Source organism: Streptomyces albiaxialis (genome assembly GCF_039530985.1).
Taxonomy (GTDB): domain Bacteria; phylum Actinomycetota; class Actinomycetes; order Streptomycetales; family Streptomycetaceae; genus Streptomyces; species Streptomyces albiaxialis.
Window position 1 is genome coordinate 185,466 of the sequence record NZ_BAAAPE010000016.1, and the last position, 215,258, is coordinate 400,723.

The window sequence follows — 215,258 nt, forward strand, 5'->3', positions numbered from 1 at the left end:
AGTGGAACTCGTGGGGCCGCACGGCGTCCATGCCGATCGGCCAGTACGTGCCGTAGTGCACCGGCACCGCGCTGCGGGGCCGGAGCCGGGCCAGGGCCTCGGCGGCGCGGCCCGGGTCGAGATGGTGCTCGCCGAGGAACGGGCCCCAGCCGCCGACCGGCAGCAGCGCCGTGTCCACGGGACCCACGGCCTCGGCCATCCCGTCGAAGAGCCCGGTGTCGCCCGCGAAGTACGTACGGGCCTCGCCTTCGACCACGTATCCCAGCGCGGGGGAGGCGTGCGGCCCGATCGGGAGCCGCCGCCCGTCGTGCGCTGCGGGCACGGCCCGTACGGTCACGGGGCCGACGCGGACCTCGTCGCCCGGCGCGACCTCCCGCAGGTCCAGCAGCGGCGCCAGCCGCCGCAGCCCGGGCACGGCGCGCCGCGCGCCGCGCGGCAGCACCACGCGGGTGCCGGGCGCGAGGCGGGCCAGCGAGCCGAGGTGCAGATGGTCGGCGTGCAGGTGGGAGACGAGTACGGCGTCGGCCAGCGCCGCCGACGGGGGCGGGAGCGCGCCGCGCCGTCTGCGCAGGTGCGCGAGGCGCCGCACCAGCAGCGGGTCCGTCAGCACCGTGACGCCCGAGTCCCGCACCGTCGCGGTGGCATGGCCCCACCAGGTGACCTCGACCGCCACGGGGCTCCCTCCGCCGCGCCGCTTCCCGGACGCGCGCCCGCGCGCCCCTTGCACGTACGAGCGTAAGCGCGCGGCGGCGGGCGCGGGCCGCGCGGGGTCCCACAGGGTCGCGCGGGGGTCGCCGGGAGTTATCCACAGCGCCGTCCGGCCCGGTGGCGGACTATGAAAAAGTGGACGAAGTCCCGCGGGCGCGGGGCGATGGAGGTGGGCGACGCATGCGGGTGGGATGGCGGGGCCTCGGGGCGACCCTGCTGCGCGTCGGCGCGGTCTGGGCGGTCAGCACGCTGACCATGCTGCTGCTCGCCGGGGCGCTGCCCGATTTCCGGCTCCAGTCGGCGGACGGGGACAGCGCGACCGTCATCGGCATCACGGCCGCCTCGGGCGCCGGGGCCTTCGGCCTGCTCAGCGCGCTCGTCTGGCCCGTGCTGGTGCGGGCCCTGCTGCTGGTGCCCGCGCTGGTGCTGGGTCTGCTGGTCTTCTTTCTCAACGGCTCGCTGCTGTGGCTCGCGCTCTCCCTGATCCCCTACGGGCGCGGCACCGCCGATCCGACGACGGCGGTCGTGGTGGCCGCCGCGATGTCGGCGGCGTCCTCGGCGACGAGCGGTTTCCTCGCCGTCCACGACGACGGGGCGTACCGGCGCAGGCTGGCCCGGATCGCGGGCCGCAGGCGGCGCCGCGAGGGGCGGGCCGAGCTCCCGGACACCCCCGGCGTGGTCTTCCTCCAGCTCGACGGCCTCGGTTACGGGGTGCTGAGGGACGCGCTCGAACCGTCCGGCGGGGCGCCGCCGCTGATGCCCGTCGTCGCCGCGATGTGCGGCAGCAGCCACCGGCTCACCCCGTGGCGCACCGACTGGTCCAGCCAGACCGGCGCCAGCCAGCTCGGCATCCTGCACGGCAGCACGGAGGACGTGCCCGCCTTCAGGTGGTACGAGAAGGAGACCGGCGAGGTCATGGTCAGCAACCGGCCGACCAGCGCCGTCGAGCTGCAGCGCCGCGCCGTGGAGCGCACCGGCGACAAGGGCCTCCTCGCGCTGGACGGGGCGAGCAGGGGCAATCTGTTCACCGGCGGCGCAGCCCAGGTCGCGCTCGTGCTCTCCACCTCGGCGCGGCGCGGCAAGGAGACCCGCTCCCGCGCCGGGTATTTCGCGTATTTCTCGGACCCCGCGAACGCGACGCGTACCGCCGTGTCCTTCGTCGCCGAGGTGGCGCGCGAGATGTGGCAGTCGACGCGGGCGCTGGCGCGGCGCGAGCGGCCGCGCGTGGGGCGGGGCGGGCTCTATCCGTTCGTGCGGGCCTTCGCGACGGTCGTCGAGCGGGATGTGGTGGTCGCCGCGGTGCTGGGCGACATCCTCAGCGGCCGTACCGCGGTCTACGCGGACCTGGTGGGGTACGACGAGGTGGCCCACCACTCCGGCCCGCGCGGCCGGGACACCCACCAGGTGCTGCGCAGGCTGGACCGTTCGGTCGCGCTGATCGCCAAGGTCGCCGAGCGCGCCCCGCGCCCGTACCGGCTGGTGCTGCTCTCGGACCACGGGCAGAGCGAGGGCGAGACGTTCGAGGGGGCCTATGGCCTGACGCTGGAGGACCTCGTCCGCGCGGGCTGCGGGCTGCGCGTCCCGCGCCGGGCCCGGCGCACCGTCAGCGGCTGCGAGGCCCGCGCGGCGGCGCGCGCCGCGCTGCACCGGCCCGAGCCCGAGGACCCCGCCACGGACGCGGCGGGCGCCCCGCGCCGGGGCACCGGGCCCGTGGTGCTGGCGTCGGGGAACCTGGGCCTGGTCTCGTTCCCGGACGAGCCGGGCCGGACGAGCCGTGAGCGGATCGAGGCGCTCCGGCCCGCGCTGCTGCGGACGCTCGCCGAGCATCCCGGCATCGGCTTCGTGCTGGTCGAGAGCGAGGAGCACGGCCCCGTCGTCCTGGGGCGCGGCGGCGGCGAGCGCCGGCTCGCGACCGGCGAGGTCGTCGGGGCCGATCCGCTGGAGCCGTTCGGGCCGGGCACGGCCCGGGCCGTGCTGCGCACGGCCCGCTTTCCGAACGCGCCCGACATCATGGTCAACTCGTCGGTCGACCCGGAGACGGGCGCTGTCCACGCGTTCGAGGAGCAGATCGGTTCGCACGGCGGGCTGGGCGGCGAGCAGAGCCACCCGTTCCTCCTGTCACCTCTGGAGCTGTCGCCGCCGACCGAGGAGCCGGGCGCCCCGCTGGTGGGCGCCGAGGACGTGCACCGGGTGCTGCGCCGCTGGCTGGACGAGTGCGCGGCGCCGCGTCCCGGCGTCGCCGTTCCTCACTTCGACGCCGACGAGGTCTCCGGGACGGAGTCCGTGTCCGGGCGGGAGTCCGGGGCGGGGCCGGAGCCCGAGCCCGCTGTCTCCGCCTCGCGAATAGGGACGCCGACCTCGCGCAGGTGACGCAGGGCCTCCCTCCAGGAGGCGACGAGCCCGGTCTCGTGGTACGAGACGCCGATCTCCGCGCAGTACGCCATGACGATGGGCCGCGCGCGGCGCAGATGCGGGCTCGGCATGCTCGGGAAGAGATGGTGCTCGATCTGGTAGTTGAGCCCTCCCAGCGCGATGTCGGTGAACCAGCCGCCCTTCACGTTGCGCGAGGTCAGCACCTGGCGGCGCAGGAAGTCGGGCCGCTCGTCGCCCTTGAGGGTGGGCATGCCCTTGTGGTTGGGCGCGAAGATCGAGCCGAGGTAGACGCCGAAGACGGCGTGGTGCAGGAAGAGCACGGCGAAGGCCATGCCGACCGGCAGGGTCAGGAAGAGCAGGCCCAGATAGGCGGCCGTGTGCGCGAGGAGCAGCCCGCCCTCCAGCCGCTTGCGCTTCATGTGCGGCTCGCGCAGCGCCCGGAAGCTCGACACATGGAGGTTGAAGCCCTCCAGCGTCAGCAGCGGGAAGAAGAGCGCGGCCTGGTGGCGGCCGATGAACCGCGGCAGCCCCTTCGCCTCCCGCGCCTGGTCCTTCGACCAGACGAGGATGTCGGGGGCCACGTCGGGGTCCAGCTCCTCGTGGTTCGGGTTGGCGTGGTGGCGGGTGTGCTTGTTCATCCACCAGCCGTACGACATGCCGATGCCGATGTTGCCGACGACGCGGCCCGCCAGCTCGCTGGCCCTGCGGGAGCGGAAGACCTGCTTGTGCGCGAGGTCGTGGGCCACGAGCGCCATCTGCCCGTAGGCCAGTCCCAGATATACGGCGACGGCGAGCTGCCACCAGCTCTCACCCACGGTGAGGAGCGCCGCGACGCCTCCCGCGAACGCGAGTCCGACCACGCTGAGCCGTATCGCGTAGTAGCCGGGCCTGCGTGCCATCAGCCCGGCCTCGTTGATCCTGTGCGTGAGCCGGGAGAAGTCACTTCCCTGGGTGCGGGCCCGGGGGCGGGACGGTGGTGCCTCGATCGCTGTCGTCATGCGTACCAGCCTTCCGGCACCGCATGGGGCGCTGACAGCCGTGCAGCACGCCTGTGGGGGTGGGGCTGGTACGGCCAAGGGGGTGGTGCTGGGTACACCCCCGTCTAGTCATCATTACCTAGGGGATGCCACGATTCCGCAGGTCAGAAGTCCTGCGAGGATTCCCGCCCGGCGGCGTCGGACGCGTCGTCGCGCAGCCGCCCCAGGTGGACCTGGCGGGCGAGCCGGATGGCGGGGCGGACCAGCAGCTCGATGCTGCCGAGGAGGAAGCACCAGATACCGGTCCTCTCCCACCCGGACGAGAAGAACATCACGCTTCCCGCGATGAACCAGAGCGCGACCAGGGCGTCGTTGACGATGCTGGCGGCCTCGTACCGCCGTCGGACGACCAGTTCCTCCTTGCCGATGCGGAGGGTCAGGCGCGGTCCGTGCGGTGGTGCGGGGAACTGTCGGCCATGGCGGCACCATAACGGTCATGGTGGGTGCAACCGGGACACCTCGGTCGCCCGGATCAGGGCTCAGGTGCCCACCGCCTCCTGGAGCGCCTTGGCGGTCGCCGGGTCGGCCGGGAGGAGGGTCTCCACGGCCAGTTCGGAGACCGTCACGTCCACCGGGGTGTTGAACGTGGCGATCGTCGAGAGGAACGAGAGGACCTCGCCCCCGTGCTCGATCTGCATCGGCAGGGCGAACGGGCTCCCGTTCCCCGTCCGTTCCGCGCGCTCCTCGCTGCCCGGGGGCAGGGGATACGCCTCGACCTCCTCGTACACCGCGCGCAGTCCGGGCGAGCGGTGGAGGGCGAGTTGGCGGCTCATCTGGTCGAGCAGATGGCCGCGCCACTCGGGCAGATTGCGGATGCGGGGCGCCAGGCCCTCCGGGTGGAGGGTGAGCCGCATCGCGTTGAGCGGCGGCTCCAGCAGATGCGGGGCGACGCCCTCCGCGAGCGTGGCGACGCCGCGGTTGGCGGCGATCACGTCGTAGACCCCGTCCACGACGATCGCCGGATACGGCTCGTACGCCGCGACCATCCGCTCCAGGTGGCCGCGCAGCGTGCCCAGCGAGGGGTCGTCGAGGGGCGTGGCGGGGAAGGCGGGCGCGAAACCGGCGGCGAGCAGCAGCGCGTTGCGCTCCCGCACCGGGACGTCGAGGGTGTCGGCCAGCCGCAGCACCATCTCGCGGCTGGGCGCGGTGCGGCCGGTCTCGATGAAGCTGATGTGGCGCGCGGAGGAGTCGGCGCGCAGGGCCAGTTCGAGCTGGCTGAAGCCGGCGCGCTCGCGCCAGCCGCGCAGCAGCGTGCCGAGGGGGCGGTCGTCCGGGGGTGCCGTCATGGACCAGACGGTAACCGAAGGAACGTGGCAGGCTGGAAGTGTTTTCAGGAGTGCGGAACCCACCGCGACGGAACGAGGAACGCGTCATGGCACCCGAGCCGCTGACCCCGCAGGAGACCGAGAAGGCGCTGGCGGAGCTGCCGGGCTGGACCACGGACGGCGACAGCATCGCCCGCGCCTACTCCTTCGACGGGCATCTGCCCGCCGCGGCGATGGTGATCCACATCGCCACGATCCAGGACGAGCTGGACCATCACGCCGAGCTGACGCTCGGCTACAACACGCTGGCGGTCTCCGTGAACACGCACAGTGTGGGCGGCAGGATCACCGCCAAGGACATCGCCCTGGCCCGGCGGATCGAAGGGATCGCGCCGGGACACGGGGCGCGCTGAGCGGCGGTCCTGCCGGAGACCCCTAGCTCATCCAGTTCATCGTGTCCGGATCGGCGCCCAGCCGGGTGTCGGTGTTGAGCGCGGCGACGGCCTTCATCGCCTCGGGGCCCAGCTCGAAGTCGAAGACGTCGATGTTCTCGCGGATACGGGCGGGCGTGACGGACTTGGGGATGACCACGTTCCCGAGCTGGAGGTGCCAGCGCAGCACCACCTGGGCCGGTGTCTTGCCGTGCCGGGCGGCGATCTCGGCGAGCACCGGGTCGCGCAGCACCTCGCCGCCCTGGCCCAGCGGCGACCAGGCCTCGGTGGCGATGCGGTGGTCCGCCTGGAAGGCGCGCGGCACGGACTGCTGGAGACGCGGGTGCAGCTCGATCTGGTTGACCGCGGGGACCGTGCCGCCCAGGTCGATCAGGCGCTTGAGGTGTGTGGGCTGGAAGTTGGAGACGCCGATCGCGCGGGCGAGCCCGTCCGCGTGGATCTTCTCGAACGCCCGCCAGGTGTCGGTGTACTTGTCGACCTCCGGCATCGGCCAGTGGATGAGATAGAGGTCCACGTGGTCGAGGCCGAGGCGGTCGAGGGAGGCGTCGAGGGCGCGCAGCGTCGAGTCGTACCCCTGGTCGCCGTTCCACAGCTTCGTCGTGACGAACAGCTCGTCGCGGGGGATGCCGGAGCCCGCGAGGGCACGGCCCGTACCCTGCTCGTTCTCGTACACGGCGGCCGTGTCGACGCTGCGGTAACCCGTCTCCAGCGCGGTGGCGACGGCCTTCCGCGCCTCCTCGTCCGGCACCTGCCAGACCCCGAAGCCGAGCTGCGGCATCGTGACGCCGTTGTTGAGCGTGATGTTCGGAACGTTGCTCACGCGGTCGGTCCTCACGTTCGGATCAGTCGTTCTCTCAGGTCTCTGCGGTCCCTGCGGCCCCATGGTGAACGATCAGTGCCGACCGTGCGTTCCGTTTCGCGACGCCGGGTGCCGGGTGCCGTCTACCGGTACAGGGCCTCGATCTCGACCGCGTACGCCTTCTCGATCGCCTTCCGCTTCAGCTTCAGCGAGGGCGTCAGCAGGCCGTGCTCCTCGGTGAAGGGCGCGGCGAGGATGCGGAACGTACGGATGGACTCGGCCTGCGAGACCTGGGTGTTCGCGGCGACCACGGCCCGCCGGACCTCGGTCTCCAGATCGGCGTCGTGCAGCAGTTCGGCCGGCTTCATCCGGGGTTTCTCGCGCATCGTCAGCCAGTGCTGCACGGCCTCCGGGTCGAGGGTGACGAGCGCGGAGACGTACGGGCGGTCGTTGCCGAGGACGATGCACTGGCCGACGAGCGGGTGCTCGCGCACGCGCTCCTCCAGCGACCCCGGGGAGACGCTCTTGCCGCTGGAGGTCACCAGGATCTCCTTCTTGCGCCCGGTGATCGTCAGATAGCCGTCCGCGTCCAGGGCGCCGAGGTCGCCGGTGGCGAGCCAGCCGTCACGGAGGGTCTCCCCGGTGGCCCGCGCGTCGTTCAGATAGCCGGTGAAGACCTGGCCGCCGTGCAGCAGGATCTCGCCGTCCTCCGCGACCCGCACCGTCGTACCGGGGACGGGCCGGCCGACCGTGCCGAAGCGGGGGCGCTCGGGCGGGTTGGCGACGGCCGCGGCGGTGGACTCGGTCAGCCCGTACCCCTCGAAGATCCGCATTCCGGCGCCGTCGAAGAAGAGCCCGAGGCGGCGCTCCATCGCCGAGCCGCCCGACATCGCGTGGCGGCAGCGCCCGCCCATGGCCTCGCGCACCTTGGCGTAGACGAGCTTGTCGTAGAGCTGGTGCTGCATCCGCAGCGAGGCGCCGGGGCCCGGGCCCGTGCCGAACGCCTTGTGCTCCATGGCCTCCGCGTACTTCACGGCGATCTCGACGGCCTTGTCGAAGGGTTCGAGCTTGCCGTCGCGCTCGGCCTTGCGGCGGGCGGCCTGGAAGATCTTCTCGAAGAGGTGCGGCACGGCCTGGAGGAACGTCGGCCGGAACGCGGCCAGGTCCGGCAGCAGCACCGCCGCCGACATGTCCGGCTGGTGGCCCAGTTTGACGCCGCCGCGCACCGCCGCGACCTCCACCATCCGCCCGAAGACGTGCGCGAGGGGGAGGAAGAGCAGCAGCGAGCCCCGGTCGCCGGGGCGGGGGCCGAAGACGTCCCCGTACCTGCCGACGATGTTGTCGGCCTCGGCCATGAAGTTGGCGTGGCTGATCACGCAGCCCTTGGGGCGGCCCGTCGTGCCCGAGGTGTAGATGACGGTGGCCGTGGTGTCGGGGGTGAGGGCGTACCGGTGGCGGTTCACGACCTCGTCCTCGATGTGGGAGCCCGCGGCGAGCAGCGCGTCGAGGGCGCCCGCGTCGAGCTGCCAGAGCTGCTTGAGATGGGGCAGCCGGTCGATGACGGAACCTATGGTCATCGCGTGGTCCTCGTGCTCGACCACTGCCGCCGAGACCTCCGCGTCGGAGAGCATCCAGGAGACCTGCTCGGCCGACGACGTCGGGTAGACGGGCACCGACTGGGCGCCGATCGCCCACAGCGCGAAGTCGAACAGCGTCCACTCGTACCGCGTACGGGACATGATCGCGACGCGGTCGCCGAACCGGACGCCCTCCGCGAGGAGACCCTTCGCCAGTGCGAGCACCTCGTCGCGGAACTGCGCGGTCGTCACGTCCCGCCACACGCCCCGGGCGTCCTTGCGGGCCAGCGCGATCCGGCCCGGGTCCTCCTCGGCATGCGTGAACACGGCGTCAGCCAGCCCGCCAACCTGGGGCTCCGTCGCCACGGCCGGGACGGTGAACTCGTGCAAAGGACCTGCTCCTCGACGTGCATGGGGTGCGTGCCCGCCGTGGGGCACAGCGCGTGTGACCGTATCCGATACGGCACGCGATGGGGAGGGCGTCCGCGCAGGTCAATCCCTTGGTTGCCGGGTTCTCGTGAGATCTGCACCGAACCTCCGCGAGGGTGGCGCGACCTTGCGCGAAGGAGGGAGAAAGGGGAATGGTCGGAAAAGCAATTCCGCAGCGCGGTAGGTGAGCGCTGCCGCACGTACCGAGGGAGCACATGCGCCGCCTGGCCCGAGTCGTCGACCCGTACATACTGCTGCTGCTCGGCACGGTGCTCGTCGCCGTGCTGCTGCCCGCCTCCGGCGGCGTGGCCGAGGGCTTCTCCTGGGCCACCAAGATCGCGGTCGGCCTGATCTTCTTTCTCTACGGCGCCCGGCTCTCCACCCGCGAGGCCCTCGACGGCCTCCGCCACTGGCGGCTCCACCTCGCCGTCGTGCTGTGCACGTTCGCGCTCTTCCCGCTGCTCGGCCTCGCCTCGTACGGACTCGTGCCGTACGTCCTGACGCCGCAGCTCCAGGACGGGCTGCTCTTCCTCTGCCTCGTCCCCTCCACCATCCAGTCCTCGATCGCCTTCACCTCCATCGCCCGCGGCAACGTGCCCGCGGCGATCTGCGCGGGCACCTACTCCAGCCTCCTCGGCATGATCGCCACGCCGCTCCTCGCCGCCTGGCTCATCGGGGGCGAGGCGGGCCTCTCGGCGGGCGGGCTCGCGGAGATCGGCAGCCAGCTCCTGGCCCCGTTCGTCGCCGGACAGCTCGTGCGCCGCTGGCTGGTCGGCTTCCTCACCCGGCACAAGAGGATCCTCGGCTACGTCGACCGCAGCTCGGTCCTCCTCGTCGTCTACACCGCCTTCAGCCAGGGCATGAACGAGGGCGTCTGGAGCGCTGTCAGCCCCGGGCGGCTGGTCGCGCTGGTGGGGGTCGAGGCGGTGCTGCTCGCGGTGATGCTGACCGTGAGCTGGTACGGGTCGCGCAGGCTCGGCTTCGACCGGGCGGACCGCGTCGCGATCACGTTCGCGGGCTCCAAGAAGTCCCTCGCGGCGGGGCTCCCCATGGCCTCCGTGCTCTTCGGCGCGCAGGCCAGCGTCGCCGTGCTGCCGCTGATGCTCTTCCACCAGATGCAGCTCATGGTCTGCGCGTATCTGGCGCGGCGCTGGGCCGGGCAGATCCCCTCGGAGGTCTCAGAGCGCGGCGGCGACGGCCAGCCGCCCGGCCCCGGCGTAGACGTTCATGCTGCTGCCGCGGAGGAAGCCGACGAGCGTGAGCCCGGTCTCGTGCGCCAGGTCGACGGCCAGCGAGGAGGGCGCTGAGACCGCGGCGAGGGCCGGAACGCCCGCCATCACGGCCTTCTGCGCCAGCTCGAACGAGGCCCGCCCGGAGACCATCAGCACATGGTCGCGCAGCGGCAGCCGCCCCTGCTGGAGGGCGCGGCCCAGCAGCTTGTCGACCGCGTTGTGCCGCCCGACGTCCTCGCGCACGTCGATCAGCCCGCCGTCCGGGGTGAACAGCCCGGCGGCGTGCAGCCCGCCCGTCTTGTCGAACACCCGCTGCGCGGCGCGCAGCCGCCCGGGCAGCTCCGCGAGGGTCCCGGGGTCCAGCGCCGGGCCCTCGCCGAGGGTCCAGCGGGCCGTGGTGCGCACGGCGTCCAGGCTGGCCTTGCCGCACAGGCCGCAGGAGGAGGTCGTGTAGACGTTGCGCTCCAGGGCGATGTCCGGGAGCGGGGTGCCGGGCGCGAGGCGGACGTCGAGGACGTTGTAGGTGTTCGCGCCCTCGTCGGTGGCGCCCGCGCAGTAGACGATCGAGGCGATCTGCTCCGGGTCGTGCACGACGCCCTCGCTGAGCAGGAAGCCCGCGGCCAGTGCGAAGTCGTCGCCGGGCGTGCGCATGGTGATGGCCAGCGCCCGCCCGTTCAGCCGGATCTCCAGCGGCTCCTCGGCCACCAGAGTGTCGGCGCGTTCCGAGACGACCCCGTCCCGGATACGGACGACGCGGCGCCGCTCGGTGACCCGTCCCATGGTGTCTCTCCTGGTGCGTACGTGAGGTGCCGACCACGCCATTCTCCCCGACCCGCCCGCAAGGGGGTCACCCCGTGAAGAGCTTGGCCGCCTTGCTGATCAGCTCGTAGAGACCGTACGCGAGCGGGGCGCCCACCCAGAGCCAGGCGAGGACGGTGAGCGGGATCCTGCGCGGGGTACCGGTCTCAGGCCGTGCGCTGTCCGTCGGGCTCATCGGCCTCCTCCTTCGCGGTCGTGGGCTCGTGGTGGCGGGGGTGGACGGGGCGGACCAGTTCGTTCGCGACGAAGCCCACGGCGAGCAGGGCGATCATGATGCCGAGCGAGAGTCCGTAGAGCCCGCGGCCCGAACGGCCGGCGTCCTCCTGGGAGTCCGCGACCCAGTTGACGATCAGCGGCCCGAGCACGCCCGCGGTGGACCAGGCCGTGAGCAGCCGCCCGTGGATGGCGCCGACCTGGTACGTGCCGAACAGGTCCTTCAGATACGCGGGTACGGTCGCGAAGCCGCCCCCGTAGAAGGAGAGGATCACCAGCGCGCAGCACACGAACAGCGGCTTGGAGGCGTCGCCCGCCTGCCAGATGAGCAGGTACATCAGCGCGCCGACGCCGAGATAGACGCGGTAGACGTTCTTGCGCCCGATCACGTCCGAGGCGGACGACCACAGCAGGCGGCCCGCCATGTTCGCGAGGGACAGCAGCGCCACGAAGCCCGCGGCGGCGGAGGCGCTGACCGGGGTCGAGGTGTCCGCGAAGAAGTCCGTGATCATCGGCGCGGCCTTCTCCAGGATGCCGATCCCGGCCGTGACGTTCATGCACAGCACGACCCACAGGCACCAGAACTGCGGCGTCCGTACGGCGTTCCGGGCCGACACCTGCGCGGTCGTCACCAGCGCCCGCGACTCCTTCGGCGGCTCCCACCCGGCGGGCCGCCAGCCCTCGGCCGGCACCCGGACGAGCAGCACGCCGAGGGCCATGAACACCGCGTAGACCAGCCCGTGCACGAGGAACGCGGCGGCGATGCCCCCGCTGTCCTCCCCGAACTCCTCCAGCATCCGCGCCGACCAGGGCGAGGCGATCAGCGCGCCGCCCCCGAAGCCCATGATGGCGATGCCCGTCGCCATGCCGGGGCGGTCGGGGAACCACTTGATGAGCGTCGAGACGGGGGAGATGTAGCCGATGCCGAGCCCGATGCCGCCGACGAAGCCGTAGCCGAGGACGACCAGCCAGAACTGCTCGGTGTACGCGCCGAGCGCCGCGAGCAGGAAGCCCGAGGAGAAGCAGACCAGCGACACGGCCATCGCCCAGCGCGGGCCCCGGCGTTCGACGAGCGTCCCGCCGAAAGCGGCCGACAGGCCCAGCATCACGATCCCGAGCTGGAAGGGCAGGGCGCTCGCCGTGCCGGAGAGACCGAGCGTCGATTCGAGCGGCGGTTTGAACACGCTCCACGCGTACGCCTGTCCGATCGACAGATGCACCGACAGCGCGGCGGGCGGCACCAGCCATCGGCTCCAGCCCGGGGGCGCGACGGTGCGTGAGCGGTCCAGGATCCCAGGCGTCATGCCCCGGCACCCTACGAAGATCACCTGGCGTTTGACCAGGCCTGCGACGGGACCCACCCGCGCGGACACGGCTCGGGCGCGAAGCGGGCACATACGCTGGGCGTACGGGCACGCGCGGCGAGGGCGAGGGGAGCACGGGATGGAACAGCAGCCGGGCGAACGGCGACTGGCCGTCTTCGACCTCGACGGCACACTGGCCGACGTCGCACACCGGCTGCACTTCCTGGAGCCGCCGCGCAGGGACTGGAACGGCTTCTTCCGCGCCGCGTCCGGGGACCCGCCGCTCGCCGAGGGGATCGCGCTCGCCCTCCGCTGGGCCGAGACATGCGACCTCGGCTATGTCACCGGCCGCCCGGAGCGCTGCCGCCGGGCCACCGAGCGGTGGCTGAGGGAGCGGGGCCTCCCGGCCGCGCCCCTGTGGATGCGCCCGGACCGCGACCGGCGCCCGGCGCGCGTCCTCAAGCCCGAACTGCTGGCCGACGCCGCGCGGACGCGTGAGATCGCGGTCGTCGTCGACGACGACGCCCAGGTCTGCGCCGCCTACCGCGCCCGCAGCCTCCCCGTCGTCCACGCCACCTGGGCCGCCGCCTCCCGCGCCCTGGAACGCGCCCAGGAGGAGACGGGCCGCACGTAGCGGCGTACCGCCGGCGCGAGCCGGTCCGGGTGCCGGTCCGGGTGCCGGTCCGGGTGCCGGTCCGCGAGCCGGTTCCGGGTGCCGGTCCGTTGCGGGCCGCCCTTTGTCCTCAGTCAGGAAAAAGTCGCGCGGGATCGTGCACAACTTCTTCCCAACCCCGGGGGCCGCTGCTACGTTCCCTGTGAAATCCGGGGCTCGACACAGCACTGCCGATCGCAAGGCTGGAGGGGTAGCGGTGAGGCGCATGACGGCACGGCCCGCGAACACGCACCAGGCGCGCCTGCTCCGCCTGCTGCGCGACGGCGGTCCGCGCTCCCGCGCCGAGCTGGGCGACCGGGTGGACCTGTCCCGTTCCAAGCTCGCGGTCGAGGTCGACCGGCTGCTGGAGACGGGGCTCGTCGTCGCGGACGGGCTCGCCGCCTCGCGCGGCGGGCGGCGCTCGCACAACATCCGGCTCGCCCCCCAACTCCGTTTCCTCGGCGTCGACATCGGCGCCACCTCGATCGACGTCGCCGTGACCAACCCCGAGCTGGAGATCCTGGGCCACCTCAACCAGCCCATGGACGTACGGGAAGGTCCCGTGGCCGTCTTCGACCAGGTGCTGGCGATGGTGGCCAAGCTCCGCGACACCGGTGTCGCGGAGGGCTTCGACGGTGCGGGGATCGGGGTCCCGGGCCCGGTCCGCTTCCCCGAGGGCGTCCCGGTGGCGCCGCCGATCATGCCCGGCTGGGACGGCTTCCCCGTGCGGGAGGCGCTCAGCCAGGAACTGGGCTGTCCGGTGATGGTCGACAACGACGTGAACCTGATGGCCATGGGCGAGATGCAGGCCGGAGTCGCCCGTTCCGTACGGGACTTCTTCTGCGTCAAGATCGGTACGGGCATCGGCTGCGGCATCGTCGTCGGCGGCGAGGTCCACCGGGGCACGACGGGCAGCGCGGGCGACGTCGGGCACATCCAGGTCGAGCCCGACGGGCGCCAGTGCGCCTGCGGCAACCGGGGCTGCCTGGAGGCCTACTTCGGCGGCGCCGCGCTCGCCCGCGACGCCGAACAGGCCGCGGCCGACGGCCGTTCGGACGAGCTGGCCCAGCGCCTCGCCGCGGGCGGCCGGCTCACCGCGGCCGACATCGCCGCCGCCGCCTCGGCGGGCGACGGCACCTCTCTCGACCTCATCCGCGAGGGCGGGGCCCGCGTGGGCCAGGTCATCGCGGGACTCGTCAGCTTCTTCAATCCGGGCCTGGTGGTGATCGGCGGCGGTGTGACCGGCCTCGGCCACACGCTGCTCGCCAGCATCCGCACCCAGGTCTACCGCCAGTCGCTGCCCCTGGCGACCGGCAATCTCCCCATCGTCCTGGGCGAGTTGGGCCAGGTCGCGGGCGTGACGGGCGCGGCCCGGCTCACCAGCGACCACCTCTTCTCGCCCGCGTAGCACGAGCGCGTCCCGCTGCCTGCCGCTCCACCTCTTCTTTTTCTTCCGCTTCTCCTGTTTCGCGCCTTCTGTCAGCACCGCTGCACCGCACCACTGCACCGCTGCACCGCACCGCTGCACCGCACCGCTGCACCGCACCGCTGCACCGCACCACTGCACCGCACCGCTTCACCGCACAGCGATGACGTACGGCCAGGGCGGAGGTCCCGCATGCCATTGCTCACCATGTCCGGCATCACCAAGTCGTTTCCCGGCGTCCGCGCGCTCGACGGCGTCGATCTCGATGTGGAGGCCGGGGAGGTCCACTGCCTGCTGGGGCAGAACGGGGCCGGGAAGTCCACCCTCATCAAGGTCCTCTCCGGCGCCCACCAGCCCGACGAGGGCGAGATCACCTGGCAGGGCGAGCCCGTACGGCTGCCGACCCCGGTCTCCGCGATGCGGCTCGGCATCGCCACGATCTACCAGGAACTCGACCTGGTCGAGCACGTGTCCGTCACCGAGAACGTCTTCCTCGGCCACGAGATCGCCTCGCGCGGCGTCATCCGCCCCCGCGAGGCCCGTACGAGGACGGCGGAGCTGCTCGCGCGGCTCGGGCACCCCGAGATCGACCCCGGCGCGCTCGTCGGCTCGCTCTCCGCGGCCGGCGCGCAGATCGTCTCGATGGCCCGCGCTCTCTCGCATGACGTGCGCATGATCATCATGGACGAGCCGTCCGCCGCGCTCGACCCCGACGAGGTCGACAACCTCTTCCGCATCGTCAAAGACCTCACCGCCGACAACGTCGCCGTCGTCTACATCTCGCACCGCCTCGAAGAGATCCGGCGCATCGGCGACCGCGTCTCCGTGCTGAAGGACGGCCGCGTCGCCGCGCGCGACCTGCCCGCGCGCACCACGCCCACCGACGAGGTCGTCTCGTTGATGACCGGCCGCGACGTGCAGTACGCCTTTCCCGGGCGGCCCACCGCCGACGCGGTTCCGGCCCCGCCCGTGCTGTGCGCCGAAGGGCTCGCGAGGGAGGGGGAGTTCGCGCCCCTCGATCTCGAACTGAGGCCCGGCGAGATCGTCGGCCTCGCCGGGCTCGTCGGCTCCGGGCGCTCGGAGATCCTGGAGACGCTCTACGGGGCCCGCCGGCCGACCGCGGGGCGCGTCCTCGTGGACGGGAAGCCGCTGAAGCCCGGCAGCATCCTCGCCGCCGTACGGGCCGGGATCGGGCTCGCGCCCGAGGAGCGCAAGTCCCAGGCGCTGCTGATGCTGGAGTCCGTCACGCGGAACGTCTCGGTCTCCTCCCTGCCCCGCTTCTCGCGCGGCGGCTGGCTCGACAGGGCCCGCGAACGGGCGGCGGCACGCGAACGTACGACCGAGCTGGCCCTCTCGCCGAACGACCCCGAACGGCCGGTCCGCACCTTCTCCGGCGGCAACCAGCAGAAGGCCGTGCTCGCGCGGTGGCTGCTGCGCGAGTGCCGGGTGCTGCTGCTGGACGAGCCGACGCGCGGGGTCGACGTGGGCGCGCGGGCCGAGCTGTACGCCGTGATCCGGCGGCTCGCGGACTCGGGCGTGTGCGTGCTGCTCGTGTCGAGCGAGGTCCCCGAAGTGCTGGGGCTCGCCGACCGGGTCCTCGTGCTGAGGGAGGGCGTCGTCGTCCACTCCGCGCCCGCCGCCGAACTGGACGAGCACCGGGTGCTCGACCTCGTGATGGAGGGGAGTCCGGCATGACCCCGCGCCCCGAGCGACGGTTCGCCTGCGGCGGGCACTGCCCCTGTCCCGCCCCTTCCCGGTTCTGCCAAGGGGGTGCCCCTGCCCGACCCCCGCAGTCTGCGGCTGAGTTGACGGCTGGGCGCGCAGTTCCCCGCGCCCCTTACGGGGCAACCACGTGCCCCGCAACGCACCTGACCCACGCCCGAGGTGACCTCACGTGAACTCTCCCGCAAACGTGGCCAGTAAGCCCGCGCCCCCGACGAAAGAGGCTCCGGCGAAGCGCCGGATGCCCCTCGACGTGCGGCACGTCTCCCTCATCGGCGTACTGGTCGCGCTGGCGATCGTCGGCGCGATCACCAAGCCCGACGAGTTCCTCGACACCGACAACCTCCGCCTCATCCTCACCCAGGCCAGCGTCATCGGCGTCGTGACCGTCGGCGTCACGTTCGTCATCATCGGCGGCGGCATCGATCTGTCCGTCGGGGCGATCGTCGCGCTCGCGTCCGTGTGGGCGACGACCGTGGCCACGCAGGAGTACGGCCTGTGGGGCATGCTGCTGTGCACGCTGCTCGTCGGCCTCGGCTGCGGGCTGGTCAACGGGGCGCTGATCGCGTACGGGCCCATGGTGCCGTTCATCGCGACGCTCGCCATGCTCGCCTCGGCGCGCGGCCTCGCGCTGCAGATCAGCGACGGCAAGACGCAGGTCGTCACCGTCGAACCGGTCCTCGACCTCGGCGTCTCCGACGCGTACGTGCTCGGGATCCCGCCGATCGTGCTGGTCTTCGCCGCCGTGAGCGTCATCGGCTGGCTGGTGCTCAACCGGACGACGTTCGGCCGCCGCACCGTGGCCGTCGGCGGCAACCCGGAGGCGTCGCGGCTGGCGGGCATCGCCGTCAAGCGGCAGCGGCTGCTGCTCTATCTGCTCTCCGGGCTCTGCTGCGGCATCGCCGCGTTCCTCCTGATCATCCTCACGGGCTCGGGCCAGAACACCAACGGCAACCTCTACGAACTCGACGCCATCGCCGCCGCGATCATCGGCGGCACCCTCCTCAGCGGCGGGCGGGGCACGATCCTCGGCTCCGTCCTCGGGGTCCTGGTCTTCACCACGATCACCAATCTGTTCGCCCTCAACAACCTCCAGACCGACGTCCAGCAGATCGCCAAGGGCGCGATCATCGTCGCCGCCGTCCTGGTCCAGAAGGGTCGTACAACGTCATGACAGACACGCCACGCCAAGCCAGTCGCAGAAGCATGCTCTTCGGTACGGCCGCCGCGGGTGCCGCGCTCTTCGCCGCGGGCTGCACCAGCAACGAGAGCAACGACGGGGACGAGGGGAAGGCCGCCGACCAGGCGGGCATCGCCGACGACAAGCCCGGCAAGAAGGTCACCATCGGCTTCGCCGGGCCGCAGGCCGACCACGGCTGGCTCAACGCCATCACCACGCAGGCCAAGTCCCGCGCCAAGAAATACGAGGACGTCACGCTGGAGGCCACCGAGGGCTCCAACGACAACGCGACCCAGGTCGGCCAGATCGAGACACTGATCAACAAGAAGGTCGACGTGCTGGTCGTGCTGCCCGCCGACGGCAAGGCCCTCACTCAGGTCGGGCTCAAGGCCATGCGCGCCGGGATCCCGGTGGTCAACCTCGACCGGGTCTTCGCCTCGCAGAAGGCGTACCGCTGCTGGATCGGCGGCGACAACTACGGCATGGGGCTCAACGCCGGGCACTACATCGGCGAGCAGCTCAAGGACAAGAAGAACGCGAAGGTCGTCGAGCTGGCCGGGATCGACAACCTCGAACTCACCCGGGAGCGCACCAAGGGCTTCGACGACGCCCTCAAGAGCTACCCGAACATCGAGAAGGTCGCCCGCCAGGCCGCCGAGTTCACCGTCGAGTCCGGCCAGGCCAAGATGTCCCAACTGCTGCGCGCCCAGAAGAAGTTCGACGCGCTGTGGAACCACGACGACGACCAGGGCGTGGGCGCGGAGCGCGCGATCAAGCAGGCGAACCGCGACGAGTTCCTGATGGTCGGCGGCGCGGGGTCCAAGCGCGTGATGCAGTCGATCAAGGACGACGATAGCGTCATCAAGGCCACCGTCCTCTACCCGCCGACCATGGCGGCCTCCGCGATCGACCTGGCCCGCGCCCTGGCCCAGGGCAAGGGCGTCGCGGGCATGGCGGAGTTCGAGATCCCGGCCTCCCTGACGCTCTATTCGGCGGTCGTGACCAAGGAGAACGTCGACGAGTACCTCCCCATCGGCTTTACCTGAGCGCTTCGCTGGAACGCGCCGCCGTAGGGCCTCGGCCGCTGACCGTCCGCGGGCACGTCGTGGCCGGTCGCTCCCCCAAGCTCTTCGAGCAGGGGGTGCCCCCACCCCGCGCCCCTGACGGGGCGCACCTGACACCGGACATCCCTACAGGGAGGAGCTCCATGTCGTACGACACCACCACGCCCGCACCCGCCGTCGCGCCGCCACTGGGCGTGGGCATGGTCGGCTACGCCTTCATGGGACAGGCCCACTCCCAGGGCTGGCGCACCGTCGGGCGGGTCTTCGACCTGCCGCTGAGCCCCGCCATGGCCGCGGTCTGCGGACGTGACCCCGAGGCCGTCCGCACGGCCGCGGCCAAGCTGGGCTGGGCGGCGGCCGAGACCGACTGGCGGGCGCTGATCGCCCGCCCCGACGTCCAGCTCGTGGACATCTGCACGCCCGGCGACAGCCACGCCGAGATCGCGGTCGCGGCGCTGGAGGCGGGCAAGCACGTGCTGTGCGAGAAGCCGCTCGCCAACACCGTCGCCGAGGCCGAGGCCATGGCGGAGGCCGCGCGCGCGGCCCGCGCGCGCGGCCAGGTCGCCATGGTCGGCTTCAACTACCGCCGTACGCCCGCGCTCGCGCTCGCCCGCCGCATGGTGGGGGAGGGGCGCGTCGGGACGCTGCGCCACGTCCGGGTGACCTATCTCCAGGACTGGCTGGTCGACCCGGACTTCCCGCTCGCCTGGCGGCTGCGGAAGGAGGCGGCGGGCTCCGGCGCCCTCGGCGACCTCGGCGCGCACGCCATCGACCTCGCGCAGCACCTCGCGGGCGCGCCGCTGACCGGGGTCTCGGCCCAGACCGAGACGTTCGTACGGGAGCGCCCGCTGCCGGACGGCGGCGCGCTCGGCCCGGTCACCGTCGACGACGCGGCGCTCTTCACCGGGCGGCTGGAGTCGGGCGCGCTGGCCTCCTTCGAGGTCAGCCGGGTGGCCGCCGGGCGCAAGAACGCGCTGCGCGTCGAGCTGAACGGCACGGCCGGCTCGCTCGCCTTCGACCTGGAGCGGCTGAACGAGCTGGAGTTCCACGACCACGCCACCGACGCGGCGGAGGCCGGGTTCCGGCGGATCCTCGTCACCGAGCAGGAGCACCCGTACCTGGAGGCGTGGTGGCCGCCGGGGCACGGCCTCGGCTACGAGCACACCTTCGTCCACCAGGCCCGCGACCTCGTGCGCGCCGTCGCCGCCGGGACCGAGCCCGAGCCCTCGTTCGCGGACGGGCTCCAGGTCCAGCGGGTGCTGGCGGCGGTGGAGGAGAGCGCGGAGAAGAACAGCGTCTGGACGCCCGTCCCCGTATCCCCCGACACGGTCTAGGAGGTCACCGTGGCACGCAAGTTCACCCTCTTCACCGGCCAGTGGGCGGACCTGCCGCTGGAGGAGGTCTGCCGCCTCGCGAAGGACTTCGGCTACGACGGGCTCGAACTCGCCTGCTGGGGCGACCACTTCGAAGTGGACCGGGCGCTGAACGAGCCGGGGTACGTGGCGGGGCGCCGCGAGCTGCTGGAGAAGTACGGCCTGGAGTGCTGGGCGGTCTCCAACCACCTCACCGGGCAGGCCGTCTGCGACAGCCCCATCGACGAGCGCCATCAGGCGATCGTGGCGCCCCGGATCTGGGGCGACGGCGACCCGGAGGGCGTACGGCAGCGGGCCGCGGCCGAGATGAAGGACACGGCACGCGCCGCCGCCGCGCTGGGGGTGCGGACCGTCGTCGGCTTCACCGGCTCCTCGATCTGGCACCTGGTCGCGATGTTCCCGCCCGTGCCGCCCGCGATGGTCGAACGCGGCTACGAGGACTTCGCGGAGCGCTGGAACCCGATCCTCGACGTCTTCGACGCGGAGGGCGTGCGGTTCGCCCACGAGGTCCACCCCAGCGAGATCGCGTACGACTACTGGACGACGCAGCGCGCCCTGGAGGCCGTGGACCGGCGCCCGGCCTTCGGGCTCAACTTCGACCCGAGCCATTTCGTGTGGCAGGACCTCGACCCGGCGGGCTTCCTCTACGACTACCGGGACCGGATCTACCACGTCGACTGCAAGGAGGCCCGCAAGCGCCTCGACGGGCGCAACGGGCGGCTGGGGTCCCACCTGCCCTGGGGCGACCCGCGCCGGGGCTGGGACTTCGTCTCGGCCGGGCACGGCGACGTGGCCTGGGAGGACGTCTTCCGGATGCTGCGGGCGATCGGCTACGACGGCCCGGTGTCCGTGGAGTGGGAGGACGCGGGCATGGACCGCGTCCAGGGCGCGCCGGAGGCGCTGCGGCGGCTGCGGGAGTTCGACTACGAGCCGCCGGAGGCGTCGTTCGACGCCGCGTTCGGCGGTAACTGACCCTGATGTGTGGGGAGTTGTCGGTATAAAGCATTTCTTCAACTTCCTTACTGTCATAGGTCTTTCAACTACCGACGAACAGCACTACCGTTCTTGATGCGTACCGGACAAAGGGCTGCCCCCCTCCACGAGCCCCCGGCACCGGCGCGACGGCGCGCGCCGCACCTTCCCGTTACAGGAGGAGTCGCGTGCACAGAAGATTCGGCAGAATCCGCAAGTTCCGCACCCAGCTCGTCGCCGTCACCACCGCGCTGCTCGTCGGCGGCACCCTGGCCGTCGGCGTACCGGCCTCGCAGGCAGAGGACAACAAGGAGAAGGCCGCGCCGGAGTTCCAGCAGGTCACCCTCGCCAAGGGGGTCGAGGAGACCGGCGAGCCGATGACGCTCGCCGTGCTCCCCGACCGCTCGGTCCTGCACACCGCCCGCGAGGGCACCCTGCGGCTCACCGACGCCAAGGGCGACACCAAGGTGGCGGGCACCCTGCCCGTCTACAGCCACGACGAGGAGGGCCTCCAGGGCGTCGGTGTCGACCCCGGCTTCAAGAAGAACCGGCACATCTACCTCTACTACGCGCCGAAGCTGGAGACCCCGGAGGGCGACGCGCCCGACGAGGGCACGGCGGAGGACTTCGAGAAGTTCGACGGCGTCAACCGCCTCTCGCGCTTCGTGCTGAAGAAGGACGGCACGCTCGACAAGGGCAGCGAGAAGAAGATCCTCGACGTCCCCGCCAGCCGCGGCACCTGCTGCCACGTCGGCGGCGACATCGCCTTCGACGCCAAGGGCAACCTGCTGCTGTCGACGGGCGACGACTCCAACCCGTTCCAGTCCGACGGCTTCACGCCGATCGACGAGCGCGACAGCCGCAACCCCGCCTTCGACGCCCAGCGTTCGGCGGGCAACACCAACGACCTGCGCGGCAAGATCCTCCGCGTCAAGGTCAAGAAGGACGGCTCGTACTCCGTCCCCAAGGGCAACCTCTTCAAGCCCGGGACGAAGAAGACGCGGCCCGAGATCTACGCCATGGGCTTCCGCAACCCGTTCCGGATGACCGTCGACAAGAAGAGCGGCGCGGTCTACGTCGGCGACTACGGCCCGGACGCCGGTGCCGCCGACCCGAAGCGGGGCCCGGCCGGACAGGTCGAGTTCAACCGCGTCACCGAGGCGGGAAACTACGGCTGGCCGTTCTGCACCGGCAAGAACGACGCGTACACCGACTTCGACTTCGCCTCCGGCAAGTCCGGTGAGAAGTTCGACTGCGCCAAGCCGAAGAACACCTCGCCGCGCAACACCGGACTGACCGACCTGCCCGCCGCCAAGCCCGCCTGGATCCCCTACGACGGCAACTCCGTGCCCGAGTTCGGCGACGGCTCCGAGTCCCCGATGGGCGGCCCCGTCTACCGCTACGACGACAAGCTCGACTCCGTGGTGAAGTTCCCCGAGGAGTACGACGGGGACTTCTTCGCCGGCGAGTTCGGCCGCAAGTGGATCAAGCGCATCGAGCACGGCAAGGACGGCACCGTCTCCAAGATCAACGACTTCCCGTGGGCCGGCACCCAGGTCATGGACATGGACTTCGGCCCCGACGGCGCGCTCTACGTCCTCGACTACGGCACCGGCTACTTCAACGGCGACGAGAACTCCGCCCTCTACCGCATCGAGAACGCCACCGAGGGCCACACCCCCGTCGCCGAGGCCGAGGCCGACGTGACCAGTGGCCAGGCCCCGCTCAAGGTCGCCTTCTCCTCCTCCGCGAAGGACGAGGACGGCGACGACCTCAAGCTGGAGTGGACGTTCGGCGACGGCAAGACCTCCACCGAGGCCGACCCCACCCACACCTACGAGGCCAACGGCACGTACACCGCGACCGTGACCGCCACCGACCCCTCGGGCCGCAGCGGCAGCGCCAGCGTCCACGTCACCGTCGGCAACACCGCTCCCGAGGTCGAGCTGAAGCTGCCGACGGACGGCCAGCCGTTCTCGTTCGGCGACGAGATCCCCTTCGAGGTCCAGGTCACCGACCCCGAGGACCCCGAGATCGACTGCTCCCGGGTCGAGGTGACCTACATCCTCGGCCATGACAGCCACGGCCACCCGATGACCTCCGCGAAGGGCTGCAAGGGCACCATCAAGACCCAGGCCGACGGCGAGCACGACCCGAACGCCAACATCTTCGGCGTCTTCGACGCCAAGTACACCGACGGCGGTGCCAACGGCCAGCCCCCGCTGACCAGCCACGGCCAGAGCAAGCTCCAGCCCAAGCACCGCCAGGCCGAGCACTACACCACGGCAGCGGACGGCGTCACCAAGGGCGACGTCGCCGGGGCCGAGGGCGGCAAGGCCGTCACCGGCGCGCAGAACGGCCAGTGGATCGCCTTCGACCCGTACGCGCCGGGCGGCGTCACCGAGCTCAGCGCCCGCGTGAAGGCCGCGGCCGACGGCGCGATCGAGGTCCGCGCGGGCGGGCCCGACGGGCAGCTCCTCGGCACCGCGCAGGTCAAGGCCGGAGCCGACTGGGCCGAGGTGAGCACCGACATCAAGGACGCGCCCGCCGGTACGACCAAGCTCCACCTGGTCTTCACCGGCGGCGAGGGCAAGCTCTTCGACGTCGACAGCTTCAGCGTCACCACCGGATGAGGGGAGGGACACCGATGGCGAGACACACGCGCGGCGTGGCCGTCGCCACCACGGCACTGCTGCTGGGGGCGCTCGCGCTCCCCAGCAGCCAGGCAGCCCAGCGCGACGACGGCCGCACGACGGAAAGGGAACGGGACCGGGCCGAGCCGAAGGTCCTCGTCTTCTCCAAGACGGCCGGCTTCCGGCACGACTCCATCCCCGACGGCATCGCCGCGATCCAGCGGCTCGGCGCCGAGCACGGCTTCGGCGTGGACGCGACGGAGAACGCCGCCACGTTCACCCCGAAGAAACTCGCCGCCTACGACGCCGTGGTCTTCCTCTCCACGACCGGCGACGTGCTGAACGGCAAGCAGCAGACGGCGTTCGAGCGGTACATCAAGAAGGGCGGCGGCTACGTGGGCGTGCACGCCGCCGCCGACACCGAGTACGACTGGCCCTGGTACGGCGGACTCGCGGGCGCCTACTTCGACTCGCACCCGCACATCCAGCCCGCCACCGTGAAGACGGAGGACCACGCCCACCCCGCCACCTCCCACCTCGGCAAGACGTGGGAGCGCACCGACGAGTGGTACAACTACCGCTCCAGTCCGCGCGACAGGGCCCGCGTCCTCGCCTCGCTCGACGAGGGCTCGTACACCGGCGGGAACATGGGCGGGGACCACCCCATCGCCTGGTGCCAGAACTACAAGGGCGGCCGCGCCTTCTACACCGGGGGCGGCCACACCAAGGAGTCCTTCACCGAGGACGCCTTCGTCCGGCACCTGCTCGGCGGCATCCGCTACGCCACCGGGCAGGCCCAGGCCGACTGCCGCCCCGAGAAGGGCTACACCCCGCTCTACGACGCCACGACGGGCCTCGACGGCTGGAAACAGGCAGGCCCCGGCTCGTTCGAGGACGACGGGAACGGGACCCTCACCACCAGGGGCGGCATGGGCCTCCTCTGGTACGCGGGGAAGGAGTTCACCGACTCGTACTCCCTCAAGCTCGACTGGCGCATGGCGAGCGAGGGCGGCGACGACAACTCCGGCGTCTTCGTCGGCTTCCCCGCCGGCGACGACCCCTGGTCGGCCGTGAACAACGGCTACGAGATCCAGATCGACGCGACCGACACCCCCGAGAAGACCACGGGGTCCGTCTACGGATTCCAGTCCGCCGACCTGGAGAAGCGCGACGCCGCGCTGAACCCGCCGGGGGAGTGGAACACCTACGAGCTGCGCGTCGAGGGAGAGCGCCTGCGCATCTACCTCAACGGCACGCTCATCAACGACTACACCAACACCGATCCGGCGCGCAGCCTCAAGGACGGCCACATCGGCCTCCAGAACCACGGCGACGAGGACGAGGTGTCCTTCCGGAACGTCCGCGTCGCGCCGCTCGGATCCCCAGGAAAGGAGCGGTAACGGCCCGTCCCCGGAACGCCCGCGGCCCCGTTCCGAGGGGGTTCGGGCCCGCGGGCCGCGCGGCAGGGGCGGAGAACGCCGACTCCGTCCCTGCCGCGCCCTCACGGCTCCCCCGGGGTTCCCGTGACGCCAGCGGGTAGAGGGCGGGGCAGGGCCATCTGGTCTGGGCCAAGCACGACGAGACAGGGAGGAACCGTGAAGCCACGAACCGGTATCTGGCTGACAGGAGCCCGAGGGTCGGTCGCCACCACCGCCGTCACCGGCGCGGCGGCCCTCACCGCGGGGCTCCACCCCCCGACCGGCATGATCACCGAGACGCCCCCCTTCGCCGACGTCCCCCTCCCGCCCCTCGACACCCTCGTCTTCGGCGGCCACGACACCACCTCCTGCCCCCTCCCCAAGCGCGCCGAGGCCCTCGCCGAGGGCGGCGTCCTCCCGCACGGCCTGCCCGCGGCCCTGCACGCCGAACTCGCCGCCGCCGACGCCGCGATACGCCCCGGAGGCCCCGCGCCCCACGACCCCCGCACCGAGGACGAGCTGATCGCCGCCTTCGCCGCGGACCTCACGGCGTTCACCCGCGAGCACGGGCTCGCGCGTACGGTCGTCGTCAACGTCGCCAGCACCGAACCGGCACCGTCCTCGCCGGACGACCCCCTGCCGCCGAGTTCTCTCTACGCCGCCGCCGCGCTCCGCGCGGGCTGCCCCTACGTCAACTTCACCCCGTCCACCGGGCTCCACCACCCCCGCCTCGCCGACGCCGCGCGCACAGCCGGAGTCCCGTACGCGGGCCGGGACGGCAAGACGGGCCAGACCCTGCTCCGCTCGGTCCTCGCGCCGATGTTCGCGCAGCGCGCCCTCGCCGTACGGGCCTGGTCCGGCACCAACCTCCTCGGCGGCGGCGACGGCGCGGCCCTCGCCGACCCCGGCGCCGCCGCGGCCAAGAACGCGGGCAAGGAACGCGTCCTCGCCGACACGCTCGGCGCACTCCCCGCCGGAGACGTCCACATCGACGACGTACCGGCCCTCGGCGACTGGAAGACCGCCTGGGACCACATCGCCTTCGACGGCTTCCTCGGCTCCCGCATGGTCCTCCAGACCATCTGGCAGGGCTGCGACTCCGCGCTCGCCGCGCCCCTCGTCCTCGACCTCGCCCGCCTCATGGCCCGCGCCCACGAGACCGGTGTCACCGGCCCCGTCGACGGCCTCGGCTTCTACTTCAAGGATCCCGACACGGGCCCGAGCGGACTGCCGGACCAGTGGCGTGCCCTCCTCGCCCTGGCGGACCGGCTGTGATCGCCGCGTGGGCGCAACTGCTGCGGGTCTCCGCGGTGCTGACCGTGCCGGGCGACGCGTTCGCCGGTACGGTCGCGGGCGGGCGTGCCCCCGGGCGGGGCACGCTGCTCGCCGCGGGCTCCTCGCTCTGCCTCTACGAGGCGGGCATGGCCCTCAACGACTGGGCCGACCGCGAGACCGACGCGGTCGAACGCCCCGACCGCCCGCTCCCCTCGGGCCGCATCGCGCCCGCGTCCGCGCTCGCCGCCGCCGGGCTCCTGACGGGCGCGGGCCTCGCCGTCGCCGCCCGCGCGGGGCGCCCCGCCCTCGCGACGGCCACGGCGCTCGCGGGGGCGGTCTGGGCGTACGACCTCCACCTGAAGAACACCCGCTGGGGCCCGCTCACGATGGGCACCGCCCGCGCCCTGAACATCGGCCTGGGCGCGGCGGCGTCGATACCGGGCGCGGCGTCGGGACCGGGCGGCGGCCGTACCGGGGACGTCCTCCGGACCGCCGCGCTCATGGGCGCGCACACCGTCGCCGTGACGACGGTCTCCCGGGAAGAGGTCCAGGGCGGCAGCCCGCTGCCGCCGCTCACCGGGCTGGCCGCCGTCGCCGGGATCACGGGGGCGACGGCACGCCGGAGCCCCGCGGCGGCCGCCGCGTACGCCGTGACCGCCGCGCGCCCCCTCTTCCACGCCGCGCTCAACCCCTCCCCGCCGCTGCTCCAGAAGGCCGTCGGCGGGGGCATCCGCGCGATGATCCCCCTCCAGTCGGCCCTGTCGGGGAAGAGCCCGGCCGCCGTCGCGCTGCTGGGGCTGCTGCCCCTCGCCCGCCGCCTCTCCCGGAAGGTGAGCCCGACATGAGCGCGCTGCGGTACGCGTACGGCACGAACGGCCTCGCCGACCTCCGCCTCTCCGACGCCCTGCCCCTCCTCGCCGACCTCGGGTACGACGGCGTCGGGCTCACCCTCGACCACATGCACCTCGACCCCCTCGCGCCCGACCTCGCCCGCCGTACGGCCGAGGTCGCGCACGCCCTGGACCGGTACGGGCTGACGGCCACCGTCGAGACCGGCGGACGGTACGTCCTCGACCCGCGCCGCAAGCACGGACCGTCGCTGCTCGACCCGGACGCCGACGCGCGGGCGGTGCGGACGGGGCTCCTGCTGAAGGCCGTCCGGGTGGCGGCCGACCTCGGCGCCCACGCCGTGCACTGCTTCAGCGGCACGCTCCCGCCGGGCACCGCCGAACACGACGCGTGGCCGCGCCTCGTGGACGGCGTGGGCGCCGTACTCACCGCGTGCGAGGCGGCAGGCGTCCCGCTGGCCGTCGAACCCGAGCCGGGCCACCTGGTCGGTGACCTCGCGGGGTTCCACCGCCTCCGCGCCGCGCTCGGCGACCCGCCTCTCCTGGGCCTCACCCTCGACATCGGCCACTGCCAGTGCCTGGAGCCGTCGCCGCCGGACGCGTGCGTCCGTTCCGCCGCCCCCTGGCTCCACCACGTCCAGATCGAGGACATGCGCCGCGGCGTCCACGAGCACCTCCCCTTCGGCGAGGGCGAGATCGACTTCCCGCCCGTCCTGGAGGCGCTCCGCGCCGCGCACTACGGCGGCCTCGTCACCGTCGAACTCCCCCGCGACTCCCACGCGGGCCCGGAACGCGCCCGCACGTCGATCGACTTCCTCCGCGCGGCCGAACGGGCCGTCCCGACGGGAGCCGCTCCCACGGGAGCCGCCTCCACGGGAGCCGTCCCGACAGGAGCCGTCCCGACGAAGGGAGATGGCACCGCATGCTGACCCCTCTCGCCTCGCTCCGTACCGGACTCGAAGTCCAGCTCGACGCCGACTCGCGGGAATGGCTGCACCGGGCGCTGGCCGACGCCGCCGACACCCCGCACCACACCGGCCCCGGACTCCCGCCCTGGGAGCGGCACTTCGCCGCCGCCGGGCGGCGCTGCGTGCCCGCCGCCGGACAGGGCGGTCCCGCGCCCGGACTCGCCGAGACCGCCCGCATCCTCCTGCTGCACGCCGCCTCGCCCGGCGGAGAGGCCCTCGCCCGGCTCTACGAGCACGCCACGGCCCCCGAGCGGCGCGCCGTCCTGCTCGCCTTACTGCACCTCGACCCGCCGCCCGTGCCGCGCGCCGCGCTCCCGCTCGTCGAGGATGCGCTGCGCAGCAACGACACCCGGCTGATCGCCGCCGCGCTCGGCCCGTACGCCGCCGAGCACCTCGATCCGCACCAGTGGCGGCACGGCGTGCTCAAGTGCCTGTTCACCGGCGTGCCCCTGAGCGCCGTCGCCGGGCTGGAGCGGCGGGCGCGCGGCGACGCCGAGCTGGCCCGGATGCTCACCGACTACGCCCGCGAACGTACGGCCGCGGGCCGCGCCGTCCCCGACGACCTGCACCACGCGCTCCAGCTCACCGCCACCGAGTCCGCCGAATCCTCCCGCCCCGAGGAGCCGTGACCGCCATGCGCATCTTCGACCCCCACATCCACATGACGTCCCGGACGACCGACGACTACGCGGCGATGTACGAGGCGGGCGTCCGCGCCCTGGTCGAGCCCTCCTTCTGGCTCGGCCAGCCCCGCACCTCGCCCGCCTCCTTCTACGACTACTTCGACTCCCTCCTCGGCTGGGAGCCGTTCCGCGCCGCGCAGTACGGCATCGCGCACCACTGCACGCTCGCCCTCAACCCCAAGGAGGCGAACGACCCGCGCTGCCGCCCCGTCCTCGACGAGCTGCCCCGCTACCTCCTCAAGGACAACGTCGTCGCCGTCGGCGAGATCGGCTACGACTCGATGACGCCCGAGGAGGACGCGGCCCTCGCCGCGCAGCTCCAGCTCGCCGTCGAGCACGACCTGCCCGCGCTCGTCCACACCCCGCACCGCGACAAGGCCGCCGGGCTCGCCCGCACCCTCGACGTGCTGCGCGAGTCCGGGCTGCCGCCCCGCCGCGTCGTGCTCGACCACCTCAACGAGACGACGCTCGGCGCCGCCGCCGACAGCGGCTGCTGGCTCGGCTTCTCGATCTACCCCGACACCAAGATGGACACGGACCGCATGATCCGCATCCTCCGCGTCCACGGCACCGACCGCGTCCTCGTCAACTCGGCCGCCGACTGGGGCAAGAGCGACCCGCTCAAGACCCGGCACGTCGGCGACGCGATGCTCGCCGCCGGGTTCACGGACGACGAGGTCGACCAGGTCCTGTGGCGCAACCCCGCCGCGTTCTACGGCCAGAGCGGACGGCTCACCCTCGACGTGACCACCCCCGACGGCACGCACGAGGGCAACTCCATCCTGCGCGGCGGCGAGTGAGGAGGCGAGGACACGCATGCGTTTCCGGCACCCGGACGGGTCGACCGTCCACCTCGCGTACTGCACCAACGTCCACGCCGCCGAGCAGCTCGAAGGCGTCCTGGCCCAGCTCACCGAGTACGCCGAGCCCGTACGCCGCCGCCTGCACCGCGACCGGCTCGGCATCGGCCTGTGGCTGGCCCGCGACGTCGCCCGTACCCTCACCGACGACCCGGCCGCCGTCCGCCGGCTGCGCGCCGGGCTCGACCGGGCGGGCCTGGAGGTCGTCACGCTCAACGGCTTCCCGTACCAGGGCTTCGGCGACGCGCACGTCAAGTACCGCGTCTACCGGCCCGACTGGACCGACGACGCCCGCCTCGACCACACCACCGACCTCGCCCGCCTCCTCGCCGCGATGCTCCCGGAGGACGTGCGCGAGGGCAGCGTCTCGACGCTCCCGCTCGCCTGGCGCACCGGCTTCGACGCCGAGGCCCGGCACCGCGCCCTGACCCGCCTCCACACCCTGGCCCAACGCCTCGACGCCCTGGAGGAGCTGACGGGCCGCTCCCTGCGCGTCGGCCTCGAACCCGAGCCGGGCTGCACGATCGAGACGACGGCCGACGCGATACGGGCGCTCACCGGCGAGGACGCGCCTCCGGCGCACCGGATCGGCGTCTGCCTGGACACCTGCCACCTGGCGACGGCGTTCGAGGACCCGGCGACGGCCGTCACGGCCCTCACGGAAGCGGGCGTCCCCGTCGTCAAGTCCCAGCTCTCGGCGGCCCTCCACGCGGACGAGCCCGCACGGGACGACGTACGGGACGCGCTCGCGGAGTTCGCCGAGCCGCGCTTCCTCCACCAGACGCGGGCGCTCGCCCCCGACGGCACGCTGACCGCCGTCGACGACCTGGACCGCGCGCTGGCCCCCGGGGCGCTGCCGCGGAACGGCCCCTGGCGCTCGCACTTCCACGTCCCCCTCCACGCCCCCCTGACCCCGCCCCTCACGGCCACGCTCCCCGTACTGAAGGAGACCCTCACCCACCTGGTCGGCGGCCCGGCCCCCCTCACCCACCACCTGGAGGTCGAGACCTACACCTGGCAGGCCCTCCCCCCGGCCCTCCGCCCCACCACCCGGGCCCGCCTGGCCGACGGCCTGGCCGCCGAACTCACCGTGGCCCGCGACATGCTCACGGACCTGGGCCTGAAGGAGCTGCCATGAAGACGGCCGTACCGCGAAGCGCCACCGGCGCGCCCGCGGCGGGCGGGCTGTGCCGAGCTGGGGCGGTCACACCCAGGGGCGCGGGGAACTGCGCGCGCGAGCACAGCGGCGCGGCAGCCCGGCGGGACCGTCAGGGGCAGCCCCTGTCCAGCGCAGCGCCCATGCCGGGCGAGGCCGGAGGCGCCGCGTCAGGGGCGCGGGGAACGGCGCGCGCGAGCACAGCGGCGCAGGCGCAGGGGCACCCCCTGCTCAGCGCAGCGAAAGAGCACATGCAAACCTTTCCGGCGGAGGCGGAGGAGCCCTCATGAACGCGCCGCACCCTCTCCTCGTCATCGACGTCGTAGGGCTGACCCCACGGCTCCTGGCGCACATGCCCCGCCTCAAGGCGCTGGCGGACTCCGGCACAAGCACGCCGCTGGCGACCGTGCTGCCCGCCGTGACCTGCGCGGCGCAGTCCACGTTCCTCACCGGTGAACTCCCCTCCGGGCACGGGATCGTCGCCAACGGCTGGTACTTCCGCGAGCTGGGCGACGTCCTTCTGTGGCGCCAGCACAACAGACTCGTCGGCGGCGAGAAACTGTGGGACGCCGCGCGGGCGGTACGCCCCGGGTACACCGTCGCGAACGTGTGCTGGTGGTACGCGATGGGCGCCGACACCGACTGGACGGTCACCCCCCGCCCCATCTACTACGCGGACGGCCGCAAGGAGCCCGACTGCTACACCCGCCCGCCCGACCTGCACGACGAACTCGTCGCCGAACTCGGCGAGTTCCCCCTCTTCACCTTCTGGGGCCCCGGCGCGAACCTCTCCTCCTCGGAGTGGATCATCGGCGCGACCCGGCACCTCCTCCGCACCCGCCACCCCGACCTCGCCCTGTGCTACGTCCCGCACCTCGACTACGACCTCCAGCGCTACGGCCCCGACGACCCCCGCGCCGCCCGCGCCGCCGCCGAGCTGGACGCGGCCCTCGCGCCCCTGCTCGACCAGGCGCGGGAGGAGGGCCGTACGGTCGTCGCGCTCTCCGAGTACGGCATCACGCGCGTACGCCGCCACGTGGACATCAACCGGGCCCTGCGCCGCGCCGGGCTGCTGAACGTCCACACGCAGGACGGCATGGAGTACCTCGACCCGTGGACGTCCCGCGCGTTCGCCGTCGCCGACCACCAGATCGCGCACGTCTACGTCCGCGACCCGGACACCGACCTGCCCGCGGCCCGCGAGGCCCTCTCCGGTCTCCCCGGGGTCGCCGAACTCCTCGACGAGAACGGCAAGAAGGACCACGGCCTCGACCACCCCCGCTCCGGGGAGCTGGTCGCGGTCGCCGAGGCCGACGCCTGGTTCACGTACTACTACTGGCTGGACGACGCCCGCGCCCCCGACTTCGCGCGGCTCGTGGAGATCCACCGCAAGCCGGGCTACGACCCGGTCGAGCTGTTCATGGACCCCCACGACCCGTACGTCAAGCTGCGTGCCGCGACCGCCCTCGCCCGCAAGAAGGCGGGGATGCGCTACACGATGTCCGTCGTCCCCCTCGACCCGTCCCCGATCCGCGGCAGCCACGGCCGCCTTCCCGACCGTACGGACGAAGGGCCGCTGCTGCTCTGCTCGCGCGGGGGCGCCCTGGACGGCCTCGGCCCCCACGCCGACGGCACGCCCTTCCCCGCGACCGAAGTGAAACGACTCCTCCTCAACCTCGCACTGGGAGACCGATCATGACCAGCGAGCGAAACCCGGAACTCGACCGTGCCCTGCGCCGCAGGGGCTTCCTCGGCGTCGCGGCCGGAGCGACCGCCGCCGCGATGCTGGGCGGCGGCTCGGCCCTCGCCGCGCAGCCGTCCGGGGGCGGGCGCCACCGCCCGATCGTGCCGCGCGGCAAGCTCGGCATCCAGCTCTACACCCTCCGCGACCAGACCCAGGCGCTCGGCTTCGCCCGCGTCTTCGAGGAGCTGCGGCGCTACGACTACGACTCCGTCGAGTTCGCCGGATACACCCAGGGCACCGGCGACATCAGCCTCAAGCAGCTCAGACGGCTGATGCGCGACAACGGCCTGCGCGGCATCGGCAGCCACGTCGGCTACTACTCGGACAACCCCGACGACTACACGTTCGCCACCCAGCTCGATAAGGTCGTCGACGACGCTGCGGCCCTCGGCCTCCCCCACGTCGGCACGGCCGCCAGCCCCGACCGGTACGGCCGTACCGTCGACGGGTGGAAGCGGGCCGCGGCGGACTTCAACGCGTACGGGGAGGCGGCGCGCAAGCGGGGCCTGAAGTTCTACCAGCACAATCACCAGATGGAGTTCGGCTTCGCCGAGGACAGGCCGGACGTGCGCCTCTACGACGTGCTGCTCGAGGAGACCGACCCCGAGCTGGTCTATCTGGAGATGGACATCTACTGGGCGTACGCGGGCAAGTACCGCTTCAGCAAGCGGCCGGACGGCACGCCCGCGCCCTTCGAGCCCCTCGACTACGTCAAGTCCGCCCCGCACCGCTATCCGCTCTTCCATGTGAAGGACGGCGAGCACGACGAGGCGTCGGCCGACGGCTACCACATGGTCGACGTGGGCGACGGCGACATCGACTACGAGCGCTTCATCGGCGCCCTCACCCGCCGCAAGGGCCGCCACCACGACCACCACTTCCTGGTCGAACGCGACGACGCCCCCGACCCCGACGTCAACCCCGCGGGTTCCCTCTCGACGGCCCGCCGCTCGGCGAAGCATCTGCGCCGCCGCTGCTGAGAACAGGGCCGCCCCTCGGGCCGCCGCCCCTTCCCCGGCACCGGGGGAGGGGCGGGAGCGCAGCATGCCGGCCGTGGTGAGGGCGAGCTCCGCACCTCCCAGGGCGTCAACAAGGCGCTGCCGGTCAGGGAGGCGAGCGGGGCGGTGGACGTCAGGCCGGGCGGCAGGGCGGAGAAGGCGCGGATCAGGCGGCGGGTGACGGTCGGCGCGAGCGTCGCGTCGCCCGCCGCGACCACGCCGATCGCCTCGTCCGGCGCCTCCGGCGTGGTGTTCAGCAGGAACCCGCTCGCGCCCGCGCGCAGCGCCGCGTGTCCTACTCCGAGAAGGATGTGCTGCGCCAGCACCGCGTCGCCGTCGGCCTCGTCAGCCGGGCGGTGTGCGCGAGCCGCGACGCAGCGCGCGGACGGTGAGGAGCGCCAGACCCGAGGCGAGCACGGTCGGACCCAGCGCGAACGGCAGCCCGCCCAGGGCCAGTACGCCCAGCGCGCCCGAGCCGTCCACCTCGTAGGCCGCGCCCTCGCCCTCCAGGCTCTGGGCCACCGTCTGGAACGCGAGATGGAAGCCGATCCCCGCCCAGACGTCCCCCGTCGCGAGCCGGAACGTGCCGAGCACGAGCGCGAGGACGAGGAAGATCAGGAGCCGGTCCGGGCTGGTCGCCACGCCGATCAGGAAGCCGTAGAGGGCGAAGAGGACGGCCTGGGCGAGGTTCGCCCGCCAAGGGGGCAGCGCGTCGAGCAGGGCCCGCAGCAGCAGCCCCCGGAAGACCAGCTCCTCCGGCAGCGCCTCGTACAGGAAGACCAGCACCACCAGCAGTCCGGTCACACCGGCCGCCTCGGCCACGGACGTGCGGGGCGCGAGGGCGAGCGTCGTGACGCCGGAGCCGAGGCAGAGCGCGAACCCGAGCGCGGACGGTACGGCCCAGGCGGCGGCCCCCAGCAGCAGCCGCGGCCCGCCCGCGCGCGGGGACGGCAGCCCCAGCTCCGCCCACGGGCGCCCGGCGAACAGCAGCCGCCGGGCCAGCACGGCCGCCGGGACGACCAGCGCCGTGGTCAGCACGGCCCGCGCGGCGTGTGTGGGCCGGTCGTAGTCGAGGCCGAGCGGCGTGCCGTGGAAGACGAACAGCCAGACGAGCACGGCCCCGGCGAACAGGACCAGGACCCGCACGGTCACGCGTAACGGGCCGCCGCCGTCCCGCTCGCTCACGCCGCCCCCCTTGCCGCACCGTGGCGCCTCTTGCCGCCCCTCGTGGGGCTCAGCCCGCGGCGCCGAACACCTGGGTCCACCACGGGCCGCCCGCGCCGTCGTGACGGCCTATGCCCATCTCCTTGAAGTCGCAGTTCAGGATGTTCGCCCGGTGTCCCGGGCTGTCCATCCACCCCTGCACGACGTCCTTCGAGCTCTGCTGCCCCCTGGCTATGTTCTCGCCGTAGGTGCTCCAACCGTAGCCCGCCGCCGTGATGCGGTCGCCGGGGTCGTCCCCGTCGGGGTTGCTGTGGTCGAAGAAGTCGCGCTTGTCCATGTCCGCCGAGTGGTTCAGCGCGGCCGTGTTGAGCTTGCTGTTGACCTTCACCGGGCCGCAGCCCTTCTTCTCGCGCTCGGCGTTGACGAGCGCGGCGACCTGCTGCGCGGTACCGGCGGGCGCCGGGTCCGGCTTCGGCGGGTCGGGCTTCGGTTCCGGCGCGGGCTCGGCGGGCGCGCTCGTCGTCGGGCGGCGCTCCGGCTTCTTGCTGGGCTCGGGCTGCTGCTTCTTCTTCTCGGGCTTCTTCTTCCGCGACGGGGAGGCGGAGGGCGAGGGGCTCTTCGAGGAGGGGGAGGCGCTGGGGGAGGCGGGACGCGAGGGCCCCTCCTGCGCCGAGCGGGCCTCGACCCTCGTCGGCTGCTCCTTGTCCTCCTCGGAGCCGGGCGAGAGATAGACGATCCCGCCACCGGCGCCCAGCACCACGAGAGCGGCCGCGACCCCCGTCACGCGCCGCCGCCGGGCCCGCCGCAGCCGCTCGGCCCGCCGCGCCCCGCCGCCGGGCCCCGACGTGCCGGTCGCTCCGTGGGACGCGGCGGGCCCGGGCTCTTGGGCGGGGGGCCGGCCGTACGCGGGCTCGTGCGGGGACTGCTCGTGCGGGGACTGCTCGTACATGGGCTGCTGGTACGCGGGCTGCTGGTGGGCGGCGGGTCCGTGGCCGGGCGCTCCGTACGCCGTGGGCGCGAGGTCCGGCGAGCCGTGGGGCGGTGTCGGCTGCGGGAGCGGGGCGTACTCGGGCGTGCCGTGGGCCGGGGTGCCGAACGCCGCCGTGTCGTAGAGACCCGGCGCTCCCTGGCCGTACGGGGCGGCCGGGGTGGCCGTGGCCGCATGAGCCGCCTGGGCTGCCTGAGCCGCCTGGGCCGCGACCTCGGACGCCGACGCGCCGGCCGCGGAGAACGCGACAGGCACCAGCGCGAGCCCGACCAGCAGCCGTTCGGCCGGGACGAGGTCCGAAGAGCCGCCGGAGCACACCGTGCAGTCGCGGGTATGCCGGGCGAGCCGCTTGCGCCACAGCGGCGACGGCGCGCCGTCCCAGCCGACGACCGCGGCCTCCAGCAGGATGCAGCGCGGCTCGGCGGCCAGCGCGCGCACGAGGACGCGCGCCGTGTCGAGCTGCCCCTTCATGCGCTGCACGCGTACGGCCGTGTGCTGCGGCGTCAGTTCCAGCGCCGCGGCGACCTCGGCCCGGGTCAGTTCGCCCGCGGCCTCCAGCCACCACAGCGACAGCAGCGCGCGGTCGCCCTCGTCCAGCCAGCGCGTGGCCTGCGCGACCTCGCGCCGCTGCCCCGACAGCCCGAGCCGGAGCACCGCGAGGTCCACGAAGTCCTCGCTGGGCAGGGCGGCCGGGTGGGTGTCCTCCAGCCGTCCGGCGGGTATCGCCTCGGCGCCGGTGCGCCGCCAGTACGCGCGCAACTGGTTCATCGTGATGGCCACCAGCCAGCTACGGAACCTCTCCGGAGCGCGCAGCGCGCCGAGCCCGGCCACGACCTGGAGCATGGTCTCCTGGACCACGTCGTCCACGTCCGCGTGCCCGTTCAGTGCCCGGCCGACGATGTTGTACACCAGCGGGAGGTGGGCGGAGACCAGGCGGTCCCGCGCCTGCTGGTCCCCGGCCTGTGCCGCCGCGATCAAGGCGGCCTGGGGTTCGCTGCTCACGCTGCTCGCTCCTTCTCGGTTCTGGGGGTCGGTCCATGCCCCCGTACTGGGGGTGCGCGAGGGGCTGGGCCGATAACAGAAACCACGCGGCCGATTGGCTCACACGTCCGAATCCTGTCAGAGGGTACGAGAGGAGATTCCCGGCGATTCCGTGTGTGATCCGGACTTATCCGGACCTCGCGGTCGTCAGATCGCACCGTGCCATCGGGCGGAGGGCGGGTGCGTTGGGGGCGCACATTCGCCGGGCCGTACGGGGGTGGGGAGCTGACTGGTCAACGCCCGTTCAGACAAGCGGAGTTGACGGGGTCCGCGCGCGTCCGGCCCGGACTTCCGCGGGCCGACCCGCGTCACATGAATGCGCCGTCGCACTTCCGTTCATTATATGAAGAATGCCGATCTGTTCTTCGTCGGGCCGGAGCGCGGGCAAGCGTGGTGTGACCGAACTTCCGGCGAGGGGAACGGAATTGTCGAGGACCGAGGCAGTGACGGCGGCGCGGGACGTACGGACGCGGGGGCGGGCCCTTCTCGCGACGGCGCTCGCGACGGGCCGGTCGGTGATCGACCGGTCCGTGGCCGGACGGCCCATGACGCGGAAGCCGGTGTGGCCGTCCCCGTGGGTGCAGCTCAACCTCGCACCGATACCCGGCGACCGCTCCGGCATTTACGCCGAACTGCGTTCCATATCCCGGGAGTTCCTCGACGACGGGCGGGCGCGCAACGTCTTCTTCATGCACAAGGAGCCCGGCGTCCGGGCCCGATTCGAGGCGGCGGCCCTCGACCCGGGCTCGCTGCGGGCCGCGCTGCTGCGCCGCCTGAAGGGGAGCGAGGCGCTGCGGCGTGCGCCGGTCCACGCCGTCTACGAGCCCGAGCACTACCTCTTCGGCGGCCACGCCTCCATGCCGTACGTCCACGGCCTCTTCACCGCCGACTCCCTCGCCTGGCTCGACCACCACCTCGCCTTTCCGGGGCGCGAGGGCCAACTGACGGCGTGGCGCCACTCGTTGCTGCTCCTGCGCGAGTGCTTCGCCGGGCTCGGGATCGTGGGCTGGGAGCACCGCGGGGTGTGGGAAGCCGTACGGGAGCGCACCGGGCGGGGCGTGCGCGGCGCGGGCCCGACGGACTCGGCGGCGCTCGCGGCGCGGCAGCGCGCGGCCGAGGGCATCGTCGCCTGCTGGCGCGCCCCGCGCGATCAGCTCCTCGCCGCGTTCCCCGAGCACCGGCGCGCGGCGCTCGCCGCGCACGCCGACGCGGCCCGCGAGGCGGGGGAACGGTGGCGGCACGGCTACTTCGAGGCGGGCGAAGCGACGCTCGGCCCGCGCGCCGCAGCCGCGTACGCCACCGTCTTCCACTGGAACCGCGGCGCCCTCTCCGCGACCCGCCAGGGCCTTCTCACCGACGCCCTGGCCGAGGAGGCCCCCCATGCCACCCCCCACACCTGACCGCCCGCGCCCCACTCCCACACCCGACGAGGGCTGGCCCCGCGACGGAGGCGTGTCCGGCGGATGTATCGGGAGCGTTGCTCTTGTTCGGGTTGCCGGGGTGGATTGGGAGAGGTGGGGAGAGGGTGGGGACGAGGGGTTGGCCGGGCGGGCTATGGGGCTCGATCGGGAGGCGGGGCGGGTCGGGGGGCTGGCCCGGGCGCTGGGGGAGCGGCTCGGCGCCGAGGTCGTGCCCGACGAGCGGCTCTCCGTCGCCGACCGGAGAGCCGTGCTCGCGCTGCGCCGCGCGCTGCACGCCGGGCGCGCGGACGCGGGCGGGCCCGCGGACCGCGCGGGTCGTGCCGCCGTCGCCGCGCTCGGCGGAGGACCCGCCCGCGACCTCGCGGAGCTGGAGCGGGTCGCCGCCGCACTGGACGCCGCGCGGGAACGTTTCGCCGAGGACGTGACCGCCGAACGCGCCCGCGTGGGGGAGGCGTTGCTGGCCCTCGCCCGTTCGCACCCCGTGCTGCGGGACTTCGTGACGGCCTCCTCGCCCCGGCTCCTGGACGACCTGGAGCGGCATGTACGGGCGGGCGAGCCGTGGGGCGGGAAGCGGCCGCGCAAGGGGACGGGCTATGTGTGGCGGGCCCTCGCCCGCTGCGCGGCGAAGACGACTCCGCGCGGCTGGGCGGGCCGGCTCGCGGCCGTACCGGTGGAGGGGCGGGAGGGCCCGCTGCTGCCGTACGGGGCGCGGCTGGGCGCCGTCGCCGCCGAGTCCACGGAGAACGTGCACCGCCTGTGGGCCTCCCTCCGCGCCCTCGACCTGCGTACCGCCGCGCCGGACGCCCTGCTCGCCCTCACCCCGCTGCACCGCTCGACGCCGGACGGGTTCCACTGCCGCGCCGCGGACGTGGGCGAGGACGCCGACGCGAGGGCGGCGAGCCGGTTGCGGGTGGTGGACCTGCGGCGTACGCCCGTGCTGGACGCCGTGGTGGGCGTCCTCGCGGACGGGCCGTGCCCGTTGGGCGGCCTGGAGGCCGCGCTGGCGGGCGGGCACGGCGAGAAGGGGCGCCGCGTACTGCGCGGCTTCCTCGACCACCTGCTGCGGCTCGGCGTGCTCCAGTTGTGCGCCGCGCCCGAGACGCGCCGCCTGGAGTGGACGGCGGGTGCCGCCGCGGTGGCCAAGGCGCCGGCGCGGCACCCGGCCCCGCGCGGCTGGTTCCTCGACTCGTACCGGAAGACGGACGCCACCGTCTCCGCCGGGGCCGCGGCGCGCGCCGCGGAGGGGCTGCGCCTCGCCCGGCGGCTGGACGCGCTGCGCGCGGAGGGCGGCGCCGCCGCCGGGGACCGTACGCCCCGCTGGCAACTCCTCGACGAGGCTCGCGAGATCGGCCCCGAGCCCCGTCCCCTCCTGGACCTCCTCCGAGCCGAGAGCGGCACCGAAGGCGTACGGGCCGTCTCCCGCGCCCGTTACGAGGGGTGGCGGCCCGCGCGTACCCCCGGCTCCGCCTACGCCCGGCTCCTCGACCACCTCGCGGCGCGCCTGGACGACGAACGGGTCGACGTGGACGAGGAGTTGCTGGACGCGCTCGGTGCGCCCCGCGTCCAGGACTGGGTGGCGAGCTGGCCGACGGACTGCCTGCTGCGCCCGCTCGCGGGGGCACCGGACGAGCCCGTCGCCGTCCTGGAGTCGGCGTCGCCCGCCGGAGTGCTGGACGCGCGGTTCGCCGAGGCGCTCGACACGCACCACGGCGGCTACGCCAACGTGCCCGCCTACCGCGCGTTCCTCGCCGCCTACGAGCGCACGACCGGCGTCCGCTTCGTGGAGCTGCTCGTCCCGCCGCTCGGCGAACCGGCCGCGAACGCCGTCCGCCGCCCCGCCGTCACCACCTGGTGCACCGGCGACCCGAACACCGGGCTCTACTACCCGCCGGACGCCCTCGACTCCGTACGGCACCTGCCCCTGCACCGCATCACGCTGCGCCGCGCGCCCGGCGGCACGCTGATCGCCGAGGACGCGGCCGACGGCGTACGGCTGCTGCCGGTGCACCACGGGACCCGTACGCCGGTCCCGCCGTACGACCGGCTGCTGCGGCTGCTCACCGCGGCGGGCCACCCGGCCTCGCAGTACGCGCTCCAACTGGGCGGCCTGGCGGGTGCGTTCCCCGATGCGGCGCGGGTGCCGAGGCTCACGGTGGGCGGCAGGTGCGGCGGGCGGCTCGTGGTCAGCCCCGCGCAGTGGCGGCTGCCGCGCGCCGGGATGTGGCGGCCCGCCGACCCCGAGCCGGCGAAGGCCGAGCGGCTGGCCGCGCTGCGCCGCGCCGGGGGCCTGCCCCGCTTCGGTTACGTACGGACCGAGCCGGGCGGCAAGCCCGTCCCCGTCGATCTCGCGGCCCTCCCGGCGCTCCAGGCGCTGGAACGGCTGTGCCAGTCCGCGCCGGACGGCCGCGACCTCTGGTTCGAGGAGGCGCTGCCCGTGCCCGCGTCGGAGGAGGGCGCCACCGCCCTCCGCGACCCCGCGCACGACGGCGCCCCGGTCGCCACCCAGCTCCTGCTCCGGCTGCCCCACGACCGTACGGCCCACGCGCTCGCCGCCCTCGCCGCCCGCGAGCACGCCACCGCGTGCGGCGCCACAGACCTCCCCGGCCCGCGGCCGTCCTCCGACGGCGACGGGCAGGGGCGGACACCCCATCCACAGGGAGAAGAGAGAGAAGGGAAGCACCATGCCTGCCACGATCGAAGCTCTTGACCTGGACAACCTGATCGACGACCTCGACGCGCGGATCAGCGAGTCGGCGCTGCCGGACGACACGTCGATGGACTCGGGCCAGTGCAGCGGCGTCTGCACGGTCCTCGTCTGCACGGTCATCGTCTGCTGACGACCGTCCACCGCGCACCGAGCCGCCCGGCCCCACGGCCGGGCGGCTCTCGCCGACCCACCGTACGCACGCACGTACGGCACGTACGGCACGTACGGCACCTACGCACGCACGTGAGCACCTACGCACGCCCCACCGCACAGGACGCGAGGACACCCGTGACGGAGACGACTTCGACGGAGGAGGCCGCGACGGACGCCGTGATCCGGGCCCAGGCCCTGCGCCTGGCGACGGACCTCCTCACCCGCTGGACCGAGCGCCCCCACGGCACCCCCGGCACTCCCGCTGACGAGACGCCGACCGGCGATCCCGCCGTCCCCGTGCTCGCCGCCCTGCTCGCGGAGACCGGCGAGCCGTCCGCCGTGGCCGCCGCGGCCCGCGCGACCGCCGTCTGGGCGCGCGGCGCGGGCCGGGGCGGCGGGGGCAGGCGGGGGCTGTACGGCGGGGGGCTCGCCGGGACCCTCGTCGGGCTGCGCCACGCCGCCGCCGTCCACCCCGAACTGCACGCCGTGGCCGACCGGTTGCGCGACCGGCTGCTCGCCGACTCGCCGGGCCCCGTGCCGTACGGGAGCGTGACCTTCCCCGACTACGACCTCGTCCTCGGCCCCTCGGGCGTGCTGCTCGCCCTGACCGCGGGCCTGGACCGCTGCGGGCCGACCGTGGACCTCGCCCCGTACGCCGACCGGCTGGCCACGCTCTGCGACGCGCCCGAACTGGACGGCCTGCGCGCGCGTTACGCCGGGCACGCGCTCCTCGACTGGATGGACGGCCGCGTCAACACGGGCATGGGCCACGGCGTCGCCGGGGTGACCGTCGCCCTCACCGCCGCCGTGCGCCATCTGGGGGCGCGCCCGGAGTGGGTCAACGCCCTGCGGAACGCGGTGCGATGGCTCTCCGCGCAGGCGTTCACCGACGCGCGGGGCGTACGGACGTGGGACGGCGCGGGCCTCGACGGGGTGGCGCCGCCGCCCGGCGCCCGTACCCGGCAGGCGTGGTGCTACGGCACGCCCGGCGTCTCCTGGGCCCTGTGGGACGCGGCCGACGCGCTCGGCGACGCGGCGACGGCGGCGTGGGCCGACGAGGCGTTCACCACGCTCGCGGGCGGCTACGACGAGGAGTTCCACCTCTTCGGCGACCACCCGGGGGACCGCCTGGGCCTGTGCCACGGCGCGTCCGGCGTGCTGGCCGTCGCCGACGCCTTCCACCGGTACGCGGCGCCGCACCCGGCGGCCAGCGTCCTGCGCACCCGGCTGCTGCGCCATCTGTCGGCCAGGGAGGACGAGTTGCGCGAGCTGGCCGACGCCCGTACGGGCCTGCTCGGCGGCGCGGGCGGTGCCCTGAGCGCCGTCCTGACGGCGACGGGCGGCACGCGGGGATGGCTGCCGTGCCTGGGCCTGAGGTGAGGCCCCTGTTCCCATAATTGGCCTAGACCTGCGGGAGGCGCTGGGGTATACACGGGACCGACCGACACCGAAGCATCGGACGTCCCCGTACGAGCACGAGCCAGGAGACCCCCGCGCCATGACGATCCCTCAACGCACCCTCGCCCTCGGGACGTTGCCGTTCGGGACGAGCGTCGACGAGGAGACCTCGTTCCGGATCCTCGACCGCTTCGTAGAGCTGGGCGGGAGCGTCCTCGACACCGCGGACAACTACGCGTTCTGGGCCGACGGCGCCACCGGCGACGAGAGCGAGACGGTGATCGGCGCGTGGATGGCCGCGCGCGGCACGCGCGAGCGCGTGCGCCTCAGCACGAAGGGCGGCGCGCGCCCCACCGTCCCCGGCACCGGCCTGGAGACCGCCGAGGGGCTGTCCCCGAAGGCCCTCGCGGCGGCCGTCGAGGGCAGCCTGCGGCGGCTGGGCACCGACCACATCGACGTCTACTGGGCCCATGTCGAGGACCGGTCCGTGCCCCTGGACGAGACCGTCGGCGCCCTCGCCGGTCTCGTCGAGAGCGGTACGGCCGGGGCGGCCGGCCTCAGCAACCACGCGCTCTGGCGCGCCGAACGCGCCCGCGCCCTCGCGGGCGGACGGCCCCGCAGCACCCATCTCCAGTACCGCTACTCGTACCTCCAGCCGCGCCTCGACATGCCGCTGCCGTCCGCCGCTCACGTGCACGCCGCGCCCGAACTCCTCGACTACGTACGGGCGGAGGAGGACCTGCGGCTGTGGTGCTACAGCCCGCTGCTCTCGGGCGGCTACACCCGGCCCGACGTCGCGGTCCCCGCCGCCTACGACCACCCGGGCACGCCCCGGCGGCTCGCCGTCCTGCGCGAGGTCGCGGAGGAGACCGGGGCGACCGCGAACCAGGTCGTCCTCGCCTGGCTGCTCGACCACGACCCGCCGGTCCTGCCGATCGTGGGCGTCAGCTCGGTCGCGCAGATCGAGGAGGCCATGGCGGCGCTCCCGCTGCGCCTCGACGCCGAACAGCGCCGCCGCCTGGACGAGGCGGGGCGCTGACGCGGGCGGGGTGCTGACGCGCGGACGGTGCGCCGACGCGGCGGGCGGTCAGGACGGCAGGCGCGTCGCGAGGACCAGGCGGCAGCGCGGGGCGCCGTCGCGGCGGCGGCCCAGCTCGGTGAGGGAGACGAGGGAGACGGCGAACCCGGCCTCGCGCAGCTCCCGCCGTACGTCCGCCAGCGGCCAGGTGCGGTAGTACATGACGAACGGCGGGCGCCACAGCGCGTTCCGCACCCGCATCGCCATATCGAAGCCCAGCAGCGACCAGTACGCGGGCGAGCCCGGGCGCGGGGGCGCGGCCAGCGGGAAGGCGAACCGGCCGCCCGGCCGCAGCACCTCCCGGACCTGCGCGAACAGCGAGGGGCGGGCCGAGGGCAGGAAGTGCCCGTGCGCCCCGAAGCTGACGACGAGGTCGAAGGAGCCCCGGCGGAACGGCAGCGCGTGCGCCTCGCCGCGCACCCACCCCACCCGCGCCCCGTCGGGCCCGGCCGCGGCCCGGTCCAGCATGCCCGCGCTGAAGTCGAGCCCTGCCGCGGTCCCCGCGCACACCTCGCGCAGCACCCGGGCCCCGGCGCCGGTGCCGCAGCACAGGTCGAGCCCGGCCGCGAACGGGCCGTACGGGCGCAGCGCGCGGGCCGTCGCGTCCAGCACGGTGTCGGGCGTGCGGTACGCGGTGTGGTCGAACTTCGGCGCGAGCAGGTCGTAGCCGCGCTCGACGGACGACAGCGCCTGGACGGCCAGCTCGCGGTACGTGGGCCCCCGGCGGCCCGGCGCGGAACCCGGGGACACCGGGAAGCCCGGGGAAGCCGGAGAGTCCGGGGATTCCGGGGAAGCCGGGGCGTTCGCGGGATCTTGAGCGTCGTGTACGGACATCGCCGCCCAGCCTATGCGGGCGCGCCGCGCCGGTCCTGCGCGCCCGGGCGACTGCATCTTTCGATGGAGCGCGCGGCGGGGATCTCGTTCCGCCCGGCGACGCGCCGACGGGCGCCCGCGTGGTCCGCTGGAGGTCCCACAGGAGGTGCACACCATGACCGCCGAACTCGGAAAACGACTCCCCGACGCCCAGCCCCGCGTCCGCGCCTCGGACGCCGAGCGCGAGGCGGTGGTCGAGCGGCTGCGCGAGGCGACGGCGGAGGGGCGCCTCACCCTGGAGGAGCTGGCCGACCGCTGCGAGGCCGCGTACCTGGCCCGGTACCGGGACGACCTCGACCGCGTCGCCGCCGACCTCCCCGCCCCGGGCCCCGCCGAAGGCGCCTCCGGCCCGGGCGCCAGCGGGGTCTACCGGACGAAGGCGGGCGACGCCACGTACGACCACCCCGAGCCCGACCCCTCGGGCCGCCTCACCGCGACCTCGGGCCTGGGCGACCTCACCCTGAACCTCGCCCACGTACGGGCACCGTCCACCGGCGAGCTGCGCGTCACCGCGAAGGCCTGGGCGGGCGACGTCCGGCTGATCGTCCCCGAGGGCGTGGACCTGCGCGTGCAGGGGAGCGTCCGCGACAGGACCGGCAAGCGGAAGCAGCCGGTGCCGAAGGACGCGCCCCGCGTCCACGTCTCCGGGACCGCGATCCTGGGCGAGGTGGTCGTCGTACGGCCCCGGGGCGGCCGTTCGGCCCTGCGCGAATGGATCGAGGAAGCGGTCGACACGGCGCTCGACTTCCTCTGACCCGGCCGTCGGTGCCGGCCCGTCAGTGCGCGTCCGTCAGCCCCGGTCCGTGAGCGCCTCGACGGCGACGCGCGCGGCGCGGGCGATGAGCGCGTCGTCGTGCTCCGCGTCCTTGGTGTCGCGCCGCGACATGACGGCGAGCACGAGCGGTTCGGCGTCCGGGGGCCAGATGACGGCGATGTCGTTGCGGGTGCCGTAGCCGCCGTTGCCCGTCTTGTCGCCGACCCGCCAGCCCTCGGGGACGCCCGCGCGGATCAGGTCGTCGCCCGTCGTGTTGCGCCGCAGCCAGTCGGTCAGCAGCGCGCGCTTGCGGTCGGACAGCGCGTCGCCGAGCACGTAGGTGCGCAGGTCGGTGGCCATGGCGCGGGGCGTGCTGGTGTCGCGGCGGTCGCCGGGCGTGGCGTCGCTGAGGTCGATCTCGTACCGGTCGGCGCGCGTCACGCGGTCGCCGAGAGCCCGCAGCACGTCCTGGAACCCCGAGGGGCCGCCGAGTTCGTCGAAGAGGAGATTGGCGGCGCAGTTGTCGCTGTACCGGACCGCCGCGTCGCACAGCTCGCGCAGCGTCATCCCCGTCCGTACGTGCCGCTCCGTGACGGGCGAGTGGTGGATCAGGTCGCCACGCCCGTACCGCACCTTCTTGTCGAGCCCCTTGAGGGAGTTCTTGTCCAGGACGGCGGCGGCGAGAAGGGCCTTGCAGGTGGAGGCGTACGCGAACCGGTCGTCGGGCCTGTGCGCGACGACCGCCCCGCTGCCGGTGTCCACGCCGTGGACGCCGAGCCGCGCGTCGTACCGCCGCTCCAGCGCGGCGAACGCGCGCTCGGCCCGCTCGCGGCGTGCGCGCGGCAGCGACATGGAGGACGGAGAAGAGTCCGGGGACTTCTTGGACGCGGCGGGGTCCGGGCCGCCGTCGGACGAGCCGCACCCGGCGAGGGGCAGGGCCGCGAGCCCGGAGAGCGTGGCGAGGGCGGAACGGCGGGGGAGGGACGCGGACGACGCGGGCATGGCGGGGCACCTCTCTGCGGGCCGGGAACGGGGCGGAGGAGCTCCGAGGAGATCAGCCGCGGGGTGCTCCCGTCCAAGTCCGAGCGGGCTCTCGGGCGATCCGCGCTCGATATGAGCCCAGCTCGCAGTGGGGCGGGGGCGGCGGGACGCGCTCACGGAAGAGTCACGCTCCGGCGGGTACGGACCGGGGCCCGGGCTACGGGCCGGGGCCCGGGCGCCGGTAGCTTGGGGCGTCTCATCAGGTGTTCGGACAACTCAGGAGGTGAGCGCGGTGCCTCTCGACGCCGTCCGCCCCAGCTCCCTGGTCGAACAGGCCATGGACCGGCTGCGCGCGCAGATCACCGGCGGCCACTGGCCCGTCGGCACGAAGCTCCCGGGCGAGACGACCCTCGCCAAGGAGCTGGGCGTCGGCCGCTCCACCGTGCGCGAGGCCGTACGGATGCTGGCCAGCGCCGGGCTGGTGAAGGCGCGGCAGGGCGCGGGCGTCTTCGTCACCGCCACCCGCCCCGTCGAGGAGTGGCCGGACCGGCTGCGCCGCGCCGCGCTCGCGGACGTGTACGAGGTACGGACGCTGGTCGAGGTCCAGGCGGTCCGGCTCGCGGCCCGCCGCCGCACGGAGGAGGACCGTACGGCGATGCGCGAGGCCCTCGCGGGGCGGCGCGCGGCGGCGGAGCTGGACGACGAGGCCTTCGTGGACGCCGACATCGCGCTCCACGCGGCGCTCGTCGCCGCCGCGCACAACCCCGTACTGACCGATCTCTTCGCGGAGTTCGCGCCCGTGCTGCGGCGCGGGCTCGTCGAGCTGATGGCGCTCGTCGCGCCGCGCGACGAGGACCCGAACCACGGGGACGCGGCGCACGCGGCCCTGGTCGCGGCCGTCGAGCGCGGCGAGCCGGAGGAGGCGGTACGGGTCCTGGAGGACGAACTCGCGGCGACGCTCGCGCGCCTGCGCGCCCGGGCCTGAGGCCGGGGCCGGGCCGCCGCCCGGGGCCCGTACCGGCTACTTGGATTCGAGCCGGCCCTCTGTTGTGCCGTCCGCCGCCAGGGCCTCGCGGGCCGCCGCCCAGCCCGTGTCGTCGACGCCGAGTGCGTGCCGCAGATACGCCCAGGTGACCCGCTGGACGAGGGCGACGCGCCGGGGGTCCTCGTCCGTCGTCTCCTTGGCCTCGTAGCCCGCGATCCCGCCCAGCGAGTGCTCGCCGCCGTGGACCGTGAGCAGGCTCTTCGGGCCCGGGCTCAGGTGGTACGGGTCGGTGAGCCACTCCGGGCCCCGGACGGTCAGCGGGAGGTCGTCCTTGTCTCCCGCGACGACGAGCGCCGGGGCCGTCATGCGGGTGAAGTCCGGGTTCATGAACGGGAAGTGCTCGGCCGCGTACGGCGTCAGGTCGGCTCCGCCCCGCCCCGCCGTGGCTATCAGCACCCCCGCCGTGACGCGCGGGTCCGACAGGTCCTCCGCGTCCTCCGCAGGACCCGGGCCGCCCGTCGAGCCGCCCGCCGGGCCGAGGACGCGCAGCCCCAGCAGCACGCCCGCCGTCTGGCCCCCGAACGAGTGCCCGGCGACGGCGACGCGGCCCCGGTCGACCCGGCCCGCGAGGCCGGGCACGGCGGCCTCCAGCAGGTCGAGGTGGTCGAGGACGCGCCTCATGTCCTCGACGCGGAACCGCCACAGGCGCGCGGTCCTGGGGTCGTCCGCGGGAAGGCCCACGGTCCGGGAGTCGAGGTGCGTGGGCTGTGCCACCACGAAGCCGCGCGCCGCCCAGAAGTCGGCCAGCGGCCCGTAGCCGTCGAGGGACGAGCCGAAGCCGTGGGAGAGGAGGACGACCGGGAGTCCGCGCCCGGTCGCGGGCGCGGAGACCTTCACCTCCAGGTCCCGCCCCCGGCCCGGCGCCTCCAGCGTCACGGGCTTCACCGAGACGACGGGGGCGGGCGCGGGCTCGGGGGCGGGCGTGGCGAGGTCGCCGGGATCGAGGCCGTTCATGAGAGTCCTTCCGTTCTTCGTACGCATCGTCGTACGCGTCGCATGGAAACGGGACACTGTCCCGTTTTGACGATACGGGACAGCGTCCCGTTTAGTGAAGGGGGACCGGAAAGGGGAGGTGCGATGGGTGCCGGAGACGGCGGACGGGGCGCGGGGCACGCGCCCAGGACCAAGCGGGCGGACGCCCGGCGCAACGAGGCGGCCCTGCTCGACGCCGCCGCCGCGGTCTTCGTCGCGTCGGGCGTGGAGGCGCCGATCCGCGACATCGCGGCCAGGGCAGGGGTCGGTACGGCCACGATCTACCGGCACTTCCCCACGCGGGCCGACCTCATCGTCGCCGTCTACCGCCATCAGGTCGAGGCCCTCGCCGAGGCGGGCCCCGCCCTGCTCGCGGACCGGGAGACCCCGTACGCGGCGCTGCGCGAGTGGATCGACCGCTTCGTCGGCTTCGTGGTCACCAAGCAGGGGCTCGCCACCGTGCTCCAGTCCGACGACCCCTGCTACGACCCCCTGCACGCGTACTTCCTCGAACGGCTCGTGCCCGTCTGCGCCGCACTCCTCGACGCCGCCGCCGGGTCCGGCGAGATCCGCCCCGGCCTGGACCCGTACGCCCTCATGCGCGGCGTCGGCGGCCTCTGCGCCGGCGCGGGCACGGACCCCCGCTACGACGCACGCGCCCTGGTAACCCTCCTCATCACCGGCCTCCGCGCCTCCCCCTGACGCCCGCGTTCCTTCACCGATACGGGGATGCCCGGCCCCGGGCCCTCGCGCGGCATGGGCGCGGCCTACGGTTCGGGGATGGACGTGCGAGGGGTCGATCCGCGGGACGCCGGGTGGGAGGACGAGGAGCCGCGGTATCGCGTGTACTTCTGGGACCGGCGGCGTACGGCCTCGGACGAGTACGAGGTCCGGGGCGCGGAGGGCGTGGACGAGGTGCTGGCGTGGACGCGGGCGCGGGCGGCGGCGCGACCGGGGCTGACGTACACCGTGTACGCCCTCGTGGAGCCCGCGCGGCCGGGCGAGAGGCCCGGGCTCGTGCGCCTCGCGGGGGTCAGAGGGGATCCCTTCGGCTGAGCCGGACCGTCGCCGTGCCCGGCGGGGCCGTCAGAGCGTGGCCTTCTCCGCGGCGTGGGCGGCGATCGTCGCGGCCGTCTCCTCGGGGGTGAGGTCCGAGCTGTCCAGCCACCAGCCGACGCCGCCCAGCTTCTCCTCCATCGCGCGGTAGAGCGGCGCGATGGGGTAGTCGATGCGTTCCTCGGGCGCGCGGGCGGCGTTGCGGCGCTCGCAGACCTCGGGGGAGGGGGCCAGCACGACGAACCGGACCGGGCGGGGGCGCAGCAGCCCCGTCATCAGGTCCAGCACCTCCCGGTCCGCGACGACGTGTTCGAGGACCGGGGTGATGCCCGCGTCGGCGAAGTTCGCGGCGAGGGAGCACATGTTGCGGGCGCAGAGCAGCACTTGGCGCCGGGACTCCTCGGCGGGCGTGCCGTTGAAGCCGACGCGGCCCCGCTCGACCATGTACGAGAGGACGTCCCCGTTGACGCGTGCCGCGCGCGCGTGGTGCGCGGCGACCAGCGGCGCGACCGTCGACTTCCCCGCGCCCGGCATGCCGGTGAGGATCAGGCAGCCGGGCTCCGCGTCCGGCCGTCCGTCGAGTGCGCTCATTCCGGTCTCCCTCTCTCCCGCTCCCGCTCCCGCTGCCTCTCCGCGTGCGCCGTGCCGCACGGCATCCTCGCAAGCCGGGTCACGGATACGCATCCGGGTTACGGTTCCGGGCACGGCCGTCGGCCCTTGATCGTTTGTGCCGGTGACCCCTTCGCAGAGCGACATGACAGACACGTGAGGAACGGAAGCCATGAACGACCTCGCCGCCGGGCACGACGCCCGCGCCCGCCCCGCCGTACGGCCCGCCGTGCCCGACGACGTACCGACGGCGGTGACGACGCTGACCAGCGCCTTCGCCGACTACTCCTTCACCCGGCACGTGATCTCCGCCGACGATCACGAGGAGCGCGTGGCCCGCTTCCAGGAGCTGTTCCTGACGCGGATCGGGCTGGTGTACGGGCGGGTGTGGGTGGCCGACGAGGGGCGGGCCGTCGCCGTGTGGACCACCCCCGAGCGCGACCCGGGCCCGGCCTTCCAGGAGATCGGGCCCGAGCTGGGCGAGCTGGCGGGCGAGCGCGCGTCCGCCTTCGAGTCCGCCGAGCGCGCCCTGGACCCGTACCGCCCCACCGAGCCCGCCTGGTTCCTCGGCACGGTCGGCGTGGCCCCCGGGGCGCAGGGCCGCGGCCTCGGCACCGCCGTCATACGGCCGGGGCTCGATGCCGCGGACCGCGCGGGGCAGCCCGCGTTCCTGGAGACCTCGACGGAGAGCAACGTGCGGTTCTACGAGCGCCTCGGCTTCGCCGTCACCGGCGAGGTGGACCTGCCAGACGGCGGCCCCCGCACCTGGGCGATGCTGCGCCGCCCGGGAGCGTAGCCGTAGCCGTAGTCGTGGCCGCGTGACCGAGGGCGTACGGGCGTACGGGAGTGCGGGGCCCAGCACGGGCCCCGCCCGGATCCGGCCCGGACCCCGCTCAGGCCCCGCTCAGGGGGCCAGGACGATCCGGCCGAAGACCGTGCCCGCGTCCATCGCGCGATGGGCCTCCGCCGCCCGGTCCAGCGGCAGCACCTCGTGTACGACCGTACGCAGTTCCCCGCGCGCCGCCTCGGCGAACTGCGCGGACCGTACGGCCTGTTGGTCGGGCCCCGGCACGGTGTCGGCGCTGAACGTGGCGAACGACAGCGAGCTGCGGAAGCGGTCCAGCAGCCGCGCGCCGAAGTCGGCGGGCGGTTGCCCGGCCACGATGCCGACGGCCAGGAACCGCCCGTTGGGCCGCAACATGTCCAGGAAGTGCGGGAGCCGGGGCCCGCCCGCGATGTCGACGATCACGTCGAAGCCCTCGCCGCGGTCCTTGCCACCGCCCTCCCCGTCGCCCTCGCCCTCTCCGGCGCGGTCGAGGATGTGCGTCGCGCCCAGCTCCCGCAGGCGGGCGCCGCGCTCGGCGGACGAGGTGGTGACCGCCACCGCGCCCGCGCCGCCCCTGGCCGCGAGCTGGACGGCGGTGATCCCGATGCTGCCCGCAGCGCCGCGTACGAGCACGCTCTCGCCGGGCGCGAAGTGCGCGCGGGCCAGGGCGAAGTGGGCGACCACGCCGGAACCGCCGAGCGTCACCGCGTCGGCTCCGGTCAGGCCGTCCGGCAGCGGAAGGACGTTGTCGACGGCGGCGACGGCCTCCTCCGCGTACCCGCCGGAGAGGCCGGTGAACGCCCATACCCGCCTGCCCTCCCACGAGGCGATCACGCCCTCGCCCACGGCGGTGACGCGTCCCGCGACCTCGCTGCCCAGGAGATGTCCTTCCTGGAAGCCGTGGCCCGCGACCGTGCCCCGGCGGATCACGGCGTCCACGCCGCCCACCCCGATCGCCTCGGGGGCGATCCGCACCTCTCCCGGGCCCGGCACGGGTACCGGCAGGTCGACGACCTCCAGCCCCTCCGGCTTCCCGAACTCCCTGATCACTACGGCTCTCATCCGCACTCCTCATGTCGATGACGGACGGCGGCGCCACCGCCTCCGGACCGTAACGGACGCCCCCGTCCGGTTGAGTAAAGTGAGAGGCCATGACCAGCGAATTGCCTCACCCCGGACGCTCCGACGCCCGCGACAACCGGGCCCGCGTCCTGGAGTCCGCGCGGGCGGTCTTCGGCGAGAAGGGCCTGGGCGCCCCCATGCGCGAGATCGCCCGGCACGCGGGCGTCGGCCCCGCCACGCTGTACCGGCACTTCCCGACCAAGCGGGACCTGATCGTGGAGACCTTCGCCGAGCAGCGGCGCGAGTGCCGGGCCGTGGTCCGCGACGCCCTCGCGGACGCGGACCCGTGGCACGGGTTCCAGGTGATGGTGGAGCGCATCTGTGAACTCCACGCCGGGAGCCGGGGGTTCGCCGACGCCTTCATGGCGGCGTTCCCCGAGGCCATGGACTTCGCCGCCGACCGCGAGCAGACGGCGCGGGCGATCGGCGAGCTGGCCCGCCGCGCGCAGCGGGCCGGGCGGCTGCGCGCCGACTTCGTCGTCGACGACCTGGTTCTGATGCTCATGGCCCACCGCGGGGTCCAGGACGCCCCGCGCGCCGACCGGCTCGCGGCCTCCCGGCGCTTCGCCGCCTACATGATCGAGGCGTTCCGCGCCGCTCCGGCGGCCGCGGTCGCGCCGATGCCGCCCGCTCCCCGCCTGCGCTTCGCGGAACTGCCCCGCCCCGCGTAGCGCCTCGCACGGCTCCCGTTCCTCCCGTTCCTGCCGTAGCGCCTTTCGCGGTCCGGATGCGGGGGAAAGGGACCCTTGTTAATCTGCCGGGCAAGGGATCAGCGCTTTCCCCCTCGCGGTATTCGGGATTTCTCCAGCAGCTCGCGGAAGAACGACCGCCGGGCGGAACGGAGTTGCCGTGGCGCTACCGACGGATTCCGCGCGGATTCAGGTGGAGAGCGGAAATCTACCGGCCCTGGTGGCTTCCGTACGCGCGGCCGTACGCGAATTCGCCGACGACGGCCCGGAAAGACGCGCCGCGCGCGTGGCCGAACGGCTGCGGCCCTTCCTCTCCGACCCGGCGCTGCTGACCGCCGGGCAGCGCGAGGGCGCCCCGGACGGCTACCGGCAGCATCTGCTCCACGTGGAGTCCGAGCCCCCGGCCGGCTCTGCCGGAGCCGTCTTCTCCCTCGTCGCGCTCGTCTGGCTGCCGGGCCAGGAGACGCCCGTCCACGACCATGTGGCCTGGTGCGCCACGGGCGTGTACGAGGGGTGCGAGGACGAGCGGCGCTTCCGTTCCGCTTCCGGCGAGCTGGAGGAGGCGGGCCGGCGGACCAACCGCGCGGGGGACGTGAGCAGCCTGGCGCCGCCGGGAGACATCCACCTGGTCCGCAACCCGGGCCCCGGGCGTGCGGTGTCGCTGCACGTGTACGGCGCCGACCTGGGCCGCCTCGGTACGAGCGTCCGCCGCGTCTATCCGGGACCCGCCCGGTGAGCGCCGACGGCTCCGGGCCCCACTACGCGCTCCGGTGCGCCGGGTGCGGGCGGGAGACGCCGGACGACGGGCTGACGACGGCCTGCCGGGAGTGCGGGGACAGCGCGCTGCTGCGCACCCGGTACGCGGACCGCGCGTTTCCGGTCGGGCCCGAGGTGTCCGCCGCGTCCGGCATCTTTCGGTACGCGCGCTGGCTGCCCGTCCGGCGCGAGGTGCCGGGCTCCTGCCTCCCCGCCGTCCACCGCAGCGAGGGGCTCGCCGCCGCGCTCGGCCTCACGGACCTGTGGATCTCCTTCAGCGGCTACTGGCCGGAAATGGGCTGCCACATGGAGACCGGAACGTTCAAGGAACTGGAGGCCTATACCGTCCTGGCCCGCATTCCGGAGAACGCGGGAACCCTGGTGGTCGCCTCGGCGGGGAACACGGCCGCGGCATTCGCCTCCGCGTGCCGGAGATCCGGGACACGGTGCCTTCTCGTCGTCCCCGAATTCGCGCTGCGGGCACTGGAATTCGGGGCACCCGGCGAAGGGTGGGGGAGGGCGGTCCGCGTACTCGGCCTTCCCGGCGCGACGTACAACGACGCGATCACGTACGCCGCGCGGCTCGTCGCCTCGTCCCCCGCGTACGTCGGCGAGGGCGGCGTCCGCAACGTCGGCCGCCGGGACGGGCTCGCGGTCATCGCGCTCGCCGCGTACGAGGCGATGGGGCGGCTGCCCGACGTCTACGTCCAGGCGGTGGGCAGCGGCGCGGGGGCGCTCGGCGTCCACGAGGCGGCGACCCGCATCCTCGCCGCCGCGCCCGGCGGCCGTCTGCCGCGCCTCCTCCTCTGCCAGAACGCGGCGCGCGCGCCGCTGCGGGACGCGTGGCACGGCACGCGCGACGGCCGTACGGGCGGCGCCCCCTCGCCCCCGGCCCCGGACCCGGCCTCGTACGCCCCCGAACTCCTCAACTCCGCACCGCCCTTCGCCACGGCGGGCGGCGTGCGCGAGGCGCTGCGCGCCTCCGGCGGCACGGTCCTCGTCGCGGACGAGGACGCGGCACGCCGCGCCGCCGCGCTCTTCGAGGAGCGCGAGGGCATCGACATCGAGCCCCCGGCGGCCGTCGCGGTCGCCTGTCTGCGGGAGGCGGTGCGCACGGGGCGTATCGCGCCCAGGGCCCGGATCCTGCTCAACGTGACCGGCGGAGGCCGCGAACGCCTCCGCCGCGAACGTCTCCGCCGGGCACCGCGCGTACGCGCAACGGCCACCGGGCGGGCCCGCGAGCCCGAGGGCGGGACGGGCGGGAAGGGCGGGCCTCCGGTGGCCGGGTCGGGCGCGGGCGTCAGGAGTTGGGGCTCGCCGCGCTGATGCCGCCCAGTGCCGAGTCGGGGTCGCGCTCGACGGCGAGGTCGCCCAGGGAGACCATGCCGACGGCCTTCTCGCCCTCGACGACGGGCACGCGGCGCAGCGAGTGCTGCCGCATCACCCGCACCGCCTGTACCACCTCGTCGTCGGGGGTGACGGTGACCAGTTCGGGGCTGCACGCGTTCCGTACGGGTGTCGCGTCGGCGTCCTCGCCCTCGGCCAGGACCCGTACCACCAGGTCGCGGTCGGTCACCAGGCCCCGCAGCCGGTCGTCCTCGGCGACCAGCACGGCGCCGATGTCCTCGTCGCGCATCCGCCGTGAGACCTCGCGGACCGCGGTGTCGGGTCCGACGGCGACGGGCGCGCTCGTCATGATGTCGCGGATGTGCTGAGCCATGTGTCCTCGGTCCTCTCGTCGGACGTGACGGCGACGTCGACGGTGCGGGAGCGCTCCGTCGGCACCGCCGCCGGGGCACCGGCCGGGTACCCGCCGCCACGCCGCGGACACGCGCGGGGGCCGGTGGAGTCTCCAGCGGGGGGAGACGTCAGAGTGTGGGCATGAACGGCGAGAAGCTCCTCCCGATCGGCGAACTGGCCCGGCGCGCCGGGGTCCCGGTCAAGACCGTCCGCTACTGGTCCGACCGGGGCCTGGTCCCCCCGGCGGGCCGCAGCCCCGCCGGGTACCGGCTGTACGGGGACGACGCCGCCGCCCGCGTCGGCCTCGTCCGCACCCTGCGTGCCCTCGGCATCGGCCTCGGCACCGTCCGCGCGGTCCTCGACCGCGAGACGACGCTGCCGGAGGCCGCCGCCGCGCACGCCGAAGCGCTGGCGGCGCGGATCCGCGCCCTCCGCCTGCGTCACGCCGTGCTGGCCACCGCCGCCGAGGCCGCCGCGGCGCCCGAAGAGCTGGAGGAGCTCCACCGGCTGGCCGCCCTCCCCGAGTCCGAACGCCGGCGCCTGACCGACGACTTCCTCGCCTGGGTCCTCGCACCGGCCCCGCCGCTCGCACCGGCGCCCGGACCGGCGCCCGGACCGGCGCCCGGAGCAGCACCCGGAGCAGCACCGGCGCCCGCCCCGGACGCCGGGCTCCTCCGTACGATGACGCCCGAGCTGCCCGAGGAGCCCACGCCCGGGCAGATACGGGCGTGGATCGAGCTGGCCGGACTGGTCCAGGACGCCGGGTTCCGCGCGAGGCTGCGCGAGATGGCGGAGGACCACATCGCGGAGCACCCCGTCGCCGTACCGCCCCGCGAGGACATCGTGGCGGCGGCGTACGGCCTGGCGGCCCCGGCGTCCCGCGCGGGCGCCGACCCCGGCGCGCCGGAGGCCGCCGCAGTGGCCGACGCGCTCGCCGCGCGCCAGGCCGCGCTCCTCGGCGAGGCCGACGGGCCCGCCCTGCGGCACGCGCTCGCGAACCGTCTCGAACGGGCCGCCGACCCGCGCCGCGAGCAGTACCTCCGCCTCCTCGCCGTCGTCAACGGCTGGCCCGCGCCCGAGAGCCGGGCCGCGGCGCTGGCCTGGGCCGTCGAGGCCCTGCGCACCGTCCGTACGGACAGCCTCGTGCTGCGCCCCTGGCGCGCGGAGGACGCCCCGGCCGTGGCGGCCGCGCACCGCGACCCGGCGCTCCGCCGCTGGGCCACGCACCCCATCGAGGACACGTCGGGCGCCCGGGAGTGGATCGACGCCCAGCGGCACGCCTGGACGGAGGGGGCCCGCCACGCCTTCGCGGTCCTCGAACCCGGCCCGGAGGGCCGGGTGCTGGGCGGTGTCGTCCTCAAGCAGTGCCGCGAGGTGGGCTATTGGACGGTGCCCGAGGCCCGTGGCCGCTCCGTCGCGCCGCGCGCCCTCGAAGCCCTCACCGCCTGGGCGTTCGCGGCCCTGGGCCCGGACGCCCCGGCCCGCCTCGAACTCCTCCACCAGGCCGACAACGCCGCGTCGTGCCGCGTGGCCGAGAAGTGCGCGTACACCCTCAGCCACCACCTCCCGCCCGCGCCGCCCGCCTTCCCCCACGAGGGCCACGTGCACGTGCGCGCGAACGCGTCGCCGGGGGCGCCGCGGTGAGTTCGGACCGGTGGGCTCTGACCCCCGCCCGGTCAGCCAGCCGTCAGCCAGCCGTCAGCCAGCCGTCAGTGTCGCCGTGAAGCTGTGGCCGTAGGCGTGGCGGACCGGGAACGTGACCAGCGTGCCGCCCGGGGCGGGGCGGACCTCGACGCCCTCGTCCGCCGTGACCGGCTTCAGGCGGCGGCCGCGCAGCAGGACGGTCAGGCTGTCCCGGCGGGTCGTGGGGTCGGAGGCGGCGAGCGCGAGACGTCTGCCGTCCTTCCGGTCGCCGTCCTCGCGGACCAGGACCGAGGCCGGGCCGTCCAGGCGCAGGCCGGGGAGCCGGTGGGGGCCCGGCGCGAAGGAGTTCACGGCGGTCAGGCCGAGCCGGGAGTGCCGGACGGCCTGGAGGCGGGGGGAGTTGGCGAGCACGCTGAGCGGCCCGTTCCGCCCGGCCCCTTCGCGGTCCTCGTCCCCGCTGTACGCGCGCAGCGCCCGCTCGGTCGCGCCCGGGACCAGCGCGTAGGCGAGGGACAGGGGTCGGGCGCCCGCCTTCTGGTGGAACGCCGCGCCGAAGACGCGGCGGCTCGCGGGCGTGTCCGGGTTCGCCGTGCGGACGACGCGGCGGCTGCGGGTCACCGGCTCCAGGGAGACGGTGACCGGGGGAGGGGAGCCCTCGGGGCCGCGCAGGAAGACGTAGCCGACGGAGGTGTCCCGGGTGGCGTCGGCCCAGCGCAGCCAGCGGAGCCGGGCCGTGCCCGTGCCGGACCAGGAACTCCCGTCCGTACGGGCGCCGCTGAGCCGTATCTCGTCGCCGGGGGCCGCCGCGCGGGCGTCGACGGTGGTCGTCACGGCGCGGCCCGCGCGGTCGCCGACCCCGGCGGCGAGGACCACTATCTCGTCGTCCAGCAGGAACCACGACTTGGTGGCGGTCGCGTTGCGGTAGACGGTGAAGTCGTCGGGGAGCCGGTCGCGGTGGGTGTACGGGACGTCGTCGGACTGCACCAGCGCGGCGGCCCCGTACGCGCCGAGGACGGCGCCGCCCGAGTGGGGGTGGGTGCCGCGCGGGAAATAGACGTAGGTGTTCTGCGACTCGGAGGACGCGGTGAAGTGCAGCGGGTGGTCCGGGTTGTCGTAGAACGGCTTGCCGTACAGCTCGGGAATCGTGTGCCGTCTCTCCACCGGGGCCGTCACGCCCGCGAGCCCGTAGGGGGAGACGGTGACGAAGTGGTCGGCGCCGTACGCCTCCGTCTGGTCCTGCCCGGCGAGGTAGAGGTAGTGGGCGCCGTCGCCCTGGAACCAGGGCATCAGGTTCTCGCCGCTCATGTACTCGTACTTGCTGATCCTGTCCGAGCTGCGGGAGAGCGCGAACGCCCAGCCGGGGCGCCGGTGCACGGTCTTGTCCATCGCGTTGAACGCGGTGCAGCGCCGCGCCGGGTTGAGGTCGGCGGCGGGCACGGAGCCGTCGGCGAGTACCGCCGCGTACCGCACCACGGTGAGCGGTGAGGCGAAGCGCGCGGGGTCGGGCGCCGGGCGCGAGGCGGCGTGCAGATGCTTGACGTAGCTCTTGAGCGCGGCGGCCCGGTCGCCGGTCGCGTAGCCGGACAGGTCGGTGACGGCCTCGGCGACGGCGGCGGTGTCCGCGTAACCCCCGGCCGTACGGGAGACCGCGCGGCCCTTCACGATCTCCATCATCCAGCCCTCGAAGATCACCGGCGCGAAGCCGTCGGCGACCCAGCGGTGGATGACGGGCACGAGCGCCGAGGTGTCCGCGAAGCCCGTCCCGTCGAGGTACTTGAGGGTCTGCACGGAGCGCGTGAGCAAACCTTTGCCGTACGAGCCGGTGTAGGCCACCGAGTGGTGCTGGATGAAGCTGCCGTCCGCGTAGTACCCGTCGGTGACGCCGTGCCGGAGGTCGTACGGGTCGATCGTGGCGTAGACCGTGAGCTGGTCCTCCAGCGCCTTGCGGACGCGGTCCTCGCCGTCTGCGCCGCCGAGCAGCGCGCCCTGGAGGAGGCGGTTGGTGGTGATGTCGGCGAGGTTGGCGCCGGTGTGGAAGCGCGAGTCGAGATCGACGTCGCCGTCCTTGCCGTTGCGCAGATAGGCGTCCATGGAGGCGACGTACGTGCGGAGCAGCTCCGGGCGCTCCCGCGCGATCCGCTCGGAGAGGAGCAGCAGGACCGCGGTGGCGCTGGTGGAGATGCCGATCTCCCAGTTGAACCAGTTGCCGTAGTAGCCGGTGTCCTGGTCGCCGTACCAGCGCTCGTGGAGCAGCGCGAGCGCGTCCACGACGCGGCGCTGGACGGCGGCGTCCCCGTCGAGCCCGCCGCCGGGGGTGCGGGTGGCGAGCGCGATCTCGTAGAGCCGCTTGTACGTGGTGTTGAGGTGCGCGTCGTCCGTGCCGAGCGGCAGGCCGCGGAACAGCTCGTCCTCGCCCGCGTCCGCCATCGCCGCGAGGTGGGTGCGGGCCGTCTTCTCGACGGCCGCGAGCTTCGCGGCGGTCTCGGGGCGCGCGTTGGACTCGGGCGTCCCGGCGAGCGCGGCGCGCGCGTTGGCGAGGAGGCGGGCGGGGTCGGCGGCCGCCGCCGTGCCGCCGCCCGGTGGCTCGGCACCCGCCGCGAAGCCGGGCAGTACGGCCGCCAGGCCGCTCGCGGCCAGGAGGGACAGCACATGACGCCGCGTGAACTCCATGGGGCCTCCCCGGTCCGGCCGGCCGACGGGCTGGCCGGACGGCTGTTGGCTGGCTGACGGAGCGCAGTCAAACAGCAGGGGAGGAGGCGGACAAGGCTCCGCACACGGGCGGACAGGGCTCCGCACACGGGTGGACAAGGCACCGGACGCGGGCGGACAAGGCACCGGACGCGGAAGGGAGTTGGCCGACGGGCCCTTCAGCCCGCGGCTTCCGCCCGCTCCGTGTACCGCTCCAGGCGCGCGCGGAGGTCCTCGTTCTCCTCCTCCAGCAGCCGCATCCGTTCCCGTACGGGCGCGAGCGCGGCCGAGACCTCGCGCTCGGAGAAGCGGGGCGTGATGTGCTGCGGGCAGTTCCAGTTCCAGCCCTCGACGGCGATCACGAGATGGCGCTCGGGGCGGCCGTCGGTGCGCGGCTCGGCGAGCGTGTGCGTGAGCGCGGGGTCCTCGTCCAGGGTCCGGACGGAGAGGCGGCCGTAGAGCTTGAGCCGGGCGCGGGCCGCGTAGTTCATGACGAAGAGCGCGACGCGGTCGTTGCTCCGCGCGTTCCCCGTGGTGATGTACTGCCGGTTCCCGCGCACGTCCGTGAACGCGAGCGTGCCCGGGTCCAGCACGTGCAGGAACCCCGGCGGCCCGCCCCGGTACTGCATGTACGGCCAGCCCGTCTCGCCCACGGTCGCGAGATAGAACCCGTCGGCGGCGGTCAGGAACGCGGCCTCGTCGGGGCCGAGCGGATCGGATTCCTCACGCCCCTGGTCCGGGCCGAGTCGGCGCCGGGCGGCGAGCGCGCTGCCGTTCTCCTCCTGGGCCGCGCGGACGGACGGGGTGTAGGCGATACGGGCGAAGCGGGTCATGCGGCGTCCTCTCGGGGAGTCCTGGGGCCGCCCGGAGGTCTCCGGGCGTCACGCGAGGCCGTGGACGTACGGGCGTTCGCTCGCGTCGGCGGCGGCGAGGAGGCGGGCCGCGACGTTGCGGGCGCGGTCGACGGGCTCGGGGCTGTGCTCGCGGGCGGCCGTCACGGTCGCGCCGTCCATCAGCAGCAGCAGATCGGCGCCCAGCGCGTCGGCCTCCGGGCCCTCGTCCGCGTATCCGGCGTCGCGCACGAGGCCCGCGAGGAAGGCGGCCACGGCGTCCTTGTGCTCGCGCACCAGTCGCCGGACGAGGCAGTCGGGGTCGGTGAACTCGGCCGCCGCGTTGTTGAACGTGCAGCCCCGGAAGGCGCTCCCGGCGCAGTCCTCCCGGAGCACGTCGAAGACGGCCAGCGGCTCGCCGCCGCGCGCGGCGACCTGCTCGCCCAGCCAGGTGCGCCAGCCGAGGCTCCGCTCCCGCAGCGCGGCGGCGACGAGATCGTCCTTGCTGCCGAAGTGCCGGTAGAACGACGCGCGCCCCACGCCGGAGGCGTCGAGCAGCCGCTCCACGCCCACGGCCTGGATGCCCACGTCGGAGAACAGCTCCATGGCTGTACGGATCAGCCGGTCACGCGCACGGGTCGCCATGGGTCCCGAGCGTAGCCGCCCCGGGCCAATTTCGGAACCGATCGGTACCGTCTTCTTCTCCCACTCGGCACCGATCGGTACCGAGTGTCGAGCCCCGAACCCCCGAGGGGCTACGGCAGCGGCGTGCCGCCCGTCGCGTTCACGATCTCCCCGGTGATGAACGAGGCCTCCGGGGACGCGAGGAAGACGTACGCCGGAGCCATCTCCGCGGGCTGGGCCGGACGGCCGAGCGGCGACTGCTTGCCGAACTCGACGGTGTCCGGGAGCGTCGCCGGGATCAGCGGTGTCCACACCGGCCCCGGCGCGACCGCGTTGACGCGGATGCCGCGCCCGATCAGCATCTGGGCCAGCCCCTGCGTGAACGTGACGATGCCGCCCTTCGTCGTCGCGTAGTCCAGCAGGTGCGGGCTCGGCTTGTACGCCTGCACCGAGGCGGAGTTGATGATGCTGCCGCCCTTCGGCACGTGCGCGAGCGCCTTTTTGGAGAGCCAGAACATCCCGTAGAGGTTCGTGCGCAGCACCCGGTCGAACTGCTCGGTGGTGATCGACTCGATGCCGTCGGGCTGCGACATCTGGTACGCCGCGTTGTTCACCAGCACGTCGATCGCGCCGAACTCGGCGACGGCGCGGTCCACCAGCGCCCGGCAGTTCTCCTCCTCGCGCACATCGCACGGGACGGGCACCGCGCGCCGCCCGGCGTCCTCCACCCACCGCGCGGTCTCGCGGGCCTCGTCCCTCTCCTCGTCCAGATGGGTGAAGAGGACATCGGCGCCCTCGCGCGCGTACGCCAGGGCCACGGCACGCCCGATACCGGAGTCACCGCCGGTGATCACGGTCTTCAGCCCCTCCAGCCGCCCGCTGCCCCGGTACGACTTCTCGCCGTGGTCCGGCGGCGGGTCCATCGGCCCGGTCCATCCGGGGTGCGGCTGGTCCTGTGCGGGGAAGTCGGGGCGGGGATGCCGGGTGACGGGGTCGGGTGCGGCGGGCCGGGGGCCGTCGGCGGCCCCGCTCCCGGCTCCGTCCGCGGCGTCGTGCGCGTCGTGCGTGTCGCTCACAGGGCTTCGCTCCTCTCGGTTCCGCGCCCGCCCGTTCCGGGCCCGTCCACTCCGCCGCCGCCCGTTCCGCCGCCGCCCGTTCCGCCTCCGCCCGTTCCGCCTCCGCCCGGTCCACCTGCGTCCGGTCCGTCCCGTCGGCCGGCGGCGCCCGCGTGCAGCGCGTCCAGCACGGCGGCGTCCGTGACCTGCGAGAAGTCGTCGTACCACTGGCCGACCGAGAGAAAGTCCTCCGGGCGGTGCGGGCAGGCGATCACGTCCGCCTCGTCGCGCAGCCCGGTCAGCACGTGCGGGCTGCACACCGGTACCGCGAGCACCAGCCGTTCCGGCTCCGCGGGACGTACGGACCGCAGCGCGGCGCGGGCGGTGACGCCCGTCGCGAGGCCGTCGTCGACGACGATCACCGACCTGCCGCGCACGGCGGGCTTCGGGCGGTCGCCCCGGTAGAGCCTCTCGCGGCGGCGCACCTCTTCCCGCACACGCTCGGTGTCCGGCGCGAGGTCGTCCTCGGTCATGCCGAGCACCGACAGCGCCGCGTGGTCGTAGAGCGGCGGGTCCTCGCCCGCCAGGGCGCCGATGCCGGACTCGGGATGGCCCGGCACGCCGATCTTCGCGGCGACGAGGACGTCCAGCGGCGCGCCGAGGGCCCGCGCCACCACGACGCCGACCGGCACACCGCCGCGCGGCAGCGCCAGCACCAGCGGATCGCGCAGCTCAGGGGTGTCGGCCCATTCCTCGAACCACCCGGCCAGCTCTTCTCCGGCATGCAGCCGGTCACGGAATCGCACCAGTCTCACTCCCCGAACCCGTCGGAGGTCATATGCGCGCCCCGGGTTCCCGATGCGATCCCCTTCATGCACGGAGCCCCGCGCGGCCTCCCGCACCTCGCTGAGCAGGCCGGATGCGGGGTGAGGAGGGTGGGGTGCGGGGCTGCGAGGATGCGGGGATGCGTGGAATCGATGAGCTGATTGATGTCGAGGACCCGGCCTGGCCGGGGTCAACGCCATGCCCGCGACATTCGACCCCGTCTGGACCCCGGGCGCCGGGCTCGTGGTCGCGCACGACGTGCTGGGCGGCGTCTTCGCCCTCAACGGCGGCGACCCCGGCGCGGCAGGGCGCCCCGGCGGGCCGGGCGAGGTCACCTACTTCGCCCCCGACACCCTCGCCTGGGAGGCGCTGGGCGCGGGCCACTCGGCCTGGCTGTCCTGGATCCTGTCCGGAGGGCTCCGGAAGTTCTGCGAGAGCCTGCGCTGGGACGGCTGGCAGGACGAGGTCTCCGCTCTGGACGCCGGGCAGGGACTGTCGTTCCACCCGCCGCTGTGGTCTGCCGAGGCCCGCCGGGACATACGGGCGACGAGCCGCCGCGCGGTGCCCGTGGCGGAACTCCTGGGCCTCGGCCGCGACACGTCCCGCCAACTCGGCCGCGCCGACCCGGGGTTCCTCGGAACGGTGTGAACCAGCCCTCCGATATCCGATGTCGTGGCTCAGCAAGGGCTCCTGGTCTGCGGCGTCAACTCGCCACGCCCGTGGGCACATCCCCACCGAGGAGGGCGCGCAGCCGGCGGGTGACGTCACCGGCGCTGTGCCCGTCCCACACGGGCGCCGTCTCCACCTCGGGCACGTCGGCGAAGAGCGACCAGCTCTCGGCCCGGTAGTGATTGCTGACCTGGCCCGTGGGGAGCTGGGCCACGACGATGAACCAGCCGCCGCCGAAGCACGGTTCACCGTCGTGGTGCCGCCATGAGCGGACGACGGGATACCCGGCGGCCAGCCACGCCCGGACCGCGTACGCGTGGTAGAGCCGCCTGAATTCGTACAGTTCCTCGAAGGTGTGGAACCCGTCGGAGATGCTGCCGGTGTCGGTCATCGCTGGCTCCCGATCGTGTAGAGCCCGCCGCGCGGGGTTCGCCGCCCCTGCGCGCCGGGCCTTGCCCACGTTGCCGGGCGCCTCGACAACCTGGCCGGACCGAAATGGTCAGCCCGCGAATGTAACTCAGCCCAGGTCTCCCCGCAAGCGCCGCGCTCCGCGCCCGCTCGGTAGGCTCGGCCGGGACGGTGAACTGGCGCAGGACGGAAAGGACGCGTGAGTGACGAACAGCAGCAGGCCTCGTCGGCCGGACGTCACGGCGGTCGAGATCATCGGCGGCCCGGAGGCGCTGGAGGTCGGCCTCAGCGACCACGACTCCCGGTGGGCGGAGATCTACCTGCGTCACCGGCGGCGGATCCTCGACGCGTTGGCGGCGGCGGACGTCGATGTCGAGCACATCGGATCCACGTCGGTCCCAGGCCTCGCCGCCAAGCCGATTGTCGACATCGCCGTCTCGGTGGCCGACATCACGGCAGAGGAGGACTACCTCGACGGACTGCTGGCCGCCGGCTACGAACTGCGGGTCCGCGAGCCGGGCCATCGGCTCGTACGGACACCGGCCCGCGACGTACACGTACACGTCTACGAACGAGGGGACGCGGCGGTGCACGACTACCTCCTCTTCCGCGACCACTTGCGCACCCACGCGGACGACCGCGCCCTGTACGAGAGCGTCAAACGCTCTCTGCTCAGCCGGCAGTGGAACGACATGAACGACTACGCCGACGCCAAGGACGACGTCATCCTCGCGATCAAGACCCGGGCCAGGGCAGCTCGCCGATGACGCGCGGGGGGGCCAGTTCCCGCCCCCCCCCGCGAGGGCGCGCTCATGCGCTCACGCGTCCGGTCCTTCCAGTCCGTACGAGCGGTCCATCAGTTCCGTCATCGCCTCCCGGAAGTCGCGTCGCCGCCGCTCGCTCCAGCCCTCCGTCAGGCGGTCGAAGACCCGCTCCTGCCACGCGTGGGCGTGCTCCAGCAGGGCGTGGCCGGAGGGGGTGACCGTGGCGTGGCGTCGGCGGCCGTCCGTCTCCGACGGCCGCAGCGTCAGGTATCCGGCCTCCGTCGCGCCCTTGACCAGGCGCGAGGCGCCGCTCTGGTCGATGCCGATCTCGTCGGCGACGCCGTTGACCGTGGCCGCGGCCCCGCGCCGTTCCAGGGCGTGGACGGCCTCCGTGACGAGCACGAGGCGGCCCTGCTCGGCGACCGAGGGGTCACCGCCGGACGACTTGCGCGACCAGTGCCGTACGAACGCGAACAGGGCCTCCCCGGGGCCGGGCCCGGGGCCGGAGTCGGGGCCGGGTGCGGGTTCCCGCCCGTTCATTCGGTGGCCGCCATCTCTCGGCACACGTAGGCCAGTTCCAGCGCCGCGCGCAGGTCCGGCAGCCGGAGAGCGGCGGTGACCTTCTTCCCGGCGCCGACCCGGAAGACCGTCGCCACCCGGGTGGGCGCCGGGTTCGCGGGCCAGGTGGCGTCCTCCTCCACGACCATGAGGCGCTCGCTGACCGGGTGCCACGACCGGGGGACCAGCCGGATCCCCGAACGCTCCACCCACTCCGCGAACTGCCCCGGCGTGATCGGGCCCGCGCCCTTCGGGCCCAGCACGACGACCGGGTCGCCGACCGCCCGGGCCGCGCGCTCCGGGTCACCGCCGTTCACGCCCGCGTGCCACTCGTCGACCGCTGCCGCCAGCGGTGAGTCCGGTGAGTCCATGAGAGAAGTGTATGCGAAACGCATGGGAATGAGGGAGGGGTGCCGGGGCGGCCCTTCCTCACGTCGGCGTCCCCGTGCGCGTCCGCCGCAGCCAGCGCCCGCGCCCCGGGCGGGCCGTGACCGTACGGTCCGCGTAGACCACCTCGCCGCGGCTGACCGTGAAGCGGGGCCAGCCGAGCACGCGGCGGCCGTCGTGCACCGAGTAGCCCGCGCGGGACTCCATGGCCGCGCCGTCGATCACCCGCTCCTCGTCCGGGTCGAGGACGAGGAGGTCCGCGTCGGCGCCCGGGGCGAGCGTGCCCTTGCGCGGGTAGAGGCCGTGCAGCCGGGCCGGGGCCGTGGCCGTGACGGCGACGAGCCGCTCCAGGGAGAGCCGCCCGGTGCGCACCCCCGCGTCGTAGAGCATCGGCACCATCGTCTCCAGCTCGGCGACCCCCGCGCGGGGCGCGGTGAGCCGGTGGCCGGGGGAGAGCTTGTCGCGCAGGAACCAGGGCGCGTGGTCGGTCGCGACGGTGTCGACCGAGCCGTCGGCCAGCCCGTTCCACAGCGCGCGGGAATCGTTTGCCTGCCGCAGCGGCGGCATGCCGACGAAGCGCGCGCCGTCGGAGGCCGCGTGCGCCTCGGCGGTGAGGTGGAGGTAGAGCGGGCGGGTCTCGACGTACACGGGAAGGCCGCCCGCGCGGGCGCGGCGGGCCGCGTCCAGGGCCGCCCCGGACGAGAGGTGGACGAGGCAGACCGGTGCCCCCGTCGCACGGCACACCGCGACGGCGCGCTCGACGGAGGCGGCCTCCGTGAAGTCGGGCCTGCTGGCGGGGTAGTGGGTCAGCGCGTCCCGCCCGGACGCGGTCAGGTCCTCGGCGACGAAGCGGGTCAGCGCCCCGTCCTCGCAGTGCACCAGCGTGAGCATCCCGGCGTCGCCCGCGCGCTTGACCGCGGCGACCAGGCGGCTCGGATCCGCCTCCTCGTCCAGGGACATCATGAACAGCTTGATGCTCATGTGCCCCTGGGCCGCCAGCGCCGGGATCGCCGCGAGCGAGGCGTCGTCCGCCCGTAAGAGACCGGGGTGCAGCACGTAGTCGACGGCCGAACAGGCGCCCGCCGCCGCGAGGTCCCGGGCCACGGCCTCCTCCACGCTCTGCGCCTCGTCGGCGGGGAAGGTCATGTTGCCCAGGGTGGTGACGCCCCCGGCGAGCGCGGCGCGGGAGCCGGACGCGAAGTCGTCGACGAAGCCCGGCTCGTCGCCCGGCCCCGGCGCGGTGGCCTGGAGGTGGACATGGGTGTCGACGGCGCCCGGCAGTACGTACGCGCCCGAGGCGTCCAGTTCGCGGCGGCCCCGCATCGGCCCGCCCAACTGGACGATCCGGCCGTCGGCCACGCCGAGGTCGCCAGGACCGGAGCCGCCCGCGGTGACGAGCGTGCCGCCCCGCACCACCAGGTCGTACTCCTCAGCGGCCATGCCCGCTCGCCCCTCCACCGGAGGAGCCGTACGGACCCCCGCCGTACGGGCCTTCGCCGTACGGGCCTCCGTTCGGGCCTCCGTTCGGGTCCGTCGGGCCCCCGTACGGGCCGTCGTGCAGCTCTCGCGCCGTCCACGGGCTCTCCGGGTGGCGCGTCAGCAGCCGGTGCGAGTCGCGGACCTCGCGGTACCAGGAGCCGAGCGTGTCCTCGTCGAAGTGCAGGCAGCGCCCCAGGACGTACGCGGTGGAGAACTCGGCCCAGGAGCCGTACGCCTTCCGCGCCAGTTCGCCCGCCGAACGCAGCGCCGCGCGGGCCTCGTCGGCGTGCGCGAAGCCCGCGTTCACGCCCCAGCACGCCATGTTGGCGGCCCGGCCCAGGTCCCAGGCGAGCGTCCTGCGCACCCGCGCCCCGGCGGCGAGCAGCCCGTCGGCGCGGAACCGCTCCTCGTAACGGGGCACGCGCGCCGCCTCCTTCGCCAGCGCCTCTGCGGGGCCGTCGGCCGCGCCCGGGCCGAGCCGCTCGCGCAGGGTGCGCGCGATGCCCTCGGCCCACGCGGCGCCGGACACGGCACCGCCGTACGCCCCGTACGCCCCGTACGGGTCGTGTGCGCCGGACGGGGCGGCCAGCTCCTCGCGGACGTCGAGCGCCAGGTCCCAGCCGAACGTGGAGATCTCGCCGTCGAGCAGCAGCTCCTGCGTCTCCCGCCATCCCTCGCGCGAGGTCACGCCCCAGGTCGCCTTCAGCCGGGTGCGCTCCCACTTGGGGGAGGGGCTCGGGTCCACGACGGTGTTCCAGGCGTCGCCGTTCGCGTACGCGAGGTGCGCGCCGCAGGCCAGGCCGCGCAGCACCTCCGGGTCGCGCTCGCCCGCGGCGCGGTCCGCCCGCAGCCGCTTCCCGACGCCCGGCAGAAACGGCAGCTTCCGCAACAGCACCTTGCCCTCCGGCCCTCCGACGCCATGGACACGCCGGACACTACCGGGCGGGGCGCGCCTCCAGAACCGCGTGACCCGGCAGGCCGGGCAGGGTGACGGTGGCGGCGAGTTCGAGCCCCGCGTCGCCGAACAGCCCTACGTGCTCGGCGAGCGTGCGCTCCCTGCCGGGCGTCAGCACCATCATCTCGATGTCGCTCAACGCCATGAGCGCCGCTTCCTCCAGCCCGCCCGTCAACTCCCCGCTCTCGTCGGGCAGGACGAGCGTGGGCACGACGACCCGGCCCCCGGGGCGGGCCGCCTCGCGGCAGTTGCGGAGGATCCGCACGCAGGCGGCGTCGTCGAAGTTGTGCAGGATGTTCTTCAGCACGTACGCGTCGCCGCCCGGCGGTACGGACGCGAGGAAGTCGCCCTCCACTGTCTCGCACCGGCCGGTCAGCCCGGCCGCGTCGAGCGCGGTCTGCGCCGCGCGCAGCGCCGCTCCCGTCTCCACGAGCGTGCCGCGCACGCCCGGGTGCGCGGTGAGCACGGCGGCGAGCAGCGTGCCGTCGCCGCCCCCGACGTCGACGACCCGCGCGAACCGCCCGAAGTCGTAGTGCCCCACGATCACCGGGGTCTGCGCGGCGGTGACCAGGCTCATCGCGGTGTGGAAGCGGGCGGCGAGCGGGCCGCCCGCCGCGAGGTCCTCGTAGAGGCCGACGCCGTTCGCCAGTTCGTAGGCGGGCTTGCCGTCGCGTACGGAGTCCTCCAGCGCGCCGTACGCCCGCCACACGTCCGGGTCCCCGTACAGGGCGGCGAGCGCGCGCGGCGCGGGCCCGTCGCGGAACGCCCGCCCGAGCGGCGTGAGCGCGAACCGCCCGCCCCCGCGCGGGGCAAGCAGGCCGAGCGCGGCGCCCCCGCGCAGCAGCCGGCGCAGCGCGCCGGGGTCCGAGCCGGTGGCGAGGGCGAGCGCGTCCACGGAACGGGTGCCGTCCTCTCCCGCGCGGTCCCCGTCCGTGCCGTCGGCCTCTCCGAATGCCTCGGGAATTCCCAGGCGCGAGAGCGTTCCGCAGACCTGGGAGAACGCGAAGCCGAATATCAGCGAGGTGGTGGCCTGCCTGACCGCTTCGTCCGCCTGGCCGGAATCCGTCATCGCCCGTCTCCCAAGTGTCCGTACTCTTCCGGGTTTCCGCTGGAGAATCTACGGTCGCCCCGTACGGGCCCGCATCGGGAGTTCGCAGGACCGCCGCGCGGGAAAGAGGCGAAGGTCTGCGGATTGACGCGGGCCCGCGAAAATGCCAGAGCCCGCGCTGTCAATCCCCCGGACTTCCCTTCCTCACGCCGACGACGGTGTTCCCGCACGATGCCGGGGCCGGTTCCGCGCGGCTTAGTTTCGGAGTGCTTCCCGAGAAAGGAGCTCTCCATGGCACTGACCCAGGAATCCCCCGTGGCGAAGTGGGCGCGGCAGAACGCGACCACGCACGAGGGACATTACGTGGCGCCGACCGACCGCGTCGTCCCGGTCCTCTTCACCCCGCTGATCGCCCTCACGGTGGCGGGTGCCGTCGGGTGCGCGCTCGGCCCGGCCACCTCGTTCGCCAAGGCGTTCGGCTATCACGACCAGGAGGGGTCGGTCCCCGACGGCGGCCGCAAGGCCGGGAGTTCGGTGAACGCGCTCATCAGCGGTCACCCGGGCATGGCCTGACCACCTGACCCCGGAGTGACCTCCGGCGCCGCCCGGGCCGAACCCGCCACGCCGGGCCCGGGCGGCGCCGTTGCCGGGGCACCCCGCCCCCGTACGGCCACGGCCCGACGGCCACGCCCGTACGGCCACGGCCCGTACCTGCTCCCGTACCCGCCCCGTATCTGCCCCCACGCCGGAGGAACCATGAGCCCGTACACGCCCGCACCACCACCCTCGTGGGGCGGCAAGGACGACCTCGACGCGGTCTTCCGCAAGGTCGAGACGCTCACCTCGGTGGGCGCGACGATCGGCGCGCTGGAACAGCTCGCCGCCTCCTCGACGCTGGCCGACGACGGGATGTTCGGCTGGCCGGTGATGAAGCTGCGCTCCCCGATGTGGTGGCGCCGCCTCGGCCCCGAGCGCCTGGAGAAGATCTTCGGCTACCCCAATGTCGTCGGGCTCGTGCAGACCCGCGCGCTCGCCGGGCTCGGGCTGGTGCTGCCGGGCGCGACCCGGGCCCAGCGCGGCGTCCTGTCGGCCACGATGTGCGCCACGGCGCACGGCCTGCACACCCGGATGGGCGGCTACGGGCTCGACGGCTCCGACCACCTCACCTTCGTCAACTACGCGGTCTCCGCCGCCGAGAAGGCGTTCGGCCACGACCCCCGCGCCCGCGAGGCACTGGCCCGGTTCCTCGCCGCGCAGGTCTGCATGGCCTACTTCACCTCCGGCGCCGCCAAGCTCATCTCGCCGGTCTGGCGCGACGGCACGGCCATCCCGGAGATCTTCCGGACCAGCATGTTCGGCGACTCCCGGTTCTTCGAGGCCGTCCGCGACCGGCCCTGGCTGGCGAAGTCGGTGGCGTGGGCGACGATCCTCGGCGAGATGGCGTTCCCGCTGGTCCTCGTCGCGCCGAAGCCCGTCGCGCGCGGCATCCTCGCCTCCGGCACGGCCTTCCACCTCGCCAACGCCCGCTTCATGGGCCTCAACCGCTTCATCTGGTCGTACTGCTCGACGTACCCGGCGCTCGCCCATGTCTCGCGCTCCCTCGGCGAACCGGCCACTCCCGCCGCCCGGGGCGTCCCCGCCGTCCCCGCGCACTCCGCCCCCACGGCCCTCGTCCGCGCGTCCGAGGCGCTGCGCCGTCCCGGCGTGCGGCGCGGTGCCGTGCTCGCCGGGGCCGGTGCCGCCGTACTCGCGGGCGCGGCCGCGCGGCAGGTCGCCAGGACGCGGCGGGAGCGGCTGACGCGCTCGATGCCGGGCAGGCTCGTCCGGGTCGCCGGCCGGAACGTGCACGTCCTCGCCCGTACGGAGGGGGCGGACGGCGCGGACGCCGGACCGGCGGTCGTGTTCGAGAACGGGCTCGCCTCGCCCGCGACCGAGTGGGGCTGGGTCCTCAAGGGCCTGCGGCCCGGCACCCGTTACGTCGCGTACGACCGGCCCGGCACCGGCTGGAGCGACGCGGTCCGGCGGCGGCAGGACGCCGACGCGGCCTCCCGCGACCTGCTGGCCCTCCTCCGCGAACTCGGCGTGGAACCCCCGTACGTGCTGGTCGGGCACTCGATCGGCGGGCTGCGGGTCCGCAGCTTCGCGCGCCGTCACCCGGAGCTGGTCGGCGGGCTCGTCCTCGCGGACGCCTCGCACCCCGACCAGTTCCGGCGCTCGCCGCGGCAGCGGGAGGCCCTGCCGTGGATCAAGCAGCGGATGACCACCACGTACCTCCAGGCCACGGCGGGGCTGCTGCGCCGCTCGGGGCGGATGGACCAGATGGACACCCTGCCGCGGGAGTTCGCGGCGGCCACGCGCGACTGCATGGCGCACCCCCGCGTGTGGCGTACGGCGCTGCGCGAGCTGGACCAGTCGCAGCGGTGGTGGTCCCCGGACGCCTCGCTGCTGGAGCCGAGCGCCGCCATGCCGGTCGCGGTGCTGACGGCGGGCGAGACCGTGCGCAGCGACCCGACGCACACCGGACTCCAGCGCGAGCTGGCCGAGTTGTCGCGGGTCTCGCGGCACGACCTGGTGGACGAGGCCGGGCACGAGACGCTGGTGCTGGCCGAGCAGTACGCGAAGCACGTCGTGGAGGCCGTCGAGTGGGTGCGCGCGCAGCACGCGGCTCCCGGCGCAGGGAAGGGAGCCCGCTCATGAACCAGCTCGCCACCGCCTCCCGCTACGGCCTGTACGGGGTGCTGACGACGTGGATCGGGCTCACCGTCGCCAAACAGTTCCGGAAGACGCCGCCATTCCTCAGCCGTATCGACCCCATCAACACGGCGATTCCGGTGACCACTTTCTTCGCGCCCAATCCGGGCAACACCGATATTCATCTGCTGACCCGTGCGCGTATGGGCGACGGCAGCACGACGGAATGGGCCGAGTATCCGCTCATCGAGCGCCGGACCCTGCGCCATATGATCTGGCACCCCAGCCGCCGGGTCGAGAAGCTGCTGCCCGACGCGTTCTCGGAGCTGAAACAGGTCACGCTGGGCGAGGACCGTATCGAGCGCCTCCAGCTCACCATTCCGTATCTGACGATGCTGAATTTCGTGACGCATACGTGCGAACAGCCGCCCGGGGCGCGCAAGGTGCAGTTCATGCTGGCGTCCTCGGCGGGATTCGACGACCGCGAGGAGCCGCGCACGCTCTTCGTCTCCGAGTTCCACGACCTCGACTAGCCCGCGACGTCACCCCGCGGGGTCACGGGACGGGACGCCGGGCCGGGCGGGCGATCAGCGACCATTCCAGGCCGGTGGTCACCGCCTCGGTCCTGTTCCTGGCCTCCAGCTTCCGCAGGATGTTCCCGACGTGGGTGGAGACCGTGGCCGGGCTGATGTGCAGGGAACGGCCGATGTCCGCGTTGGACATCCCGTCCGCCATCAGCGCCAGCACCCGCTCCTCCCGGTCGGTCAGCGTGTCCGTACGGGGCATCCGGGACGCCAGCGCGTCGGTCAGCCGGTCGTCCAGCCGCCGCAGCAGGCGGGGCGAGATGAACAGCTCGCGGGACGCCGCCGCGTGCACCCCGGCCGCCGTGTCGAACGCGGAGTCGTCCGGGAGGATGACGGCGGACACCCCGTGCGACAGGGCGTCCGCCACCTGCGTCTCGCCCCCGTCGCACACCACGGCGAGCGGCACAGGGCGCGACGGCTGCGACGGGTCGTCCCGGCCGGGCGCCAGCGTCCGCCACACCTCCGGCGTCCGCTCGGTGAGCCGGGCCAGCCAGATGTCCACCTTCCCCGACTCGGGCCGCGACACCGCGTCCAGCACGCTGCTGCCGCACAGCGCGATCTCGATCTGGAACCGGTCGAGCGCCAGACCCAGCAGGTAGGACAGGTGTTTGTTGTCGTTCGTGACCAAGCCTATGGATAGCACGCCCAGTTCCCCTCTGTGGTCCGTCCGTGGTCTGGGTGTCAAGGCATGGCACCAGAGTGTGTCAGCGCTCACGCCTCCGCGACCGGACCGGTACGGCGGCAATCCTGACCGTTCCGTGCCCGTGTCCGCCCGATCGGGCGGACGGGCGGCTCGCAGGGCGGGCGGGAACGCGTCGGCTAGAGGAAGCTGACGTTCTGCGCGAGGGCGAGCGTGCCGGAGTAGTTGACGGTGTTCGTCGCGCGGCGCATATACGCGCGCCAGGCGTCGGAGCCGGACTCGCGGCCCCCGCCCGTGTCCTTCTCGCCGCCGAACGCGCCGCCGATCTCGGCCCCGGAGGTGCCGATGTTGACGTTCGTGATGCCGCAGTCGGAGCCCTCCGGCGACAGGAAGACCTCGGCCTCGCGCTGGTCGCGGGTGAAGATGCTGGAGGAGAGGCCCTGGGGCACGCCGTTGTGCAGCGCGATCGCCTCCTCCAGGGTGTCGTAGGTGAGGACGTGGAGGACGGGCGCGAAGGTCTCCTCCCGTACCACGGCGGTCTGTTCGGGCGCCCGTACGAGCGCGGGCGCGACGTACGCGGCGTGCGGCGCAGCGTCCGCGAGGCGGCGCTCGCCCCCGGCCAGCAGGGTCGCGCCCTCCTTCTCGGAGCGGGCGATCGTCTCCCGCATCCGGTCGAGCGCGGCGGTGGAGATCAGCGGGCCCACGAGGGTCCGCGCGTCGAAGGGGTCGCCGACCGGGAGCTTGCCGTAGGCGGCGGCGAGCCGTTCGACGAGGGGGTCGGCGAGATCGCGGTGGACGATGAGGCGGCGCAGCGTCGTGCAGCGCTGGCCCGCCGTGCCCGCGGCGGCGAACACGATGCTCCGCACGGCGAGATCGAGGTCCGCCGAGGGGGCGACGACGGCCGCGTTGTTGCCGCCCAGCTCCAGCAGGGAGCGGCCGAGGCGGGCCGCGACGCGGGGGCCGACCTCGCGGCCCATGCGGGTCGAGCCGGTCGCGCTGACAAGCGCCACGCGCGGATCGTCCACCAGCCGCTCGCCCACGTCCCGGCCGCCCAGGAGCAGTTGGTGTACCGCACGCGGGGCTCCGGTCTCCGCGGCGGCCCGCGCGAGCAGCCCGTCGCAGGCCAGCGACGTCAGCGGGGTCAGCTCGGACGGCTTCCAGACGACGGTGTCGCCGCAGACCAGCGCGACGGCCGTGTTCCAGGACCACACCGCGGCGGGGAAGTTGAACGCCGAGATCACCCCGACCACACCGAGCGGGTGCCAGGTCTCGGCGAGCCGGTGCCCGGGGCGCTCGGAGGCGATCGTACGGCCGTAGAGCTGGCGGGAGAGGCCGACCGCGAAGTCGCAGATGTCGATCATCTCCTGGACCTCGCCCAGTGCCTCCGAGCGGATCTTGCCCGCCTCGACGGTGACGAGGTCCGCCACGTCCTCCTTGTGCGCGCGCAGCAACTCGCCCAGACGGCGGACCAGTTCGCCGCGCTTCGGCGCCGGGGTCGCGCGCCACGCGAGGAACGCCTCGTGCGCGGCCTCGATTGCCCGCTCGGCGTCCCCGGGTCCGGAGGCGGCCAGCCCGAAGAGGTCCTCGCCGGTGAGGGGCGTACGGGCGGCGAGGTCCGCGCCGTCCGGCGGGGAGACGCCGATCCGCTCCAGGCTCGCGCGGGCACGGGCCCGCAGCTCGTCGGTGGAGGGCAGGACGGGCTGGTCAGCGGTGGTCATACGGCTCCTTGGGGTGCTGCGATCTCCGGGAGGTCCAGCTCCTCCGCGACGCGTGCGAGGGAGCGGCGGCGCTGTGCGGCGTAGAGGGCGTAGGGGTCGAGGACCTCGCGGCCGAGGGCGCCCGCGAGCCAGTCCGTGTCGTACGCGGCGCCCTCGCGGGCGTCGTCCCTGGAGCCCTCTCCGCTGAGGTTGGACTGGAAGATCCCGGCGGCGGAACGCGGCAGGAAGTCCTCGTAGACGACGGGTTCCGCGCGCACCCAGCCCTCGTCGAGGAGCGCGTCGAGCCCGGCCGGCGGGCGGGAGCCGTCGCGGGCGCGGGCGGGGGAGACGCGGTAGGTGAAGTACGCCAGGCCCCGCGCGTCCAACTCCCGCTCCGTCGCGGGCAGATGGGCGGCCCATACGGAGCGCGCGACCTCGGCGCGGGCGGCCCCGGGCTCCGCGGCGAGGCGGGCGTCGACCAGGCCGAGCATCCCGTCGTACAGCTCCCGGCCCTCCGGGGTGAGGGCGATACCGCGCGCCTCGACCTCGCCGAACCGCACCCGCAGCGCGCCCTCGGCCACCGTGCCGTCCGGCTCGCGCATCGGGCGGGACTCGTCCAGGGCCCGGAACGAGGTCTGCCGCAGCAGCACGTCGGGGCCCTCCCAGCGCGGCGGGCCCTGGATGGTGTCGATCATCTCGATGCCCCGCCCGGTCATCCGTGCGTAGAGGCCGTCGATGTCGAGGACGCGCGGGGTGAGGTGGTTGAGGTGGGTGCTGCGGACGCCGCCGATGTCGGCGGCGACGGCCGAGACCTTCTCCAGCGTCCGGTACCAGGCCCTGTCGACGGGTTCGCGGGACAGCTCGAAGGCGGCGACGGCGAGCCGGAGAAAACGTTCGCCTTCCTCATCGGGCAGCTCCCGCTCGGTCTCGGCGCGGTCGGCGAGCGCCAGCAGCTCGGGCGGGAACAGCTCGCGCCCGGCGAGGAAGGCCTCCAGCCGCGTGCGCAGCCCGTCGTCGAAGAAGCGCGGATCGGCGGGCGTGAGCAGCGAGGTGAAGACCCGGAACGGATTGCGGGCCAGCTCCTCCTCGTCCACGGGGCGGAACGCCGTCGAGACGACCGGCACCGCGCTGGCGGCGGCCTCGCGCAGGTCGTAGAAGCCGACGGGACGCATGCCCAGGGCGCCGAAGATCCGCGCCACCTGGCCGAGTTCGGCGGGCGTGCCGACGCGGATCGCGCCGTGCCGCTCGGCGGTCACGCGCCCCAGCGAGCCCAGGCGCTCGGCGTCGGCGCCGCGTTCGCGCAGCACGTCGGCGTTGACCTCGCGCGAGACGTCCACGAGCGTGGTGTACGCGGGCACCTCGCGGCCGTACATGTCGGAGAGCCGCGCGGCGAAGGCGGCCCGGAGCCGCCACTGGCTGATCATCGAGGTGCCGCCTTTCGGTCGCCTGCGGGGAGGGGAGAGCCTGTACGGGGCGTGGGGCGCGTCCGGGTCATACGACGTACGCCTCCGGCCGGTCGCTCCCGGCGCCCGCCGCGAACCGGTCCGCGCTCAGGGGTGAGATGTCGGCAAACGTTTCGCGCTCCAGGCACAGGTCGCGCACGATCTCGCCGACGGCGGGCGCCTGGAGGAAGCCGTGCCCGGAGAAGCCGGTCGCGTAGAGGAAGTTGACCAGCTCTCCGGAGCGGCCGATCAGCGCGTTGTGGTCCGGCGTGACCTCGTACAGCCCCGCCCACCCTCCGGCGGTCTCCATCTCCGCCAGCGCGGGGGCCCGTACGCGCACGGCGGCGCGGAACAGCTCCAGCCACTCCGGCGTCCAGGTGGTGTCGAAGCCGTCCCGCTCGCGCGGGTCGGCGAGGCCGAAGAGCAGCCCGTCGTCGCTGTTGTGGAAGTACGCCGTGGACGCGAAGTCGATCGTGAACGGGATACGCGGCGCGGGCGGCGACAGCGGCGCGGTGAACACGAGCTGGCGGCGCACGGGCCGCACCGGCAGCGCGACGCCCGCCAGCTCCCCGACGCGCCCCGACCAGGCGCCCGCCGCGCACACGACGGTCCGGCAGGCGATCCGCCCCCGGTCGGTGCGCACGCCCGTGACGCGGTCCCCGGCCGTGTCGAAGCCGGTGACCTCGATGCCGGTGAGGAACCGCACGCCTGCCCGCGCCGCCGCCTCCGCGTACCCCCGCACGACGCGCGCCGGGCGGACGTGGCCGTCCGTGGGGGAGTGCACGGCGGCCACGAGCCCGTCCGTGTCGAGGTACGGGCACAGCGCGCGGGCCTCGGCGGGGGTGACCAGGCGGCTGGGGACGCCGAGCGCGTTCTGCGTGCGGACGCCCGCCTCGAACTCCGCGACCTGCCCCTGGCTCGTGAGGAGGAAGAGATAGCCGACCGTGTCGAGCCCGATGGGGGCGCCGGGGCGGCGGGGGAAGTCCGCGAAGGCCCGCAGACTCCTGCGGCCCAGCTCGATGTTGAGGGGGTCGGAGAAGTGGGCCCGGACGCCGCCGATCGGCTTGCCCGAACTGCCGCAGCCGAGCGCTCCGCGCTCGACCACCACGACGTCCCGCGCCCCGGCCTCGGCCAGGTGGAACGCGGCGCTGACACCCATCACGCCGCCCCCGACGACCACGAACTCGGCGGCGGACGGCACGGAACGGTGGACGGGGGTGGCGGACAAGAGGCCGATCCCTCCATAGCCTGAGCGGTGAGCCGGGATGTGCGATCAGCGGTGCCTGCCGCCATCGTCACCCACGCCGCCCGCCGCCGTCCATGAAGCGTCGGCAACGGCCGCCGCACGCGTCGCACGGACCACACGCGCCGCACGGATCACGCCGCCCCGCGCCGTGCCCGGCGGCTCGGCCCTCGGGCCGTCAGCGCCGCGGACCCCGCAGCGCGTTACGGGCGTCCCGCCGCCGTGCCCAGCAACCCCTCCACCAGGGCGTCGAGTCCGGCCTTCAGGCGCGCCGCGTCCATGCCCAGGTCCACGGTCTGATGGACGATCAGGGGCGCGGCCAGCGGGGCGAGGAGGGCGTCGGCGAGGTACGCGGCGTCCGCGTCGGGACGGGCCTCGGCGACGAGGGCCGCCAGGTGCGCGCGGTGCGCGGCGTACGCGCCGGTGTAGCGGCCCGTGGGCGCGCTCGTCTCGGCGGCCAGCAGCAGGTCCGTCTCGCGGAGCAGCCGGTCGAGGTAGGCGTGCAGGAACGCGCGTACGCGGGCCGAGGGCGGCGCGCCGGGTCCGAGCGGGGGAGGGCCCTGGAGGAACGCGCTCTGCAGCGCGCGCTCGCTGTCGTCGAGCAGGGCGTAGGCCAGGCCGGAACGGTCGCCGAAGCGCCGGTAGACCGTGCCGACGCCGACGCCCGCGGCCTCGGCGACCTCGTCGAGGGAGATCTTCTCCAGGCTGCGCTTCTCGGTGAGGGAGCGGGCTGCGGCGACGATCTTCTGCCGGTTGCGCGCCGCGTCCGCCCGTTCGGGCGGCTCGGCGCCCACGACGGGGAGCCGGGCCGGTTCCTCCCGCTCCCGCTTGCTCCCGCTGGCCCGCGCCATTCCCGACTCCCGCAGCTCTCCGGATCGCTTCTTCCGACGGCGGGAGTCTAGTCGCGGTTGATAAGCGGAGTATTCTCCGGTTACCTTAAACGGAGAACGCTCCGCTTAGGGGCCCCATGAACGAGAAAGCGTGTGACATGCCGGAACATCTGAAAGCCGCCGTCGTCTACTACAGCTCCACCGGGAACGTGCACGCCCTGGCCCGTGCCGTCGCCCAGGGGGCCGAACTGGCCGGTGCCGAGGTGCGGTTGCGCCGCGTCGCCGAGCTGGCCCCGCCCGAGGCCGTCGCCTCCAACCCCGACTGGCTCGCGCACGCCGAGGCCGCCCGCGACGTGCCGCTCGCCGAACTGACCGACCTGACCTGGGCCGACGCGCTGCTGTTCGGCACGCCCAGCCGCTACGGCAACATGGCGGCGCAGCTCAAGCAGTTCCTCGACACCACCGGCGGCCTGTGGGACGCGGGCGAGCTGGCCGACAAGGCCCTCGCCGGGTTCACCAGCGCCGGATCGCCGCACGGCGGCCAGGAGTCGACGCTCACGAGCATGTACCAGGTCTTCATGCACTGGGGCGCGATCCTGGTGCCGCCCGGCTACACCGACCCGGTCGTCGAGGGCGCGGGCGGCAACCCGTACGGCGTCAGCGCCGACGACGGCGGGGGAGCCGGACCCGGCGAGCCGGCCCTCGCCGCCGCCCGCCACCTCGGGCGGCGCGTCGCGGAGAAGGCCGCACTGCTGCGCCGTACCCCCGCCGGCACCCCCGGTGGTACGTCCGTGGGCACGCCCGTGGACGCGCGGGCCGCCGGGAGCCTCGGGGGCCTCTCGTGAGCGCCCCCGCGTGGGCGCGCGACCTAGAACGCCGCGCCGAGGGCCCGCTGTTCACGGCGGGGCACGACGAGTACGAGGCCGCGCTGCGCGTCTACACCGCCTCGCTGCCCGGCCGCCCCGACGCCGTGCTGCGGGCCGCCTCCGCCGCGGATGTGTCGCTGGCCGTCGCCACGGCCGCCGCGGCCGGGGTCCCGCTCTCCGTGCGCGGCGGCGGGCACAGCGGCGCCGGTCTCTCCGTCTCCGCGGGCGGGCTGATGCTGGACACGGGCGGGCTGCGCGCCGTACGCGTCGAACCGGCCGCCCGCGCGGGCGAGCAGGCGTACGCCGTGGCGCAGCCCGGCGCGACCTGGGGCGACTACGACCGCGCCACCCAGGAGCACGGGCTCGCGAGCACCGGCGGCGTCGTCTCCAGCACGGGCGTCGCCGGGCTCACCCTCGGCGGCGGCATCGGGGCGCTGCGCGGGCTGCACGGCCTGGCCGCCGACAACCTGGTCGCCGCCGACGTGGTGCTGGCGGACGGCTCGCGCGTACGGGCCGACGCGGCGCGCGAGCCCGAGCTGTTCTGGGCGCTGCGCGGCGGCGGGGGCAACTTCGGCGTGGTCACCGGGTTCCACTACGCGGTCCACCCCGTCACCGGGATGACCACCGGATTCCTCGGCTGGCCCCTGGAGTCCGCGCCGGACCTGGCCGCCGTCTACCGCAAGGTGGCCGCCTCCGGCGACCTGCCCGACCGCTCCGTGGCGGAACTGATCTTCACGCACGCGCCGACGGGGGAGCCGGCCGTGCTCGTCACGCCGCGCGTGATCGACGGGCCGGGCGAGGACCCGCTGATCCCGGTGCTGCGCGCGCTCCACCCGGTCCAGGACTCGGTGGCGCCGCGGAGCTACGTGGACGGGCAGAGCTTCATGACCCGCTGGTGGGCTGGGGTGCCCGGCATCACTGGGGCACGAGCACGCTCCGCGAGCTGTCGGAGGAAGTGGTCGCCGTCCTCGTGGAGTTCACCGCCCGGGCGCCCTCGGCGCGCAACGGGATCACCGTCGAGCATCTGCACGGCGCGGTCTCGCGCCGCCCGGCGGAGGAGACGGCGGTCGGCTTCCGGCACGCGCCCTTCAACGTGCTGATCGAGGCGACGTGGGACGCGCCGGAGGAGGACGGCGAGAACCGGGCGTGGGTCCGCGAACTCACCGCCGCGCTCCGCCCGTTCGGCGCGGGCGGCGCGTACGTGAACTATCTGCCGCGCGACGCGACCGCCGACGAGCTGCGCGCCGCGTACGGGGAGACGGGCTTCGCGCGGCTCCGCCGGGCCAAGGCGGCCTACGACCCGGCAAACGTCTTCCGCGTCAACCAGAACATCCCGCCCGCCGGCTGACCCCGGTCCCGGCCCCGCTCGGGCGGGGCGCTGGTCGGTGAGGGGGGACCAGCGCCCGGCCGTCCGCCCCGCGGTCCCGGCGAGGGCTCAGTTCGCCGCGCCGTCGAGCAGCCAGTGGTAGCGCAGCCGGAGGGCGCGCTCCACGCTGCTCGCCGCCGCGGCGGCCCCGAGGGCGGTGTTGAGCCACAGCGGCAGATGGAGCGGCGAGCCGAAGGTCCCGACGCGGGAGGCGACGGGCGGGATCTCCGAGACCGGCTCCGCGATCTGCAGCACGAGGAGCCCCGCGCCGATGAGGAGCATGAGCACCGAGAACGCGGCGATCCCGCGGCTCAGCGCCGGGTGGTTCCGGTCGAGGCGGGCGCGGCGGCCCTCGGCGGAGGCCGGGTCGGGAACGAGCTGGCGCTCCGTGCCGCCCTCGCTGACGAAGTGGCAGCGCTTGATCCCGAAGCCGCTCATCGCCACCTCGATCGTGCCGCCCGGCACCGGGAAGGCGGCGGGGAGCCTGGATTCGGCGTGCAGCCTCCCGTCCCGGTACAGGTGCGCCTCGACCTTGCCGGAGGCCTGGTTCTGCCAGTGCCGGACGTCCACCGCATAGGCCGCCCCGTGGCCGTCGTGCCGCGCGGGCGGCAGGTGGAACAGGGCCCGGCCGGGCAGTTGCCACCAGCGGAAGCGCCGCAGTGGCCGTCCGTCCCCCGGTCTCACGCGCCGCACCGCCCGGCGCCGTCGCCGCTCCTCGAACACTCCTCGGCCTCCCCGGCGCTCGACCGCCTGCGTACTGGCACACTGTGCTAGTGCCGTGGCACCGAGATTAGCACGGCGTACTAGCACGGCGTGACAGTCGGCGGCGGAAGGCAGGGGCAGTGACGCGGGAGAAGGCGGGAACCGACACGAGGGGCAGGATCCTCGCGGCGGCCGTGGAGATGATCGGGGAGGATCCGGGGGCGAGCCTGAGCGTCCGCGCGGTCGCGGCGCGGGCCGGGGTGAGCACCGGATCGCTCAGGCACTTCTTCCCGACCCAGCGCGAACTGCGGGACGCGGTGCTCGCCTGTGTCTACGACGGTGTGGTCTCCGACGACTGGAGCCAGGACCCCTCGGTACCGGCGCGGGACCGGCTCGTGGCCTGCCTCCGCCAGGTGCTCGCGCCCGCCGGGGTGGGAGCACAGGCGCGGGAGGCCTGGGGGAAGATCTACGAGGCGTTCATCGTGCCCGAGCAGACCGAGGACGTCCGCGCCGCGTATCTCGCCATGGACCGCGAGGGGCAGCGCCGCGTCGAGTCCTGGCTGGCGGGCCTCACCCGGGAGGGCGCGCTGGCCCCGGGCGACAACACCCGGCGGGCGAGATTCCTGATGACCGTGCTCAACGGGCTCGCGACCGAACGGGCGCTGCCCGCCGAGGAGTCGATCCTGCGGTCCGAGACGGAGACCCTCTACATGGCCGTGGACTGCGTCCTCGCCGACCGCGGGTGACGGGCGCTCACTCCTCGATCCGGCGGCGTCCGCGCAGGAACGGGGAGCCGGGGCCGACGGGGACCGGGCCGGACCCGGCGCCGATCCGCACGCCGTCGAACTCGTACCCGCGGCGCACGACGTCCTCGTGCGCCTCCGTCAGCAGCACCCTCGGCCCGGGGCCCGGAACGCGGAGACCTGCCACCGTGTGCCCGGCGCGAACCGGCCGATGCCGGAGTGGTGGACGAGGTCGGCGAGCCCGGCGGTGCGCCGCACCCCGCCGTCGTCCTCGTACGCGACCTCGACGCTCTCGGTCTCGTCGCGGGAGCGCGGGCCCAGCACCGTCGCCGTGGGCGGCGTCCGGTCGTACGCGGGCAGCGGACGCGCCGTGGTCCTCGCCAGCCGGAGGAAGAAGAGGACGGAGACTGCCGCCACCGGGCCGAGCCCGGCGCACAGCCGGACGAGCCAGCTCATCGCGCGGCCCCGGACGGTGAGTTCCGGGCCGGCAGCACGCCGCCCAGCTCGCGCGCGGCCGAGGTGAGCGTGGGGTGGGTCTCGACGGCGAGACCGGCCTCGTCGAGCCAGGCGGCCACCCGGTCCGGCCGTCGGCGCCGGACGCAGGACTCGGGCCCTCTCCCGCCGTCCGCCCCCGGCCCGGGCGGCGAGGGGGCGCCGGTGTGGAAGCCGAGCAGCAGCAGCAGACCGCCGGGCCGCAGCGCCCGGCGGAAGCCGGTGAGCACGGGGACGACCGCCTCGTCGGGGACGTGGATGATCGAGTACCAGGCGAGCAGGGCCGCCAGCGAGCCGTCCGCGAGGCCGAGCCGGGTCATCGACCCCACCTCGAACCGCAGCCCGGGGTGCTCGCGCCGCGCCACCTCGATCATCCGGGGCGACAGGTCGATGCCGAAGGCGTCCACGCCGAGGCCCCGCAGATGCGCGGTGATCCTGCCGGGCCCGCACCCCACGTCCGCGACGGGGCCGCCGCCCAGGGCCCGCACCCGGTCGGCGAAGTACGCCATGACGTCCCGCTCGGGCGGCAGTTCGGCCGTGAGGTTCCGCGTCTCGTCCGCGTAGCCGACGGCATCGGCGTCGTAGGACGCCCGGGTGTCCGAGAGCCATCTCCCGGCCGCCGGGTCCTCCTCGCGCGGGGACTCCCCTCCGGTGTCCACCTCCGCAGATTAGACCAGGAGTGCGAGCCAGAGGGCGACCGTGGCGAGGAGCAGGGACGCCGGTGTGGTCAGCAGGCCGAGGAGCGTGAACTCCCGCAGCCCCACCGCGTGCTCGTGCTGATGCGCGATGCGGCGCCACAGCAGCGTCGCGAGGGAGCCGGTGTAGGTGAGGTTCGGCCCGATGTTCACACCGAGGAGGACGGCGAGGACCGCGCCGGGGCCCGAGGGCGCGGCGAGGGGGACGAGGGCCAGCGCGGCCGGAAGATTGTTGATGAGGTTGGCGAGCAGCGCGGCCACCGCCGCCGTGCCCAGCAGTGCGGGCAGCGACGTCCCCTCGGGCAGCACCCGGTCCAGGGCTCCCCCGAGCCCGTTGTCGAGCACGGCCCGTACGAGGACGCCCAGCGCGAGCACGAACGCCAGGAACGGGAGCTGCGCCGCCCGCACCAGCGTCACCGCCGAGGTGCGCCGGATCAGCAGCGCCCGTACGGCCATCACGAGGGCACCCGCCGCCGCGGCCCAGGCCGGGTCGGCGCCGCACGCCGAGGCCACCGCGAAACCGGCGAGCGTCGCCGCGACCGTCAGCAGCGCGAACCGCGGCAGCCGCACCGGCCCCTCGACCCCGGTGCCGCCCTCCGCCGGAGCGTCCAGATCGGCGGCGAAGAAGCGGCGGAAGACCGCGTACTCCACGGCGATCGCGGCCAGCCACGGCAGCGTCATCAGCAGCGCGAAGCGGGTGAACGTCAGCCCCGTCGCCGTGAAGGCCAGCAGGTTCGTCAGGTTGGAGACGGGCAGCAGGAGCGAAGCCGTGTTCGACAGGTGCGCGCCGGCGTAGACGTGCGGCCTCGGGCGTACGCCCATCCGGGCCGCCGTCGCGAACACCACCGGCGTCAGCAGGACCACCGTCGCGTCCAGGCTCAGCACGGCGGTGATCAGCGAGGCGAGCGCGAACACGGACCCGAGCAGCCGGCGCGGCCGGTCCGCCGCCCACCGCGCGGTCCACGCCCCGCAGGCCCGGAAGAGCCCCTCGTCCGCGCAGAGCCGCGCCAGCACGAGGATCGCCGCCAGGAACCCGATCACCGGCCCGAGGCGCCCCGCCTCCTCCCGTACGTGCGCCCACGGGATCGCCCCCGCCGCGACCACCAGTCCGGCGGCGGGCACGGCGACGACGGCCTCCGGCAGCCGGAACGGCCGTACGACGGCGCACACCAGCACCGCGACCAGCGCGACGACGGACAGGGACTCGGCGACCATGCCCTCGATCATCCCGGCCCGCGCGGCCCGGGCACGCGCCGGGTGCGTCCCGGCCCGGGTGCGTCCCGGTCCGGGTGCGTCCCGGTCCGGGATGTGGAACGGGCGCCGGGCGTTCTTGACCGCCTGGTCAGGCCGCTGATTGGATCGTCGGCATGAAGCGACCGGACCTCACGCGGCGACGCCATGTCGATCTCGCGCGTGTCTCCAGCACCTGTTGTCGCTGCCGCTGACGCCAGGGGGCGCCTCCCCCTTCGCCGTCCCGCTCCGCCTCGCCGCGCCCGAGGGCCCGTGCTCCACGCCGCGTTGACGTACCGGGACCTCCCGCACCTCCGCTGAGCGGACTCCTCCGGCTGCCGCCTGCCGCGCCCCACCCGCGGGCCCACGCTCGCCGCGCGGGCCCGGCCCGGCACCGGCATGCCCGCGCCGTGTCCCGCCCTTGCGACCCGCCTCCCGCCCGTGTGAGCCGTCCCCCCCCCGCCGTACGAAAGGTCCCCGCATGGCCCTCGTCCTGTCCGTCTCCGGAAGCCCCTCCGCGACCTCCCGCACCGCGCGCCTGCTGCGGCACCTAGACACACGTCTCGCGTCCCAGGGGCACGAGGTCCGGTCGCTGGACGTGCGGACGCTGCCCGCCGAGGCCCTGCTCGGCGCCGACGTCCGCCACCCGGCGATCGCCGGGACGGTCGAACTGTTCGCGCGCGCCGACGGCGTGGTGATCGGCACGCCCGTCTACAAGGCCGCCTACTCCGGCCTGCTCAAGACGCTGCTGGACCTGCTCCCGCAGTACGCGCTGACCGGCAAGACCGTCCTCCCGCTGGCCACCGGCGGCACCACGGCCCACGTCCTCGCGCTGGACTACGCGCTGCGCCCGGTCCTCAGCTCGATGGGCGCGGGACACATCGTCCAGGGCTGGTTCACGCTCGACACCGACCTCACCGTGGGCGAGGACGGCGCCCTGACCGTCGCGCCGGGCGCCGCCGAGGCGCTGGCGCAGGTCACCGACCAGTTCTCCGCCGCGCTCGGCGGCCGTACGGCGGTGCTGGCGGCCACGGGATGAGCGGCGGCGCCGACGCCGACCCCCGCGGGGCAAACGATTGCTCAGGCCCCTTCCCGAACCCTCCCCGTACGAAAGGCGTACGCCCGTGAGCCTCACCTTCCACTGGTTCCTGCCCACCAACGGCGACAGCCGCCACGTCGTCGGCGGCGGCCACGGCACCCCGGCCACCTCCTCGGGCCGCGACCGGCCGCCGAGCATCGGCTACCTCTCCCAGATCGCCGCCGCGGCCGAGGACCTCGGGTTCACCGGCGCACTCACCCCGACCGGCGCCTGGTGCGAGGACGCGTGGCTGACCACGGCCATGGTCAGCCAGCGCACCGAGCGGCTGAAGTTCCTCGTCGCCTTCCGCCCCGGCTCCGTCTCGCCCACCCTCGCCGCACAGATGGCCGCCACCTTCCAGAACCGGACGGGCGGCCGCCTGCTGGTCAACGTCGTCACCGGCGGCGAGAGCCACGAGCAGCGCGCGTACGGCGACTTCCTCGACAAGGACGCGCGCTACGCCCGTACGGACGAGTTCCTGGGCGTCGTACGGCGGCTGTGGGACGGCGAGCGCGTGAGCCTGGACGGCGCGCACGTACGGGTCGAGGACGCGCTGCTCGCCCGGGTGCCCGAGCCGCGCCCCGGGATCTACTTCGGCGGCTCCTCGCGCGCCGCGGGCGCCGTCGCCGCGCGCCACTCGGACGTCTACCTCACCTGGGGCGAACCGCCCGCCGCCGTCGCGGAGAAGATCGCCTGGATCCGGACACTGGCCGGGAAGAAGGAGGGGCGGCACGTCCGCTTCGGCATCCGTCTGCACGTCATCACCCGGGACACGGCCGAGGAGGCGTGGGCCGAGGCGCGGCGGCTGCTCGACGGCTTCGACCCCGAGACCGTACGCGCCGTCCAGAGCGGCCTGGCCCGCAGCGAGTCCGAGGGGCAGCGGCGGATGCTGGCCCTGCACGGCGGCGAGCGGGACGGGCTGGAGATCCACCCCAACCTGTGGGCCGGGATCGGGCTCGTGCGCGGCGGTGCCGGGACGGCCCTGGTCGGCAGCCACGACGAGGTCGCGGACCGGATCGCGGAGTACCACGGGCTGGGCATCGAGGAGTTCGTGCTCTCCGGCTACCCGCACCTGGAGGAGGCGTACTGGTTCGGCGAGGGCGTGCTGCCCAGGCTCCGGGCACGCGGCCTGTGGCGGCACCCGTTCCGCGCCGAGGACCCGGGAAGCGCCGACGCCGGGCAAACGGTTGCCCGGACACCCGTCGCCGCCGCGGGGAGCGCGCGCTGACGTGACGGCCGCCCGCGAGCAGCGCGGCGCCCGGCAGGTCGGCGCGCTCGCCGCCCTCCCGCCGCTCGCCTGCGCCACCTCGAAGCCGTCGGAGTCGTCTGGCGCCACCGTTGCCAGGAACGGCCGCCCCGCCACGAGTACGTGCTCACCGAGGCGGGGCGGGATCTGCTCGGGGCGCTCACCTCGCCGCGCTCCTGGGGGGACCGCCGGCTGGCCGAGGAGCCGCCGATGGCGGTACCGGGAAGCTGCTGCCCTTCACCCCGTTCGCGGCGCTCCTCGGCGCGGGCTCCTCGCTCGTGAGGATCGCCTGGCACCGCCTCGCCGTCAGGAGAGCGCGGAAGGCGCCGGAGCGCGGCTGACCAGCTCGTCGGCGACCCACCGCGCGACGCCCTCGGGGAACGGCGCGGGCAGCCCGAGGACGACGTGCGTGAAACCGGCGTCGACGGCCTCGCCGACCGCCTTCCGCGTGCTCTCCGGCCGTTCGTAGGAGACGGGCAGGTGGATCGAGCGGGTGAGCGTGGCGGGGTCGCGCCCGATCTCGGCGCAGTGGCGGTCGAGCAGGGCGCTCCTGGCGGCCACGTCCTCGATGTCGCCGCCGGGGACATTCCATACGTCCGCGTGCCTCGCGGCCACGCGCAGCAGCGCCGAGGAACGGCCGCCGATCACCACCGGAGGGCCGGGGCGCTGCACGGGCTTGGGGTTGCAGAACGCCCCGGCGAGCCGGATGTGCTCGCCCTCGAAGTCGAACGGCTCGTCCTCGGCCCACAGCCGCCTGATCACGGTGCACGCCTCGTCCAGGGCGCTGACCGAGCGGGTGAAGCCGTGGTACGGCAGGCCGTGCGCCTCGTACTCGCGCCGGGCCAGGGGATGGCCGGGGCGCGAGCCCGCGCCGATCCCGAAGTCGAGCCGCCCCTCCGCGACGGAGTCGACGGTCGCGGCGATCCTGGCCAGTACCGCGGGCGGCCGGAAACGGTTGCTGGTCACGAGCACGCCGAGGCGCAGCCGCCGGGTCCGCGCGGCGAGGGCGGAGAGCAGCGTCCAGCCCTCGTGCGCCGGTCCGCCCGGGTCGCCGCCGATCGGCATGAGGTGGTCGAACAGCCAGGCGTGCTCGATCTCGGGAACGGCGTCCGCCTCCGTCCAGACCCGCAGGATGTCGTGGTAACCGACCTGCATCGGAGGGGTCATGATGCCGAAGCTGGGCATGGGCAGCGGCTCCTTTCTCGTCGATTTCGTCGCTCGGGTCGGTCCCGTCTCTCTCGTCGTCACTTGGAGGTGATCCGGCCCAACGGGTCCGCGCTCCGGCCCAGTTCGGCCTCGGCCTCTTCCCACGAGCTGTCCGCCGGGTCGAGAGCCGGGTCGCGTGCGAGGTCGAGTGCGTCGCGGAGGAACGCCGAGGTCAGCCGCCGGACGAGGGCGACCCGTTCGGGGCTCTCGTCGGTCGTCTCGGTGACGGCGTAACCGGAGATCCCGCCCAGCGAGTGCTCGGCCCCGAACAGGGTGAGCAGGCTCCTGGCGCCGGGGGCGAGGGCGTAGGCGTCCGTGAACCACTCGGGCCCCCGGTGCGTCAGCGCGGAGTCGTCCTTGTCCCCGGCGACCACCAGCGAGGGTGTGGTCATCCCCGTGAAGTCGGGGTGCATGAAGGGGAGGTTCTCGGCGGCGAACGGCGTCAGGTCCGCGCCGCCCGTGCCCGGCACGGCGAACAGGACACCGGCCTTGACCCGCGCGTCGGACATGTCCTCGCCCGGGGTCCCGTCGGCGCCGAGGACCCGCGCGCCCAGCAGCATGCCGGCCGTCTGGGCGCCCCAGGAGTGTCCGGCGGCGGCGACGCGGCTCCGGTCCAGCCGCCCCGCGAGCCCCGGGACGGCGGCCTCCAGGGTCTCCAGCCCGTCGAGGACCCGCGTCAGGTCCTCGACCCTGATGCGCCAGATCTCCGGGTGACGCGGGTCCTCCGGCGGGACGTCCAGCGTCCGGGAGTCGAGATGGGTCGGCTGGACGACGGCGAACCCGTGGGCGGTCCAGAAGTCGACCAGCGGGGCGTAGCCGTCCATCGACTCGCCGAAGCCGTGCGAGAAGACGACGACGGGCAGCGCGTCGCCCGTCACGGGGGCGGAGACGCGGACGTGCAGGTCCTCGCCGCGACCGGGCGCGGGCAGCACCACCGGGCGTACGGATATGACGGGAACGGAACGGGACATGGGTGTCTCCTCGAAGGTCAGGCCGGCCGGGAAAGCCGGAACGCTGTTCCGCTTCCGAATATACGGAACGCTGTTCCGATTAACAAGCGCGGTGCCTCCGGCGCCTCCGGGCTACCGCGCGGGGCGGCCCGCGAGCCTGACGCGCCCCCAGACGTACGGGTCGGCCTGGGCGCTGCCGAACGCCGACCAGGCGAGCCGCGTCTGCCCCGTCCTGTCCCGGGTGTCGGAGTCGTACAGCAGGAAGTTGGCCCGCATCCGGTCCGGGTCGACGGCGGCGGGGAGGGTGGGCAGCGGGATCCGTACCTCGACCGTGTAGCCCCGGTACGGGACGCTCACGCGGGAGGCCACCCGTACGCCGGGCGCCGTCGTGCGCGCCGGGCCCTGCCGGTGGTCCGCGTCGCGCGCCGCGCACGGCCCGGAGCCGCCGGGGTGGCCGGGATCGCCGGAGCCTTGGGGGTGGCCGGAGGTGAAGGGCAGGACGCCCAGCTTCAGCGTCGACGCCGTGTCGTCGGCCGTGCCGCGCGGGTCCAGCGCGATCTCGACCGCGTCCGTGCGCCAGTGCCGCTTGCAGTCCGAACGGGCCAGCGCCGCGCCGCGCTTGTCGTCGGCGACCTCGAAGAGGACGTGCAGCGTGCCGCCGTGCCGCACCGCGCGCACCGTGCCCGCGCAGTCCCGCGCGCCGCGGCAGCGGCCGCTGCCCTGCCAGTGGACCAGCCGCAGCCGTGGCGCTCCCGCGTACTCGCCCGTCCCGGCGCGGCCGTCCGTCCTCGGCTCGCGCGCGGCCCGGGGGAGGGCGGCGGAGGGCGGGGCGGGATAGCGCGGCTGGGCGCCGTTCGCCAGCCAGGGCATGCCCTCGCGCGCCGCCCAGTCGCGGAACTCCCGGTAGAGCGGGCGCAGTCCGCCCTGCGGACGTACCTCCGCCCGCACCGGCGCGCCGTCCCGCGCCAGCACCGTGAACCAGTCGCAGGGCAGCCGCTCGCGCGGCGTCCGTACCACCGGGGCGAGCGCGCCGAAGCCCTGGGTGCGGTACGTCCGGGCCGCGTCCCGCTCGACCTGCGCCCAGGTCGTACGCCCGCCGTCCGGCCCCCGTCGTGCCCACGCGCCCGTCCACACGCCGGTCACCGGCAGGCCGGTACGCGGGTCCCGTCGCTCGCCCCTCTCGCACCGGGGGCCGACCGGCCCGTCGTACAGCCAGTGCTGGGCGAGCAGCGTGCGCGGGCGCCAGAGGCCGAGCCCCTCCTCGGCGAGCTGTCCGGGGAACGCGCGCGGGTCGCCCGCCAGCCGGAACGCCTCGACGGCCAGCCGCGCCGCCTCCTGATGCGCCCCGTGGTTGTCGAAGGGGCGCGGCTCCATCGTCACCACCGTCTCCGGACGGGTGGCGCGGACGAGGCGTACGGCGCGCGCGAGGGTGCCGGCGTGGCCCCACAGCCGGTCCACCAGCGGCGCGGACAGCGTGTACCAGGAGTCGGGCCTGCCGAAGTAGCGGACGTCCGTGATCCCGGCGCGCGCCACCGCCGCGCGCTCCTCGCGCTCCCGGATCAGCCCCAGCGCGCGCCCCTCCTGCGGACCCACCGCGTTGCCGCCGCCCTCGCCGCGCGTGACCGTGGCGACGGCCGTCCGCAGCCCGTCGCGCTGCCGCCACTGCCCGAAGGCCGCCAGCGACTGGTACTCGTCGTCGGGGTGCGCGCCGAGGAACAGCACGTCGGTGTCGGCGGCGTCCCCGGCGCGTTCCCCGTCCGGGGTGGGCGCGGGCGCGGGGGCGGGGGCCACGGCGGCGAGCACGGCCGCGCAGAGCAGTGCGGCCAGGACGAGCGCTGCCCGGGGCCTCAGCTCCCGGCCCCGGGTGCTCCAGCCCCGGGCGTCCCTGCCCCGGGCGTCAGCTCCCGCAGCGGGCCGTCGAGTTCGCTCGCGTAGAAGTCGAGGAAGCCGTCGGGGTCGGGGCCCGCGTTCATCAGCACCAGGCGGTCGTAGCCGGCCTCGGCGAAGCCGCGCGCGTTCGCGACGTACCCCTCGGGGTCGGGGCCGCAGGCGAAGCGCGCGCGGATGTCCTCCTCGCGCACCGTCGCCGTCGCGGCCTCGAAGTTGACCGGGTTGGGCAGCTCGCTCATGACCTTCCAGCCGGTCAGGGCCCACGGGAAGTATTCCAGCGCCGTCCGCGCCGCCGTCGCCCCGTCCGGCGCCCACGCGACCGGGACCTCCGCGTACCGGGGGCCGGAGCCGCCCGCCCTGCGGTAGTGATCGACGATCTCCGGCTTGTCCTCCGTCGCGAACAGCGAGTCGCCCAGCTCGGCGGCGATCCGCGCCGAGGGCCCGCCGCTCGCCGCGACGGAGATCAGCGGCGGCTCGTCCGGCAGATCGAAGACCCGCGCGTCCTCCAGCCGCAGATACGTGCCGTCGTACGAGCGGTAGCCGCCGCGCCACAGCAGCCGGATGATCTCCAGCGCCTCCCTGAGCATCACGTGCCGCTCACGGACGGCCGGGAATCCGCGCCCGACCACATGCTCGTTGAGGCGCTCCCCGGAGCCGACGCCCAGCACGAACCGGCCGTCCGAGACCAGCGCGAGCGTCGCCGCGGCCTGGGCGATGACGGCTGGGTGGTAGCGGACCGTCGGGCAGGTCACGCCCGTCACCAGCCCGATCCGGTCCGTCCTGGCGGCCACGGCCCCGAACAGCGTCCAGGTGAACGGCGAGTGGCCCTGCTTGTCCAGCCAGGGGTGGAAGTGGTCGCTCATCTCCACGAAGTCGAACCCGGCCGCCTCCGCCTTCCGTGCCTGCCGGATCAGCTCGTTCGGTCCGTACTGCTCGGTGGCCAGCTTGTAGCCGATCTGCACGTGCTCCTCCTGCGTACTCGTCGTGCGCCGGTGTCCCGTCCGTCCCGCCGGGCACCTTGGCAGCCGGGTGCCCCACGGCCGGGCAGACAGGCCGCCCGGCCCCTCCGCCACCCCCTGGACGGGTGAGGGAGGAGGCCGGTGCGGGCCACCGGCTATGACGCCTATGACGCGGGCAGGCGCATCAGGCGGTGGATGTTGCCGTGGTAGATCCGCGCGCGGTCCGCGTCCGTGAGGCCGAGGCCGTCGAGGACGCGGATCGTCTCGCGGACGTACGCGGGCCCGCCCTCCGGGTCGAACGGGCAGTCCGTGCCGAACAGCACATGGTCGGCGCCGAAGAAGTCCAGGCCGCAGCGGGTGCCGAGGGACGAGCCGGAGAGCGCGGTGTCGGCGTGGAAGCGGCGGAAGTACTCCAGCGGCGGGTGCGGCAGCGGCGCGTCCCGCAGCCGCTCGTAGTCCTCGCCCGAGGTGCGGCTGCCGAGCTGCGGCCCCCAGCCCAGACCGATCCGGCCCTCCAGGTACGGGATCATCGCGCCCATGTGATGGGTGATGATCTTGATGCCCGGATACCGTTCGAGCAGGCCCGAGAAGACCAGCCGGGCCATCGCGACGCTCGTCTCGTACGGCCAGCCCAGCGCCCACCAGATCTCGTAGCGCGAGGTGTCCTCCGTCGCATAGTCGGCGAAGGCCGCGCCGCGCGCCGGGTGCATCCAGACGGGCAGGTCCCGGCGCCACATCTCCGCGAACACGCCCTCGAACGCCGGGTCGTCCAGCGGTCTGCCGCCCACGTTCGTGAAGACCTGCACGCCGCGCGCGCCGAGGTCGTCCACGGCGAAGGCGAGTTCGGCGAGGGCCGCGTCCGGGTCGTTCATCGGCAGCGACGCGACGAACGCCGGGAACCTGTCCGGGTGGCGGTCGCACAGCTCGCGCATCGACTCGTTCGCCAGCCGCGCGAGCGCCGGGGAGGTGTCCGGCCCGGCGAGGAGTTCGAGGGGAGGCGAGGAGAGCGTGAGCACCTGCTGGTAGCCGTCGCCGAAGTCGTCCATCATCCGCAGCCGCGCGTCCAGGTCGTGCAGCGCGTCCAGCTCCAGCCACCGCTTGAGCGCGCCCGCGTCGACGACCAGTTCGCGCATCCGTGCGAAGTACCGCGCGGGCAGGATGTGGCTGTACGCGTCGACCATCAGGCCGCCCGTGGTGATACCGGTTGTGGTGTTCATCGGTCTCCGTTCCCCCTCGATGTCTTCGGGACCCAGCGGGTGATCCTGCGGTCGACGGCCTGGACGAGCGCGAGCGCGGTCAGCGCGACGGTGATCACGACGAGCAGCACGGCCAGCACGCTCGCCCCGTCGAACCGCCCGCCCGCCTCGGTGACGAGATGGCCCAGGCCGACCACGGCGATGAACATCTCGCCGTTGATCATTCCGGTCACCGCACGGCCGACGCCGAGCCGGATCCCGGCCATGATCAGCGGGGCGGCGGCGGGCAGCACCACGCGGAGCAGCACCTGCCGTTCGCCCGCGCCGTACGAACGCGCCATCTCCACCAGATGCGGAGGCACCGAGCGGATGGCGGAGGCCGTGTTGATGATCACCACGAACACGGCGTACATCACGATCACCGCCACGATCGCGGACCGCCCCGCGCCGAACAGCGAGAAGAAGACCGGCGCGAAGACCAGCGAGGGGGCCGTCAGCAGCGCGGAGACGTACACCCCGAGGGCCGCCTCGACCTTGCGCCAGCGGCCCATGGCGGTGCCGACGGCGAGCCCGGCGACGAGCGAGATCACCAGTCCCAGCACCAGGTTGACCAGGCTGTCGCGCAGACTGCCGAAGATCAGGCCCTCGCGCGCCATGACGACGAGCCGGTCCAGCACCGTGCTCAGCGGCGGGAAGAACGACACGTCCGCCGTACGCCCGACCGCCTCCCACGCCACGGCGGCCAGCGCGAGGCTCACGGGCGTGGCCGGGACGCGGCGGAGGACCGGCCGTAAGGAGGAGGCCGCGTGGTGCGTCGTAGTCACGCGGACACCTCCGTCCCGGCCGCGGGGGACGCCGGGCGGTGCTCGGCGTGCATCGCGCGCAGCCGGTCCCACAGATACGCGGTGATCTCCGCGTACGCGCCCGACCGGCCGACGCCTCCGACGTCGTGCGAGCGCGGGCGCGGCAGGTCCACGGGCACGATCTCGGCGACGCGCCCCGGGCGGGCGCTCATCAGGACCACGCGGTCCCCGAGCAGCACCGCCTCCTCCATGCTGTGCGTGATGAAGACGACGGTCAGCCGGTGCTCCTCCCACAGCGCCAGCAGCTCCTCCTGGAGGAGCCGCCGCGTCTGCTCGTCCACGGCGCCGAACGGCTCGTCCATCAGCAGCACCCGCGGCCGTACGGCCAGGGCGCGCGCCAGGCCGACGCGCTGCTGCATGCCGCCGGACAGCTCGCCGGGCAGCTTGGCCTCGAAGCCCGCGAGGCCGACCGTCGCAATGAGCGCGCGGGACCTCTCCTCGCGCTCGGCGCGGTCCACGCCGCGCATCCGCAGACCGAACGCGACGTTGTCCAGCACCGTCGCCCACGGCAGCAGCGCGAAGTTCTGGAAGACGACGCTGCGTTCGGGCCCGGGGCCGCGCACGGGGGCGCCGTCCACGAGGATCTCGCCGTCGTCCCAGGGCACGAGCCCGGCGACGGACTTGAGCAGGGTCGTCTTGCCGCAGCCGCTGGGCCCGAGCACGGTCACGAACTCGTTCTCCGCCACCTCCAGCCCGACGTCCCGCAGCGCCTCGACGGTCGTCCCGTCCCGTCCGGTGAAGCTCTTGCTCACTCCGCGAATCGTGATCACTTGGGGCTCCTTGCGGTACGGGAACGGGGTTCCTGGTCCTGATGGGCGCTCGCCCAGCGCGTCAGCCGGTGCTCGGCCCAGCGCGCCAGCGAGATCAGCAGCAGCGCCTCGGCGAGAACGATCGCGATCGTGCCGTAGAGCGGCGGCGCCTTGAGCAGCCCGCGGTAGGTGAGGATGAGACCGCCCAGGCCGTCGGAGACCATGAGCAGTTCGACGAGGACCATGCCGGTGACGGCGCGCCCGAGGCCCAGCCGTACGCCCGTCATGACCGCCGGCAGCGCGCCGGGCAGCAGGATCCGCGTCCAGACGCGGCGCTCGGAGGCGCCGAACGAGCGGGCCATCTCGATCAGCGACGGATCCACCTGCCGTACGCCCGCACGGCTGTTCACGATCACCATCACCACGGAGAAGAGCGCCACGAGCGCCACCCGCGAGGTCAGCCCGACCCCCGCCCACATCACCAGCAGCGGAATGATCGCGGCCATCGGCGTGACCAGGAGGATGTTGAGGTGGACGTCCGTGTACCGCTCCAGCGTCCGGAACCGGCCCAGCAGGATGCCCGCCGGGACCCCGACGCCGAGCGCGATGCCGAAGCCCAGCACGAGGGCCTGGTTGCTGACGTACAGCGCCCGCCACAGCTCCGCCTCGCCGAGCAGCGTGACCGTGGCCCGCACGGTCTCGCCGAAACCGGGCAGCAACAGGCCGCCCCGCGCACGGGCGTACAGCTCCCACGCGGTGGCGAAGAGCGCGAACGCGAGGAGCTGGTAGGGGAGGTTGGTGTCCCGCAGGCGACGCGCGGGGCGTACGCGGCGCACGCGGCGGATCCCGCGGGGCGTCAGGGAGCGGCGCGCACCGGACGCGCGGCCCGCGCGGGCCTCCCGGAGCGTGGTCGTCGGGGTCATGACGCCCCCTTGAGCCGGCCGGACTTCCCCCGCGGGGGCGTCTCGCGCGAGGCCGTGTCCCGCGAGGCCGTCTTCCGGGTGTCCCGCGAGGCCGTCTCCCGCGCGGCCTCGCGGATGAAGCTGAGGTCGGCCGCCTCCTCGGCGCGGACGCCGCGGCCGATCACCCCGGCGCGGGCGAAGAAGTCGATGGTGCCCTGGACGTTGCGCGGGGTGAGCGCGGCGGCGTCGAAGAGGCGCGCGTCGCGGTACCGCTCGGCGACGCGCCCCACGTCGCCCTCGTCCTCCTCCGGGAGGTGCGTGCGCGCCAGCTCGACCAGGCGCTGCGGGCGGGCGTTGATCCTGGCGTGCTCGCGCACGAGCGCGGTCACGAACTCCTGTGCCACGCCCCGGTGATCGCCGAGGAAGTCCGCGTTCGCGTACACGGTCTGCGGGTGCAGATCGGGCAGCGTCTTCGCGAAGTCGGCGACCTTGGTGAGGCTCGCGGCGGCGGGCGACCCGGACGACTCCAGGGCCACGGCGTCGGAGACCTCCAGCGGCGTCGCGTCGATCTCGCCGGAGACGAGGGCCTGGGCGCGGACGTCCGAGCCGCCGATGGTCAGGTAGTCGGGGCGCTCGTCCCCCTTGCAGGTGGAGCGCACCCAGTCCTTGGAGATGGCCGTGGCGACCGCGCCCTCGCTGAAGATGCCGAACGGGCGTCCGCCCAGCTCGTCGCAGGACGAGACGCCCTTCCGGCCGTAGAGGGCCCACTGGTTGCCGACGACATCGGCGATGATCTTGATGGGCGCGCCCTGCTCGACGGCGCTCAGCGCCGGGCCCGTGGCCTCGGCGGAGATCGCGTAATCGCCCTGGGCGAGGCCCTCGATGGCCAGCTCCGGCTCGGCCAGCTCCACGATCTCGACGTCATGGCCCTGGCGGCGGACGGCCTCGGCGGCGGCGAGGACCGGCACGGTCGTGAGGTCCGGCTCGATGACCGCCACCGTGAACGCGAGCTTCCCGTTCGCGCGGGTCTCGGTGCCCGCGCCGGTGCCGCAGGCGGCCGCCGCGGCGGTCACGGCGCATAACGCGGCGGCGACGGCACTCCGCTTCGCCCGCGCCGCCGTCCGTGCCGTTCGTGCCGTTCGTGCGGTTCGTGCCCAGGCCCTCGGCCCGGTCCTTCCCCTGTCCCTGCCCCTGGTTCGGGTGTGCATGGATTCCCCCTTCACGTGGCACCGGTTTCCCGAGGTCACCGGCTAGGCAAACGTATGCCGTAACGGGATGCTACGCACCCGGGAGGCGGAATCGTCAAGTGCTCAATGCAGGTGGGAGAGGCATGAGTTGGGGTTCCGGATTGCGAAAGCGCCTGCGTATGTGCCATCTTGGGCCGCGAAAAAGGAAAACGTTTCCCGTCCCGTGGAGGGTGGCCGTGAGTTCACTGGTGGAAGTCGCCCGCGCGGCCGGGGTCGCCGTGTCCACCGCCTCGCGCGTGCTCAGCGGATCCGACCATCCCATCTCGGCCAAGACCCGCGCGAAGGTGCTCGCGGCGGCCGAGGAGCTGGACTACTCGCCGAGCGCCCTGGCCCGCGCCATGGTCTCGCCCCACAGCCGCCTCGTCGGCGTCCTGGTCAGCGATATCGACAACCCGTACTTCTCCGTCATCGCCCGAGGCGTGGACGACGCGGCCTCACGCGCCGGTTACGTCACCATGCTCTCCAACGTCGACCGCCGCACCGGCACCGAGATCGACCGCCTCCAGGCGATGCGCGACTACCGCGCCGCCGGTGTCGTCTTCGCGGGCAGCGGCTACGTCGACGACCCGCGCACCCCCGACCTCGTCGACGCCGTGCGCCGCGCGCGCGAACAGGGCGTCCAGGCCGTCTCCCTCGCCGTCCGCGACCTCGGCTGCCCGTCCGTCGTGGTCGACAACCGGGCCGTCGCCCACGACATCACCGACCACCTCGTCTCGCTCGGCCACCGCCGCATCGCGTTCATCGAGGGCCCGACGGGCATGACCGTCACCCGCCACCGCCGCGAGGGCTTCCTGGCCCGGATGCGCGAGGCCGGGCTCGCCGACTCCGCGCAGTGTCAACCCGGCGGCTTCGACTACGAGTCCGGGCACGCCGCCACCCTCCGCCTCCTCGCCCGCCCGCCGCTCCCCGACGCCGTCATCGGCGCGAACGACGAGGTCGCCGTCGGCGCCCTCAGCGCCCTGCGCCAGGCCGGAGTGGACGTGCCCGGCGAGGTCTCCGTCGCGGGCATGGACGATCTGCGGCTCGCCGAGTTCGTCGGCCTGACGACCGTGAGCCTCCCCCTCTACGAGATGGGCTCCCTCGCCGCCCGCCACATCATCGACTCGCCCCCGGTCCCGAGGCCTCGCGTGACGACGAGCGCCGACGCCGGCCGTTCCTCCGGGGCCGGGCCTACCCGGAGGGGCGGCCGTCGTGCCGACCCGCCTGGCGACGGGCGTGCCGATGCTCCTGCTGACGTCTCTGCCGACGTCCCTGCCACGACGACCGTGCTCGGGCACCGGCTCACCGTCCGCGAGACGACCGCCCGACGGACCGGGGAGCGAGCCTGACTGACCGGCAGGTCGAGTCGGGTCGGATCGGTCCGGGGTGAGCCAGGCCGGATCGGTCCGGGCCAGGCCGGGGCGGTCCGGGTCGGTCCGGGGCGGGTCGGGTCGGCGGGGCGGATGGATCAGGCGTCGCGGCGGTTCAGCGTCACGTAGCCGCCGACCAGGGCGGCGGCCGTCCAGGCCAGGAGGATCGCCAGCGCGCCCCAGGGGCCGTAGACGTGGGCGAACTGCGGATCGTCGCTCGGGCCGACGAGACCCATCAGCTCCATCCCGGCCTGGTCCGGCAGGAATTGGAGGACCGTCTTGAGCTTCGGCACGTTGCCGAGGCCCTGGGAGCCGAGGAACAGGAGCGGGAGCAGGATGCCCAGCGCGAGTGCCGAACTGCGCAGCATGGTGGCGACGCCGAGGGCGAAGAGGCATATCAGCGTCAAGTAGACACACGCGCCCACGAGGCCCGGCAGCACTTCGTCCGCGCCAGCCGTCGTCCCGTACGGACCGAGTGCCGTCTGCGTCGCGGTGAACGTGACGGCCACCATGACGACCGACACCGGGAAGGCCGTGAGGGCGCACGCCAGCACCTTGCCGCCGAAGAAGGCCCCGCGCCGGGGGACGGCCGCCAACGAGGCCCGTATCGTCCCCGATCCGTACTCGGAGCCGATCACGAGCACCCCGAACACCACCAGCGCGAGCTGCCCGAGCATCAGGCTGATCAGCCCGGCGAAGAGCGGGTCGAAGTTCTCGACACGGTCGATGCCGGAGCGGAAGTTCAGCGCGATCAGGGTGCCCAGTCCGGCGCTGAGGGCGAAGGCCAGGCCGAGCGTCCACACCGTGGACCTCACGCTCCGGATCTTGAACCACTCCGCACCCACCACGGCCCGCAGGAAGGCCACTTCGCTCATCGCCCCTCTCCTCCCGTGCCCCCGCTCCGGTACTCCACGGACTCCCCGGTGAGCCGCAGGAACGCCTCCTCCAGCGGCGCCGCGGGCATCCGTTCGGAACCCGGCGAACGGCCGGGCGCGCTCGCGCTCGTGGGCGCGGGCGCGTGTCGGGCGAGGAACTCGTCCGTGCCGGAGTCCGCGAGCAGGCGGCCCCGCCCGATGACGATCAAGTGGTCGACGGTCAGCGCGGCCTCGCTCATCAGGTGGCTGGAGACGAGCACCGTCCGCCCCTCGGCCGCCAGCTCCCGCATCAGGGTGCGGATCCACACGATGCCCTCCGGATCGAGGCCGTTCACCGGCTCGTCGAGCAGGAGCACGGCGGGGTCGCCGAGCAGCGCGGCGGCGATCCCCAGCCGCTGCGCCATGCCCAGCGAGAACGTCCCAGCCCGCCGGTCCGCCACGGGCCCCAGCCCCGTCCGCTCGACGACCTCGCCGACCCTGCGCTCCGCTATCCGATTGCTGCGGGCCAGCCAGCGCAGATGGGCACGGGCCGTCCGGCCGCCGTGCACCGCCCCGGCGTCGAGCAGGGAGCCCACCGTGCGCAACGGGTCACGCAGCCGCCGGTAGGGCAGGCCGTGAATGCGGACGTGGCCGCTCGTCGGCCGGTCCAGGCCCAGCATCATGCGCATCGTGGTGGACTTGCCCGCCCCGTTCGGCCCGAGGAAGCCGGTCACGCGGCCCGGTCGTACGTGGAAGGACAGCCCGTCGACGGCCGTGGCCGCCCCGAAGCGCTTGGTCAGTTCGCAGACTTCGATCACACCGACACTCTCCCGCGCGGGGGCGACCCCGCACATCGCCCCAGGGGCAGAGCCGTTCGCCTCGGCCCGCGGGATGAGCGCGCCGCCCCTACCGCCCCCGTCTCAACCTCCGGGATGACAGCCCGCAGGGGGATGCCCGCGCGCTCCGGACCTACTCGTACGTCCAGACGTTCCCCACGTTCCGGCCGCCCCGGCGCATCACCGTGCCGAGGGTCTCGGTGAGCGCGGACTCCGCCCCCGCCAGCAGCGCGGGCCCGAAGACGCACAGCGACTCCTCCCACGGGTGCCAGAACGTGCCCATGCGCAGGTCCCGGGTCAGCAGCATCAGATAGTCCGCGTCGCCGCACACGGAACGCGGCCAGGAGGGGCGAACCGGCCCGCCGCCGCGCCCCGTTCCCCCGCAGTGCCCCGTTCCGCTGACGCGCGCGGGATCGAAGCGATAGCCCTGGTGCCACCAGGAGAGGGCGTAGAGCTGTTCGCCGGGCGGTGTCGCGGCGCGTGCCGCGCGTTCGACGATCTCCTGGACCGCGCCCCGTACGCGTTCCGCCCGTGCGCTCCCGTCGGGCGTGCCGACGTGCCAGGTCACCGAGGACGCCGGCTCCTCGACGGCGGGGCACGAGTCGAGGCCCGGGCGGAACGCGAACCGGCGCTCGAACGCCGCGCACAGCGCGTCGTGTTCGGGGCCCCCGAGCAGCATCGTCACCGGGCGCGTCGCGTACGGCGGCGGGCCCGGGGGCCGCCATACGTGGTCCCGCACCGTCGTCACCGCGCGGAACCCGCAGCCGAGCAGCGTGTCGAGCACCGGCCCGCGCGGCGCCTCGGCGGTGACATAACGCCTTTCCGGCGCCGGGGCGACCGCGCGCCCCAGCGCCCAGGGCGTACGCGCCCAGCGCAGCCACGGCGGCAGGTACTCCGCATGCGGGCCGGTCATTCCGCGTACGGCCACGAACTCCGTACGCCCCACGGGCTCCGCCCAGCCCGCGCCGACCAGCCGCGTCTCGGCCTCAAGAAGCTGTACGTTCAGGCCCCAGCTCACCAGCCCGCCATGGTCCGCGCGGACGGCCTCCAGCCCGCGCGCGTACGCGCAGGGCTCCCATTCCGGGCCGCCGCCCCCGCCCCCGCCCGCCTCGGCGAGCCGTCTCAACTCCCGGTCCCGGTGGTCGCCGTGGCCCAGACGGCGTACCCGCTGTCCCTTGGCCGGCACGGCCCGCCCCTCGGCCGTCGCGGCGTCGATGTCGTCGAACCGGGCGACCAGCAGCGTGCGTTCCGGCCCGGCGGCCGTGAACCCCGCCTCCCGCAACGCCCGCCCCCAGGGCGCCGGATCGTGTCCGTACACCCGCCATACGGCGGGCTCGCGGCGCCCCGCGCATGCCTCCTGCTGGCGCCGGACCAGCGCGCCCTCGTCGCCGCCGGACGGGTGCGGAGCGCGGCTGACGGTGGCGTGGGTGCCGTAATGCGTCCGTACGACGGGACCGTCGCGCTCGATGACGGCGCCCACGGGCGGCGGTTCCGGGACGTGCGTCCGTACCTGCGTGTCGTAGGCGGCCAGCAGGTCCCCGGCGCGGGCGGCGGTGTCGTCCATACGGCCATACTCCCGTCCGGGTACGCACGCCCGGGGACCGCCGGTCGGATCGATCGCCCGGTGAGGGTCAGGTCACGCCACGTGCTCCCGCGTGCTCGGGGCGACGCGGGTTACTCGGCGGGGCCGTGGGAAACCCGGGCCCGCGTGAGACCGTAAGGAGGTCCGAGAACCATGACGGAACAGCGATCCGAGCCGCTTCCCCTGCCGGACTACGACGAGCTGCCCGCGGGCGGCGTCGAGCACCGCATCAGGTCCCTGACCGGCGACGACGTACAGCGCCTGCTGGACTACGAGCGCGCGCACGCCGACCGGCCGCTCCTCGTCGACATCCTCACCGCCCGGCTCCGCCAGCTCGACGAGGGCGCGGAGCCCGCGCCGGGGGACCCCGAGGGCGCGAGGCCCGAGAAGCCGGAGGGACGGCAGGGGCGGTCCCCGGCGTCTCCTGACACCGCGGCCGAACCCGAGCCGCCCCTCCGGCACGGCGTGCACAACGTGCACGACATGTGAGCCGCCGCCCGACGGATACGGCCGTCAGGCCTCGTCGCCCTCCAGCCCCGTGGCGTAACGGCGCGCGGCCTCGTGCGCCGCGCGGCGGGCCCCGTGGCGGTCCTTGCGGTTCTCGGACCTGACCATGTCCTGCCACTCCTTGTAGCAGGAACGCTTGTTGCAGCCCGCGCAGCACGTGGCGCGGCCGAACAGCATCGATTCCGGGTGCTCCCACTGACAGCGGGTGTCCGTGGTCTCACGCGTCGGGCGCGGCGGCAGGTCACAGGGGCCGAAGCGGTGGTCGTGGACGGGCCGGGGGTCGTGTTCGCGGGAGCGGACCCACAGAGGCTTTGTGTTGTCCGTGCGGGACATCTCGTTCCTTCCGGAACCCGCCGCCCGTGATCCCGGACTCTCCGGGCGGGCGGCTAGATCCTGAAGCGCACGGCCCACCTCCTTGCGTAGGGGAAATTGCCTGAAGTCGGTTGTTTGCAGGTGTTTGCACCGCGGGGACGCTCCGCACCCCCCGTGCGGGGCGGCCCACGCGGTGCAAAACGTTGCAGGATACGGGTGGGCGCCCGGCCTGTGCAAGACCTCCGGGCCGCTCAGCTCCGGCGGTCGCGGCGGCGCAGCGTGAAGCCGCGGCGGCCTTCGGTGGCGCGTTCGGTGCTCGCGGCGATCTCGCGTACGCCCCTGTCCAGGCGCTCGAAGAAGTCCTCGCTCGCGGCGGCGAGGTGAGAGTGCGGTCCCGGCGCCGGTCCTGGCCCCTGCCCCTGCGAGGCGCCCGTGCCGGCGTCCACCGCGTTCTCCAGGTCCCTGAAGACGTCCGCCGCCGCACGCGTCACGGCATTCCCGTCCTCCGCCTCCGCCCCCGGCCCCGCCCCGTCCGCGTTCAGACGCCGCCGGAGCTGTCGCCCGTACGGCGAGTGCGGATCGGGGTCGTAGGGCCCGTGCGGAGGCGTGTTCAAGGTGGTCCCTTCTCGGGGCGGTGCCAGGTGCACCGTCCACCTTAAGAGGTCGCCCCCCGCCGCGTGAGGGCGCGCTCCGCCGCTACAGCCTGCGCGAGACCTCCTCTGCCGCCTGGCGGACCGCCGGGGCGAATTCGTGGAGCTGGTCCTCGGTGACCAGGAAGGTGAGGGAGGAGACGGAGACGGCGCCCATGGGGTAGCCGTCGTTGTCGAGGACCGGCGCGGCGAGGGAGCAGACCGCCTCGTCGGCCTCCTCGTACTCCGTCGCGTAGCCCTGCTTGCGGACCGTGTTCAGCTCGCCGCGCAGTTTGCGGCGGTCCGTGACGGTACGGGGCGTACGGGCCGGGAGCCCGGCGCTGTCGAGGAGCGCGGCGCACTCCTTCTCCGGGAGGTGGGCGAGGAGGACCTTGCCGGCGGCGCTCGCGTGGAGGGGGAGGGGCATGCCGACCTCGGTGGCGATGCGGTACGCGTGGCCGGGATCGACCTTGTGGGTGTAGGTCGCGTAGTCCCCGCTGAGGACGGCCAGATGGACGGTCTGGCCGAGGCGTTGCTGGAGTGCGCGCAGCACGGCGTCGATGCCGACCGCGTCGTCGGCGAGCACCTGGGCGGCGAGGGTGCGGAGTTGGGGACCGATGCCGTAGCGGCCGTCCCCGTCGGCGACCGCGTACCCCTCCGCGATCAGTGTGCTCAGGATCCGGTGGGTGCTGGCCTTGGGCACACCCGCCTGTTCGGCGACCTCTCCGAGGCGGCGCGGGGACTCCTGCCGGGCGACGGCATGCAGCACGCGGAGCGTTTTAGCTGCAGAGTTCACCGACTTCTCGCGATCCATTGACCCTCCGTACGGCACGGGGTTAGCTTGCCACCAATCCGCTCTGCGGAACGTCAATCTACTCTACGGAACGGTTGGCGTCGCAACGGGCGGTGCTGCGCTCTCATCTCACGCCCCCGAAAGGCGACCGTCCATGGCTGTGCGCGACCCCGAGGCGAATCCGTCGCCGGAACGGCTTGATCTGGTGATCTCCGGCGGCCTGTTGGCCGGTCCGGACGGTCCGGTCGACTTTTCAGGTCCGTCCGACCCGTCCTGTCCGGAGTACGGCGACCCCGTTCCCGGTGACCTCGGCGTACGCGACGGGCGTATCGTCCGCGTCGCCGGGCCCGGCACTCTCGCGGCCTCCCAAGAGGCCGGAGGCGCCGGGGTCTTCGACGCCACGGGGCTGCTCGTCGCGCCCGGTCTCATCGACCTGCACACCCATGTCTACGACGGGCGCACCGGCCTGGGGATCCCGGCCGACGACGCCGGGGTCCGGCAGGGCGTGACGACCGTCGTGGACGCCGGGAGCTGCGGCAGCGACGACTGGGCGCACTTCGCGGCGCACATCACGCCCCACGCCCGTACGCGCGTGCTGAACTGGCTCAACGTCTCCCGGCACGGCCTCGTCCAGGGCACCCGCGAACTCGCGGGCGGCGCCGCCGACCTGGACCCCGAGGCCACCGCGCGCCTGCTCGTCCGGCACCGCGACACCGTGCGCGGCGTCAAGGTGCGGATGAGCGGCTCCGTGCTCGGGGAGAGCGGCCTCGCGCCGCTGCGCGCCGCGAAGGAGCTGACGGCGCGGGCGGGCCGGGAGCTGGGGCGGCGCGTCCCCGTCATGGTGCACGTCGGCAACGAGCCGCCCCGCTTCGGGGACGTCCTCGAACTCCTCGGCGAGGGCGACGTCGTGACCCACGCCTTCCATGGCAAGCCCGGCGGGCTGTTCGCGGGCGGCGACCGGCCGGTCCCGGAGGTCACCGACGCGGTGGAGAGGGGCGTACGGCTCGACGTCGGCCACGGCAGCGCCAGCTTCTCCTTCCGTACGGCCGAACGCGCGCTCGACGCGGGCCTGCGTCCGTACACCGCCAGCACCGATCTCCACCGGCGGAACGCCGACGGGCCCGTGCACTCGCTCGCCACCACCCTCACCAAGCTGCTCGCCCTCGGCCTGCCCCTCGCCGAGGTGCTGGCCTGCGCCACGGACCGGGCCGCCGAGGTGCTCGGGCTCCGCGGCGAGCTGGGCACCCTGCGGCCCGGCGCGCCCGCCGACCTCAGCCTGCTGGAGCTGCGCGAGGAGCCCGTCGAACTCACCGACGCCGAGGGCGAGAAGCGTACGGCGCGGCGTGCGCTCGTCCCGCGCGCCGTCGTCCGCGCGGGCACACTCCGGCGCCTCGCCCCCGAGCACGTGCCCGCCCCCTCGCCCGCGCCCGACGAGAACCGACCCGCGTGAAAGGCCGCGCATGAGCGAGTCCCCCACCGAGACCTCCACCCAGTCCTCCACCGCGTCCCCCGCCCCGCCTCCCACCCGGCCCTCCCTCATCGGTCAAGTGGCCGACGCCGCCGGGCCGCTGGGCCGGGAGGACCGGGACGACCTGGCCGAGCTGCTCGCGCTCGTCGAGCGGTACGCCGACGACGAGGGCATCGCACTCGACGACACCCGATGGCTGGCCGTCGCCGTCCACGCCCTCGCCTTCGTACGGCGGGTGCGCGAGGGCGAGCGGCTCGACGAGCTGGCCCCCGAGCTGTACGCGGAGGTGCCGCCGGAGCGGCTCGGGCGCGTACGCGACCTGATCGGGCACTACACCGCACCGCGCGGCTGGACCGCGCCCGACACGGAAGTCCTGCTGCTCGCCCTGCATTTCGAGACGGCCCGGCAGGAGAGACCACCCCAGGACCAAGAGCACGAGGAGAGCGAGACCATGGCAGTGAAGATCGTGATCGGGCACCGTCTCGGCAAGGGACAGGCGGTCGCCGACGGCATACGCGCGGCGGGCGCGGAACCCGTGCTGATCCCCGGCCCCGGGGCCGATATGAAGGTCGGCGACGTGATGGCCGCCGAGGAGGCGGCGCTGGGCATCTCGTTCTGCGGCAGCGGCGGCGCGGGCGCCGTGACGGCGAAGGCGAAGTACGGGCACGAGATCGAGTTCGGCATGCGCTCGGCCCAGGCCGGGGTGACCGCCGTCGAACAGGGCCGCACCGTCCTCGGCTTCGGCTTCCTCGACAGCGAGGAGCTGGGCTTCAAGGTCGCCGAGGCGCTGCTCAAGAGGCTGGACGCGACGGGACGCGCGCGAGGGGGCGAGGGATCATGAGGCACGAGCGTCTCACCGTACGGATCACCGGCTCCGGGCCCACCCGCGAGAAGGCGTTCGCCACCGCGATGCGCCAGGTCCAGCAGCGGGTCGGCAAGCAGGCGACGGGGACCTGTTACCGCGTCGAACCCGTCGACCTGGCCGTCGAGTCGGCCGTCGAGCACCGCTGGACGGAACGGTTCCTCGGACTGCTCTTCCCGCGCGAGCGCACGCGGTTCGAACTGACCCTGCGGATCGAGGTGGAGGTCGCCTCGCTGGACCTGGCGGCCGTCGACTTCACCGTGCGCGAGGAGCGGCTGACGCCGCTGCAGCACGCGCTGCACATGAGGTGAGACGCCGATGAACGAGACCCTCACCATCCTCCTGGAGTCCGTCGTCATCGGCGCGCTGATCGGCTTCGGCGCCTCGGCCGGCGTGGCCCGGATGTTCCACGCGCCCAAGGTGCAGGGCATGGGCGCCTTCCGTACGCTCGGCGAGCTGAACGCCTGCGAGAACGACCCCGTCGCGCACTTCTCCTTCGGCCTCGGCTTCTTCTTCAACGCCTGGGCCAGCGCCGTCGGGACCGGCGCGCTGACCTCCGACGTGGACCACCGCATCGTGCCGCACTGGGCCGCCGCGCTCTCCATGGCGAAGAACCGGAACCTCGCCGAGACGCTGCACAACCCGCGCCGGATGGCGTTCTTCGGGGCGGGGGTCGGCGTCGTGCTGGTCTCCGTGCTCAACACGACGGCGGCGTCCATCCCGTCCTCGCTCCAGGAGGTCGCGGCCAAGGTCCTGGGGCCCGCGTCCGAGTGGTTGATCAACCCGGTGATGCCGATCGTCTTCTGGATGGCCGCCGTCGACGCCGGGCGCCGTACCGGCGGCTGGGGCACCGTGCTCGGCGGGCTCGCGCACGTGGTGATGGGCAACGCCGTGCCCGGCATCGTGCTCGGCATCGTCGTCGGCAAGGCCGTGGACGACCTGGGGTGGACGCGGATGACGCGGGTGCTGGCCGGAGCGGTGATCACCCTCTTCACCGCCAGCGCCTTCCTGCGCGGCGTCGACCTCACGCTGCTCCAGCAGATGAAGGTCCACGTGCCCGACTGGCTGAACCAGGTGCACGACTCCACCGGCACGAAACCCACGGACTGAGGACGGGACGGTTCCATGACGCACGCGACAGCGGACGCAGGGTCGGCGGATCCGGGTCCCGAGCCCGGGAGCACGGGGACCAAGAGTACGAGGAGCAAGGTCCCCGGCGAGGGCAGCTTCTGGCTCTCCGAATGGGCGTTCCCCCTCTTCGTCGCCTCCCTCGCCGCCGGGATCTTCGCCGGTACGCACCTCTACTACGTCTACCGCACCGGCACCTTCAGCGACGTGGCCGTGACCGCGATACTCAAGGCCGGGATGGACAGCGGGAGTTACGGCGCCGCGGCGGCCTTCGGTGCGGGCTTCCTCTTCGCCCGCGTCATCGAGGGCCCGATGGTCGGCATCCTCGACATCGGGGGCTCGCTCCAGACGGGCGTCGGCATCGGCGTCCCCGCGATGCTGCTGGCCGCCGGGATCACCGCGCCGCTGGAGCACTTCTGGCTCGCGGTGCCGACGGGGGCCGTGCTGGGGGCGCTGATCGGCTGCCTCATCCTCGCCATCCGCCGGGCGACCGTGAACTCGGCGGGCAACACCTCGACGTTCGGCGCCGACGTGATGATGGGCGCGGGCAACTCGGCGGGGCGCTATCTCGGGCCGCTCGTCATCATCGCCGCCGCCACCGCCTCGCTCCCCGTCGGGCTCGGCTCCACGCTGGGCGCCGCGCTCTTCTACAAGTGGCAGAAGCCTCTGACGGGCGGCGCGATCCTCGGCGCCATGCTCTTCGGGCTCTTCTTCCCGATCCCGCACAAGTGAAGTCCACGACGAAGCCCACGACGTGAAGGAACGCATGCGCACCAGAGACCCGGACGTCCTGACCTACGAGTCCCTCGGCCTCCGCGCCGCCGTCAACGCCAACGGCAAGATGACCGCGCTCGGCGGCAGCAGGCTCAGCGCGACCACGATCGCGGCGATGGGCGCGGCGGGACGCGACCACGTCGTGATGGACGACCTCATGACCGCCGTCGGCCGCGAACTCGCCGCCGCCGCCGGTACGGAGGACGCCTGCCCCACCACCGGAGCCGCGTCCGGCGTCGCGCTCGCCGTCGCCGCGCTCGTCGCGGGCACGGACCCCGCCCGAGTCGAACGGCTGCCCGACCCCGGCGGCCGCCCCTGCGAGGTGGTGCTGCCCAAGGGCCACGCCGTCAACTTCGGGGCGCCCGTGGCCCAGATGATCGCCCTCGGCGGCGGTACGCCGGTCGAGGCCGGGGCCGCGAACAAGGTGCGGGCCGCGCATCTGGAGGGCGCGATCGGCGCCCGTACGGCCGCGCTGCTGTACGTCCAGTCGCACCACGCCGTGCAGAAGGGCATGGTCTCCCTCGCCGAGACCGTCGCCGTCGGGCGGGCGCACGGCGTCCCCGTGATCGTGGACGCGGCGGCCGAGGAGGACCTGCGGAAGTGGCCCGCCACCGGGGCCGACCTCGTGATCTACAGCGGCGGCAAGGCGATAGGCGGCCCCACGTCCGGCTTCGTCTGCGGCCCCGCACCGCTGATCGCGGCGGTCCGCGCCCAGTACGCGGGAATCGGACGGCCCATGAAGGTCGGCAAGGAGACCCTGCTGGGCCTGGCGCAGGCCGTACGCGAGTACGGTGCCGGGGCGGCGGCGTCCGACGGCGACGGCGCGCGGGCGCGGATGGAACGCCTCGCCGCGCGCCTCGGCACGCTGCCCGGGCTGAGCGCGCGGGTGGTCCGGGACGAGGCCGGGCGGGAGATCTTCCGTACCGAGCTGGCCGTGGACCCGGCGCGCGCCGGGCGGGACGCGGCCGGGCTGGCGGCCGAACTCGCCGCCGGCACACCGCCGGTCTTCCTCCGCGACCACTACGCCACGACGGGGCGGCTGGCCGTGGACCCGCGCGCGCTGAGCGCGGAGGAAGAGGATCACCTGGCGCGGCGGCTCGCGGAACTGCTGGGCGCCCGCACGAGCGGTGACGACGACACGACGAACGGAAGGAACAGCGAGTGAGCACTGGCACGGTGGAACGACGCCTCGTGGTGACCGAGGAGGCCGGACTGCACGCCCGCCCGGCGGCGGCCTTCGCACAGACCGCCGCGGGCGCCGAGGCGCGGGTGACCGTGGCCCGCGCCGACGCGGGGACGGGGACCGAACCGGTGCCCGCGCGCAGCGTGCTGTCCGTGATGGGCCTCAACATACGGCGCGGCGACGAGATCGTGCTCCGCGCGACCGGCGCGGACGCCGACCGTGTGCTGGACGCGCTGACGAAGATAGCGGCCCCCGCGTGAGCCCGGCCGGAGCGGGCGACGGGGCCGCCTCAGGAGCCGCCCCCGGCGTCCGGTCGGCGCTCGGCGCGCTGGGGGAGGCGCGGGTCGTGCCCACCGTGCGGGCCGCTGACGCGGAGGCGGCGGACGCGCTCGCGCGGGCGCTGTACGGCGCGGGGGTCACCGTCTTCGAGTTCACGGCGACCACCCCCGGCTGGCGGGAACTCGTCGCGTGCTGGACGGCGGAGGCGCCGGACGCGGTCGTCGGGCTCGGGACCGTCACCTCGCCGGAGATCGCGGAGGAGGCGCTCGGAGCCGGGGCCCGTTTTCTGGTGAGCCCCTTCCAGGTGCCCGAGGTGCGGCCCGTGGCGGACGCCGCCGGACGGCTGTTCGTCGAGGGCGCGCACAGCCCGACGGAGGTACGCGCGGCGGCGGAGCGCGGCGTGGCCAAGCTGTTCCCGGCGCACGTCGGCGGCCTCGCCTACCTCAGGACGCTCCGCTCGGTGCTCCCCGGCGCCCGGATCATGGCGACCGGCGGGGTGACCCTGGCGAACGCGGGGGAGTGGCTGGCGGCCGGGGCGTTCGCGGTGAGCGTCGGCAGCGACCTGACGGCGGGCGGGGACGTCCCGGCGGCCGTCGAGCGCCTCAAGGCGGTACGCGCGGAGGCGGTACGCGGATAGGCCGTACGCGCGGAGACCGTACGCGGATAGGCCGTACGCGACGAGGCCGTGCGGGACGCGAGGGCGCGTGGCGGTTCAGGGGCGCACCAGCACCTTGAGCGCCTCGCGTGCTGCCATGGCCCGGTAGGCCTCGGGGGTCTCCTCCAGGCCGACCGTACGGTCGAAGACGCGGCCCGGCTCGACCGTGCCGTCAAGGATGTCCGGCATCAGCTCCTCGATGTACGCGCGGGCCGGGGCGACGCCGCCGGTCAGGGTGATGTTGCGGCTGAAGACGTCGCGGCCGACCGGCCCCTGCGCGTACTGCGGCAGGCCGACGCGGCTGACGGCACCGCCGTCCCGTACGACGCCGAACGCGGTCTCCAGCGCGGGGAGGGTGCCCACGCACTCCAGCACCGCGTGCGTGCCGAAGCCGCCGGTCAGTTCGCGCACGCGGGCGACGCCCTCCTCACCGCGCTCGGGCACGACGTCGGTGGCGCCGAAGTCGCGGCCCAGCGCGGTGCGTCGGGCATGCCGGCCCATCAGGACGATCCGCTCGGCGCCGAGCCGCCGCGCGGCCAGCACCGCGCAGAGGCCGACGGCGCCGTCACCGATCACCGTGACCGCCGTACGCGGCGAGACCCCGGCCGTGACAGCGCAGTGGTGGCCGGTGGGGAACACGTCGGAGAGCGTGAGCAGCGACGGCAGCAGCGCCGAGTCCTCGCCGACGGGCAGCCTCACCAGGGTGCCGTCCGCGTACGGCACGCGGACGGCCTCGCCCTGGCCCGCGTCCACGCCGTCGTTGCCCCAGCCGCCGCCGTTGAGGCAGGAGGTGTGCAGGCCCTCGGCGCAGAAGACGCAGGTGTTGTCGGCGTAGACGAACGGGGCGACCACCAGCTCGCCGGTCCGTACCCCGCGCACCTCCGGCCCGGTCTCCTCGACGACGCCGAGGAACTCATGGCCGATACGCCCGCCCTCCTCGGTCGCGGGCCGCGAGGCGTACGGCCACAGGTCGCTGCCGCACACGCACGCGCTGACGACGCGGACGACGGCGTCGGTGGGCGCCTGCGGCTTCGGGTCGGGCACGTCCTCGACGCGGATGTCGCCCGCGCCGTAGATCAGGGTGGCTCGCATGGTGCTTCCCGGCATCGTGAGGGGATCGGGGATTCAAGCGTCCCTCCGCCCACCGTCCGGTTCAAGGCGAGGCCGTCCCGTCCGCCGCCCCCTGCGCCGTCGGGAACGCGAACCGTACGTCCGTGAGGCGCTCGGAGACCTCCCACAGGCGGCGTCCCGTCGCCGGGTCGGTCGCGGTGGCGCCCAGCTCCACGCGCTTCGGGGCGCCGCGCATCTCGCCCCGGCCGCCAGGCCCGTAACAGGCCCCGCCCTCGACGCCGGGCGCGGTCGCCGCGTGGAGCTGGGACAGCGCGCCGCCCTCGGCGGACTGCGCGAACGGCTTCAGCAGGCGCCCGAAGAGCAGCGAGACGAGACCCACGGGGCCGTCCGTCTGGAGGCCTGTGGCGGCGTAGCCGGGGTGGGCGAGCAGGCTGCGCACGGGGCTGCCCGCCTCGGTGAGGCGCCGGTGCAGCTCGTATCCGAAGGCGGCGTTGGCCAGCTTGCTCTGGTCGTAACGGGGCATGGGCCGGTAGCCGCGCTCGGCGGCGAGGTCGTCGAAGTCGATACGGGCCTTGCGGTGATTGAACGAGGTCACCGTGACGATTCGGGGGTCGCGCCCCGCGCTCAGCGGGTCCAGCAGCAGCCCTGTCAGGGCGAAGTGGCCCAGGTGGTTCGCGGCGAACTGCAGCTCATGGCCCTGCGGGCTGAGCGTGCGCGGCGGCGCCATGATCCCGGCGTTGTTGACCAGGACGTCCAGCCGGGGGTGCGCGGCGCGTACCTCGTCGGCGAGGTTCCGTACGGAGTCGAGGTCGGCGAGATCCACGCGCCGCACCTCCAGGCTCGCGCCCGGGTGCGCGGCGGCGATCCCGTCCGCCGCGCGGCGCCCCTTGGCCTCGTCGCGCACGGCGAGGATCACCTGGCCGCCCCGGGCCGCCAGCTCCCGCGCGGTCGCGAGCCCGAGCCCGCTGCTCGCCCCGGTCACGAGGAACACCCGCCCGGTGAGGCGGCTCTCTGTGGTTGTCGAGCCCTGCTGTCGAGTCATGGGCACACCTTGCCGCCGTTGGCACTCAGTGTCAATGCGAGCCTGAGTGTCACGTGAGGCATGGAGGGTACGATCGTGGGGTGAGCACCCGTCCAGAGATGACCATGGCCCAGCGCAAACGGCAGCTCGTCGCCGGTGAACTCACCGAGGCGGCGCTGCGGTTGCTCGCGCGGAAGGGGTTCGACGCGGTCACGATCGACGAGATCGTGGCCACCGCCGGGGTGTCCCGGCGGACCTTCTTCCGCTATTTCGCGTCCAAGGAGGACGTCGTCGTCCAGTTCCTGGCCGAGATGGGCGACGGCATCCGCGCGGAACTCGCGGGGCGCCCGGCGGCGGAGAGCCCCGCGGAGGCACTCCGCCACGCGGTCCGCGTCCCGCTCGACGCCTGCGCCGACCACTCCGACCGGGCCCTCGGTGTCGTCCAGCTCATCCTCCGTACGCCCGCGCTGCGGGCCCGCTTCCTGGAGCGGCAGGCCGAGTGGCGCGACGGCCTGACGGCCGAACTGGCGTCCCGCCTGGGGCTGGACGCCGAGACGGACCTGTACCCCCGGCTGGCCGCCGGGATGGCGGTGAGCACCTTCGACACGGTGCTGCACCGCTGGAGCGAGAGCGGCGGAGAGATCTCCCCCGCCGCCCTGATAGAGCAGGCCTTCACCCTGCTCGCTCCCTCACTGGACGCCCCCGTGCGCCAGACGGCCCACGACGCGGAGTCCGGCCGGTAGCGGGTTCGGTGGCTTCGCCCGGCTGGATATCGCCCCCTGGTTTGGCTGCGTTCCGTAGCCAGACAACTGCGGATCGGCTACCTTTCCTGCCAGTAGTCGTGGTTCGGAAGTCTCACCTCCCGCGGTGCGCACCGCGGGTGTTTTGCTGCGCAGCAACGTCCGAGGACCAGGGCGACCACCTCACCCAGGGGTACTGACAAGCAGTGCCCCGCGATCCTCGACAGGGGAAACACATGGCAACCGGCACCGTGAAGTGGTTCAACGCGGAAAAGGGCTTCGGTTTCATCGAGCAGGACGGCGGTGGCCCGGACGTCTTCGTCCACTACTCCGCGATCAACGCGACGGGCTTCCGTCAGTTGGAAGAGAATCAGCACGTCACCTTCGACGTCACCCAGGGCCCCAAGGGCCCGCAGGCGGAGAACGTCACCCCGCAATAGCCGGGCCGGGCCCACGGTCCGCTGGGCGCTGGAAGGGGTGCCCCGTCAGGGCGCGGGGAACTGCGCGGCCGGCCACGGTGCACGCGCGCTCCGCGACGCGCCTCAGGGGGCACCCCCTCCCGTTGCGCACCCGGGGGAGTGGGCTGCGCTTGCCAGCCCCGCGCCTCTGGCGCAGACCTCCCAAGCGCAGCAGGGAGGAGCAGGGCTTGCCCCTACGCGGTCAACCGGTGGCGCAGGCTCGGTTGGAGGCGGGGGGCGTGGGCCTCTGTCATCGCGTTGCAGAGGGCCCAGATCTCGTCCACCGGCAAGGTGGCGGCCGTGGCCGGGTCCGTCATGGCGGCCTGGCGGATCCGCACGGGGTCGTCGTCGAGCGCCGCGCGGACCGTCAGGTCGACCGTGCTCAGGTAGGTCCGGTTGAGCGCGGCGAGTTGGGGCGGCAGGGCCCCGACGCGGGTCGGCTGGACGCCGGAGGCGTCCACGAGGCAGGGGACCTCGACCGTGCCGCCCGAGGGCAGGTTGTCGATCAGGCCGTGGTTCGGCACGTTGCCGTAGACCGTGCGGGGGGTGCCCGTGACCACGCTGTGGATGATCTGCGGGGCGTACTCCATCGTCCCCTCGACCTGGAGGGGCCGCCCGGCGGTGAGTGCGTCGCGGGTGCTCTCGTACTCGGTGACGTTCTCGTCCACGATGTCGAGGTACGCGCCGACCGGCAGCCGGAGCCGGCCGACCTCGCTCTCGTGGTGCAGGTACCACGGCACGTACTCGGAGGAGTGCTCGCTCGTCTCGGTCGGGTAGAAGCCGAGGCGGCGGTACATGTCCACCCGCGTCCTGCGGCGCAGTTGCTCGTCCTTCTCGATGAGCGCGTCCAGCGCGGGGTAGAGGCTCGTGCCGCCGTGCTCGAACTCCAGCACCCACGCCTGGTGGTTGACGCCCGCCGCGCGGTACGTGACCTCCTCGAACGGGACGCCCACCAGTTCCGCGAGCCCGTTCATCGTCCAGTACACCGAGTGGCACAGGCCCACGACGCGGCGCAGCCCGGTCGCCGCCGCGAGGTACTGGACGTTCATCGCCATCGGGTTGGTGTAGTTGAGCAGCCACGCGTCGGGGCACAGCTCTGCGATGTCCTCGCCGAGCGCCTTGAGCAGCGGGAACGTGCGCAGCGCGCGGAAGATGCCGCCGATGCCGAGGGTGTCGCCGATGGTCTGCCGTATCCCGAAGCGCGCGGGCACCTCGAAGTCGGTGCGGGTGGCCTCGCGCATGCCGACCTGGACGATGTTGATGACGAAGTCGGCGCCCTCCAGGGCCGGACGCCGGTCGGCGTGGGCCGTGACGACGGGCGCGGCGCCCCGTACGTCCGCGATGTGACGGGCCGCCGCCTCGGCGGTGGCGAGACGCTCGGGGTCGATGTCGTGCAGCGCGATGTGCGCGCCGCGCAGCTCGGGGAAGGCGAAGAGGTCGGCGAGCAGGCCCTGGGTGAAGACGACGCTTCCTGCGCCGATGAAGGTGACCTTGGGGGTGGCGTTCGTGGTCATCACGCGTTCTTTCCTTGGGTGGTGGCGGGGGAGGCCGCGGCCGTACGGGCGCGGGCCTCCTCCCAGGTGGGCTGGGCCGGGGTGCCGCCGGGCGCGCGGGTGGACAGCGCGCCGCAGACGGCGGCCAGTTCGAGTGCCTCGGCCAGCGGGAGCCCCGCGAGGGTCGCGGCGACGAACCCGGCGTCGAAGCTGTCGCCCGCGCCGACGGTGTCGCGGGGCGTGACGGACGGGCCGCGCGCCGCACGCGGCGCGTGCCCGTCGTGGAGGAGCGCGCCGTCGGCCCCGTTCTTGACGACCGTCACGGGGCCGCGTTCCGCGAGCAGCCCCGCCGCCTCGGCGGGCGTCCCGGCACCGTGACCCGCCAGGGCCAGCGCCTCGGCCGCGTTCGGCAGCAGGAAGTCCGTGACGGGGAGCACCGCCGCGATCCCCTCGGGGTCCCAGCGGCCCTCGGGGTCGTCGTTGGTGTCGAGCGAGGTCGTGGCGCCGTGCGCGCGGGCCGTACGGAACAACGCCGGGAGCGCGGCGGCCAGTCGCGGCATCAGGAAGTACGAGGCCGCGTGGACGTGCCGGGCCGCCGTCAGCAGCCGGGCCGGCACGTCGTCGCCGCTCGTCGCGGCGAGCGTGCCGGGGCTGGTCAGGATCGCCCGGTCACCGTTCCCCGGCCGGGTGACGACGACCGTCAGCGGGGTCGGCAGCACAGGATCGAGGCGCAGCGCCGAGGTGTCCACGCCGCGCGCGTCGAGCGCGTCGCGGACGAAGCGGCCCGCCTCGTCGTCGCCGACGCGGCCGGCGAGCGCGACGCGCAGCCCGAGCCGGGCCGCGCCGCACGCCATGATCGCGGCGGAGCCGCCGAGGGTCAGCGCGCCGGAGCCGACGAGCTGTTCGCGCTGCCCGAAGGCGAGCGGCCCGTCGAGCGGCCCGACGACGATGTCCGGGTTCGCGTCGCCCAGGACGAGCAGGTCGAGGTCGTGCGTCATGGGTCAGCCCTTCAAGCCTGTCGAGGTGATGGAGCGGATGAACGACTTCTGGGCGCCGAGGAACGCCAGCAGCACCGGCAGCACCGTGATCACGTTCCCCGCCATCACGGCGGACCACTTGGTGTGGTGCTGGCCCTGGAAGGTGGTGAGGCCGAGCTGGAGCGTGTACTGCGTGTCGTGGTTGATGGCGATCAGCGGCCACGTCAGGTCGTTCCACGTGGTCAGGAACGTCAGTACGGCCACGGTGCTCAGCGCCGGACGCGACAGGGGCAGCACGATGGTGAAGAGCACCCGCAGCCGCGAGCAGCCGTCGATCCAGGCCGCCTCCTCCAGCTCGCGCGGCAGGGAGAGGAAGAACTGCCGCAGCAGGAAGACGGCGAACGGCGTGACCAGCGAGGGCACGATCAGCGCGCCGAGGGTGTCGATCAGCCCCAGCCGCTTCATCACCAGGAACGTCGGGATCATCGTGAGCTGGAACGGCACCGCCATCGTCGCCAGCATCAGCACGAGCAGCGTCCGCGAGCCCCGGAACCGCATCCGGGCGAACGCGTAGCCGCCCAGCGCGCCGAACAGCAGGTTCGAGGTGACCGCGACCGCCGAGACGATCAGCGAGTTGGCGAACCAGCGCGGGAACATCGCGTTCCCCAGCACGTACCGGTAGCCGCCCAGGTCGATGCCCGAGGGCCACAGCGCGGGCGGGAAGCGGTTGATCTCGGCGTTGGTCATCACGGAGCTGAGCAGCAGCCACACCAGCGGCAGCGCGAACAGCAGCGCGAGCGGCGCCAGCAGCAGATGCCAGCCGCTGAACGGCAGCCGTGCGCCCCGCCGTCGGCCCGTCGGCCCGTCGCTCGCGGTCCGTTCCGGGGCCCGGGCGGCGGGCGGCGAGGTCAGCGCGGTCATCGTGCGGCTCCTTCCGTGCGGAGCCCGGCGTTCCGCGTGCGGAGCGCGGCGCGGCGGTCCGCGCGTCCGCGCGCCACGCGCATCACGACCCCGACCAGGCCCAGCGCCACGGCCAGCACATACGCCGCGGCGGCCCCGTAACCGGCGGTGAAGCTCTTGAACGCCTGCTCCCAGATGAAGTAGACGATCACCGTGGTCGAGCCGAGCGGCCCGCCCTTCGTCGTGACGTAGACGAGGTCGAAGACCTGGAGCGACTGGATCGTCTGCCACAGCACCAGGAACACGGTGACCGGCGCGAGCGTCGGCAGCGTCACGTGCCGCAGCAGGTGCCGCCGCCCGGCGCCGTCCAGCCGCGCCGCCTCGATCAGCGACTGCGGTACGTCCTGGAGCGCGGCGAGATAGACGACGACGCAGAAGCCCGTACCGCTCCACAGGGTGATCCCCACCAGTACCAGCAGCGCCTGCGCCGGGTCCGTGAGGAAGCCCTGCGTGGACAGGCCGAGCCTGCTCAGCAGCGAGTTGGCGGCGCCGAAGTCGGGGTCGAGGATGAAGGAGAAGAGCACGCCCTGCGCGGTCGCCGAGACGACGAACGGCACGAAGACCAGCGTGCGGTAGAGGCCGACCAGCCGGATCCGCCGGTTGAGAGCGAGCGCCAGCGCCAGCCCTCCGCCGAGGCTGAGCGGCACGTACAGCACCGTGTAGAGCAGCGTGTTGCGCACGGCCTGGGAGAAGTGCGGGTCGGCGGCGAGCGCCCGGTAGTTGTCGAGGCCCACCCAACGGCTGGGCGTGACCAGGTCGTTCGCCTGGAACGAGAGCAGCAGCGACCAGAGGACCGGGACGACGCTGAGCCCGAGGACGATCAGCACGGCGGGGGATATCCACGCCCAGGCGGTCAGCGACTCGTGCCGGCGGGCCCGGCGCACGGAGCGTGGCGGGGAGGTGCGGGACACCGTGAGCGGTGTCGGGGTCGGTGGCATCGGGGGCTCCTTCAGCGGGGGATGAGAAGGGCGGCGTCGGCCTCCTCCGCGCAGGAGCGCATGGCGGCGGCGGGCGTGCTCCGTCCCAGCAGTACGGAGGTGATGGCCTGCCCCAGGGCCTGCGAGACCTGGGGGTAGGCGGGGTGGGCGGGACGTACCCGCGCGGTCTCCAGGGCCTTGGTGAACACCGCGAGCCCCTCGACCTCTTCGCTGTGCCGGCGCCACTCGGGCCTGGCCTCGGCGGCGCGGCTGAGCGGCAGGCTCCCGGCCTCGGCGCCCCAGCGCACGTCCTGCCCGGGCCGGGCGAGCCAGTCCACGAACGTACGGGCCGCCTCGGCGCGGGCCTCGCCGTTGTCGAAGACCGTCCAGGTGTCGGGGCCCGAGATGGTGACGGGCTTGCCGGAGAAGCTGGGCAGCGGGACCACGTGGTAGTCGACCTTCGCCGTCCGGATGTCCGGGAGCTGCCAGGGGCCGGTGACCACCATGCCCATCCGGCCGGACAGGAAGACCTGGTACATCTGCTCGCTGCCGGGCTTGGGGTCGATGTAGACGCTCTTGTCCCGGGCGAGGTCCCGGACGACCCCCAGGGCGCGGGCGCCCTGGTCGGCGAAGCCGATGCTGCGCCCGTCGTCGCCCATGAAGTCGCCGCCCAGGTCCCACAGCAGGGGCCAGATCCGCCAGACGGTGTCCTCGTCGCCGACGCCGGGCCATCCGGTGCCGAACCTCCCGGCGCCCCTGTCGGTGAGCTTCCTGGCCGTCTCGGTGAAGTCGTCCCAGGTCCAGCCCGCCTCGGGAAGCGGGATCCCGGCGTCCTTGAACAGCTTCCGGTTGCAGACCACGGCGAGCGCGTCCAGCACGGCGGGCGAGGCGCGGACCCGGCCGTTGATGGTGACGGCCTCGCGCGCCGAGGGCCAGTAGTTCTTCCACGGTGTACGGGCCGAGCCGACGGTGTCCGTCAGGTCCACGGTCTGCGGGCTGCGGGCGACGTTGGCCAGGTCGGAGCCGAAGACGTAGGCGATGTCCGGGTAGGCGCCGGAGGCGAGGGCCGCGGTGATCTTCTGGAGCATGGCGTCGGCGAGGACGCCGCCGCCCATGTCCACCCGGATCCGCGGATGCGCGCGCTCGAAGTCGGCCACGAGCCGCTTGAGTGCCGCCTTCGCGGTGTCGGCCTGGCCGTGCCACAGCTCGATGGTGACGCGGCCGTCGGCGCCGACGCCGTCGTCCTGCTCGGCGCCGCAGCCGGGCACGGCCGTCCCGGCCGCGGCGGCCAGCGCCAGCGCACCGGCACCGCGCAGCACCCGCCGCCGCGAGGGCCGCGGGGGCGGCGGAACGGCGTTTCGGGGTACGGCCATGTGCACCTCCGGGGGAGAAGCGAGGAAGAGAGAGGAGGGGGAGAAGCAGGGGGCAAGAGGGCCGGTGACGCGGTGCGTGCGCCGCCGGGCAGGGCGGTGGCGGGTGCGGGCGTCCGCCTGCCGCGGGCGGCCGGTCGCGGCGGACCGCCGTGGCGAGGTCGTCGCCCGTCGGCGCGCTCCCGGTGGTCGTCGGCACCGGCCGGGCGGCGGTAAGGCGGTGCGCCCGCCCCGCGCGACCGGTCGCTGCCGCGAGGGCCGGTCGCGGGCGGCCGGTGACGGCTGGCCGTCGCGGCCGTCGTGGCCGTCGTGGCGAGGTCGTCGCCGTCGGTCCCGGCGGTCCGGTTGGCCGAGCGATCCGGGTCCGGCGAGACGTCGGGTCGGACGGTCGTCGGGCCGGAAGGCCCGCGCGGTCGGCGGGGCGTCGGGTCGGACGGTCGGCGGGGGCGCGGGCGCCCCGCCCGTCAGCAGGTTTGCCGTACGTACCCGTCGTCGCCCGGCTTCGAGACGTCCACGTCGCGGCGCACGACGCTGAGCCGGTCGCCCCAGCCCTCGCACGCCTTCGCGAGGCCGTCGCGGGTGTACTCGATCACGACGACGCGGTCGTCGAACGCCTTGGCGTAGCGCCCGCACTCGTCGTACTCGCCGCACTCCTCGGCGACGGCGAAGTCCAGGCCGTTGGCCTTGCGGGCGTCGGCGAGGTCCGGGGTGTTCTTCTGCCCGATGGCCAGGCCCTTGTCGTGGGCGCGCTCGGACAGCAGCTTGATGAACGCCTGGGCCTGCTTCGCGGTCAGCAGCTTGTCCGGCGCCCGCGTATAGCTGTCGTAGTTGTCGGGCTCGACGGCCTGGAAGCCCTTCTCCGCGCAGGAGTCGATCCAGCGGCCGACCTTCTTCGCGATGCGCTCGCGCTTGTCGGCGGTGCGCAGGTCGAGGAAGGCCTCGTCCCACTCCTTGTCGTAGACGACGTCGCCGTTCGCGTCGCGCAGCAGCAGGTCGCCCCACTCGTCCTCGGCGTCCGGCTGGGCCTGGAACGCGTTGACGTAACAGATGTTGTAGAGCCCGTCGGCGGGCTTCGCCGTGTGGTCGCGGCTGACGACCTCGACGCCGGAGGGCGGGGCGTACGGTCCGCCGATCTGGTAGTCGAAACCGGCGTGCTTCGGCGGCGGTTTCGCCGCGGGTGCGCTCCCGGCGCCTCCGGAGCCGGGAGCCAGGGCACCGTGCGCCTGGGCGGCGAGCACGAGCAGGGCGATCGCCGCGACGGCGGCGCCGATGGTCCGATACGGACGCCGACGGTCATGTGTCATCGTCGAGCTCCAGAGATGGAGGGCACGTCCCCGCCTCGGACCCGAGGGCGGTCCTGGCGACTCAGTCCGGGCTCGCGGCGGTGCCGCATACCGGCTGGGCGTACCTCTGACGCCGAATGCTCGTCTTCGACGTGTCACGGAGTAAACCCACCAGCTTCACCCCGTGTCAAGAGTCCGGTCCTGCGTGAAAACCGGGGGGATCGCGCAACTTCGCGCAGAATCGTGGTCATGAGGTGCTCGTACACCTCTCACCCGTCGCTCTCCGGCCGCGCGTCCTCGGCCGCCGCGCGCAGCGCCTCCAGGACCCGGCGGATCAGCGGGTGCTCCTCCGTGCCGCGCCGTACGGCCGCGAAGACCCGGCGCGTGACCGGGACGCCCGTCACGGGCCGGACCGCGACGTCCGGCAGCTCGACCCCGCGCAGCGCCGAGCGCGGGACGAGCGCCACGCCCTCCCCGGCGCCCGCCAGCGCGGCGACGGCCCGGAAGTCGTCCGAGTAGTGCGTGACCCGGGGCTGGAACCCGGCGAACTCGCAGGCCAGCATCACCACGTCGTGGCAGGGGTTGCCCTCGTACGGGCCGACCCACCGCTCCTCGGCGAGGTCGGAGACGTTGATCCGCTCCTTGCCCGCGAGCCGGTGGTTCCAGGGCAGCACGGCGTCGAAGGGCTCGGCGTAGAGCGGGACGCGGATCAGCCGCCGTCCGTCCTCGCGCGGCACGCCCCGGTACTCGACGGCCACCGCCAGGTCGGCGTGCCCGTCGAGCACCCGGGTCAGGCTCGCGTCGCCCTCCGCGTCGAGCACCCGCATCCGGATGCCGGGCGCCGTCGCGCGCAGCGCGGTCATCGCGGGGCCGACAACGGTGGTGATGCCGGTGGCGAAGGACATCACGGTGACCTCGCCCTTCTCGCCCTCGGCGTAGGCCGCGAGTTCGGCCTCGGCCCGTTCGAGCTGGGCGAGGACCGTGTTGCCGTGGGCCAGCAGGATCTCGCCCGCGGCCGTGAGCCGGACCCCGCGCCCGTCCCGTACGAGGAGGTGGTGGCCGACCTCGTTGTCCAGCGCGGCGAGCTGCTGGGAGACGGCGGACGGGGTCAGATGCAGCACGGCGGCCGCGGCCGTCACCGTACGGTGGTCGGCCACGGCACGCAGCGTGCGCAGCTTCCTCGCGTCGATCATCTGCCCCTGCGCCGCCCCTGCCTCACCCGTGCTGTGTCCTGCCGTTCTGCCCCTACTCTGCCAGGGCGGCCCGCGCGGCGACGAACGCGGTGACGGCCCGCTCGACGTCCTCGGCCGAGTGCCGCGCCGAGAGCTGCACCCGGATCCGCGCCAGCTCGTGCGGCACGACGGGGTACGAGAACCCGACCGCGTACACCCCGTGCTCCAGCAGCAGGTCCGCGATGCGGGCCGCGCGCTCGGCGTCGCCGATCATCACCGGGACGATCGGGTGGTCGCCCGGCAGCAGCTCGAAGCCCTCCTCGGTCATCCGCGTGCGGAACAGCTCCGTGTTGGCGTAGAGCCGGGAGCGCAGCTCGGCGCCGTTCCCGCCCTCGGCCTCCAGCAGGTCGAGGACCTTGAGCGAGGCCGCGGCGATGACCGGGGCGAGGGAGTTGGAGAAGAGGTACGGGCGCGAGCGCTGGCGCAGCAGCTCCACGATCTCCCGGCGGGCCGCGACATAGCCGCCGGAGGCGCCGCCCAGGGCCTTGCCGAGGGTGCCGGTGAGGATGTCCACGCGGTCCATCACGCCGTGCAGCTCGTGGGTGCCCCGGCCGCGCGCGCCGACGAAGCCGACCGCGTGCGAGTCGTCGACCATGACCAGCGCGCCGTAGCGCTCGGCCAGGTCGCAGATCTCGGCCAGCGGGGCCACGTAGCCGTCCATGGAGAAGACGCCGTCGGTGACGACGAGCTTGCGGCGTGCGTCGCCCGCCTCCTTGAGCTTCTGCTCCAGGTCGGCCATGTCCCGGTTCGCGTAGCGGAAGCGGCGGGCCTTGGAGAGGCGGATGCCGTCGATGATGCTCGCGTGGTTGAGGGCGTCGGAGATCACCGCGTCCTCCTCGCCGAGGAGGGTCTCGAAGACGCCGCCGTTGGCGTCGAAGCACGAGCTGTAGAGGATCGTGTCCTCGGCGCCGAGGAACGCGGAGAGCCGGGCCTCCAGCTCCTTGTGGACCTCCTGCGTGCCGCAGATGAAGCGGACCGAGGCCATCCCGTAGCCCCAGCGGTCCAGGGCCTCCTTGCCCGCGGCGATGACCTCGGGGTTGTCGGCGAGGCCCAGGTAGTTGTTGGCGCAGAAGTTCAGCGTCTCGCCGGGGAGGCCGCCCGCCGTGACGGTGACCGAGGCGCTCTGCGGGGTGCCGATCACGCGCTCGGGCTTGAGCAGACCGGCGGCGCCGATCTCGTCGAGGGTGGCGCGCAGGTCCGTACGGACGGACTCCAGCATCGAGGGGCTCCTTCGGGGAATTCGGGCAGGGTTGAGGGTTTCGGGGCGCTCAGGCCGTCCAGTCGAGAATGACCTTGCCGCAGCGTCCGCCGGCGGCGTCGTCGAACGCGGTGTCGAAGTCACGGTACGAGTACCGGCCGGTGATCACGGGGGAGAGGTCGAGCCCGCCCTCCAGGAGCACGGACATCGCGTACCAGGTCTCGAACATCTCGCGGCCGTAGATGCCCTTCAGCGTGATCATGGACGTCACCAGGCGGGCGAAGTCGATCGAGAACTCCTCGGACGGCAGGCCCAGCATCGCGATGCTGCCGCCGTGCGTCATGTTCGCGAGCATGCCGCGCAGCGCCTCCGGGCGGCCGGACATCTCCAGCCCGACGTCGAAGCCCTCGCGCATTCCGAGCCGCCGCTGCCCGTCCTCGATCGCGGTCTTTGAGCCGCGCACGTCCAGGGCGAGGCTCACGCCGACCTTCTCGGCCAGCTCCAGGCGGTACGGGCTGACGTCGGTGATCACCACATTGCGCGCGCCCGCGTGGCGGGCGACGGCCGCGGCCATGATGCCGATCGGGCCCGCGCCGGTGATCAGCACGTCCTCGTTGACCAGCGGGAAGGAGAGTGCGGTGTGCACGGCGTTGCCGAACGGGTCGAAGATCGCGGCGACGTCGAGGTCGAGCTTCGTCTTGTGCACCCACACGTTGGAGGCGGGCAGCGAGACGTACTCCGCGAACGCGCCGTCCCGCACCACGCCGAGTCCGACCGTGCTGCGGCACAGATGCCGCCGCCCGGCCCGGCAGTTGCGGCACGTCCCGCACACCAGGTGGCCCTCGCCGCTCACCAGGTCGCCGGGCGCGACGGTGCCGGCGGCGGCCACGTCGGGGGCGACCTCGACGACCTCGCCGACGAACTCGTGGCCCAGCACGAGCGGGGTCCGCACGGCCTGCCGGGCCCAGCCGTCGTACTCCCGTATGTGCAGGTCGGTGCCGCAGATCCCGGTGCGGAGCACCTTGATCAGGACCTCGCCGGGGCCGGCCTCGGGCTCCGGCACGTCCATCAGCCACAGTCCGGGTTCTGCCTTTGCCTTCACAAGTGCCTTCACGGCGGGGTCTCCTGGTGGTGACGGCGCGATAGGGGACGACCACCGTGACCTCAGTGGCAGTGGCCAGCCTCACTGTGCCGGGCCCCCGGCCCCAGGTCCATCGAGGCTTTCTTAAGCGCCGCCGCAGAAGAACTGAACGGTCGCCGGGCCCTTATCCGCTGGGGCCCGTACGGCGGCCCGTGGCACCATGCCCGCCATGGCACGACAACAGGAGGAGGAGCGGACCACGGGGCGGGACGAGGCGCCCCCGGCGCTCGGTGTGGACGTCGGCGGAGTGATCATCGGCCGGGTGGCCGCGGACTCCGACACCTCGTTCTTCGGCCCGCAGCCGCTGCTGACCCCGGCCGTGGAGGGCGTGATGGAGGCCCTGGCGGCGCTGACCGCCGACCCGTTCGCCGGGCGGGTGCACGTGATCTCGAAGGCGGGCCCGAAGATCGCCGAACGGACCCGGGAGTGGCTCGGCCACCACGCCTTCTTCGCCCGTACGGGCATCCCCGAGGGGCATCTGCACTTCGTGCGCGAACGCGCGGACAAGGCCCCGGTCTGCGCGCGCCTCGGCGTCACCCACTTCGTCGACGACCGCCTCGACGTCCTGGCCCGTCTGACGACGGTCGCCCACCGCCTCCTGTTCACCGGCGGCCTCGGCGATCTCGCGCCCCCGGACCCCGGGCGCGTCCCGTCCTGGGCCACGGTGACGGAGACCTGGCCGGAGACCGTGACGGCCGTACGGAGCACGGGGTGACGAGGGCCGTGGGAACGGTCGGGAGGCTGTGGGCGGCCGGGCAGGCGCCGTTCCGTGACGGGCTCTACCGGCCGGACGGCACCGCGCTGGACGTACATGTCGAGGGGCCGGGCGAGTATCACCGCGACGCCGGGCAGCCGGTCCCCTTCCGGCTCGGGGAGCCGTTCGACGTGGCGCGGGCCATCGAGGAGTACGGCACCTTCGGCGCGGACGTGTGCTTCGAGGAGCCGCTGCCGGACGGCTCCGGGTGGCTGACCGGCGGGGGCGGGGGGATGGGCAACATCGGCTGGCTGGCGCGCCTCGGCGCGGACCGCTCGCCGGTGTGGATCGCGACGATGTTCCTCTCCAACCCGTTCCTGGAGGCGCGCTGCGAGGGGACGAGGGCTCACTTCACGAACGACTGGCGGAACGTCCTGACCCTCGACCTCGCCGACCCCGCCCTGGCGTGACGCTCGGGCGGGGTCGGGTCCGGGACCGGGGTCGGAGTCGGGTCCGAGACCGGCTGGGGGTCAGCAGGTCAGGTTGTCGCCCGGGGTCGTGCCCAGGAGCTGGGTGAACTGCTTGTAGCGGTCGACGCGGCTCTTGACCTGCGTCGGATTGCCGCCGTCGCACTCCAGCGTGCCGTTGATGCTGCGGATGGACTCGCCGAAGCCGTGGCCCTCGGTCATGGCCTGATGGCCCGTCACGGTGCCGGGGCCCTTCTGGGTGTTCCAGTACCAGAGGCCGGTCTGCCAGGCGACGGCCGGGTCGCGCTCGACGAGCCAGGGGTTGTTGAGCAGGTCGAGCCCGAGGGCCTCACCGGCGGCCTTGTAGTTGAAGTTCCAGCTCAACTGGATGGGCCCGCGGCCGTAGTACGCGTCGTTGCCCGCGGGGCAGCCGTAGGGCTGGTCCTTGTCGCAGTAGTGCGGGTAGTTGTCCTCGTTCTGCTCGACGACATGGACGAGACCGCCGGTCTCGTGGCTCACGTTCGCGAGGAACGCGGCGGCCTCCCGCTTGCGCGTGGTCTCGTCGCCGGTGTGTGTGAAGTCGGGGTAGGCGCTCAGCGCGTCGATGAGGCCCTGATACGTGTAGAACGGCTGCCTGTTCGGGAACATCTGCTCGAACTGGGCCTCGCTCACCACGAAGTCCGCGGGGTCCGGGTCGGGGTCGCCGCCCCCGGTGCCGCACTTGCCCTGGTCCACCCATACTCCCCACTGTCCGGTGGTGCCCGGGGTCTCGCCCCGTGTCCACCACTTGGCCTGCCAATTGTGACCGCCGTGCGAGACGGTCGAGCCGTTGGTGTAGACGCCGCCCGCGTCCCAGGCCGCCGCGCAGGCGGCGGCCGCCTTGGTGTCCTTGGCGTCCGCCCCCGCGGGACCCGCGGCGGTCGCGGTCGTCGGGACGAGGACCACCAGCGAGGCCAGCAGCCCGGAGAGCGCCGCGAGGGCGAGGGCCGGGCGGAGCCGCGCGGCGGCGCGCTTCCATGGTCGTCGGTGTGGGGGACGCGGGCGTGCGGAGTGCGACGGGCGGGCGTTGGGGCGCTCGTTCACTCTGTTCACTCCTCGGGCGCGGCGGCAGCCGCGAGTCAGGGAAGGGACGGTGCGCAAGGTGTGGCGGAAGGCAGTCAACCGACTTGGTCTATACCAGTCAAGGGTGTAGACCACTCTTCCGCGTTGACCCCGTACGGGCCCCTGTCTACGATGTTCGGAACATTGGACGCTGTTCGAAATGGCGAACATGGAGGCGTAGTTGGACCGGGCCGACGGCGACGCCGCCGAGGAGTTCCACGCGTTCTTCGAGGAGCATCACGCCGCGCTCGCCCGCCTCGCCCATCTCCTCACCGGTGACACGCACGAGGCGGACGACCTCGCGGCCGACGCGCTGCTCGCCGTCTGGCACCGCTGGGACCGGGTGCGCGCCGCCGGGCACCCCGCGGCGTACGCGCGGGGCGTCGTCGCGAACATGGCCCGCAGCCGCATCCGGGGTGCGGTGCGCGAGCGCCGCCGTGTCGCCCTGTTCTGGTCGCGCGAGTGCGAGGGGCGCGAGGACCCGGACGTACCGGCGGTCATCGACGTGCGGTCGGCCCTGGGAGCCCTCTCCTTCCGCAAGCGCGCCTGCGTCGTCCTGCGTTACGCGTTCGACCTCTCCGAGCGGGAGACCGCGCTCGCGCTCGGCACCTCCGTGGGTACGGTGAAGAGCCAGACGTCGAAGGGCATGGCCCAGCTCCGTCGGCAGCTCGGTCCGGAACGCGTCGAGGCGGCGGTCGCGGACGCGGGAGGGAGGCGGTGATGGTCGACGAGGACGTGCGGTCGCGGCTGCGCGAGGCGGCCCGCGCGCACGAGCCCGACCGGGCGCGGATGCGCGCGCGGATCGAACGCGGCATGGCGGCGCCGCCCGCCGCGCCCGTCATGCCCGTACGGGCGCGGCGCGCGTCCTGGCCCCGCGTCGTGGGCGTGGCCGCCGCCGTCACGGGTGTTCTCGTCGCCGGGGGTTACGGGGTCGCGTCCTGGCAGCACGACGACGCACGGCCACCGAGCGCGAGCGCGAGTGGGAGTGCGAGCGCGAGCCCGAGTGCCGGACCCCCTGCGCGCGTCCCCGCCGCCCGGCTCCTCTGGGCAGACGGCTCGATCGACCCCGGCAGCAAGACGTACTGGTCGCAGAGCGAGGTCACCGTCAAGGCCAGGAAGCCCCTCACCGCCCTCACCGTCGAGCTGCGCCTCTCCGCGCGCGGCCGCCCGGAGGACACGGGCAACTGGCGCACCCTGCCGGCCCGCGACTTCGAGGTCTCGGCACGCGAACGGCCCGACGGCGGCCTCGTCTACCGGTGGACGCTGAAGAAGGGCAGGACCGTACCGGCGGGCGAACACGTCTTCGCCGCCCAGTACAACCACGCGAAGGGCCCCCGCGACGCGAACGCCGACACGTACACGGTCCGGGTCGCGAACGGACCCGAACGCGCCGTGTGGAGGGGCGACTTCGCTTAGGGCCCCTCCGAGTGGTCGAGTACCGCATCGACCGGCGCGGCGGCGTCGCCACCCATGTGCAGATCGTCCAGCAGACCAAGCAGGCCCTGCGGCTGGGACTGCTGCGGCCCCGGGGACAAGCTGCCGACGGCGCGCGAGGTCGTCGAGGCGACGGCCGTCAATCCGAACACGGTCCTGAAGGCGTACCGCGAACTGGAGCGCGAGGGGCTGGTCGAGGCCCGGCGCGGCCTCGGCACCTTCGTCCGCGGGACGCTCGGCGCGGTGCCCGCCGACTCCCCGCTGCGCGCCGAACTCGCGGACTGGGCCGTGCGTGCCCACGCCGCCGGGCCCGAACGGGACGACGTGGCGGCGCTGTTCGCCGCCGTGCTGGACGAGCACTTCGTGAACTCCGAAAGGCAACAGGGATGACCGACACCGCCATGGAGGCGGCCGGACTCGGCAAGAGGTTCGGCCGCCGCGGCCCCCGGGGGCTGCGGGACCGCGCGTTCCGGGTGCCCGCCGGAAGCGTCTGCGCCGTCATCGGCCCGAACGGCGCGGGCAAGTCCACGCTGCTGGACCTCGCCGCCGGGCTGGACGCGCCGACCGAGGGCACCGTCACGCTGCTCGGCGCACACCCGGGCGCGGTGCGCGCCCGTACCGGGTTCGTGGGCCAGTGGAAGCCGCTGTACCAGCGGCTCACCGTCGAGGAGACCCTGCGCGCCGGCGCCGGCCTCAGCCCCGGGCGCTGGGACGCGGAGCTGGCCGAACGGATGCTCGCGGGCGGCGGCCTCGACCGAAGGGCCGTCGTCCGCTCCCTCTCCGACGGTCAGCGGACCCGGCTCGCCCTCGCGCTCGCCGTCGCCCGGCGGACCGAACTCCTCCTGCTGGACGAGACTCCTCCTGCTGGACGAGCCGTTGGCCGGCCTCGACCCGCTCGCCCGCCACGAGGTGACCGGCGTGCTGATGGGCCTGGCCGCCGAGGAGGGCACCACGCTCGTGATGTCCTCGCACCTCGTTCCCGAGCTGGAGGGGGTCTGCGACCACCTCGTGCTGCTCCGGGACGGCCGCGTCCGGCGCGACGGCGGGATCGACCCCCTGCTGGACACCCACGCCGTCGTGACGGGCCCCGCCGACGCCGCCGGTCCCGCGACCGCCCCTGACCGGCCTCAGGAGGCAGCCGCGTGACCGCCCTCGCCACCCCCGCCGCCCCGCGGCCCCTGCCACCCCCGTCGGCACGTCCCCCGGCCCCCGTGCCCTCGCCCGGCTGCTGCTGCGGCTGCACCGCCCCGCGCTGCTCGTCCGGCTGCTGCTCCTGCTCGTGCTCTCGGCCGGGCTGCTGTTCGTGGGCGGGCCGATCGCCGACGACGCGGCCCTGGGGTGGCGCGAGTACCACGCCTGCGACGCCGGGCAGAGCTGCTCGTACGGCCAGGACGCGATCGTCCTGCACCGGGACGCGTACGCCTGGGCCACCGCGGCCACCCTCGCCGTCCCCTTCCTCGTCGCGGCCTGGGCGGGCGCCTCGCTGACCGGCCGTGAGGTCGAGAACGGCACCGCCCGGTTCGCCTGGATGCAGGGTGTCTCCCCGGCCCGCTGGCTCGCCGCGAACCTCGCGCTCCTCGCCGTCGCCGGGGCCGTGGCCCTCGTCGCGTTCCGGCTGCTCCGGAACCGCACCGGCGCCCCGCCGGGGACCGCGCGCCGATAGTTTCGGGCCCTGTGCCCGGCGTTGACGGGTCCCTGAGCGCTTCCTAGCTTTCCGTTCGAAGTGTTGGCAGGTGTCCGGAATTTCGAACGGAAAGGGAGGCGCATGCCGAGACGCAGACAGCGCACGAGAAGCCTGGTCGGACTCGTCCTGGGAGCCCTGCTCACCGGGACGCTCGCCGCGAGCCCCGGCCCCGGCACCGGCGGCGGAACGGCGCACGCCGCCGACCGTACGCTCACCGTCGACCGGGCCCGCTCCGGGCCCGCGATCGACAAGTCGATGTACGGGGTGTTCTTCGAGGACATCAACCACGGCGCCGACGGCGGGCTCTACGCCGAGCTGGTGCGGAACCGCTCCTTCGAGTTCTCCGCGGCCGACAACGCCGCCTACACCCCGCTCACCGCATGGGAGGTCTCCGGCACGGCGAAGGCCGTGGACGACGACGGGCGCCTGAACGCGCGCAACCGCACCTATCTCTCGCTCGGCGGCGGTTCCTCCGTCACCAACGCGGGTCACGTCGCCGGGATCCGGGTCGAGAAGGGCGAGCGCTACGCGTTCTCGGTGTGGGCCCGCGCCGGGCGCCCGGCGGCGCTCGACGTCACCCTGCGCGACGGGGAGGGACGGTTGGCCGAGCCCCGGCCCGTCGCCGTACGCGGCGGCTGGACGAAGTACGAGGCGACGCTCACCGCCACCCGCTCGTCCACCACCGGCCGCCTCACCGTCGGCACCGACGAGGACGCCGCGCTCGACATGGTCTCCCTCTTCCCGCACGACACGTTCAAGGGGCGCCCGAACGGCATGCGCCAGGACCTGGCCCAGAAGGTCGCGGACCTGAAGCCCGGCTTCCTGCGCTTTCCCGGCGGCTGCCTCGTCAACACCGGCAGCCACCAGGGGTACGACGAGGCGTCCGGCTGGCAGCGGAAGCGCTCGTACCAGTGGAAGGACACCGTCGGGCCCGTCGAGGAACGCGCGACGAACGCCAACTTCTGGGGCTACAACCAGAGCTACGGCCTCGGCTACTACGAGTACTTCCAGTTCGCCGAGGACATCGGCGCGATGCCCGTCCCCGTGGTGCCCGCGCTCGTCACCGGCTGCGGCCAGAACGAGGCCACGGACGACCCGGCGCTGCTCAAGCGGCACATCCAGGACACGCTCGACCTCATCGAGTTCGCCAACGGCCCGGCGACGAGCGGCTGGGGGAAGAAGCGTGCCGCCATGGGCCACCCCGAGCCCTTCGGGCTCACCCACCTGGAGGTCGGCAACGAGGAGAACCTGCCCGACGAGTTCTTCGCCCGCTTCAAGGAGTTCCGGGCCGCGATCGAGGCCGCCCACCCGGACATCACCGTGATCTCCAACTCGGGGCCGGACGACTCCGGGCCCGTCTTCGACCGCGCCTGGCAGCTCAACCGGGACGCCGGGGTCGGCATGGTCGACGAGCACTACTACAACAGCCCCCGGTGGTTCCTGGAGAACAACGCCCGCTACGACGCGTACGACCGTAGGGGCCCGAAGGTCTTCCTCGGCGAGTACGCCTCCCAGGGCAACACCTTCGGCAACGCGCTCGCCGAAGCCGCCTTCATGACGGGCCTGGAGCGGAACGCGGACGTCGTGAAGCTCGCCTCGTACGCGCCGCTGTTCGCCCGCGAGGACGACACCCAGTGGAAACCCGACATGATCTGGTTCGACAACGCCCGCTCCTGGGGCTCGGCGAACTACGAGGCCCAGAGGCTCTTCATGACGAACGTCGGCGACGAGGTCGTCCCGTCCACCGCGACCGACACCCCCGAGTTCCGCCAGGTCGTCACCCGCGACAGGAAGAGCGGCGACCTCATCGTGAAGGTCGTCAACGCCTCCGCCGAGCCCGCCGCGACCCGGATCGACCTCGGTGAGGGGCCCGAGCCTGCGCCCACCGCGCGGGCCACGACGCTGAGCGCGGCGCCCGACGCCGAGAACACGGCGGGCGAACGGCCCGTCAGGCCCGAGGAGTCGACGGTCGAGGGCATCGCGCGTTCCTTCGGCCACACCTTCCCGGCGCACTCGGTGACGTTCCTGCGGATCGCCGCCCGGTGACACACGTGTGCGGGGCGCGTCACGCGGCGCGCCCCGCACACTCCCGCTCTCCCGCTGGTTCCCGTCAGCGTGCGGAGAAGCGGTGCTCGGTGGTGGAGCGGTACGTCCGGCCCGGGCGCAGCACCGTGGAGGGGAACTCCGGCTGGTTGGGCGAGTCGGGGAAGTGCTGGGTCTCCAGGCACAGTCCGTCGCTCTGCCGGTAGACCCGCCCGGAGCGCCCGACGCGCGTGCCGTCGAGGAAGTTGCCCGAGTAGAACTGCACGCCCGGCTCGGTCGTGGCCACCGTCATGGCGCGCCCCGAGGACGGGTCGCGGAGCGTGGCGAACGGCTCGGGCACGCGGGTGACGCCCTTGTCCAGCACCCAGTTGTGGTCGTATCCCTGGGCGGTCACGAGCTGCGGATGCGCCGTCCTGATGTCCTCGCCGACCCGCTTGGCCCGCCGGAAGTCGAACGGCGTGCCCGCGACCCGCGCCGACTCGCCGGTCGGGATGAGGGTCTTGCCGACGGGTGTGTAGCGGGCGGCGGCCAGTGCGAGTTCGTGGCCGAGGACGTCGCCGCTGCCCTCGCCCGCGAGGTTGAAGTAGGTGTGGTTGGTGAGGTTGACGACGGTCGGCTCGGTGGTCGTCGCCGCGTAGTCGATACGGAACGCCCCGGACGCGGTCAGCGTGTAGTCGACCCGCACCTTCAGCCTGCCCGGATAACCGGCCTCGCCGTCCGCGCTGGTGTAGCGCAGGGTCAGACCGACGCCCGTACGCCCCTCGAAGGGCTCGATGTGCCAGACGCGGCGGTCGAAGCCGTTCGGGCCGCCGTGCAGGCTGTTCTCGCCGTCGTTCCGGGGCAGTTCGTACGTCGTCCCGTCGAGCGTGAAGCGGCCCTTGGCGATGCGGTTGCCGTAGCGGCCGATGAGCGCGCCGAAGTGGTCGCCGTGCGCGACGTAGTCCTCGATCCGGTCGAAGGAGAGCGAGACGTTCGCCGTACGCCCGTGCCGGTCGGGGACCTCCAGGGACTGCACGGCGCCGCCGTAGCTGATCACGCTCAGCCGCGTGCCGCCGTTGGCGAGCGTCCACCGCTCGATCCGGGTGCCGTCCTCCAGCCTGCCGAACGGCTCCTTGACCGGCGCCTGGGCCCCCTGTCCCGGGCCCCCGTTCCCGTGCGCGCGCGCCGTGCCGCTGAGTGCGCCGGCTGCCGCCAGGCCGCCCGCGGCGGCCAGGACCGTGCGTCTGTTCGCGTGGAATCCCATGTCTACGAGCCCACCTTCCGCTTGTTCCAGACGTCGAAGGCGACCGCGGCCAGCAGCACCAGGCCCTTGATCACCTGCTGGTAGTCGGTGCCGATGCCGACCAGCGACATGCCGTTGTTGAGCACGCCCAGGACCAGGCCGCCGATGACGGCGCCCAGCACCGTGCCCACGCCGCCGCTCATCGAGGCGCCGCCGATGAAGCAGGCGGCGATGGCCTCCAGCTCGAAGTTGAGGCCCGCGTTCGGCGTGGCCGCGTTCAGCCGCGCCGCGTAGACCATGCCCGCCAGCGCGGCGAGCAGGCCCATGTTGACGAAGACCAGGAACGTCACCCGCTGGTCCTTGACGCCGGACAGCTTGGCCGCCGCCTTGTTGCCGCCCAGTGCGTAGATGTGCCGCCCGACGACCGCGTTCCGCATCACGAAACCGAGCCCGATCAGCAGCGCGCACATGATGAGCAGCACCACCGGCACGCCCCGGAAGCTGGCCAGTGTCAGGGTGAAGGCGACCACGGCCGCCACGATGGCCACGAGCTTGAAGACCCAGATGTTGAACGGCAGCACCTCCAGCTCGTACGCCAACTGCCGCCGCCGGTCGCGCCACTCCTGGAAGAGCAGGACGGCGATGACGACCGCGCCGATGAGGAGCGTCGGGTTGTGGTACTGCGTGTACGGGCCCATCTCCGGGATGAAGCCCTGTGCGATGTTCTGGAAGCCCTTGGGGTACGGGGCGATGGACTGGCCCTCCAGCACGATCTGGGTGAGACCCCGGAAGAGCAGCATCCCCGCCAGCGTGACGATGAACGACGGGATGCCGACATACGCGATCCAGAAGCCCTGCCAGGCCCCGGCCGCCGCGCCGATCGCCAGACAGATGATCAGTGCCAGTACCCAGGGAACGTCATGTTTGATGATCATGAAGCCCGACATGGCGCCGACGAAGGCGACCAGCGAGCCGACGGACAGATCGATGTGGCCGGCGATGATGACCAGCATCATCCCCATGGCGAGGATCAGGATGTAGCCGTTCTGCTGGACCAGGTTCGAGACGTTGTTCGGCAGCAGCAGTGTGCCGTCCGACCAGATCTGGAACAGCACGACGATGAAGGCCAGCGCGATCAGCATGCCGTACTGGCGCATATTGGTGCGCAGGCTCCGCAGCAGCACCGCGCCTGCGGACCGGTCCCCAGCGCCGCTGCCCGGGGGAGTGTCGGTGGGTGGGGTGATCTCGGTGGTGGTCATGAGGGCCTCAGCTTCTGTCCTTGGTCATGTGGCGCATGAGCACTTCCTGGGTGGCCTCCTCGCGAGGCACCTCACCGGTCAGCCGGCCCGCCGCCATCGTGTAGATCCGGTCGCACATGCCCAGCAGTTCGGGCAGTTCGGAGGAGATGAACACCACCGCTTTGCCCTGCGCGGCCAGCTTGTCGATGACCGTGTAGATCTCGAACTTGGCCCCGACGTCGATGCCGCGCGTGGGCTCGTCCAGGATCAGCACCTCGGGGTCGGCGTGGATCCACTTGCTGAGCACGACTTTCTGCTGGTTGCCGCCGGAGAGCCGCTGGACCAGCTCGGCGACGTTGGGGGCCTTGATGTTCATCGACTTCAGATAGCCCTCGGAGACCCGCCGCTCCTCGTGCTCGTCCACCACCCCGCGCCGGGTGAGACCCGGCAGGGAGGCCAGCGAGACATTGCGGTTGATGGAGTCGATGAGGTTGAGGCCGTAGGTCTTGCGGTCCTCGGTGACATACGCGATGCCGTGCTTCACTGCCTCGGAGACCGTCCTGGTGCGCACCTCCCGGTCGTCGACCCGCACGGTGCCGCCGTCGTACTGCCCGTAGGAGCGGCCGAAGACGCTCATCGCCAGCTCCGTGCGGCCCGCGCCCATCAGCCCCGCGATGCCGACGATCTCGCCCCGCCGCACCTCCAGCGAGACGTCGTCCACGACCTTGCGCTCGTGGTCGATGGGGTGCCGGACCGTCCAGCCCTCGATGGCCATGGCCGTCCTGCCCGCGTCCTCGCCCTCGTAGTGGGTCCGCTCCGGGAAGCGGTGGTCGAGGTCGCGGCCGACCATGCCGCGGATGATCCGGTCCTCGGAGACGTCCGCCTCCGCCTCCGGGTCCTCCCGCACCGTGAGGGTTTCGACGGACTGGCCGTCGCGCAGAATCGTGACCGCGTCCGCGACCCGGCGGATCTCGTTCAGCTTGTGCGAGATCACGATGCAGGCGATGCCCTGGTCGCGCAGCTCCAGGATGAGCTTGAGCAGCTTCTCGCTGTCCTCGTCGTTGAGCGCGGCGGTCGGCTCGTCGAGGATCAGCAGCTTCACCTCCTTGGAGAGCGCCTTGGCGATCTCCACCAACTGCTGCTTGCCGACGCCGACATCCGCGATCCGGGTCTGCGGCTTGTCCGGCAGCCCGACCCGCTTGAGCAGCCGGTCGGCCCGGCGCAGCGTCTCGTTCCAACTGATCACGCCGCGCGAGGCGACCTCGTTGCCGAGGAAGATGTTCTCCGCGAGCGACAAATACGGGACGAGCGCCAGCTCCTGATGGATGATCACGATGCCGCGCCGCTCGCTCGCGCGGATGTCCTTGAACGCCACGGGCTCGTCCTGGAAGAGGATCTCGCCCTCGTAGCTGCCGTGCGGATGGACCCCGCTGAGGACCTTCATCAGCGTGGACTTGCCCGCGCCGTTCTCGCCGCAGATCGCGTGGATCTCCCCGGGGGCGACGGTCAGGTTGACGTCCGAGAGCGCTCTGACCCCGGGGAAGGTCTTGGTGATCGAGCGCATCTGGAGAATGGGCGCGGTCACTTGAACTGCCCCGCCTTGTAGTAGCCGTCGTCGATCAGCCGCTGGGTGTTGGACTTGTCGATGCTGACCGGCTTGAGGAGGTAGGCGGGCACGATCTTCTTGCCGTTGTCGTACGACTTGGTGTCGTTGACCTCGACCTTCTTGCCGGTGAGCATGGCGTCGCCCATCTGGACGGCCTGCTTGGCGAGCTTGCGGGTGTCCTTGTAGACGGTCTGCGTCTGGTTCCCCGCGATGATCGATTTCACCGAGGCCAGCTCGGCGTCCTGCCCCGTCACCACCGGATACGGCTTCGCCTTGGTGCCGTAGCCCGCGCTCTTGAGCGCGGAGAGGATGCCGATGGAGATCCCGTCGTACGGCGAGAGCACGGCGTCGACGTCCTCGGAGCCGTAGTTCTTGCTGATCAGGTCGTCCATCCGCTTCTGCGCGGTGCCGCCGTCCCATGCCTGCGTGGTGGCCTGGTTCATCTTCGTCTGCTTGGAGCGGACGACGAGCTGACCCTTCTTGATGTACGGGCGCAGCTTCTTCATCGCGCCGTTCCAGAAGTACTGGGTGTTGTTGTCGTCCGGCGAGCCCGCGAACAGCTCGATGTTGAACTTCTCGCCCTTCTTCTCGTCCAGCTTCAGCTTGTCGACCAGGTACTGGCCCTGCAGCTCGCCGACGCGCTCGTTGTCGAAGGAGGCGTAGTAGTCGACGTTCTCGGTGCCGAGGATGAGGCGGTCGTAGGAGACGATGCGGACACCGGAGTCCTTCGCGCGCCGCAGCACGTCGGTCAGCGCTCTGCCGTCGATGGCGGCGATGACCAGCAGCCGGTGGCCCTTGGCGATCATGTTCTCGATCTGGGCGACCTGGCTCTCTACCTTGTTCTCGCCGTACTGCAGATCGGTCTTGTAGCCGGCGGCCTGGAACTGTTTGGCCATGTTCTTGCCGTCGGCGATCCAGCGCTCCGAGGACTTGGTGGGCATCGCGAGGCCGACCGTGCCGCCCTTGCCCTTCTCGGGCTTGTAGCGGCTGCCGCCCTTGGCCTCCTGCCCGCAGGCGGCGACGGAGGCGGTGAGCAGCGCGGCGAGCGCGACCGCGGCGGCGGCCCGCTTCGTACGTATCCCAGTGGTCATGCGGGGTCCCCTTCCGGGACGGGGAAACGGCTGAGGTCGCCCGGCAGCCGCGAGCCGAGCGGCGACATCCCGCCGTCCGCGCCGTGCCGGGCGAGCAGATCGAGCACGAGCCGCCCGCGGCGCACCCGCTCACGGGCCGTGGCGAGCGTGTGGTCGCGCAGATGCGCGCCGTACGGGTAGATGCCGGGGGACTTGCTCAGGCCGAACTTGAGATAGAGCGGCGCGCCGCGCCGGATCAGCTCGGCCGTCTCGTACATCCGCACATAGCCGCCGAGGTCGTCCGGCGCCTCGATGTAGAGGTCCATCGGGGCCCTGCTGACCCGGCGGATCTCGGTGAGGTGCGCCGGGGTCAGGTCCGAGGGCACGTTGAGCGAGTCGGCGCCCAGCCGCTCGTACACGGCGTACGAGGCCGGGTTGACGGGCCCCGTCAGCGCGGACAGCTTCAGCGTGGTGCCGGCGGGCAGCTCTCCGGCCTCCCGCAGCCGGTGCAGGGTCCACAGCACGCCCTCGTCGGCGACGAGGAGGCAGCGCACGCCGAGCGCGGTCGCGCGCAGCGCGTCCTCGACGCACCCGGCGAGCCCGTCGTGCCCCCGGGCACGCAGCCCGGCGCCGCCGGAGTCGGTACGGGTCGAGCCGCCGATGTCCCAGGTGCCGCGCGGCCCGGTGAACAGACACAGCTCGATGTCCCGCTCGGCGCACGATTCCAGCATCTCGGTGATCTCGGCGTCACCGAGCATCCAGACGCCGCTGCCCTGGCTGATGCGGTGCACCGGGAGACCGAGCCTCGCGCTCTCCTTCAGTACGGTGCCCAGCGCTTCTGGTCCTTCGACGGACGGTATCTCCGTACGCCACGTTCCGCCGTCGGGGAATGTGTGCGGCGACGCGTCCTCCTCCCTGAGCGGGGGAGAGGGGTGACCGATTCTTGTCAGGGCGTCGCCTCCGGGGAGGCGGGGGGTGGTGGGGGGTGCGGTCATGTGACTCCTTCGTCTGTGGTGCTGGGCACGGGCTGCCCCTGGTGGCGCGTCGCAGACTGCGGGTGCGTCGTGGCCGGTCGCGCAGTTCCCCGCGCCCCTGTAGGGGCGAGCCCCGCTCTTCGGCGAAGCTTGGGAGGTCTGCGCGCAGCCCCGATGCCGGTACGCGGCACTGGTCCGGGCACGCCTAGCTCTTGTCCGGGCGGAGCAGGACTTTGCCGGTGGCCTCGTCCGCCGCGCCCACCAGCGCGATCGCCTCCGCGAACTCCTCCAGCGGGAACTCGTGGGTGATCAGCCCCGCAGGGTCGATCAGGCCGAGGCCGAACGCCCGTACGGCCTCCGACCAGGCCGAGGACGGTGCCCCGAACACGCTCCGGACCGAGAGCTGGCTCAGGGACAGGTGCACGGGGTCGATCCCCTCGGCCCCCGGCGTGAACATCCCGGTGAGGACGACCCGTCCGCCCCGCCGGGCGAGCCGGCACGAGGCGGCCGCCGTCGGAGGCGCGCCCGCCGTCTCGACCACCAGGTCGAACCGGCCGCCGAGCTCCTCGGCCCCGGACGGGCCCACCCAGCGGGTCGCCCCGTACTCCACGGCACGCTCGCCGGAGGACGCGCGCGGGTCCACCGCGACCAGCTCGCCCGGCGAGGAGGCCGCCAGCAACTGGACGGCCAGCAGCCCGAGCGTTCCGGCGCCGACGACGGCGATCCGTTCGCCGGGCCGCGGGGCCCCCGCCCGTACGGCGGCGGCGACCACGGCGGCGGGCTCCAGCAGGGCGGCGGCACGCAGATCGGCGTCGTCGTCCAGTGGATACAACAGCCGTGCGGGGACGAGGAGATGGTCCGCGAAGGCGCCGGGCTCGGTGAACCCGGTCTCGGCGTAGCCGCCCCCGCACAGGCTCGTCTCCCCGTGGCGGCACCGTTCGCACGTCCCGCAGGCGCGGAAGCCCTCGGCCACGGTCTTCCGGCCGACGAGCGCGGGGTCGACGCCCTCGCCCGCGGCCTCCACGGTCCCGGCCCACTCGTGGCCGGGCACGACGGGGTAGCGGACGTAACCGGGGTCGCGCCGCCCGTCGTACAGCTCGCGGTCGCTCATGCAGATCCCGGCCGCCGCGACGCGGACCCGGACCTCGCCGGGGCCCGGCTCAGGGGTCGCGCCGCGGGTCAGACGGTGCTCGCCGGGGCGTTCGACGACGAGCGCGCGGCTCACGGGCGCCGGTGCGCGGCTCACTTGGGGGCCCTCCGCTCCCAGCCGTCGGCCCACAGGTCGAAGCGGGCCTGCTGCTGCGGGAACTCGGCCGCCGCGTCCGCGTCGAACTCGACGCCGAGGCCGGGCGCGTGGGAGACGGGGAAGCGGCCGGTCTCCGGGTCGACCTCGGGCGCGCCCTTGACGACCTTCTTGATCTCGGCGTCGGCGAAGTCGTTGAAGTGCTCCAGGACCTTGAAGTTCGGGGTGCAGGCCGCGAGTTGGAGGGAGGCGGCGGTGAGGACCGAGCCCCCGACGTTGTGCGGGGCCACCAGCGTGTAGTGGGTCTCGGCGGTCGCGGCGAGCTTCCGGGTCTCCAGGATGCCGCCGATGTGGCCGAGGTCGGGCTGGACGATGTCGGCGGCCTGGGACTCGAACAGCTCGCGGAACTCGATGCGGTCGTGGATGCGTTCGCCCGTCGCCACCGGCATGTCGACCTTCGCGGCGACCTTCGCGAGGGCCTTGAGGTTCTCCGGCGGCACCGGCTCCTCCAGCCACGCGGGCCGGAACGGGGCCATCTCGCGGGCGAGGCGCACGGCGGTGGCGGGGCTGAACCGGCCGTGCATCTCCAGCATCAGCTCGGCGTCGGGCCCGATCGCGTCGCGCACGGCCTCGATGAGCGAGACGGCGTAACGGGTCTCCTCGGCGCCGAGTTCGAGATGGCCGGTGCCGAACGGGTCGATCTTCAGGGCGCGGTAGCCGCGCGCCATGACCTGCTGGGCCGCCTTGTGGTACGCGTCGGGGGTGCGCTCGGTGGTGTACCAGCCGTTGGCGTACGCGGGCACGCTGTCGGTGACCTTGCCGCCGAGGAGCTGCCAGACGGGGACGCCCAGGGCCTTGCCCTTGATGTCCCAGCAGGCCATCTCCACGCACGCGATGCCGGACATCACGATCTCCCCGGCACGCCCGTAGTCGCCGTACTTCATCCGCCGCACGAGGTCCTCGGCCGCGAACGGGTCGGAGCCCGCGATGTGGTTGGCCTCGGCCTCGCGCAGATAGCCGCGCAGCGCGTCGGTATGGCCGAGCATGCGGGTCTCGCCGACGCCGGTGAGGCCCTCGTCGGTGTGGACGAGGACGTAGGTCAGGTTCCGCCAGGCCGTTCCGACGACATGAGTGGTGATTCCCGTGATGCGCACGCCAGTTGCCCCTAGGGATCGTTCGAAATTTCGTCACACGTTCGAAATGTTGGCGTGACCGTAATCACCTCCGAGGAGGGTGTCAATGGATGGCGCAACGGGCGAGGCCCACGCGGATACGGGTGCGGAACGGGCGTACTTGACGGCGGAACGGGCATTGCCGGGTGACCGGTGGCGGGGTTAGCGTGTGTTCGCGATATCGGTCAATGGCCGGAGTCTCGAACGAGAAGGGTGGTGGCCATGGGAAGGCTCGTCCCCGCGGTGACCAGGGCGCTGGACATACTGGAACTCTTCCTGGAGGGCGACGGCACGCTCTCGGCCCCCGACATCACCCGCCGGCTCCAGCTTCCCCGGACGACCGTGCACGAGCTGGTCACCACGCTCACGGCCCGTTCCTATCTGGCGTCCGTCCCCGACCAGCCCGGCCGCTACCGGCTCGGCGTCCGCGCCTACCAGCTCGGCAGCCGCTACGCGGAGCAGCTCGACCTCGCCGCCGAGGGCCAGCAGGTCGCCCGCGAGGTCGCCGAGACCTGCGACGAGACGGTGCACGTGGCCGTGCTGGAGGGCCTCGACGTCATCTACATCGCCAAGGTCGACTCCATCCACGCGGTGCGCATGGTCTCGGCCGCGGGCCGCAGGCTCCCCGCGCACTGCACCTCCGTCGGCAAGATGCTGCTCGCCTCGCTCCCGCCGGAGGAACTGGAGGCGCGGCTCGACGAGGAGACCGGGGACGGCGCCCTCGTCGCGATGACGCCCAACAGCATCACCGACCCGGACGCGCTGCGCGCCGCGCTGCCCGCCGTCCGCGCGAGCGGCGTCGCCGTCGAGCACCGCGAGTCCAACCCGGACGTGAGCTGCGTGGCCGCGCCCGTACGGGACAGTTCGGGCCGCGTCGTCGCGGCCCTGTCGATCTCCGTGCCGGTGATCCGCTGGAGCGACGCGCGCGAGGCCGAGCTGTCCGAGCTGGCCGTCAAGGGCGCCCGCGATCTGTCCGTACGGCTGGGGCACCGGGGGAGCGACCGATGAGCGTACGCACGCGAGTCGAGCGGGCGGTCCGCGCGGCGGCGGAGCTGGGCGAGGGCCCGACCTGGGACGCGGCGGCCGGGGCGCTGATCTGGGTGGACATCCTGGGCTGCCGGATCCACACATACGAGCCGGGGACCGGCCGCCGCACCGTCCGCGCCACCGAGCAGCACGTCGGCGCCGCCAAGCCGCGCGCGGGCGGCGGCCTCGTCGTCAACCTCCGGGACGGCGTCGGCCTGTACGGCCCGGACGGCGCCTTCTCGTGGCTCGCCCACGACCCGGTGCCGGGGCGGCGCGGCAACGACGCGGCGGTCGCCCCAGACGGCACGCTCTGGGCGGGCACGATGTACTACGACGAGAAGCCGGGCGGCGCCGCGCTCACCCGGTTCGCCCCGGACGGCACGGCCACCGAGGTCTTCGGCGGCGTGACCGTCAGCAACGGCACCGGCTGGAGCCCGGACGGCACGCTGCTGTACTTCGTGGACACGCCGACCCGCCGCATCGACGTCTGCCGCGTCGAGGACGGACTCCCCGTCGACAGGCGCCCGTTGGCGGAGATCGAAGAGGGCGCCGGATACCCCGACGGGCTCACCGTCGACGCCGACGGCTGCGTGTGGGTCGCGCTCTGGGACGGCGCCGCCGTCCGCCGCTACACCCCGCGCGGCGAGCTGGACCGCACGCTCCCGCTCCCGGTCCGCCGCCCCACCGCGTGCGCCTTCGGCGGCCCGGACCTGCGCGACCTGTACATCACCTCGGCCCGCACAGGCCTCACCCGCCCGCACCCCCTCTCAGGCTCGCTCCTGGTGATCCCGGACGCGGGGGAGGGGGCACGGGGCGCGGCCTTCGCGGGCTGAGCCGATGTGGGCAGGGCGGTCAGGCCCAGGGGCTGCACTTCACCACCTGGTTGCTGCTGTTGACCGTGCAGGCCCGGACCTTGAGGTCCTTGACGTTCACCCCGGCCCGGGAATGAGCGCTGCTGGACTTGGAATCCCCGTTGCCGCCCTCGGCCTTGCCGAAGATGCGGGTGGTCCACTCCCACGTGGAGCCGTTCTGCCAGTTGTAGCCGACCTCCATGCGTACGCCGTAGCCGTCGGCGGCCCGGTCCCAGACGGTGCCGGAGAGGCTCACCTTGTACCCCTCCCACTCCACCCCGACGGAGGCGACGGCGCCCAGGGCCGGGTCGGTGTCGGCCACGCGGCCGTTGGCGTACGGGATGTATCCGTTGTCCCAGTGGTCGGGACGCGGCGCCGCCGACGCGGCGGGGGAGGCGGTGAGGACGAGGAAGAGCACGGTGCCGAGAGCCGCGGCACCGGTGAACGTCGTGGTCTTGGCCGATCGGGCAGTCACAGATCTTCCCTTTCGCCGGGGAGTCAGATGTCGGTGAGCCGGGCCTTGTAGATCCACTTCTCCTTCTGGCCCGGGCCCTGGGGCACCGTGACGGTCTGGGACGGCCACAGGAAGTCGACCTTGTCGGTGCCGAACGGGTTGTTCTCGCTGTCGATGGTGTAGATGCCGCGCCCGGACCGGTGCCGGGAGAAGGACTTCACCCTCGGCAGCGGATAGCTCCACTCGACCCGGGGAGGCCCGCCGGCCTTGTTGATCTTGAGCTGGAACGCGCTGCCCGTCGCCCACAGGAACTGGGTGTCCACCGGGTCCGGCTGAAGGTCGTGGCCGTTCTCGAACACCGGCTTCTTGGCGGGGTCGAGGGAGTCCTCCGCGCGGTACATCTCGCGGAGGCGGGTCGTCTCCCGCTTCCCGGTCACCTCGTAGCAGACGAGCTTGCTGCCCCCGAAGATCCACACGCGGTTCGGGTGGTTCTGGTCCCGGACGACGCCGTGTGCCTGCCGGAAGGCCCGTTCCTTGTCGGTGAGGCCGGGAACCTTCCGCAGCACGCCGGGGCTGCCCGCCGAGGGAGCCAGGTAGAGCTGGTAGCACCCGCCGCCGCGCTTCTGATGCGGGCCCTTCGGGGGATCGTGCTGCTCCAGGCCCCGTGTGCCCACCACGATGACGACGTCCGCGGTCGGGAGGTATTCCAGGGAGTGCGGGTAGATCGGAAGGTCCGGGTCCCAGCCGAGAGCCGCCGAGTCGCTGTTGCGGTGGATCGTCACCCGCCCTTTGTCCGGGTCCCCGCCGCAGACCATGAAGACGGACTCACCGCTGTTGAGCTTCCGGAACTTGCATTCCAGCGGGGCCCAGCCCCCGGTCGGGAACGACGACTTCGGCAGGCCGAACCGGTTCGTCTGCGCGTCGATGTCGCCGGTGTAGTAGGTCTCGACGACGTTGTTGTGCGCGTCCAGCAGTGCCAGGTAGAAGCTCGCGGGAGGCGTCTGTGCGGCGCCCCGGTCCTGCCGGGCGTACGCGGGCGTCGCCGACGCGAACGGTACGGCCGCGGCGCCGACCGCGAGCGAACCGCGTAATAACTGCCGTCTGTCCAGGCTCATGGCGTCCTCTCCGAGCGGTGTGGGGTGTCCCAGCGGACCGACGGAGACCGAGGCTATTGCGCGACGGCCGGGCCGTCGTCAAGTCCTCGGTTGACTCCCGTAACGCCGAAGTCCGACGACGCCTCTCCAACCACCGCCGTAGCGGCCCGGGTTGTACAACGCCCGGTGTATTCAGGCACCCGGGCCCGGTTCCGGGGCGAGGCCGCCCAGGAGTGCCGTGAGCGTGAACTCGAAGCGCTCGTGGCCCTCGCCGGAGGTCAGTTCGCGGACGTGGGCGACGGTGCTCGGAAACCTGTCGGGGGGCAGCATGCGGTACCGCTCGGCCAGCGCGTCGCGGTCCAGGACGCGCTGGTCGGCGTCGCTGTCCGGGCGGTACCGGAGGGACGCCTCGAAGCAGTAGGCCGAGACGTAGAGGAACGCGGCGTCGATCGCCCACGCGGCGGACCGCGGGGGGACGCCCGCGGCCAGCAGGATCGTGAGCATGCCCTCGCTCAGCCGCAGCGCGTCCAGGCTGTTCGGGGCGGCGGCCAGCGCGGCGCGTGAGATCCCGGGATAGCGCAGGTACTCGTCGCGCAGCGCCCGGCAGATCTCCAGCATCTGCTCCGTCCACCGCGCGGGGTCCGGCTCCGGCACCGGCACCCTGGCGCACACCTCGCCGATCAGCAGCTCGTCCAGCTCGGCCTTGTTGCGCACGTGCGCGTACAGCGACGCGGGGCCGGTCCCCAGTGCGGTGGCGACCCGGCGCATGGTCAGGGCCTCGAAGCCCTCGGCCTCGACGAGCGCGAACGCCGCGTCCATGATCCGCCCGACGGTGATCGGCGGCTTGCCGGGCCGCTCGGCCCTGCCCGGTCCGTCCAGCGCCGCGATCTTCGCGGCCCACTCGTCCTGCGGCTCGGCGCGATCCGGAGCACGTCTGTTGGCCATGGGACCAGCATAGCTTGACCCGAACACGGTTCGAGCGTAGAACGGTGTTCGTACGACGAACGCTGTTCGTGTCGCGCTTCGAGAGGACCGCCATGACCACCCCGCACGCCACCCGGGAGGGCCCGGCCACCGGGCCCCCGCCCGCCCCGTTCCGCTCCCTGCGCCAGGCGTGGGTGGCGCTCGCGGGCCTCTCTGCGGTCTTCCTCTTCGAGATGATGAGCAACACCGTCCTCAACGTCGCCCTGCCCACGATCGGCCGCGAGCTGTCGGCCCCGACCGTCGCCCTGCAGTGGGTGACGAACGGCTACGCGGTCGTCTTCGGCGGCCTGATGCTGGCCCTCGGCGCCGTCGCCGACCGGCTCGGGCGGCGCCGGGTGATGCTCGCCGGGCTGGTCCTGCTGGGGGCCGCGAGCCTGGCGACGGCGGGGGTCACCAGCACGGGCGAGCTGATCGCCGTCCGCGCCGTCATGGGCCTCGCGGCCGCGATGACCACGCCGGGGACCATGGCGATGGCCTTCCGGCTGTTCGAGGAGGAGAGCCTGCGGGTCCGGGCGATCACCCTGATCTCCACCGTGGGCATGGTCGGCCTCGCGATCGGCCCGACCGTGGGCGGCTTCGTGCTCTCCTTCGCGCCGTGGCAGGTCCTGCTGCTGATGAACGTGCCGATCGTCGCGCTCGCGTTCGCCGGCATACGGTCCGGCGTCCCCGCCGACGACCCCGCCGCCCTGCACCGGGCGCCCCCGGACGTCACCGGCGGCATGCTGGGCACCGCGGCGATCGTGCTGGCGCTCGTCGCGCCCACCCTGTTCGAGCACGCGGGCGCGGGGGCGTGGGCGCCGTGGGCCGCCGTCGCCGGGCTCGCCGTGGCGGCGGTCCTGTTCGTGCTGCGCGAGCGTACGGCCCGGCACCCGCTGCTCGACCTCGCGCTGGTCGCCCGGCCCCAGGTCTCCGGCGGGCTGGCCTACAAGGCCGCGGCCGGACTGGCCAACGCCGGGCTCGCCTACCTGGTGATGCTCCAGCTCCAACTGGACCTGGGCTGGTCGCCCGGGCTCGCGTCCCTCGGCATGCTGCCGCAGATCGCCGTGCTGATCGCGGGCGGGCCGTTCGTCCACCGCTTCGTCGGCCGGGTCGGCATCGACCGCGCCGCCTGGATGAGCGCCGGCTCGGTGGTGACCGGGCTCGCGGTCTACACCCTGTTCGGCAACCTGGGCTATCCCTGGGTGGCGGTCGCGCTGGTGTTCGTGGCCGCCGGGATGCGGGTCGTCGGCGCCGCCGCCGGGGTCAACGTCCTGAACGGCCTGCCGCCCGAGCGAACGTCCACGGGTGCGGCCCTGATCGACACCGCCGCCGAGGTCACCGCCGCGGTCGGCGTCGCCGTGGGCGGCACCGTGCTCGCCGCCCTGTTCGCCGGGGATGTCACCGCGGGGCACTGGAGCCCGGGGCAGACCGCCCGGTTCCACGAGGCGGTCACCGTCTCCGGCCTGATCCTCACCCTCACCTCCGCGGCACTCGTCGCCTGGGCGATGCGCCGCACCCGGCCGCCCAGGGACGGGGACGGGGCCGGAGCCGGGACCGGGGCTATCGGTCCGTGACGGCCGCGAGGATCAGGCGGGTGAACTCCTCCGTGGTCGCGGTCCCGCCCAGGTCGGGCGTACGGGCGTCGGTCGTGGCCAGGACCGAGGTGAACGCGTCGAAGATCTCGGCGGCGGCCTCGGGGTGGCCGAGGTGGTCCAGCATCATCGAGGCGCTCCAGATCGCGCCGAGCGGATTGGCGACGCCCTGCCCCGCGATGTCCGGCGCCGAGCCGTGGACGGGCTCGAACATGGAGGGGTACTCGCGCTCCGGGTTGAGGTTCGCGGCCGGGGCGAGGCCGATGCTGCCCGCGACGGCGGCGGCGAGGTCGGAGAGGATGTCGCCGAACAGGTTGGAGCCGACGATGACGTCGAAGGCTGTCGGGTCGAGCACGATCTTCGCCACGAGCGCGTCGATGTGCTCCTGCCGCCAGGCCACCCCGGGGAACCGGTCGGCGGCCTCCCGCACGAGTTCGTCCCAGAACGGCATGGTGTGGACGATGCCGTTGGACTTGGTGGCGGAGACGAGGTGCCCGCCGCGGGCCCGCGCGGCGGTGAACGCGTGATCGAGGACGCGCTCGACGCCGGGGCGGGTGAAGACGGCTTCCTGGACGGCCATTTCGTCCGGGAAACCGCGGTTGAGCCGGCCGCCGATCTCGGAGTACTCCCCCTCGACGTTCTCGCGGACGACCACGAAGTCGACGTCGGCCGTGGCCCGCGCGAGCGGGCTGGGCACGCCGGTGAGCACCTTGATCGGGCGCAGGTTCACGTACTGCCGGAACCGGCGGCGCAGCGGGATCAGCAGGCCCCACAGGGACACATGGTCGGGCACGCCGGGCCGGCCTACGGCGCCGAGCAGGACCGCGTCGTGATGCCGGATACGGTCCGGGCCGTCGGCCGGCATCATCGCGCCCTCGGCGAGGTGGCGCTCGCAGGACCAGTCGAACGAGTCGTAGGCGAAGCTGAGCCCGTGACGTCTGCCGACGGCGTCGAGGACGGCGCGGGCGGGAGGCAGCACCTCGGTGCCGATGCCGTCGCCGGGAATGAGGGCGATCCGGTAGCGCGTGTTCATGGCCACCATGGAACGCCGGGGCGTTCGCCACTGTCCAAGATCGGTTTGCAGCGCCTCCGATAAGCGGCGCCTATCAGTCGCGCGGCACACCAGAGTCCTCGCCCGTGTCCGTGGCGACCGCGACGAACGCCGCCGCGGCCGGACTCAGGCGGTGGCGCTGCCAGACGAGCCCCACGTCGAGGGTGTGCTCGACGGCGAGCCGCCGGACGCGCAGCCCGACCGCGTCGGCGAGAGGCCGCCAGGAGTCGGCGACGACGGCCGCTCCGACGCCCTCCAGGACGAGCGGGAGCAGGCCCTCGCGGTGCTCGATCTCCACCGCGATACGGCAGTCGGTCGCGGCGACGATCGCGTCCGCGACCCGGCGCATCCCGGTGCCGGGCTGCCCCGCGACGAGCCGGAGCCCGGACAGCTCCTCCACGGCGAGGGGCCCGTCGCCGGGCGGCAGCGGGACGTCGTCGCGGGCCACGAGCACGAACGACTGCGTCTCGACCGGCACATGGCGGAGGTCCGCGTGGGCCTCGTGCGCGCCGGAGGAGGCGACGACGCCGATCTCGGCGACGCCCCGGCGCAGCGCCTCGCGGACGTCGTCGGGCCGCGCCGCGGCCACCACCGACACCTGGACGAGGGGGTGGGCGCGGGCGTAGGCGGCGATGAGGCCGGTGAGCGGGCTGACGACCTGGGACGGCATGGCGGCCAGGCGCAGCCGCCCGCCCCGCAGGCCGTCCACGGCCGCGACGGTCTCCCGCGCGACGTCCAGGGAGCGGACGACCTCGCGGGCCGGTGCGACCAGGGCCGCGCCGGAGGGGCTCAGCACCAGGCCGCGGCCCTGACGCAGGAACAGGCGGGTCCCGAGACCGGCTTCGAGGCGGCGGATGGACTGGGTCACCGAGGGCTGTGCGACGAAGAGATGCTCGGCCGCGCGGTGCACGCTGCCGTGGTCCACGACCGCGAGGAAGTAGCGCAACTGCCGTACGTCCAAGGCGCTCACCGTCCTATTGATAGGGCGGACGTTATCAGTCGGGCTGCAAATGAGTCTTGGACGGTAAGTGGTGACCGTCGTCACGATGTACGGCAATCCACGCGCCTCGCGCCGAGCGGAGAGTCCCGTGCCTGTGCCTGACGAAGTCCTGCTGCTGTGCAACACGGCGATAGCCATCACCGGCATCGTCGTCACGATCACCTGGCTGAAGTTCCCCCCGGCGTTCGCGCTGCTCTTCGGCACCCTCTATCTCGGGCTCACCACCGAGGTCGGCGCGAAGGACACCCCGAAGGCGGTCGCGGACGGATTCGCCGACGTCATGGGGGACATCGGCATCCTGGTGGCGTTCGGCGTCGTCCTGGGCGCGCTGCTGACGGTCACGGACACGATGCGCCGGCTGGTCGAGGCGATGCTCAAGCTCTTCGGCGACCGCGCCGTTCCGTACGTTTTCGCCGCCGCCCTGAGTTCGCTGTTCACCTCGATCTACTCGGACGTGCTGCTCGTGCTCTCGGCGCCGCTCGCGCGGCGGTTGGGGCCGCGGCTGGGCGCGAGGGGCCGCGCGCTGATGGGAGGCGCGCTGACGGCGGGCATCGAGGTGGGGCTGGTGTTCGTCGCGCCGGGCGTCGCCGCGGTCGCCATCGCGGGCATCCTGGACGTCCCGCTGGGCCAGATGTTCGCGGTCGGCCTCGCGGTGGGCCTGCCCACGGCGCTGCTGACCATGCTGGCCTACGCCGCGCTGCTCCGCTTCCTGAAGTGGGACCCCGAAGTGGACGAGGCGGACGGGACCGAAGCGCCCGACCCGGCCGAGGCCCCCGAAGCGCCCGGGGCCCCCGACCCGGCCGAAGCCCCCGAGGACCGCCCGGGGAACGGAGAGCGGGACCGCCCGGAGCTTCCCCTGCTCCTCGCCGTCGCCCCGGTGCTGCTGACGCTGCTGCTCATCGCGGGCGGCGCGCTCGCTGACGCGATGTCCGTCGACTCCGCCGCGCTCGTCTTCCTCACCGACCCGGTCGTCGCCCTCCTCCTGGGCGCCACCTCGGCCTACGCGCTGGCCCGCCGCGTACGTGACCGGGACGAGATAGGCGGGGCGATCGGCGCGGCGCTGAGCCAGTGCGGGCCCATCCTCGTCCTCAGCGGCATCAGCGGTTCGCTCGGGTTCGTCATCAAGGGCTCCGGCATGGCCGACACCCTCGGCGACGCGTTCTCCTCCGGCTTCCTGCCGCCCCTGCTGCTGGTCTGGATCGTGGCGGCGGTGCTGCACATCGCCCTCGGTTCGATCTCCGTCGCGGGCATCACCGCCGCGGGCATCCTGGCACCGATCGCGGGCAGCCTCGACGCGCCGCCCGTCCTGGTGGCCCTCGCGGCCGGCTCGGGTGCCCTCTTCCTGCCCCACGTGTCCAGCAACTTCTTCTGGATGTTCCAGTCGCTGCTCGGCCTCTCCACCCGCGGCACGCTCAAGACCCACACCCTGCCGATGACCCTGGCCTCGGTCATCTCCCTGCCGCTCATCCTCACGGTGTCGCTGTTCACCTGAGGGGCCCCGCCGACCGGTACGCCGGCGGGGCCACGCGGTCACGGCTCTACGGCAGGCCCCGGTCGAGGGCGTTGAAGAGGGAGCTGTTCGCCGTGTCGCCGGACATTTCCCAGATCATGGCGCCCAGCAGGCCCTTGGACTTGATGTACTCGGCCTTCTTGCCGATCGACCAGGTGTCGTCGAAGGACCACCACTGGCCGCCCGCGCCGGTGTAGCCGTACGTGGAGACGGACTGTTCGTCGTGGTGGACGGTCAGGTTGGGGAGGCTGGCGACGAGGTTGTCGTAGCCCCGGGTTCCGGCCTCCTCCTGGAACTGGCCGGGCGCGGCCCCGTTGGCGCTCTGGTACTCGCCCTTCGCGCCGCCCTCCGCGACCTGCTGCCAGCCGCGCCCGTAGAACGGGAAGCCGACGGTCAGCTTGCGCGGGCTCACCCCGGCGTCGAGGTAGTGCTGGACGGCGCCGTCGACGCTGAAGTCGTTCTCGTACGGGGACTGGGCGTCGGGGTAGAGGTTGGCCTGGTGGCCGGTGCGGTCGGGCTCCCAGGAGTTGTCGCTGCCGGAGCCGTGGAAGTCGTAGCCCTGGACGTTGGCGAAGTCCATGTGCTTGAAGATCTCCTTGAGGTCCCAGCCCGCGTCGACCTTCTTCGGGTCGGCGGGGGTGAAGGCCGACAGGAGCTTGTGGCCGTCGCCCAGCGCGTCGAGCTGCCTGCGGAACTCGGCGATCAGCGCGGTGTTGTTGGCCTTGTCCTCGGGGCTCCAGTGGTTGCCGGGGTGGCCGTCGGGGGAGCCGGGCCACTCCCAGTCGAGGTCGAAGCCGTCGAAGATCCCGGCCGCGACGCCGTCGCCGCCCGCCCCGTTGTAGGCGGGGAGGTTGCCCTTGATGTACATGTCGATGCAGGACTTCACGAACTTCTGCCGCGCGGCGTCCGTCTTCGCGACGTCGGAGAAGTACTTCGAGTACGTCCAGCCGCCCAGCGAGACCAGCACCTTCAGGTGGGGGTGCTTGGCCTTGAGCTTCTTGAGCTGGTTGAAGTTGCCGCGCAGCTTGCCCCAGCCGTCGTCGGCCACGCCGTCCACGGACTGCGCGGCGGAGAAGGCCCGCCCGTAGTCGGCCTCCGCGTCCCCGGCCCCGTCGCCCTGGTTGGGGTCCTGCGGGTCCTGGGAGGTGCCCTTGGTGACGCCGTTGAGGCAGGTGAGGTTCTTGGGGTCGATGTTGGCGAAGGCGTAGTTGACCACGTCGAGCTTGGCGGCGGCGCCCGAGGTGTCGAGGTCCTTCACGAAGTACTGGCGGCCGTAGATGCCCCACTGCACGAAGTAGCCGACCTTGGCGTGGCCGCCGTCGCCGACGGCCTCCTTGGTGGTGACCTTCAGGGCGGCGCTCGCGGGAGAGGCGTTGTCGGCGGCGTCCCGCGCCTTCACGGTGAACGCGTACTCCGTGGCGGGCGTCAGCCCCGGCACCGTCGTGGCCAGCGTGTCGGCGGGCAGGCTCTCCACCAGGTCCCCGTCCCGGTACACGTCGTACGCGGCCACGCGCTTGTCGTCGGTCGCCGGGTCCCAGGTGAGGGCGACGGTGCTGGAGGTGACCTCGCCCGCCTTGAGGTTGCGGGGCGCGGTCGGCGGCACGGTGTCGGTCGCCGGATCGACGGTCTTCGCGGTGACGGGCGCGCTGGCGGGCCCGTCGTTGCCCCGGGTGTCCTTGGCGCGCACCGTGAACTCGTACGAGGTCGCGGGCGTCAGGTCGCGCACGGTGGCCCTCGGCGTCGCGCCGGCCGCCACGACCGTGTCGCCGCGCAGCACCTCGTAGGAGGAGACGGGGAAGTCGCCCTGCACGGCGGGCGTCCACTCCAGGCTGACGGTGCGGGCGGTGGTGTCGGCGACCTTGAGGCCGGTCGGCGCCCGGGGCGGGACGGCCGGACTGCCGTCGCACTTCTCGCCGTTGATCAGGCACCCCGTGGGCGCGGTCATGGGCCCGCTGCCCTGGAACGTGTAGCTGTACGGCTCGGTGTCGCGGCCCGCGGGGACGCGGGCGTTGTAGTACGCGGGGGTCACGGTCACGTGGCGGCCCTGGACCTGGGCCGTGCCGTGGGTGTGGCCGCTGATGCCGACGCCGTCGGGGAGGTCGAACTCCAGCGACCAGTTGTCGACGGCCGCGTCGCCGTTGTTCTTGACGACGAACTTGCCGGTCCAGGACGAGCCGCTGCCGGACGTGCTGAAGGCGGCGGTCAGGGAACCGGCCGCGCGGGCGGGCGCGGTGCCGAGCGCGGTCAGCCCGGCGACGGCCAGCGCGAGCACGGTCAGGACGACGACGAGGCGCCGCCCGGGGCGTAAGAAGGGCTCGGGCCCTGATCCGGATCTGGGGGGTCTCGGTGCGGACATGGCTCTCCTCGGAGTGCGGTCCAATTGGTGCAGACCTTTCCCAGGGAACTGCCGCGGCCGGACATGTCAACGCATCGCGCGAGCGGAGCGGACCGTACCAATCCGGCTCCCCGGGGACGTCCTCCACGCTCCCGGGCCCGTACAGGACTGGACCAACTCGCTGAATTTTACCCTAACTTGACCCGGAGCCCCGTCGCGAAGGCGGCGACGAGACCAGCGCCCACGCCGAGAGCGCGCCCCAGCCCACCGAGACCGCCACGGCCCCCGCGCGCCGCCCGCGTCCCGGCAGCGTCGCGCCCAGCAGCGCCGCGTCGCCGAAGTCCGCCGCCATCCGCACCCACGCCGCGGTCCGCAGCGCGTCCCCGTCCGGCGCCGTCAGCAGCGCGAGGCCACTGGCCACGTCCCGCCAGGCCAGCGGGCGCAGCGAGGTCCGCGTCCCGGCGTCGTCCGGCAGCCCCGAGGGCCGCGCCAGCCACCCGGGCCGGGCCGTCACGACCGCCCCGTACACCGCCGTCGCCGCGCCGACGGCCCGCAGCACACCCACTCGCACGGCCCACTCCTCGCTCTCGCCCGCACACCCGTTCCGCCGACCAGCATCGCACCGCGGAGTGGCCCCGCCCCGCGTCGGCCGCGACGTGCGAGTCTGCGACGGCGCACCACGTACCGAGCGGAGGGCACATGACCGAGGAACACGGCGACGGCCGTACGGCGGAGGAGCGCCCCCTCTGCCTCGTGACCGGCGCCACCGGCTACATCGGAGGGCGCCTGGTTCCCGAACTCCTGGACGCCGGATTCCGGGTACGGTGCCTCGCCCGCTCCCAGGAGAAGCTGCGCGACCACGACTGGGCGGACCGGGCCGAGGCCGCGCGCGGCGACGTGACGGACCGGGACTCCGTCCGCGCGGCACTGCGCGGCGCGGACGTCGCCTTCTACCTGGTCCACGCCCTCGGCTCGGGCCCGGACTTCGAACGCACCGACCGGGAGGCCGCGCGCACCTTCGCCGAGGAGGCCGGGAAGGCGGGCGTACGGCGGATCGTCTACCTCGGCGGCCTGACCCCCTCCGGCGTGCCCGTCCGGGACCTCTCGCCGCACCTGCGCTCCCGGGCCGAGGTCGGCGAGGTCTTCCTGGCCGGGCCGGTCCCCGCCGCGGTCCTGCGCGCCGCCGTCGTCATCGGCTCCGGCTCCGCGTCCTTCGAGATGCTGCGGTACCTCACCGAGCGGCTGCCCGTCATGGTCACCCCGAGCTGGGTCGGCACCCGCGTCCAGCCCATCGCCGTCCGCGACGTGCTGCGCTGCCTGGTGGGCGCGGCGCGGATGCCGGACGACGTGAACCGCGCGTTCGACATCGGCGGCCCGGACGTCCTCACGTACGAGGGCATGATGCACCGTTACGCGCGCGTCGCGCGGCTGCCGAAGCGACTCGTGCTGCGCGTGCCGATGCTGACGCCGGGCCTCTCCAGCCTGTGGATCGGCCTGGTCACACCCGTACCGCGCGGCCTGGCCCGGCCGCTCGCGGAGTCCCTGCGCCACGAGGTGGTGTGCCGGGAGCACGACATCGCGCGGTACGTGCCCGACGGGCCGGGCGCGCCCCTCGGCTTCGACGAGGCGCTGCGGCTCGCGCTCCGCCGTATCGGCGAGGCCGACGTCGCGACCCGCTGGTCCTCCGCCGCCACGCCGGGCGCCCCCAGCGACCCGCTGCCCACCGACCCGGACTGGTCCGGGGGCAGCCTGCGCACCGACGTGCGCACGCGGGCGGTGGACGCCCCGCCCGAGGAGCTGTGGCGGGTGATCGAGGGCATCGGGGGCGAGCACGGCTGGTACTCGTTCCCGCTGGCCTGGGCCGTACGCGGCTGGATCGATCTGCTCGCGGGCGGCGTCGGGCCCCGCCGCGGACGCCGCGACGCGGAGCGGCTGCGCGTGGGCGACGCGCTCGACTTCTGGCGGGTGGAGGAGATCGAGCCGGGCCGGATGCTGCGGCTGCGCGCCGAGATGCGGCTGCCGGGCCCCGCCTGGCTGGAGATGCGCGCGGAACCGGACGGCGAGGGGCGCTCCCGCTACCACCAGCGCGCCCTCTTCCACCCGCACGGCCTGGCCGGACACCTGTACTGGGCGGCCGTCTCCCCGTTCCACGCCGTGGTCTTCGGCGGCATGTCCCGCAACATCGCGCGCACGGCCGAACGGGCCGCCGCCCGCCCCGACACCTGAGGAACCGCATGCGTACCGCCGTCGTTCTCTTCACCTCCGACCTGCGGGTGCACGACCATCCGCCGCTCCGCTCCGCGCTGGCCTCGTGCGAGCGGGTCGTGCCCCTCTTCGTGCGGGACCGGCGCGTGGCGGAAGCCGGGTTCGACGCGCCGAACCGGGTCGCGTTCCTCGCGGACTGCCTGGCCGATCTCGACGCGGAGCTGCGCGCCCGGGGCGGCCGGCTGATCGTCCGCTCCGGCGAGGCCGCGGACGCGGTCGCCGAGGTGGTACGGGAGACCGGGGCGGTCGAGGTGCACCTGGCGGCCGGGGTCAGCGGCTACGCGCAGGCCCGCGAGCGGCGGATCCGCGCGGCCGTCGGACGGCTCGGAGGCGTCCTGCGCGTGCACGACGCCGTGGTCACCGTCGTGCCGCCCGGCGCGGTCGTGCCGAGCGGGAAGGGCGCCGACCACTTCGCCGTGTTCACCCCGTACGCGCGCCGGTGGGCGGGGGAGGGCACCCGCGACCCGCTCGCGGCGCCGCGCGCCGTACGCGTTCCCGACGGCGTCCGCACGGAGAGCCTCCCCGCGCGCGAGGACGTGGACGGGGTCTCTCCCGGGCTCGCCCGGGGCGGCGAGACCGAGGGCCGCAGGAGGCTCACCGCCTGGCTGCGCGGCCCCGTGCGCGCGTACGCGCGACGCCACGACGATCTCGCCGGGGACGCGACCTCCCGGCTCTCCCCGCACCTGCACTTCGGCACGCTCTCGCCCACCGAAATCGTGCGCCGGGCGCGCGAGAAGGGCGGCGAGGGCGCCGAGGCCTTCGTGCGCCAGGTCTGCTGGCGCGACTTCCACCACCAGGTCCTCGCCGCGCGCCCCGACGCCGCCACCGAGGACTACCGGCCGCGCGACGACGCCTGGCGTACGGACGGCGACGAGGCAGAGGCGTGGCGGCGGGGGCGCACCGGCTACCCCGTCGTCGACGCCGCCATGCGCCAGCTCCGCCACGAGGGCTGGACGCACAACAGGGGCAGGCTCCTCGCCGCGAGCTTCCTCACCAAGACCCTCTACGTGGACTGGCGGACCGGCGCCCGGCACTACCTCGCCCTGCTCGTCGACGGCGACGTGGCCGACAACCAGCTCAACTGGCAGTGGGTGGCGGGCACGGGCACCGACACCCGCCCCAACCGCGTCCTCAACCCCGTGCGCCAGGGCCGCCGTTACGACCCCGACGGCGCATACGTACGGCGCTGGGTGCCCGAACTCGCCGGGATCCGGGGCCCGGCCGTGCACGAGCCCTGGAAGCTCCCCGCGCGCGAACGCGCCGCGTGCGGCTACCCCGAGCCGGTCGTCGCCCTCGCCGACGGGCTCGCCCGCTTCCAGAGCGCCCGCGGCCTGGACGTCACTCGCAGGTCATGACCACGCTCGCACGGAAGACGTGGCCGAAGACCGGGTCGTCGAAGACCTCGAAGATCTGCGGCTGTTCGGCGAGCTCGCAGTCGGACCTGCCGTCGCCGCTCGCGGAGTTGCGCGCGTCGTCGATCGCGCCCTGCACCGCGACATCGGCCGTCGGGCCGCGTCCGGCACCGCAGTACTGGGCGGAGCCGCTCGCCAGCACGGGCGAGGCGATGCCCAGCAGCGCGGTGACCGTCGCGGCCAGGAAGAGGCCACGGCGGGCCCGTCGGGTCGTCCATCCGGATGGTCGCCGCTTCATCGCGATCACCTGCCCTTCCCGGTCGGTCCGTTCGATGTCGGTCCTCTTACTCCTCTACACGGACGGCGGGGCGCGCGCGTTCAGCGTCCGAACGGGCGATCCGGGCTCTTTCCAGCCACTGCCGCCCCTTGTGTTGTCTCCTGCCCGAGGCGCGGTCATGCTGACGCGACATGGCATCCCGTGCGGTGAACATCGCGGTGGTGGCGGGGCTCCTCTGCGCGGCCTCCGCCGCGTGCGGCGGATCGGACGACGGCTCGGCGGGTGACGGGAAGAGGGACGGCTTGACGATCGCCGTGCGCGACGACCTCCCCGGCATCGGGCTCAGAACGCCGGACGGGCGGTACCGCGGATTCGACATCGACGTCGCCACGTACCTCGCGAAGCGGCTCGGCGTGGCCGCCGACGACATCGAGTGGAAGCCGACCGTGCCCGCCGAGCGCGAGAACGTGCTCACGCGGGGCGACGCCGACCTCGTGATCGCCACGTACTCGATCACGCCCGAGCGCAAGCGGAAGGTCGACTTCGTCGGCCCGTACTTCCTCGCGCACCAGGATCTGCTCGTCCGCGCCGGGGACGGCTCGATCGACTCGGCGGAGGATCTCAACGACAAGAAGCTGTGCTCGGTGACCGGCTCGACCTCCGCGCAGAACGTCAAGAACACGCTGGCGCCCGAGGCCGACCTCCAGGAGTTCAGCTCGCCCTCGGAGTGCCTGACCGGCCTGGAGAACAAGGCCGTCGACGCGCTGACCAACGACGACGCGATCCTCGCCGGGTTCGCCGCCCGGAAGGAGAGCCGCGGCAAGTTCCGGCTCACGGGCCTCGGGCTCAGCGACGAGAAGTACGGCGTCGGCGTGGCGAAGGGCCAGGAAGAGCTGCGCGCCGACGTCACCCGGGCGCTGCGGAAGATGGTCGCCGACGGCACCTGGAAGAGGTCCGTGCGCGAGCACTTCGGCGGCGCCGGGTACGAGGCGGAGGCGGCGCCGAAGCTCACCGAGACCGGCACGGGCGGCTGAGGGGGAGGACGCGCGGTCCATGCCCGGATTCCTCGACCCCGAACGGTACGACCTGCTCGCCGCGTTCGGCGTGACCGTGCGCCTCGCGCTCTGGTCGGCGGCCGGCGCGCTCGTCTGGGGCACCGTCCTCGCGGCGCTGCGCGTGAGCCCCGTCCCGCTGATGCGGACCTTCGGCACGGTGTACGTGAACGTCGTCCGGAACATCCCGCTCGCCGTCATCATCGTCGGGATGTCGCTGGGCCTGCACCAGACGATGGGCGTCGCGCTGGGCGGCGGCACGGCGAAGGACACCGGCTTCCGGCTCGCGGCCCTCGGACTCGCGGGCTACACCGCCACGTTCGTCTGCGAGTCGCTGCGCTCCGGCATCAACAGCGTCCCGGTCGGCCAGGCCGAGGCCGCCCGCGCCCTGGGGCTCGGCTTCCGCCAGGTGCTGACGCTCGTCGTGCTGCCGCAGGCGTTCCGCACGGTCGTGACGCCGCTGGCGACCGTACTGATGTCGCTGACCAAGAACACCACGGTGGCCTCCACGATCGGCGTCGCGGAGGCGTCGCTGCTGATGAAGGAGATGATCGAGAACGAGAGCGACGCGATCTTCGCGGTGTTCGCCGTCTTCGCCCTCGGCTTCGTCTGCCTCACCCTCCCCACCGCGCTCGTGCTCGGCCGGGTCAGCCGCCGCGTGGCGGTGCGCCGGTGAGTGCCCCGTACGGCGGCCCGCCCGTCCTGTACGACGAGCCGGGTCCGCGCGCCCGGCGCCGCCACCGGCTGGCGGGCCTCGCGTTCCTCGCCGTCCTCGCGCTCGCGGCGTGGTGGGTGCTGGAGACGATGGGGGAGCGGCACCAGCTCGACGCGGAGAAGTGGCGCCCGTTCGTCGAGGACGCGCGGGTGTGGACCGCGTTCCTGCTGCCCGGGCTGCGCACCACCGTCGAGGCCGCCGCGCTCGCGACGGTCCTCGCGCTGCCGCTCGGCGCGCTGCTGGGCGTCGCCCTGCTCGCGGAGCGCCGCTGGATCAGGGCCCCGACGGCCGCGCTCGTCGACCTCGGCCGCGCCGTGCCCGTACTGATGCTGATGCTGCTGTGCAACGAGGCGTACGCGCAGCTCCGCGACATCGACCCGGACTCCCGTCCGCTCTACGCCGTCGTGACGGGACTGGTGATCTTCAACGGGGCCGTCGTCGCCGAGATCTTCCGCGCGGGCGTCCTCGCCCTGCCCTCCGGCCAGCGCGACGCGGCCCGCGCGGTCGGCATGCGCGGGACGCAGACGATGGCGTACGTGCTGCTGCCGCAGGCGGTCACCGCGATGCTCCCGGCGCTCACCAGCCAGATGGTGGTGATCGTCAAGGACACGGCGCTCGGCGGCGAGATGCTGGCCTTCGGTGAACTCCTGCACCAGGTCCGGCTGATCTCCGCCAACTACGGCGCGAACACCATCGCCTGCCTCACCGTCGTCGCTCTCCTCTTCGTCGCCCTCAATCTCCTCCTGACGACCCTCGCCGCCAGGATCGAGTCCCGCGCCCGCCACGGAAGGAAGTCCACGGGCGCGGTCGTCACCCGTACTCCGGATCAGACGTGACGGCCTGTCAGCCGACGGGGCTGCCCTTCTTCACCCCGACGACCCGCACAGCCTGGTAGTACGTCCAGGCAAGGCTGTTGCAGGACGCCTTGGGGACGCCGCTGTAGCGGTTGCAGACGCGCTTGAGGTCCTCGTAGAAGGCGCTGTCGAGGCGGGCCTTGTTCGCGTCGAACGTGCCCATCTTCTTGTAGTTGCGGTAGCCGAAGTCGTGCCGGATGCAACTGTTCTCGAAGGGGAAGCCGAAGGGGTTGTCCGGCGAGGAGGAGCACTTGTCGGTGCTCCAGTCGAAGTTGTACGCACCGTACTGGCCCTGGTTCGCGCGAGCCGTGAGGAACGCGTTCTGGCTGGAGGCGCTGGTCTGCGTCCAGCTCGACAGGAGCTGCGGCTTGTCGGCCGGGTCGGCGGCGGCCGGCGACGCGGAGCCGACGAGGGTGAACAGGGCGGCGGACGTCACGGCGAGGCCGACGGTGACTCTGCCGCCGGTCGTGCTGCTGGCGCTGCTCACTCTGCTGGCGCTGCTGACTCTGCTACGGGGCATTCAGGACCTCCGGGAGGGGACCGGCGTCGGCCGGTCGGCACATGGGCATGTCAGGCGACACTGCTGTTACCTACCCGCTGTGACAGGGGACTTGAACGCGGTTCCCCCCTAAGAGCCCCCTATCGGCCCCCTGTCGGATCGCCGCCGCCGCGCTGCTGCGCCGCGCGCGTTCCGCCGAGGTCCTCGTGGACCTGCGCGGGGTGACGTTCCTGGACGCCAGCGGCCTGCGGCTGCTGCTCCGCGTGAAAGAGCTGGTCGCCGAGTACGGCGGCACGCTGCGCCTCCTGCGGGGCAGCGCCAAGGTCTGGCGGGTGCTGTGCCTGGCCCGCCTCGACCACGTCTTCACGGTCGTCGACGACTGGCCCGTACGTTCCGCGGCGGGGGCGGCGGAACGGACGTCCCGGCGCGCGGACGAACCGGAGGAAGCGGAGTCGGCCGTACCGGACGGGCCGCCGCCCGCGAGGGCCGCGCTCGACCAGGGGGAGTGCCGCGACCTCCTCGCCGCCGTCCCCTTCGCGCGCCTGGCCGTCGTCCACCACGGCGTGCCCCTCGTCGAACTCGTCGGCCTCCTCCACCTGGACGGCGAGCCCGTCGTGCTGCTCCCCGAGGCGGGCGAGATCGCCGTCGCCCTGAGCACGGCGATCTCGCCCCGGCGCCTCGTCGTCCTCCAGGCCGACGACCTGGCCGACGCGGACCGCCGTACGCCGTACGTCCGCACGGTCACCGTCGTCGCCCGGCCGCGGTGGGTCGTCGGGCCCGCGCGGCTGCGCGCGTGCGCGCGGGCGGCGGTGGCGCGGGGGCAGGAGCCGGACCCCGGCACCGCGTACCTGGCCCTGGCCCAGCCCTCGGTGAGGGGGCTGCGCCTGCCGTGACGACCGCGCACCGCCTCTGCCCTTCTGGGGACTTCGAGCACCAACTTGGCCGGGATGTCCGCCTCGTGGAACACCGTGACCGGCTCGCCCTCCCGGACCCGCACGGGCCTGCGCCTGCTGCCCGCCGGGAGGCGTGACGGAACCGGTCGGGCCCGCCGTGCGCGGCGGTTCGCCTGTCGGCGCGGCGCTGGCGCCCGTGGCCAGTGAGGTGACGAGCACTCCCGCGGTCATCAGGACCGTGGCGGTGGTTCGTGCTAATGAGCGCATGACGTTTCTCCCCCGTCGATTGCCGAGCTTCATCGGCGACCGAGCATTCCAGGGTCGGGGCAGGGGATTGAAGGGCTGGGCGATGCGATCGGTGAGCTGATCGATAACCGATCGTCTATGGGGCGGCGGGGGAGACGGGCGTCAGGCCAGGCCTGCCTCGATGGCGCGGCGGATGGCGTCGGCGCGGTCGCGGATGTCGGCCTTGGCGAAGAGGTTGTTGATGTGGGTCTTGACCGTGGCCTCGCTGATGAAGAGCTTCTCGGCGATGCCGCGGTTGGGCAGCCCCTGGCCGATGAGGGTGAGCACTTCGCGTTCGCGGGGGGTGAGGTCGTCCGGCAGCGGCCGGGAGCGGGGCTGTCCCGGGCCGGAGTCCTGGCCGGGGGCCGGGTCCGGGCCCGGGTTCGGCGTCCGCGTCCTGACGGTGGCGAGCAGCCGGTCCTGGACCGTGCGGTCGAGGACGGACTGTCCGGCTGCGGCGGTGCGGATGGCCCGCACGATGTCCTGGCGTCCGGCGTTCTTCGTCAGATAGCCGCGGGCCCCCGCGCTCAGCGCGCCCAGGATCGAGTCGTCGTCGGCGAACGTGGTCAGCACGACGACCGCCACCTCCGGGTGCTCCTCGCTCAGCCGGCGGGTGGCCTCGATGCCGTCCAGCACGGGCATGCGCAGGTCCATCAGCACCACATCGACGGGCCCGGCGGCCACGGTCTCCAGCACCTCGTTCCCGTCGGCGGCAGCGGCGACGACGTCGATGTCCTCGGCCAGCCCCAGCACCGTGGCGAGCGGCTCGCGGACCGCCGCCTGGTCGTCCGCGACGATCACGCGCAGCGGTCGTTTCTCGTTGCTTCCGTTCATCCCGTTCATCCCGTTCATCCCGGGATCACCGCCTCCACCAGCCAGCCGCCCTGGTCCGGCCCCTCGGTGACCGGTCCGGCGGTGACGGTTCCGTTGAGCAGGGCGACGCGTTCGCGCATTCCGATCAGCCCCATTCCACTGCCGGTGCCCGCGCTCACCGGACGGGTGGCGGGGCGGTTACGGACCCTCAGCGTGGTCGACGCGGCGGCGAACTCCAGTTCCACCCGCACCTGACCCCCGGGAGCGTACCGGGCGGCGTTGGTCAGCGCCTCCTGGGCGATCCGCAGCAGGCCCTGCGTCACCTGGACCGGCACCTCACGGACGGTTCCGGTGACGGTGAGCGCGTCGCGGTGCCCGGAGGATTCGAGCATCGAGGCGAGGCTCTCCCGCAGCGGCAGCGCGTCCTCGCGCAGCGCGTGCACGGTCCACTGCGCCTGCTTCAGGCTCTCCTTGACGAGGCCGTGCGCCTTCGCGTTGGCCTCCCGTACGCGCTCCAGGTCGCCGGTGTCGAGCAGCGCGTCGGCCAGCTCCAACTGCATGTTGATCCCGGCCAGCGAGTGCGCCAGCACGTCGTGCACGTCCCGCGCGATACGTCCGCGCTCGGCCAGCACGGCGCTGGTCGCCTCGGCGCGGGCGGCGCGCTCGCCCGCCTCGGCCGCCTCGATCGCCGACTGGACGGCCTCGCGCTGGCTGCGGTTGACGATCCCGGCCAGGACCGGGATGCCGGTGACGAACCCGACGACCGGGGGCAGCGAGTGGTGACCGGGCCCGAGGTGGAAGTACAGGACGCCGCCGCACAGCAAACTGCAGAGCCCCGCGAGGGTGACGGCGGACCGGGTGTCGAGGCGGTATCCGAGGTGACCGGCGAGGAAGAAGGCGAACAGATAGCCCGTCCCGCTGCGGCTGGTCCCGATCAGGGCCGCCGCCGCGACGATGCCCACCGTCAGCCAGACAAGGGCGAGCCGCCGGGGAATCCGGTGCACGGGCAGCCCCCGGGCCAGCAGCGCCACGGAGTTGACCACGTACAGGAGAGCGACGGCGAGCCCCTGGCCGCTGAGGCCCATGGGCCGGATCGTCAGGGCGCCGATGACGATGACCGCCGCCGTGAGCACCCACTGCACCCGGGGGTCCTGCCCCGTGACGTGCTGCCGCGAGGGGCTCGGGGACGCGGGCGCTGACACGGGCCGAACGTATCGCATGACCAGGTCGTACGGTCGGCGACGAGCACGGGGCGGCTCGGACGGCTCGGGCGGTACGCCGCCGGGCTCGCGGCGAGGGGGCCGGCCCGGGTTCGGGACGTCGGCGCTTCCCCGTGCCGCCTCTCCGCCGTCTCGTCCCGCGCTCATCGCGATTCCCGCGATGCGTGGAGCCACTCGTCGATCCCGTCCAGCGCGGCCGTCTTCAGGGGGGCGGGCGCGGCGGAGTCCTCGATCGAGACGGCGGCCATCGCCGCCAGCCGCTCGTCGCTCAGGCCGAGGACGGTGCGGGCTTGCTCGTACTCGCGGAGCAGGTCGGTGTCGAACAGCAGCGAGTCGTCCGCGTTGAGCGAGCACCGGGCCCCCGCGTCGAGCAACGCGGGCAGCGGGTTCGCCGCGATCGGCTCGTAGACGCCGAGCAGGGCGTTGCTCGTGAGGCAGACGTCCAGCGTCGTGCCCCGGGCGGCGAGTTCCTCGACGAGCGCGGGGTCGTCGATGCCGCGTACGCCGTGCATCACCCGGTCGGCGCCGAGCACGTCCAGCGCCTCGCGCACCGACTCCGGGCCCGCGATCTCACCGGCGTGCGGGACGGACAGCAGACCGGCGTGGCGAGCGATCTCGAAGGGGCGCCCGAACCAGGCCGCCGGAGCGGCCGCCTCGTCCCCGTCGAGGCCGAACCCCACCACGCCCCGGCCCGCGAACTCCGCGGCGACCTCGGCCACCGCCGTCGCGTCCTCGACGCCGAGCCCGCGGTTGGCCGCGGCGATCAGCCCGAAACCGACACCCGACCGCTCCGCGGCGTCGCGACCGGCGTCCAGGACGGTGGCGACCGCCGACGCGTAGTCGCCCAACCGGCCCTGGAACAACCCCGGCCAGACGGAGAGTTCGAGCCACACCGCACCCGCGTCCCGGGCGTCCTCGACGATCTCGTGGACCGCTCGCCGGACGTCCTCCTCGTCGCGCAGGCACGCCGCGGCGGCCGTGATCGTCTCCATGAAGTGCGCGAACGAGCCGTAACCGCTCGGCCACGGGACCTGACGGCCCTCCTCGGCGGCGATCTCCTCGACGGTCGACCGACGCAGCGAGCCGTCGAGGTGGAGGTGCAGATGGGCCTTGGGCAAGTCCACCAGTGAACGGGCACCTGCCGGGTTGGTCGCGGTCACGCCCTCACCGTATACGGCCCTCGGAGCGGTGCTCCTGGCCGCCTTCACGCGGTCGCCCGCACGGTCGCCCCGGTGACGGCCCGGCTCCGGCTGCGGGCGTAGATCGTGGCCAGCCGCGTGACGACCTCGGTGAGCGCCATCAGCACGAACGCCGCCACCCACGCCTGGTCGCTGGTGATGTGGTGCGTCATGCTGAACCGGGCCACGTCGTCGGCGCCGCCCCAGTGCTCCGTCCAGAGCTGGAACGCCATCCGCGCGCTCATGCCCAGCACCCACAGGGTCGCCGACACCGCGCCGGCCTTGATCAGGAGGTGCCTGTCGACGGCGCGTATCCGGGTGTAGATCCCGCCCAGGATCCCGAGCGCGGCTCCCACGCCGACCAGGGCCCCGATCAGGACGAGGTCGTTCCCGCCGGTGGGGATGGTGCTGAGGTAGGAGTGGGCCACGTAGGCCACGATCCCCAGCGGGATCAGGAACGTCTTGTGGTCGAGCCGGCCTTCCCGGAGCTGCCGGAAGACGATGAGGAGGAGGGCGATGTCGGTGATCCACTCAGTCGTTGTCATGCCGTACAGACTGCTGCGATCAGGGGCGTGACACCTGGACCCACGGGTGGAACCGGGGGTGGAGATCGCCCGCCCCTCCGGCTCCACCCGGTGGCATGAGCGGGTCTACGAGTCCCGGGAACGGGTCGGCGCCGGGGCCGGGCGGCAGAGGGCGTGGTCGACCAGCGCGCGGGTGGCCTTGTTGAGGCGGACCTGGTCGGGGACGCCGCCGTCGCTCGTGACGGAGACGGTCACCGCGCGGCGCCCGTCGGCGGTGACGCCCGTGCGGGTGTACGAGCCGAGGCCGTCGCCCTCGTGGTGCCAGTAGCGGCCCCCGCAGGAGAGCGGGGTCTCGCGGATGCCGAGCCCGTAGCCGCCGTGCGGCCAGGCGGCGAGGTCGTCGGGGTCGCCGGTGCGGGGGACCGTCCGCCGCATCTCGTCCAGTTGGGCCTCCGGCAGCAGCTCGCCCGCCATCAGCGCGCGGAAGAAGGTGCCCAGGTCGCGGGTGGAGCTGATCACGGCCGAGTCGGCGGTGTGCTGGAGGCTGTGCTCGGTCACGTCCATCGGCTTGCCGTCCGGGCCCGGCACCGTGACGCGCGCGTGCGGGCCGGGCAGGAACGGGTTGGCCCCGCCCACCGAGGTCTGCCGCAGCCCGAGCGGGGCGATCACGCGGTGCTCGACCTGCTCCCGCCAGGGGAGTCCGCCCGCCTTCTCGGCGATCATCTGGAGCAGCAGGTAGTTGGTGTTCGAGTACGCCCAGCGGGTCTTCCCCGGGCGGGGGACGAACTCCGGGGCGTGGCGCATCGCGAGGGCCACGTACGCGCGGGCGGGCGTCGTGTCGTACCGGTGCGCCTCGAAGTCCCGCAGCGCGGCGGCCACTTCGGGGTCCTCCGTGTAGTCGAAGAGCCCGCTCGTCTGCCGGAGCAGGTCGCGGACCGTGATCCTGGAGCCGTCGTTCCCGTTGCCGGAGACGACGCCGGGCAGCCACTTCTCCACGGTGTCGTCCAGGGACAGCCTCTTCTCGGCGGCCAATTGGAGCGCGACGACGGCGGTGAACGTCTTCGTCGTGCTGGCCGCGCGGAACCGCGCCTCCCACGGCACCTTCGCCCCCGCCCCCGCACGCGCCCGCGCGGAACGGCCCCCGCCGGACGTCTCCGCGAGCACCTTCACCTCCCCGCCGCCCGCCTTCCGTACGGCCGCGACGTCCGCACGCAGCGTGTCCGTACCCTTCGCCCCCGCCGCCCCGGCGTACGGCGCCCCGGTGAACCCGGTCACCCCCGCCAGTACCGCCGTCGACGCCACCGCCGCCACCGCACGCCGCCCGAAGTCCCGCATCCCTCGTCCCCTGTCTCCTGTCGAGAGCCCGCTCGTCCTCCCTGCCCACCAGCCAACCAGCGCCCCACGGCCCCCACGAGGGGAGGATCACCCGGGTTCGCGGGGGAGTTATGTCCACCCCGGCGCGAGACCGTCCGTACGAGCAGGAGTACGGCCACCGCGAACCACGCCGTCGTCGCGCACCAGGCCAGGTCCGAGGCCCAGGGGCGGAGGAGCGGCAGGTCGCGTGTTGTGGCGAGGCGGGTGGTTGCCGTGGCGTACATGCCGAGGGGGAAGACCATGCTCCACAGCGCCGGTTCGTACCGCACCGGGACGCGGTGGCGCAGGTGGCGCCACGCGCCCGCGGCGGTCAGCGGGGGGATCAGGAGCGTCGCCCAGCCCCACAGGGCGAGGAGCGCGGCCGTCGTCGCCGGGCCCTCCGGGATCCCGCATCCGGCGAGCAGGGAGATGGCGGCGGCGCCCATGAGGATCCAGTACGAGGGGGCCAGTTCGGCCGGTCCGGGCGGGTGGAGGACGAGGCGGCGCACGACGCAGCACAGCGTCACCGCGTACAGGCAGACGCCCGCGAGCCAGCACGCGAGCGCGACCGCACGGGCGGTGGGCCCGTGTGCGAGGGACGTGAGCGTGACCACGAGGGACTGCAGCCCTACGGTCGCCAGGAACCAGGTGCCGTCCGCGTGTCGCGTCGCCGCCGCGCCGTGCGTGCGCAGCAGCCGTACGCCCGCGAGCGCGAGCGCGGCCCACAGCGCGGCGGCGGGCGCCGGCGCCGCCGCCGCGAGGGGGCGCAAGGGCCCGGTGGCGAGGCGGGACGCGAGGACGCCCGTCGCGGCGACGAGGGTGAACGCGCCGAAGAAGCGGGCCGGTTCGCGCAGATCGGCCGCGAGCCGGTCCCGGTGGCGTACGGCGCGCGCCACGGTGGCCGTCAGCAGCACGAGGTGCAGGGCGAGTGCGGCGGCCAGCAGGGCGTCCGCCGCGTGACGCGCCCCCGTGGCCTGGTCCAGTGCCCGCGACACGATGCCGGTGGCCATGACGGGTGCGAAGCAGGCGGGAGCGAGGTCCCGGATGCCGCCGTTCCTCGTCTCGTCCTCCACCTCTGTGCCGGTCAGGGGGTGCCCCTTTCCGATTGCTGCGGTGTGCGGGTGCTCCCCCAAGCTCTTCGAGCAGGGAGGTACCCCCAGGCTGGTCGCGCAGTTCCCCGCGCCCCTTCGGGGCGCTCCGTCAGCGACGGGTGGCGGGACGTTGCCCCGCGCGGTGGCGGTAGACGACGTACGGGCGGATCGCGTAGCCCAACGGCACCGCGAAGGCGTGGATGAGGCGGGTGTAGGGGCACAGGGCGAAGAGGGCCAGGGCCAGGAGGGCGTGGAGCTGGTAGGCGAGCGGGGCGTGGGACATCGCGGGGACGTCGGGGTCCAGGGTGAACAGGGAGCGGAACCAGACGGAGACGCCCCGGCGGTAGTCGTAGGGGTGGGGCTCCAGCGTGGTCGCCGTCGCCGTCAGGCCCGCGAGCAGCACCGTGAGCAGCAAGGGGTGGACGAGGCGGTCCGTGCGGAGCGAGGCCGAGCGGACGGCGGGCACCCTCAGGCGCCGGTACACCAGCACCGCCAGCCCCGCCGTGGTGGCCAGGCCCGCGGCGCCGCCGACGAGCAGCGCGTTGGCATGGTAGAGCCACTCGTGGACGCCGACCCGCTCGGTGAACGACTCGGGGACCGCCAGCCCGACGACGTGTCCGAGGAACACGAACAGCAGCCCGTAGTGGAAGAGCGGCCCGCCCACGCGCAGCAGCCGGTGCTCGTGGAGCTGGGTGGAGCGGGTGGTGATGCCGAAGCGGTCGTGGCGGAAGCGCCAGACCGTGCCGGTGACCAGCAGGGCGAGGACGACGTAGGGGAGGATGCCCCACAGCGCCGTGTGCAGGGGACTCACGGGGCGGTCCTTCCGGGGTGCGGGAACGGCAGCAGGCCCACCGTCTCCGTGGGCGGCGGCCCGCCGCGCGCCAGGCGCAGCGCCGCCGCCCGGTCGGCGGGCGACGCGCCGGGCAGTGCGCCGCAGACGGCGGTGAGGACCGCGGCGTACGGGCTGCGGCGGCCGTCGAGCGCCGTGCGCAGCAGCTCCAGCGCGGCGCGGTGCTCCTGGAGCGCGCGGCGGCCGGGCCCGGGGCACCGGGCGGCGAACTCCAGGGCGAGCGGCAGGAAGTCGGGCAGTTCGTCCTCCGGCGCCCGCCAGCCGTGCTCCCGGTAGAGGCGGCGCCAGCGCAGCAGGGAGGCGCCCCGGCGCCGGGTGTCGCCGTCGGTGTAGTACGTCAGGTGCAGGGTGCGGCGGCGCGAGCGGTCGAACGTGGCGACGTACCGCGCGGACAGCTCCAGTTGCGGCACGTCCGCGACGTCCCGGCAGAAGCCGCGCAGCGCGGCGGCGCCGGGCCCGGGCAGCCCGGACACGGCCGTACGGACGAGTGCGAGGCGCTCGGGCCAGTCGTCGCCGGGGTGCCGCAGCAGCAGAGAGGCGGCCTGGAACAGCGCGGCCTGCGCGCGGCCCGCCCGGGGCCTCACGCCTCCTCCCCGCGCGCGGGGAACAGCCCGGCGGGGCGGCCCCGGCCGTCCCAGTTGAGCAGGTTGACCCGCTCGGGTTCCGGCTCCTGCTCGGGCCCCGGCCGCGGCACCAGCGGCGGCGCGTGGAACGCGTCGGCGTCGTACATCCCGGGTCCGCCCGCGCCCTCCAGGCTGCACCCGGTGTCCAGCGGCGTGCCGTCCTCGGGCGTGTAGGCGGTCGGGATGACGTACCGCTCCTCGTACTTGGCGAGGGCCAGCAGCCGGTACATCGCCTCGATCCCCTCCTGATCCATGCCGACGGCGCGGGCGAGGGCCGGGTCCCGCTCCTCGCCGAGGTTGACGCGCCGCATGTGGGAGCGCATCGCCGCGAGGCGGCAGAGCGCGGCCTCGACGGGCGCGGGGTCCCCCGCGGTGAACAGCTCGGCGAGGTACGACAGCGGGATGCGCAGGCTGTCGATCGCGCCGAACAGCGCCGCCGGTTCCTCGCCGTCGTGTCCGCTGCGGGTGAGCGCGTCGACGACGGGGGAGAGGGGCGGCACGTACCAGACCATGGGCATGGTGCGGTACTCGGGATGCAGGGGCAGCGCCACCCGGTGGTCGCAGATCAGCGCCCGTACGGGCGAGCGGCGCGCGGCGGTGATCCAGTCGTGCGGGACGCCCGACTCCTCGGCGGCGCGGGCCACCTCGGGGTCGTGCGGGTCGAGGAAGCAGCTCAACTGCGCCTCGTACAGGTCCTTCTCGTCCTCGACGGACGCGGCCTCGCCGACGCGGTCCGCGTCGTAGAGCATCACCCCGAGGTAGCGCAGCCGCCCCACGCAGGTCTCGGAGCAGACGGTGGGCTGCCCGGCCTCGATGCGCGGATAGCAGAAGGTGCACTTCTCGGCCTTGCCGGTGCGGTGGTTGAAGTAGACCTTCTTGTACGGGCAGCCGCTCACGCACATCCGCCAGCCCCGGCACCTGTCCTGGTCGACGAGGACGATGCCGTCCTCGATCCGCTTGTACATCGCGCCGGAGGGGCAGACGGCGACGCAGGACGGGTTGAGGCAGTGCTCGCAGATGCGCGGCAGGTAGAACATGAACGCCTGCTCGTACTCCAGCCGGACCTCGTCGCCGATCTTCTCCAGCACGGGGTCGGCGGCGGTGTGCTCGGGTCCGCCGCCCAGGTCGTCGTCCCAGTTGGGGCCGCCGGTGACGGCCATGCGGCGGCCGTCGATCAGGGAGCGGGGCGGCGCGGTGGGCACGTCGTCGCCGAGCGGGGCCTCGGTGAGGGTGGCGTAGTCGTACGTCCAGGGCTCGTAGTAGTCGTCCACGGAGGGGAGTTCGGGGTTGGAGAAGAGCCGGGCGAGGCGGCGGGCGCGGCCTCCCGAGCGGGGGACGAGGCGGCCGTGGGAGAGCTTCCAGCCGCCCTTCCAGCGGTCCTGGTCCTCGTAGCGGCGCGGATAGCCCTGCCCGGGGCGGGTCTCGACGTTGTTGAACCAGACGTACTCGGTGCCGCTGCGGTTGGTCCACGTCTGCTTGCAGGTGACCGAACAGGTGTGGCAGCCGATGCACTTGTCGAGGTTCATGACCATGGCGACCTGTGCCATCACGCGCCGGGGGCGGGCCATCAGTACGTCACCTCCTGCGCGCGGCGGCGGATCACCGTGACCGCGTCGCGCTGGTTGCCGGTCGGGCCGTAGTAGTTGGGCGCGAACGAGAGCTGCGCGTGCCCTCCGATGAGGTGCGTCGGCTTGATCAGCAGGCGGGTCAGCGCGTTGTGCACGCCGCCGCGCCGCCCGGTCGCCTCCGAGCGGGGCACGTTCACCATGCGTTCCTGCACGTGGTACATGAAGACCGTGCCGGGCGGCATGCGGTGCGAGACGACGGCGCGGGCGACGACGACGCCGTTGGGGTTGACGGCCTCGATCCAGTCGTTGTCGGCGGCGCCGATCGCCTCGGCGTCCGGCGGGCTCATCCAGATGACGGGGCCGCCGCGCGACAGGGTCTGCATCAGCAGGTTCTCCTGGTACTCGGAGTGGATGGACCACTTGGCGTGCGGGGTCAGATAGCGGACGGTCACGGCGCGCCCGTCACCGCCGCCCAGGTCCGGCGCGTCCAACGGGGGCCGGTAGACCGGAAGTTGCTCGCCGTACTCGGCGATCCAGTCGTGGTCCAGGTAGAAGTGCTGGCGCCCGGTGAGGGTGTGCCAGGGCTTGCGGTGCTCGGTGTTGAGGGTGAAGGGCGCGTAGCGGCGCTCGGGGCCCTCCTTGCCGGACCACTCGAAGCTCGCCCCGACCTGCACCGGGCGGGCCTGGGTGTCGGAGAAGACGACGCGCCGCTCGGCCACGGAGGCCGCCAGCTCCTCCAGCCCGGACCCGGGGCCGCAGCGCTCGGCGAGCGCCCGGAAGCCCTCGGCGGCGATCCGCCCGTTGGTGGTGCCGGAGAGCGCGAGGATCGCCTCGCACAGCTTGACGTCGGTGTCGAGCAGCGGCCTTCCGCGCGCGTCCCCCCGGGTGCCGGTGCCGCAGCGGGCCGCGAGCCACGCGCTCTCCGGCTCGGGCCGTACGGTCACGCCCTTGACCCGGACGCCCTCGCGCACCGCCAGCGGCCCGAAGGAGGCCAGCCGGTCGGCGAGCCCCGTGTAGTCCCGCGCGACGACGGTGACCTGCGGCGCCGTCGGCCCGTTCGCGGGCACCTCGCCGGGGGTGTCGTGCTGGAGGGCCGTGGCGACGAGGTCGTACGTCTCCTCCAGCCGTCCGGCGGCCAGTTCGCTCACCTTCTCCGCGAGCCCGTGGAAGATCTCGAAGTCGGTACGGGCCTGCCAGGGCGGGTCGATGGCGGGCGAGAAGGCGTGCACGTACGGGTGCATGTCCGTGCTGGAGAGGTCGTGCTTCTCGTACCAGGTCGCGGCGGGCAGCACGAGGTCCGCGTACAGCGTCGTGGACGTCATGCGGAAGTCGAGGGCGAGCAGCAGGTCGAGCTTGCCGCGCGGCGCCTCCTCCCGCCACCGGACCTCGGCGGGGCGGGAGGAGGGCGGCGCCTCGGGCGCGCCGGCGTTGTCCTGGGCGCCGAGCAGGTGGCGGAGGAAGAACTCGTTGCCCTTGGCCGAGGAGCCGATGAGGTTGGCCCGCCATACGGTGAGGACCCGGGGCCAGTTGGCGGGCGCGTCGGGGTCCTCGCAGGCGAACTCGGCGCGCCCCGCGGCCCGTTCCTCCGCGAGCCAGCGCGCCGGGTCCTTCCCGGAGAGCCGGGCGCGGCGGCCCATGTCGAGGGGGTTCTCGGCGAACGTCGGATACGAGGGCATCCACCCGTGCCGCACCGAACGGGCGACCAGGTCCGCCGTGTGGCTCCCGGCGAAGAGCCCGCGCGCGGTGGGGGAGGCGAGCGCGTCGGCGGGGGCCTGCTCGTACCGCCACTGGCCGGTGTGGACGTACCAGTACGGCGTGCCCGCCATCTGGCGCGAGGGGCGCTCCCAGTCGGCGCCGGTCGCGAGCTGCTGCCAGCCCGCGTATGGGCGGACCTTCTCCTGCCCGACGTAGTGCGCCCAGCCGCCGCCGTTCACGCCCTGGCAGCCGGTGAGGAGCAGCAGCGTGAGGAACGAGCGGTAGATGGTGTCGGAGTGGAACCAGTGGTTGGTGCCCGCGCCCATCACGATCATGCACCGGCCCCGGGTCCGCTCCGCCGTGTGCCCGAACTCGCGCGCGGCGCGCACCACCGCGCCCGCCGGGACCGAGGTCACCGTCTCCTGCCAGGCGGGCGTGCAGGGCAGTGACGCGTCCTCGTACGAGGCGGGCCACTCGCCGTCGAGGCCCTCGCGGCGTACTCCGTAGCGGGCGAGCAGCAGGTCGAAGACGGTGGTCACCCGGCGCCCGCCGATCTCCCGTACGGGCACGCCGCGCCGTACGACCGTGCCGGGCTCGTCGAAGCGGGGGAGGGCGACCCCGGCGGAGTCGCAGCCGTCCCGGTGGAAGGTGAGCAGCGGTTCCGTCTCGCCCAGGTCGAGGTTCCAGCGCTCCTCGCCGCCCTTGGACCAGCGGTCGCCCAGCGTCCCGTTGGGGACGGTGACCCGGTCGGTACGGGCGTCCACCAGCACGGGCCGGCACCGGTCCGCCTCGTCCTCCCCGTCGAGGTCCGCGGCGGTGAGGAACCGGCCCGGCACATGGCCGCCGTCCGCGTGCTCCTCCAGCTCGACCAGGAACGGGAGGTCGGTGAAGCGGCGGACGTAATCCTGGAAATACGGCACCTGGCGTTCCACGAAGAACTCCCGCAGCAGCACGTGCCCCATCGCCATGGCCATGGCGCCGTCGGTCCCTGGATGGGGGTGCAGCCATTCGTCGGCGAACTTCGTCGCGTCCGAGAAGTCGGGGGAGACGACTACGACCTTCTGGCCCCGGTAGCGGGCCTCGGTCATCCAGTGCGCGTCGGGCGTGCGCGTGACGGGGACGTTCGAGCCCCACAGCATGAGGTAGGCCGCGTCCCACCAGTCGCCGGACTCGGGCACGTCGGTCTGGTCGCCGAAGACCTGCGGGGAGGCGACGGGCAGGTCCGCGTACCAGTCGTAGAAGGAGAGCATCGGCGCCCCGATCAGCGCGTGGAAGCGGGCGCCGACCGCGTGCGAGGCCATCGACATCGCGGGGATCGGCGAGAACCCCGCGATCCGGTCGGGGCCGTGCGCGGCGAGCGTGTGCACGTGCGCCGCCGCCGCGATCTCCAGCGCCTCGTCCCAGCCGATCCGCACCAGCCCGCCCTTGCCCCGCGCCGCCTGGTAGCGGCGCCGCTTCGCGGGGTCCGTCGTGATCTCCGCCCACGCCGCGACGGGGTCGCGCAGCCGCCGACGGGCCTCGCGGTACATCTCCACGAGCACGCCGCGCGCGAGCGGATGGCGCACCCGGGTGGGGGAGTAGGTGTACCAGGAGAAGGAGGCGCCGCGCGGGCAGCCCCGGGGTTCGTACTCGGGCCGGTCGGGCCCGGTCGTGGGGTAGTCGGTCGCCTGGGTCTCCCAGGTGATCAGCCCGTCCTTGACGTACACCTGCCAGGAACAGGAGCCGGTGCAGTTGACGCCGTGCGTCGAGCGCACCACCTTGTCGTGGGCCCAGCGCTCCCGGTACGGCGCGTCGTTGACGTCCTCTCCCGTACGGAACACCGCGCGCCGGTCCTCGGAGACGGGCGCCGTGCCGAGCAACTGGCCGGCCTTCAGGAGCCGTTCGGCCGCCTCACCGGCGGCCCGCTCCGCTTTTTCCCTCGCCTTGCCGCGTTTCACCACATGGTGCAGCTTCCTCCGCCTCCGCTTCGCGGCAGAAGGGCCTTTCCCGCGAATTGGATGCATCGGGAAGGCGCTTTTACCTCGGCGAGAGGAAATCTTTCTCGCATATGCGTTCTGGATATCGAGCAACGCATAGGGAGAACGGAGAAAGTGTACCGCTCAACTTCATTGATAGGAGCGTCATATGGTGCGGACCATAAATTCCCTATCCCCCCGCGACCTGGCGCAGGGTCTGCCCGCTCAGCGCCGAGCGGGCCCGCGCCGGATCGGGGGTGCCGTGCGCGGAACCCGCCCGCCCGTCGTTCTCCTTCACCAGCAGCCACGCCTCGCGCTCGCCCTCCTCGCCGCTGCGGAAGCGGGTGAGCGCCCAGGCGCCGCGCAGCTTCGCGCCGTGCAGCCGGAAGGAGACGTGGCCCTTCTCCAGGGCACGGGGGAAGTCGGCCTTCAGCGGCTCGTAGGTCCCCGTGTCCCAGACGATGACGGGCCCCGCGCCGTACTCGCCGCGGGGGATCACGCCCTCGAACGTGCGGTACTCCAGCGGGTGGTCCTCGGTCGGCATCGCGAGCCGCTTGTCGTGCGGGTCGGTCGAGGGGCCCTTGGGGACGGACCACGACTTGAGCACGCCGTCGACCTCCAGCCGGAAGTCGAAGTGCAGGGTGGTCGCGTCGTGGATCTGGACGACGAAACGGTGTCCTTCGTCCCCGCCCTCGCCGTCCCCCTCGGGCGCCCCGTCCCCCTCGGGCTCGGCGGTGCTGCCGAAGTGCCGCTTGCCGCGGTACGTCCGCAGCCGCTCCTGGCCGTCGTCCTCGCGCTCGCCCTTGCCGGTGCCCTTGCCGCTCATGGGGAACCCCTCAGCGGCCGAGGGCCTTGCGGAGCTGGCTCTTGTTCATGTTGGAGCGGCCCTCGATGCCGCGCTGCCGCGCCTCGTTGTAGAGCTGGTCGCGGGTGGGGCCCCCGGCGCCCTTGTGCGAGCGCTCGCCGCCGCGCTTCGGCGCGGGCTTGTCCCGTACGGAGGTACGGCTGGCGCTCTTGGCCTCGCCGGACTGCGCCCTTTCCTTGTTGACCGTACGGGCGGCGATCTCCTTCGCCCGGCGGGTGGAGGCGCCCTGCTGCTTCGCGCCTTCCTTGATGTGTTCGTACTGCCGTTCGCGCTTCTTGCTGGACCCCGCGGGCATGGTTCCTCCTGGCCGGTCGTCGCTGTGCGGTACGTCGCTGTGCGCTCCGTCTGTTCCGTGTCCCCTTCAGGATCGAGGTGATGCACGGGATCGGCGACTCGGCGGAGGTCGGAGGGGTCAGGCGTCAGGCGCCCGCCGGGGCCTGCGCGGGCTCCGCCGAGCGGCCGGGCTTCCCCTCCCCGGAGGCGGCCGGACGGGCGGCCGGGATGACGGCGGCTATCGCCCCGGCCAGCAGCGCGACGCCGCAGCCGACGACCAGGCCGGTGCGGAATCCGTCCTCCGAGGCGATCGTGTGACCGCCCATGGTGACGGTCATCTGCGCGAGGACGACGCCGATGACGGCGGCGCCGACCGAGGTGCCCAGGGAGCGCATCAGCGTGTTGAAGCCGTTGGCCGCCGCCGTCTCGGAGAGCGGCACGGAACTCATGATCAGGGCGGGCATCGAGCCGTACGCGAGGCCCACGCCGCTGTTGATGACCATGCAGACGAGCATCAGCCCCCACGCGGAGCCCATCAGGCCCAGGGCCAGCCCGTACCCGGCGGCGATCACGAGCACGCCGCAGATGAGGGTGAACTTGGGCCCGCGCGCGTTCGTGAGCTTTCCGCCCAGCGGCGAGACGAGCATCATCATGATGCCGCCCGGCGCCATCCAGAGGCCCGCCGCGAGCATCGACTGCCCCAGCCCGTACCCCGTGGCCTCCGGGAACTGGAGGAGCTGCGGCACGATCAGCATCGCCGCGTACATCCCGACGCCGACGAAGACCGAGGCCGCGTTGGTGAGCAGCACCCGGGGGCGGGCCGTGGTGCGCAGGTCGATCAGCGGGTCCCGGGTGCGCAGCTCCCACAGGCCCCAGACGCCCAGCACCACGACGGCCGCGGCGAACAGGCCCAGCGTCGTGCCCGAGCCCCAGCCCCAGTCGGCGCCCTTGGAGACCGCGAGCAGCAGGCAGACCAGCCCGGCGCCGAGCCCCAGCGCGCCCGGCACGTCGAAGCGCTGGCCCCGGGCACCGGCGGGCACCTCCGGGATCAGGAACCAGATCAGCGCCGCGACCGCCACGGCGAAGGCGGCGGAGCCCCAGAAGAGCACGCGCCAGTTCGCGTACTGCGCCACCGCCGCCGCGATCGGCAGGCCGAGGCCGCCGCCGATCCCCATCGACGCGCTGACCAGCGCGATCGACGAGCTGAGCTGCTCCTGCGGGACCACGTCGCGCAGCAGCGCGATGCCGAGCGGCACCATGCCCATCCCCATGCCCTGGAGGCCGCGCCCGACGATCATCGGGACGACGGAGGACGAGACCGCGCAGAGCACGGAGCCCGCGATCAGCGGCACGGTGCACGCCAGCAGCATCCGGCGCTTGCCGACGAGGTCGCCGAGGCGCCCGAAGACCGGCACGCAGACGGCCGCGACGAGCAGGGTCGCGGTGATCACCCACGCGGCGTTCGAGGAGCTGGTGTCCAGGATGCGCGGCAGTTCGGCGATGAGCGGGGTGACCAGCGTCTGCATGATCGCCGCGGTGATTCCGGCGAAGGCCAGCGTGGCGACCACGCCGCCGGCGCGGGCTGAGTGCTGGGGGGCTTCCATGAAGGCGGACTCCTCGGAGGTCTGCGTCGGCAAGGGATATGCATCGTACACATCACATGTATGACTCACATCGTATGGTCGATGCATATCGCCGTGCGAGGATGAGGGCCCGGCGCGCGGAACGGCGGGCACGGCAAGCAGGAGGCAGCAGGCAGATGGCGCGGATGGACAGGCCCACGCACGAGGTCGAGTACGAGCAGATGCTCCTCAGCAGGCACGGGCTCCCCCTCCACCGGGGCACCCGGCGCAAGGGCGGGGTCATGGAGCGCAGCGCGTACATCCTGCTCAGCCGCATCCGTGTCCAGGGGCCCATGTCGATCGGCGAGCTGAGCGACGCCTTCGGGCTCGACGCCTCCACCCTCAACCGGCAGACGGCGGCGGCCATGCGTGCCGGGCTCGTCGAGCGCATCCCCGACCCCGAGGGCGGCATGGCCCGCAAGTTCCGGCTGACGGACGAGGGGGCCCGGCTGCTCGACGAGGAGCGCGAGGGGCTCGTCGAGGCGCTGGACCGCGTCATGGCCGAATGGGCCGACGAGGACATCGCCGCCTTCGCCTCGTACCTGCGGCGCTTCAACACCGACATCGAACGGCTCGGCGGCCGCCCCTGGCCCCGCCCCTGAAGTTCGTAGACTGGCGCGATGGGTGATCAGACCGAGGAGACCGTCTCCCTCGTCCGCGACGTTCTGGGCACCGAGGTCATCGGCGCGTATCTGCACGGCTCCGCCGTGCTCGGCGGGCTCCGGCCCGCCAGCGACCTGGACGTGCTGGTCGTCACCCGGCGCGGCATGGCCGCGCGCGAACGGGCGGCGCTGCTGGAGGGTCTGCTGAGGATCTCCGGGCTCTCGCCCGGGGTGCGGCCCGTCGAACTCACCGTCGTCGTCCGGTCCGAGGTCAGCCCGTGGCGCACCCCGCCGACCGGGGACTTCCTCTACGGGGAGTGGCTGCGCGAGGAGTTCGCGGCCGGTGCCGTGCCGCGGCCGGGGCCCATGCCGGACCTCGCGCTGCTGATCACGACGGCCCTCGCCGGTGACCACCCCCTGCTCGGCCCGCCTCCCGCACAGGTCCTCGACCCCGTGCCGCACGCCGATCTCGTCCGGGCGAGCGTGGCGGGCGTCCCCGAACTCCTCGGCGAACTGGAAGAGGACACGCGCAACGTCCTCCTCACCCTCGCCCGCGTCTGGGTCACGCTCGCCACCGGGGACATCGAGCCGAAGGACACCGCCGCCGACTGGGCCCTCGACCGCCTCCCGCCGGAGCACCGCCCGGTCCTGGAGCACGCCAGGGACCTCTACCGCACCTCCTCGTACGCCGAGGAGACCTGGTCCGACGCGCTGCGTGCCCGGCTGCGCCCGCACGTCGACGAGGTCCTCGCCCGTATCGACGCGCCGGCCCGCGAGTTCGCGGGCACCACGCTCACGGAGGTACGGGCGGCGATGAAGTCGCCGTAGACGGGGCCGAATCCGGTTGTCCCGGGGCGAGCCGCCCTGACAGGGTCGGCGCATGCCGACCTTCTCCGCGTACGACGGAACCGCGCTCGCCCATCACGCGTACGGCGAGGGGCCGCCCGTGATCTGTCTGCCCGGAGGCCCGATGCGCGCCTCGGCGTACCTCGGCGACCTCGGCGGGCTCGCGCGCGCCGCGGGCCGCACGCTGGTCCCCCTCGACCTGCGCGGCACCGGGTCGTCCGCGACGCCGGACGACCCGGGGACGTACCGCTGCGACCGGCTCGTGGACGATGTGGAGGCGCTCCGCGCACACCTGGGCGTGGAGCGGGTGGACCTCCTCGCGCACTGCGCGGGCGCGAACCTGGCCGTGCTCTACGCCGCCCGGCATCCCGAACGCGTCGGCGGCCTCGCGTTGATCACGCCCAGCGTCGCCGCCGTCGGCATCGGGGTCACGGGGGAGGAGCGGCTGGAGACGGCGCGGCTGCGGGAGGGCGAGCCCTGGTTCCCGGCCGCGTTCGCGGCGCTGGAGGAGATCGTGGCGGGCCGGGGGAAGGACACGCACTGGGAGGCCGTCGCCCCGTTCCTGCACGGCCGCTGGGACGACGCGGCGCGCGCCCTGGACGCCGCCGACGCCGAGCAGCGCAACGACGGGGCCGCCGCCGTCTACGGCTCCGACGGCGCGTACGAGCCCGAGGCCACCCGCGCCGCGCTCGCGCGCCTCGCCTCCTGCGTGCTCGTCCTCGCCGGGGAGGTGGACCTCAACTCCCCGCCGCGCGCGATGGCCGAGTACGCCGGACTCTTCCCGTACGCCCAGCTCGTCGTCCAGCCCGGCGCCGGGCACCACCCCTGGCTCGACGACCCGGAGCGCTTCACCTCGGTCACGGCGGCGTTCCTGGCCCCGTAGCCCTCGCCCTCGCCCTCGCCCTGGCTCTGGCCCTACGGGTGCCAGTACAGCGAGGGGTCCGGGTGGTCGGCGAAGCCCAGGGCCCGGTAGAGGGGTTCGCTCTCGCGGGAGGCGTGCAGATCGACGCGGTCCACCCCGTACGCCCGGAACCAGTCGAGCAGCTCCCGCATGAGCGCCCGGCTGTGGCCGCGCCGCCGGTACGCGGGGTCGGTGACGACCCCGATCACGTTCCCGACCCGGCCGCGCGGCAGATGCGGGCTCGGGACGCGCAGTTCGGTGGTGCCGATGACACAGGCGGCGAGGCCGTCGGAGCCGCCTGTGTCATCTGTGCTGTCTGTGCCGTCCACGACGAGGATCCGCGTGCCGTCGTGGGCGAGCTGTTCCTTGAACACGGCGGCGCAGGTCACGCGCCACGAGGGGTCGGCGGACCCGGGGTTGAAGAAATCTCCGCCCAACGTCTCGAAGAGCAGGGCGCGGAGCCGCACCAGCTCCGCGATGTCGTCCTCCACGGCAGCTCTCACCTCGGTCATGTAATGACCCTATAGTGGATGTGACGCTTACGAAACCCCCGCCCTCCGGCCGCACTCCGGGCTGGCAGGATGAGAGCCATGATCGATCCTCGGGGGAATCAGTACGCGCCGTACCGTCCGCACATACCGCGCCGCGCGGGCGAGCTGCGGCGCTATGCCGCCGTGACCGTGGACCTGGTGCTGGCCGTGACGCTCGGGCTCCTCGTCGCGGTCGCCCTGGGCAAGGACACCGGGCCCGACGGCACACCCACCGGCGGGCGCGCGACGGGCGCCGCGCTCGGCACTCTGGTCGGCTTCTCCTTCGTCAACCAGACGCTGCTGACCTGGGCGTGCGGCGCCAGCGTCGGCAAGCTCCTCGCCCGGATCCGGGTCGTGCGCGCCACCGACGGCACGCGCCCCGGCCCGTTCCGGCTCGCCTGGCGCTGGCTCTCCGGCCTGTGCTGGCTGCCCCTCCAGCCGTACTACTGGCTGCGCTCTTGGATCAACGTGCTGACCGGCGGCTCTCCCCGGGGCACGGTCCGCGACAACGAGGACGGCGAGCTGTACGAGGACATCTGCGGCGTCCGGCAGGTGCGCAGCAGGGACCTCCGCCCGGACACGCGTTACGCGCGTTACGCACCCTCGCGGTAGAGCTCGCCGAGCAGGGCCACCGCGGCGTCCGTCGCCGGGTGCGGGTCGTGGCGGCGCCAGACGAGCCGTACAGGAACGGGCTCCGCGTCGCGCAGCGCGCGGTAGACGATGCCGTCGCGCCGGTACTGCGCCGCCGTGGCCCGTGGCGTGACGCCGACGCAGCGCCCGGTCGCGATGGCCGCGAGCCAGTCGTCGATGTCCTGCGTGAACTCGACCGAGGGGCGGGCCCCTTCGGGCCACAGGCCGAGCGTCGTGGTGCCGGTGCGGCGGTCGATGATGAGGGTGCGCTCGCGGATCTCCGCCAGCCGGACCCCGCGCCGCCGGGCCCACGGGTCGTCGGAGGCGAGCGCGACGACACGGGGCTCGTGCCCGACGACGGCCTCCGCGTAGCTCCCCGGGCCCGGCTCCGTACGGACGACGGCCAGGTCGCACAGCCCTTCCGCGAGGCCCCCCGTCGGCGTGTTGTGCCGGATCAGGCGCAGTTCGACCTCGGGGTGGCGCTCGCGCCAGCGGCGCTGGAACTCGGCCGTGTGGCGCCCCATCGCGGACCACGCGTGCCCGACGCGCAGCCGGGTGTGGCCCGCCGTCGCGCGGTGGACCAGGTCGTCGGCCTCGGCGAGCAGATGCCGCGCCCGCGCCAGGACCCGCGCGCCCGCCGCCGTCGGCACGCAGACGCGGCTGGTGCGGTGCAGCAGCCGTACGCCCAGGATCCGTTCCAGCGCGAGCAGCGTCCGCGAGACCGCCGCCTGCGAGACGCCCAGCTCGATCGCGGCGTCGGTGAGCGTCCCCGTGTCGGCGATCGCGACGAGGCAGCGCAGATGCCGCAGCTCCAGCTCGCGCCCGCGGACTCTCTCATGCATGCGTTCATCGTATGGATGGCGCTCCCGGCGCATTTTGCGCGGGGTGCGGGCGGCTGGATCGTCGTGCCATGACGAGACAGGCGCCCGCGAAGACCCCGCCCGCCGGAGCCGTTCCGGACCCGGCCGCCGCCCGCTGGTCCGGCGTCGCGCTGATGCTGGGCAGCGGCCTGTCCAACCAGGTGGGCGCCTCGGTCGCCGCGCTCGCCTTCCCCGCGCTGGGTCCCGCGGGCGTGGTGGCCGTACGCCAGTGGGTCGCCGCCGTGGTGCTGGTTGCCGCCGGACGGCCCCGGCCACGGTCGTTCACGGCGGCGCAGTGGCGTCCCGTACTGGCCCTGGCCGCGGTGTTCGCGGCCATGAACCTCGCGCTCTACACGGCGATCGACCGCATCGGCCTCGGCCTCGCGGTCACCCTGGAGTTCCTCGGGCCGCTCACCGTCGCGCTCGCCGGGTCGCGGCGCCGGACCGACCTCGTGTGCGCGCTCGCCGCCGCGGGGGCCGTCGTCGTCCTCACCCGGCCCCGGCCCAGCACCGACTACCCCGGCATCGGGCTCGCGCTGCTCGCCGCCGTCTGCTGGGGCTGCTACATCCTGCTCAACCGCACCGTCGGCCGACGCCTGCCCGGCCTCCAGGGATCGGCCACGGCGGCGGCCGTCTCCGCGCTGCTCTACGTGCCCGTCGGCGTCGCGGTCCTCTGGCTCCACCGGCCCACCGCCCTCGCGCTGCTGTGCGCGGTGGCGGCCGGGGTGCTCTCGTCGGCGGTGCCGTTCCTCGCCGACCTGCTCGCGCTGCGCCGCGTCCCCGCCCCCTTCTTCGGCGTCTTCATGAGTGTCAACCCGGTCTTCGCCGCCCTGGTCGGCACGGCGGTCCTCGGCGAACACCTGGACCCCGCGTCCTGGACAGCGGTCGCCGTCGTGGTCACGGCCAACGCGGTAGCCGCGAGCGCCCGCGCGCGGGGCGCCGCCTAGACCGTGACTGCTGGACAGGAGCTGCCCCGCGCCCCTTGAGGGTGCTCCTCGGAGAGCCCCGTCAGGGGCGCGGGGAACTGCGCGCCCAGCCACGACGACAGCCGCAGCCTGCACAACACGGCAAGGGGCAGCCCCTGCCCAGGTCCGGTCCGCGTTACGCGCCCGGTGTCATCTCGCTGTACGCCGTCGACGGCGGGTTCTCCGACGCGCCGGTCCGGCCCACGGAGAGGTACGCGGAGGTGCCGGGCACCCGCGTCACGTCGTACATGTACGGGGTCGGCGCCGCGTCGCCCGCCGGGCCGCGCACGAGCTGCCAGTTCGTGCCGTCCCAGCGCAGATACGCGCTGCGCTTCTGGTCCCAGAACTCCCAGCCGCAGATCCACGCGGGCCGCCCCGCGTCGTCGGCGGTGATGCCCAGCAGCGCGCCGGGGCCGATGCCGTCGTCGACGTACGTCCACGCCGTACCGTCCCAGTGCGCGAGCACGGAGCCCGGCGGTTTCCCGGGCGGCCCGCCCACGCCGAAGGCCGCGCCGACGCCCCACACGTCGTCGTCGGCGACCGCCAGCACGTCGCTGATGCCCGAGCGGATGCCGCCCACGGAGGGCAGCACGGTCCACGCGCCGTCCCAGCGGGCCACGAGCCCGCCCCAGACGCCGCTCCCCGTGGCCTGGCTCCCGCACGCCCATACGACGCCGCCGGGACCGACGGTGACGGAGCCGAGCGAGGCGGCGTCCGGCTGGTCGACGGGGAGCGGGGCCAGCCACTTCCAGCGCTTGCCGTTCCAGTGGAGCAGCCGCACGGCGCCCGCCTGACGCCCGGTCACCCACACCTCGCGGCCGGACCCGGCGGCCACGGCCCACAGCACCGTGTCGGGGCTGCCGCTGCCGGGGTGGTCGACGGGGCGCCACGCGGTGCCGTTCCAGCGGACCAGCCGCCCCGAGCCGTTCTCGGCCGAGCCGACGGCCCACACCGCGTCCGGCGCGGTGGCGGCCACCGAGAGCAGGCCGCCGGTGAACTTCAGCCCGGACGTGTCCGCCTTCGCCCAGGCGGAGCCGTCCCAGCGCATCGCCAGCGGCCGTCCCCGCTGCCCGGCGGCGGGCCGGGCCTCCTCGCCGACCGCCCAGGCCGCCCGCGGGCCCAGCGCGGCGACCCCGCGCAGATGCGCCCCCGGCTCGCTGCCGGGCGACGGCACGGCGCTCCACTCCGCGAGCGCGCCCGCCCGGGGCGCCGTGGGTCCGGGCCGCGCCCAGGCCTGGCCCGCCCCTCCCGCGACCACCAGCCCCGACGCGGCACCGAACGCCCCCGCCACGAAACGTCTTCGCTCCATTGCCGACCCCTCTCCCCACACGCGGTCAGAAACCCACAACCCTGCACGGCCCCCGGGAGCACGGCTAGTCACGCGCGTGGCAAAAGCGGCCGGACTACGGCACGTGGGGGAGGGCCCGGTCGTCGCCCCGGGGCAGCCCTCGCGGATCCAGCGGACCCCACGGCGCCTGCCTCAGCGGAATGTGCGGACGACCTCGATCGTCCCCACGATGTGGGCGTTGAACTCGTCCAGCTCCTCGGCGGGCACCCACAGTTCGAGGATCGTCTCGCCCCCGGCGCGCCGCACCGGGTACCGGCCGAGGAACTCCGTGTCCACCTCGAAGCGCGTCACGAAGCCCGCGCCGCTGTGCTTGACGTTCCAGTCGCGCGCGATCCTGACGGCGTACTCCTCGTTGAGCACCGGGTAGAAGATCGGCTGCTCGGGGAGGCGCGGCGGCCAGGCGCGCCACTCCAGCTCCCGCACGAGGTCCAGCTCCTCGGGGCCGGCCGGCCGCCACAGGGTGGTCGTCGTGCGCCTGCTGCTCATGGGTCACGCCTCCGTACGCTCGTCGGTCGGCCGGACGATACCGGCGTCCGCGCCGGGGCGGCCACGCGGTTTCCGCTCCCCGAGGACGGGCATACGGGAGGCGTATCGGCTTCGCCCCAGACCTCGGCGAACGGCGCCCGCGCGGCGACGGTGTCGCGGCGGGCGCACCCGGAGCCCATCCCCGTCGGGACCGCCCCCACCCGCGCGCCGCTCGGGCGGACCCGGGCGGGACCCTGCCGCGGACCTCGGCCGGCAGGGCAAGGGGGCCCGGGACGTGAGGGGGGCCGTCACCGCGCCCCGGGTCACAGGCCGGCCGTCGTCGAGCCATCCGGCGGCGGTCGGCCACGCCGCTCGCGCGGCACCGGTCAGGCGGCCTCCAGGGCGCCGACGAGGACCAGCGGCCCGAACGCCAGCGCGCCCGCCGCCCAGGCCAGCCCGGGACGGATCTCGCGGTGCGCGCGGATCCCCAGGTAGGCACCGAGGGGCGGCAGCAGGCACAGGGCCAGGAAGCTCATGTGCCACCCCTCCTCCCGTGTCAGGAACCAGGTGAACGCGAGACACCCGGGCGCCCATGCGACGACGAGGTTCCGCATGCGCGTGAGGAACATGTCCAGGGACATGCGGCACTCCAGGGGACGGCGGGACCGTGGGACGGACAGCGAGTGTAGGCCCACGCACGACGGCGCCGGCCCCCGCGCCCGGAGAAGGGGAAGGGCGGGGGACCGGCGCCGTCGTACGGGGTCAGCGGGTGAGCGGGACGACGCTGCTGAGCAGGCCGTCCGTGGGCAGACCGACCGGAAGGCCGTTCTGGGTGACGGACTTGACGACCGTGCCCAGGATCTCCTCCGCCTTGCCCGTGTCGCCGCCCTGACCGGTCTCCGCGGCCTGCGCGGTGGTGGCGGGCGCGACGGCGAGGGCGAGCGCGGCGGTGGTCACGGCGGCGGCGAGCGAACGATGCACGGCGGTGCTCCTTCGGAAGGGGGCGGTTCACCCCGTCAACGCGCCGGGCACGCCGAGGGGCACGCGTCCGCCGCCGAGTACGCCCGGGTGGGGGTCGGTTCATCGCACCGGCGCCCGGCCCCGGCCCGGCCCCGTGCCCGTACGCCGTGCGGTCACGCCCCGTCCGTCACGCCCTGCCCGTCACGCCCCGTCCGTCACGCGTGCCCGGCGCCGTGCTCCGCGCAGAGGCAGCGGACGCCCTTCTCGATCCACTCGCGGCCCTCCCACTCCGGGTGCCGGGCGAGCATCACGGCGTGCACCTCCTCCGCGATCGTCTCCTCTCCCATCGCCGAGTCGCGGCGCGCCCACGTCTCGTCGCGCAGCAGCCGCAGATAGTCGCGTACGTCCGCGAGGAGCCCGGGACCGCCGACCTCGCCGTGGCCCGGCACCACGATGCCCGGGCGCTCGTCGGCGAGGCGCTCCAGCACGACCAGCCAGCGGAGGCCCGAGACGTCGGTGTCGTGCGGCGGGAACCAGGGGAAGATCGCGAACTGCCGGGCCTCCACGAGGTCCCCCGTGAACATCACCCCCGCGTCCGGGACCGTGACCACCTGGTCGCCCTTGCTGTGCGCGCGCCCGGTGGGCCGCAGCCGCACCACGCGCCCGCCGAGATCGAGGTCGTACGAGTGGTCGTAGACGACGTCGGGGGCCGTCAGCTCCACGCCGTCCAGGTGCCGGGCGACCAGCGGGCCGAACTCCCGGAACATCTCCAGATAGCCGGGCCCCTTCACCTTCTGGTCCTCGGCCTGGGCGCGGTTGGCGAGATACGTCGCCGCGCCCGCGAAGACCCGCGCGCCGAAGGCGTGCTCGGGGTGGAAGTGGGTCGTGGTCAGATACAGCCTGCGGCCCCGGGCGTACTCGGCCGCGAACCGCAGCACCTCCGCCGCGTTCTCCGGGCCCATCCCGGTCTCGACGACGAGGACGGCCTCCTCGCCGCCGATGAGGCCCACGTTCGGGACGAGTTGCACCCGGCGGTCCGGTATCACCAGGAGGTCGGGGGCGACTTCGTAGGCGCCCTCGACGCGCACCACGGGCTCGGCTTCTCTCACGGCAACTCTCCTTCGCACGCGTACTGTTCACCCCCGAGTCCACCCCGTGCCGGGCGCGGGAGTCCAACACCGCTTCAGCGCGGCCCGATACCGCGCGGGTATCGTCCCCGCTCATGGACCTGCGGACGCTGCGTTATTTCGTGGCCGTGGCCGAAGAGCTGCACTTCGGCCGGGCCGCCGCCCGGCTGCGCATGACCCAGCCGCCGCTGAGCAGGGCCGTCAAGCAGTTGGAGTCCGACCTCGGCGCCGTACTGCTGCGCCGCTCGGCGACGGGTGTCGCGCTCACCCCGGCGGGCACGGCGCTCTACGAGGAGGCGCGTGCGCTCCTGGAGCAGGCCGAGCGCGCGCGGCAGCGGGTCGCGGCGGCCGCGGGCGAGGCCACGCTGACCCTCGGCATCCTCGCCGACAGCGCCGAGCAGGCCGGGGCCCGGCTGGCCGCCGCCTACCGCAGGCGCCACCACGGCGTGCGCGTCGTCGTCCGCGAGGCCGACTTCGCCGATCCGACGACGGGGCTGCGCGCGGGCCTGGTCGATGTCGCGCTCACCCGGACCCCGTTCGACGAGACGGGGCTGACCACCCGCGTGCTGCGCACCGACCCCGTCGGCGTGGTCCTGCGCGCCGACGATCCCCTCGTCCGGCACGGCGCGCTGCCCCTGGACGCGCTCGCCGGGCGCACCTGGTTCCGGCTGCCGGAGGGCACCGATCCGGTGTGGTCGGCGTACTGGTGCGGCGGGACGGACGGAACGGGCGGATCGGCGGGAGCGGGGGACGGGCCCGTGGTGCGGACCGTCCACGAGTGCCTCCAGGCCGTGCTGTGGAGCGGCACCGTGGGGATCGCTCCCCTCACCCACGCCCTGCCCGACGGTCTGACCGTGGTCCCGCTGCTCGACATGGAGCCCAGCAGCCTCGTCGTCGCCTGGAACAGCGCGGATGCCCGTCCCCTCGTCCACTCGTTCGTCCGCCTCGCCGGAGCGGCCCACTGAGGCGCGCGGCCACCGAGGCCACCGCGACCCGGGCGGCCGTACGCGGTCACTCGGTCATCGCGAGCACGAACGCGGCGGCCATCGAGGCCACGGCGATGGCCATCAGGATCCAACGGGCCCAGGCGACCCACCGGGGCGTCCGCGGTCGGCTTTCCGTCTCGTCATACTCCACGTTGCCAACAACGACCCGGCGCGGACTCAGAAACGTTTCTCCCGGCACTGCCTCGCGCGACGCCGCCGTTTTCCGGCCGCCGACGGCCGCGTCCTAGACTGAGGCCCGCTACGGAACGGACGGGGCAGACGGGAGAACCACGGTGGCGGCGGGCTCAGAGAGCGGCAGTTCCGGGGACCCGTCCCCGGAACTGCTGGACGAGGCCGCCGCGGCGTTCGGGCTGCTGGCCTCCCCCTCGCGGCTGCACCTCGTCTGGGCGCTCTCGCAGGGCGAGTGCGACGTGAGCCACCTCGCGGAACGGGTGGGCGGCACGCTCCCCGCCGTCAGCCAGCACCTCGCGAAGCTCAAGCTCGCCGGGCTCGTCCGCTCGCGCCGCGAGGGGCGGCGGCAGGTCTATCTCGTCGACGACCCCGGCGTGGTGACCGTCGTCCAGGTCATGCTCGGCCAGCTCGCCGAGCGCGACGAGCGGGCGGCCCCGCCGCGCCGCCGCTGGTCCGGTGCCTGAGGCCGGTGGCCGCGCGCCCGAGTCCGCTGGTCCGGCGCCCGAGGCCGTGCCCGTGCCCGTGGCTCCGGACCCCGTCGGCCCGGTCCCCGTGGCCGACGACGGCGCGCTGCCCCTGCCCACCCCCCTCCAGGTGCTGCGCTCCCTGGAGTCGGGGCCCAAGGGGCTGACGGAGGAGCGGGCGGAGGAACGGCTCGCGGCCGTCGGCCCGAACACGCTGCCCGCCCGCCGTACGCCGTCGCTGCCGCGCCGCATGGCGCGCGGGCTGCGCGACCCGTTCACCTCGGTGCTGCTCTGCCTCGGCCTGGTGTCGGCCGCCGTCACGTCCTGGGGCACGGCCCTGGTGATCCTCGCGCTGGTCACCGTGAGCTGCGCGGTCCGTACGGCCGGGGAGCACCGCGCCGACCGCTCGTCGGCCGCGCTGCGCGCGCTGGTCGCCGACACCGCGACCGTGCTGCGGCGGACGGCGGAGGGGCGCCGGGAGCCCCGCGTGCGCGAGGTGCCCGTGGACGAACTGGTGCCCGGCGACGTCATCCGGCTCGGGCCCGGCGACCTCGTACCGGCGGACGTCCTGCTGCTGCGGGCGAGCGGGCTGCGGGTGCACCAGGCGCCGCTGACGGGCGAGTCGGCACCGGTCGCCAAGCACCCTCCCGAGGACGCCCCGTCGTTGGCGGAGCCGGGGCCGGGGCTCTTCGACCGGCCCCACCTCTGCTTCCAGGGCAGCGGCGTGGCATCCGGGAGCGGCACGGCCGTCGTGGTGGCGACCGGCGCCGACACCCAGCTCGCCGCGGGGCAGGCGGCGGCGCGGGAGCGCGGGATCGGCGCGTTCGACCGGTCCGTCTACGGGATCTCCTGGATCCTCATCCGCTTCATGCTGCTGACGCCGCCGCTGGTGCTGATGGCCGACGCGGCGTTCGGCGAGCACGGGGGAGGCACGCTGCCGTTCGCCGTCGCGGTGGCCGTCAGCCTCACGCCCGAGATGCTGCCCGTCGTCGTCACGACCGTCCTGGCGCGGGGCGGCGTCGCCCTGGCCCGCGAGTGCCGGGTGATCGTCAGACGGCTGCCCGCGCTGCACGACCTCGCGGCGATGGACGTGCTCTGCGTCGACAAGACGGGCACCGTCACCCAGGACCGGCCCGTCGTCGACCGCGCCCTCGACGCCTACGGGCGCGACGATGCCCGGGTGCTGCGCTGGGCGGCGCTCAACGCCGCGTGGACGCTCCAGCTCGCCGAACTCCCCGCTCCCGACGCGCTGGACGAGGCCCTCCTCGACGCGGACGCCGACCCGTGCGGTGAGGACGAGGCGTACGAGGGCGTGACCGCCCTCCCGTTCGACCACGCGCGGCGCCTCTCCACCGCCGTCCTGCGCCGCCCCGGCGTGCTCGGCGCCCACACCCTCGTCGTCAAGGGTGCCGTCGAGAACGTCCTCGAACGGTGCGCGCTGGATGAGGACGCGCGCGCACGGGTGCGCGCCCTCGCCGCCCGCCAGGCCGCCGACGGCCTCCGCGTCCTCGCCGTCGCCACCGCCACCCGCACGCCCCGGGCCCGCGACTGGACCCCCGCCGACGAGCGCGGCCTGGCCCTCACCGGCCTGGTCACCTTCCGCGACGCCCTCGCCTCCACCGCCCCGGACGCCCTTCACGCCCTGCGGGACCGGGGCATCGCCGTACGCCTCGTCACCGGCGACCACCCGGAGACCGCGGCCCGCGCCTGGCACGAGCTGGGCCTCGACCCGCGGCCGGGCAGCGGGGGCTTGCTGACCGGGGAGCGGATCGACGCGCTGTCCGACGAGGAGCTGGCCGGGGCGGTGACGCGTACCGCCGTGTTCGCGCGGTGCGCGGCGCCGCACAAGGCGCGGATCGTGACGGCGCTGCGCGCCGCCGGGCACACCACCGGGTTCCTCGGCGACGGGGTCAACGACCTCGCCGCGCTGCGCGCCGCCGACGTCGGGCTGTGCCCGCGCGACGCGGTCGCCGTGGCGCGCGAGGGCGCCGACGTGGTGCTCGGCGACAAGGACCTCGCGGCGGTCGCCCGCGCCGTCGACGCGGGGCGGCGCGGGGGCGTCGCCATCGCCACGTATCTGCGCGTCGCGCTCTCCTCGAACCTCGGCAACGCCCTCGCGATGCTCGTCGCCGTCCTGCTGCTGCCGTTCGTGCCGATGCTCCCCGCGCAGGTGCTGGCGCAGAACCTCTGCTTCGACGCGGCCCAGCTCTCCTTCGCCTTCGACCGGCGCCCGCGCGCCGTGCCGGCCCGTCCGACGGCCCTGGACCCGCGCGAGCTGCTGCGCTTCCTCACCCGCTTCGGGCTGCTGAACGCGCTCGCCGACCTCGCCACGTTCGCCGTGATCGCCCTCACCGCGCACTCCGCGGTGACCGGCGCGGAGCCGGAGGTCTTCCACGGCGGCTGGTTCACGGAGAACCTGCTGACCCAGGGCCTCGTCATCCTCCTGCTGCGCGGCGGCAGCGGCCGGGTGCGGGGGCCCGTCGGGCTCGCGGCGGCCGGGCTGGGCGTCCTCGGCGTGCTGATCCCGTTCACGCCGCTGGGCCCCGCGCTCGGAACGGCCCCGCTGCCGCCCGTCGCGTACGCGCTGCTCGCGCTGGTCCTCGGCCTGTACGGCTGCGCCCTGGCGGCGGCCAGGGCGCGTTACGCGGCCCGGCACCTCGGCGGTCAGCCGTAGGACAGGTCGGCGCACAGGTCGTCCGCGGCCGAGCGGCCCTTGGGCGTTTTGCGGGGGGAGGGGGAGGGGGACGGCGAGCCCGGCGCGTAGTCGGCGCCCAGCGTGACGGTGAGGCCCGGCCGGGCGGCGCGCTCGACCGGGGCGCCGGGGAAGTGCGAGGCGAGCGCCTCGGCGTGCCGCCGCTCCCCGGGGCCGTAGGCGATACGGGTCCTGCCGGAGGCGTCCGCGTTGCCGGTGGAGGTGACCGTGAAGTCGTGGTCGCGCAGCTCGCGGGCGGCGGTCGCGGCGAGCCCCGGGGTCGGGGTGCCGTTGCGGACGGCGACGCCGATCCCCTTGCCCGGGCGCGGGCCGGAGGGGGAGGGGGCGGGCGAGGACGAGGACGAGGGCGAGGGCACGCTGTCCGGGGTGCGGTCGGCGCGCAGGTCGGCCCAGAGCGCGTCGGCCTCGGGGCGGACGATCGCGACGCGGTTGCCCTGATAGCGCCAGGGGAGGGTGACGAAGCGGGTGTCGGCCAGGTCGACGTTCTTCAGCGACATCGCGAAGTCCACCATCTTCTTCGGCGTGCCCAGGCCCTCGTCGACGGTCAGGGACTTGGTCGCGGCGTCCGCCAGGGGCAGCAGCGTGGTGGGGCTGAGGCCCCGCTCCTTGATCTTCTTGACGAGCGAACCGACGAAAGCCTGCTGCCGTTTGATACGGCCGATGTCCGAGCCGTCCCCGAGGCCGTGCCGGAGCCGGACGTAGTCCAGTGCCCGCTGCCCCTCGACGGTCTGCTCGCCCCTGCGGAAGATCCGCTTGCCCGGCGAGCCCCGGTTCGGGTTGAGATCGCCCTGGTGGAGGTCCTTGGGCACGCAGACGGGCACGCCGCCGACGGCCGTGGTCATCGCCGCGAAGCCCTTGAAGTCGACGACCACCGTGTGGTCCACGCGCAGCCCCGTCAGCTTCTCGACGGTGTTCTGGGTGCAGGCCGGGTTGCCCTTCGCGGTCTGCCCGACGGAGAAGGCCGCGTTGAACATCGTCCCGGTCCTGGGCTTCGTCCAGCTCCCGTCCGGCAGCTTGCAGGGCGGGATGTCGACCAGCGTGTCCCGGGGGAAGGAGACCGCGACCGCGTGCCGGGCGTCGCCGTAGACGTGCAGGAGGAAGGCGGTGTCGGAGCGCCCCACGTCGTCCTCGGCGCCGCCGCCCAGCGCGCGGTTGCCGCCGGTGCGCGCGTCGGAGCCGATGACCAGGACGTTCTGGCCTCCGGCGCCGCCGTCGGGACGGTCCCGGCTGAGGCCGTCGGAGCCGAACGTCTCGATGTTCCCGTTGAGCTGGAGATAGAGCCAGGAGACGCCCGCCGTGAGCAGGACCAGGAACGACAGCGCGACCACGGCGACGGTCCGCGCGCGGCTCCGCCTGCGCCGCCGCCCGCCACGGCCCCTGGCCGTCGCCTTGTGACTGCCGGGCATCCGCACCCCTCCCCACTTGCTTGTACAGTTGCGCAATGTAGCAAGTATGGAAGCGAGTGAGAGAAAGCCGGGTGGCGAACGATGTTCCTGCGCAACGGGCTGGAGCCCTGGCACCTGCTGGTCGTGGCCCTGGTGGTGGTGCTGGTCTTCGGCTCCAAGAGGCTCCCGGACACGGCCCGTTCCCTGGGCAAGTCGCTGCGGATCCTCAAGAGCGAGACCAGGGCGCTGAAGAAGGAGACCGCGGCAGGGGAGGGGGACGGCGAGGGGAAGGCGGCGCCCGCTCCCCGGGAGCGATGACCGGGGGCGCCCCCCTCCCCGTACGTCAGTCCAGCGCGGCGGCGAAGCGGGCCGCGATGGCGGCGGGGGCGGTGATCGCGCCGCCCACGACGACGCCCCAGGCCCCGGCGTCCAGCGCGGCCCGGGCCTGCTCCGGCGTGTGGAACCGCCCCTCGGCGAAGACCGGCACGTCGAGCCGTGCCGCCAGCTCGGCGACCAGCTCCAGATCGGGCCCGGGGGCCCGGCGGCTGTACGGGGTGTACCCGGAGAGGGTCGTGGACACCATGTCCGCGCCGAGGCCCGCCGCCGCGACGCCCTCCTCGACGGTGGAGACGTCGGCCATCAGCAGCCTGCCCCGCGCGTGCACCGCCTCCACGGTCTCGCTCAGCGGGCGCCCGTCGGGGCGGGGGCGCGCGGTCGCGTCGACGGCGACGATCTCGGCGCCCGCGTCGGCGACGGCCACGGCGTGCGCGGCGGTCGGCGTGATGAACACCCCCTCGGCGCCGTCCTTCCACAGTCCGATGACCGGCGGCGGGCCCATGTCCCCGACCGCCTCCCGTACGGCGAGGATGTCGTCCACCCCCTGCACCCGCAGCCCGGCCGCCGGGGCGCCCGCCACCACGGAGGCGGCGATGGCCGCGATGTGCGCGGGCGCGCGCAGCGGATCGCCGGGCGGCGCCTGGCAGGAGACGATCAGCCCGCCCCGCACCGTCTCCAGCAGGTCCTTCGCGCCGTCGCTCCGGTCCTCGTCGGATGTCACCTCGGTCATGCTCCGTCCTTCAGCTCGCTCGACGTGGTTCTCAACGCTCCTCCAGGAGCAGCGCGGCCGCCCCGATCACCGCCGCGCGCGGGCCCAGCTTCGCGGGCAGCGGCCGCAGGCCCGAGGGCTGCGGCAGCAGCTCCGCCGCGAAGGCCTCCGTCAGCGGCTCCCAGAACGGGGTGCCGATGGAGGCGACGCCGCCGCCGATCACCACCCGCTCCGGGTCGACGGTGTTGACCAGCCCGCCCAGTGCCCTGCCGAGCGCGCCCGCGCCCTCCGCGAGCGCCGTACGGGCCTCGTGGGCGTGCGCGGCGTTCCCGGAGGCGGCCAGTTCGGCGACCTCGCGCAGGTCGCCGCCGCGCCCGCCGCCCGTCAGCTCCGCGAACCGCGCGGCGATGGCGGGCCCGGAGGCGACGGCCTCGAGATGGCCCGTACGCCCGCAGTTGCAGGGCCGGCCGGCGGCCTCGGGGACCGCGATATGGCCGAACTCGCCCGCCGTCCAGTGCGCGCCGCGCAGCAGCCGCCCGCCGACGGCCAGCCCGCCGCCGATGCCGGTGCCCACGCTCACGTAGAGCGCGGAGGAGGCGCCCGCGCCCGCGCCGAAGGTCTGCTCGGCGAGGGCGAAGACGTTCGCGTCGTTGTCGGCGGTGACCGGGAGGTCCAGCCGGGCGCGCAGCTCGTCGGCGAGGCGGGTGCCCGCCCAGCCGGGCAGCAGGTCGTTGGCGGACAGCACCACTCCGCGGTCGCGGTCGACGACGCCGCCGGTGCCGATGCCGAGCCCCGAGGCCCGCTCCCGGCCGCCGAGTTCGCGTACGGCCGCGGCGATGGCGTCGAGCACGGCGGACGGCCCCTCGGCGGCCGGGGTCGGCCGTACGAGCGTCTCCAGCAGCGTGCCGTCCCCGGACACGAGCCCGGCGGCGATCTTCGTACCGCCGACATCGACGCCGACCGTCGTACGGCCCCGGTCCTTCCCGGGCTCCGTCATGACTGCCCCCTGCGCACGGTGAAGCGGATGTCGTAACGGTCCGCGCGGTAGAGCGTCGTGGTGGCCTCGACAGGCGTGTCGCGGCGGTCGAGGCCGACGCGCCGCACCCGCAGGCCCGAGCTGCCGAGCGGGACGCCCAGCAGCGCCGCCTCCGTGTCGTCGAGATCGACGGCGCGGACGACCTGCTCGGCGGAGCGGATCTCCAGCCGGTACCGCTCGCTCAGCAGTGCGTAGAGCGAGCCGCTGAGGTCCTCGTCGGCGAGACCCGGCACGCGGTCGGCGGGCAGGTGCACGTTCTCCAGGCACATCGGCGAGCCGTCGGCCAGCCGGAGCCTGCTCACGCGGACGACCTCGGCCTCGGGGGCGATGCCGAGCTGCTCGGCGACCTGCCGCCCGGCCCGCACGGTCCCGGCCGCGAGCAGCCGGGAGGCCGGTTCCAGGTTCCGCTCGCGCATGTCCTCGGAGAAGGAGGTCAGCGAGAGGGACTTGGAGACGACGGCGGGCGCGACGAAGGTGCCCGCGCCCTGCACCCGGTAGACGGTGCCGGAGGCCTCCAGGGCGTCGAGCGCCTGCCGCACCGTGTTGCGCGAGACGCCGTGCCGGGTGGAGATCTCCCGCTCGGTCGGGAGCGGGCTGTGCGGCTCGGCCCCCGCCATCTCGGCGAGGAGCGCCTGCCGCAGCTCCTCGTGTTTGGCCTGTCTGGCCACGCTTCACCCTCACTCGGATCGCTCGGATAGGTACCAACCAATATGGAAAATTCTACGGCCCATCTTGTTTCCGTCCAAGTGAACTGCCAAATTGGTACCTGCCAATTTCGGGGGATGTGGAGAAGGGAAGTGCCATGGCGTCACCCAGCACCACCGTGGCGCGGAGCGGCGGAGCCAGCCTGCGCCCGGTGACCGGCGTCGCCCTCGTCGCGGCGATCGGCGGACTGCTGTTCGGCTACGACACGGGCGTCATCTCCGGCGCGCTGCTCGACATCGAGTCCGACTTCGGGCTCTCCTCGTTCGGCTCGGGCGTCGTCGTCAGCTCGATCCTGGTCGGCGCGATGATCGGCGCCGCCGGGGCCGGGAACCTCTCCGACCGGTACGGGCGCCGCCCCGTGCTCGTCGCCGCCGCCGGGATCTTCACGCTCGGCGCCGCCATGGCGGCCTTCGCGCCCTCGGCCGCGCTGCTCACCGCCGCGCGCGTCGTCCTGGGCCTGGGCATCGGCGCCGCCTCGAACCTGGTGCCGGTCTACATCGCGGAGGTCGCGCCGCCCCGCTTCCGCGGCCGCCTGGTGGGCCTCAACCAGTTGATGATCACCCTGGGCATCGTCCTCGCGTACGTCGCCAACTACACGCTCAAGGACGTCCCGCACGACTGGCGCTGGATGTTCGGCCTCGCCGCCGTGCCCGCCGTGCTCTTCGGCGCGGGCATGCTCCTGCTCCCCGAATCGCCCCGCTGGCTCGCGCTGCGCGGCGCCACCGAGCGGGCCCGCGCCGCGCTGCGGCGGGTCCGCGGCGACGGCGACCCGGGGGCCGTCGAGGGCGAGCTGGCCGAACTGACCGCGGGGCCCGCCGCCGGAGCGGGCGCCGCACCCCGCCGCGGACGGTGGCGCGCCCTGGCCGACCGCTCGGTGCGCCCGGCGCTCGTCGCGGGCGTCGGCCTGCAGATCCTCGGCCAGGCGTCCGGCGTCAACACCGTCATCTACTACGCGCCGAAGATCTTCGAGAGCAGCGGCCTCGGCTCGTCCTCGGCCGTCCTGGCGACGGTCGGCGTGGGCGTGGTGAACCTGGTGATGACGCCCGTCGGCATGCTCGCCGTCGACCGCTTCGGCCGCACGAGGCTGCTCGGCACGGGCGCCGTCGTCATGGCCCTCGCGCTCGCCGGGCTCGCCGCGACGCTCGCCGCCGGGGGCCAGGACTCGTCGTTCGCGTGGCTCGCGGTGCTCTTCGTGGTCCTCTTCATCGCCGCCGTCGCCACCACGCTCAACGTCGTGGTCTTCATCATCCCCTCCGAGCTGTACCCGCTGCGGGTACGGGGGACGGCGATGAGCCTCACCATGTTCTCGAACTGGACGATGAACTTCCTGGTCTCGCTCACGTTCCTCACGCTGCTCGACGCGCTCGGCGGCGCGGGCACCTTCACGCTCTACGCGGCGGTCTGCGCCCTCCTCGCCGTCTTCACGGCCCGCCGCATCCCGGAGACGCGGGGCAAGAGCCTCGAACAGATCGAGCGCGAACTCGCCCCGCGTGCCGGCGCCCCGCGTGCCGGAGCCCCGCGCTGAGGCTCACGCCCCGGCGATCGCGTCCCACGCGGACTCCGCGGCGGCGACGGCCGGTTCCGCCGCCGCGTCGGCGCCCGGGGTGCCGAGCGAGGCGAGCCCGGCGGCCAGGGCCCGTACGGTGTCCGTCGCCACGGCGCGGTCGGCGGCGCGGCCGTAGTGGTTGACCCGGAGCATCTCCCGGGCCAGCGCGCCGCCCGCCGCCTGGAGCGGCACGTCGCGGCCGTCCTTGAGCGCGGCCTCCACCACGTCGCGCGCGTCGAGCCCGTCGGCCGTGCGCAGCGTGGTGGCGGCCGGGGCGGCGTCCTCGTCCCGCACCACGTACGGGTCCAGGCCCGGGAGTTCGCGCGCGGCGGCCCGCAGCGCGGCAGAGGCGGCGCGGTGCCGGGCGAAAGCGGCGCCGAGCCCCTCGGCCGCGACCCGGTCGACGGCCTGCTCCAGCGCCAGCATCTCCAACTGCGCCGGGGCGTGCGGCAGCGCGGCACGTCCGCCGTCGAGCCAGCGCTCCTTCCAGTCCAGCAGGGAGAGGTACGAGCGGCGCGGCGCGTCCTCGTTCGCCGCCATCCGCTCCCACGCCCGCGCGCTGACCGACACGGCCGACACCCCGGCGGGCCCCGCCAGCGCCTTCTGGCCGCCGATCACGCACAGGTCGACGCCCCACTCGTCGGTCGGCAGCGGCTCCGCGCCCACCGAGGCGACGGCGTCCAGCATCAGCAGCGCCCCGTGCTCCCGCACGACCGCGCTGATCTCCGCGACGGGGTTGGTGTTGCCGGTCGCCGCCTCCGCGTGGACCAGGCTCACCAGGCCGATGCCGGGGTGCGCGCGCAGCGCCTCCGCGACCTGACCGGCGGCGACGGCACCGGTGAACGGGGCGCTGAGCGTGACGACTTCCGCCCCGCAGGAGCGCAGCCAGCCGCCGAACGTCTCGCCGTACGGGCCCGTCACGATGTTGAGCGCGGTGCTGCCGCGCGGCGCGGCCGAGCGGATGCAGGCCTCCAGCGGCAGCAGCGCCTCGCCCTGCATGATCACCACGTCGGAGCGGGTGCCCAGCAGCGCGGCGACCTTGTCCTCGATCGCGGCGAAGCGGTCCGCGCCGAGCGGCGGGAGGTCCAGCAGGGACGGGTGAGCGTTCGTCGCGGGAGTCGCGGGGTCGTTCGTCGCGGTCACGGGCGCCTTCCAGCAGCAGCGGGCCGCATCCCTCACGGCCCCGGTACTGCCCGACTGTACGACGTGGCCCCGCACGCCCCTCGCGCGGTCCCCGCCCTCCTACGGCTTGCGGCCCACCCCGCCGTACAGGGCGACGACCTTCCGGGTCTCCATGTCGGGGGCCTCCGGGCGCCACTGGGGGCAGGGCACGACGCCGGGCTCGACGATCTCCAGGCCGTCGAGGAATCCGGCCACCTGCTCCGGGCTGCGCGGGTGGTACGGCACGGCGCCGCTGCGGTTGTAGCCCTCCAGGGCCTTCACGTAACGCGGGTCGGTGTTCGTCCCGTCCCGCACCGCGAGATAGCTGCCGGAGGGCAGCGCGTCCATCAGGCGCCGCACGATGGAACGGGCCTCGTCGTAGTCGGACACGTGCGCGAGGATCCCCATCAGCATCACCGCCACCGGCCGGTCCAGGTCCAGGGTCCGGGCGGCGGCCTCCAGGATCCTCTCCGGCTGCTCCACGTCGGCCTCGACATACGCCGTCGCGCCCTCGGGCGTGCTCGTGAGCAGGGCGTGCGCGTGGGCCAGCACCAGGGGGTCGTTGTCGGTGTAGACGATGCGGGACTCGGGGGCCACGCGCTGGGCGACCTCGTGCGTGTTGTCGACGGTGGGCAGGCCCGTACCGATGTCGAGGAACTGCCGGATGCCCGCCTCTTCGGCGAGATAGCGCACCGTGCGCCCGATGAAGTGCCGCCCTACGCGGGCGAGTACGGCCATGTCGGGGAAGACGGCCAGGATCCGGTCGCCGGCCTCCCGGTCGACCTCGTAGTAGTCCTTGCCCCCGGTCCAGTAGTCCCAGATACGCGCCGAGTGCGCCACCGTGGTGTCGATCCTGGCGGCCTTGTCCGTCTTCTCGGGCCCCTCCGTCATGCTCCGCTCCCACCTCGCGTCGGCTGGTCCCACCCACCATAGGCGCCGTCGGCCGCGCGGGCAGGCCGTCCGACCTGGGAAGAGCTCAGGCGCGGCGGGCCGCCACCGCCTCGAAGACCGCCCAGCCGTCCAGCTCCAGCCCCGAGGGCTCGTCGGGGTCCCAGCCGCGCGCCAGCGCCTCGTCCAGCGCGGCCCGCACGGTGCCGGGCTCGTGCAGGTTCAGCAGCGGCCCGTCGACGGTGCCGACCGCGCCCGAGAACATCGGGTACCCGTCCGGTACGAGCTTGCCGGGCCGGTCCCGGAAGACGAGCCGCAGCCGCCCCCGCGCACCGTGCCGCCGGAGCGTGAGTGTCTCGGCGCAGTCGACGTTCCGCCCCTGCTCGTCCCGGCGGTGGGAGTGCCGTACCGACCAGAGGAAGGTCTCCTCGCCGACGACGAGGCGCCGGATCCTCTTCTCGCTGCGGGTCATCCCGGCAGCCTACGACGCGTCGCCCGCCGGGTGTTCGCCCCCTGGCCGGGGGACGTGCCCGGCCCGGTGCGCGCTCAACTCGGCGACCTGCGCGCGGAGCTGCCGTACCTCCTCGGTGAGCGCGGTGATCGCGACCGTCTGCCGCTCGATCTCCTCGTCGTCGCGGTCGAAGTGGGCGATGAACCAGGCCGCGATGTTGGCCGTCACCACACCGAGCAGGGCGATCCCGGAGAGCATCAGCCCGACGGCCAGCACCCGCCCCGGCCCGGTGACCGGCGCGGTGTCGCCGTATCCGACCGTCGTCATGGTGGTGAACGCCCACCACAGGGCGTCGCCCGTCGAGTGGATCGTGGATCCCGGCTGGCCGCGCTCGACCTCCAGCACGGCCAGCGAGCCGAACATCAGCAGCGCGACACAGGCCCCCGCCACATACGTGGTCACCCGGATCTGCGAGGCCAGCCGGGCCCGCTGCCCCACCAGCAGCAGCGCGGCCACCAGCCGGAGCAGCCGCAGCGGCTGCACCATCGGCAGCGCGACCGCGAGCAGCGCGAACGGATGCCGCCGTACGAAGAGCCAGCGGCGCCGGGACAGCGCGAGCCGGACGAAGTAGTCGAGCGCGTACGTGCCCCACACGCCCCACTCGACGCCGCGGCAGGCGTTCCGTACCCAGCGCGGGGAGTCGGGCAGCAGGATGGGCGCCGCGTAGGCCAGCGCGAACAGGCCCGCGAGCCACAGCAGGGGCACCTCGGTGCGGCGCTCCCAGCGCTCGCGCGCCGCTTCCGGGGTGGGGTCGGTGCCGTTGTCACGCTCCATGGCGGGCATCCTATGGAGCGCGGCGAGCCGCTCCGGCGGACGGTCAGACGGTCGCCACCAGCAGGTCCTCGCCCGTGGACATCCGGAGCCCGTCCGTCCGGCCCGCGAAGTACCGGCCGTTGAGCTGCGTCGCCGACACGTGCCGCACGTCGGCGAACCCGGCCTCGCGGGCCATGGCGAGCATCTCGTCCGGGGCGAAGAAGCTGATGAACGGCGTGCCGTTGGCACGGGCCCCGCGCTCCGCGTACGCGCGCGGCGCGCGGTCGGCCTCGTCCACCAGCGGCAGCGGGAGCTGGAAGGTCATGACGGCGGTCGAGCCGGGCGCGAGCGCGGCCATGTCGCGCAGGGTGGCGGCGTTGGCCTCCTCCGAGAGGTACATGCTGACGCCCAGCGAGGCCACCACGGCGGGGCCGTCCGCCGCGAAACCGGCCTCCACCAGCCGCTTCGGCCAGGACGCGCCCGCCTCGAAGTCGACCGGCACCAGCCGCAGCCCCTCGGGCACGCCGTACCCCAGCTCGGTCAGCCTGCGGCGCTTCCACTCCACGGCGCCCGGCCGGTCGGCCTCGAACACCCGGAGGCGGGCGGCGAGAGCGGGACGGCGCTGCACGAAGGTGTCGAGCCCGGCGCCCAGCAGCACGTACTGGCCGACGCCCGCCGCGGCGCGCTCGGCCAGCAGGTCCTCCACGAAGCGCGCCCGCGCCACGACGCCCGCGCGGAACGTCCGGGTGCCGTCCGGGTCCATGTCGTCCCGCTCGCGCCAGCCGTCCTCCGGGCCCGCGAGCCGCAGCCCGGTCTCGTCGGTGAACACGTGCGGCGGCGGGTCGACCAGCGTGTGCAGGGCCCGCCACAGGGCGACCCGTACCGCCGTCCCGTCCATGTCGGTCTCCACGCGGACGACCGTAGACGGGGGAGCGGGCGTGGCGCTTCCTGAGAATTGCGCTCCTCGTCAGACCCGGTCCACGATGCCTTCCCTCCGTTCGGCCCTGGCGCAGTGCGCCCCGCAGTACCAGTGGCCGTCGGCCTCGACGCCCTGCCCGATGATCTGGACCCGGCAGTGCTCGCAGATCGGCGCCATACGGTGGATCGCGCACGAGAAGGAGTCGAAGACGTGCCGGGCCCCGTCCTGGGTCTCGATGTAGAAGGCCAGGTCGTAGTCGTTGCCGCAAACCTCGCAATGTGCCATGGGCGCATGCTCCAGAGCGGCGGGGGCGCCCGCAAGGCTGTGCCGGGCGGTTCGCCCCCGCTGCATCCGGTCGGCGCAACGTGCCGCGTACGTGCGCGGGGGTCAGCCGAAGTAGGCGTCGAAGTTCTTGGAGAACTCGCCGTTGTTGAAGCGGTCCCAGTTGATGGACCAGGTCATCAGGCCGCGCAGCTTCGGCCAGGTGCCGTGCGGCTTGTACGAGCCGCAGTTGGTGCCCTTCGTCAGGCAGTCGAGGGACTTGTTGACCTCGGAGGGCGGCACGTGGCCGTTGCCCGCCTGCGGGGAGGCGGGCATGCCGATGGCGATCTTCTCCGGGGGCAGTGGCGGGAAGACGCTGGCGGTGTCGCCCTTGACCGGGAAGCCGGTGAGCAGCATGTCGGTCATGGCGATGTGGAAGTCGGCGCCGCCCATCTGGTGGTACTGATTGTCGAGGCCCATGATCGGGCCGGAGTTGTAGTCCTGGACGTGCAGCAGCGTCAGGTCGTCGCGCAGGGCGTGGATGACGGGCAGGTACGCGCCCGCGCGGGGGTCGCCGCCCCACTGGCCGGGGCCGTAGTTCTGGTAGCCGAGCTGCACGAAGAACGTCTCGGGCGCCATGGTCAAGGTGAAGCCGGAGCCGTACTTGGCCTTGAGGGTCTTCAGGGCCGAGATCAGGTTCACGATGACCGGGGTCCTGGGGTTCTTGAAGTCGGTGTCCCCGGAGTCGAGGGAGAGCGAGTGGCCCTCGAAGTCGACGTCGAGGCCGTCGAGGCCGTACTCGTCGATGATCTTGGAGACAGAGGCGACGAACGTGTCGCGGGCCTGCGCCGTGGTGAGCCGGACCTGGCCGTTCTGGCCGCCGATGGAGATCAGGACCTTCTTGCCCTGTGCCTGCTTGGCCTTGACGGCGGCCTTGAACTCGTCCTTCGTCTCGACGTTCGGGCACTCCGACTTGGGACACAGGCCGAAGCGGATGTCGCCGGAGGTGGCGGAGGTCGGCTCGCCGAAGGCGAGGTCGATGACGTCCCAACTGTCCGGGGTGTCGGCGAGCCGGGTGTAGCCGGAGCCGTTGGCGAAGCTCGTGTGCAGATAGCCGACGAGCGCGTGCTCGGGGAGCGCGGCGGCCCTCGGCGGCGCGGAGTCCGCGGCGGACGCGGCGGAAGCGACGGACGCGGCGGCCGGGGCCGCGAGCAGCGCGGACGCCAGCAGCGCGAGCGCGGCGCCCGCGGCGCGCAGCCTGGGTCTGGACGTACGGGCACGGGAGCGGGGCGCGGGAAGGGGTGCCACGACTGCCTCCGGTGGGGTGGGGGCGGGGAGTGCGGGACACCCACAAGCTGGTCCAGACCAATACCGCTGTCAAGGTGTCGCGCACGAACCGCCGTTACGTCCCCCGAGTTCCCCGGGTCCCCCCGGTCTCCAGTGCCTCCAGCATCCGCCGCTGGTGCTCGTGCCCGACCGTCTCGTAGCCGACGACGGTGACGAACGGGGCCAGCATCACCACGAGCAGGCACACCGCGATCGCCACACCGGCCGCGGCGAGCAGCACGGCGGCGGCCAGGACGGCGAGCGTCAGGGAGATCAGGAGCAGGTGGAAGCGGTCCGCTGCGGACAGCAGCAGCGTGTGCAGCAGATAGACCATCAGCAGATAGAGGCCGACCGGGAGCGCCAGCCACAGGACGACGGACGTGTTGCCGATCTCCGCGTGGTGTTCGAGCGCGAGCCCCGCCACATGGAGCCCCGCGCCCGCGCCCGCGATGCCGAGGAAGAGCAGGATGTGCCCGTAGCCGAACAGATAGCCGCGTGAGCGGCGGTGGATGAGCAGGTCGCCGAAGGGCGTGGCGAAGTAGACCCACCACATGCCGAACGTCAGCCCGACCCCGGCGACGACGACGGCGATCGCGTTCCCCGTCCACCGCGTCCCGTCCTCGCCGCCGAGCAGGCCGCCCGAGGAGGCGACGGTGCCGACGACGCCCTCGCCGAGGGTGATGATCGCGAAGAGGCTGTACCGCTCGGCGACATGGTGCGGATGCCAGGGCGTACCGCCCGCGCCGCCCTGGGTGAGCGGGGCCAGCAGCAGTTCCAGGATCGCGAGAGCGGCGAGGGCGGGGACCATCACGGGGAGCGGCGGATGGGTGAAGGCCACCACGACCCAGCCGATCTGGATGAGCACGGTCCAGCGGATGCCCGCCAGCCCCACCGCGTGGAACGCGGGCGACTCCCGCGCCGCGCGCCACCACTGGAGGACCATCGCGACGCGCATGATGACGTACCCGACCACCATCACCCGCACGTCGAGGTGCGCTCCGCCCTCCGCGACGGAGTGGTACATCGCCGGGAGGCCGAGCGCAAAGACCACGACGCCGGTCATCTGCACCATCGTCAGCACGCGGTAGAGCCAGTCGTCCGTGGCGAACGCGGAGGCGAACCAGGTGAAGCTGATCCACGCGACGCTGATCGCGAACATCGCCAGCGTGAACGCCGCGAGGGCCCGCCAGGGGTGCCCCTCGGCGAGCAGCTCGGCGAAGTGGGAGGCGGCGGTGCCGACGGCGACGACGAAGGTCAGGTCGAACAGCAGCTCCAGCGGGGAGGCGACCCGCCCGCGCTCCTCCGGATCCCGGCCGGTCATCGGCACCAGCCGGCGGCGCAGCCTGCTCTGGCGGACTTCGTGCGCGGAGTCGTTCATGCGCAGCATGATGCCCGAGGCCGCGGTGCCGAGCCGTCAGCGCGGGACCGTCAGCGTGGCCGAGCCTCCACGCCCGCCCCCACCAGGCGGTGCCCGGCGGCGGCCAGGCCCTCCGACACGGCCTCGGCGAACGCGGAGACCGCCTCGTTGTGCCGCGTCGGCACCCACACCACCGAGGTCTGCCACGCCAGCGCCGCGCCCTCCAGCGGGCGCCAGACCAGCCCGTCCGGGAGCGGCGTCGCCGGGGGCTCGTTGAGGTGCACGCCGCGTCCCGCGAGGACCAGCCCGTGCACGAAGTGCGGGTTGCGCGCGTGCCGGATGGAGCCCGGCAGCAGCCCCTCGTCGCGGCAGATCAGCAGCATGTGGTCGTAGAGCCGGGGCGCCATGGCGCGCGGGAAGATCACCAGCGCGGCCCCGTCGAGGTCCCGCAGCCGCAGCGGCCCGCCGTCCCGCGCGGCCGGATGGTCGGCCCGCAGGACCACGCCCAGCTCGCGCCGCGCCACCGGGCCCGACTCCAGGCCGACCGTGTCGGCGGGGTGCCGGACCACGCCCGCGTCCAGCTCGCCCTCGCGCAGCCGGACCAACTGCTCGTCCGTCGTCAGCTCGTGCAGGTCGATCAGCACGTCCGGCACGCGCCGCGCGAAGCCCGCCGTCAGCGTCGGCAGCACCGGCGGACCCGTGTCCGGCGGTACGCCCACGCGCAGCACGCCCGCCTCCCCGGGCCGTACCCGGCGCATCGCCTCGCGCGCGCCGTCCACCCCGGCCAGTACGGGCCGTACGTGCTCCAGGAGCAGCGCGCCCGCCTCGGTGAGCTGGACCCGGGGACGGGTGCGGTCGAAGAGCCGCACGCCCAGCTCGTTCTCCAGGTCCCGGATGCGCTGGGACAGCGGCGGCTGCGCCATGTGCAGCCGTGCCGCGGCCCTGCCGAAGTGCAGTTCCTCGGCCAGGACGGCGAAATAGCGCAGGTGACGCAGCTCCATGCGCGCACCATATCGCTGCGATATCGCGGGCAGTCCCGATTGGTGTTAGCCAGCTCACACGCCCGGCTGTTTGCATGGCTGCCCACGGGAAGCCCGCGAGCGCTCATCTTCCCGTAACCCCCCTTCTCCGCAGCGGCACACACCCCTGCCGTGGCCCTGCCCTGCGCCCGTACAGAAAGGCCCGCTCGTGACCGACACCAGCACCGACACCAGCACCGTCCTCGTGACCCGGCACCCCGTCCCCGCCACCGAGGGCGTCCATGTCGCCGAGGTGACGCTCAACCGGCCCGACAAGCTCAACGCCTGGACCGCCGGGATGCGGGACCGGCTCGTCGCCGCGCTCGACGAGGCGGGCGCCGACGACCGGTGCCGCGCCGTCGTGCTCACCGGCGCCGGGCGCGCGTTCTGCGCCGGGCAGGACCTCGCCGAGACCGCCGCGATCGACCCGGACGACCACGCCGCGGCCGAGGCGTGGATCGACGACTTCGGCCGCCTCTTCCGTACGGTGCGCGGGCTCGACAAGCCCGTCGTCGCCGCCGTCAACGGGGTCGCCGCCGGGTCCGGCTTCCAGTTCGCCCTCCTCGCCGACCTGCGCATCGGCCACGAGGGCGTCCGCATGGGCCAGCCCGAGGTGCTCTCCGGCATCCCCAGCATCACCGGCATCTGGGCCATGCGCGGCATCCTCGGCCGGGCGAAGACCACCGAGTTCGCCCTCACCGGCCGCCTGGTCGACGGCACCGAGGCCGAACGGCTCGGCCTCCTCTCCCGCCTCGTCGACCAGGACCAGGTCAGGAGCGAGGCCCTCGCCGAGGCCGTACGCCTGGCCGAACTCCCGCCCGGCGCGGTCGCGCTGACCAAGGGGCGGCTGCGCGAACTGGACGACGCGGGCCTCGACGAGGCCGTCGACGCGGCCAAGAAGGTCCACACCGCCGCCTACGCCACGGGCGAGCCCCAACGCGAAATGGCCCGCTTCCTCGCCGGCCGCCGCCGCTGAACCCACGCCGCACCCGCGCCCGTACGTCAGGAGGACCCCCATGACCACCAGCGTGACGCCCGCAGAGACGGGTTCGGACGAGGAGGCCGCGTACCGGCGGCTCGTCGCCGAGCATCAGTGGAGCGTGCCCGAGCGGTACAACATGGCCGCCGATGTCGCCGACCGGCACGACGGGGACGCGCTCGCGCTCGTCTTCGAGGACCACACCGGGCACCGCGAGGAGGTCCGCTGGCAGCAGGTCCAGGACCGCTCGCGGCAGGTCGCGGCCCATCTGCACGCGCTCGGCGTGCGCAAGGGCGACCGCGTGGCCGTCCTGCTGCCGCAGCGCCCCGACACCCCGGCGACGTACCTCGGCGTGCTGCGCACCGGCGCCGTCCTGGTCACGATGTCGCTGCTGTGGGCGGACGAGCCGATCCGCTACCGGCTCGCCGACTCCGGCGCGACCGTGCTCGTCACGGAGAGCGCGGCCCTCGGCCGTACGGAGGGCTACGAGGGCACTGTCGTCGACGTCGACGACCCGGCGATCGGTGCGCTGCCGCCCGCGTACGAGACCGTCGCGACGTCCCCCGACGACCCGGCGCTGATCTTCTACACCTCCGGCACGACCGGCCCCGCCAAGGGCATCGTGCACGCCCACCGCACGCTGCTCGGGCACAACGAGTTCCGGGTCTGCCACGACCTGCGGCCCGGCGACGTGTTCTACGGCGCGGGGGACTGGGCCTGGTCCATGGCCAAGCTCATGGGCCCGCTGCGCGCGGGCGCCACGCACCTCGTCTACCGTCCCGCCGGCGGCTTCGACCCGGCCGGACTGCTGGCCTCGATGTCCCGTAACAAGGTCACAACGGCCCTGGTCAACCCCACTTTCCTGCGTAAGATGGCGCAGGACGTCCCGGACGCCGGGGCGCGGTATCCGCAGTCGCTGCGGGTGGTGTGCTGCTCCAACGAGCCGCTCACGCCCGACCTCATCGAGTGGTTCCGCGAGCAGTTCGGCGTGACCCCGCTGGACTACTACGGCTCCACCGAGTCGTATCCGCTCCTGGGCAACTTCCCCGGTGTGCCGGTCAAGCCCGGCTCCATGGGGCGCCCCCTGCCCGGCTGGGACGTCGCGCTGCTGGACGAGGACGACCGCGAGGTACCCGTGGGCGAGCCGGGCGAGATCTGCCTGCGGACCGGGTCCAACCCCCAGTTCCCGCTGGGGTACTGGAACCGGCCGGAGGCCACCGCCGAGACCTTCGGCGGAACCTGGTACCGCACCAAGGACCAGGCCGTCAGGGACGAGGACGGGTACTTCTGGTTCCTCGGCCGCACCGACGACGTCATCAAGACCTCCGGCTACCGCGTCGGACCGTACGAAGTGGAGGCCGTGCTGCGCGGTCACCCCGCCGTCGCCGAGGCCGGCGTGGTCGGCGTCCCCGACGCGGTGCGCGGCCAGGCCGTCAAGGCCTGGATCGAGCTGGCCGACGGGCACGAGCCGGGCGAGGAGCTGGCCCGCGAGATCCGGGAGTACGCGCGCGCCGCGCACTCCCGGTTCGCCTACCCCCGGCTGATCGAGTTCGCCGACGAGCTGCCCCGCTCGGCCACCGGGAAGATCCAGCGGGCCGCGCTGCGTGCCCGCGAGTCCGCCCGCGAGTCAGGAAAGGACGGGACGAGGTGACGACGGACAGCACCCTTCCGCGCGAGCCGGAGCCCCAGGACGCTCCGCCCGTCGCCGCCGAGCCCGCCGACGTGCCCCGCGTGCGCCGCAAGGTCGCCCTGGCGACGGCCATCGGCAACTTCGTCGAGTGGTTCGACTCCGGCGCGTACGCCATCATGTCGGCCACCATCGCGGGGCTGTTCTTCCCGCAGTACGACAAGACCGCGGCGCTCCTCGCCACCTGGGCCGTCTTCGCCGGGGGCTTCATCGCCCGGCCCGTCGGCGCCGCGTTCTTCGGCCGCTACGGCGACCGGATCGGGCGCAACCGGATGCTGGCCCTGAGCGTGCTGTGCATGAGCGGCTCGACCCTGCTCATCGGCCTGCTGCCGAACTACGCCACGATCGGCATCGCCGCGCCCGTCCTGCTCTTCCTGCTCCGCGCCGTGCAGGGCTTCTCGACGGGCGGCGAGTACACGGGTGCCTCCGCGTTCATCATGGAGTACGCCCCCGAGGGCCGCCGCGCCCGTTACGCGAGCGTCGTGCCGCTCACCGTCGGGCTCGCCTCGGTCGCGGGCGCGCTGACCGGGCTCGTGATCACCTCGTCGCTGACCGAGGGCGCGCTGGAGAGCTGGGGCTGGCGCGTACCGTTCCTGCTCGCCGGGCCGCTCGGGCTGATCGGGCTCTACCTGCGCACCAGGATCGAGGACACGCCCGTCTTCCGCGCGATGGAGCGGCGCGAGGCCGTGCGGCAGTCGCCGCTGCGGGACGCGTGGCGGGTCTGCCGCCGCCAGGTGCTGACGCTCTTCGGCTACAGCATCACCAACGCGGTCGGCTACTACCTCATGAGCAGCTACATGATCTCCTACATGTCCGAGGAGGTCGGCTACACCAAGTCGGAGGCCATGCTCGTCGGCCTGGTGGCCATGCTCGCGTACAGCGTGGCCTGCCCGTTCATGGCCGCGGCCAGCGACCGTTACGGGCGCAGACCGATGCTCCTGGCGGCCTGCGGCGGCTTCGCCGTCACCACGCTGCCGGTCTTCTGGCTGATCGGCACCGGGCTGCCCGGCGCGCTGGTGGGCACCTCGGTCCTCGCGGTGTGCGTCGCGGTGATCGGCACGTCGAACGTCCCGGCGATGGTCGAGATGTTCCCCGGCCAGCTCCGCGCCAGCGGCTCGGCGCTCGGCTACACGGCGGCGTACGTGCTCTTCGGCGGCACGGCCCCCTTCGTCGCCACCGGCCTCGTCACCGCCGCCGACAGCCCCCTCGCCCCCGGCGTCTACCTCATGGGCCTTGCCATCGTCTCGGCCCTGGTCGTCCTCTTCTCCTTCAGGGAGACGCTGCGGCTGCCGCTCACGCGGACGACCGTGGAGTGACCGGGCCGGTCCGGTCCGGGAAGTCCTCACGGGCCGCGCCCCCGGCGACCGTGCCGGCCAGCAGCGTGTCCCGCGCCGGGCTGGTGGTGTGCGGGAGGTGCAGGGCGTGGAGCGGGGCGTGCAGCGGCGGGTGGAGGGGGAGGACGCGGACCCTGCCCCCGGCGGCCGGGCCCGGGGGCGTGGTGACGAACGCGAGCCGGTCCGTGCCGATCACGGCGGTGACCGGCGGTGTCCCCTGGCGCGGGGTCCGCTCGACGCGGGGCTCGAACCCGGCGGCCCGGCAGTGCTCGACGAGCAGATCGGTGTAGCCGGAACGGCCGGGCGGACCCCACACCATGAAGTGCTGGTCCGCGAGGTCCGGGAGCGAGAGCCGCTCGCGCCCGGCGAGCGGATGCCCCGCGGCGACGGCGATGTGCAGCCGCTGCTGGTCCAGCGTGGTGCGGACCAGGCCCGGCGCGGGCCGCATGCCCCGGCACAGTCCGGCGTCCAGCTCGCCGCCGAGGAGCGCGGCGGTCAGCTCGTCCGGGTAACGCTGGTGGACCTCGGTCGCGACGTCCGGGTGGGCCTCGACGACGCGGGCCAGCAGCGCGGCGGTCTCCTCGCCGGTGACGGACGGGGTGTGCCCGACGCGGAGCGTCTCCGCCTCGCCGCGCCCCACGCGGCGCGCACGGCGCAGCGCCGCGCGCGCCACGCCGCGCAGCACCCGCGCGTCCTCGACCATGGCCCGCCCCGCGGGCAGCAGCGAGACCCCGCCGCCGCCCCGGTCCAGCAGCTCCACCCCGACCTCGCGCTCCAGGACCCGGATGGAGGTGGAGAGGGCCTGCTGGGAGAGGTGCAGCCGGGCGGCCGCGCGGGTGAGGCTGCCCTCCTCGGCCACGGCGATCAGATGGCCGAGCTTGTGCAGGTCCAGTCCCATGGGGCTCCCGGTCTCGTGTGGTCAGCGGGTGGTGTAGCCGCCGTTGGGGAACAGGGTCTGGCCCGTGAACCACCAGCCCTCGGTGGCCAGGAACCGCACCACGGGCACGATGTCCTCGATCTGCGTGAGCTGGTTGCCGAGCGCCTGCGACTTGTGGAACTCCACGCGCTCCGGCGTCTCCTGAGGGTAGAAGAACGGGGTGTCCATCGGCCCGGGCGCGACGAGGTTCACGGAGATGTGCCGGTCGGCGAACTCCTTGGCGGCGGCCCGCGTGAAGTGCTCCAGCGGCGCCTTGCCCCCGGCGTACGTCGAGTAGCCGTCGGTGAAGGCGGCCAGCAGCGAGGTACCGAGGCTGATGATCCTGCCGTGGTCGTTGATCCTCCGCCCCGCCTCCTGGAGGAAGAAGTACGCGGCCTTCGCGTTGACCCCGAACATGCGGTCGTACTCTTCCTCGGAGGTCTCCAGGATCGGCTTGCGCAGCACCATCCCGGTGGTGTTCACGGCGACGTCCACCCCGCCGAAGGTGTCGACGGCGGTGTCGAACAGCCGCCGCACGTCCGCGACCCTCGTCAGATCGCCCTGCACGGCGACGGCCTGGCCGCCCGCGTCCTCGATCTCCTTGACGGTCTGCTCGGCGGCGTCCCCGGAGCTGTGGTGGTGCACCACGACCTTCGCGCCGGACTCGGCGAACGTCGTGCTGATCAGCCCGCCGAGGTTCTTCGCGCCCCCGGCGACGACCGCGACCTTGTCCTGCAGCGTGTGCTCGGCCATGACGGCTCTCCTCACATCCGTGCTGGTGACCGGCTTGATCACCGGTCCTGTCGCCGAGGCTAGGCAGGTGCGGGGCGCCTTGCCCAACACAGACTTCGGGTGGTCCCACAAGGCCCGTGGATACCCGCAGGTCCGGGCCGGGGCGCCGCCGCGCGGGCGCCACGGGATCGCCCCGAAAGGGGGAGCGTGAACGGCCCCGCGCGCCCCGCCGTACGCTGTGCCGATGTCTGACGACGAGACGCTCCTGCGCCGTATCGCCGACCGTGTGCCACCGCCCCGCGAGGCCGTGAACGGCGCCGGGGACTGGGCGGCGGCCGAGCGCGCCGCGGGGACCGCGCTGCCCGGGGACTACAAGCGGCTCGTGGAGACGTACGGGCGCGGGGACTTCTGCGGCGCGCTGTGCCTGTGCACGCCGTTCGGCGGCGCGGACAATCCCGTACGGCTGGAGGTCGAACTGCTCGACGACTACGGCCCGTTGCGCGACATGGGGCCCGAGCGGTATCCCTACCCGCTCTGGCCGGAGCCGGGCGGGCTGCTGGGCTGGGCCGTGACGGAGGCCGCCGGGCGGCTGTGCTGGCTCACGGAGGGCCCGCCCGAGAGCTGGCCGGTTGTGATCTGGTCGCGCGACGACGACTACGAGCGGTACGGATGCGGCGCCGCCGCCTTCCTCGACGGCTGGCTCGACGGGCGCCTGACCTCCGACATCCTCGGCCCCGCCGACGAGCTGCCCCCGTACTTCGACCCGGCCGTGCGGCACGACCACGTCTACGTCCGGCTCGACGAGCCCGGGGGCCCCGACGTCCCGCCGTACGACGAGCGGCTGCGGATCCTGCGCGAGGCCCTCGGCCCCACCGCCGACCGCGGCACCTACGAGCACCAGGGCGCCCGCCAGGACCACTTCGCGGTCACGGGGACCGGCTGGCTCCTGACGTACGAGATGACCTACGGGCACCAGCTCCGCGTGGCCTTCCCGCCCGCCGACAGCGCCCGCGCCCGTACGGCCGTGCTGGACGCGCTGGGCCGCATGGGGTGCACGGTGCACGCGATGAACACCGTGCACGGCACCTCGGCCTGGGAGCCGCCGTCCGGGGGAGAGCTCACTCCAGGCCGGTGATCTGGGTGCGCGAGGTGAGGCCCAGCTTCGTCAGGATGTGCTCGACGTGCGCGTCCGCCGTGCGCTTGGAGACCACGAGCCGCTCGGCGATCTCCCGGTTGGTGAGCCCCTCGGCGACCAGCGCGGCCACTTCCCGCTCGCGCCGTGTGAGCGAACCGCCCGTGCGCCCCGCCGCACGCGCCCTGCCCCGGGGCGCCGTCCTCCCCGGCGCGTACGGCGAGCCGTCGCCCGTGATGTCCCCGGCGCCCTGCCGCGCGCCGGGGCGCGGCGGCGCGTCGCGGTCCTCCACCGCGAACGTCACCGCCGAGGCGGTGTCCAGCGCGGCCCCGCGCGCGTGGCAGCGCTCGTACGCCGCGTCGCCCAGCGCGGCGCGTGCCGCCGCGACCGCCGCGCGGTGGTCCACCAGCAGGACCTCGGCGCCGAACATGGCGCAGCCGATCCGGTCCCATATGGCCTGCGCCGCGCCCAGCAGCGCGGCGGCGCGCTCATGGCGCCCGTCCTCCTCCGCGTACCAGGCCAGCAGCTCCAGGGCGATGCCCAGGCCGAGCCGGTCGTCGATGGTGTGCTTGAGGCGGACGGTCTCGCCCAGCCGCTCGCGCATCCCGGCCGGGTCGTGCTCCGCGCCGTGCCGCGTACGGGCCTTCCACAGCGCCAACTGCCGGTACAGCAGGCAGTAGCTGCGCGTCCAGCACTCGCGGGGCGCCTCGTCCAGCACGGCGAGGCCCTCGGCGGAGATCTCCCAGGCGTGCGCGGCGTCGCCGACGACGGCGGCGCCGAAGGTCTGCTCGAACGCGGCGATGGCCAGCCCGTCCCGGTCGCCGAGCTTCCGGAAGCGCCGGCGGGCCTCGTCGAAGTCGCGGTGGCACTCGGCGAGCCGCCCGCGGAACATGGCGAGGCAGCCCCGGTACTGGACCGCGTACGCGGCCCCGCGCTCGTCCCCGATCCGCTCGGCCGCCTCCAGGGCCTGGCCGACGCGGGCGTCGGACTCCTCGTACCGCCCCAGGCACATCAGCAGCCAGGCCAGCCGGTGCAGGGCCTCGACCCGCTCGGGGCAGTCCCGCCCCGTCTCCTCCAGGGCGGCACCGAGCCAGCGGGCGCCCTCCAGCAGGCGCCCCGCCGTCAGCCAGTGGGTCCACAGCCGGGTCGCCAGGACGAGCCCGCGCAGGGCGAGTCCGGGGTCGCCGGAGCCGACGGTGTGCTCCAGGGCGAGCCGGAAGTCCTGGAGGCGACGGCCGACGGCGGTCAGCAGCGCGGGCTGCGCGTCGCTGTGGAAGGGCGCGTCGGCGCGCTCGGCGAGCCGCTCGCAGTAGGCGAGGTGCTGGAGCCGGTACGTGTCCTCCTCGCCGCTCGCGGCGAGCCGCTCCGCGCCGTACTCCCGCAGGGTGTCCAGCAGCCGGTAGCGCGTGGGCTCCTCGTCGGTGCGCAGCACGACCGACTTGTCGACGAGCCCGATGAGCTGCTCCAGCACGTCCTCGGCGGGCAGGTCACCGCCGCCGCACACGGTCTCGGCGGACTCGGCGTCGAAGCCCCCGGCGAACACGGACAGCCGCCGCCACAGCGTCTGTTCGCGCGGCGAGCACAGGTCGTGGCTCCAGTCGATCGTCGCCCGGAGCGTGCGGTGGTGGCCGGGAACGGCCGCGCGTCTTCCCCCGGTCAGCGCCTGGAGGCGGCCCTGGAGCCGGGTCGCCAGCTCGCTCAGCGACAGCGCCCGCAGCCGGACGACGGCCAGCTCGATCGCGAGCGGCATGCCCTCCACCCAGCGGCACACGGCGGTGACGTCCGCGCGGTTCGCGTCCGTCAGGGCGAAGCCCGGCGCCACGGCCGCCGCGCGCTCCGCGAAGAGCTGCACGGCCTCGTGGTCGGTCGGCAGCGGGGTGATCGGGAAGACGAACTCGCCCGGCACGTCCAGCGGCTGACGGCTCGTCGCCAGCACGGTGACGCCCGGCGCGATGCGCAGCAGCAGATCGACGTGCATCGCGCAGGCGTCCAGCAGGTGTTCGCAGGTGTCGAGGACGAGCAGCAGCCGCTTCTCCGCGAGATACGCGGCGAGCTGCTCCATCGGGTCCCGGTCGCCCTGCTCGGAGAGGCCGAGCGCGGCGGCCACGGTGTGCGGGAGCAGCACCGGGTCGCGCAGCGACGACAGCTCGACGAAGCACACGCCGTCGGGGTGGCGGGGGAGCCCCGCGCGGGCCGCGCGCAGCGCGAGCCGGGTCTTGCCCACGCCGCCGGGCCCGGTCAGCGACAGCAGCCGCGCCTTGCCGAGCAGCGCGGCGATCTCCCGCAGCTCCTGCGAGCGGCCCACGAACCCCGTGATCTCGATCGGGAGTTCGCCGGCGCGTTCTCTCGCGTGTCCCAGCCGCATCCCGTGCTCGCCCTCTGCCGCCTGCCCTGTGCCCCTGTGCCCGAATGGGTATCCATAGGCTACGCGTAATGGGTTGTGCACTCTAGGTGCCGACCGGGGTACGGGACGCCGCCTGCCCGGCGTCCGGGCTGGTCAGCCGACGCGGCGCGGGGCGCGGTCCGCGGGGTGGGTGCCCGTGACGGACAGCAGGGCGGAGTAGAGGGTGGTCTCGGCGGTGATGAGGATCCGGTTCCGCTTGGCGCCTGCCCAGGCGATGTTGGAGACCACCTCGGGCACGTTCAGCCGTCCGATGAGGGTGCCGTCCGGGTCGTAGCAGTGCACCCCGTCCGCCATGGCGGCGGCCCACAGGCGGCCGTCCGCGTCGAACCGGATGTTGTCGAACCGGGCCCCGGCCGCGCTCCTCGGCCCGGCCTCGGCGAAGACGCCGCCCTCGGAGAGCGTGCCGTCCTCGCGGACGTCGAAGACCCGGATCTGGCCCACCCGCGTGTCGGAGACGAACAACCGCCGCTCGTCCGGCGAGAAGACCAGCCCGTTCGGGCCGCCGAAGCCGTCGGCGACGAGCGTGACGCCGCCGGTGGCGGGGTCGATCCGGTAGACGTTGCAGGCGCCGATCTCGCTCTCCGCGCGATGGCCCTCGTAGTCGGTGGTGATGCCGAAGTCCGGGTCGGAGAACCAGACGGAGCCGTCCGACCGTACGGCCGAGTCGTTCGGGCTGTTGAACCGCTTGCCCTGCCAGCGGTCGGCGAGCACGGTGACCGTGCCGTCGTGCTCGGTGCGGGTCACACGGCGGTTGCCCTGCTCGCAGGAGATCAGCCGGCCCTCGCGGTCGAGCGTGTGCCCGTTCGTGTATCCGGCGGGGGAGCGGAAGACGCCGACGGCGCCGGTGGCCTCGTCCCAGCGCAGCATCCGGTCGTTGGGGATGTCGCTCCAGACGACCTGCCGCCACGCGGGCACATAGAGGGGGCCCTCGGCCCAGCGGCAGCCGGTGTGGAGGACCTCCAGCGCGGCGTCGCCGAACGAGCAGCGGCCGGTGCGGAAGCGCTCGTCGAACTCCTCGTAGAGCGGGGTCTGCTGGACGGTCATGACGGCTCTCCTGACTTCCTGGTGAAGAACATCCGGTATGAAGTGGCGTTGGCCGTATGGGATATGGTCGATCAGAGAATATGCCGAACCTGCTACGGAAGTGGTGATACGTGGATCACATCGACCGCCGACTGCTCGCCCTGCTCCAGGAGGACGCCACGCGGTCCTTCGCCGCGCTGGGCGAGGCCGTCGGCCTGTCGTCGGCCGCCGCCCACGAGCGCGTGCGCAAGCTGCGAGAGCGCGGCGTCATCCGGCGCACCACCGTGGAGGTGGACCCGGCGGCGGTGGGCCGCGGCGTGCTCGCGTACGTGAGCGTGAAGTCCACGTCCTGGATGGGCGATTCGGCGGAGCGCTTCGCCGCGCTGCCGGAGGTGCTGGAGGCGCACGTCGTGGCGGGCAGCGCCTCGGTGCTGGTGAAGGTGCGGACGGGCACGACGGAGGGGCTCCAGGACGTGCTGCGGCGGCTGCACGCGATCGAGGGCGTGAGTGGCACGGAGGCCGTGGTCGTCCTGGAGTCGTTCTTCGAACGCCCGGTGGATCCGGGGGACGGCGCCCCCGGGTGACCGCCCGGGGCCAGTCGGGGGCGGCCATCCCCGACTGGCCCCGCGCCGCGCGCCGTTCGGCCACGTGACGTCCACCGTCCGGTCACCGGAGGGCCGCCCCTTCTCCACGCTTCGACGTGACCATGTCAGCCCGACACGAAGGAGCCCTCCATGGCCGCGTCCCGCGGAAGCCGTCCCGGAACCGCCGTCCTCGCCGCCGCGCTCGCCGTCCTCGGCGCCGTCGCCTCGGCCCCCGCCGCCGGAGCCGAGAGCGGGGCGCTGCCCGAGGTGACCCCGCGCGCCGAGACGCCCGTGCTCTACGACGACGCGGAGGGCGGCGACGCCGACGCCGACGACCCGGCGATCTGGCGGAACCCGGCGGACCCGGACCGCAGCCTCGTCGTCGCCACCGCGAAGCAGGGCGGCCTGCGCGTCTACGACCTTGACGCGAAGGAGGTCCAGTCGATCCCCGCGCCTCCGGCCCCGGGCCCCGACGACGCGCCCGGCCGCTTCAACAACGTCGACCTGGTGCACGGCTTCGGCCTCTCCTCCGGCGGCGCCGACCTCGCCGTCACCAGCGACCGGGGCAGCGACAAACTGCGCTTCTACCGCGTGGACGGCGGCCGTTCGGGCGCCCCGCTCACCGATGTCACGGCGGACGGCGCGCCCCGGATCTTCTCCTCGTCCCAGGACGAGGTCAACGAGCAGCGCACCGCGTACGGCCTCGCCACCTGGAAGGACAAGGCGTCCGGCCGCTCGTACGCGCTCGTCAGCCAGCGCGAGCGCACGACCCTCGCGCTGCTGGAGCTGAAGGCGGCGGAGGGCGGCAAGGTCGGATACGAGAAGGTCCGCGAGCTGAAGCTGCCCGACACCTTCCGGCTGCCGAACGGCAAGGACTGGTCCCCCTGTGCGGAGCCCGGTGAGAAGCCGCAGGTCGAGGGCATGGTCGTGGACCCGGAGAGCGGCACGCTCCACGCGGGCCAGGAGGACGTCGGCATCTGGCGCCTGAAGGCGGACCTCACGGGGAAGCCCGTGCTCCAGGACAAGGTCCGCGAGTACGGGGTGCCGGGGACGTACGACGAGGGGACCGAGGAGTGCGTGCCGGGCGACGATCCCGGTTACGGGGGCGAGCACGTGGCCGCCGACGTCGAGGGCCTCACCCTGCTCACCGAGGACGGGGAGGACAAGGGCGACGGCTATCTGCTGGCCTCCAGCCAGGGCGACGACACCTTCGCCGCCTACGACCGGGAGGAGTCAGACGGCCACGAGTACGAGGGCGGGTTCCGGGTGGCCGCCGCGTCCGGGGAACTCGACGGCTCCGAGGAGTGCGACGGCGCGGCCGTCCTCAACGAGCCGCTGGGGAAGAGGTATCCCCACGGCCTCCTCGTCGTCCAGGACGGCCACGCCACCCCTGAGGACGGCGAACGCGCCGCCACGGGCTTCAAGTTCGTCGATCTCGGCGACGTCCTGAAGGCGCTCGACTGACCTTCCCGGCTACACGGGGGCCGGTGCGTCCGCGGTCCGGGAGTCCTTCGGTACGGCGCGGCAGCCGTGGCCGATGATTCCCGTGCCGGGCGTCGGGTCGACCTGGGCGCACACCCAGTCCTCGGGGCTGCCCCAGTCCTCGACGTAGATGCCCTCGGCGGGGGAGTCGCCGGGCCGCGCGACGCAGCCCTCACCCATGATCGAGACCGACTCCGCCGGGCCGTTGGCGTCGGGGTCGGCCTCGAAGGTGTTGTCGCAGTCGTAGTAGTAGTCGGCCGCTGCCGGGCCGGGTGTGGCCGGGCCGGGCGCGGGGGCGGGCGGCGGCGGGGCGGCGGCAGCCGCGGGGGCCAGGGCCCCGGACAGGCCGAGGGAGAGCGTCAGGGCGGCGAGGCGCAGAGCGGTGGAAGAGCGCACGGAAGGTCCTCTCGTGGGGGGTAGGGGGCTTCGTGTCGCGGCGTCACGCTGCCCGCGCCGCGCCGCGCGAATGCGCTCGCTCCCTCGTACGAGTGGAGTCAGGTGTAAGGCCCGGGTGATCATCCCTGTGGGTAAGTGGCCTCGCCCGCTTGCCCGTTGACCTCGTACGAGTGGGGTGGGGAACGCTTCCCTTCCGGGCGGCCGAGCCGGATGGGACGGTCCGGACATGACTGAGGATAGCGAGATGAAAACGGCGTCCGAGGCGGGTCCCAGCAGGCGGTCCTTCGCGGCCGTGACCGCCGCCTCGGCCGCCGTCGCCGCGACCGGCGCCCTGGGCGGCGGGACGGCGGAGGCGCTGGCCCCCTCCGCGCCCGCC

Annotated in this window: 209 protein-coding genes and 4 pseudogenes (1 of these 213 only partly in view); 93 read left to right on the forward strand and 120 right to left on the reverse strand. The window is 73.8% G+C overall.

Going from position 1 to position 215,258, the window contains the following annotated elements:
* Nucleotides 1–673, reverse strand: the 5' portion of a protein-coding gene (locus ABD343_RS32325; RefSeq protein ID WP_344533344.1) for an MBL fold metallo-hydrolase. The gene continues 104 nt to the left of window position 1, outside the view; 673 of the gene's 777 nt are visible here — the first part of the coding sequence; the start codon lies at nucleotides 671–673; its stop codon lies beyond the left edge, outside the window.
* Between the two features lie 215 nt (nucleotides 674–888).
* On the opposite strand from ABD343_RS32325, the gene ABD343_RS32330 reads away from it, so the two are divergent.
* Nucleotides 889–3,078 (forward strand): phage holin family protein, encoded by a 2,190-nt coding sequence (locus ABD343_RS32330; RefSeq protein ID WP_344533345.1) that lies wholly within the window; start codon nucleotides 889–891, stop codon nucleotides 3,076–3,078.
* Here the strand turns inward: ABD343_RS32330 and ABD343_RS32335 are convergent.
* The 3 genes and pseudogenes from ABD343_RS32335 to ABD343_RS32345 form a co-directional block, all read right to left on the reverse strand.
* Nucleotides 3,033–4,079: pseudogene (locus tag ABD343_RS32335) on the reverse strand (fatty acid desaturase family protein); the annotation flags it as partial. The gene ABD343_RS32330 and the pseudogene ABD343_RS32335 overlap by 46 nt on opposite strands.
* Before the next feature lie 143 nt (nucleotides 4,080–4,222).
* A complete protein-coding gene (locus tag ABD343_RS32340) occupies nucleotides 4,223–4,498 on the reverse strand; it encodes a YrhK family protein (RefSeq protein ID WP_344533867.1) in 276 nt (91 codons plus the stop codon).
* 99 nt (nucleotides 4,499–4,597) lie between these two features.
* Entirely contained in the window at nucleotides 4,598–5,404 is an 807-nt protein-coding gene (locus ABD343_RS32345; protein WP_344533347.1) for a helix-turn-helix domain-containing protein, read from the reverse strand.
* A gap of 86 nt (nucleotides 5,405–5,490) precedes the next feature.
* Here ABD343_RS32345 and ABD343_RS32350 point away from each other — a divergent pair, with 86 nt between their 5' ends.
* On the forward strand, nucleotides 5,491–5,796 hold the full coding sequence (locus tag ABD343_RS32350; protein ID WP_344533349.1) for a 4a-hydroxytetrahydrobiopterin dehydratase: 306 nt from the start codon (nucleotides 5,491–5,493) through the stop codon (nucleotides 5,794–5,796).
* A gap of 22 nt (nucleotides 5,797–5,818) precedes the next feature.
* Here the strand turns inward: ABD343_RS32350 and ABD343_RS32355 are convergent, their stop codons facing one another.
* Together ABD343_RS32355 and ABD343_RS32360 are read right to left on the reverse strand one after the other, a co-directional pair.
* Nucleotides 5,819–6,655 (reverse strand): aldo/keto reductase, encoded by an 837-nt coding sequence (locus tag ABD343_RS32355; RefSeq protein WP_344533351.1) that lies wholly within the window; start codon nucleotides 6,653–6,655, stop codon nucleotides 5,819–5,821.
* A 122-nt stretch (nucleotides 6,656–6,777) separates the two neighbouring features.
* Nucleotides 6,778–8,601, reverse strand: a complete 1,824-nt coding sequence (locus tag ABD343_RS32360; protein ID WP_344533353.1) for an AMP-dependent synthetase/ligase — start codon at nucleotides 8,599–8,601, stop codon at nucleotides 6,778–6,780.
* 254 nt (nucleotides 8,602–8,855) lie between these two features.
* Here ABD343_RS32360 and ABD343_RS32365 point away from each other — a divergent pair, with 254 nt between their 5' ends.
* Nucleotides 8,856–9,947, forward strand: coding sequence for a bile acid:sodium symporter family protein (locus tag ABD343_RS32365; RefSeq protein ID WP_344533355.1), 1,092 nt, complete (start codon nucleotides 8,856–8,858; stop codon nucleotides 9,945–9,947).
* On the opposite strand, the pseudogene fdhD reads toward ABD343_RS32365, so the two are convergent.
* From fdhD to ABD343_RS32380, 3 genes and pseudogenes are all read right to left on the reverse strand, one after another.
* Nucleotides 9,900–10,694 (reverse strand): annotated as a pseudogene (gene fdhD, locus ABD343_RS32370) (formate dehydrogenase accessory sulfurtransferase FdhD); the annotation flags it as partial. The gene ABD343_RS32365 and the pseudogene fdhD sit on opposite strands and share 48 nt — an antisense overlap.
* A gap of 25 nt (nucleotides 10,695–10,719) precedes the next feature.
* Nucleotides 10,720–10,866 (reverse strand): MFS transporter small subunit, encoded by a 147-nt coding sequence (locus ABD343_RS32375; RefSeq protein ID WP_344533356.1) that lies wholly within the window; start codon nucleotides 10,864–10,866, stop codon nucleotides 10,720–10,722.
* Nucleotides 10,838–12,208 carry an L-lactate MFS transporter gene (locus tag ABD343_RS32380; protein WP_344533357.1) on the reverse strand — a complete coding sequence of 457 codons (1,371 nt, stop codon included), beginning with the start codon at nucleotides 12,206–12,208 and terminating at the stop codon, nucleotides 10,838–10,840. Before ABD343_RS32380 ends, ABD343_RS32375 begins: the two co-directional genes overlap by 29 nt.
* A 139-nt stretch (nucleotides 12,209–12,347) precedes the next feature.
* Between ABD343_RS32380 and ABD343_RS32385 the strand changes: the two genes are divergently transcribed.
* The 17 genes from ABD343_RS32385 (at nucleotide 12,348) to ABD343_RS32465 (ending at nucleotide 33,162) form a co-directional block, all read left to right on the forward strand.
* Entirely contained in the window at nucleotides 12,348–12,842 is a 495-nt protein-coding gene (locus ABD343_RS32385) for a phosphatase domain-containing protein (RefSeq protein WP_344533359.1), read from the forward strand.
* Nucleotides 12,843–13,086: 244 nt separating this feature from the next.
* The gene (locus ABD343_RS32390; protein WP_344533361.1) at nucleotides 13,087–14,268 is read left to right on the forward strand and encodes an ROK family transcriptional regulator; all 1,182 of its coding nucleotides are present in this window, start codon (nucleotides 13,087–13,089) and stop codon (nucleotides 14,266–14,268) included.
* A gap of 210 nt (nucleotides 14,269–14,478) precedes the next feature.
* Nucleotides 14,479–15,981: a sugar ABC transporter ATP-binding protein gene (locus ABD343_RS32395; RefSeq protein WP_344533363.1), complete on the forward strand. Its 1,503-nt coding sequence runs from the start codon at nucleotides 14,479–14,481 to the stop codon at nucleotides 15,979–15,981.
* A gap of 199 nt (nucleotides 15,982–16,180) precedes the next feature.
* Nucleotides 16,181–17,182 carry an ABC transporter permease gene (locus ABD343_RS32400; protein WP_425578329.1) on the forward strand — a complete coding sequence of 334 codons (1,002 nt, stop codon included), beginning with the start codon at nucleotides 16,181–16,183 and terminating at the stop codon, nucleotides 17,180–17,182.
* A gap of 32 nt (nucleotides 17,183–17,214) precedes the next feature.
* Nucleotides 17,215–18,234, forward strand: a complete 1,020-nt coding sequence (locus ABD343_RS32405) for a substrate-binding domain-containing protein (RefSeq protein WP_425578330.1) — start codon at nucleotides 17,215–17,217, stop codon at nucleotides 18,232–18,234.
* A 161-nt stretch (nucleotides 18,235–18,395) separates the two neighbouring features.
* Nucleotides 18,396–19,586: a Gfo/Idh/MocA family protein gene (locus tag ABD343_RS32410; RefSeq protein ID WP_344533367.1), complete on the forward strand. Its 1,191-nt coding sequence runs from the start codon at nucleotides 18,396–18,398 to the stop codon at nucleotides 19,584–19,586.
* 9 nt (nucleotides 19,587–19,595) lie between these two features.
* Complete coding sequence (locus ABD343_RS32415; RefSeq protein ID WP_344533368.1) at nucleotides 19,596–20,597, forward strand: sugar phosphate isomerase/epimerase family protein; 1,002 nt, start codon at nucleotides 19,596–19,598, stop codon at nucleotides 20,595–20,597.
* 188 nt (nucleotides 20,598–20,785) lie between these two features.
* Nucleotides 20,786–23,230 (forward strand): PQQ-dependent sugar dehydrogenase, encoded by a 2,445-nt coding sequence (locus ABD343_RS32420; protein WP_344533370.1) that lies wholly within the window; start codon nucleotides 20,786–20,788, stop codon nucleotides 23,228–23,230.
* 14 nt (nucleotides 23,231–23,244) lie between these two features.
* On the forward strand, nucleotides 23,245–24,630 hold the full coding sequence (locus ABD343_RS32425; RefSeq protein ID WP_344533372.1) for a ThuA domain-containing protein: 1,386 nt from the start codon (nucleotides 23,245–23,247) through the stop codon (nucleotides 24,628–24,630).
* A gap of 195 nt (nucleotides 24,631–24,825) precedes the next feature.
* A complete protein-coding gene (locus ABD343_RS32430) occupies nucleotides 24,826–25,923 on the forward strand; it encodes an inositol-3-phosphate synthase (RefSeq protein ID WP_344533374.1) in 1,098 nt (365 codons plus the stop codon).
* Nucleotides 25,887–26,768, forward strand: coding sequence for an SCO3242 family prenyltransferase (locus ABD343_RS32435; protein WP_344533375.1), 882 nt, complete (start codon nucleotides 25,887–25,889; stop codon nucleotides 26,766–26,768). Before ABD343_RS32430 ends, ABD343_RS32435 begins: the two co-directional genes overlap by 37 nt.
* Nucleotides 26,765–27,700 carry a sugar phosphate isomerase/epimerase family protein gene (locus ABD343_RS32440; protein ID WP_344533377.1) on the forward strand — a complete coding sequence of 312 codons (936 nt, stop codon included), beginning with the start codon at nucleotides 26,765–26,767 and terminating at the stop codon, nucleotides 27,698–27,700. Before ABD343_RS32435 ends, ABD343_RS32440 begins: the two co-directional genes overlap by 4 nt.
* Nucleotides 27,694–28,368, forward strand: a complete 675-nt coding sequence (locus ABD343_RS32445) for an EboA domain-containing protein (protein ID WP_344533379.1) — start codon at nucleotides 27,694–27,696, stop codon at nucleotides 28,366–28,368. Before ABD343_RS32440 ends, ABD343_RS32445 begins: the two co-directional genes overlap by 7 nt.
* Nucleotides 28,369–28,373: 5 nt before the next feature.
* A complete protein-coding gene (locus ABD343_RS32450; RefSeq protein WP_344533870.1) occupies nucleotides 28,374–29,222 on the forward strand; it encodes a TatD family hydrolase in 849 nt (282 codons plus the stop codon).
* A gap of 16 nt (nucleotides 29,223–29,238) precedes the next feature.
* Complete coding sequence (eboE, locus tag ABD343_RS32455) at nucleotides 29,239–30,420, forward strand: metabolite traffic protein EboE (protein WP_344533381.1); 1,182 nt, start codon at nucleotides 29,239–29,241, stop codon at nucleotides 30,418–30,420.
* A 304-nt stretch (nucleotides 30,421–30,724) separates the two neighbouring features.
* A complete protein-coding gene (locus ABD343_RS32460; RefSeq protein WP_344533383.1) occupies nucleotides 30,725–32,137 on the forward strand; it encodes an alkaline phosphatase family protein in 1,413 nt (470 codons plus the stop codon).
* Nucleotides 32,134–33,162: a sugar phosphate isomerase/epimerase family protein gene (locus ABD343_RS32465; RefSeq protein ID WP_344533385.1), complete on the forward strand. Its 1,029-nt coding sequence runs from the start codon at nucleotides 32,134–32,136 to the stop codon at nucleotides 33,160–33,162. Before ABD343_RS32460 ends, ABD343_RS32465 begins: the two co-directional genes overlap by 4 nt.
* Nucleotides 33,163–33,525: 363 nt before the next feature.
* On the opposite strand, the gene ABD343_RS32475 is transcribed toward ABD343_RS32465, so the two are convergent.
* Together ABD343_RS32475 and ABD343_RS32480 are read right to left on the reverse strand one after the other, a co-directional pair.
* Nucleotides 33,526–34,365: a CPBP family intramembrane glutamic endopeptidase gene (locus tag ABD343_RS32475; RefSeq protein WP_344533387.1), complete on the reverse strand. Its 840-nt coding sequence runs from the start codon at nucleotides 34,363–34,365 to the stop codon at nucleotides 33,526–33,528.
* Nucleotides 34,366–34,414: 49 nt separating this feature from the next.
* Entirely contained in the window at nucleotides 34,415–36,334 is a 1,920-nt protein-coding gene (locus tag ABD343_RS32480; RefSeq protein WP_344533389.1) for a sigma-70 family RNA polymerase sigma factor, read from the reverse strand.
* Nucleotides 36,335–36,798: 464 nt separating this feature from the next.
* Between ABD343_RS32480 and ABD343_RS32485 the strand changes: the two genes are divergently transcribed.
* The 5 genes from ABD343_RS32485 to ABD343_RS32505 all read left to right on the forward strand — a co-directional run bounded on the left by ABD343_RS32485 (nucleotide 36,799) and on the right by ABD343_RS32505 (nucleotide 43,091).
* Nucleotides 36,799–37,773 carry a thiopeptide-type bacteriocin biosynthesis protein gene (locus ABD343_RS32485; protein WP_344533391.1) on the forward strand — a complete coding sequence of 325 codons (975 nt, stop codon included), beginning with the start codon at nucleotides 36,799–36,801 and terminating at the stop codon, nucleotides 37,771–37,773.
* A gap of 154 nt (nucleotides 37,774–37,927) precedes the next feature.
* On the forward strand, nucleotides 37,928–40,501 hold the full coding sequence (locus ABD343_RS32490; RefSeq protein WP_344533392.1) for a lantibiotic dehydratase: 2,574 nt from the start codon (nucleotides 37,928–37,930) through the stop codon (nucleotides 40,499–40,501).
* The gene (locus ABD343_RS32495) at nucleotides 40,476–40,631 is read left to right on the forward strand and encodes a hypothetical protein (RefSeq protein WP_344533394.1); all 156 of its coding nucleotides are present in this window, start codon (nucleotides 40,476–40,478) and stop codon (nucleotides 40,629–40,631) included. The genes ABD343_RS32490 and ABD343_RS32495 overlap by 26 nt, the downstream gene beginning before the upstream one ends.
* A 158-nt stretch (nucleotides 40,632–40,789) precedes the next feature.
* The gene (locus ABD343_RS32500) at nucleotides 40,790–42,034 is read left to right on the forward strand and encodes a lanthionine synthetase LanC family protein (RefSeq protein WP_344533396.1); all 1,245 of its coding nucleotides are present in this window, start codon (nucleotides 40,790–40,792) and stop codon (nucleotides 42,032–42,034) included.
* Between the two features lie 118 nt (nucleotides 42,035–42,152).
* Nucleotides 42,153–43,091: an aldo/keto reductase gene (locus ABD343_RS32505; RefSeq protein WP_344533397.1), complete on the forward strand. Its 939-nt coding sequence runs from the start codon at nucleotides 42,153–42,155 to the stop codon at nucleotides 43,089–43,091.
* 48 nt (nucleotides 43,092–43,139) lie between these two features.
* Here ABD343_RS32505 and ABD343_RS32510 read toward each other — a convergent pair whose 3' ends face one another.
* Complete coding sequence (locus ABD343_RS32510) at nucleotides 43,140–43,964, reverse strand: class I SAM-dependent methyltransferase (RefSeq protein WP_344533399.1); 825 nt, start codon at nucleotides 43,962–43,964, stop codon at nucleotides 43,140–43,142.
* 154 nt (nucleotides 43,965–44,118) lie between these two features.
* On the opposite strand from ABD343_RS32510, the gene ABD343_RS32515 reads away from it, so the two are divergent.
* Nucleotides 44,119–44,757 (forward strand): DUF1707 SHOCT-like domain-containing protein, encoded by a 639-nt coding sequence (locus tag ABD343_RS32515; protein WP_344533401.1) that lies wholly within the window; start codon nucleotides 44,119–44,121, stop codon nucleotides 44,755–44,757.
* 36 nt (nucleotides 44,758–44,793) lie between these two features.
* Here the strand turns inward: ABD343_RS32515 and bla are convergent, their stop codons facing one another.
* Entirely contained in the window at nucleotides 44,794–45,759 is a 966-nt protein-coding gene (bla, locus tag ABD343_RS32520; RefSeq protein ID WP_344533402.1) for a class A beta-lactamase, read from the reverse strand.
* A gap of 271 nt (nucleotides 45,760–46,030) precedes the next feature.
* Between bla and ABD343_RS32525 the strand changes: the two genes are divergently transcribed.
* Nucleotides 46,031–46,723, forward strand: a complete 693-nt coding sequence (locus ABD343_RS32525) for a FadR/GntR family transcriptional regulator (protein WP_344533872.1) — start codon at nucleotides 46,031–46,033, stop codon at nucleotides 46,721–46,723.
* 36 nt (nucleotides 46,724–46,759) lie between these two features.
* Here the strand turns inward: ABD343_RS32525 and ABD343_RS32530 are convergent, their stop codons facing one another.
* Nucleotides 46,760–47,737, reverse strand: coding sequence for an alpha/beta hydrolase family protein (locus tag ABD343_RS32530; protein ID WP_344533404.1), 978 nt, complete (start codon nucleotides 47,735–47,737; stop codon nucleotides 46,760–46,762).
* A gap of 123 nt (nucleotides 47,738–47,860) precedes the next feature.
* Here ABD343_RS32530 and ABD343_RS32535 point away from each other — a divergent pair, with 123 nt between their 5' ends.
* Together ABD343_RS32535 and ABD343_RS32540 are read left to right on the forward strand one after the other, a co-directional pair.
* Complete coding sequence (locus ABD343_RS32535; RefSeq protein WP_344533405.1) at nucleotides 47,861–48,457, forward strand: TetR/AcrR family transcriptional regulator; 597 nt, start codon at nucleotides 47,861–47,863, stop codon at nucleotides 48,455–48,457.
* A gap of 78 nt (nucleotides 48,458–48,535) precedes the next feature.
* Nucleotides 48,536–48,811, forward strand: a complete 276-nt coding sequence (locus tag ABD343_RS32540; RefSeq protein ID WP_344533406.1) for a hypothetical protein — start codon at nucleotides 48,536–48,538, stop codon at nucleotides 48,809–48,811.
* A 30-nt stretch (nucleotides 48,812–48,841) separates the two neighbouring features.
* Here the strand turns inward: ABD343_RS32540 and ABD343_RS32545 are convergent, their stop codons facing one another.
* Nucleotides 48,842–49,402: an AAA family ATPase gene (locus ABD343_RS32545; RefSeq protein WP_344533407.1), complete on the reverse strand. Its 561-nt coding sequence runs from the start codon at nucleotides 49,400–49,402 to the stop codon at nucleotides 48,842–48,844.
* A 190-nt stretch (nucleotides 49,403–49,592) separates the two neighbouring features.
* Here ABD343_RS32545 and ABD343_RS32550 point away from each other — a divergent pair, with 190 nt between their 5' ends.
* The gene (locus ABD343_RS32550; RefSeq protein WP_344533409.1) at nucleotides 49,593–50,216 is read left to right on the forward strand and encodes a GNAT family N-acetyltransferase; all 624 of its coding nucleotides are present in this window, start codon (nucleotides 49,593–49,595) and stop codon (nucleotides 50,214–50,216) included.
* Between the two features lie 108 nt (nucleotides 50,217–50,324).
* On the opposite strand, the gene ABD343_RS32555 is transcribed toward ABD343_RS32550, so the two are convergent.
* Nucleotides 50,325–51,308, reverse strand: coding sequence for a zinc-binding dehydrogenase (locus ABD343_RS32555; RefSeq protein ID WP_344533411.1), 984 nt, complete (start codon nucleotides 51,306–51,308; stop codon nucleotides 50,325–50,327).
* An 89-nt stretch (nucleotides 51,309–51,397) separates the two neighbouring features.
* On the opposite strand from ABD343_RS32555, the gene ABD343_RS32560 reads away from it, so the two are divergent.
* The 3 genes from ABD343_RS32560 to ABD343_RS32570 all read left to right on the forward strand — a co-directional run bounded on the left by ABD343_RS32560 (nucleotide 51,398) and on the right by ABD343_RS32570 (nucleotide 54,139).
* Entirely contained in the window at nucleotides 51,398–52,039 is a 642-nt protein-coding gene (locus ABD343_RS32560; protein ID WP_344533413.1) for a TetR/AcrR family transcriptional regulator, read from the forward strand.
* Between the two features lie 235 nt (nucleotides 52,040–52,274).
* On the forward strand, nucleotides 52,275–52,793 hold the full coding sequence (locus tag ABD343_RS32565) for a cysteine dioxygenase family protein (RefSeq protein ID WP_425578338.1): 519 nt from the start codon (nucleotides 52,275–52,277) through the stop codon (nucleotides 52,791–52,793).
* Nucleotides 52,790–54,139, forward strand: coding sequence for a cysteate synthase (locus ABD343_RS32570; protein WP_344533416.1), 1,350 nt, complete (start codon nucleotides 52,790–52,792; stop codon nucleotides 54,137–54,139). Before ABD343_RS32565 ends, ABD343_RS32570 begins: the two co-directional genes overlap by 4 nt.
* On the opposite strand, the gene ABD343_RS32575 is transcribed toward ABD343_RS32570, so the two are convergent.
* Nucleotides 54,114–54,533 (reverse strand): CBS domain-containing protein, encoded by a 420-nt coding sequence (locus ABD343_RS32575; protein WP_344533418.1) that lies wholly within the window; start codon nucleotides 54,531–54,533, stop codon nucleotides 54,114–54,116. The genes ABD343_RS32570 and ABD343_RS32575 overlap by 26 nt on opposite strands.
* A gap of 161 nt (nucleotides 54,534–54,694) precedes the next feature.
* Between ABD343_RS32575 and ABD343_RS32580 the strand changes: the two genes are divergently transcribed.
* Entirely contained in the window at nucleotides 54,695–56,197 is a 1,503-nt protein-coding gene (locus tag ABD343_RS32580; protein ID WP_425578331.1) for a GNAT family N-acetyltransferase, read from the forward strand.
* 54 nt (nucleotides 56,198–56,251) lie between these two features.
* Here the strand turns inward: ABD343_RS32580 and ABD343_RS32590 are convergent, their stop codons facing one another.
* The 5 genes from ABD343_RS32590 to ABD343_RS32610 all read right to left on the reverse strand — a co-directional run bounded on the left by ABD343_RS32590 (nucleotide 56,252) and on the right by ABD343_RS32610 (nucleotide 62,200).
* Entirely contained in the window at nucleotides 56,252–58,867 is a 2,616-nt protein-coding gene (locus tag ABD343_RS32590; protein ID WP_344533420.1) for a polysaccharide lyase family 8 super-sandwich domain-containing protein, read from the reverse strand.
* A gap of 197 nt (nucleotides 58,868–59,064) precedes the next feature.
* A complete protein-coding gene (locus ABD343_RS32595) occupies nucleotides 59,065–59,718 on the reverse strand; it encodes a pyridoxamine 5'-phosphate oxidase family protein (protein WP_344533422.1) in 654 nt (217 codons plus the stop codon).
* Between the two features lie 48 nt (nucleotides 59,719–59,766).
* Nucleotides 59,767–60,360 carry a TetR/AcrR family transcriptional regulator gene (locus ABD343_RS32600; RefSeq protein WP_344533424.1) on the reverse strand — a complete coding sequence of 198 codons (594 nt, stop codon included), beginning with the start codon at nucleotides 60,358–60,360 and terminating at the stop codon, nucleotides 59,767–59,769.
* Between the two features lie 110 nt (nucleotides 60,361–60,470).
* Entirely contained in the window at nucleotides 60,471–61,415 is a 945-nt protein-coding gene (locus tag ABD343_RS32605) for an SDR family oxidoreductase (RefSeq protein WP_344533426.1), read from the reverse strand.
* Nucleotides 61,412–62,200, reverse strand: a complete 789-nt coding sequence (locus ABD343_RS32610; RefSeq protein ID WP_344533428.1) for a phosphoribosyltransferase — start codon at nucleotides 62,198–62,200, stop codon at nucleotides 61,412–61,414. Before ABD343_RS32610 ends, ABD343_RS32605 begins: the two co-directional genes overlap by 4 nt.
* Before the next feature lie 217 nt (nucleotides 62,201–62,417).
* On the opposite strand from ABD343_RS32610, the gene ABD343_RS32615 reads away from it, so the two are divergent.
* A complete protein-coding gene (locus ABD343_RS32615; protein ID WP_344533430.1) occupies nucleotides 62,418–62,867 on the forward strand; it encodes a DUF2625 family protein in 450 nt (149 codons plus the stop codon).
* Between the two features lie 55 nt (nucleotides 62,868–62,922).
* Here the strand turns inward: ABD343_RS32615 and ABD343_RS32620 are convergent, their stop codons facing one another.
* The gene (locus ABD343_RS32620; protein ID WP_344533432.1) at nucleotides 62,923–63,279 is read right to left on the reverse strand and encodes a WDGH domain-containing protein; all 357 of its coding nucleotides are present in this window, start codon (nucleotides 63,277–63,279) and stop codon (nucleotides 62,923–62,925) included.
* Nucleotides 63,280–63,499: 220 nt separating this feature from the next.
* On the opposite strand from ABD343_RS32620, the gene ABD343_RS32625 reads away from it, so the two are divergent.
* Complete coding sequence (locus ABD343_RS32625; RefSeq protein ID WP_344533434.1) at nucleotides 63,500–64,063, forward strand: GrpB family protein; 564 nt, start codon at nucleotides 63,500–63,502, stop codon at nucleotides 64,061–64,063.
* A gap of 51 nt (nucleotides 64,064–64,114) precedes the next feature.
* Here the strand turns inward: ABD343_RS32625 and ABD343_RS32630 are convergent, their stop codons facing one another.
* Genes ABD343_RS32630 through ABD343_RS32650 form a run of 5 tightly spaced genes read right to left on the reverse strand, consistent with a single transcriptional unit; the run spans nucleotide 64,115 to nucleotide 68,508 of the window.
* Nucleotides 64,115–64,600, reverse strand: a complete 486-nt coding sequence (locus ABD343_RS32630; protein WP_344533435.1) for a MarR family winged helix-turn-helix transcriptional regulator — start codon at nucleotides 64,598–64,600, stop codon at nucleotides 64,115–64,117.
* Nucleotides 64,597–64,989: a hypothetical protein gene (locus ABD343_RS32635; protein ID WP_344533437.1), complete on the reverse strand. Its 393-nt coding sequence runs from the start codon at nucleotides 64,987–64,989 to the stop codon at nucleotides 64,597–64,599. The genes ABD343_RS32630 and ABD343_RS32635 overlap by 4 nt, the downstream gene beginning before the upstream one ends.
* Before the next feature lie 58 nt (nucleotides 64,990–65,047).
* The gene (locus ABD343_RS32640; RefSeq protein WP_344533439.1) at nucleotides 65,048–66,445 is read right to left on the reverse strand and encodes a dihydroorotase; all 1,398 of its coding nucleotides are present in this window, start codon (nucleotides 66,443–66,445) and stop codon (nucleotides 65,048–65,050) included.
* On the reverse strand, nucleotides 66,435–67,379 hold the full coding sequence (locus ABD343_RS32645) for a DUF1266 domain-containing protein (RefSeq protein ID WP_344533441.1): 945 nt from the start codon (nucleotides 67,377–67,379) through the stop codon (nucleotides 66,435–66,437). The genes ABD343_RS32640 and ABD343_RS32645 overlap by 11 nt, the downstream gene beginning before the upstream one ends.
* Before the next feature lie 40 nt (nucleotides 67,380–67,419).
* On the reverse strand, nucleotides 67,420–68,508 hold the full coding sequence (locus tag ABD343_RS32650; RefSeq protein WP_344533443.1) for a methyltransferase: 1,089 nt from the start codon (nucleotides 68,506–68,508) through the stop codon (nucleotides 67,420–67,422).
* A gap of 342 nt (nucleotides 68,509–68,850) precedes the next feature.
* Here ABD343_RS32650 and ABD343_RS32655 point away from each other — a divergent pair, with 342 nt between their 5' ends.
* The 3 genes from ABD343_RS32655 (at nucleotide 68,851) to ABD343_RS32665 (ending at nucleotide 71,711) form a co-directional block, all read left to right on the forward strand.
* On the forward strand, nucleotides 68,851–69,060 hold the full coding sequence (locus tag ABD343_RS32655) for a hypothetical protein (RefSeq protein ID WP_344533444.1): 210 nt from the start codon (nucleotides 68,851–68,853) through the stop codon (nucleotides 69,058–69,060).
* Nucleotides 69,061–69,243: 183 nt separating this feature from the next.
* Nucleotides 69,244–71,184, forward strand: coding sequence for an alpha/beta fold hydrolase (locus tag ABD343_RS32660; protein ID WP_344533446.1), 1,941 nt, complete (start codon nucleotides 69,244–69,246; stop codon nucleotides 71,182–71,184).
* Nucleotides 71,181–71,711, forward strand: a complete 531-nt coding sequence (locus tag ABD343_RS32665) for a hypothetical protein (protein ID WP_344533448.1) — start codon at nucleotides 71,181–71,183, stop codon at nucleotides 71,709–71,711. Before ABD343_RS32660 ends, ABD343_RS32665 begins: the two co-directional genes overlap by 4 nt.
* A 22-nt stretch (nucleotides 71,712–71,733) precedes the next feature.
* Here the strand turns inward: ABD343_RS32665 and ABD343_RS32670 are convergent, their stop codons facing one another.
* The 5 genes from ABD343_RS32670 to ABD343_RS32690 all read right to left on the reverse strand — a co-directional run bounded on the left by ABD343_RS32670 (nucleotide 71,734) and on the right by ABD343_RS32690 (nucleotide 77,635).
* Nucleotides 71,734–72,390 (reverse strand): helix-turn-helix transcriptional regulator, encoded by a 657-nt coding sequence (locus ABD343_RS32670; protein ID WP_344533449.1) that lies wholly within the window; start codon nucleotides 72,388–72,390, stop codon nucleotides 71,734–71,736.
* A 191-nt stretch (nucleotides 72,391–72,581) separates the two neighbouring features.
* Complete coding sequence (gene amaB / locus ABD343_RS32675) at nucleotides 72,582–74,120, reverse strand: L-piperidine-6-carboxylate dehydrogenase (RefSeq protein ID WP_344533451.1); 1,539 nt, start codon at nucleotides 74,118–74,120, stop codon at nucleotides 72,582–72,584.
* The gene (gene hglS, locus ABD343_RS32680; RefSeq protein WP_344533453.1) at nucleotides 74,117–75,523 is read right to left on the reverse strand and encodes a 2-oxoadipate dioxygenase/decarboxylase; all 1,407 of its coding nucleotides are present in this window, start codon (nucleotides 75,521–75,523) and stop codon (nucleotides 74,117–74,119) included. The genes amaB and hglS overlap by 4 nt, the downstream gene beginning before the upstream one ends.
* Before the next feature lie 67 nt (nucleotides 75,524–75,590).
* On the reverse strand, nucleotides 75,591–76,769 hold the full coding sequence (locus ABD343_RS32685; RefSeq protein WP_344533455.1) for an NAD(P)/FAD-dependent oxidoreductase: 1,179 nt from the start codon (nucleotides 76,767–76,769) through the stop codon (nucleotides 75,591–75,593).
* A 218-nt stretch (nucleotides 76,770–76,987) separates the two neighbouring features.
* On the reverse strand, nucleotides 76,988–77,635 hold the full coding sequence (locus tag ABD343_RS32690) for a TetR/AcrR family transcriptional regulator (protein ID WP_344533457.1): 648 nt from the start codon (nucleotides 77,633–77,635) through the stop codon (nucleotides 76,988–76,990).
* A gap of 137 nt (nucleotides 77,636–77,772) precedes the next feature.
* On the opposite strand from ABD343_RS32690, the gene wrbA reads away from it, so the two are divergent.
* From wrbA to ABD343_RS32705, 3 genes are read left to right on the forward strand one after another with little or no spacing between them, the layout of a single operon-like run.
* Nucleotides 77,773–78,459 carry an NAD(P)H:quinone oxidoreductase gene (wrbA, locus tag ABD343_RS32695; RefSeq protein WP_344533459.1) on the forward strand — a complete coding sequence of 229 codons (687 nt, stop codon included), beginning with the start codon at nucleotides 77,773–77,775 and terminating at the stop codon, nucleotides 78,457–78,459.
* Nucleotides 78,456–79,580: an FAD-binding oxidoreductase gene (locus ABD343_RS32700; RefSeq protein ID WP_344533461.1), complete on the forward strand. Its 1,125-nt coding sequence runs from the start codon at nucleotides 78,456–78,458 to the stop codon at nucleotides 79,578–79,580. The genes wrbA and ABD343_RS32700 overlap by 4 nt, the downstream gene beginning before the upstream one ends.
* Nucleotides 79,574–79,828 carry a BBE domain-containing protein gene (locus ABD343_RS32705; protein ID WP_344533463.1) on the forward strand — a complete coding sequence of 85 codons (255 nt, stop codon included), beginning with the start codon at nucleotides 79,574–79,576 and terminating at the stop codon, nucleotides 79,826–79,828. Before ABD343_RS32700 ends, ABD343_RS32705 begins: the two co-directional genes overlap by 7 nt.
* Nucleotides 79,829–79,915: 87 nt before the next feature.
* Here the strand turns inward: ABD343_RS32705 and ABD343_RS32710 are convergent, their stop codons facing one another.
* Nucleotides 79,916–80,569, reverse strand: a complete 654-nt coding sequence (locus ABD343_RS32710) for a hypothetical protein (RefSeq protein ID WP_344533465.1) — start codon at nucleotides 80,567–80,569, stop codon at nucleotides 79,916–79,918.
* A gap of 119 nt (nucleotides 80,570–80,688) precedes the next feature.
* Here ABD343_RS32710 and ABD343_RS32715 point away from each other — a divergent pair, with 119 nt between their 5' ends.
* Nucleotides 80,689–81,294 (forward strand): TetR/AcrR family transcriptional regulator, encoded by a 606-nt coding sequence (locus ABD343_RS32715; RefSeq protein WP_344533466.1) that lies wholly within the window; start codon nucleotides 80,689–80,691, stop codon nucleotides 81,292–81,294.
* A 7-nt stretch (nucleotides 81,295–81,301) separates the two neighbouring features.
* On the opposite strand, the gene ABD343_RS32720 is transcribed toward ABD343_RS32715, so the two are convergent.
* Genes ABD343_RS32720 through ABD343_RS32735 form a run of 4 tightly spaced genes read right to left on the reverse strand, consistent with a single transcriptional unit; the run spans nucleotide 81,302 to nucleotide 83,693 of the window.
* Nucleotides 81,302–81,442 carry a hypothetical protein gene (locus ABD343_RS32720; protein ID WP_344533468.1) on the reverse strand — a complete coding sequence of 47 codons (141 nt, stop codon included), beginning with the start codon at nucleotides 81,440–81,442 and terminating at the stop codon, nucleotides 81,302–81,304.
* Nucleotides 81,433–81,747: a hypothetical protein gene (locus tag ABD343_RS32725; RefSeq protein ID WP_344533470.1), complete on the reverse strand. Its 315-nt coding sequence runs from the start codon at nucleotides 81,745–81,747 to the stop codon at nucleotides 81,433–81,435. Before ABD343_RS32725 ends, ABD343_RS32720 begins: the two co-directional genes overlap by 10 nt.
* Entirely contained in the window at nucleotides 81,744–82,442 is a 699-nt protein-coding gene (locus ABD343_RS32730; RefSeq protein WP_344533472.1) for a class I SAM-dependent methyltransferase, read from the reverse strand. Before ABD343_RS32730 ends, ABD343_RS32725 begins: the two co-directional genes overlap by 4 nt.
* A 9-nt stretch (nucleotides 82,443–82,451) precedes the next feature.
* Nucleotides 82,452–83,693: an SLC13 family permease gene (locus ABD343_RS32735; RefSeq protein WP_344533474.1), complete on the reverse strand. Its 1,242-nt coding sequence runs from the start codon at nucleotides 83,691–83,693 to the stop codon at nucleotides 82,452–82,454.
* Between the two features lie 152 nt (nucleotides 83,694–83,845).
* Here ABD343_RS32735 and ABD343_RS41060 point away from each other — a divergent pair, with 152 nt between their 5' ends.
* The 4 genes from ABD343_RS41060 (at nucleotide 83,846) to ABD343_RS32750 (ending at nucleotide 86,314) form a co-directional block, all read left to right on the forward strand.
* The gene (locus tag ABD343_RS41060; RefSeq protein WP_425578339.1) at nucleotides 83,846–83,923 is read left to right on the forward strand and encodes a putative leader peptide; all 78 of its coding nucleotides are present in this window, start codon (nucleotides 83,846–83,848) and stop codon (nucleotides 83,921–83,923) included.
* Between the two features lie 266 nt (nucleotides 83,924–84,189).
* Complete coding sequence (ssuE, locus tag ABD343_RS32740) at nucleotides 84,190–84,747, forward strand: NADPH-dependent FMN reductase (RefSeq protein WP_344533476.1); 558 nt, start codon at nucleotides 84,190–84,192, stop codon at nucleotides 84,745–84,747.
* Between the two features lie 85 nt (nucleotides 84,748–84,832).
* On the forward strand, nucleotides 84,833–86,014 hold the full coding sequence (locus tag ABD343_RS32745) for an LLM class flavin-dependent oxidoreductase (protein ID WP_344533478.1): 1,182 nt from the start codon (nucleotides 84,833–84,835) through the stop codon (nucleotides 86,012–86,014).
* 69 nt (nucleotides 86,015–86,083) lie between these two features.
* Nucleotides 86,084–86,314, forward strand: coding sequence for a winged helix-turn-helix transcriptional regulator (locus tag ABD343_RS32750; RefSeq protein ID WP_344533873.1), 231 nt, complete (start codon nucleotides 86,084–86,086; stop codon nucleotides 86,312–86,314).
* Between the two features lie 24 nt (nucleotides 86,315–86,338).
* Here ABD343_RS32750 and ABD343_RS32755 read toward each other — a convergent pair whose 3' ends face one another.
* From ABD343_RS32755 to ABD343_RS32795, 9 genes are all read right to left on the reverse strand, one after another.
* Nucleotides 86,339–87,217: an LLM class flavin-dependent oxidoreductase gene (locus ABD343_RS32755; RefSeq protein WP_344533480.1), complete on the reverse strand. Its 879-nt coding sequence runs from the start codon at nucleotides 87,215–87,217 to the stop codon at nucleotides 86,339–86,341.
* A 59-nt stretch (nucleotides 87,218–87,276) separates the two neighbouring features.
* Nucleotides 87,277–88,209, reverse strand: a complete 933-nt coding sequence (locus ABD343_RS32760) for an alpha/beta hydrolase family protein (RefSeq protein WP_344533482.1) — start codon at nucleotides 88,207–88,209, stop codon at nucleotides 87,277–87,279.
* A 111-nt stretch (nucleotides 88,210–88,320) separates the two neighbouring features.
* Nucleotides 88,321–89,991, reverse strand: coding sequence for a sugar-binding protein (locus tag ABD343_RS32765; protein WP_344533483.1), 1,671 nt, complete (start codon nucleotides 89,989–89,991; stop codon nucleotides 88,321–88,323).
* Nucleotides 89,992–90,035: 44 nt separating this feature from the next.
* Nucleotides 90,036–91,040 (reverse strand): TIGR03557 family F420-dependent LLM class oxidoreductase, encoded by a 1,005-nt coding sequence (locus tag ABD343_RS32770; protein WP_344533485.1) that lies wholly within the window; start codon nucleotides 91,038–91,040, stop codon nucleotides 90,036–90,038.
* Between the two features lie 161 nt (nucleotides 91,041–91,201).
* Nucleotides 91,202–92,254 carry an amidohydrolase family protein gene (locus tag ABD343_RS32775; protein WP_344533487.1) on the reverse strand — a complete coding sequence of 351 codons (1,053 nt, stop codon included), beginning with the start codon at nucleotides 92,252–92,254 and terminating at the stop codon, nucleotides 91,202–91,204.
* Complete coding sequence (locus ABD343_RS32780) at nucleotides 92,251–93,057, reverse strand: ABC transporter permease (RefSeq protein WP_344533489.1); 807 nt, start codon at nucleotides 93,055–93,057, stop codon at nucleotides 92,251–92,253. The genes ABD343_RS32775 and ABD343_RS32780 overlap by 4 nt, the downstream gene beginning before the upstream one ends.
* The gene (locus ABD343_RS32785) at nucleotides 93,054–93,866 is read right to left on the reverse strand and encodes an ABC transporter ATP-binding protein (RefSeq protein ID WP_344533491.1); all 813 of its coding nucleotides are present in this window, start codon (nucleotides 93,864–93,866) and stop codon (nucleotides 93,054–93,056) included. The genes ABD343_RS32780 and ABD343_RS32785 overlap by 4 nt, the downstream gene beginning before the upstream one ends.
* Nucleotides 93,863–94,768: an ABC transporter permease gene (locus tag ABD343_RS32790; RefSeq protein WP_344533493.1), complete on the reverse strand. Its 906-nt coding sequence runs from the start codon at nucleotides 94,766–94,768 to the stop codon at nucleotides 93,863–93,865. Before ABD343_RS32790 ends, ABD343_RS32785 begins: the two co-directional genes overlap by 4 nt.
* A complete protein-coding gene (locus ABD343_RS32795; protein ID WP_344533495.1) occupies nucleotides 94,765–95,820 on the reverse strand; it encodes an ABC transporter substrate-binding protein in 1,056 nt (351 codons plus the stop codon). The genes ABD343_RS32790 and ABD343_RS32795 overlap by 4 nt, the downstream gene beginning before the upstream one ends.
* Nucleotides 95,821–96,170: 350 nt before the next feature.
* On the opposite strand from ABD343_RS32795, the gene ABD343_RS32800 reads away from it, so the two are divergent.
* Nucleotides 96,171–97,322: a LacI family DNA-binding transcriptional regulator gene (locus ABD343_RS32800; protein WP_344533497.1), complete on the forward strand. Its 1,152-nt coding sequence runs from the start codon at nucleotides 96,171–96,173 to the stop codon at nucleotides 97,320–97,322.
* A gap of 119 nt (nucleotides 97,323–97,441) precedes the next feature.
* On the opposite strand, the gene ABD343_RS32805 is transcribed toward ABD343_RS32800, so the two are convergent.
* The 3 genes from ABD343_RS32805 to ABD343_RS32815 form a co-directional block, all read right to left on the reverse strand.
* Complete coding sequence (locus tag ABD343_RS32805) at nucleotides 97,442–98,218, reverse strand: ABC transporter permease subunit (RefSeq protein WP_344533498.1); 777 nt, start codon at nucleotides 98,216–98,218, stop codon at nucleotides 97,442–97,444.
* Complete coding sequence (locus tag ABD343_RS32810; protein WP_344533500.1) at nucleotides 98,215–99,015, reverse strand: ABC transporter ATP-binding protein; 801 nt, start codon at nucleotides 99,013–99,015, stop codon at nucleotides 98,215–98,217. The genes ABD343_RS32805 and ABD343_RS32810 overlap by 4 nt, the downstream gene beginning before the upstream one ends.
* Nucleotides 99,016–99,166: 151 nt before the next feature.
* Nucleotides 99,167–100,597 carry a DUF2716 domain-containing protein gene (locus ABD343_RS32815; protein ID WP_344533502.1) on the reverse strand — a complete coding sequence of 477 codons (1,431 nt, stop codon included), beginning with the start codon at nucleotides 100,595–100,597 and terminating at the stop codon, nucleotides 99,167–99,169.
* A gap of 171 nt (nucleotides 100,598–100,768) precedes the next feature.
* On the opposite strand from ABD343_RS32815, the gene ABD343_RS32820 reads away from it, so the two are divergent.
* Nucleotides 100,769–101,104, forward strand: a complete 336-nt coding sequence (locus ABD343_RS32820; RefSeq protein ID WP_344533503.1) for a DUF8129 domain-containing protein — start codon at nucleotides 100,769–100,771, stop codon at nucleotides 101,102–101,104.
* Nucleotides 101,105–101,128: 24 nt separating this feature from the next.
* On the opposite strand, the gene ABD343_RS32825 is transcribed toward ABD343_RS32820, so the two are convergent.
* The 3 genes from ABD343_RS32825 to ABD343_RS32835 all read right to left on the reverse strand — a co-directional run bounded on the left by ABD343_RS32825 (nucleotide 101,129) and on the right by ABD343_RS32835 (nucleotide 102,877).
* On the reverse strand, nucleotides 101,129–101,455 hold the full coding sequence (locus tag ABD343_RS32825) for a hypothetical protein (protein ID WP_344533505.1): 327 nt from the start codon (nucleotides 101,453–101,455) through the stop codon (nucleotides 101,129–101,131).
* 230 nt (nucleotides 101,456–101,685) lie between these two features.
* Nucleotides 101,686–102,048: a hypothetical protein gene (locus tag ABD343_RS32830; RefSeq protein ID WP_344533507.1), complete on the reverse strand. Its 363-nt coding sequence runs from the start codon at nucleotides 102,046–102,048 to the stop codon at nucleotides 101,686–101,688.
* 82 nt (nucleotides 102,049–102,130) lie between these two features.
* Nucleotides 102,131–102,877: an IclR family transcriptional regulator gene (locus ABD343_RS32835; RefSeq protein WP_344533509.1), complete on the reverse strand. Its 747-nt coding sequence runs from the start codon at nucleotides 102,875–102,877 to the stop codon at nucleotides 102,131–102,133.
* A gap of 133 nt (nucleotides 102,878–103,010) precedes the next feature.
* Between ABD343_RS32835 and ABD343_RS32840 the strand changes: the two genes are divergently transcribed.
* Genes ABD343_RS32840 through ABD343_RS32875 form a run of 8 tightly spaced genes read left to right on the forward strand, consistent with a single transcriptional unit; the run spans nucleotide 103,011 to nucleotide 109,187 of the window.
* The gene (locus ABD343_RS32840; RefSeq protein WP_344533511.1) at nucleotides 103,011–104,306 is read left to right on the forward strand and encodes an amidohydrolase/deacetylase family metallohydrolase; all 1,296 of its coding nucleotides are present in this window, start codon (nucleotides 103,011–103,013) and stop codon (nucleotides 104,304–104,306) included.
* A gap of 10 nt (nucleotides 104,307–104,316) precedes the next feature.
* On the forward strand, nucleotides 104,317–105,165 hold the full coding sequence (locus ABD343_RS32845; RefSeq protein WP_344533513.1) for an SFCGS family glycine-rich protein: 849 nt from the start codon (nucleotides 104,317–104,319) through the stop codon (nucleotides 105,163–105,165).
* The gene (locus ABD343_RS32850) at nucleotides 105,162–105,497 is read left to right on the forward strand and encodes a DUF4312 family protein (protein WP_344533515.1); all 336 of its coding nucleotides are present in this window, start codon (nucleotides 105,162–105,164) and stop codon (nucleotides 105,495–105,497) included. The genes ABD343_RS32845 and ABD343_RS32850 overlap by 4 nt, the downstream gene beginning before the upstream one ends.
* Nucleotides 105,498–105,504: 7 nt before the next feature.
* A complete protein-coding gene (locus ABD343_RS32855; protein WP_344533516.1) occupies nucleotides 105,505–106,296 on the forward strand; it encodes a DUF4311 domain-containing protein in 792 nt (263 codons plus the stop codon).
* A 15-nt stretch (nucleotides 106,297–106,311) separates the two neighbouring features.
* Nucleotides 106,312–107,046, forward strand: a complete 735-nt coding sequence (locus ABD343_RS32860) for a DUF4310 family protein (protein WP_344533518.1) — start codon at nucleotides 106,312–106,314, stop codon at nucleotides 107,044–107,046.
* A 34-nt stretch (nucleotides 107,047–107,080) separates the two neighbouring features.
* Nucleotides 107,081–108,253: a DgaE family pyridoxal phosphate-dependent ammonia lyase gene (locus tag ABD343_RS32865; RefSeq protein ID WP_344533520.1), complete on the forward strand. Its 1,173-nt coding sequence runs from the start codon at nucleotides 107,081–107,083 to the stop codon at nucleotides 108,251–108,253.
* Nucleotides 108,250–108,531, forward strand: a complete 282-nt coding sequence (locus ABD343_RS32870; protein WP_344533522.1) for an HPr family phosphocarrier protein — start codon at nucleotides 108,250–108,252, stop codon at nucleotides 108,529–108,531. Before ABD343_RS32865 ends, ABD343_RS32870 begins: the two co-directional genes overlap by 4 nt.
* Nucleotides 108,528–109,187 carry a bifunctional 4-hydroxy-2-oxoglutarate aldolase/2-dehydro-3-deoxy-phosphogluconate aldolase gene (locus tag ABD343_RS32875; protein ID WP_344533524.1) on the forward strand — a complete coding sequence of 220 codons (660 nt, stop codon included), beginning with the start codon at nucleotides 108,528–108,530 and terminating at the stop codon, nucleotides 109,185–109,187. Before ABD343_RS32870 ends, ABD343_RS32875 begins: the two co-directional genes overlap by 4 nt.
* A 75-nt stretch (nucleotides 109,188–109,262) precedes the next feature.
* Here ABD343_RS32875 and ABD343_RS32880 read toward each other — a convergent pair whose 3' ends face one another.
* Complete coding sequence (locus ABD343_RS32880; RefSeq protein ID WP_344533526.1) at nucleotides 109,263–110,297, reverse strand: zinc-binding dehydrogenase; 1,035 nt, start codon at nucleotides 110,295–110,297, stop codon at nucleotides 109,263–109,265.
* A gap of 61 nt (nucleotides 110,298–110,358) precedes the next feature.
* Nucleotides 110,359–111,318 (reverse strand): oxidoreductase, encoded by a 960-nt coding sequence (locus tag ABD343_RS32885; protein ID WP_344533528.1) that lies wholly within the window; start codon nucleotides 111,316–111,318, stop codon nucleotides 110,359–110,361.
* 98 nt (nucleotides 111,319–111,416) lie between these two features.
* Between ABD343_RS32885 and ABD343_RS32890 the strand changes: the two genes are divergently transcribed.
* Nucleotides 111,417–112,040: an acyl-CoA-like ligand-binding transcription factor gene (locus ABD343_RS32890; RefSeq protein ID WP_344533874.1), complete on the forward strand. Its 624-nt coding sequence runs from the start codon at nucleotides 111,417–111,419 to the stop codon at nucleotides 112,038–112,040.
* A 233-nt stretch (nucleotides 112,041–112,273) separates the two neighbouring features.
* A complete protein-coding gene (locus ABD343_RS32895; RefSeq protein WP_344533530.1) occupies nucleotides 112,274–112,477 on the forward strand; it encodes a cold-shock protein in 204 nt (67 codons plus the stop codon).
* 212 nt (nucleotides 112,478–112,689) lie between these two features.
* On the opposite strand, the gene melA is transcribed toward ABD343_RS32895, so the two are convergent.
* The 9 genes from melA to tdh all read right to left on the reverse strand — a co-directional run bounded on the left by melA (nucleotide 112,690) and on the right by tdh (nucleotide 123,039).
* Entirely contained in the window at nucleotides 112,690–114,009 is a 1,320-nt protein-coding gene (melA, locus tag ABD343_RS32900; protein WP_344533532.1) for an alpha-glucosidase/alpha-galactosidase, read from the reverse strand.
* Entirely contained in the window at nucleotides 114,009–114,986 is a 978-nt protein-coding gene (locus ABD343_RS32905; protein WP_344533534.1) for a carbohydrate kinase family protein, read from the reverse strand. The genes melA and ABD343_RS32905 overlap by 1 nt, the downstream gene beginning before the upstream one ends.
* A gap of 3 nt (nucleotides 114,987–114,989) precedes the next feature.
* Nucleotides 114,990–115,886 (reverse strand): carbohydrate ABC transporter permease, encoded by an 897-nt coding sequence (locus ABD343_RS32910; protein ID WP_344533536.1) that lies wholly within the window; start codon nucleotides 115,884–115,886, stop codon nucleotides 114,990–114,992.
* Complete coding sequence (locus ABD343_RS32915) at nucleotides 115,883–116,863, reverse strand: carbohydrate ABC transporter permease (RefSeq protein ID WP_344533537.1); 981 nt, start codon at nucleotides 116,861–116,863, stop codon at nucleotides 115,883–115,885. Before ABD343_RS32915 ends, ABD343_RS32910 begins: the two co-directional genes overlap by 4 nt.
* An 11-nt stretch (nucleotides 116,864–116,874) precedes the next feature.
* On the reverse strand, nucleotides 116,875–118,215 hold the full coding sequence (locus ABD343_RS32920; RefSeq protein WP_344533539.1) for an ABC transporter substrate-binding protein: 1,341 nt from the start codon (nucleotides 118,213–118,215) through the stop codon (nucleotides 116,875–116,877).
* Nucleotides 118,216–118,676: 461 nt separating this feature from the next.
* Nucleotides 118,677–119,516 (reverse strand): endo alpha-1,4 polygalactosaminidase, encoded by an 840-nt coding sequence (locus tag ABD343_RS32925; protein WP_344533540.1) that lies wholly within the window; start codon nucleotides 119,514–119,516, stop codon nucleotides 118,677–118,679.
* Nucleotides 119,517–119,764: 248 nt separating this feature from the next.
* A complete protein-coding gene (locus ABD343_RS32930; protein ID WP_344533542.1) occupies nucleotides 119,765–120,688 on the reverse strand; it encodes a LysR family transcriptional regulator in 924 nt (307 codons plus the stop codon).
* A 52-nt stretch (nucleotides 120,689–120,740) separates the two neighbouring features.
* Nucleotides 120,741–121,946, reverse strand: coding sequence for a glycine C-acetyltransferase (locus ABD343_RS32935; RefSeq protein ID WP_344533543.1), 1,206 nt, complete (start codon nucleotides 121,944–121,946; stop codon nucleotides 120,741–120,743).
* A gap of 49 nt (nucleotides 121,947–121,995) precedes the next feature.
* Nucleotides 121,996–123,039, reverse strand: a complete 1,044-nt coding sequence (gene tdh, locus ABD343_RS32940; protein ID WP_344533545.1) for an L-threonine 3-dehydrogenase — start codon at nucleotides 123,037–123,039, stop codon at nucleotides 121,996–121,998.
* A gap of 196 nt (nucleotides 123,040–123,235) precedes the next feature.
* On the opposite strand from tdh, the gene ABD343_RS32945 reads away from it, so the two are divergent.
* A complete protein-coding gene (locus tag ABD343_RS32945; protein ID WP_344533547.1) occupies nucleotides 123,236–123,781 on the forward strand; it encodes a hypothetical protein in 546 nt (181 codons plus the stop codon).
* A complete protein-coding gene (locus tag ABD343_RS32950; RefSeq protein WP_344533548.1) occupies nucleotides 123,778–124,230 on the forward strand; it encodes a hypothetical protein in 453 nt (150 codons plus the stop codon). The genes ABD343_RS32945 and ABD343_RS32950 overlap by 4 nt, the downstream gene beginning before the upstream one ends.
* Nucleotides 124,231–124,290: 60 nt before the next feature.
* Here ABD343_RS32950 and ABD343_RS32955 read toward each other — a convergent pair whose 3' ends face one another.
* Nucleotides 124,291–125,187 (reverse strand): glycoside hydrolase family 19 protein, encoded by an 897-nt coding sequence (locus ABD343_RS32955; RefSeq protein WP_425578340.1) that lies wholly within the window; start codon nucleotides 125,185–125,187, stop codon nucleotides 124,291–124,293.
* A 322-nt stretch (nucleotides 125,188–125,509) separates the two neighbouring features.
* Between ABD343_RS32955 and ABD343_RS32960 the strand changes: the two genes are divergently transcribed.
* The 6 genes and pseudogenes from ABD343_RS32960 to ABD343_RS32985 all read left to right on the forward strand — a co-directional run bounded on the left by ABD343_RS32960 (nucleotide 125,510) and on the right by ABD343_RS32985 (nucleotide 130,492).
* Nucleotides 125,510–126,049 carry a SigE family RNA polymerase sigma factor gene (locus ABD343_RS32960; protein ID WP_344533550.1) on the forward strand — a complete coding sequence of 180 codons (540 nt, stop codon included), beginning with the start codon at nucleotides 125,510–125,512 and terminating at the stop codon, nucleotides 126,047–126,049.
* Nucleotides 126,049–126,744, forward strand: coding sequence for a hypothetical protein (locus tag ABD343_RS32965; protein WP_344533552.1), 696 nt, complete (start codon nucleotides 126,049–126,051; stop codon nucleotides 126,742–126,744). Before ABD343_RS32960 ends, ABD343_RS32965 begins: the two co-directional genes overlap by 1 nt.
* 11 nt (nucleotides 126,745–126,755) lie before the next feature.
* Nucleotides 126,756–127,152: pseudogene (locus tag ABD343_RS32970) on the forward strand (GntR family transcriptional regulator).
* Nucleotides 127,149–127,940, forward strand: a pseudogene (locus ABD343_RS32975) (ABC transporter ATP-binding protein); the annotation flags it as partial. The pseudogenes ABD343_RS32970 and ABD343_RS32975, both read left to right, overlap by 4 nt.
* A 101-nt stretch (nucleotides 127,941–128,041) precedes the next feature.
* Nucleotides 128,042–128,425 carry a hypothetical protein gene (locus ABD343_RS32980; RefSeq protein WP_344533554.1) on the forward strand — a complete coding sequence of 128 codons (384 nt, stop codon included), beginning with the start codon at nucleotides 128,042–128,044 and terminating at the stop codon, nucleotides 128,423–128,425.
* A gap of 102 nt (nucleotides 128,426–128,527) precedes the next feature.
* On the forward strand, nucleotides 128,528–130,492 hold the full coding sequence (locus ABD343_RS32985; protein ID WP_344533556.1) for an alpha-L-arabinofuranosidase C-terminal domain-containing protein: 1,965 nt from the start codon (nucleotides 128,528–128,530) through the stop codon (nucleotides 130,490–130,492).
* Between the two features lie 64 nt (nucleotides 130,493–130,556).
* Here ABD343_RS32985 and ABD343_RS32990 read toward each other — a convergent pair whose 3' ends face one another.
* From ABD343_RS32990 to ABD343_RS33020, 7 genes are all read right to left on the reverse strand, one after another.
* Nucleotides 130,557–131,732 (reverse strand): aldose epimerase family protein, encoded by a 1,176-nt coding sequence (locus ABD343_RS32990; RefSeq protein ID WP_344533558.1) that lies wholly within the window; start codon nucleotides 131,730–131,732, stop codon nucleotides 130,557–130,559.
* Between the two features lie 2 nt (nucleotides 131,733–131,734).
* Nucleotides 131,735–132,970, reverse strand: a complete 1,236-nt coding sequence (gene mmsB, locus ABD343_RS32995) for a multiple monosaccharide ABC transporter permease (protein ID WP_344533560.1) — start codon at nucleotides 132,968–132,970, stop codon at nucleotides 131,735–131,737.
* A gap of 7 nt (nucleotides 132,971–132,977) precedes the next feature.
* Nucleotides 132,978–134,513: a multiple monosaccharide ABC transporter ATP-binding protein gene (mmsA, locus tag ABD343_RS33000; protein ID WP_425578341.1), complete on the reverse strand. Its 1,536-nt coding sequence runs from the start codon at nucleotides 134,511–134,513 to the stop codon at nucleotides 132,978–132,980.
* A 17-nt stretch (nucleotides 134,514–134,530) separates the two neighbouring features.
* Entirely contained in the window at nucleotides 134,531–135,646 is a 1,116-nt protein-coding gene (gene chvE, locus ABD343_RS33005; protein ID WP_344533563.1) for a multiple monosaccharide ABC transporter substrate-binding protein, read from the reverse strand.
* Complete coding sequence (locus ABD343_RS33010; RefSeq protein ID WP_344533565.1) at nucleotides 135,643–136,620, reverse strand: hypothetical protein; 978 nt, start codon at nucleotides 136,618–136,620, stop codon at nucleotides 135,643–135,645. Before ABD343_RS33010 ends, chvE begins: the two co-directional genes overlap by 4 nt.
* 184 nt (nucleotides 136,621–136,804) lie before the next feature.
* The gene (locus tag ABD343_RS33015; RefSeq protein ID WP_344533566.1) at nucleotides 136,805–137,845 is read right to left on the reverse strand and encodes a zinc-dependent alcohol dehydrogenase; all 1,041 of its coding nucleotides are present in this window, start codon (nucleotides 137,843–137,845) and stop codon (nucleotides 136,805–136,807) included.
* Nucleotides 137,842–138,996 (reverse strand): mandelate racemase/muconate lactonizing enzyme family protein, encoded by a 1,155-nt coding sequence (locus ABD343_RS33020; protein ID WP_344533568.1) that lies wholly within the window; start codon nucleotides 138,994–138,996, stop codon nucleotides 137,842–137,844. Before ABD343_RS33020 ends, ABD343_RS33015 begins: the two co-directional genes overlap by 4 nt.
* 240 nt (nucleotides 138,997–139,236) lie before the next feature.
* Between ABD343_RS33020 and ABD343_RS33025 the strand changes: the two genes are divergently transcribed.
* The gene (locus tag ABD343_RS33025) at nucleotides 139,237–140,022 is read left to right on the forward strand and encodes an IclR family transcriptional regulator (protein ID WP_344533570.1); all 786 of its coding nucleotides are present in this window, start codon (nucleotides 139,237–139,239) and stop codon (nucleotides 140,020–140,022) included.
* Nucleotides 140,019–140,873: an SMP-30/gluconolactonase/LRE family protein gene (locus tag ABD343_RS33030; RefSeq protein ID WP_344533571.1), complete on the forward strand. Its 855-nt coding sequence runs from the start codon at nucleotides 140,019–140,021 to the stop codon at nucleotides 140,871–140,873. Before ABD343_RS33025 ends, ABD343_RS33030 begins: the two co-directional genes overlap by 4 nt.
* A gap of 19 nt (nucleotides 140,874–140,892) precedes the next feature.
* On the opposite strand, the gene ABD343_RS33035 is transcribed toward ABD343_RS33030, so the two are convergent.
* From ABD343_RS33035 to ABD343_RS33045, 3 genes are all read right to left on the reverse strand, one after another.
* Nucleotides 140,893–141,366 carry a hypothetical protein gene (locus tag ABD343_RS33035; RefSeq protein ID WP_344533573.1) on the reverse strand — a complete coding sequence of 158 codons (474 nt, stop codon included), beginning with the start codon at nucleotides 141,364–141,366 and terminating at the stop codon, nucleotides 140,893–140,895.
* Nucleotides 141,367–141,389: 23 nt separating this feature from the next.
* Nucleotides 141,390–142,460, reverse strand: coding sequence for a hypothetical protein (locus tag ABD343_RS33040; RefSeq protein WP_344533575.1), 1,071 nt, complete (start codon nucleotides 142,458–142,460; stop codon nucleotides 141,390–141,392).
* Between the two features lie 171 nt (nucleotides 142,461–142,631).
* Complete coding sequence (locus tag ABD343_RS33045) at nucleotides 142,632–143,384, reverse strand: TetR/AcrR family transcriptional regulator (protein ID WP_344533577.1); 753 nt, start codon at nucleotides 143,382–143,384, stop codon at nucleotides 142,632–142,634.
* Between the two features lie 92 nt (nucleotides 143,385–143,476).
* On the opposite strand from ABD343_RS33045, the gene ABD343_RS33050 reads away from it, so the two are divergent.
* Nucleotides 143,477–144,976: an MFS transporter gene (locus ABD343_RS33050; protein WP_344533579.1), complete on the forward strand. Its 1,500-nt coding sequence runs from the start codon at nucleotides 143,477–143,479 to the stop codon at nucleotides 144,974–144,976.
* On the opposite strand, the gene ABD343_RS33055 is transcribed toward ABD343_RS33050, so the two are convergent.
* Together ABD343_RS33055 and ABD343_RS33060 are read right to left on the reverse strand one after the other, a co-directional pair.
* Nucleotides 144,963–146,027 (reverse strand): tartrate dehydrogenase, encoded by a 1,065-nt coding sequence (locus tag ABD343_RS33055; RefSeq protein WP_344533581.1) that lies wholly within the window; start codon nucleotides 146,025–146,027, stop codon nucleotides 144,963–144,965. The genes ABD343_RS33050 and ABD343_RS33055 overlap by 14 nt on opposite strands.
* A gap of 73 nt (nucleotides 146,028–146,100) precedes the next feature.
* On the reverse strand, nucleotides 146,101–147,015 hold the full coding sequence (locus tag ABD343_RS33060; RefSeq protein ID WP_344533582.1) for a LysR family transcriptional regulator: 915 nt from the start codon (nucleotides 147,013–147,015) through the stop codon (nucleotides 146,101–146,103).
* A 118-nt stretch (nucleotides 147,016–147,133) separates the two neighbouring features.
* Between ABD343_RS33060 and ABD343_RS33065 the strand changes: the two genes are divergently transcribed.
* On the forward strand, nucleotides 147,134–148,537 hold the full coding sequence (locus tag ABD343_RS33065; RefSeq protein ID WP_344533583.1) for a GntP family permease: 1,404 nt from the start codon (nucleotides 147,134–147,136) through the stop codon (nucleotides 148,535–148,537).
* Between the two features lie 46 nt (nucleotides 148,538–148,583).
* Here ABD343_RS33065 and ABD343_RS33070 read toward each other — a convergent pair whose 3' ends face one another.
* Both ABD343_RS33070 and ABD343_RS33075 read right to left on the reverse strand, forming a co-directional pair.
* On the reverse strand, nucleotides 148,584–150,911 hold the full coding sequence (locus tag ABD343_RS33070) for a glycosyl hydrolase family 18 protein (protein ID WP_344533584.1): 2,328 nt from the start codon (nucleotides 150,909–150,911) through the stop codon (nucleotides 148,584–148,586).
* Nucleotides 150,912–151,083: 172 nt separating this feature from the next.
* Entirely contained in the window at nucleotides 151,084–151,461 is a 378-nt protein-coding gene (locus ABD343_RS33075) for a hypothetical protein (protein ID WP_344533586.1), read from the reverse strand.
* A gap of 128 nt (nucleotides 151,462–151,589) precedes the next feature.
* Here ABD343_RS33075 and ABD343_RS33080 point away from each other — a divergent pair, with 128 nt between their 5' ends.
* Nucleotides 151,590–153,116, forward strand: a complete 1,527-nt coding sequence (locus tag ABD343_RS33080) for an SDR family oxidoreductase (protein ID WP_344533588.1) — start codon at nucleotides 151,590–151,592, stop codon at nucleotides 153,114–153,116.
* Between the two features lie 8 nt (nucleotides 153,117–153,124).
* Nucleotides 153,125–154,510 (forward strand): cryptochrome/photolyase family protein, encoded by a 1,386-nt coding sequence (locus ABD343_RS33085; protein WP_344533589.1) that lies wholly within the window; start codon nucleotides 153,125–153,127, stop codon nucleotides 154,508–154,510.
* On the opposite strand, the gene ABD343_RS33090 is transcribed toward ABD343_RS33085, so the two are convergent.
* Nucleotides 154,494–154,805: a hypothetical protein gene (locus ABD343_RS33090; protein ID WP_344533590.1), complete on the reverse strand. Its 312-nt coding sequence runs from the start codon at nucleotides 154,803–154,805 to the stop codon at nucleotides 154,494–154,496. The two genes, ABD343_RS33085 and ABD343_RS33090, sit on opposite strands and share 17 nt — an antisense overlap.
* Before the next feature lie 170 nt (nucleotides 154,806–154,975).
* Between ABD343_RS33090 and ABD343_RS33095 the strand changes: the two genes are divergently transcribed.
* From ABD343_RS33095 to ABD343_RS33105, 3 genes are read left to right on the forward strand one after another with little or no spacing between them, the layout of a single operon-like run.
* Nucleotides 154,976–155,818, forward strand: coding sequence for a glutamate ABC transporter substrate-binding protein (locus ABD343_RS33095; protein WP_344533591.1), 843 nt, complete (start codon nucleotides 154,976–154,978; stop codon nucleotides 155,816–155,818).
* Between the two features lie 19 nt (nucleotides 155,819–155,837).
* Nucleotides 155,838–156,512, forward strand: a complete 675-nt coding sequence (locus tag ABD343_RS33100; RefSeq protein WP_344533593.1) for an amino acid ABC transporter permease — start codon at nucleotides 155,838–155,840, stop codon at nucleotides 156,510–156,512.
* The gene (locus ABD343_RS33105; RefSeq protein ID WP_344533595.1) at nucleotides 156,509–157,387 is read left to right on the forward strand and encodes an ABC transporter permease subunit; all 879 of its coding nucleotides are present in this window, start codon (nucleotides 156,509–156,511) and stop codon (nucleotides 157,385–157,387) included. The genes ABD343_RS33100 and ABD343_RS33105 overlap by 4 nt, the downstream gene beginning before the upstream one ends.
* 7 nt (nucleotides 157,388–157,394) lie before the next feature.
* Here ABD343_RS33105 and ABD343_RS33110 read toward each other — a convergent pair whose 3' ends face one another.
* On the reverse strand, nucleotides 157,395–157,841 hold the full coding sequence (locus ABD343_RS33110) for a phospholipase (protein ID WP_344533878.1): 447 nt from the start codon (nucleotides 157,839–157,841) through the stop codon (nucleotides 157,395–157,397).
* A 221-nt stretch (nucleotides 157,842–158,062) separates the two neighbouring features.
* Here ABD343_RS33110 and ABD343_RS33115 point away from each other — a divergent pair, with 221 nt between their 5' ends.
* A complete protein-coding gene (locus tag ABD343_RS33115) occupies nucleotides 158,063–158,797 on the forward strand; it encodes an STAS domain-containing protein (protein WP_344533880.1) in 735 nt (244 codons plus the stop codon).
* Nucleotides 158,798–159,205: 408 nt separating this feature from the next.
* On the opposite strand, the gene ABD343_RS33120 is transcribed toward ABD343_RS33115, so the two are convergent.
* From ABD343_RS33120 to ABD343_RS33180, 13 genes are all read right to left on the reverse strand, one after another.
* Nucleotides 159,206–159,916 carry a response regulator transcription factor gene (locus tag ABD343_RS33120; protein ID WP_344533597.1) on the reverse strand — a complete coding sequence of 237 codons (711 nt, stop codon included), beginning with the start codon at nucleotides 159,914–159,916 and terminating at the stop codon, nucleotides 159,206–159,208.
* A gap of 14 nt (nucleotides 159,917–159,930) precedes the next feature.
* Nucleotides 159,931–161,115: a sensor histidine kinase gene (locus ABD343_RS33125; protein ID WP_344533599.1), complete on the reverse strand. Its 1,185-nt coding sequence runs from the start codon at nucleotides 161,113–161,115 to the stop codon at nucleotides 159,931–159,933.
* Nucleotides 161,116–161,258: 143 nt separating this feature from the next.
* On the reverse strand, nucleotides 161,259–162,275 hold the full coding sequence (gene add / locus ABD343_RS33130) for an adenosine deaminase (protein WP_344533600.1): 1,017 nt from the start codon (nucleotides 162,273–162,275) through the stop codon (nucleotides 161,259–161,261).
* A gap of 44 nt (nucleotides 162,276–162,319) precedes the next feature.
* Nucleotides 162,320–162,838: a hypothetical protein gene (locus tag ABD343_RS33135; RefSeq protein ID WP_344533601.1), complete on the reverse strand. Its 519-nt coding sequence runs from the start codon at nucleotides 162,836–162,838 to the stop codon at nucleotides 162,320–162,322.
* Between the two features lie 105 nt (nucleotides 162,839–162,943).
* On the reverse strand, nucleotides 162,944–164,119 hold the full coding sequence (locus ABD343_RS33140; protein WP_344533602.1) for a serine hydrolase domain-containing protein: 1,176 nt from the start codon (nucleotides 164,117–164,119) through the stop codon (nucleotides 162,944–162,946).
* Nucleotides 164,089–165,243: a tellurite resistance/C4-dicarboxylate transporter family protein gene (locus ABD343_RS33145; protein WP_344533603.1), complete on the reverse strand. Its 1,155-nt coding sequence runs from the start codon at nucleotides 165,241–165,243 to the stop codon at nucleotides 164,089–164,091. Before ABD343_RS33145 ends, ABD343_RS33140 begins: the two co-directional genes overlap by 31 nt.
* 127 nt (nucleotides 165,244–165,370) lie before the next feature.
* Nucleotides 165,371–166,072 (reverse strand): respiratory nitrate reductase subunit gamma, encoded by a 702-nt coding sequence (gene narI / locus ABD343_RS33150; protein WP_344533604.1) that lies wholly within the window; start codon nucleotides 166,070–166,072, stop codon nucleotides 165,371–165,373.
* Nucleotides 166,069–166,695, reverse strand: coding sequence for a nitrate reductase molybdenum cofactor assembly chaperone (gene narJ, locus ABD343_RS33155; protein WP_344533605.1), 627 nt, complete (start codon nucleotides 166,693–166,695; stop codon nucleotides 166,069–166,071). Before narJ ends, narI begins: the two co-directional genes overlap by 4 nt.
* On the reverse strand, nucleotides 166,692–168,302 hold the full coding sequence (gene narH / locus ABD343_RS33160; RefSeq protein ID WP_344533606.1) for a nitrate reductase subunit beta: 1,611 nt from the start codon (nucleotides 168,300–168,302) through the stop codon (nucleotides 166,692–166,694). The genes narJ and narH overlap by 4 nt, the downstream gene beginning before the upstream one ends.
* On the reverse strand, nucleotides 168,302–171,934 hold the full coding sequence (locus tag ABD343_RS33165; RefSeq protein ID WP_425578343.1) for a nitrate reductase subunit alpha: 3,633 nt from the start codon (nucleotides 171,932–171,934) through the stop codon (nucleotides 168,302–168,304). The genes narH and ABD343_RS33165 overlap by 1 nt, the downstream gene beginning before the upstream one ends.
* Before the next feature lie 208 nt (nucleotides 171,935–172,142).
* Nucleotides 172,143–172,778 (reverse strand): DNA polymerase ligase N-terminal domain-containing protein, encoded by a 636-nt coding sequence (locus ABD343_RS33170; protein WP_344533608.1) that lies wholly within the window; start codon nucleotides 172,776–172,778, stop codon nucleotides 172,143–172,145.
* Between the two features lie 10 nt (nucleotides 172,779–172,788).
* Nucleotides 172,789–173,112: a plasmid stabilization protein gene (locus ABD343_RS33175; RefSeq protein WP_344533609.1), complete on the reverse strand. Its 324-nt coding sequence runs from the start codon at nucleotides 173,110–173,112 to the stop codon at nucleotides 172,789–172,791.
* Between the two features lie 124 nt (nucleotides 173,113–173,236).
* A complete protein-coding gene (locus ABD343_RS33180; protein ID WP_344533610.1) occupies nucleotides 173,237–174,694 on the reverse strand; it encodes an MFS transporter in 1,458 nt (485 codons plus the stop codon).
* A gap of 164 nt (nucleotides 174,695–174,858) precedes the next feature.
* Between ABD343_RS33180 and ABD343_RS33185 the strand changes: the two genes are divergently transcribed.
* From ABD343_RS33185 to ABD343_RS33195, 3 genes are read left to right on the forward strand one after another with little or no spacing between them, the layout of a single operon-like run.
* On the forward strand, nucleotides 174,859–175,314 hold the full coding sequence (locus tag ABD343_RS33185; RefSeq protein ID WP_344533881.1) for a MarR family winged helix-turn-helix transcriptional regulator: 456 nt from the start codon (nucleotides 174,859–174,861) through the stop codon (nucleotides 175,312–175,314).
* An 18-nt stretch (nucleotides 175,315–175,332) separates the two neighbouring features.
* Complete coding sequence (locus ABD343_RS33190; RefSeq protein WP_344533611.1) at nucleotides 175,333–176,142, forward strand: aminoglycoside adenylyltransferase family protein; 810 nt, start codon at nucleotides 175,333–175,335, stop codon at nucleotides 176,140–176,142.
* Between the two features lie 52 nt (nucleotides 176,143–176,194).
* Entirely contained in the window at nucleotides 176,195–177,043 is an 849-nt protein-coding gene (locus tag ABD343_RS33195; RefSeq protein ID WP_344533612.1) for an alpha/beta fold hydrolase, read from the forward strand.
* 32 nt (nucleotides 177,044–177,075) lie between these two features.
* Here the strand turns inward: ABD343_RS33195 and ABD343_RS33200 are convergent, their stop codons facing one another.
* Nucleotides 177,076–177,573, reverse strand: coding sequence for a GNAT family N-acetyltransferase (locus ABD343_RS33200; protein WP_344533613.1), 498 nt, complete (start codon nucleotides 177,571–177,573; stop codon nucleotides 177,076–177,078).
* A 78-nt stretch (nucleotides 177,574–177,651) separates the two neighbouring features.
* Here ABD343_RS33200 and ABD343_RS33205 point away from each other — a divergent pair, with 78 nt between their 5' ends.
* Nucleotides 177,652–178,203 (forward strand): RDD family protein, encoded by a 552-nt coding sequence (locus ABD343_RS33205; RefSeq protein WP_344533614.1) that lies wholly within the window; start codon nucleotides 177,652–177,654, stop codon nucleotides 178,201–178,203.
* On the opposite strand, the gene ABD343_RS33210 is transcribed toward ABD343_RS33205, so the two are convergent.
* Nucleotides 178,185–179,063 carry a LysR family transcriptional regulator gene (locus tag ABD343_RS33210; RefSeq protein ID WP_344533615.1) on the reverse strand — a complete coding sequence of 293 codons (879 nt, stop codon included), beginning with the start codon at nucleotides 179,061–179,063 and terminating at the stop codon, nucleotides 178,185–178,187. The genes ABD343_RS33205 and ABD343_RS33210 overlap by 19 nt on opposite strands.
* 68 nt (nucleotides 179,064–179,131) lie before the next feature.
* Between ABD343_RS33210 and ABD343_RS33215 the strand changes: the two genes are divergently transcribed.
* Nucleotides 179,132–180,028: an EamA family transporter gene (locus ABD343_RS33215; protein ID WP_344533616.1), complete on the forward strand. Its 897-nt coding sequence runs from the start codon at nucleotides 179,132–179,134 to the stop codon at nucleotides 180,026–180,028.
* Nucleotides 180,029–180,182: 154 nt separating this feature from the next.
* Here the strand turns inward: ABD343_RS33215 and ABD343_RS33220 are convergent, their stop codons facing one another.
* From ABD343_RS33220 to ABD343_RS33240, 5 genes are all read right to left on the reverse strand, one after another.
* Nucleotides 180,183–181,355, reverse strand: a complete 1,173-nt coding sequence (locus tag ABD343_RS33220) for a hypothetical protein (RefSeq protein WP_344533617.1) — start codon at nucleotides 181,353–181,355, stop codon at nucleotides 180,183–180,185.
* A gap of 171 nt (nucleotides 181,356–181,526) precedes the next feature.
* Nucleotides 181,527–181,880 (reverse strand): ADP-ribosylation/crystallin J1, encoded by a 354-nt coding sequence (locus ABD343_RS33225; RefSeq protein WP_344533618.1) that lies wholly within the window; start codon nucleotides 181,878–181,880, stop codon nucleotides 181,527–181,529.
* 365 nt (nucleotides 181,881–182,245) lie between these two features.
* Nucleotides 182,246–182,500 (reverse strand): hypothetical protein, encoded by a 255-nt coding sequence (locus ABD343_RS33230; RefSeq protein ID WP_344533619.1) that lies wholly within the window; start codon nucleotides 182,498–182,500, stop codon nucleotides 182,246–182,248.
* A 121-nt stretch (nucleotides 182,501–182,621) separates the two neighbouring features.
* Complete coding sequence (locus ABD343_RS33235) at nucleotides 182,622–182,840, reverse strand: hypothetical protein (protein ID WP_344533620.1); 219 nt, start codon at nucleotides 182,838–182,840, stop codon at nucleotides 182,622–182,624.
* 194 nt (nucleotides 182,841–183,034) lie between these two features.
* The gene (locus tag ABD343_RS33240; RefSeq protein WP_344533621.1) at nucleotides 183,035–183,928 is read right to left on the reverse strand and encodes an MBL fold metallo-hydrolase; all 894 of its coding nucleotides are present in this window, start codon (nucleotides 183,926–183,928) and stop codon (nucleotides 183,035–183,037) included.
* A 113-nt stretch (nucleotides 183,929–184,041) separates the two neighbouring features.
* Here ABD343_RS33240 and ABD343_RS33245 point away from each other — a divergent pair, with 113 nt between their 5' ends.
* The gene (locus ABD343_RS33245; protein WP_344533622.1) at nucleotides 184,042–184,911 is read left to right on the forward strand and encodes a LysR family transcriptional regulator; all 870 of its coding nucleotides are present in this window, start codon (nucleotides 184,042–184,044) and stop codon (nucleotides 184,909–184,911) included.
* A gap of 46 nt (nucleotides 184,912–184,957) precedes the next feature.
* Here the strand turns inward: ABD343_RS33245 and ABD343_RS33250 are convergent, their stop codons facing one another.
* Entirely contained in the window at nucleotides 184,958–185,083 is a 126-nt protein-coding gene (locus tag ABD343_RS33250; protein ID WP_344533623.1) for a hypothetical protein, read from the reverse strand.
* A 142-nt stretch (nucleotides 185,084–185,225) separates the two neighbouring features.
* Between ABD343_RS33250 and ABD343_RS33255 the strand changes: the two genes are divergently transcribed.
* Together ABD343_RS33255 and mgtA are read left to right on the forward strand one after the other, a co-directional pair.
* Complete coding sequence (locus ABD343_RS33255; RefSeq protein WP_344533624.1) at nucleotides 185,226–185,588, forward strand: ArsR/SmtB family transcription factor; 363 nt, start codon at nucleotides 185,226–185,228, stop codon at nucleotides 185,586–185,588.
* Nucleotides 185,581–188,262, forward strand: a complete 2,682-nt coding sequence (gene mgtA / locus ABD343_RS33260; protein WP_425578332.1) for a magnesium-translocating P-type ATPase — start codon at nucleotides 185,581–185,583, stop codon at nucleotides 188,260–188,262. Before ABD343_RS33255 ends, mgtA begins: the two co-directional genes overlap by 8 nt.
* Here the strand turns inward: mgtA and ABD343_RS33265 are convergent.
* A complete protein-coding gene (locus ABD343_RS33265) occupies nucleotides 188,253–189,707 on the reverse strand; it encodes an LCP family protein (protein WP_344533625.1) in 1,455 nt (484 codons plus the stop codon). The two genes, mgtA and ABD343_RS33265, sit on opposite strands and share 10 nt — an antisense overlap.
* 81 nt (nucleotides 189,708–189,788) lie before the next feature.
* On the opposite strand from ABD343_RS33265, the gene tatA reads away from it, so the two are divergent.
* Nucleotides 189,789–190,004, forward strand: coding sequence for a Sec-independent protein translocase subunit TatA (tatA, locus tag ABD343_RS33270; RefSeq protein ID WP_344533626.1), 216 nt, complete (start codon nucleotides 189,789–189,791; stop codon nucleotides 190,002–190,004).
* A gap of 25 nt (nucleotides 190,005–190,029) precedes the next feature.
* Here tatA and ABD343_RS33275 read toward each other — a convergent pair whose 3' ends face one another.
* From ABD343_RS33275 to ABD343_RS33285, 3 genes are read right to left on the reverse strand one after another with little or no spacing between them, the layout of a single operon-like run.
* Nucleotides 190,030–190,752, reverse strand: a complete 723-nt coding sequence (locus tag ABD343_RS33275) for an N-acetylmannosamine-6-phosphate 2-epimerase (protein ID WP_344533627.1) — start codon at nucleotides 190,750–190,752, stop codon at nucleotides 190,030–190,032.
* Nucleotides 190,753–190,783: 31 nt separating this feature from the next.
* Nucleotides 190,784–191,728, reverse strand: coding sequence for an ROK family protein (locus ABD343_RS33280; protein WP_344533628.1), 945 nt, complete (start codon nucleotides 191,726–191,728; stop codon nucleotides 190,784–190,786).
* Nucleotides 191,725–192,435 carry a GntR family transcriptional regulator gene (locus tag ABD343_RS33285; RefSeq protein WP_344533629.1) on the reverse strand — a complete coding sequence of 237 codons (711 nt, stop codon included), beginning with the start codon at nucleotides 192,433–192,435 and terminating at the stop codon, nucleotides 191,725–191,727. The genes ABD343_RS33280 and ABD343_RS33285 overlap by 4 nt, the downstream gene beginning before the upstream one ends.
* Before the next feature lie 134 nt (nucleotides 192,436–192,569).
* On the opposite strand from ABD343_RS33285, the gene ABD343_RS33290 reads away from it, so the two are divergent.
* Nucleotides 192,570–193,997 carry a sugar porter family MFS transporter gene (locus tag ABD343_RS33290; RefSeq protein WP_344533630.1) on the forward strand — a complete coding sequence of 476 codons (1,428 nt, stop codon included), beginning with the start codon at nucleotides 192,570–192,572 and terminating at the stop codon, nucleotides 193,995–193,997.
* A 3-nt stretch (nucleotides 193,998–194,000) separates the two neighbouring features.
* Here the strand turns inward: ABD343_RS33290 and ABD343_RS33295 are convergent, their stop codons facing one another.
* The 9 genes from ABD343_RS33295 to ABD343_RS33335 all read right to left on the reverse strand — a co-directional run bounded on the left by ABD343_RS33295 (nucleotide 194,001) and on the right by ABD343_RS33335 (nucleotide 202,195).
* Nucleotides 194,001–195,161, reverse strand: coding sequence for a pyridoxal-phosphate-dependent aminotransferase family protein (locus ABD343_RS33295; RefSeq protein WP_344533632.1), 1,161 nt, complete (start codon nucleotides 195,159–195,161; stop codon nucleotides 194,001–194,003).
* A 99-nt stretch (nucleotides 195,162–195,260) separates the two neighbouring features.
* Entirely contained in the window at nucleotides 195,261–196,070 is an 810-nt protein-coding gene (locus ABD343_RS33300) for an SAM-dependent methyltransferase (RefSeq protein ID WP_344533634.1), read from the reverse strand.
* Between the two features lie 85 nt (nucleotides 196,071–196,155).
* Nucleotides 196,156–196,539 (reverse strand): hypothetical protein, encoded by a 384-nt coding sequence (locus tag ABD343_RS33305; RefSeq protein ID WP_344533636.1) that lies wholly within the window; start codon nucleotides 196,537–196,539, stop codon nucleotides 196,156–196,158.
* A gap of 9 nt (nucleotides 196,540–196,548) precedes the next feature.
* Nucleotides 196,549–197,352 (reverse strand): potassium channel family protein, encoded by an 804-nt coding sequence (locus ABD343_RS33310; protein ID WP_344533638.1) that lies wholly within the window; start codon nucleotides 197,350–197,352, stop codon nucleotides 196,549–196,551.
* Nucleotides 197,353–197,395: 43 nt separating this feature from the next.
* Nucleotides 197,396–198,229 (reverse strand): class I SAM-dependent methyltransferase, encoded by an 834-nt coding sequence (locus ABD343_RS33315; protein ID WP_344533884.1) that lies wholly within the window; start codon nucleotides 198,227–198,229, stop codon nucleotides 197,396–197,398.
* Nucleotides 198,230–198,298: 69 nt separating this feature from the next.
* Nucleotides 198,299–198,535 carry a hypothetical protein gene (locus ABD343_RS33320; protein ID WP_344533640.1) on the reverse strand — a complete coding sequence of 79 codons (237 nt, stop codon included), beginning with the start codon at nucleotides 198,533–198,535 and terminating at the stop codon, nucleotides 198,299–198,301.
* 102 nt (nucleotides 198,536–198,637) lie between these two features.
* The gene (locus ABD343_RS33325; RefSeq protein WP_425578333.1) at nucleotides 198,638–199,819 is read right to left on the reverse strand and encodes a chitinase; all 1,182 of its coding nucleotides are present in this window, start codon (nucleotides 199,817–199,819) and stop codon (nucleotides 198,638–198,640) included.
* 94 nt (nucleotides 199,820–199,913) lie between these two features.
* Nucleotides 199,914–201,215 carry a low temperature requirement protein A gene (locus ABD343_RS33330; protein ID WP_344533642.1) on the reverse strand — a complete coding sequence of 434 codons (1,302 nt, stop codon included), beginning with the start codon at nucleotides 201,213–201,215 and terminating at the stop codon, nucleotides 199,914–199,916.
* Nucleotides 201,216–201,265: 50 nt separating this feature from the next.
* Complete coding sequence (locus tag ABD343_RS33335; protein WP_344533644.1) at nucleotides 201,266–202,195, reverse strand: LysR family transcriptional regulator; 930 nt, start codon at nucleotides 202,193–202,195, stop codon at nucleotides 201,266–201,268.
* Between the two features lie 187 nt (nucleotides 202,196–202,382).
* Between ABD343_RS33335 and ABD343_RS33340 the strand changes: the two genes are divergently transcribed.
* The 3 genes from ABD343_RS33340 to ABD343_RS33350 are packed head-to-tail and all read left to right on the forward strand — an operon-like array spanning nucleotide 202,383 to nucleotide 206,195.
* On the forward strand, nucleotides 202,383–203,189 hold the full coding sequence (locus ABD343_RS33340) for an enoyl-CoA hydratase/isomerase family protein (protein WP_344533645.1): 807 nt from the start codon (nucleotides 202,383–202,385) through the stop codon (nucleotides 203,187–203,189).
* 40 nt (nucleotides 203,190–203,229) lie between these two features.
* Nucleotides 203,230–204,843 carry an acetate--CoA ligase gene (locus tag ABD343_RS33345; protein ID WP_344533647.1) on the forward strand — a complete coding sequence of 538 codons (1,614 nt, stop codon included), beginning with the start codon at nucleotides 203,230–203,232 and terminating at the stop codon, nucleotides 204,841–204,843.
* Nucleotides 204,840–206,195: an MFS transporter gene (locus ABD343_RS33350; RefSeq protein ID WP_344533649.1), complete on the forward strand. Its 1,356-nt coding sequence runs from the start codon at nucleotides 204,840–204,842 to the stop codon at nucleotides 206,193–206,195. The genes ABD343_RS33345 and ABD343_RS33350 overlap by 4 nt, the downstream gene beginning before the upstream one ends.
* On the opposite strand, the gene ABD343_RS33355 is transcribed toward ABD343_RS33350, so the two are convergent.
* On the reverse strand, nucleotides 206,173–207,111 hold the full coding sequence (locus tag ABD343_RS33355; RefSeq protein WP_344533651.1) for a LysR family transcriptional regulator: 939 nt from the start codon (nucleotides 207,109–207,111) through the stop codon (nucleotides 206,173–206,175). The genes ABD343_RS33350 and ABD343_RS33355 overlap by 23 nt on opposite strands.
* 21 nt (nucleotides 207,112–207,132) lie before the next feature.
* Nucleotides 207,133–207,882, reverse strand: coding sequence for an SDR family oxidoreductase (locus tag ABD343_RS33360; RefSeq protein WP_344533653.1), 750 nt, complete (start codon nucleotides 207,880–207,882; stop codon nucleotides 207,133–207,135).
* 223 nt (nucleotides 207,883–208,105) lie between these two features.
* Here ABD343_RS33360 and ABD343_RS33365 point away from each other — a divergent pair, with 223 nt between their 5' ends.
* Nucleotides 208,106–208,996, forward strand: a complete 891-nt coding sequence (locus ABD343_RS33365) for an SMI1/KNR4 family protein (protein WP_344533655.1) — start codon at nucleotides 208,106–208,108, stop codon at nucleotides 208,994–208,996.
* Here ABD343_RS33365 and ABD343_RS33370 read toward each other — a convergent pair.
* Both ABD343_RS33370 and ABD343_RS33375 read right to left on the reverse strand, forming a co-directional pair.
* The gene (locus tag ABD343_RS33370) at nucleotides 208,980–211,358 is read right to left on the reverse strand and encodes an ATP-binding protein (protein ID WP_344533657.1); all 2,379 of its coding nucleotides are present in this window, start codon (nucleotides 211,356–211,358) and stop codon (nucleotides 208,980–208,982) included. The two genes, ABD343_RS33365 and ABD343_RS33370, sit on opposite strands and share 17 nt — an antisense overlap.
* Nucleotides 211,359–211,490: 132 nt before the next feature.
* Complete coding sequence (locus tag ABD343_RS33375; RefSeq protein WP_344533659.1) at nucleotides 211,491–212,441, reverse strand: SMP-30/gluconolactonase/LRE family protein; 951 nt, start codon at nucleotides 212,439–212,441, stop codon at nucleotides 211,491–211,493.
* Nucleotides 212,442–212,551: 110 nt separating this feature from the next.
* Between ABD343_RS33375 and ABD343_RS33380 the strand changes: the two genes are divergently transcribed.
* Together ABD343_RS33380 and ABD343_RS33385 are read left to right on the forward strand one after the other, a co-directional pair.
* On the forward strand, nucleotides 212,552–213,004 hold the full coding sequence (locus ABD343_RS33380; RefSeq protein ID WP_344533660.1) for an Lrp/AsnC family transcriptional regulator: 453 nt from the start codon (nucleotides 212,552–212,554) through the stop codon (nucleotides 213,002–213,004).
* Between the two features lie 150 nt (nucleotides 213,005–213,154).
* Entirely contained in the window at nucleotides 213,155–214,468 is a 1,314-nt protein-coding gene (locus ABD343_RS33385) for a phytase (RefSeq protein WP_344533662.1), read from the forward strand.
* A 9-nt stretch (nucleotides 214,469–214,477) separates the two neighbouring features.
* On the opposite strand, the gene ABD343_RS33390 is transcribed toward ABD343_RS33385, so the two are convergent.
* Nucleotides 214,478–214,882 (reverse strand): hypothetical protein, encoded by a 405-nt coding sequence (locus tag ABD343_RS33390; protein WP_344533664.1) that lies wholly within the window; start codon nucleotides 214,880–214,882, stop codon nucleotides 214,478–214,480.
* Nucleotides 214,883–215,258 lie beyond the last annotated feature (376 nt).

What these genes read in the sequence shown, in the direction of transcription:
- ABD343_RS32330 (WP_344533345.1), top strand. Translation starts at nt 889, where the DNA reads ATGCGGGTGGGATGGCGGGGCCTCGGGGCGACCCTGCTGCGCGTCGGC.
- ABD343_RS32345 (WP_344533347.1), bottom strand. Translation starts at nt 5,404, where the DNA reads ATGACGGCACCCCCGGACGACCGCCCCCTCGGCACGCTGCTGCGCGGC.
- ABD343_RS32350 (WP_344533349.1), top strand. Translation starts at nt 5,491, where the DNA reads ATGGCACCCGAGCCGCTGACCCCGCAGGAGACCGAGAAGGCGCTGGCG.
- ABD343_RS32365 (WP_344533355.1), top strand. Translation starts at nt 8,856, where the DNA reads ATGCGCCGCCTGGCCCGAGTCGTCGACCCGTACATACTGCTGCTGCTC.
- ABD343_RS32375 (WP_344533356.1), bottom strand. Translation starts at nt 10,866, where the DNA reads ATGAGCCCGACGGACAGCGCACGGCCTGAGACCGGTACCCCGCGCAGG.
- ABD343_RS32380 (WP_344533357.1), bottom strand. Translation starts at nt 12,208, where the DNA reads ATGACGCCTGGGATCCTGGACCGCTCACGCACCGTCGCGCCCCCGGGC.
- ABD343_RS32385 (WP_344533359.1), top strand. Translation starts at nt 12,348, where the DNA reads ATGGAACAGCAGCCGGGCGAACGGCGACTGGCCGTCTTCGACCTCGAC.
- ABD343_RS32390 (WP_344533361.1), top strand. Translation starts at nt 13,087, where the DNA reads ATGACGGCACGGCCCGCGAACACGCACCAGGCGCGCCTGCTCCGCCTG.
- ABD343_RS32395 (WP_344533363.1), top strand. Translation starts at nt 14,479, where the DNA reads ATGCCATTGCTCACCATGTCCGGCATCACCAAGTCGTTTCCCGGCGTC.
- ABD343_RS32405 (WP_425578330.1), top strand. Translation starts at nt 17,215, where the DNA reads ATGCTCTTCGGTACGGCCGCCGCGGGTGCCGCGCTCTTCGCCGCGGGC.
- ABD343_RS32410 (WP_344533367.1), top strand. Translation starts at nt 18,396, where the DNA reads ATGTCGTACGACACCACCACGCCCGCACCCGCCGTCGCGCCGCCACTG.
- ABD343_RS32425 (WP_344533372.1), top strand. Translation starts at nt 23,245, where the DNA reads ATGGCGAGACACACGCGCGGCGTGGCCGTCGCCACCACGGCACTGCTG.
- ABD343_RS32440 (WP_344533377.1), top strand. Translation starts at nt 26,765, where the DNA reads ATGAGCGCGCTGCGGTACGCGTACGGCACGAACGGCCTCGCCGACCTC.
- ABD343_RS32445 (WP_344533379.1), top strand. Translation starts at nt 27,694, where the DNA reads ATGCTGACCCCTCTCGCCTCGCTCCGTACCGGACTCGAAGTCCAGCTC.
- ABD343_RS32450 (WP_344533870.1), top strand. Translation starts at nt 28,374, where the DNA reads ATGCGCATCTTCGACCCCCACATCCACATGACGTCCCGGACGACCGAC.
- eboE (WP_344533381.1), top strand. Translation starts at nt 29,239, where the DNA reads ATGCGTTTCCGGCACCCGGACGGGTCGACCGTCCACCTCGCGTACTGC.
- ABD343_RS32460 (WP_344533383.1), top strand. Translation starts at nt 30,725, where the DNA reads ATGAACGCGCCGCACCCTCTCCTCGTCATCGACGTCGTAGGGCTGACC.
- ABD343_RS32465 (WP_344533385.1), top strand. Translation starts at nt 32,134, where the DNA reads ATGACCAGCGAGCGAAACCCGGAACTCGACCGTGCCCTGCGCCGCAGG.
- ABD343_RS32490 (WP_344533392.1), top strand. Translation starts at nt 37,928, where the DNA reads ATGGGGCTCGATCGGGAGGCGGGGCGGGTCGGGGGGCTGGCCCGGGCG.
- ABD343_RS32495 (WP_344533394.1), top strand. Translation starts at nt 40,476, where the DNA reads ATGCCTGCCACGATCGAAGCTCTTGACCTGGACAACCTGATCGACGAC.
- ABD343_RS32505 (WP_344533397.1), top strand. Translation starts at nt 42,153, where the DNA reads ATGACGATCCCTCAACGCACCCTCGCCCTCGGGACGTTGCCGTTCGGG.
- ABD343_RS32510 (WP_344533399.1), bottom strand. Translation starts at nt 43,964, where the DNA reads ATGTCCGTACACGACGCTCAAGATCCCGCGAACGCCCCGGCTTCCCCG.
- ABD343_RS32515 (WP_344533401.1), top strand. Translation starts at nt 44,119, where the DNA reads ATGACCGCCGAACTCGGAAAACGACTCCCCGACGCCCAGCCCCGCGTC.
- bla (WP_344533402.1), bottom strand. Translation starts at nt 45,759, where the DNA reads ATGCCCGCGTCGTCCGCGTCCCTCCCCCGCCGTTCCGCCCTCGCCACG.
- ABD343_RS32530 (WP_344533404.1), bottom strand. Translation starts at nt 47,737, where the DNA reads ATGAACGGCCTCGATCCCGGCGACCTCGCCACGCCCGCCCCCGAGCCC.
- ABD343_RS32535 (WP_344533405.1), top strand. Translation starts at nt 47,861, where the DNA reads ATGGGTGCCGGAGACGGCGGACGGGGCGCGGGGCACGCGCCCAGGACC.
- ABD343_RS32540 (WP_344533406.1), top strand. Translation starts at nt 48,536, where the DNA reads ATGGACGTGCGAGGGGTCGATCCGCGGGACGCCGGGTGGGAGGACGAG.
- ABD343_RS32545 (WP_344533407.1), bottom strand. Translation starts at nt 49,402, where the DNA reads ATGAGCGCACTCGACGGACGGCCGGACGCGGAGCCCGGCTGCCTGATC.
- ABD343_RS32550 (WP_344533409.1), top strand. Translation starts at nt 49,593, where the DNA reads ATGAACGACCTCGCCGCCGGGCACGACGCCCGCGCCCGCCCCGCCGTA.
- ABD343_RS32555 (WP_344533411.1), bottom strand. Translation starts at nt 51,308, where the DNA reads ATGAGAGCCGTAGTGATCAGGGAGTTCGGGAAGCCGGAGGGGCTGGAG.
- ABD343_RS32560 (WP_344533413.1), top strand. Translation starts at nt 51,398, where the DNA reads ATGACCAGCGAATTGCCTCACCCCGGACGCTCCGACGCCCGCGACAAC.
- ABD343_RS32575 (WP_344533418.1), bottom strand. Translation starts at nt 54,533, where the DNA reads ATGGCTCAGCACATCCGCGACATCATGACGAGCGCGCCCGTCGCCGTC.
- ABD343_RS32580 (WP_425578331.1), top strand. Translation starts at nt 54,695, where the DNA reads ATGAACGGCGAGAAGCTCCTCCCGATCGGCGAACTGGCCCGGCGCGCC.
- ABD343_RS32590 (WP_344533420.1), bottom strand. Translation starts at nt 58,867, where the DNA reads ATGGAGTTCACGCGGCGTCATGTGCTGTCCCTCCTGGCCGCGAGCGGC.
- ABD343_RS32595 (WP_344533422.1), bottom strand. Translation starts at nt 59,718, where the DNA reads ATGACCCGCTTCGCCCGTATCGCCTACACCCCGTCCGTCCGCGCGGCC.
- ABD343_RS32600 (WP_344533424.1), bottom strand. Translation starts at nt 60,360, where the DNA reads ATGGCGACCCGTGCGCGTGACCGGCTGATCCGTACAGCCATGGAGCTG.
- ABD343_RS32615 (WP_344533430.1), top strand. Translation starts at nt 62,418, where the DNA reads ATGCCCGCGACATTCGACCCCGTCTGGACCCCGGGCGCCGGGCTCGTG.
- ABD343_RS32620 (WP_344533432.1), bottom strand. Translation starts at nt 63,279, where the DNA reads ATGACCGACACCGGCAGCATCTCCGACGGGTTCCACACCTTCGAGGAA.
- ABD343_RS32630 (WP_344533435.1), bottom strand. Translation starts at nt 64,600, where the DNA reads ATGAACGGGCGGGAACCCGCACCCGGCCCCGACTCCGGCCCCGGGCCC.
- ABD343_RS32635 (WP_344533437.1), bottom strand. Translation starts at nt 64,989, where the DNA reads ATGGACTCACCGGACTCACCGCTGGCGGCAGCGGTCGACGAGTGGCAC.
- ABD343_RS32640 (WP_344533439.1), bottom strand. Translation starts at nt 66,445, where the DNA reads ATGGCCGCTGAGGAGTACGACCTGGTGGTGCGGGGCGGCACGCTCGTC.
- ABD343_RS32650 (WP_344533443.1), bottom strand. Translation starts at nt 68,508, where the DNA reads ATGACGGATTCCGGCCAGGCGGACGAAGCGGTCAGGCAGGCCACCACC.
- ABD343_RS32660 (WP_344533446.1), top strand. Translation starts at nt 69,244, where the DNA reads ATGAGCCCGTACACGCCCGCACCACCACCCTCGTGGGGCGGCAAGGAC.
- ABD343_RS32665 (WP_344533448.1), top strand. Translation starts at nt 71,181, where the DNA reads ATGAACCAGCTCGCCACCGCCTCCCGCTACGGCCTGTACGGGGTGCTG.
- amaB (WP_344533451.1), bottom strand. Translation starts at nt 74,120, where the DNA reads ATGACCACCGCTGACCAGCCCGTCCTGCCCTCCACCGACGAGCTGCGG.
- hglS (WP_344533453.1), bottom strand. Translation starts at nt 75,523, where the DNA reads ATGATCAGCCAGTGGCGGCTCCGGGCCGCCTTCGCCGCGCGGCTCTCC.
- ABD343_RS32690 (WP_344533457.1), bottom strand. Translation starts at nt 77,635, where the DNA reads ATGGCGCGGGCCAGCGGGAGCAAGCGGGAGCGGGAGGAACCGGCCCGG.
- wrbA (WP_344533459.1), top strand. Translation starts at nt 77,773, where the DNA reads ATGCCGGAACATCTGAAAGCCGCCGTCGTCTACTACAGCTCCACCGGG.
- ABD343_RS32725 (WP_344533470.1), bottom strand. Translation starts at nt 81,747, where the DNA reads ATGAGCTGGCTCGTCCGGCTGTGCGCCGGGCTCGGCCCGGTGGCGGCA.
- ABD343_RS32735 (WP_344533474.1), bottom strand. Translation starts at nt 83,693, where the DNA reads ATGGTCGCCGAGTCCCTGTCCGTCGTCGCGCTGGTCGCGGTGCTGGTG.
- ABD343_RS41060 (WP_425578339.1), top strand. Translation starts at nt 83,846, where the DNA reads ATGAAGCGACCGGACCTCACGCGGCGACGCCATGTCGATCTCGCGCGT.
- ssuE (WP_344533476.1), top strand. Translation starts at nt 84,190, where the DNA reads ATGGCCCTCGTCCTGTCCGTCTCCGGAAGCCCCTCCGCGACCTCCCGC.
- ABD343_RS32755 (WP_344533480.1), bottom strand. Translation starts at nt 87,217, where the DNA reads ATGCCCAGCTTCGGCATCATGACCCCTCCGATGCAGGTCGGTTACCAC.
- ABD343_RS32760 (WP_344533482.1), bottom strand. Translation starts at nt 88,209, where the DNA reads ATGTCCCGTTCCGTTCCCGTCATATCCGTACGCCCGGTGGTGCTGCCC.
- ABD343_RS32775 (WP_344533487.1), bottom strand. Translation starts at nt 92,254, where the DNA reads ATGAACACCACAACCGGTATCACCACGGGCGGCCTGATGGTCGACGCG.
- ABD343_RS32790 (WP_344533493.1), bottom strand. Translation starts at nt 94,768, where the DNA reads ATGACCCCGACGACCACGCTCCGGGAGGCCCGCGCGGGCCGCGCGTCC.
- ABD343_RS32805 (WP_344533498.1), bottom strand. Translation starts at nt 98,218, where the DNA reads ATGAGCGAAGTGGCCTTCCTGCGGGCCGTGGTGGGTGCGGAGTGGTTC.
- ABD343_RS32815 (WP_344533502.1), bottom strand. Translation starts at nt 100,597, where the DNA reads ATGGACGACACCGCCGCCCGCGCCGGGGACCTGCTGGCCGCCTACGAC.
- ABD343_RS32820 (WP_344533503.1), top strand. Translation starts at nt 100,769, where the DNA reads ATGACGGAACAGCGATCCGAGCCGCTTCCCCTGCCGGACTACGACGAG.
- ABD343_RS32825 (WP_344533505.1), bottom strand. Translation starts at nt 101,455, where the DNA reads ATGTCCCGCACGGACAACACAAAGCCTCTGTGGGTCCGCTCCCGCGAA.
- ABD343_RS32835 (WP_344533509.1), bottom strand. Translation starts at nt 102,877, where the DNA reads ATGGATCGCGAGAAGTCGGTGAACTCTGCAGCTAAAACGCTCCGCGTG.
- ABD343_RS32840 (WP_344533511.1), top strand. Translation starts at nt 103,011, where the DNA reads ATGGCTGTGCGCGACCCCGAGGCGAATCCGTCGCCGGAACGGCTTGAT.
- ABD343_RS32845 (WP_344533513.1), top strand. Translation starts at nt 104,317, where the DNA reads ATGAGCGAGTCCCCCACCGAGACCTCCACCCAGTCCTCCACCGCGTCC.
- ABD343_RS32850 (WP_344533515.1), top strand. Translation starts at nt 105,162, where the DNA reads ATGAGGCACGAGCGTCTCACCGTACGGATCACCGGCTCCGGGCCCACC.
- ABD343_RS32855 (WP_344533516.1), top strand. Translation starts at nt 105,505, where the DNA reads ATGAACGAGACCCTCACCATCCTCCTGGAGTCCGTCGTCATCGGCGCG.
- ABD343_RS32860 (WP_344533518.1), top strand. Translation starts at nt 106,312, where the DNA reads ATGACGCACGCGACAGCGGACGCAGGGTCGGCGGATCCGGGTCCCGAG.
- ABD343_RS32865 (WP_344533520.1), top strand. Translation starts at nt 107,081, where the DNA reads ATGCGCACCAGAGACCCGGACGTCCTGACCTACGAGTCCCTCGGCCTC.
- ABD343_RS32880 (WP_344533526.1), bottom strand. Translation starts at nt 110,297, where the DNA reads ATGCGAGCCACCCTGATCTACGGCGCGGGCGACATCCGCGTCGAGGAC.
- ABD343_RS32885 (WP_344533528.1), bottom strand. Translation starts at nt 111,318, where the DNA reads ATGACTCGACAGCAGGGCTCGACAACCACAGAGAGCCGCCTCACCGGG.
- ABD343_RS32890 (WP_344533874.1), top strand. Translation starts at nt 111,417, where the DNA reads ATGACCATGGCCCAGCGCAAACGGCAGCTCGTCGCCGGTGAACTCACC.
- ABD343_RS32895 (WP_344533530.1), top strand. Translation starts at nt 112,274, where the DNA reads ATGGCAACCGGCACCGTGAAGTGGTTCAACGCGGAAAAGGGCTTCGGT.
- melA (WP_344533532.1), bottom strand. Translation starts at nt 114,009, where the DNA reads ATGACCACGAACGCCACCCCCAAGGTCACCTTCATCGGCGCAGGAAGC.
- ABD343_RS32905 (WP_344533534.1), bottom strand. Translation starts at nt 114,986, where the DNA reads ATGACGCACGACCTCGACCTGCTCGTCCTGGGCGACGCGAACCCGGAC.
- ABD343_RS32910 (WP_344533536.1), bottom strand. Translation starts at nt 115,886, where the DNA reads ATGACCGCGCTGACCTCGCCGCCCGCCGCCCGGGCCCCGGAACGGACC.
- ABD343_RS32915 (WP_344533537.1), bottom strand. Translation starts at nt 116,863, where the DNA reads ATGCCACCGACCCCGACACCGCTCACGGTGTCCCGCACCTCCCCGCCA.
- ABD343_RS32920 (WP_344533539.1), bottom strand. Translation starts at nt 118,215, where the DNA reads ATGGCCGTACCCCGAAACGCCGTTCCGCCGCCCCCGCGGCCCTCGCGG.
- ABD343_RS32925 (WP_344533540.1), bottom strand. Translation starts at nt 119,516, where the DNA reads ATGACACATGACCGTCGGCGTCCGTATCGGACCATCGGCGCCGCCGTC.
- ABD343_RS32930 (WP_344533542.1), bottom strand. Translation starts at nt 120,688, where the DNA reads ATGATCGACGCGAGGAAGCTGCGCACGCTGCGTGCCGTGGCCGACCAC.
- ABD343_RS32935 (WP_344533543.1), bottom strand. Translation starts at nt 121,946, where the DNA reads ATGCTGGAGTCCGTCCGTACGGACCTGCGCGCCACCCTCGACGAGATC.
- ABD343_RS32945 (WP_344533547.1), top strand. Translation starts at nt 123,236, where the DNA reads ATGGCACGACAACAGGAGGAGGAGCGGACCACGGGGCGGGACGAGGCG.
- ABD343_RS32965 (WP_344533552.1), top strand. Translation starts at nt 126,049, where the DNA reads ATGGTCGACGAGGACGTGCGGTCGCGGCTGCGCGAGGCGGCCCGCGCG.
- ABD343_RS32985 (WP_344533556.1), top strand. Translation starts at nt 128,528, where the DNA reads ATGCCGAGACGCAGACAGCGCACGAGAAGCCTGGTCGGACTCGTCCTG.
- ABD343_RS32990 (WP_344533558.1), bottom strand. Translation starts at nt 131,732, where the DNA reads ATGGGATTCCACGCGAACAGACGCACGGTCCTGGCCGCCGCGGGCGGC.
- mmsB (WP_344533560.1), bottom strand. Translation starts at nt 132,970, where the DNA reads ATGACCACCACCGAGATCACCCCACCCACCGACACTCCCCCGGGCAGC.
- mmsA (WP_425578341.1), bottom strand. Translation starts at nt 134,513, where the DNA reads ATGCGCTCGATCACCAAGACCTTCCCCGGGGTCAGAGCGCTCTCGGAC.
- chvE (WP_344533563.1), bottom strand. Translation starts at nt 135,646, where the DNA reads ATGACCACTGGGATACGTACGAAGCGGGCCGCCGCCGCGGTCGCGCTC.
- ABD343_RS33010 (WP_344533565.1), bottom strand. Translation starts at nt 136,620, where the DNA reads ATGACCGCACCCCCCACCACCCCCCGCCTCCCCGGAGGCGACGCCCTG.
- ABD343_RS33025 (WP_344533570.1), top strand. Translation starts at nt 139,237, where the DNA reads ATGGGAAGGCTCGTCCCCGCGGTGACCAGGGCGCTGGACATACTGGAA.
- ABD343_RS33030 (WP_344533571.1), top strand. Translation starts at nt 140,019, where the DNA reads ATGAGCGTACGCACGCGAGTCGAGCGGGCGGTCCGCGCGGCGGCGGAG.
- ABD343_RS33040 (WP_344533575.1), bottom strand. Translation starts at nt 142,460, where the DNA reads ATGAGCCTGGACAGACGGCAGTTATTACGCGGTTCGCTCGCGGTCGGC.
- ABD343_RS33045 (WP_344533577.1), bottom strand. Translation starts at nt 143,384, where the DNA reads ATGGCCAACAGACGTGCTCCGGATCGCGCCGAGCCGCAGGACGAGTGG.
- ABD343_RS33050 (WP_344533579.1), top strand. Translation starts at nt 143,477, where the DNA reads ATGACCACCCCGCACGCCACCCGGGAGGGCCCGGCCACCGGGCCCCCG.
- ABD343_RS33055 (WP_344533581.1), bottom strand. Translation starts at nt 146,027, where the DNA reads ATGAACACGCGCTACCGGATCGCCCTCATTCCCGGCGACGGCATCGGC.
- ABD343_RS33070 (WP_344533584.1), bottom strand. Translation starts at nt 150,911, where the DNA reads ATGTCCGCACCGAGACCCCCCAGATCCGGATCAGGGCCCGAGCCCTTC.
- ABD343_RS33080 (WP_344533588.1), top strand. Translation starts at nt 151,590, where the DNA reads ATGACCGAGGAACACGGCGACGGCCGTACGGCGGAGGAGCGCCCCCTC.
- ABD343_RS33085 (WP_344533589.1), top strand. Translation starts at nt 153,125, where the DNA reads ATGCGTACCGCCGTCGTTCTCTTCACCTCCGACCTGCGGGTGCACGAC.
- ABD343_RS33090 (WP_344533590.1), bottom strand. Translation starts at nt 154,805, where the DNA reads ATGAAGCGGCGACCATCCGGATGGACGACCCGACGGGCCCGCCGTGGC.
- ABD343_RS33095 (WP_344533591.1), top strand. Translation starts at nt 154,976, where the DNA reads ATGGCATCCCGTGCGGTGAACATCGCGGTGGTGGCGGGGCTCCTCTGC.
- ABD343_RS33100 (WP_344533593.1), top strand. Translation starts at nt 155,838, where the DNA reads ATGCCCGGATTCCTCGACCCCGAACGGTACGACCTGCTCGCCGCGTTC.
- ABD343_RS33120 (WP_344533597.1), bottom strand. Translation starts at nt 159,916, where the DNA reads ATGAACGGAAGCAACGAGAAACGACCGCTGCGCGTGATCGTCGCGGAC.
- ABD343_RS33125 (WP_344533599.1), bottom strand. Translation starts at nt 161,115, where the DNA reads ATGCGATACGTTCGGCCCGTGTCAGCGCCCGCGTCCCCGAGCCCCTCG.
- ABD343_RS33135 (WP_344533601.1), bottom strand. Translation starts at nt 162,838, where the DNA reads ATGACAACGACTGAGTGGATCACCGACATCGCCCTCCTCCTCATCGTC.
- narH (WP_344533606.1), bottom strand. Translation starts at nt 168,302, where the DNA reads ATGGCCCGCCCCCGGCGCGTGATGGCACAGGTCGCCATGGTCATGAAC.
- ABD343_RS33170 (WP_344533608.1), bottom strand. Translation starts at nt 172,778, where the DNA reads ATGAGCGGCAAGGGCACCGGCAAGGGCGAGCGCGAGGACGACGGCCAG.
- ABD343_RS33175 (WP_344533609.1), bottom strand. Translation starts at nt 173,112, where the DNA reads ATGCCCGCGGGGTCCAGCAAGAAGCGCGAACGGCAGTACGAACACATC.
- ABD343_RS33180 (WP_344533610.1), bottom strand. Translation starts at nt 174,694, where the DNA reads ATGGAAGCCCCCCAGCACTCAGCCCGCGCCGGCGGCGTGGTCGCCACG.
- ABD343_RS33185 (WP_344533881.1), top strand. Translation starts at nt 174,859, where the DNA reads ATGGACAGGCCCACGCACGAGGTCGAGTACGAGCAGATGCTCCTCAGC.
- ABD343_RS33190 (WP_344533611.1), top strand. Translation starts at nt 175,333, where the DNA reads ATGGGTGATCAGACCGAGGAGACCGTCTCCCTCGTCCGCGACGTTCTG.
- ABD343_RS33195 (WP_344533612.1), top strand. Translation starts at nt 176,195, where the DNA reads ATGCCGACCTTCTCCGCGTACGACGGAACCGCGCTCGCCCATCACGCG.
- ABD343_RS33200 (WP_344533613.1), bottom strand. Translation starts at nt 177,573, where the DNA reads ATGACCGAGGTGAGAGCTGCCGTGGAGGACGACATCGCGGAGCTGGTG.
- ABD343_RS33205 (WP_344533614.1), top strand. Translation starts at nt 177,652, where the DNA reads ATGATCGATCCTCGGGGGAATCAGTACGCGCCGTACCGTCCGCACATA.
- ABD343_RS33210 (WP_344533615.1), bottom strand. Translation starts at nt 179,063, where the DNA reads ATGCATGAGAGAGTCCGCGGGCGCGAGCTGGAGCTGCGGCATCTGCGC.
- ABD343_RS33215 (WP_344533616.1), top strand. Translation starts at nt 179,132, where the DNA reads ATGACGAGACAGGCGCCCGCGAAGACCCCGCCCGCCGGAGCCGTTCCG.
- ABD343_RS33220 (WP_344533617.1), bottom strand. Translation starts at nt 181,355, where the DNA reads ATGGAGCGAAGACGTTTCGTGGCGGGGGCGTTCGGTGCCGCGTCGGGG.
- ABD343_RS33225 (WP_344533618.1), bottom strand. Translation starts at nt 181,880, where the DNA reads ATGAGCAGCAGGCGCACGACGACCACCCTGTGGCGGCCGGCCGGCCCC.
- ABD343_RS33230 (WP_344533619.1), bottom strand. Translation starts at nt 182,500, where the DNA reads ATGTCCCTGGACATGTTCCTCACGCGCATGCGGAACCTCGTCGTCGCA.
- ABD343_RS33245 (WP_344533622.1), top strand. Translation starts at nt 184,042, where the DNA reads ATGGACCTGCGGACGCTGCGTTATTTCGTGGCCGTGGCCGAAGAGCTG.
- ABD343_RS33265 (WP_344533625.1), bottom strand. Translation starts at nt 189,707, where the DNA reads ATGCCCGGCAGTCACAAGGCGACGGCCAGGGGCCGTGGCGGGCGGCGG.
- tatA (WP_344533626.1), top strand. Translation starts at nt 189,789, where the DNA reads ATGTTCCTGCGCAACGGGCTGGAGCCCTGGCACCTGCTGGTCGTGGCC.
- ABD343_RS33275 (WP_344533627.1), bottom strand. Translation starts at nt 190,752, where the DNA reads ATGACCGAGGTGACATCCGACGAGGACCGGAGCGACGGCGCGAAGGAC.
- ABD343_RS33280 (WP_344533628.1), bottom strand. Translation starts at nt 191,728, where the DNA reads ATGACGGAGCCCGGGAAGGACCGGGGCCGTACGACGGTCGGCGTCGAT.
- ABD343_RS33290 (WP_344533630.1), top strand. Translation starts at nt 192,570, where the DNA reads ATGGCGTCACCCAGCACCACCGTGGCGCGGAGCGGCGGAGCCAGCCTG.
- ABD343_RS33300 (WP_344533634.1), bottom strand. Translation starts at nt 196,070, where the DNA reads ATGACGGAGGGGCCCGAGAAGACGGACAAGGCCGCCAGGATCGACACC.
- ABD343_RS33305 (WP_344533636.1), bottom strand. Translation starts at nt 196,539, where the DNA reads ATGACCCGCAGCGAGAAGAGGATCCGGCGCCTCGTCGTCGGCGAGGAG.
- ABD343_RS33310 (WP_344533638.1), bottom strand. Translation starts at nt 197,352, where the DNA reads ATGGAGCGTGACAACGGCACCGACCCCACCCCGGAAGCGGCGCGCGAG.
- ABD343_RS33315 (WP_344533884.1), bottom strand. Translation starts at nt 198,229, where the DNA reads ATGGACGGGACGGCGGTACGGGTCGCCCTGTGGCGGGCCCTGCACACG.
- ABD343_RS33320 (WP_344533640.1), bottom strand. Translation starts at nt 198,535, where the DNA reads ATGGCACATTGCGAGGTTTGCGGCAACGACTACGACCTGGCCTTCTAC.
- ABD343_RS33330 (WP_344533642.1), bottom strand. Translation starts at nt 201,215, where the DNA reads ATGAACGACTCCGCGCACGAAGTCCGCCAGAGCAGGCTGCGCCGCCGG.
- ABD343_RS33335 (WP_344533644.1), bottom strand. Translation starts at nt 202,195, where the DNA reads ATGGAGCTGCGTCACCTGCGCTATTTCGCCGTCCTGGCCGAGGAACTG.
- ABD343_RS33345 (WP_344533647.1), top strand. Translation starts at nt 203,230, where the DNA reads ATGACCACCAGCGTGACGCCCGCAGAGACGGGTTCGGACGAGGAGGCC.
- ABD343_RS33355 (WP_344533651.1), bottom strand. Translation starts at nt 207,111, where the DNA reads ATGGGACTGGACCTGCACAAGCTCGGCCATCTGATCGCCGTGGCCGAG.
- ABD343_RS33360 (WP_344533653.1), bottom strand. Translation starts at nt 207,882, where the DNA reads ATGGCCGAGCACACGCTGCAGGACAAGGTCGCGGTCGTCGCCGGGGGC.
- ABD343_RS33365 (WP_344533655.1), top strand. Translation starts at nt 208,106, where the DNA reads ATGTCTGACGACGAGACGCTCCTGCGCCGTATCGCCGACCGTGTGCCA.
- ABD343_RS33370 (WP_344533657.1), bottom strand. Translation starts at nt 211,358, where the DNA reads ATGCGGCTGGGACACGCGAGAGAACGCGCCGGCGAACTCCCGATCGAG.
- ABD343_RS33375 (WP_344533659.1), bottom strand. Translation starts at nt 212,441, where the DNA reads ATGACCGTCCAGCAGACCCCGCTCTACGAGGAGTTCGACGAGCGCTTC.
- ABD343_RS33385 (WP_344533662.1), top strand. Translation starts at nt 213,155, where the DNA reads ATGGCCGCGTCCCGCGGAAGCCGTCCCGGAACCGCCGTCCTCGCCGCC.